The organism is Caballeronia udeis, from assembly GCF_044909315.1.
Classification (GTDB): Bacteria; Pseudomonadota; Gammaproteobacteria; order Burkholderiales; family Burkholderiaceae; genus Caballeronia; species Caballeronia udeis_A.
The window spans coordinates 1-226,875 of sequence record NZ_JBIYEB010000006.1 but is presented as its reverse complement, the minus strand read 5'-3'; the positions used below and the strand labels follow the sequence as shown (position 1 = coordinate 226,875).

Sequence of the window (226,875 nt, the reverse complement as noted above, 5' to 3'; positions counted from 1 at the left end):
GGTCGCCTTGCCAAGATCGTGCGTCAGCGCGGCGAAGCGAACCGGCAACGCATAGCCGTGCGCCGCCGCGTAATCCAGGACCATCATTACGTGCACGCCGGTATCGACTTCCGGATGATAGTCGGCGCGTTGCGGCACGCCCCAGAGCGAATCCACCTCCGGCAAAATCCGTACGAGCGCGCCGCATTCGCGCAGCACCTCGAACATCCGCGACGGCGTCTTCTCCATCAAGCCACGCGAGACTTCCTGCCATACACGCTCGGGCACAAGCGCATCGACTTCGCCGTCGGCGACCATGCGTTTCATCAGCGCGAGCGTCTCCTCGGCAATGGTGAAATCAGCGAAACGCGCAGCAAACCGCGCGATGCGCAGAATCCGCACCGGATCTTCGATAAACGCTTCACCCACATGCCGGAACACACGCGCTTCCAGATCGGCGCGGCCATTGAACGGGTCGATCACCGGTCCGCTCAACTCGCCGTCCGGCCGCACTTCGCGCGCCATCGCGTTCACGGTCAGATCGCGGCGCGCGAGATCTTCTTCCAGCGTGACGTCGGGCGCGTAGAAAAACTGAAACCCGTGATATCCCGCCGATGTCTTCCGCTCGGTCCGCGCGAGCGCATATTCCTCGTGCGTTTGCGGATGCAAAAACACCGGGAAATCCTTGCCCACCGGCTTGAAACCTTGCGCGCTCATCTGCTCGGGCGTGGCGCCGACCACGACGTAATCGCGGTCCTGAACCGGCAGGCCGAGCATGTCATCGCGGATCGCACCGCCCACGGCGTAGATGTTCATCGCTCGTTCCGTGCGCCTTCGATCCATTTCGCCACGACAGGCAGCGCCGTGATGCGGGCGGCATAAGCGAGCGCCGTTTCGCTCAGCTTGGGCGCGTAGGAATTGAAGCGCATGACGACTGGCGCGAACATCGCGTCGGCAATGCCGAATTCCTTGCCGAACAGGAACGGGCCACCGTGCGCGTCAAGGCAATTGCGCCAGATCAGGTCGATCCGCTTCACGTTCGCCAACGCGCCCGCAGTGAGTTCCAGACCGAACGTCTGGCGCTGGATATTCATCGACATCTGTTCGCGCAGATCCGCAAAACCCGCGTGCATTTCCGCACTGATGCTGCGGGCGTGCGCACGCGCTGCGGCATCGCGTGGCCACATGGCGTGCTGCGGGAACAACTCGGCCAGCGTCTCCATGATCGCAACCGATTCCCACACGGCGTCGCCAGCATCGGTCACGAGGCAAGGCACCTTTCCCGACGGCGAATGCACGAGGATATTCGCCGACGAATCCGGGCGCGCGAGGCGAATCATTACCTCATCGAACGGAATGCCAAAGTGCTTGAGCACGAGCCACGGCCGCATGGACCACGACGATACATTCTTGTCACCAATAATGAGTTTCATCGCAAATATCTAACGTTAAGGCACTGCTTAAGGAACACCGCGTTCAACGTCCGGCAGACGCGCGAAACGTATTGAAGCGTGAACGCGACGACGAACCCGTGAGGTACATCGGCGCAATGGCTTCAATGCTCGCCGGTTCAATACCCAGTTCCGGCGCCATCGGCCCGCTTGCCACCGCGGGCGTTTTCAGGGAATCGAGATTATCGCGCGACATCATGGGTTCGCCGGGCGCAAGTTCAAACGACATGGCCTGGAGGCGGCCAAGCATATCGGGCAAGCGGATGATCCTCGCGTGCTTGCCGATCGCCGCACCGCTGAAGCGGACCAGCTCTTCCAGCGTGTACACCTTCGGTCCGGCAAGCTCATACACACGGCCGGCGGCGGCATCCAGGTCGAGCACGGTGGCAATTGCCTTGGCTACATCGCCGACGAAAATCGGCTGGATCAATGCCTGCGAAGACGCCAGCGGAATCACCGGGAAGATCCGTTCGAGAAACGCGAACTGGTTCAGGAAGTTGTCTTCGGGACCGAACACCACGGATGGGCGAAAGATCGTGGTGGCGAGATTGGATTCACGCACGGCTTTTTCGCCGTCGCCTTTCGAACGCAGATACATGCTCGGCCCTTTCGGATCCGCGCCAAGCGCGCTCACATGGATCAAGCGCCGCACGCCCTTCGCCTGACACGCAGCCACGATCTTGTTAGGCAACTCGACGTGAGCCTTGGCGAACTGCGGGCCGTAGGGATCTCCGCGCTTGCCTTGCAGGATGCCGACCAGATTGATGACTGCGTCGGCTTGGGAGACGAAGGCCGCCAGCTGGGCGGGATCGTAGGCATTGGTTTCGATCACATCCACGGGCAGCAGCGTCAGGTGCGCGGCGTTCTCACGACGCCGCGTGGCTATGCGCACATTCTTGCCAAGCTCGACAAGCGCGTTCACCAGATGACTGCCGATAAACCCCGATCCGCCGATCAACGCAATGGTTTGATGTCGCATGTTCGCCTCTGTAAGTGGCGGTCCGCGAAAGCGTCAGGGCGGCGGCGCCGCGCGTGGCTTTCGACTGACCGCATTAACCGGAAAGCGAAACGCGCGGCGAGTCTTGTTGCAGGCCGCTTACGGCGCGATATAACCGAGCCGCGCTTTCAGCGATTGCGGACGGCCTTCGAACAGCGCCGCATAATACACGGTGTTCGAGAGCACGTTCTTGACGTAATCGCGGGTTTCGTTGAACGGAATGGTTTCAGCAAAAATCGCGCCCTCTACCGGTGCGCTCAGCGTGGAGCGCCATTGCGTCGGGCGTCCCGGGCCGGCGTTGTAGCCGGCGGTGGCGAGGACGGCGGAATCGTCGAACTGGTTATAGACCATGGCCAGATAATTCGTGCCGAGCAGGATGTTCGTGTCGAGGTCGTTCATCTGTGCACGCGATATGGGTCCCAGGCCGATCTTCTTCGCCACGAGTTGCGCGGTGCCGGGCATCAACTGCATCAGGCCGCCCGCACCCACTTCCGACTGCGCGTTGATGATGAAACGCGATTCCTGGCGAATCAGGCCATACGCCCATTCGACGTCGAGTCCGGTGTTCTTCGACTCACGCTCGACCACATCACGATACGGCGAGAGATACCGCAACGAGAAATCGTGTTCGGTCTTGGTCTTGTCCGCGGTGTTCACTGCACGGTCGAACAACTCGATCCGCTTTGCATACTGCGCTGCCGCGATCAATTGCCGATCCGTCATGGTTCGCAGCGGCCAGTTCCATTCGCGGTTGCCTTCGAGCCGGAGGTTCATTGCGTAGAACTTCTGCGACAGCGCAAAACCCGGCACCGTCGCGGCGTCGGCAATTTCAGCGTTGGTGACTTCCGTGCGCGGCGGCACCGTGATTTTCTGGCCGAGCTCTTCAGACGCCAACTGGCCGTAGAAGTTGAACTGATCCGCGATGCTCGTGAATTCCTGATTGGCGGTGGCGGTGTCGCCCGCTTGCTTCAGTGAGCGTGCGTGCCAGTAGATCCATGCCGGCTGGTTGCGCAGCGTGGGCGGCATTTGTTCGATCGACCAGCGTACCATGGTCCAGTCGCCGGCGAGCAGCGCGCTGCGCGTGCGCCATTCATAGGCGGGATTCGACAACGGCGCATTCACCGAAAGCCGATACCAGTCCACCGCACTCGGCATGCGCTTCGCGGCAGCCTGATACCCGATCGTGCCCCAGCCCACAGCGCGTTCCGTTGGTGTCAACGAAGGTGCCACCGAGCTGAACGTTGCCGCTGCCATGGCTGGATCGTTACGCGCCATGCGCGTGATGGCGACGAGCGCCAGTTGATGCGACGAGGTGTCACGACCTACGCCGCGTGCGAGATACAGCGGCGGGGTGCTGGCGGCGCTGTCGAAGACGCTTTGATCCGGGCGTTGCTGGCCGAGCGCGTCCGCGATCTTGCTGCCGGTGTTCGTATAGTTCTGCTCGTAGGCAAGGCGGATCTGCTGCCACACGTCGTCCGACGTGAATTGCTGCGAGACGGCCAGCGCATTGATCAGGTCCACGCAACCATCGCCATACCATTTTGGATCGACGAGCAAAGCGCGCGCGGCGTCCGCGACATTTTCTCCGCGCGCTGCCCGCGCTTCGAGCGCGTAGCATTTCACCTGCGTGTCGTCGTTCAGCACGAAGCGTGAGTATTGATCGAGGAAATTGCGCCAGTCGTGGCGTGCGCCGAGCACGGTCAGATAGTCGTTGCGCATGCGGTCGGCAATAGCCTGACCGTCGTAACGCTGCAGGAACGCGAGAACCGGTTCGTCGGGTGCGTCTACTCGCGCGTGTCCTTGCGAGTCGAACAGTTGCGGCTTAATGGTGAAGTAATCGACATAACCCGGCGCCGGATAGTTCGGAATTTGCGCCGCGAGTTGCACAGCGCGGCCGGCGTCATTCGTGCGCGCGGCTTCGCGTAACTGGATGAAGATACGGTCGTCGGGCGAGAGCGAATAGTCAGCCGTCGGGCGCACGGCGGAGGCGGTACTGCATCCGATCAGCGTGATCGCAGCGAGCGCGATTGAGGCTGCGATATATACTCTTTTGAGACGTTTTGACATTGTTATTTCTGGAGCGCGAAGTGATGCAAAGCATAGCACGCAACCCTCTGCTGGAAACCAAAAGCGCGCTGCGTGCGAACCTCCTTGAAAGCCGCGAGGCGCAAGGCGCTCGGGCCGATCAGGGAGCGCGCGGCGAAGCCTTGGCGCGACGTTTGATGGAAGTGATCGCACACTTTTCCGAGGCATCGTGCATTGGCTTTTATTGGCCGGTGGCCGGGGAGTTCGACGCACGTGATGTGCTGACTGTCTGGCTCGCGCTGGACGCATCGCGGAAGGCGGCATTACCGGTGGTGGTTGCGCCGAGGGCACCGCTGGTTTTTCATGCGTGGTGGCCAGGCATGGCGATGAAGAAGGGGCGATACGGCATTCCCGTGCCGGCGGAGGAGCGGGTGGTCGTGCCGGACTTGCTTGTCATCCCTTGCGTGGGTTTTGATGCTGATCGGTATCGGCTGGGATACGGCGGCGGATATTACGATCGGACGCTGGCGAATTGGCCTGGGGGCCCGGCGCCGGCGGCAATTGGAGTGGCTTTTGAATCCGCGAAGTGTGATGCCTTGCCGAGGGGGGAGTTTGATTTGCCTCTCGGGGCAATTGTGACGGAGTCAGCGGTTTATTGAGCGTTTGCAGCCGTGCAAACGAAAAACCTATAGCGAAGCTGCGGCCCTCGCCGCCGTATCGTAGAGACCGGAGGCATTTCGCAGCAATTGCGCCGCCTCGCCTATCTGCTCATTGGTCAGCCCGCTCTCCTTCAACGTGCTGATCAAACAACTTTCCCGCACCTCCCGGTACTTCCCGCACAACTCCCGCCCCGCCGGCGTTGCGGAAAAGAACACTTCCTTGCCCACTTTTTCACTCTTCACATATCCCCGCGCCATCAGCTTCTTAATGGCATAGCTGGCAACGTGCGTGTCCTCTATATTGAGAACAAAGCAGATATCGGCAATCTTTTTCTTCCGGTCACGATGGCTTACATGATGCAGCAGCGATACTTCCACCGCGGTCATGTCCTTAGCGCCCGCCGCCGACATGCATCGAACCATCCAGCGGTTGAATGCATTGCTGGCCATGATCAGGCCGTACTCGAACTCGGACAGCTCGGCGCTCGTTTCAGAGACGAGATGCTCGGACGAAACGATCTTGGTCGGATGACGGGGCATGGATATCTGGACGGAACAATATGTCGGCGAGTGTAGCGTATTGAACGAAATTCACTGTTGCGCCGAAATTCTTATTGATAATTTGTTGATAAATTATTGACAATGTACATTCCCGAGCTAGCGTCGAGACGGCTTGCTTTTGCCTTTCGTTCAAGCGCGTGCTCGATTACCGGCAAAACCCAGCATGACACCACCCAAAATTCACCCGCTTGGCGACACCGCGCTTGTATGTGTTGCGCCGCCGCCCGCCACGCTCGAATGCCAGCGCCGAATGTGGGCGCTGGCCGACGCGGCGCGCCTGTGGCCGCATGTCGTGGAAGTCGTGCCTGGCATGAACAATCTCACGCTTGTCTTCGATCCCCTCCAGGCCGACTCCACCGGCCTCGCGCAACAAATGAAAACCGCGTGGGAAGAAGCGGCTGAAGTCGACGCGGGCAGCGCCGAAATCGAAATTCCCGTGCACTACGGCGGCGCTGACGGCCCCGATCTCGTGTCGCTCGCGAAGCAGTTGGACCTGAGCGTCGATGAACTCGTGAAGCGCCACACTCAAGCCGATTACATCGTGTTTTTCCTCGGTTTTCAGCCGGGCTTTGCTTACCTCGGTGGCCTCGATCCCACACTGCACGCGTCCCGTCATCCCGCACCGCGGCTGGAAGTGCCGGCCGGGTCGGTGGGTATCGGCGGGGAGCAGACGGGTATTTATCCGGCGGTGTCGCCGGGCGGCTGGCAACTGCTGGGACGCACGGATCTCAAGCTCTTCGATCCCGCCCGCAACCCGCCCACACTCATGCAGCCCGGTGACCACGTGCGTTTTACCGCGCTGGAGGTGCTCGCATGATCGACGTCATTCGCGCCGGCATGCTCTCCTCCGTGCAGGATCTCGGCCGCACGGGGTACCGGCACCTGGGCGTCAGTTCAGGCGGCGCACTCGACGCGTTGTCGCTGGAAATCGGCAACCGGATCGTCGGGAACAAGCCGGACGCGGCCGGTATCGAACTGACGCTCGGCCCCACCACGCTGCGCTTCACCCGCGCCACGCGCGTGGCGGTCACGGGCACGGATTTCGCTGCGACGCTGGACGACAAACCCGTCTACTCATGGTGGAGCCTGCCGGTCCAGGCCGGCCAGGAATTGACGCTGCGCGGCGCGCGGCACGGCATGCGCGGTTACGTCTGCGTGGCGGGCGGTATCGACGTGCTGCCCATGCTCGGTTCCCGCAGCACCGACCTCGGCGCATCTTTTGGCGGTCTCGGCGGCCGGGCGTTGCGCGACGGCGACCGTTTGGCTACAGGCGTCCCGCAGCCGAACAAGAGCGCGGTGTTTTCATCGGCGGGAACGGCCTTTGGCGTGAAAGCGCCCGCGTGGTGCAAGTTCGTGTACGTGGAAGAACCGGTGCGCCGCGGCAAACACACGCCGGGAAATGCGTGGTCGCTGCCCATCCGCGTACTGCGCGGTCCCGAATACGAGACCTTCACGCAGACCGCCCAACGCGACTTCTGGAACGAAGAATGGACGATCACGCCGAACAGCAACCGCATGGGTTTCCGGCTGGCCGGCACCGTGCTGGAACGCGGCGATAAAGCCGATCTTTTGTCCCACGCCGTGTTGCCCGGCACGATTCAGGTCCCCCCGAACGGTCAGCCGATCGTGCTGATGGGCGATGCCCAGACCACGGGCGGATATCCAAAAATAGGCTCGGTGATCAGGGCCGACCTGTGGAAGCTCGCGCAAGCGCGGCTCAACAGCGGTGTGCGCTTTATCGAAACAACGGTGGAAGCCGCGCGTCACGCGCTGGCGGAAGAGCGCATGTATGTGAAACAGGTCGAATCGGCTATCGCGATGCACGCGGAACGCCTCGACCGGTAAGTGAACAGGAAACGAAGATGGAAATCGATCTGAACGCCGATCTTGGCGAGGGCTGCGGCTCTGATGAAGCACTGCTCGATCTGGTGAGCTCCGCGAATATTGCCTGCGGCTGGCATGCCGGCGGGGCGAGCGCCATGCGCGATTGCGTGCGCTGGGCTGTCGCAAAGAGCGTTGCCATTGGCGCGCATCCGAGCTTCAACGATCCCGAGAATTTCGGCCGCAAGGAAATGGATCTTCCTGCGTCGGAGATTTACGCGGGCGTGTTGTATCAACTGGGCGCGCTGGCCGCGATCGTGAAGGCTGAGGGCGGCCGCATGTCGCACGTGAAGCCGCACGGGGCGCTCTATAACCAGGCCGCGAAGAATCCGGAAATTGCCGAGGCGATCGTCGCCGCGATTCGCGACTTCGATCCGTCGTTGCTCGTGTTCGGGCTGGCGAACAGCAATCTCGTCGATGCCACGCGCAAGGCGAACCTGGTGGCTATCGAAGAGGTGTTTGCGGACCGCGGATATCGGGCGGATGGATCGCTGGTCCCGCGCAAGGACCCCGGCGCGTTGCTCGATGACGAGGAAGCCGTGCTCACCCGTACGCTGGCGATGGCAACCGAACACCGCGTCCAGGCGGTCAGCGGGGAATGGGTGCCGATCAATGCGCAGACCGTTTGTCTTCACGGCGACGGAGCGCATGCGCTCGCTTTCGCCAGGCGCATTCGCCGCGCGCTCGAAACGGCGGGCATTGAAGTTCGCGCGGCGCATGCGGCCGAGGTTTGATGACGGGCCGTTAGCGTTTTTGACATTGGCCGAATGGCCGACGCACTCCCTGACTCGCTGCCTGCTCTATGTCACGCAGGGCACGTAGATCATATAGCTCATGCAGCGAGTCGATTTGACGCCTGAAGGAACCTGAATGCCTCGCGTATTGGCGGGGCGTTTTCGTAAGCGGCCGTAGAGCCGTTTTATCAAGCCAACGGAACGGCCCGCTCGAAGCAAGTGGTTCGTCCAGTGGCGGAAGAAGCCCTTACCGGGGCATTACCCGATCACCTGGAGATCTTATGGGAACCGCTGTCAACCTATGGCCACTGATAGGTGTGGCCGTCATCATCGTGGGCTTTATCCTGCGCTTCAATCCGATGCTGATCGTGGCGACCGCCGCCATCATCACCGGCCTGGCGGCGCACTTCCCCATCGACCGCATCTTCACCGCGATCGGCACGGGCTTTCTCAAGACGCGCAACATCCCGCTCATCATCTTCCTGCCGCTGGCCGTGGTCGGTTTGCTGGAACGGCACGGCCTGCGTGAACGCGCGCAAATCTGGATTTCGGGCATCAAAGCGGCGACGGTGGGCCGTCTGCTGATTGTCTATTTGCTGATTCGCGAGTTGACGGCGGCAGTCGGGCTGACCGGTCTCGGCGGACATCCGCAAATGGTCCGGCCGCTGCTCGCGCCCATGGCGGAAGGTGCGGCTGAAGCACGCTTCGGCAAGCTCTCCGATGAAACCCGCTTCAAGCTGCGCGCCTATTCCGCTGCGACCGATAACGTCGGCCTGTTCTTCGGCGAAGACATCTTCGTCGCGTTCGGCGCGATTGTATTGATGACGACCTTCCTGAAGGAAGCGGGGATTGTGGTCGAACCGCTGCACGTTGCCGTCTGGGGTATTCCCACCGCGATCTGCGCGTTCCTGATTCACGGCTTCCGCTTGTGGCTGCTCGATCGACGGCTGAATCGCGAACTCGGCGCGCTCACCAAAAACGTTCGCGGAGAAACCGCATGACCGTCACGCTCAACTATCTGTTCTATCTGCTGGGCATTGTGCTGGTGGTTGTCGCCGGCATGATCTACGTCGACAAGAGGCATCCGCGCCGCCTCACCGCCGGGACGTTCTGGCTCGTGTATGCGCTGATTTTCTTGATCGGGGACTGGCTGCCGGCCAATGTGGTCGGCGTGCTGGTTGTCGTCATGGCGCTGATAGCGGGCTTTGGCGGCGTCACGGCGGGCAAGCCGAAAATGCTCTCCGACGAAGCGCGCCACCAAAGCGCCATGCGTCTTGGCAACAAGCTGTTCGTGCCGGCGCTGACCATTCCCGTGGTGACGGTTGTCCTCACCCTGGGAGCGAGTTACCTGGTGTTCGGCGGCAAGCCGCTGCTTGATCCGAAGAACATCACGCTGATGGGTTTTGGCATTGGCTGTATCGTCGCGCTGGGCGTGGCTTGCGTGATGACACGCGATACCGTCGGGCAATCGATGAAAGAAACGCGCCGCCTGGTGGACGCGCTTTCATGGGCCGCCGTGCTTCCGCAAATGCTGGGCATGCTCGGCTTGGTGTTCTCGGACGCGGGCGTGGGCAAGGCGGTTGCGCACGTGACAACGGCCTACGTGAACCTGGATTACCGGCTCGTCGCGGTCGCCGTGTATTGCGTCGGCATGGCGCTCTTCACAATGGTCATGGGCAACGGCTTCGCGGCCTTCCCGGTGATGACGGGCGGCGTAGGCGTGCCGATCCTGGTCGGCGTGTTCCACGGCAACCCCGCCACGATGGTCGCGATCGGCATGTTCTGCGGTTACTGCGGCACGCTCATGACGCCAATGGCCGCGAACTTCAACATCGTGCCCGCCGCGCTGCTGGAATTACCGGATAAAAACGCGGTGATCAAAGTCCAGATTCCGACGGCGCTGTCGTTGCTGGTGGTGAATATCTTCTTGTTGAACTGGCTGATGTTCCTGTAATGCAAGGGCGTGGGTTCAAGCCGGATCCACCACGAATCCACGCTTTCTAAGCAACGCCAGCACGCCTCTGCTCCCGCCAAGATGCAACGCGCCGATAGCCATGAACACCGGCTTGTTCGGCGCGGCCATCGCCACCACTCGCGCCGCGAACCGATAGTTACGGTCGACCACCACGCGGTTATCGATCTGCCTGGCAAGCTGCCTCGATCGCGCCAGTTTCTCCGTCTTGGCGTCGTCCCAGGCCTTGAGCGCATCGGCGTCGCCAATCCGCCATAAGCGGTGCAACTCCTTCACATCGGCGATATTCTCCGCCGGCGTCTGCACCAGATCCTGCCCAAGCATTTCCCGTTGCTGCGCCTGCGTGAGCCGTGTGAACGTGGAGATCTGCTCATTGAGCGTCTCCAGTCCGACCACCCGCCCGCGAGGCCGCAAATACACGTTCTGCAATTGCGTTTCCGTACCGAACTCGGTCTGGAATCCGGCCTTCAATGTATCGACCGTTTCGACCAGCATCGACGCCAGCCATGGCCGCGACCGGCTGATATCGTCGAGCATGGCGGGGTTGCCGTGCATGCGTGTTTCCAGCTTTTTCCACAGCGCATCGGGCAGATACCGCGGCAGGCACGGCGTCCGGCATGCGCCGTATTTGCTGACTTCGTCGGCCGAAACCACCAGGTCATCGGGGGAGATTTCCAGCGCAAGAGTGGGCGATGCATCGAGCGCGCCGAGAATCGGCTTGCGGAACGGCTGGCTGGCGGGATAGTCGTCGGCATAACCCACGTGCAGCGTGCCAAGCACATAGATGGTGACCTGGCCTTTGGTCGCGACGTAGAACGGCATATGCGCGGGCTGCGCCTGCACCGGACCACTGGCGGTGGTCCCGTCGGAACGGTCTACATCGGGAGGAGCCGGACGCGCAGGCGGAACACTTAAACCCGGCAATGAGCCGGGCAACGAAGCAGAGGATGTGGGCGGCGTCGCGGCGCCCGGCGGCGAGCGCGCGCCGGTCACCGCGAAAGCCAGGCGCGGCGAGAGGCAAAAAACAGCCAGGATCGCTGCCGCTACAAGAGCAAAACCCGCAGCAAAACGGCGCGCAACCTGCCGCGCCGTCTGCGCTTCAGGCATCGATCTCCCCGACTTCCTCGGCGCGGTGACATGACACGTGCCGCCCATCGACGAAACGCAGCGCCGGTTCTTCCACGCGGCATTTATCGATTGCATACGGACAGCGCTGATGAAATGTGCAACCTGATGGAGGGTTCAGCGGCGAAGGCATTTCGCCCTGCAGCCGGATCTTGATGCGCCGGTCTTCTTCGAACAAGGCAGGCGTCGCCGACATCAGCGCGCGCGTGTACGGATGGCGCGGCCGTGCGTAGATCGTTGCTTTGTCGCCAAGTTCGGCTACACCGCCAAAATACATCACCATGACGTCATCGGCGATATGTTCCACCACCGACAAGTTGTGCGAGATGAACACATAGCTCGTCCCGAACTGCTGCTGCAGATCCATGAACAGGTTCAGGATCTGCGCCTGGATGGACACATCCAGCGCGGACACGGGTTCATCGGCCACCAGGATCTGCGGATCCAGAATCATCGCACGCGCGATAGCAACCCGCTGGCGCTGCCCGCCCGAGAACATGTGCGGATACCGCGCCGCGTGTTCAGGCCGAAGCCCGACCGTGCGCATCATGTGGGCGATACGCTCGGCGCGCTCGCCGGGCGACAGCTTGGTGTTGATCGCGAGCGGTTCGCCCAGCGTCTGCTCGACGGTCTTGCGCGGATTGAGCGACGCGAACGGGTTCTGGAACACCATCTGCACGCGCTGCCGCAAGTCGGCCACCTTCGCCCGGCTCGCGTTCGCCACGTCTTCACCGTCGATCAGCAAACGCCCGGACGTAGGCGCTTCGATCATCGTCAACTGACGCGCCAGCGTCGATTTGCCGCAGCCGGATTCACCCACCACGGCAAGCGTCTTGCCCCGCTCGAGCGAGAACGACACGCCGTTCAACGCCTTCACGGTGCCCTGCTGGAACATGCTGCGCTTGACGCTGTAGTACCTGGCCAGTTTATCGGCGACCAGGACGGTGTCTTTAGCGAAAGTCTCAGGAACGGCATTCATCGCGCGCCTCCGTGTTCTGCCACGAGTTCCATGTTCAGCGGCTTGATACAGCGTGCGCGCACTGCCGGATCGTTCGGGGCGAGTTGAAAGAGCGCCGGCCGCGCCTTGCGGCAATCGTCGACGGCGTAGCTGCAGCGGGGGGCGAACAAACATCCGGCCGGACGGTCGTCGCGGCCCGGCACCATGCCCGGCAACGCCGCGAGACGCTCGGCGCCGCGGCTATGTTCGGGAATGGCCGCGAGCAACGCTTCCGTGTACGGATGATGCGGCTCGCTGAAGATGGTCGGCACATGATTCGTTTCGATAATCTCGCCCGCGTACATCACGGCCACGCGCTGCGCGACTTCGGACACGACCGCGAGATCGTGCGAAATCAGCACGAGCGCCATGCCGCGTTCCTTTTGCAGCTTGACCAGCAACTCCATGATCTGCGCCTGGATGGTCACGTCGAGCGCGGTGGTGGGTTCGTCGGCAATCAGCAGTTTCGGATTGCACGCCACCGCCATCGCGATCATCACGCGCTGGTTCATGCCGCCGGACATCTGGTGCGGGAAGGCGTCGATACGGCTCTTCGCGTCGGGAATCCCCACCTGATCGAGCAATTCCAGCGCGCGTTGCTGCAGCTTCGCGCCTCTCAGCCCTTCGTGAAGCTTCAAGACTTCCTTGATCTGATACCCGACGGTGTAGCTCGGGTTCAGGCTGGACAACGCGTCCTGGAAGACCATGGCAATGTCCTTGCCAATGATCTTCCTGCGTTGCCGCGCCGACGCCTTCTGCAAGTCGACGCCGTTGAACGTGACCTGGTCGGCGGTGACAATGCCGGGTGCATCGATCAGGCCCATGAGCGCCATCATCGTGACGCTTTTGCCGGAACCCGATTCGCCGACAACGCCGACCACTTCGCCGGGTTTGACGGACATATCGATTCGATCAACCGCCGGGAGCCCGTTGAAGCTCACGGCGAGATTGCGGATGGTTAGGAGATCGTCCATATCACGCCATCCGTTTGAGTTTGGGATCGAGTGCATCGCGCAGCCCGTCGCCGAGCAGGTTGATCACCAGGACCGAAATCAGAATGGAAAGCCCGGGCATGGTCACGATCCACCACGCACTTTCGATGTAATCACGCGCCGACGCGAGCATGGCGCCCCACTCCGCCGCAGGCGGTTGCACGCCGAGGCCGAGAAAACCGAGCGCGGCGGCATCCAGAATGGCCGATGAAAAACCGAGCGTTGCCTGCACGATCAGCGGTGCGGCGCAGTTCGGCAGCACTTGCGAGAACATCAGGCGCACGGTGCCGGCTCCGGCCACGCGCGACGCCGTCACGTATTCGCGCTGCAATTCACCGAGCGCCGCGGCGCGCGTCAAACGCACATAACCCGGCAACGCGACAATCGCGATGGCGAGCATGGTGTTCATCAGCCCGGGGCCGATGATCGCAACCACCGCGACCGCCAGCAGCAGCGAAGGCAGCGCGAGCAGCACGTCCATGATGCGCATGATCGGCGTGTCGAGCCATTTCTGGAAAAACGCCGCGATCAACCCGAGCACGATGCCCGGAATCAACGCCAGCACCACCGACACAAAGCCGATCCAGAACGACAGCCGCGCGCCGTACATCAGACGGGAGAGGATGTCGCGGCCGGCTTCGTCGGTACCTAGAACGAAGCGCCAGTTGCCGCCGTCGAGCCACGCGGGCGGGATCTTGACGTTGTCGCGATATTGCTCGATCGGACTATGCGGAGCGATCAACGGCGCAAAGATGGCGATGAACACCAGGACCAGCACGATCGCGCCGGCCGCCACCGCGCCGCGATTGCGAGAGAAATTGGCCCAGAACTCGCGCGCGGCGAGGAATCGGCCACTCGGGACACGGGTCAATGTCTGGGGAATGTTTGGGATATCGGCCATTGGCTTACCTCGTGTGGCGAATGCGCGGATTCAGCACGCCGTACAACAAGTCGACGACCAGATTCACAAGAATGACGAGCGTAGCGATCATCAAAATCCCGCCCTGCACGACGGGATAATCGCGGCGGCTGATGGCATCGATGAGCCATTTGCCCACGCCCGGCCACGAGAACAACGTCTCGGTAAGCACGGCGCCGGCGAGCAGCGTACCGACCTGCAGACCGATCACGGTCACCACCGGAATCAGCGCGTTACGCAGCGCATGCACGACCACCACGCGTCCCGGCGCGAGTCCTTTGGCTCGTGCCGTGCGGATGTAATCCTCGCGCAACACTTCGAGCATGGACGAGCGTGTCATCCGCGCGATCACGGCAAGCGGAATGGTGCCCAGCACAATGGTCGGCAAGATCAGATGGCTGACGGCGGACTTGAACGCGCCTTCATCGTCGGAAAAGAGTGCGTCCCACAGCATGAAGCCGGTGCGGTGCGGAATGTCGTATTCCACGGCTATACGCCCGGAAACCGGCGTCCATCCCAGCTTCGCCGAAAAGAACATGATGAGGATCAAACCCCACCAGAAGATCGGCATGGAGTAACCGGTAAGCGCGGTGCCCATCACGCCATGATCGACGACCGTGCCGCGCTTCAACGCGGCGGCCACGCCGGCCGGCAATCCGATCACCAGCGCGAAGATCATCGCGCAGATCGCGAGTTCGAGCGTGGCCGGAAAGCGCGCCAGGAATTCGCCCATCACGCTGGTATTGGTGATGATCGACATGCCGAGATCGCCTTTCAGCGCGTGTCCGACATAGTGGAGATATTGAACAGGTAGCGGCAGGTCAAGCCCGAGCCGCTTCATTGCTTCGGCATGCATTGCCGGGTCCACGCCGCGCTCGCCCATCATGACTTCGATAGGATCGCCCGGGATCAGGTGGATTAACGCGAACGCCAGGATCGTGATGCCGATGAACGTCGGGATCACCATGCCTATGCGCCGCAAAACGAATCGGAACATGGTTCGTCTCTTTGGGGAGGAAAAATGCGACCGGCGACGCGGGCTTGTGACCCTTGTCGCCGGACCTTTTCGACTAATTTTAGTTTTAGTGCATGAAGCGTACCGCTACCAGCTTACTGCACGCCAACGCCGTCGAAACGCAGGTAACCCAGCGGCTCGATCTTCATGCCGATCACCTTCTTGCTCGTCGGCTGATACACCGTGGAGTGAGCGATCGGCGAGAACGGCAGTTGATCAGCGAAGATTTGCTGCGCTTGCGTATAAGCCTGCGTGCGCTGCGCCTGGTCGGACGTATTGCGGCCCTTGATCACCAGGTCGTTGAACGGCTTGTAGCACCAGTGCGAGAAGTTGCTGCCGTTGACCGCTTCGCAACCCAGCAGCGTGCCGAGCCAGTTATCCGGATCGCCGTTGTCGCCCGTCCAGCCAATCAGCATGGCGTCGTGTTCGCCAGCGTGGCCGCGCTTGATGTACTCGCCCCACTCATACGACACAATATTTGCCTTCACGCCGATCTTCGCCCAGTCGGCCTGGATCATTTCGGCCATCAGACGTGCGTTCGGGTTGTACGGACGCTGTACCGGCATGGCCCACAGGTTCATTTCGAAACCGTTCGGGAAACCTGCCTTCGCGAGCAGCGCCTTGGCCGCTGCGGTGTCGTACGGCTGAACCTTCAGGTTCTTGTCGTAGGACCATTCGGTTGGCGGAATCGGTGCAATCGCGGCCTGACCTGCGCCTTGATACACTGACTCAATGATCGCCTTCTTGTTGATCGCCATGTCCAGCGCGCGGCGTACATCGACGTTATCGATGTTCTTCTTGGTCGTGTTGTATGCCACGTAACCTTCGTTGAAGCCCGGTTGCGACGGCGTGTCGAGGTTCGTGTCGGCCTTCAGCGGTGCAATGTCAGCCGGGCGCGGATAGGCCATCACCTGGCATTCGTTGTTCTTGAGCTTCTGCACGCGCACGGCGGCATCCGGCGTGATCGAGAAGATCAGCTTCGAGATCTTGACTGCGCCCGGCTTCCAGTAATCAGGATTGCCGTCGAAACGGATGGTCGCGTCTTTCGTGTAGCTGCGGAAAATAAACGGGCCAGTGCCAACCGGCTGCTGGTTGATGTCCGAAGCCTTGCCCGCTTTCAACAGTTGCTGAGCGTATTCATCCGACTGGATGGATGCATATTCCATCGCCATGTTCTGGATAAACGGTGCGTTGACTTCCTTCAGCGTGAACTTCACCGTGTACGGGTCGACTGCTTCGACCTTCGTGATCAGCTTGTCCAGGCCCATGTCCGTGAAGTACGGAAACGACGCCGGGTAAGCCTTGCGGAACGGCTGGTTCGGGTCGAGCATGCGGTTGAACGTGAACAGCACGTCGTCGGCGTTGAACTCGCGCGTCGGCTTGAAGAACGACGTGGTCTGGAACTTCACGCCATGGCGCAGATGGAACGTGTAGGTCAGGCCATCAGGCGATACATCCCACTTTTCCGCGAGACCGGGTTCTACTTTCGTGCCGCCGCGCTCGAATTCCACTAGGCGGTTGTAGACCGTGAAGGTGTTTGCAGTGAAATCGGTGCCCGTCGTGTATTGCGCGGGATCGAAACCGGCCGGGCTGCCTTCTGAGCAGTAGACGAGCGTTTTGTTGGGAATGGGTGCTGCTTGAGCGACGCTCGCGGTTACGAGCGATGCCGCGATGGCGGCGCTTAATGCCATCGATAAACGAGCGGCTCGTAACAGGCCAATTTTCTTCATGTTTCCTCCAGGATCGGTGCCGGCTAAAACCAGCGTAGCGCGATATTACTGAGCTTTGCCGGGGGGAACAAGGCGACGAAATTCCCTATGGGAAATAGCGTCAGCACGTGTGTCCGGCAAGCCAGGCCACAAAGTTGAAAAGGCCGCGTTTTCGCTTAACTTCTTCGAGTTATCGGGGTTTTTGGCCGATTCGGCGCGTTTTTCATGGATTCACGCTTTGTCGGAAAACCCTCGCACCACGGCGAATTCGGGCGCTACCGTAGCACGAAAGAAATGTAAATATAAGTTAATGACCCGGATTGTTGCGCGCAGAAAACATGAGTGCATCATGTTTCGTTATGCACAATGTTTCAAGGTGATTAAACACTGAGAGGCGAAATACGAAAAACGGGAGGGAACCGCGCGGCGAACGCCGCGCGGGTAATACATAAACATCAGGCTTTAGGCAAAACCAGGCGCTCGCAAATCGTCTTGCTCGCGGCCGCGCCGTTCAGCGTATAAAAATGCAGCCCCGGCGCGCCTTCCTTCACCAGCCGTTCGCACAAACCGGTCACGACATCCAGCCCGAACGCGCGAATAGCTTCTTTGTCGTCGCCATAGCTTTCCAGGCGGCGGGCAATCCACTTCGGCACTTCCGCACCGCACATCTCGGAGAAACGCATCAGCTGCGAGAAGTTCGTGATGGGCATGATGCCCGGCACGATTGGAACGTCGACACCGAGCTTGCGGGCGTCATCGACGAAACGGAAATAGGCGTCCGCGTTAAAGAAGTACTGCGTGATCGCCGAGTTCGCGCCGGCCTGCACCTTGCGCACGAAGTTGTCCATATCGGACTTGGGCGAACGCGCCTGCGGGTGATATTCCGGATACGCCGCGACTTCAATGTTGAACCAGTCGCCGTGCTCGGCCCGGATGAAGCCAACCAGTTCCGACGCATACCGCAACTCGCCGACTTCGCCCATGCCCGAAGGCAAGTCGCCACGCAACGCGACAATGTGACGAATGCCATGCTCACGATACGCGCCGAGAATGGCCCGCAGACTCTCCTTCGACGACCCGATGCACGACAAATGCGGTGCCGCTTCGAGTCCCTGCTTCATCATCTCGACGACAGTGTCGAGCGTGCCTTGCTGCGTGGAACCGCCCGCACCGAACGTCACGGAGACGAACTTCGGGTTGAGCATCTTGAGCTGCGCGCCGGTTGCGCGCAATTTCTCGATTCCTTCCTGCGTTTTCGGCGGGAAAAACTCGAATGAGAGTTCGATCGGTTTCATGGGAGGAGTTGAACGCGCGCGCGAAGGCATTCGCGTTCTTAGAAGTTGCGCTGACCGAGGATCAGCGCGGACAGCAGCCAGGACACGATGCTGTACAGAATCGAGCCGAAGAAAGCCGACCAGAAACCCGATACCTCGAAGCCTTTCAGCAACGAAGCGCACAGCCAGAAACACAGCGCATTCACCACGAGGATGAACAACCCGAGCGTGAGAATGGTCACCGGCAGCGTAAGCAGCACCAGCAACGGACGCAGAAACGTATTGATCAGCCCGAGCACGATCGCGACGATCAGCGCGGTGCCGAAACTGCGAATGTGAATCGACGGCACGAGGTAAGTGATGATCAGCAGCGCAAGCGCGTTGATCAGCCAGGTCAGCAGCACGGACATCGATAGTCTCCTGGTACTTGGGGAAGGGGCGCGTGCGTGGGTTTGGTCAAACCCACGCACGCCTTGAGACTAAACCGCGATCAATAACGGTAGTGGTTCGGCTTGAACGGACCCATCTTGTCCACGCTGATATAGCTGGCCTGATAGTCCGACAGCACGGTCAGTTCAGCACCAATACGGCCCAGATGCAGACGCGCGACCTTTTCATCAAGGTGCTTGGGCAACACGTAGACCTTGTTTTCGTACTTGTCGCCGTGCACGAACAATTCGATCTGCGCGATCGTCTGGTTGGTGAACGAAGCCGACATCACGAACGACGGGTGACCCGTCGCGCAACCCAGGTTCACCAGGCGGCCTTCAGCCAGCAGGATGATGCGCTTGCCGTCGGGGAAAATGATGTGATCGACTTGCGGCTTGATGTTTTCCCACGTGTACTGGCGCGTGGAGGCAACGTCGATTTCCGAGTCGAAGTGTCCGATATTGCAGACGATAGCGTTGTTGCGCATCGCCTTCATATGGTCATGGCCGATCACGTGGAAATTGCCCGTTGCGGTCACGAAAATGTCGGCCTTGTCGGCGGCATATTCCATGGTGACCACGCGGTAACCTTCCATGGCCGCCTGCAGTGCGCAGATCGGGTCGATTTCCGTGACCCACACCGTTGCGCCCAGACCGCGCAGCGATTGCGCGCAGCCCTTGCCCACGTCGCCGTAACCTGCGACGACCGCGATCTTGCCGGCGATCATGACGTCGGTGGCGCGCTTGATGCCGTCCACCAGCGATTCACGGCAGCCGTACAGGTTGTCGAACTTCGACTTCGTGACCGAGTCGTTCACGTTGATGGCCGGGAACGGCAGGCGCCCTTCCTTTTCCATCTGATACAGACGATGCACGCCGGTGGTGGTCTCTTCCGTCACGCCCTGGATGTGCGCGAGGCGCTTGGAGTACCACGCCGGGTCGATGTCGAGGTGAGCGGCAATCGACTTGTACAGCGCGATTTCTTCTTCGTTTTCCGGCTTGGCAATGACCGAGCGGTCCTTTTCAGCCTTCGAGCCAAGGATCAGCAGCAACGTGGCGTCGCCGCCGTCGTCGAGGATCATGTTGGCGAATTCGCCGTTCGGCCATTCGAAGATGCGGTGGGAAAATTCCCAGTATTCGTCGAGCGATTCGCCCTTGAATGCGAACACCGGTACGCCGCCCTGTGCAATAGCCGAGGCAGCGTGATCCTGCGTCGAGAAGATGTTGCACGATGCCCAGCGGACGTCCGCGCCAAGCGCGGTCAGCGTTTCGATCAGCACGCCGGTCTGGATGGTCATATGCAGCGAACCCGCGATACGCGCGCCCTTCAGCGGCTGCGATACCTTGTATTCCTCACGCGTTTGCATGAGGCCGGGCATTTCCGTTTCAGCAATATTCAGTTCCTTGCGGCCCCAGGCAGCAAGAGACATATCGGCGACAACGAAATCTTTGTTGGTATTTGAATCGAGAACTGCGGCGTTCATCACGCCCTCCTTTCTAATGGAAATATAGAAATTTGACGTGAGCGCCGTTCGATGCGGTGGTTCAACAAGCGCTTACTGGTCTGAAAGCGCCGGTCACTCCGTCCGATTGAATGCTTCGAGCCTGGCGGCCTTCGTAGATGAAAGCCGTCGCAACGCTCCTCGAAGCGAGTTGGGATTGTAGCAAATTGGGATGGAGGGAGCGCGTTTGAGTGCGGGCTTTGTTTTACCCGCGCCCGCAGCAAAATCCCCAGGCGCGGACGGAATTCCGCACGCCTTAGAACGGCAAAAATGCCAATGCCGGCGCCAATAACACCATGATCACGCCGGCGATCATCATCGTCAGGCTGGCGACTACGCCCTCTTCACTGCCGAGTTCGCGCGCTTTCGCCGTGCCTACGCCATGCGCCGCCGCGCCGAACAACGCACCGCGGGCCAGGCGAGATCTCAAGGGCACGAACGCCAGCACGATTTCACCAAACAGCATGCCGACCACGCCCGTCGCGATCACGAACAACGCGGTGAGATCCTTCGGCGCATGAAGCTTGTCGGAGACGGCGAGCGCAAAGGGTGTCGATACCGATCGGGTGGCGAGGCTGCGCTGCAATTCCGGCGACAAATGCAGCAATTTCGCCAGTATCAGCGAACCGCCGACAGCCACCAGGATCCCGACCGTCACGCCCACCGATAGCGACAACCAATGCTTTCTCAACAATTGCCGATATTCAAAAATCGGCACGGCGAACGCAACGGTAGCGGGCCCGAGCAGCCACATGAGCCAGCGTGTATCGGCGAAATAAACGGGGTACGGAATGCGCGCGCACAGCACCATCGCGACCAGCGCGACCGGAACGGTCAGCATCGGCGTGAGCCACGGGAGCGGGAAACGCGCATAAAGGCGCTTCGACACGAAATACAACACCACCGTCAGCACGAAACAACCCGCCGCGATCGGACGCGCGGCGGCATCGGCGAATAGGAAGTCGTAGAGAGGGGTCATCGCGATAGCGGAAAACTAGCGGCAACCGTCAGGCGCGGGCAGCGTGGCGCGCAGCCGTTATGCGGCGCAATTCCAGCCGGCGTTCGAGCTTCGAAGCCTGTTCCACGGCAAATGCCACGGCGACCATCACCATCAGCGTGCCGAACACCACGACCAGCGCCAGCCGCCAGCCGTCCTCCCGGAACAAACCACCGTATTGGACGGCCGCAACCGCGGCGGGGATAAAGAACAGCAGCATGTCGGAGAGCAGCCAGTCCGCGCCCGCCTTGACCCAGCGCGGCGCAACGCCACCGCAGAACAGCAGCGCGAGCAAGGTCAGCAGTCCGACTACACCACCCGGCACAGGCAGGTGGAAAGCGCGCACCACGAAGTCAGCGAGCAGCCAGATCGCAGCAAGTCCGGCGCTCTGCAGCGCAATGCGCACAAACCGCCCGAACGCGCCGCTTGACTCAGCGGCGGCCGGAAGCGCCGATGCGCGCAAGACATTGGTGGGAAGGGACATGGCACACCTTTCTGCTGATTGATAAGGGTTAACCTGAAGGCGAATATAGCGTGCGACGCAGCATAATAAAAATGACTTAAACTTATCAAATGCATTCCAATCTGGAATTCAAGGGATATGTATGGAATTACGATCGCTGCGGTATTTTGTTGAGGTCGTGAAGCAGAAAAGCTTCACGGCTGCGGCGGAGAAAATGTTCGTCACGCAGCCGACCATCAGCAAGATGGTGAAGTCGCTAGAGGACGAAATCGGTTCGCCGCTGCTGCTGCGCGAAAGCCGCCAGATGGTGCTCACCGACGCCGGCCAGATCGTCTATCAGCGCGGACTGGAAGTGCTCGCGGCGCACGCGCAACTTGAAGCCGAACTCAACGATCTCGGCAAACTCGGGCGCGGCACGCTGACTATCGGCATTCCGCCAATGGGCGGATCGCTGTTCACGCCGGCCATTGCCACCTTCAAGAAGCGCTATCCGAAGGTGGAGCTGAAACTGTTCGAGCGTGGCTCGAAGGCGATCGAGGCGGCGCTGATCGACGGCGAACTGGAACTGGGCGGTGTGCTGCAACCCGTCGATCTCGCCACGTTCGACGTGCTGCCGATCAGCCGCCAGTTGCTCTGGCTCGTCGCGCCAAAAGGCTCGCGCTGGGACGCCGCGGTGGACGTGCGGCTTGCCGATCTCGCGCCGGAGCCGTTCGTGTTCTATGGCGAAAGCCTGGCGTTGTCTGATCTCGTGCTTACCGCCTGCAGCGAAGCGGGGTTCACGCCAACTATTGTCGGGCGCAGCGGCCACTGGGATTTCATGGCGGCGCTGGTGCAGGCGGGCGTCGGTATTGCATTGCTGCCCGCGCCGTATTGCCGGCGGCTCGATGTCAACGCGTTCACCTGCCGCCCGGTCGTCGCGCCGGAAATTCATTGGGATATGGCCGTGGGCTGGCGGCGTAACGGTTATCTGTCCAATGCCGCGCGCGCGTGGCTCGAGGTCGTGCGGCAAACCCTTCCGGCCAATCTCGGCGATGACTTCCTGCAAGGCCCGGCTGAACGATTTCCGGCACGCGTGCGCAATGCTGCGCCGAGATAGCAAGGCAGTAATATCAAGCGCCACGCCATGAACAAAAACCCCCTGTCCCGCTCGCGCGGGACAGGGGGTTTCAGTTTTTAGTCGCTACGCCGATTTCTACCCTCGGCGGCGTCTGGTCAGTCGATCATTCCTGCACGGCAAAGTCGATCCGGCGGTTCGCGAAACGGCCGCTGGCCGTCGAGTTGTCCGCGATCGGGTGCTCATCGCCGAAACCTTGCGCCGTCAGCGATTCAGCCGGTACGCCATGCTTCACGAGGAACGCGCGCACTGCTTCCGCCCGCTTCTTCGACAACGCCAGATTCGTGCTCGCCGGGCCGACATTGTCGGAGTAACCACCCACGTTCAGCTTCACGGTCTTGCCCTTCGCCTCGCACGCCTTCAGCACTTGTGCCGATTTCGCCAACGCCAGTTGCGCGTCTTGCGGCGGCACGTCGGAACCCGTGCGGAAATTGATGACTTGCAGATTCAGGACCTTGGCGACATCGACGGCGGAACAATCGTCGCTCAACGACGAAAACGCGCTCATGAACGATTCCTTCGCGCTTTCAACCGCTTGCTTGACGTCGAAGGTGCGATGGTGAAACCAGCGCCGAACAAGGACTTCAGCTTGTCCATCCAGCCGTTGCGGACATCTGCAGCCGACCCGCTCAACTCGATCTTCTCGCCCGACAACCTGGCTTCCGCGCCTGGCAGTTGCATCAGCGACAACAGGCCGTCGAGCTTGTCGAGCCAGCTGGCCGGCCTGGTGTCGGGATCGACGGCGATGGCCGCATTCAGACGATCCGCGCCGAACTTCGCCGTCAGTGCGGCGAGCAGTTGAGTCTTCTCTTCCTCGCTGCCGACCGTTGCGCGAATAGTGGGGGCGCCGAGCTTGTCGACGGTGAACGTCAGCAGTGCGGCCTTGGTCGGTGCGGGCGCGGCAGTGGGCGCCGAAGCCGGAGCGGGTTCCGAAGCCGCTTCAGCGGCAACCACCGGAGTCGATGTCACCACCGGCGCTGCGGCGGACGCTGCAGCAGGAGTCGCGGCGGGTGCCGGTGCGAGCGGTGTCTGGTTGCCGCAGCTACGTCCGAACAGCAACGCCAGCAAAGCAAGTGCGGCAGCTACAGCCAGCCACCACCATTTCTTCGATCCAGCCTTCTGTTCCATCACGATCTTGTCGAGCGAAGAGTTGACGGCAGCCGATGCACCAACCGTCGAGGGGTGTTCAAGATGCGACGACACCGCTTTCATCTGCGCGGCAACGCCGGACAGGAAACGGGTCGCACCGCCCAGGCCCAGCGCGCTGGCGATGTCTTCGGTCATGCTTGCCTTCACCATCGGCAATTGATGGCCGAGCAGCGTGGGCAACTGGCCAACGTTGCCGTCGGACTTCGAGAAATAATGCTTTAGCACGCCGAACAGTGCGGTCGTGACGATGCCGCCCAATGCATGCGTGGCGCCAACCGATACGCCGCTCTTCGCTGCCACCGCGTTGCTCAGCGCGTTCACGCGCTCTTCCGACGCCACGCCGCTCGCGAGCCGCATACCCGACGCGAGCAACGACTGCAGGCCGTCGCCGTGGACGAGTTGCGGCAGCATCTCGACAATATTGGCGTTCGAATCCGGCGACATGATGGAAGCGAACAAACTGCGCGCGCCTTCAGGCGATGCGGCTTTGTTCATCAACGACCCGACCAGCGCAGGGGCGATCATGCCGACCACGCGCTTCGCCGCTTCGGGGGCGACGCCCAGTTTTGTAGCGAGTTGTTGCAACACGCTTTCAGTCAAAGCGCTCTGTACCAGCTGAATAACATTGATGCTCATTGAATTGCCTTTTCCTTACTTGCGTGATTGCGCGTACCGCCCTCACAGGGCGGCGCCGATTATAGGTTCGGCATCGAGTAAATAAGGACTTCGGACTAAAAATCGGAAATACCTCAAAGGAGTCGGCGATTTCGCCCGCGGGAAGATTTTTTGCTCGAAATGGGAGACAGGCACTGGCGTTATCGGCACGAGTGAAAACCACCCTGACGCGTCGCATAATCGAGGAGCAAACTTCGGGAAAACAACGCCGTTCATCACAAACCGATACTCTTTTCGGGATTAACCCCGGGCATCGAAATAATCCGGAGCATTGAAGCGGACAGCAAAACGAATGTGCAGCGGCAAGCCATCAAGGAGGCAACCGATGAACTCACCCACCTACGGCCAGACACACGAAGTCACCAACCAGGCTCCGCCGCTCGAGCGTTACAACGCGCTCTCGAGCGACCCGGCGCTGGTCGGCGCCCTCCAGCGCGAAGGCGCGGCGTGGCACCTCGACACCCTCACCCGCGACGGCCTGGCGCTCACTCATCCCGATATTGTTGCGCTCGCCGACCTGGCCAACCGGCATACGCCGGAGCATCACCCGTTCAGCGCGCGCGGTGAGCGTATTGATGCTATCGAGTTTCATCCAGCCTGGCACACGCTGCTTTCCATGCTGCGCGAGCAAGGCCTTCACTCACTGCCATTCGAAACTGCCGCGCCGAAACCCGGTTCCATGGCCGCGCGTGCCGCCGGGTATTTTCTCCACGCACAACTGGAAAGCGGTTCGTTGTGTCCGCTGACCATGACCTTCGCCAGCATTCCCGTGCTGCAGCAGGAGCCCGCGTTGTACGCGACCCTGCAGGCGCAATTGCTCTCGCGTCAGCATGATCCGCGCGATATCCCGCTCGGCGCCGGCAAACAGTCGATGCTGGTCGGCATGGGCATGACCGAGAAACAGGGTGGCTCGGACGTGCGCAGCAACACGACCCGCGCGGTTGCAACAGGCGCAGGCGGACGGGGCGGTGAATACCGGCTGATCGGCCATAAGTGGTTTTTCTCCGCACCCCAATGCGACGCCCATCTCGTTCTGGCGCGCACGGACGGCACGGCCGACAGCGCCCAGGAAAACGGCCCGGTTTCCTGCTTCTATGTGCCGCGTTTCGCGCCTGACGGATCGAAGAATGCCGTGCAGGTCCAGCAGTTCAAGGACAAGCTCGGCAACCGTTCGAACGTCAGCAGTGAAGTCGAATTCCTCGATGCCTACGGTGTCATGGTCGGCAACGAAGGGCGCGGCGTACCGACGATCATCGAAATGGCGAACTTCACGCGTCTCGATTGCGTGATCGGCAGCGCCGCGTTGATGCGTGCCGCGCTGATCCACGCGGTTCATCACGCGCGGCATAGGCGCGTGTTCGGCGCAAAACTCATCGACCAGCCGCTGATGCGCAATGTCCTCGCCGACCTTGCGCTGGAATCCGAGGCGGCCACCGTGCTGTTCATGCGGCTCGCGGGCGCTTTCCAGAATTCAGCCCGGCCGGAAGACCGCGCGTGGCGCCGCATCGTGACGCCGGCGGCCAAGTTCTGGGTCTGCAAACGCACGCTGGAATTCACGGGCGAAGCCATGGAAGTCTGGGGAGGAAACGGTTATGTCGAAACGGGGCCGATGGCGCGGTTTTATCGCGAGGCACCGGTGAATTCGATCTGGGAAGGATCGGGGAACGTGATGTGCCTCGACGTGCTCAGGGCGTTCGAGCGCGAACCCGATGCCGCCCGCGCGCTGCTCGATTCATGGCAGGCGGTGGCGGGCGAACATCGCGTGCTTGGCGCGGCGCTGAACACGCTGCTCGCCATGCTGCGAGGCGACCCGGCCACGCGCGAAGCGTCGGCGCGGGGAATCGCTCAGCAACTGGTGCTCACCGCGCAAGGGGTTCTGCTCGCGCAGCACGCGCCGGCCGACGTTGCGGCGGCGTTCATGGAAACCCGTCTCGGCGATGCCCGCGCAACGGCGAATCGCGTGTACGGAACGCTGCCGGCAACGTTCGATTTCAACGCGGTGATCGAGCGTGCATTCGCGGGGTAGATTCGGGGATCGTCCCGGGGATAGTGGCGGGGATTGTTTATGGACAGCGCGGCAATACAACGCTTGATGAATCATGCCGCGCGTCTACGCCCTTTGCGCACTGGAATTGCCGGGTCCACTTCTGGCGGCGGCCCCGCCTCCACCCCGTTCTCCAGCCGATACAACCACGCTAGCAACTCCGCCACCGCCTGATAAAGCGCAGGCGGAATGCGCGAGTCCAGGTCCACCTGCATCAGCAGCGAGACCATCTCCGGCGACTCGTGCACGTACAGCCCTGCGTCCTTTGCGCGCTGCACGATCATTTCCGCCACCAGCCCGTAGCCCTTCGCGACCACGCGCGGCGCGGCGTCGGCGTTCTTCGTGTCGTAGGTGAGCGCGGTCGCCTGCTTGCGCGAATCGTTGCGCATGCTCACGTGCCGCTCCCGGCCGATGATGAAGCTGACGGTGAAGCTGATGGCGATGGCACAGCGCTCGCGGTATCGGCGAAATGGGAGGGCGCCGGATCAGCGGCCAGCTCCGCCAGCGCGTCGCGTGCATGCACCGTCAACCCCGCAAGCTGAAGACCCGCAGCGTCGAGTTGCTGCCGGAAATGATCGCCATCGGCGGCAAGGCGGGCAGCGCCGCCCTCGCTCGCATTCAAGCGCACGACCAGTTGCTGGCCGGTGAGCACCAGATCCGCATCCACGTTGCCGAGCGTCGGCAATGTCAGCGTGACCCGTGTGTGCCACGCGCGATCGCTATCGGCCGAACCGGCCCCCGCGCCGCTCTCCTGAAACACGTCGCGCTCATGGGGCGCGCGGTTCTGCGGCTGGATTTCCCATTCGAACTTCGCGCCCGGCCACGCTTCGCCGGCCCAGCGAAACTGATCGGTGGCGAGCACGTCGAGCTGCTGGCGGACCAAGGGAAGGGTCGACGGATGAATACCGGAAGCGACAGCCGCCTGCACGGCCGAATCCTGGAGATGCGCGGCCGAAGGCGCCGCGCCCGCTGCCGCAGTCCCGGAACCCTGCGCGGTCGATGAAAACAGGCTCGACGGCATTTCGCGCACCGATGCCGCCAGCGCCGCCGCCTGCTGCGGCGTTTGAGGCGTCGGCACGGGACGCATGGGGTTGAGCGTGTCGGGGGTATCGGCGGCGGTGAAGGTCGGCGGAAGCAGCGTTTCGTCGATCCACACATCGGCCGGCTCATCGTCCGGCGCAGGGAGAGAATCGGACGGCAATGCGCTTCCCAACTTGTCCACGCGCGCCTGCGGCTCATTTCGCATCGACGCCAGCGAACGCTGTCCGCCCAGCCACAGCGCGATATGGTTTTCGTAGAAAAGGCCGCTGTCCACGACGGTCCTCGCGAGCATCGCCGCGAGCACGCTGCTGGGCAGCGGCGGCGCGGGCGGGTTCACCGCGCTCGCGGCATTCGCCGAACTGGAGGAAAACAATGACCCGGACAGGCTCTCGAACGCGCTGGCGGCCACGATCAGACGTGGCGCTGTGGGCCACAGGGGCGTGCTGCCAAGCAAGGCGGGGGTCTCACCGCCGCCGAACCGCGAAATGATATAGAGCGTGCGTGCAATGTCGCTCAACGCGGTCTGCGTTGACGGCCCAGCCGCGGTATACGCGCTGATGGCGGCCGCGGGCGTGGCAACCCGCGGGGTATCGACTGAGAGTTGCGAGGTATTGGCTTGAGGCGCGGTCGAACTGGTCTGCGTATTGAGCGCGGACAACAGCATGTCAGTGCGGCTGGCAAGCAGCGCAGCGACGGCGGAGTCCAGTCCAGTCATGCCAGTATCCCTAGGGTCTACAGTCCGGCCGCACGGCCGGCAACCAGTATCAACGAGCCGCGAACGCGTCAAGACGCGTCTAGCGGAACCCGATCATCTTTTTCAAAACTCGCACTGGCCTGTTCACGGTGAACAACGCTGCGGACAAACGCGCGAGGCTGGGCGTGCTGAGATCACGAATGGCGGCGTCGTCGGCAAGAATCCGGCGCACCAGTTCAAGCTTGCGGGCACGCGCGCTGTCATCCAGTGCGGAATTGGGATCGACCTCTCTCAAGCCGTCGATCAACTCGCGGTACGTGCTTTGCATCGCCTTCAGTTCACCCCATTCTCCGCTGCGTGCTGCGACCAGCATGCACGCAGAAAGTGCGGCAATCGCTTCATAATGAGCGAAATATTCTTGTGTGGTTTTCATTATGTGCAAGCATGTTTCGCGGCTTCACGCCGCAGCCATTTTTGCTGCATCGGGTGCAATCGCCATCCAGGCTTCCTCCAGGGTCGCCAGCAGGCCATCGATCTCCACCAGCACTTGTTCGCTCTGACGCACATTCGCTTCTAGCAACCGGTGCGCCATGTAGGTGTACAACGCGTCCAGGCGTGCCGCGATATCTCCGCCGGCGTCCTTGTTGAGCGCCGGCTGCAAGCCGCTTTCAATGATGTTGATCGCTTTCGTGATCGCCTCGCCGCGTGCCGCGATATTGCCCTGCTGCAGGTGCATCCGCGCCTGGGCGATTGCCTGTCGCGCACCTTGATACAGCATCGCAACCAGCCTGTGCGGGCTCGCACCCATCACCCCTGTCTGGACGCCGACGCGTGCATAGGCGCTAGCTCCACCGTGTCCCTGGGAAAACATCCGACCCTCTCCTGTTGTCGACCAGAGTCGGCGCTTTGGCGCCCTGCTCTGGTCCCATGCCCGTTGTTCGCGGTCGACCGGAGTTGGCACTTCAGCCCCTTACTCCGGTCCCATGTTTCTGTCGTTTCATGCGCGTTGCACGCTAGCGCACTTACCGACGGGAACCGTGATGAACCGATGCCGATGAACCAGTCAGGATCCTGCTATTTGTCTGACCGTTTATCGTGCTGCTATCCGGGTTATCGGAGAAAGCGGCAAAAGCTTTAGGCGTGCTTTGCGTCACAACGAGTTCCAGGGAGGGAAATAGTCGGCAGGGTCGAGCCGCAGAGCCAGGCGGCGGTGCGTTCAGACCGAGATGTTCATGATGTCGTTGTAGGCGGACACAAGCTTGTTACGGACCTGCAAACCGAACTGGAACCCTACGTTCGCCTTCTGCATGTCGACCATCACGTCGTTCAGCGAAACGTTTGGCGCGCCCACTTCGAACGCATGCGCCTCGTTGAGCGCGCTGGTCTGGCTGCTGCTGATGTTGTCGAGAGACGACTTCAGCACGTCCGCGAAACTGCCGGTGCTCGCTGCACCGGATTCGGGCACGACGCTGCCGCTCGCGACGTTGCCGGCTCCGCCCGCCGCTTGCGTCGCCATGGTCTGCATTTGCTTGAGCGCAGAACTCAGCGGGCTGATGGAAGTATCCATGAAGTCTCCATAAGGAACGGAAAGGAACTGAAAATCGGCAGCAACATATGGATTGCGGCACTTCTGGGACAATTCGAACCGGGGCCTGTCCCGGGCCTCAGGCCCACGTCTGCGTGTAAGCCTGGGCGGTTCGCCACATGGTCTGACCGATTACGAAAAAGTCTAGCAGCAGCGCCATTTCGCAAAGCGGCGAAAGGGGACCAAAACTCGCGTCTATTCGCTGGATCGACTTACTTCTCCTTACGGATAATTCCTCTCATGAAAGTGCCTGCAGTGCGCGCGGCCGTCGCCGGTGCATTTCGCAGAAAACGCAAGACTCGGAGAGTTTCGAAGCATGGATTCCACAACCAACCTGATCAACCCGGACGCCCGCATGGGTCTGACTGGCTCGCAGCCAGGCGCCGCCGGGTCGATCGCCGCAGGTACGGGCGGAGCCGGCTATTCGGGCGGCGCGGACTTCGGCGGCGCCGGCTTCGGCCCGCGCATGGCGACCCTCAACCAGTTCCGCAACAACCCGCGCATGCCGCTGATCATCGCGGTGGCAATCCTGGCGGTGGTGGTGGCGGGCCTCGTGATGTGGTCGCGCCAGCCGGATTACCGGGTGTTGTTCAGCAATCTCTCCGACCGCGACGGCGGCGCAATCATCGCTGCACTGCAGCAAGGCAATATCCCCTACAAGATTGCCGAATCGGGCGGCGCGATCCTGGTTCCGAGCGACGCGGTGCACGAAACCCGTCTGCGCCTGGCGTCCCAGGGTTTACCGAAGAACGGCTCCGTCGGCTTCGAATTGATGGACAACCAGAAGTTCGGCATCAGCCAGTTCGCCGAACAGGTCAACTATCAGCGGGCGCTTGAAGGCGAGCTGGAAAAAACCATCGCGTCAATCTCCTCGGTGCGCGAAGCCCGGGTCCATCTCGCCATTCCGAAGCCCAGCGTGTTTGTGCGCGAAAAGGAACTCCCGACCGCGTCGGTCATGCTGAATCTCTACCCCGGCCGCGCGCTGGATGAGGGTCAGATCCTCGCGATCCAGCATATGGTGTCGTCCAGCGTGGCGGACCTGCCGGTGAAGGGCGTGACGATCGTCGACCAGGACGGCAACCTGCTGACGCAGCAAAGCTCGGCGAACGGCCTGGACGCGTCGCAGCTCAAATATGTGCAGCAGATCGAGCGCAATACGCAGGGCCGGATTGATGCGATCCTCGCGCCGCTGTTCGGCGCAGGCAACGCGCACTCGCAGGTGAGCGCGGATATCGACTTCTCGAAGCTCGAGCAAACCGCCGAAAGCTATGGTCCGAACGCCAACCCGCAAAACACGGCGATCCGCAGCCAGCAGTCGAGTGTTTCGAATGACAGCGGTGGCGCGGCCGCAGGCGGCGTGCCGGGCGCGCTGTCGAACCAGCCGCCGGCCGCAGCGTCCGCGCCTATCGACGCAGCCGCCAGCGGCGTCGACGGGAAAGCGGCGCCGGTCAGCATGCGCAAGGACACCACGACCAATTACGAAGTCGACCGCACCGTGCGCCACTACGAGCAGCCGATGGGCGGCATCAAGCGCCTGTCCGTCGCGGTGGTGGTGAACTACCAGAAGCAAGTCGATGCCAAGGGCCTGGTGAGCATGCAGCCGCTGTCCGCCGACAAGCTCGAGCAGGTGCAGCAACTGGTGAAAGACGCGATGGGCTACGACGAAAAGCGTGGCGATTCGGTGAACGTGGTCAACAGCACCTTCCTGGTGGATTCGACCGTGATTCCCGACGTGCCGTGGTGGCGCACCCCGGACATGATCGCGCGCGCGATTCAGCTCGCGAAGTACGCGGGGATTGGTGCGGTGGCGTTGTTCCTGTATTTCAGCATGGTCAAGCCGGCGATGCGCCGCGCGTTCCCGCCGCCTGCCCCGCCGCCCGCGCTCGGCGCACCGGACGACCTGTCGATGCTCGACGGCCCGTCCATGCCGAAATCGCAGGAAGAAGACGAAAAGGATGCCGAGGTGAGTTTGCTCGGTCACGAAAGCAACAAGGCCAAGTTCGAACGCAATCTCGACTACGCGCGCATGGTCGCGCGCCAGGACCCGAGAATCGTCGCGACGGTCGTCAAGAATTGGGTGTCCGATGAACGCTGAAGGCCTCAATAAAGCCGCGCTCCTGCTGATGTCGATCGGTGAATCGGAAGCGGCGGAAGTGTTCAAGTATCTCGGGCCGCGCGAGGTGCAGAAGATCGGCGCGACCATGGCGACGTTGAAAAACGTGACGCGCGAGCAACTCGACAGCGTGATGACCGAGTTCGTCCAGGAAGCCGAGCAGCACACCGCGCTGTCGCTCGATTCGAGCGAATACATCCGGACGGTGCTGACCAAGGCGCTGGGCGAAACCAAGGCCGGCGCGCTGATCGACCGGATTTTGCAGGGCAGCGATACCAGCGGCATCGAAGGCCTGAAGTGGATGGATTCGGCCGCTGTCGCCGAGCTGATCAAGAACGAGCATCCGCAGATCATTGCGACAATCCTGGTTCACCTGGACCGCGACCAGGCCTCCGAGATCGTGGCGCTGATGACCGAACGCCTGCGCAATGACGTGCTGCTGCGCATTGCCACGCTCGACGGCATCCAGCCCGCCGCGCTGCGCGAACTCGATGACGTGCTGACCACCCTGCTCTCCGGCAGCGACAACCTGAAACGCGCGCCGATGGGCGGCATCCGCACGGCGGCGGAAATCCTCAACTTCATGTCGACGGCGCACGAAGAATCCGTGATCGAAAACGTGAAGGAATTCGATGCGGAACTGGCGCAGAAGATCATCGATCAAATGTTTGTGTTCGAAAATCTCCTGGAACTGGAAGACCGCGCGATCCAGTTGCTGCTGAAAGAAGTGGAATCCGAAACGCTGATCGTCTCGCTGAAAGGCGCCCAACCGCCGCTGCGGCAGAAGTTCCTCGCGAACATGTCGCAGCGCGCCGCCGAACTGCTGGCCGAAGATCTCGACTCGCGCGGCCCGGTGCGGCTCTCGGAAGTCGAGGCGCAGCAGCGCAAGATCCTGCAGGTCGTGCGCAACCTGGCCGAATCGGGTCAGATCCAGTTAGGCGGCAAGGCCGAGGACGCATATGTCTGATGCTGCCGAAGCCGCCAAGAAAGCTCGCATGACCGCTTATCAGCGCTGGGAGATGGCGTCGTTCGATCCGGTTCCGGCCGATCGCAGCGCCGCCGATCAAGCCGCGCTCGAAAAGCACCTGCGCCGTGTTCGCGACGAAGCGCACGCGCAAGGACTGGCATCGGGCCATGTGGCGGGTCAGGCAATGGGCTACAAGGCCGGTTATGACCAGGGTTACGAACAGGGCCTGGAAGAAGGCCGCCGCGAGTCGCGGGCAGAAGCCGCGCGGCTCGCGCAGATGGCCGACACCTTCAAGACCGCGCTGCAAGCCGCCGACGCCGTTGTTGCCGAAGCACTGACGGCGCTGGCGCTGGACATCGCCCAGCAAGTGGTTTCGCAGCATCTGACGCTTGATCCGACCGCTGTGCTGGCGGTCGCGCGCTCGGTGATCGCGGCCGAGCCGGCGCTGTCCGGCGCGCCGTATCTGACGGTGAACCCCGCGGATTTGCCGATTGTCGAAGCCTATTTGCTGGAAGAGCTCCAGGCGGCGGGATGGGCGGTCAGGACCGACCCGGATATTGAGCGCGGGGGCTGCCGGGCGCAGGCGGCAAGCGGTGAAGTCGATGCAACCAACAAGACGCGCTGGGAGCGTGTGGCGGCGGCGCTCGGGAGGTCACAGCCATGGTGAACTCAACCCACGTCAACATGAGCGCTGCGCGCCGCGTCACGCAGGAAGGGTTGAGCGAGCTCGAACAGGAACTGGCGCGGGCGTCGTTCGGACCGCTCGCCGCGGACGATGACGCCGAACCGACCGTCGAAGAAATCGCGGCGCAGACCATCGTCGATCTCGCCGATATGGCGAACAACCCGTATCTGGACGGCTGGCGCGCGCAGCTCGAAGCAAGCAAGGCGCGTAGCCAGATTTCGAAACCGCTGCGCGCATGCGGGCGTCTCACGCGTGCAGCCGGCCTGGTGCTGGAAGCGGTGGGATTGAAGCTGGGCGTGGGGTCGGAATGCATGATCGAGTTGCCTGCCGGCAGTTCGATCCCGATGGCCGAAGCCGAAGTCGTTGGTTTCTCCGGTGACAAGCTGTTCCTCATGCCGACCACCGAAGTCTCCGGCCTGTTGCCCGGAGCGCGCGTGTATCCGCTGGAAAGCGCGCCGATCAACGACCCGATGGCCGGCGCCAAGCGTTTGCCGGTGGGTTGGGAGATGCTCGGCCGCGTGGTCGACGCGTCGGGCAGGCCGCTTGACGGCCTTGGGCCCCTTGGCTCGAAGGTCGATGCGCCGCTGACCGCGCCGACCATCAATCCGCTGAATCGTGAGCCAATTCACAAGGTGCTCGACGTCGGCGTGCGCGCGATCAACGCGTTGCTGACCGTGGGACGCGGCCAGCGCATGGGCCTGTTTGCGGGCTCGGGCGTGGGCAAATCCGTGCTGCTCGGCACCATGGCGCGCTACACGAGCGCCGAAGTGATCGTGATCGGGCTGATTGGTGAACGGGGCCGCGAGGTGAAGGAGTTCATCGAACAGATTCTTGGCGAAGACGGGCTCGCGCGCTCGGTCGTGGTGGCGGCGCCGGCCGATGTGTCACCCATTTTGCGGATGCAGGGTGCGACCTACGCGACCTCGCTGGCGGAATATTTTCGGGATCAGGGCAAACACGTACTGCTGCTGATGGATTCACTCACGCGCTATGCAATGGCGCAGCGCGAGATTGCGCTCGCGATCGGCGAACCGCCCGCCACGAAAGGCTATCCGCCCTCCGTGTTCGCGAAACTGCCGGCGCTGGTCGAGCGGACCGGGAACGGCCGGGAGGGTGCCGGATCGATCACGGCTTTTTATACGGTCTTGACTGAAGGGGACGATCAGCAAGATCCTATCGCCGATTCAGCGCGCGCGATTCTCGACGGCCACATTGTGCTGTCGCGTTCGTTGGCCGAAGCGGGGCATTACCCGGCCATCGACATTGAAGCGTCCATCAGCCGGGCGATGACGGCGCTGATCGACGACAAGCATCTGGACCGGGTGCGTTTGTTCAAGCAGATGTTGTCGCGCTACCAGCGCAACCGCGATTTGATCAATGTAGGCGCGTATTCCACGGGGCGGGATGCGTTACTCGATCGGGCGATTGCGCTGTATCCGCGGATCGAAGCGTTTTTGCAGCAAGGATTTCGTGAACAAGCCATGTTTGAACCGAGCCTGGCCCAACTCGATGCGTTGTTCGAATAAAGATAATTTAGGAACCTGACTTCCATGTCCAAGCATCTGCCGATCAAGACCCTGATCAACCTCGCGGAAGAAGAGCTGGAGGCTGCCACGAAAAAGCTTGGCAAGCTCCAGCAAGAACGTGACGAGGTGGAGACGCAGTTGAACTCGCTGGTTACGTATCGCGACGAGTATCACGCGCGTTTTACGGCGTCGGCCCAGGAAGGCACGACCGCGCAGACGCTGCGCAATTTCCAGGCATTCGTCGATACCCTCGACTCCGCCATCAGCCAGCAGCGCGTGCTGCTGGTGGGCGCGAACCAGCGGCTGGAAGCGGCCAAGCCGGAATGGCAGCAGCGCAAGCAGAAGCTGGGCTCATACGAAGTGCTGGCTGCGCGCGGCGAGTTGGTGAAGGCGAAGCATGAAGCACGCATCGAACAGCGCGATTCCGATGAGCACGCTTCCAAGATGTTGCGGATGCGCGCCGAAAAGGCATGAAGCCGGCTTGAATATTTTAGCGATTTTTATCGTGGATACGATACAAGGGACCCAGTATGTCGACCGTTAATTCTGCCAGCACGATGCTTGGCCTGAGCGCTGCCCAATCGCGGAACGCGGCGGCAACGTCGGCGAGCGATAACGCGGCGGCATCGTTTGTATCAACGCTGCATAACATAACCACCAAGGCGAACGAGGAAGCGGCCGCCCAGGCGCGCGTGCAGGCTCAAGCGCAGGCGGCGAAAGCCGCGGCGGCGGCATCGGCCGCGCGTGGCAGCGTCCACGACGCGCCCAAGCCCGACGACGCTTCAACTGCACAAGCTAAAGCGGCGGCAGATCAGGCCGACAGCGCGGATCAGGCTGCGGCGGCAGATCAGACGCAGGCGGCGGGTTCGACTTCGGCGTCGGCTTCATCCGCTTCATCCGCGGCCAATCAGGCACAGGGATCGACTGGCTCGACGGCGACGGCATCCACGACGGCGGCTGACGCAAGCGCAACCGACGAAGCCGCTCAGGCGGACGCGGCGAAGGCGCAACCGGAGGCTGTTGCCGCCGCGGCGGCAGCGACTGCCGCTGCGACCGTCGCGGCAATGTTGAAAGCGCGCGGGGCGGCCGCCGCCGATCCGGCCACGGCAGCGACCGACCCGGCGACTGCCGCGATGGATGCAGAGGCGATGAGCGCAACGTCTTCCACGCAATCGAAGGACAAGTCAGGCGACGCCAAGGCCGCGGATGATGCCGCGGTTCAGGCTGCCCTTGCGCAGTTGGCGAATACACAGGGTGCTGCGACGCCATCGCCCGATGCTGCGGCAGCGGCCGCCGCTGCCTTGGCGAACGGTGCGAACGCGGCCAACGCTGCAAATGCCAACGCGGGCGGAAAGGGGGGCGGTTCGAGGCAGTCGGGTCGGGCGGTATCGATGACAGCGTCTGCGGGTGATTCCACGAACCGTGCATCGGCGACGCAGCAAACCGGCACGACATCAGCTTCGCAGCAAGCCGATGCAACGGCGCTGGCGACCGCGACACCGGCCGATGACGGCAGCGCCGCGTACAAGGCGACGGCTGAGGCTGCAGCGCATTCGGCTTCGATGCAGGCAGCGTCGGCGACGGCGGGAAGCGCGCCGGTCCAGAGCGCGGCGGCAGCAGCCGGCAGTGCAGCGATCGCACCGCATGTCGGGTCGAGTGGATGGGATGAGGCGTTCAGCCAGAAGGTGGTGTTTCTGTCGAATGGTCATCAGCAGAGTGCTGAATTGACGTTGAACCCGAAGGATCTGGGACCGCTGCAAGTGGTATTGCAGGTCACGGACAACCACGCGCATGCGCTGTTTGTTTCGACGCACGCGCAGGTTCGGGCGGCGGTCGAGGCAGCGTTACCGACCTTGCGTGAAGCGATGCAGGCGAACGGAATTGGTTTGGGCAGCGCGAGCGTCAGCGATGGTTTCGCAGGCCAGCAATCGGGCCAGCAGGATGGTGGAGCGTCATCGAATGCGGGTAGAGGCGGCCGAGGCTCGGGTGGAATGAGCGGCACGGATGACGGAAGCATGGATGCACTGAGCGCGATCAGCATGCCGGTGCGCAAGCAGGTGGGGTTGGTCGATACATTTGCTTGAAGCGGGGCGAGCGCAACGCTCGCCGAGCGAGCCTGTAACCAGAGCCGGGGCGGGCGTCATCCGGCGAAGATGACGTGCCATTAAGACGGCGAGAGCCGTAGATAATCCTTGAGCTCTGGTGCTTGCCCGACACCCGTGGCCAAGCGTGTCCATGTTCGAATTCGCGCGGCTGCAGACCCTTAAAACAGCGACCCCGACCGCCAACCCTGCAACCCTGCAACCCTGCAACCAGGCATAGCCCCCGCTACTTCCTCCGCAAGCCCTCGCTCAAATCCCCCCGCGCTTAAGCAAAATCCACTCGTCGATCCGCATCGACAAAACCCAAACTCACGAGTTAGCCCTAATAACCCCTTCTGTTCGGGCCATCACGGAGACTCACTTTCGCCAACAATTCAGGCTACAGAAAGAGGTCCGCAATCATGGCAAGCACCACCGCAACTCAACAACCTATTGTCACCGTCAAGAGCGGCAGGATGAAGCGCATCTTGCTGATCGTATTAGGTCTTATCGTTTTGCTGAGCGCTGGTGCCGCTGGTGCTTACTACTACTTCCAGCACAAGCCTGGTTTGGGAGCGGCGGCCAAGCCGGCGCCCGCAGCCCCTCCGGTGTTCTTCCCGCTGGAGTCGATGACGGTCAATCTCCAGTCCGACGACACCATGCACTACTTGCGGATCGGCTTGACGCTGAAGCTGCCGGACCAGAAGGCACAAGCCGCGCTGACCGAGCGCATGCCTGAAGTACGCAGCCACATTCTGATGTTGCTGTCGGCGAAGCGTCCGGACGACCTGGCGGGGATCGACGGCAAGCGCGAGCTTGCGAAGGAACTGCTGGAGACGGTCCAGAAGACGGGCGGCACGCCGGATGGTCCGGCACGTGTCCAGGAAGTGTTGTTCACGGAATTCGTCGTTCAATAATCCGCGCAACCACCCTCGCCTTCAGCCGCTTCAGCACAAGCAACCGCGCACAGGAACCAAGGAACACTCATGGGCCACGAAGAGTTCATGTCGCAGGAGGAGGTGGATGCCCTGCTCAAGGGCGTCACCGGGGAAGTCGACACTGTTGCCGACGAAACGCGGCACCATGGCGTACGCCCCTACAACCTCGCGACCCAGGAACGTATCGTCCGCGGCCGGATGCCCGGCCTGGAAATCATCAACGACCGCTTCGCGCGCCTCCTGCGCGTGGGCATCTTCAACTTCATGCGGCGTTCGGCGGAAATCTCGGTCGGTCCGGTGAAGGTGCAGAAGTACAGCGAATTCACCCGCAACCTGCCGATCCCGACGAACCTGAACCTCGTCCACGTCAAACCGTTGCGCGGCACGTCGCTGTTCGTGTTCGATCCGAACCTGGTGTTCTTTGTCGTCGATAACCTCTTCGGCGGCGACGGCCGTTTCCACACACGCGTGGAAGGCCGCGAATTCACGCAGACCGAACAACGCATCATCAGCAAGTTGCTGAACCTTGTATTCGAACACTACGCGGCATCGTGGAAAACGGTGCGTTCGCTGAACTTCGAATACGTGCGCTCGGAAATGCACACGCAATTCGCGAACGTGGCCACGCCGAACGAGATCGTGATCGTCACGCAGTTCTCCATTGAATTCGGCACGACCGGCGGCACGCTGCACATCTGCATGCCGTATTCGATGATCGAACCGATCCGCGACATCCTCTCCTCGCCCATCCAGGGCGAAGCGCTCGAAGTGGATCGCCGCTGGATCCGCGTGCTGTCGCAGCAAGTGCAGGCCGCCGAAGTGGAACTCACGGTGGATCTGGCGGAGATCGGCACGACCTTCGAAAAGATTCTCAACATGCGGGCAGGCGATGTCCTGCCGATCAATGTGCCCGAAGTGGTCACGGCAAAAGTGGACGGCGTGCCGGTCATGGAATGCGGCTACGGAATTTTCAATGGTCAATACGCGTTGCGCGTCCAGAAGATGATCAGCGCAACCGACACGATGAAGGAAGGTGGATATGAGTGACGTAACTGAACCGGGCACGCTGCCGTCCGATCCGCTCAAGGGCGAGGACTTCGGCATGGACGACTGGGCAAGCGCGCTGGCCGAACAGAACGGCAATGAAACGCCGGCGACGGCTTCGTCAGCGGGCGTGTTCCAGCCTTTGTCGAAAGTCGAGGCGCCCTCGACGCGCAATGACATCGACATGATTCTCGATATCCCCGTGCAGATGACGGTGGAACTCGGGCGGACCAAGATCGCGATCCGCAACCTGCTGCAACTGGCGCAGGGGTCGGTGGTGGAACTCGACGGCCTGGCCGGCGAACCGATGGACGTGCTGGTCAACGGCTGCCTGATCGCACAGGGCGAAGTCGTGGTGGTCAACGACAAGTTCGGTATCCGTCTCACCGACATCATCACGCCGTCCGAACGCATCAGGAAGTTGAATCGATGAAACGCCTTGCCGCATGGGCCGCACTTGCCATGACGCTTGCCGCCCACACAGCCCACGCCGCCGACATGAACGCCGTCAATCACGCGGCGCAGATTGCATCGGGCGTCGGCGCAGGCACGGCCGTGCCGTCGCTCGGAGTGGGCGCGGTGCTGCAGACGCTGCTCGGACTGGCGATCGTGATTGCGTTCGTGTTCGGCTGCGCATGGCTCGCGCGCAAATTCGGCGTGGCAGGCAGCCAGCGCACGGGTCTGGTGAAGGTGATTGGCGGGGCGTCGCTGGGCAACAAGGAGCGCGTCTCGGTGGTGGAGATCGGCGATACATGGCTCGTGCTCGGCGCGGCGCCCGGCAATGTGCGGTTGCTGCACACCATGCCGGCGGGGTCGGTGGCCCTTAACGGCACGGACGCAGGCGCGCCCCCCGAGGGCCAACCGCCCCAAGGCAGTTTCGGTCAACGTTTTCGCGATGCCCTCGCCGGTGAAGCGACCAAGCGCCTGCAAAAGTTCGCAGGCGGGAGCAAGTAATGCAGGCTCGTTTTCCAGCACGGTGCGTGAGACTGGCCAGGTTGTTGCTGCCTGTCGTCATGCTGGCCCTCCCCTATACCGCTTTCGCGCAAAGCACCGCGGGACTTCCCGCGTTCAACACCAGCGCTGGCCCGAACGGCGGCACGACGTATTCGCTCAGCGTCCAGACGATGCTGCTGCTCACGATGCTGTCGTTCCTGCCGGCCATGCTGCTCATGATGACGAGCTTCACGCGCATCATCATTGTGCTGTCGCTGTTGCGGCAGGCGCTGGGTACGACCAGCACGCCGCCCAACCAGGTGCTCGTCGGACTCGCGCTGTTTCTCACGCTGTTCGTGATGTCGCCGGTGCTCGACCGCGCTTACGCCGACGCATACAAGCCGTTCTCCGACGGCACGATCACGATGGACCAGGCCATGACGCGCGGCGTCGCGCCGTTCAAGCAATTCATGCTGCGCCAGACCCGCGAGGCCGATCTCGCGCTGTTCGCCCGGATCGCCAAGGCACCGCCCATGAACGGTCCCGAAGACGTGCCGCTCTCGCTGCTGGTGCCGTCGTTCGTGACCAGCGAGCTCAAGACCGGCTTCCAGATTGGCTTCACCATCTTCATTCCGTTCCTGATCATCGACATGGTGGTGGCGAGCGTGTTGATGTCGATGGGGATGATGATGGTGTCGCCCACCACCATTTCGTTGCCGTTCAAGCTGATGTTGTTCGTGCTGGTGGACGGTTGGCAGTTGCTGATCGGCTCGCTCGCGCAAAGCTTCGTATCGTAGAACAGAGAAAGACACCAGGACCGAGACTCACACGATGACACCCGAATCAGTCATGTCGATCGCGCACCAGGCCATGTATGTGGCGCTGTTGCTCGCCGCTCCTTTGTTGCTGGTCGCGCTGGTGGTCGGCCTGGTCGTGAGCCTGTTCCAGGCCGCGACCCAGATCAACGAAAGCACGCTCTCGTTCATTCCGAAATTGCTCGCGGTAGCGCTCACGCTCGTGATCGCCGGTCCGTGGATGCTGGAAACGCTGCTCGATTACATGCGCCACGTTTTCACCATCACGCCCGCCATCACCGGCTGACGATGTTCTCCGTCACTTACGCGCAGCTCAATCTCTGGCTGACGTCCTTCCTCTGGCCGTTCACGCGCATCCTCGCGCTGATCGCAACCGCCCCGCTGCTCAGCCAACAGGCCATTCCGATTCGCGTCAAGGTCGCGGTGGCCGGCTTCCTCGCGCTGATCGTGGCGCCCACTATTGGCGCGCTGCCCCAAGTGACCGTGTTTTCCGCCGATGGCGTGATGATCATCGTCAATCAGTTCCTGGTCGGCGCGGCGCTCGGCATGACGATGCAGATTGCGTTCGCTGCCATCGATGCCGCCGGCGAGTTTATCGGCATGCAGATGGGCCTCGGTTTTGCGATGCTCTACGATCCGCGCGAGGGCGGGAATTCGGTGGTGATATCTCGGTATCTGAACACCATCGCCATGCTGGCGTTCCTCGTGCTCGACGGCCATCTGCAAATGATCAGCGCCCTCGTGCAGACGTTTCAAAGCGTGCCGGTGAGCGCGAACGTGCTGGGTTCGGCCACCTATGCGCGCGGCTGGCAGACGCTTGCCACGTACGGCGTGAGCGTATTTTCCACGGGCTTGTTGCTGTCATTGCCGGTGGTCACCGCGTTGCTGATCGCCAACCTGGCGCTGGGCATTTTGAATCGCGCGGCGCCGCAGATCGGGATTTTCCAGGTGGGCTTTCCGGTCACCATGCTGGTCGGGTTCCTGCTGATCCAGTTGATGATCCCCAACATGATCCCGTTCTTTCAACGCATTTTCGAAAGCGGTATCGACCAGATGGGGCGCGTGGCGGCCGCGCTTTAGCACGCCGCTCAAGTGGCAGCAGTCAATCAACCAGCTCGTACGCCGTGCTGCGTCCGCCTGACATCGATCTCCGCAGCACCCCCAATGCCATCAATTCGCCGATGTCACGCAACGCTGTATCCGGCGAACACTTCGCTATGGCGGCCCACTTGCTGCTGGTCAGCTTGCCGTCGAAACCATCCAGCAGCCGCTTCAGCAGCTTGATCTGCCGCTCGTTGAATGGCGCGGCAGCCCAGCGCTGCCAGAAACGCGTCTTGACCAGCACTGTGTCCACGGTGTGCTGGGCGTTGTCCACTGCGCGATGCAACGTGTCCAGGAACCATGTGAGCCACGCGGTGACGTCGAGCGATCCGCGCTGCGTCCGCTCGAGGATGTCGTAATAAGCGCTGCGCTCCGACTGGATCTGCGCGGACAAGCTGTAGAAGCGCTGCGGACTGCCGTCGGCGCGGGCGAGCAGCAAGTCGCCTATTGCCCGGGCAATGCGGCCGTTGCCGTCGTCGAAAGGATGCAGCGTGACGAACCACAAATGCGCCAGCCCGGCCTTGATGACCGGAGCCACTTCGGAGTCGCGATTGAGCCAGTCGAGAAAACGCGCGGTCTCGGCCTCGAGCCGATTAGCCGGCGGCGCCTCGAAGTGAACCCGCTGGCGGCCGATGGGTCCGGAGACAACCTGCATGGCGCCGTTTTCGTCGTTGCGCCGTGCACTGATCTGGATCCGGGACAACCCGCTGAAGCCGGTGGGAAACAACGCCGCATGCCATGCAAACAAGCGCTCGCGGGTCAGCGGCGCGTTGCAACGGGCGGTCGCGTCGAGCACCATTTCGACCACGCCTTCCACGTGCCGGTCGACGGGTGCAAGCGCGCCGATATCCACCCCAAGCCGGCGGGCGATAGACGATCGGACCGAGTCCGCATTCAGCCTTTCCCCTTCGATCTCGCTGGTCTTGAGCACGTCCTCCGTCAGCGCGATGAGGCTCGCCTGGTTGCGCAGGGTCAAACCGACATCGGCGAGCCGGCCGAGCAGCAAACCCTGGGCGCGACTGACCGCAGCCAGCGGCGCGGCGATCACCGACAGATCGTAGCGCCAGGCCGGCCAGTCGGGATCCTCCCAGATAAAAGTCCATTCTCCGCGTTTCATGCGGTGATTATGAGGCGTAATCACCGCAAATTGTGGTTTATTCTCCGCATTAAATACGGAGAATAAACTCTCTATTCACCGCACGCGTTTGGCTGCGAGGGTTCCAGGCGTTCCAGACGCATTGGCGCCGCCCATACGCCGCCCAATAAAAAGGGCCGCCCTTCAAACCGGCGGCCCAAAACACATCCCACTGCCCACATCAATTCCTTCCCTGCTCGCCCCCCGGCGCTTAGCTGCTCAAGTAGTTGAACAGCGACATCTTCTGGATCTGCGCAAACGCCTGCTGCGCGGCCTGCAGCGAGGTCTGCGTCATCTCGTACTGGCTGATCGCAGCCGGCAGATTGACGCTGACCAGGTCCGACAGATTGCTGGCGGTTTGCGTCGAGGTCGTTTGCATCGCGGTCTGCGTGGCAGTGACTTCCTGCTCGCGGCCACCCACCGCCGTCTGCGTCGTCAGCACGTTGTTGTACGTGTTGCTGATTTTCGTGCCCGCCGTGGTCAGCGCGTTTTGCAGCGTCGCCAGCGAGGAGGTCGAATCGGCAGGCTGCTTCAGCGCATTCACCAGCGAATCGAGCGTCGTGAAAATGTCGGTGTCGCTGACGTTGCCGGTGTTCGCCGGCGCCACGGTGAACGTATCGCCCGATGCCGGCGTGCCGGAAATAGCGACGGTCTGCGAACCGAGCGTGATGTTGTCGCCGGCCGTGTAAGGCGTCGGCGGGGTCACGGTCGTTGTGGTGCCCGTCGCTGGATCCAGCGCCGTAACCGAGTACGAACTGACGGTCGAGGTCGTGGGCGGCGTGCCGGTGGTCGTGGTGCCGAAGGTGATGGTGTAGGTCGACGAGTTGGCCGGATCGTTGCTGTTGGTCACGCTGACCGGACCGATCGTGCCCGACCCGGTGTTGGCGGCCGATCCCGACGAAACCGGCGAGCTTTCGTTCGACGAAACGCTTTGGAAGATTGCCGAACCCGGATCCGCGACGTTGATCGTGCGGGTGTCGGAAATCTGCACCTGCCGCTGCCCGGGGCCGCCCGCGTAGGTCGCGCCCACGCCGGAGGCGTTGTCGTTGAACGGTTTCGAGCCGCCCTGGAAGCCGGCAAAAATGTAGTTGCCGTTGGCGTCGGTGGTGTTGGCGAGCGTCATCAGCGTGCTGCGATAACCCTGGAGCTGGGTCGCGAGCGCGCTGCGGTCGGTGTCGTTGAGCGTGCCGTTGCCGGCATTCACCACCAGCGACTGGATGCTCTGCATCACGTTCGTCACGCTGGTGAGCGTGGAGTCTTCCTGCTGCAACGAGGTCAGCGCAGACGACTGGTTGGTCGAGTATTGCGCGAGGTTGGCTGCCTGCGCGGTCAACGCCACGGCCTGCGCGGCGCCGAGCGGATTGTCTGCCGCGGTCTGCAAGCTTTTGCCCGATGAGATCTCCGCATACAGGTTGGAGAGCGATGCCTGCTGATTGTTCATCGTCGAGACGCCCGACGTGAAGTACTCGAAGGTGGAGATGCGCATCGTGAAAACCTCAGTTGAAAATGCCGAGCAGCGTTGTGAACAGCGTGGAGGCGGTCTGGATGACCTTGCTGTTGGCCTGGTACAACTGCTGGTACTGAATCAGGTTGGCGGCCTCTTCATTCAGGTTCACGCCCGACACGGACTGCTGCGCCGACGTCGCCTGCGTGAGCACCGCGGTCGCCGACGTACTCGAACTCTGCAGATTGTTGGTCTCGTTGCCGATCTGGTTGACGTAGTTCGCGTACGCGCTCGTCAACGAGTCCGTGCCGCCGTTCAGCGACTTCGCCGTTCCGAGATTCGCCATTGCGAGTGCGTTGCTGCCGTCGCTGCTGCCGCCCTGGTTCGCCGCAATGGTGAAGGTATCGCCGTTTGCCGGCGTGCCGCTGATCGTTGCGCTGACACCCGTGCCGTTCGATATGGTGAGACCCTGGGCGGGGCTGTACGCGAACGGGGTGCCTGCCGCAACGGTCGTGCCGTTCGGCAACGTGACCTGCACGTTCGAGGTCAGTTGCTGCGCCGTCGAGTTGTACGTCAGCGTCATGCTGCTCGGTATCGAATATCCGGCTATCACGGTTGCCGCCGAAATGTTCGCCGTGCCGGCGTTGCTCGCTCCCGCCGATGCCACCGCCGGGGACGCCGCGGCGATTGCGGTCGGGTTCGTGGTCACCAGCGAGAACGCGGCGAGCGCGCCGCTCGTTGGCTGGATGGTGAACGAATCGCCGGCCTTCATGGTGCCGCTCGTCAACGAGATATTCAGCCCCGCAACCGTGCCGCTGACCGCTCCGGTCGTCGGATCGGCTGTGAGCGTGCCGAGCGCCGCGCCGCTCGCGCTGTCGGTGAGCGTGTAGTTCGTGCCGTTGTACGACAGCGTGTAGTTGCTGCTGGGCGGCTGGGTCGGATCCGCAATCGATACGCTAAGCTGAGCATTGCCCGTGTTGCGCGAATTCGCATAGGTGGTCGGGCTGCCGGTCGAGAACAGCGCGGTGCCGGGGTTGCCGTTCAGGTCCACGCCCAGAGAGTTTTGCTGGTTCAGTTGCGCGGCGAAACTGGTCGCGAGCGAGCCAAGCTGGGCCTGCGCCGGATCGAGCGACTGGCTGCGAAACGCAAGCAATCCGCCTACCGTGCCGCCGCCGAACGTGGAGTCCGGCAAATATTGCGTTTGCGCGGGCGTCTGCGGCGAGCCGGTCGGCGATGCATACGCGATCGACAACTCGCTCGGGTCCGACGTCGACGTCACCGCCTGCAGTTGATACCCCGTGGTACCCGAAACCAGCGGCTGGCCCGTGCCGATCGACACGTTGTACATGCCGTTGACCGTGGTGACCTGCACGTTCGTCAATTGGCTGAGGTTCGATACCGCCTGATCGCGCGCATCGAGCAGTTGGTTCGGCGGCTGGCCCTGCGCGCTCGCGGTCACAATCTGGCCGTTCAGCGCGGCGATCTGGCTGGTGTAGCTGTTGATCTGCGTGACCGCGTTGGTGAGCGACTGGTTGACGCCGGAGCGAAGCTGGTTGTAGTTCGCAGCCGCAGCATTCATCTGGTCGACAAGCGATTGCCCGCTGCTCATCAGCGACTGCCGCGTCGACGTCGTGGCGGGGCTGTTCGCCACCGACTGCAAGCTCGTGAAATAGCTCGTCATGCCGGCGCCAATACCCGTTGTCGGATCGCCCACGAGGTTGTTCAACTGCGACAACATCGAATAGTAGGTGCTCAGCGAACTGCTGGTGGACTGCGCGGCATTGAGCTGCGTGGTCAGGAACGAACTGTAGGAGCGCGTGACAGTTGCCGTCGTCACCCCGGAGCCCAGATAACCCGAGGTCGTGTATTGCCCCGACGCTTCCTGGTACACCGGCTTCTCCTGGGTGTAGCCAGGGGTCGCGGCGTTGCTGATGTTCTGTCCGGTAGTCGTCAAACCCCACTGGGCTGCATTAAGACCACTGACGCCGATATCGAATAGGGACATGCAAGGAATCCTGGTAAAGGCCCAAAACCCGGGCCGCCGCTGTCAGACGGCAACTGGTGTATATCGGCCGATTGCAGAAAAAGTTGAATCCCCGCGCGGTGGTTCGGGGCGCGCGTGGTTTGAGCGCCGCCCGGCTCAGGCCCCGACGAAACCTGCACGCGCACTGCGCCATGACGGATTATTCATCGGCATTGAACTGATCAATCGATGAAGCAACGGGGGGATTGGGCGTCAGTTCGCCGGATGGACGGGTGGGGTGTTACGGGGGGAAGGAGTTGAGTACTCTGACGTGAGCTGGCGTGGGCGGAGCGAGCGCAAAGCTCGCCGCCGCATCAACCGCATCAAGCTTAGCGCGCCAGCGACCGGCGCTTCATCTCGAGTTGCGTAATCAGGCGCTGCAGCGTGTTTTCCGCCGATCCCGGCAAGCTCATGAACTTGAAGCCGAGCGTATAGCGCAGTTCGCCCTTCGTATTCTCCGTCTGCCGGTTCGACATCAGTTGCAGGTCGAGCACCACCTTGCCCGGGTTGCTGAAGTGCAGCTCCACGGAACGCAGGATCAAGCCGACTTCCATGGATGCAACCCGCTCGTCCATGGTCCGCAGCGCCACGCCACCCAGCGACAGGTCGTTCACTTCAAAGCGAAAACGCTCGCCGTTCGGCAGTTCGCCGCTGCAGATGTAGGGATCGAGCACGGGCGCTTCCACACGGAAATACTCGCGCCGCTGCATGTAGAACAGCACTGGCGGAAAATCCGCTTCAAACGCCGGGCGGCCTTCGAAGACGACTTCACGCGGTGTGCCGGTCGCGAATTCCACACGGATTCCGTCGGGGCTCGCGTGAAACATCAGGTTTTCCGTGCGCAGCATGGCCTGGTTCTGCTCGGGAATGCCGCCCCAGTCGAAGACGAATGTATGCGCCGCCGGATTCACGTCGAGCAGGCGCGTAACGATCTGCCCACTGCCGTGATCGACAGTCAGGAAATCGGCCCGGTTGACGAGGTTGCGTAGGGAGACACCGATTTCCAACGGATTACGCCGGCCGAAATCGTGAGTGTCGGACTCGTCGTCTGCGATGCCGGAACCATTTGGCGGATTCATGTTCATGGAGCTTGCCGTGTTCGTTTGCTCGCTCGCGTCCCGTTGCCCGGGACTGTTTGAGCGTCCAACCGGACCCTGCGGGTCCGGCACTTCGATATGTCATTTAGCGGCAACGGGGACAGAATATTTAGGGTGGGTTGTAAAAAAACTTCCCTAATCCCGTCCCGGACGACCGAAAACATTCGCAAAGTGCGCAAATCGAAACGAACCGGCACGTTCTCTCCATTTCGATGCGTCCCGGCCGGCTGCCTTCCAGGCGCACCATGCGCCCGTTCCTCGCCGTCAGCCTGCATCGTCTTATAGTGCGACATTAGCCCCGTCGCTTTTGATACCTTACTCGTAATACGTTTTGTGTACCTATATTAAATGCCGCAAAAGGTGCGCCAGTCCGCACTCCATCAAGCGATGTGCCGCATGATCGAAATCAACTTTTTAGCGTATTGCGGGTCGGTTGCGTAGCCCGCCTTCTGCATTCCGTGCGCAAAACCCGCGGCATCGCGCGAGGCTTCCACGACCGGCGCGTAGCGCGGATTGCTCTTGAGCACGCTGGCGTAGTCGGTGAGAGCGTCTTCGTACGAGTCGTACGAGCGGAATTTCTCCACCACTTTCTGCGGTTTGCCGTTGACGTATTCCGTGGTTACGGCGCTCGTGGTCTTGCCGGTCCAGTCGCTGCTCGCCTTGATCCCGAACACGTTGTGACTCGTGGTGCCGTCGGTGTTCTTGATCTCGCGCTTGCCCCAGCCCGACTCTAGCGCCGCCTGGCCAATGATGAATCGCGCCGGAATCCCGGTCGCCGAACTGGCCGCCTGTGCCGGCGCGGCCAGCCGGTCGACAAACGCGGCGACCTTGTCCGAGCCCACGCCGCGTGCGGGCGGCGTCAGCGCGCTCTCGGCGCTATAACCGTTGCCGGAAAGCGATGCCCTCGCGGACCCCGGCGCGTTCGCGTACGCCTTTGCCATCGCGTTCATGGCGGCAAGATTGCCGGCGTTCGCGCTGCTGTCGCCACTCGCGTCCGCGCCTGCCCCCGCGCCGTTCGCGGAAGACGTGGCCCCGGCGTTGCGCATCAGTTGCTTGAGCATCATGTCGGCTACGCCAATGCCCTTCGCGCCCATGTTCTGCGAAAGCTGCTGGTCGAGCATCGACGTGAAGGTCTTGCTGTCGTTCGAATCGAAAGGACTGTCCGACGGCGTGGCGTCCCGCATGCTCTTCAACATCATCTGCGTGAAAACGGAGTCGAATTGCTTGGCCGCCGCCTTTAAACCCTGCTGAGGGTTGGCGTTGGCCTGCGCGCGCATGGCGTCGAAGCCCTGCACGTCGAGCGCAAACCGGTTCGACAACGAACCCAGGCCGCTGCTCGTGTCCGTCGTATTCATCGATGCGAGCGCGTTGCTTGTCGTACCGGTCCCGTTCGCGTTCATGACCTGTCGCCTTTAAATAATTTCAAGATCGGCGCGCAACGCACCCGCCGCTTTCATCGATTGCAAAATCGAAATCAAATCCGCCGGCGTCGCGCCGAGCGCATTCAACGCCTTGACCACGTCCGCGAGCGTCGCGCTTGCCGCCACCTGCTTCAGCGCGCCCGTGTCCTGCTTCAACTGGATGCTCGACTGCTTCGCCGCCACGGTTTGTCCGTTGGAGAACGCGCCCGGCTGGCTCACGGCGGTCGTCGTGTTGATCACCACCGACAAATTGCCATGTGCGACCGCGCAGTTCTGCAGCGTGACCATCTGGTTCATCACGATAGAACCCGTGCGCGCATTGACGATCACCTTCGCCGCAGCTTGCGACGGCCTGACGTCGATATTCTCGAGCTGCGCCATGAACGACACCACCTGGGACGGATCGGTCGGGGCGCGCAACTGGATCGTGCGGCCGTCGAGCGCGATCGCCGTGCCCATGCCGAAGTCGTTGTTCACCGCCGCGACAATCTTCTGCGTGGTGTCGAAGTCGAGCGTGTTCAGCTCCATCGTCATCACGCCGCCGGCTTGCGTCACCGCTGCGGGCACGGCGCGTTCGACCAGCGCCCCGCCCGGAATCCGGCCGACCGCAAGCTGGTTGACCTGCACCTTGCTGCCGTTCGCGCTGGCGCCCGCGCCGCCGACCGCGAGATTGCCCTGCGCCATGGCGTAGACCTGGCCGTCGGCGCCTTTGAGCGGCGCCATCAGCAGCGTGCCGCCGCGCAGGCTCTTCGCATTGCCAAGCGACGACACCGTCACGTCGATTGCTTCGCCCGGCCGCGAGAACGGCGGCAGCACGGCCGTCACCATCACGGCGGCGACGTTCTTTAACTGCATGTTCTGGGTGGTCGCGGCATTGAGCGTGATGCCGAGGTTGCCGAGCATGTTGACCAAACTCTGCGTGGTGAATGGCGTCTGGGTGGTCTGGTCGCCCGTGCCGTCGAGCCCGACCACGAGGCCATAGCCGATCAGCGGATTGTCACGCACGCCCTGGAACGAAACCAGGTCCTTGAGGCGTTCCGCCTGCGCGGCCTGCGGAAGTGCGGCAGCGAGTGCCAGCGCAATGAGAACGAAGCGAAGAAAGAGTTTCATGATCAGAAGGGCGCCACGTTGAGAAAGAAGCGCTGGAGCCAGCCCATCTGCTGCGATTCATCGATATAACCCTTCGCCGAATACTCGATCTTCGCGTCCGCGACCTGGGTGGAAAACACCGTGTTGGTGCCGGAGATGGTCGTCGGATTGACGACACCGGAGAAACGCACGAATTCGTTGCCCTGGTTGATGAGCATCTGCTTTTCGCCGCTCACTTCCAGGTTGCCGTTGGGCAGGACACCCGTGACGGTGACCGTCAGCGTGCCGTTGAAGGTATTGGCCGCGCTCGCGCCGCCCGCGCCGTTGAAACCGTTGGAACCGCTGGCGCTCAGGTTGGTGTTGTGGAACAGCCCGCCGAAAATGCCCGGTGTGGTCGGCACGGCGAACGCCTCGCTGGCGTTGCGCGCAGCATTCGCCGCGGACGACTTCGTCGCGTTGACGTTTTCCGCAATCACGATGGTGATGATGTCGCCGGTATTGCGCGGGCGCTGGTCCTCGAACAGCGGCCGCCCCGCGTAGCCCGCGTTGTAGATCGCGCCGGGCGATGCCGAATTGAGCGGCGGCGCCGGCGGGCGGGCGGTCATCGGCTGCTGGGTGATCGGCTCTTTGGGCACGAGCGCGCAGGCCGCCAGGGCGACCAGCGCCAGCACCGATATGCTGCGAATACGTGAGAATTGTGATGACATCTTCGTGGTCCTTCGGAATTACGCTGCCGATGCGGTTGATGCGGCTTAAACCTGCATCTGGCTCAGCGTCTGCAGCATCTGGTCCGACGTGGTCACGGCCTTGCTGTTGATTTCATAGGCGCGCTGGGTCTGGATCATGTTCACCAGTTCCTGGACCACGTTTACATTCGACGACTCCACATACCCCTGCTGCAACTGTCCCGCACCGTTCAAACCCGGCGTCACGACGTTCGCCGTGCCGGACGAAGCCGTTTCCGCAAACAGGTTTTCACCGCGCGCGTCGAGGCCGGCCGGGTTGATGAAGGTCGCGAGCTGCAGCTGGCCGACCGTCGTGTTGGCCGAGCTGCCCTGCGCCGTGGTCGTGACCGTGCCGTCCGAGCCGATCGTGATGCTGGTCGCATTCGTCGGGATCGTGATTGCCGGGGTTACCTGATAACCGCTCGACGTGACGAGCTGGCCTTGCGCGTTGGTCTGGAACGAGCCGTCGCGGGTGTAAGCGGTCGTGCCGTCGGGCATCGTCACCTGGAAAAAGCCGTTGCCGTTGATGGCGACGTCCTTCGAGTTGCCGGTCTGCGACAGGTTGCCCTGTGTGTAGAGGCGCTCGGTCGCGACCTGTTGCACGCCGGTGCCGATCTGGCTGCCCGACGGCAGTTCGGTCTGCTGCGTGGAGCTCGCGCCCGGCTGGCGCACGGTCTGGTACAGCAAGTCCTCGAACACCGCGCGCGAGCCCTTGAAGCCGTTCGTGCTGACGTTGGCGAGATTGTTCGAAATCACGTCCATCTGCGACTGTTGCGCGTTCATGCCGGTTGCTGCGATGTAGAGAGAGCGGTTCATGTTTTTTATCCTGGTACTGCGGATTAACTGAAGTCGAGCAGCTTGTTAGCCGACTGATCGTTCGAGTTGGCCGAATCGAGCAACTTGGTCTGCATCTGGAACTGGCGGGCGTTGGTGATCATGTCGACCATCGCGGACACCGCATTCACGTTGCTGCCTTCCAGCGACGCGGGCGCCACCGTCACCGTCGGATCGGCGTCGGCTGGCTGGTTGTCGGCGGTGCGAAACAAACCGTCGTCGCCGCGCGTCAAGGTGCCCGCTTCGGGATTGACGAGCTTCAACTGGTCGACCGTCGCAATCGATGTCGGCGGGTCGCCCGGCATCAGCGCGGTTACCGTCCCGTCCTTGCCGATAGTGACTTCCGCGCCCGGCGGGATCGACATGGGACCGGCATTGCCGAGCACCGGCAGGTTGTTTGCCGTGACCAGCTGGCCATTGGCGTCGACATGAAGATTGCCGGCGCGCGTGTACGCCTCGCCGCCGTCTTCCGTCTGCACGGAAAGCCAGCCCGGACCCTGGACAGCGACGTCCAGCGGATTGCCGGTCTGCTGGATCGGACCCGGCGTGTAGTCGGCGGTCGGCGTGGACGACAGCACGAAGGTGCGCGTGGTCGGGTCGCCGGACGCATTGTTCTCGAAGTTCATCGGCACCTGTCGAAACGCTGAAAGCTGCGCACGAAAGCCCGTCGTCGACGCATTGGCGAGGTTGTTCGCCGTGACGCTCTGCTGCTCGAGCGCCTGCGCGGCGCCGCTCATCGCGGTATAGATCAGACGGTCCATTTATGACTCTCTCGTGCGCGGCTTGGCTGCGGCTCTTACAGGTTGATGAGCGTCTGGTCGACGGTTTGCTGCGTCTTGATCGTCTGCGCGTTCGCCTGGTAATTGCGCTGCGCCGTGATCAGGTCCACCAGCGAGCTGGTCAGGTCGACGTTCGAGTTTTCCACCGCGCCACCTTGCAGCGAGCCGTGGTTGGTCGACCCCGGCACCGACACCTGCGCGAGGCCCGATGCCGCGGTCTGCTGGTAGTTGTTGCCGCCAAGGTCCTGCAAGCCGTTCTGGTTGGCGAACGTCGCGAGCGCGATCTGACCGAGCGCTTGCGTCTTGCCGTTCGTGTACGTGCCGGTCAGCGTGCCGTCCGTGCCGACCGAAAAGCCCGCCAGTTCGCTCGATGAATAGCCGTCCTGGCTGCTGCTCACGAGACCGGTCGTTGCACCGTACTGGGTCGTGCCGGCGAATGACATCGCCATGGTCTGCACGGCTCCGGCTGTGTTGGACGCGCCATCCGGAATCGAAAAGGCGTACGGCGCAATGGCGGTGGCGGGCGGCGTCGGGATCAGGTTGCCCGACTGGTCGAACGAGACCGGGCCCAGATCGCCGGCCACGCCAGTCGCCGTTCCCGTGACGAGCGCGTTGTTCGTGCCGGTGGTCGCATACGCTTCCCACGAACCCGTCGCCTGCTTGACGAAGAACACGTTGACCGCATGCGTGCCGCCCAGCGAGTCGTTGACGTTGATCTGGCTGGTGGCGCTGTATGTATTAGCGTTGGTGGGATCGAACGGCGTCTGGGTCGGGAGGGCCTGCTGCGAGTTCAGGTTGAACTGGAAACTCACGTTCTTGGTGGCCGCCGGCGGCAGGTTCGAATTCGGCACGACGAGCGGCACGGTCGACGAGCTGTTGATCACACCCTGCGAATTGGCTGCATAACCCATCAGCGTCTGGCCTGCGGCATTGACGATCGTGCCGTTCGCCGCGAGGTTGAACACGCCGTTGCGCGAGTACACGTTCGCGCCGTTGCTCGACATCTGGAAAAAGCCATTACCGTTGATCGCGACATCCAGCGCCTGGCTGGTCGTGGTGATCGTGCCCTGGCCGAACTGCTGCTGCACTTCCGACATCTGCGAACCAATGCCGATCTGGTTGTTCACGGCGGTGGCCACCGAGTTCGCGTACATATCGGCGAATTGCGCCTGGCCTTGCTTGAAGCCGACGGTGTTCGCATTGGCAATGTTGTTGCCGATCACATCGAGATCGTTCGACGCGCCGGACAAACCAGATAAACCTTGTTGGTAACCCATGACGGTCTCCGCTTCTAGAGGAATGAGCTAATGAATAGGGGCTTAGAGAATCGATGCGATGCTGGTCAGCGGAACCGTTTTGCCCGTTGTCAGCATGACGCCCGTGGTGCCGTCGGCCTGCTGCACCACGCTCTGCACTTGCGAGGAGGACAGTGCGGTAGCGGTCGCCGCAGCGCCGTTGATCGTGCCCGCCGCCGAGATGGTGTAGGTGCCGTCGGGCAGCGTTGCTCCGGTCTTGTCCGTCGGCGTCCAGCCCGTGATTGGCACCGTACCGGCAGCTTGCGGCCCGAGATCGATCGTATTTACCACCTGGCCGGCGCTGTTCGTCACGCTCACCGTCATGTCGCCGAGCGCGTTGGCCGTCTGTGCGCCGAAGCTGCTGGCCTTGCCGCCGGACACGGTCATCGTGTTGCCCGGCGCGAGCACGGTTGAGCCAATCAGCGAAGCCGCCTGCGCCGACTGTCCGGCCGACAACTGCGTGGCGAGCGAACTGAGCGACGTGTTCAACGTGCCGATGCCCTGCACCGTGCTGATCTGCGCGAGTTGCGAAGTCATCTGCGAGCTGTCGGTCGGGTTGGTCGGGTCCTGGTTCTGCAGCTGGGTGACGAGCAGCGTCAGGAAGGTGTTCTGCAGGTCCGCCGGCGACTGCGTGCCCGTCGCGCTGGAGCTGGACGACGACGTGCCGGATGTGCTCGACGTGCCGTTCATGGTGTTCAGCAGCGTCTGCGACATCGTCGCGCCGTTGTTGCCGATCGTGGTGTTGGTTGTCACGGGGTTGTCCTCAGGTTCCGATCGTCAGGGTCTTAAGCATCAGCTGCTTGGCGGTATTGAGCGTTTCCACATTCGCCTGATACGAACGAGACGCCGAAATCATGTTGACCATTTCCTGCACCGGATCGACGTTCGGCAAGGTCACGTAGCCGTCCGAATTTGCTGCGGGATTGCTTGGGTCGTAGCTGGTCTTCATCGGCGTCGGGTCGTCGATCACCCCCGTCACCTGCACGCCGCCCACCTGCTGGCCGGACGCCGTGCGCGCGCCGCCGAGCGGATCGACGGCGAACACCACCTGCTTCGCCTTGTACGGCTGGCCGTCCGGGCCCGTCGTGCTGTCCGCGTTCGCCAGGTTCGAGGCGGTCACGTTCAGGCGCTGCGCCTGCGCGGACATCGCCGAACCGGCAACGCTGAAGATATTCATCAAAGAGGGCATTGCTTCTCCTCGTTAGCTTGGCTTTCAGTTCGACGTGATCGCGGAAAGCATCGTCTTGATCTGCGACGACACCACCGTCATGCCGGCTTCAAAATGCAGCGCGTTGTCCGCGAACTGGACGCGCTCCGAATCCATGTCGACGGTATTGCCGTCAAGCGCCGGCTGGCTCGGAATCCGGTAAGCCAGCTTGCCGTAGTCGTCGGTGCTGCCGCCGCTGGCGGTAAGCGTTGTCGTGCCGGCCATATGTCCCGCCGATGTCGTCGCGAGCGCCGCGCCGGTCGACACGCTCACCGGCTGCGCCATCTGCAGCGTCGCGGTGCCGGAAGCCGTGGCGTCCGCCGCCGCGCCGGTCTTTTTCAGCGCGCCTGCGAGGGCGCTGGAGAAATCGACGTCGCGCGCCTTGTAGCCCGGGGTATCGGCGTTCGCAATATTCGACGACAACAGTTCCTGCCGGTATGCGCGCACATCCAGCGCTTCGCGGCCAAACGCAAATTCCTGGTCGAGCTTGTCCAGCATGGCGGTCCTCCTTCAGCTTCGGATCTGGTCTGCGGTGCTTCGCGTGCTTTTGCGTGTCTCGTGATGGTGCCGGGCAATCAAGCGGGTGCCGGGACGCCATTGGCTATCGAAGACTTTTGCATGAGACGAATCTTAGGAGCGAGACGCAAGATGCAATCAGACGAATAACAGGGAAAGCCGGCCTCTATTCGACGCTTGCCTTTAGCCGCCGAAATCTAGAATTCGTCTCGTGGATCAATCTTTTAGGGAATTCGCGGACTTTGGATGCGGGGTTTTTCGTTTTTGGTCTGGGAGAAACACAATGCACAGCTTCACTGCGCCTGCTCGTAAGCCGGCGGTTCATCGCCTGGCCGCGAACGGCCTGGTGAAGGCCCGCGCTCACCTGGCTCGCCGTGTTGCGCCGCGTGGTCCGGCTGCGCTTTGCGTGCTTGCGTTCGCTCTCATGACAGCCGGTGTGACAACGGCAAGCGCGCAAGAGAGCGGCGGCGGCGGCACGATCATGATTGCCGGTCCTGCCGAAACCAATCCGGCGGACGTCGTGACGATGGCGAAAAACGCCGGGATGACGGTGGACGCGAACGCAAGCCAGCCGGCGAGTCCGGCTCAGCCGGTCAAACCGCAACCGGCGCGCCCCGTGGGTTACGCAGCGGCGGCCCATGCAGCCGATGCCGCCATGCGTGCCGCCGCGCTCGCACTCGATGCCCACGCCGACGCCGCCGATGCGTCCTCTTCTTCCGCCGATACCAGTGGCCTGATCGTGATCCCGGGGCCGGGTGAATCGAAGACGGCGAAGCCCGTGGCTGCGGCTGCGGCACCCAGGCTGGCGATGTCGCCGAGCGGGACCGGTGCATCGAACAATGTCCCCGATGCCGGCGCAATGATCGAGATCCCCGGGAATGGCGAGCCGAAAGCGCCTACCACGCCTACTACTATTAGTAACGTTGGAAGCGCACCCCGGGCTGCGGCCATCGATCCCCTTCCCCGCGTCACCACCTCCTCACGCGACGTAATGCCCGTGGTTGTTGCCACGGACGGCAGCGCGTCGGTCCAGGGCACTCCACGCGTGGCCTCGCGAGGGTTCCAGGCAAGGCCGATCGCCGCCGCGCCTGCTACACCGGTCGCCGGCATGATGCCCGTTTCGATGCGCAGCCCCGCGCCCATCCGCGCCCCGCTTCAACCCGCCCCCGCGATCGCCGGTGCTTCCAGCCAGGTCACGCAGGACGGCGACTCGGTACGCGCCGCTGCGCTCATCTTCCTGACACAGCAGGCGGCGGGTTTGCCCGGCAAGGCCGACATCACCGTCACGCCGGTCTTCCCGCGTGGCCTCGCCGCCTGCACCACGCTCGAGCCGTTCCTGCCGGCGGGTTCGCGGCTCTGGGGCCGCACCACCGTCGGCGTGCGTTGCTCGGGCGACCGGCCGTGGACGCTCTATCTGCAGGCGCGCGTCTCGGTGATGGCGACGTATTACCTCGCCGCCCGCGCCGTCGCGCCCGGCGAAGTGCTCACTGCCGCCGACTTGGTTCCCCGCGACGGGGACCTCACCAGCATGCCGCAAGCCATTGTCACGGACCCGTCACAAGCCGTTGGCGCGGTGACGCTGTCGCGGATCGCAGCGGGCCTGCCGCTGCGCACCGACATGCTGCGCGGCGCCGGTGCCGTCGTGATCGGCCAGACCGTGCGCGTGGTGACCGGCGGCGCAGGATTCTCGATATCGGCGGAAGGCAGCGTCATGAATAACGCTGCGCCCGGTCAGCAAGTTCGCGTAAAAACGGCCGGGGGACAGATCATTTCCGGTATTGTGAAGGACGGCTCGACGGTGGAGATCCAGCTTTGAAGAATCGTCCGGAGTTGCCCTATGTGGGTTATCCCTCACTTGTTTCAAATTGTTGCAATTCCTTAGCGGGCTTATCCGATAAGGCTGAGCGGGAGATGAAGCGGACTGGCACGTGGTCCGGGCGGCGGGAAGGTTAAAGTTTTTACGTCGGTCCGCCGATAAAGGAATCACATCGTCAGGGAAGACCATCGTGAAAATCGATTCCAGCAACACCAGCCAGATCGCAGCTTTGCAGGAAGCTGCCCAACAACGTGCGGCGCAAGCCGACGCGCAAGCCGCCAGCACGACCGGCGGCACCACGACCAGCGCCAGCGGCTCGAATTCGACCGTGAGCTTGTCGGCGTTGTCGACGGATTTGCGTACATCGGGCTCGTCGTCCGACATCGACACGGCGAAAGTCGCGTCGATCAAGGCCGCGTTGAACGACGGCAGCTACAAGGTCGATTCGGGCAAGGTTGCCGACGGCATGCTGAGCAGCGCGCGTGAACTGATGCAAACGAACACCCCGCCGGCCGGCGGCTGAGCATAGCGGCTAAGTGTTGCAGGCAACGCCCAGAGCGAGCCCGTGGCACATGGACGGTAAGTTTCAGATAAACGCATCGTTTCCACGATGCAACGCCGGGCGGCTTTTTTTGACCTTGGCACCGCCATGAATGCGGTGCCGGAGTTTTTAGCGAGTCGCCCATGAAAGACGCCCTGCTTGCCACTGTTATTGACGAAACCGCTGCTGTCCACGCGTTTGAGTCGCTGCTTGCCCACGAAGAGAAAGCGCTCATTGCGGCCTCGCCGCTCGATACGCTGCCTTCGATCATCGAAAAGAAAACCGCCTTGACCGTGCAGATCGCCGCGCTGGAACGCCAGCGTGACGAGCAGCTCGGCGCACTCGGGCTGCCGAAGGGTTTTGTCGGCATGGAGCAAGCCGTTACCGGCCACGAAGCGCTGACCTCGCACTGGCAGGAATTGCTCGCGGCGGCGGGACGCGCGCGGCGCGGCAACAACACGATCGGCGTGCTGATCCGCTCACGCATGGAATACACCCGCAACGCGCTCGCCGCGCTGACGCTGGCTCCGCCCAAGTCGTCGTTCTATGGTCCCGATGGCCGCGTGCCCGGGATCTACGGGGTGTAGGTTCATCGGTTCAATGCACTGCAACGCGCCGCTTCTCTCCGGGGACCGGCGCGTTTTTCATGGCGCCTGGCCCAATGCCTTCGCGCCATCCCTTCGCCGCATGCCCTGCGCGCCGGCTCCATCGCCCGAATTGCCCCCGTTTCCCCGCCCTGATCAAGCAATGGCCGCTTGCTGCTTTTCGCAATAATCGCTCCACTGGATCAATGCGTTAGCGGCTTCGTCGAAGCCCGGCGAGACTGGAGAGCAGCGAAGTGGCAGAAGAGAGCGACGTCGAAAAGACCGAATCAGCCACTCCCAAGCGCCTCGAAAAGGCGCGGGAGGAAGGTCAGGTCGCGCGCTCGCGGGAACTCACGTCGTTCGCGCTGCTGGCGGCGGGGTTCTTCGGCATCTGGGGCCTGTCCGGGCCTCTCAGCCAGCATATGCAGGCCATCTTGCGCGGCGCGTTCACGTTCAATCACAAAACCGTCCTCGACACCAACCAGATGCTGATCGGCGCAACCGCCGCCGGCAAGGAAGGTTTCATGGCCCTGGCCCCGGTGCTCGCGCTGACGGGCCTGGCCGCGCTTGGCGCGCCCCTGGCGCTCGGCGGCTGGCTGCTCAGCACCAAAGCCATGGCGCCCAACTTCAGCCGGCTGAACCCGATCAGCGGACTCGGCAAGATCTTCTCGTCGCAAGGACCGATTGCGCTCGGCATGTCGATCCTGAAGACCCTGGTGGTCGGCGGACTCGCCGGCTGGGCGATGTGGACCCGCAAGGACGAAGTGCTGGGCCTCGTCACCAAGCCGCTGGACCTCGCACTCGCCGACACCATGCATCTGCTCGTCGTGTGCTGCGGCATGGCGATCGCCGGACTGTTCCTCGTTGCCGCAGTCGATGTCCCATACCAGCTTTGGACGCACGCGAAGAAGCTGCGCATGAGCAAGGAGGAAGTGAAGCGCGAGCATCGTGAAAGCGATGGCGACCCGGCGGTCAAGGCCCGCATTCGCGCGCAGCAACGTGCCGCTGCGCGCCGCCGGATGATGACCGCGGTGCCCACCGCCGACGTGATCGTCACCAACCCGACCCACTTCGCCGTCGCGCTGAAATATGCCGATGGCCAGATGCGCGCACCGAAGGTCGTCGCAAAAGGCGTGAACCTCGTGGCCACGCGTATTCGTGAAATGGCGATCGAACACAACGTGCCGCTGCTCGAAGCACCGCCGCTTGCCCGGGCGCTGTATCACAACGTCGAGATCGACCGCGAGATTCCGGGTGCGCTGTACGGCGCCGTCGCGCAAGTGCTGGCGTGGGTGTACCAGTTGCGCAAGTTCAAGGAAGACGGCGGCACGAAGCCGGACAAACCCGAGAATCTCGAGGTTCCGCCCGAACTCGACAAGGGCGGCGTTCCCGAATCAGAAGCCGACCAGGAAGCCGCTGAAGCGTTCGCGGCAGACGCCGCCGCTAATGGGCCAAACGGCCCGAATGACCCGATGAAAGGAAGCACAGCATGAACGCGCGCGCCGGATTTTTCTCGAAGCGCCCTGACGCATTGGGATCGCAGAACTTGCGGGCCTTAGCCGGGCCGGTGCTGATCTGCATGATCCTCGGCATGATGATCTTGCCGTTGCCGGCCTTTTTGCTCGACTTGCTGTTCACGTTCAACATCGCGTTGTCGGTGATGGTGCTGCTGGTCAGCATGTACACGCAAAAACCGCTCGACTTCGCTGCGTTCCCCAGCGTGCTGCTGTTCTCCACGCTGCTGCGTTTGTCGCTGAACGTGGCGTCCACGCGGATCGTGCTGCTCGAAGGCCATACCGGCCCGGACGCCGCCGGCCAGGTGATCGAATCGTTCGGCCACTTCCTGGTGGGCGGGAATTTCGCGGTCGGTATTGTCGTGTTCGTGATCCTGATGATCATCAACTTCATGGTGATCACGAAGGGCGCGGGGCGGATTGCCGAAGTGGGCGCACGCTTCACCCTGGACGCCATGCCGGGTAAGCAGATGGCCATTGATGCCGACTTGAACGCCGGCCTCATCAACGAAGACCAGGCACGCAAGCGCCGTTTGCAAGTCGCGCAGGAAGCCGAGTTCTACGGTTCCATGGATGGTGCAAGCAAGTTCGTGCGCGGCGATGCGATCGCGGGCTTGATGATCATGATCATCAATATCGTGGGCGGCTTGATTGTCGGGATGGTCCAGCACGACATGGACTTCGCGCACGCGGCCACGAACTACACGCTGCTGACCATTGGCGATGGCCTCGTCGCGCAGATCCCCTCGCTGATCATTTCGACGGCGGCGGGCGTGATCGTGTCGCGGGTGGCGACTGAAGAAGACATTGGCACGCAGTTGACGGGGCAGCTGTTCAACAACCCGCGCGTGTTGATGATTACCGGCGTGATCATCGGGATCATGGGCCTGATTCCCGGCATGCCGCATTTCGCTTTCTTGCTGCTGGGCGGCGGTCTGGTGTATGCCGCGCGTTCGATGAACCAGCGCATCCAGGCAAAGAAGAAAACGTCGCTGGTAACGGATGTCGTGCCTGCCGCCGCCGCACCGCTCGAAAACACGGAAGCGAGCTGGGACGACGTCGCGATGATCGATCCGCTCGGGCTCGAAGTGGGGTATCGGCTGATACCGCTCGTCGACCGGAACGCGGATGGCGAATTGTTGAAACGGATCAAGGGTATCCGCAAGAAGTTCGCGCAGGAAATCGGCTTCTTGCCGCCGGTGATCCATATCCGCGACAACCTTGAGTTGCGTCCGAATGGTTACCGCATTGCGTTGAAGGGCGTGGAAGTGGGCGTAGGCGAAGCATTCCCGGGTCAGTGGCTCGCGATCAACCCGGGTCAGGTTTCGGCAACGTTGCCGGGGAATCCGACGCAAGATCCGGCATTTGGTTTGCCGGCGGTGTGGATCGATACAAACTTGCGTGAGCAGGCGCAGGTGTATGGCTACACCGTGGTCGATGCCAGCACTGTCGTGGCCACCCACCTCAACCATCTGGTCGTAACGCACGCCGCCGAATTGCTGGGCCGCCAGGAAGTGCAGGCGTTGCTGGAGCGTATCGGCAAGGACACGCCTTCGTTGACCGACGACCTGGTGCCGAAGACGCTGGCGCTGACGACCTTGCAGAAGGTGCTGCAGAACTTGCTGGACGAAGGCGTTCCTATCCGCGATATGCGCACGATCCTGGACGCATTGCAGGAACATGCGCCGAAGGTATCCGACGCGTACGACCTGACTGCCGCGGTGCGTCTGGCGCTGGGCCGCGCGATCACACAGCAGTGGTATCCGGGCAGCGGCGAGTTGCAGGTAATGGGACTCGACCCGGCGCTGGAGCGCGTGCTGTCGCAGGCGTTGGCGACGGGGGCGAATCCAGGACTGGAACCGGGCCTGGCGCAGACGTTGTTGAACTCGACGCAAAACGCGATCCTGCGCCAGCAGAACATGGGGCTGCCGCCGGTGCTTCTGGTGCAGCATTCGCTGCGCGCCATGCTTGCTCGTTTCCTGAGAAGAAGCTTGCCGCAGTTGAAGGTGCTGTCGTATGCGGAAGTGCCCGATACCAGGAACATCAAAGTGATGAACCTGATCGGGCCGCAGGGGTAAAACGTCCGTCGCATCGCGTGGCGGACGGACGTTAATGCGCCGGTTAAAGGTCGGTTGTTAAAGCCCGGAAGCAACGCTACGCAGGCGGGTGACCCGGCTGAACATCGCGTAGCAAATGCAAGCGACAATAATCGAATCGAGTGAAGGGATACTGGTGAAGGAAAACACGCCCTTCACGGTCATGAACCCGACCAGCGACCCGATGATCCATGCAACGAACGTAAGCACCTTCACTTGCGGGTCGCTGGAGAGCAGGCGCTGGTCATATCCACCTCGCCGATACAGCAGAAAGTCTGCAATATAAATCCCCGCCACGGGCGGCGTCGCAATGCCCAGGAAAAGCAGAAACGGGATAAACCACGCCATGATGTCCATGCTCCCCACAATCACCGCGAGCACGCCCAGCGCCACGGTAATTTGCCACTTGGGAAATCGCGTGAACAAGGTGGAAACAACCAGCGTGCCTTGAAACATGTTCCCGGCATTTCCCGTTACGGTCGCGAAAATGAGCAGTAAAGCGGCCGGCAGCACGGCCCCGAATACGGCCATGGCGCCGAGCAAGGAAGCTTTCCCCGAGATCCCGCTCGGCGTCGCACCGCCCAATACAACAATGGATAGGCGATCAGGAACGTCAGCACCGCGCCAATCAGCGCGTGCTTGCGATCGTGAACGAAGCTGCCGAAATCAGGCAGCGTGGCGACCAGAACAATGATCGTCCCGACCACGGTGGAAACGGCCACGCGGGTGTTCATATCGGTGAATCCGGCCGGCACCGGGACCATTCCGTGAGCCGCGACATATACGCAATAACAGAGCATCAACGCGATGACGGGTATGGCGAACTGAGCCACCTTCCCGAGCAGTTCGAAGCCAAAAGCCGTCGCCGCGACAAAAATCACGCACCCCACCGCAACCAGCACCGGCACCGGTATGTCGAGGCCCTGCTGCGCCAGCAGATCGGGAACCGAATGGCCGAACATGTTCGCGGTCACGGCAATCCACCCGAACAAACTGACCGCAAGCAGGATGTTGATGGCGACCGCCCCTTTTTCGCCGAATGGATATTTGACGATGCCGTACGTTGGCAGCCGTGCCTTCTTGCCGACGCAAATGGTGATGCCCGAAAGAATGGTCAGGATGATGCCGCCGATAACCACCACCTTGATCAACGCCATGCTCGATAGCTGGCTCCCGAGACTGGAGGAGGAGAGTAAAACCGGCGTGATCGCAATGCCTAATAAAATCATGGCAATGCGATACCCGGGCGCCGTATTCGGGCGTTCGTCAGTGTCGCGCATACAAGTGTTCCTCGGAAATTCCGCGCAGTCAGGTGGAATGGAAATGGCCGGTGTAGGCGCGCCAGCTTCCGTGCGCGGTGATGTCCTTCTGGTTTTCGACCAGCCGGGGTTCGGCCAGCACGCCCAACAGCTGGCTGCCGTTGCGAAGGGTCACCTTGCCTATCGCCAGCCCCGCCGGTTCGCTCAACAGCAACGCGGCGAACGACGCAAGCGGCAACTCCCAGACCTCAAGCGCGACCGACGTTCCGCCTGTTGTTACGCGAATCATTCCCGGATGGCGATCGCCAATGTTCCAGAACCGGTAGTGCGGATCGGTTTGATCTTCACGCACGAACACGCCGCCTGCCGCCGTCATGTTGCCGTTCAGTTCGAGTCCGCACATGAGCGTGCCGTTGACGGCCAGCAACGTAGTCTTGTTCATCTCTCTGCCTTCGTTCTTCGATAAAAACTGGTATTGCTAAATAAAATGGCAACGACTTGAACCACCTCCGGCTTGCTGCTCATACGCTCTTCCGCGATACCGAGCGCGACGTCGCACACGGCGATCTCCCCGCGCACCGCGATCACGAGGTCGTTGGGGCCCGCCTTGCAGCCATAGTTCAGGCCCACGTCTCGCAGTTGCGCGAGATTGGGGCAGGTTCCCATCACCACCGACCCCTGCTCGATACCGTCGAGCCTGGAAATGTGCGCGGAGAGTTGCATCAGGAAGACGGAGTCTTGATACATGTTCTGGAAAACCTTGGTTCTTATGCTCATTTCAAATATTCCACTAATCGCTATACCGATTTCTCCGGATTGGCCGAATCCCGGCCTGGCGAATCAGGCGCTGTCCGCGCTCGATGCCATCAATCCTGCTCACTCGACAATGTCGATAATCGTGTTCCCCGATTCGTTTTGAGAATCAGCTCATTTCTTCTTGCGTCACCTTTCCCAGCGTTCTTATTCCGCGCAGGAAACCGGCAAAGCAATCCGCACCGGAGGAAGAACCGAATTGCATGACATTGATTGCTGCGCGCTTTACGTCTAGCGGCGGGCTTCCACGAATCGGAACGGTTGATAAATGATCAATGGGTTGTAAATAGTGTCCCTGCAATGCGAGTCCCAGGTAATGCCGACTGATACTGGTCGTCCGGTGAAGCTGGTGCTTGATTACCGGACGCAATAGTTTCAAATGCGCGGAGATGGGATCGAGATGTTGCCAGGACCATAACAACGCCAGATAACCAAGGAGGTAGTCGTCGCCGTCGGGCGTCAGCCCCGCCCCGTATCCCATCAGTTCAGAGACGCTGCTATCCAGCCCAGCCGTTGAGTCGCCGGAATTCAGGCTGGGCAAACGTCCGCCCGACGACCAGGTTGGCAGCAATTGCAAGCTGCTGCGCACCTCGCGTTGCAGACACTACCGCGACAGCTGGCTTGCCAGCGCTGGATAAGCCGCCAGCATGGCGCCCGGTCCAGGTTTGCGCGCCAGAGCGCGTCGCGCAACGCGTTGTTCTCGAGCGTGATGGGCTGCTGTGAGTGCGCCTGATGACGCCAAATCCCAACCGGACGGCGTCACGAGCCTGATAGTCAGCAACTCGCCGCTCGCCGACGAGATATTCAACACATGCTGGAAGCAGCTATGGGCCCAGAACCGCAGCGTCTCGCGCGGCCCATGCTCTGCCAGATAACCCACTGAGCACACTGTGAACGTGAGGAGCGCCATGGCCGGCTCCGGTGGCGTCAGCCGTGCAAGCCGTCAACAATGGCGGCGGCGTCGCTGACCCAGCCGAAAATTGCGCCCTGGGCCTGGATCATCTCCAGCGCCGACTTCTGGAATTCGGGGCAATACGAACCCGCGCAATCTGCCGGGATAATGCGCTCAAAGCCGCGATCGTTGGCTTCGCGCACGGTGGTGGTTTCGCAGACTTCAGTGGTCACCCCGCATACGATAAGCATCTTGATGGTGTGGTTTTGCAGGATCAGCTGCAGATCGGTTTCATAGAACGCGCCCTTGCCGGGTTTGTCGATAATCGGTTCGCCCGGCGCCGGGTAACAGCTCGGGAATGATGTCGTGACCTGCTTCGCCGCGCACCAGGACACGGCCCATTGGACCGTCGGCGCCAATGAAGGTCTTGCCGCCCCGGGTCAGTTTCGCGGGTGGGCAGTCGGTCAGGTCGGCTCGATGGCTCACGCGTATGGATGACCAGCAGCTTCGAATCATACGCAGCCTTCAACACTTTTCCGCATGGGACGATCGCACTGCGCACCAGGAAAACGTCATTTCCCAATGCTTCGCCAAATCCCCCCGGTTCAACAAAGTCACGCTGCATGTCGATCATGACCAATGCCGTGGTTTTTGCATCGAACGATAGTGAAAATGGGTTTGCGCGAAATGGTTTCCGAGCATTTTGATATTCCTTGATTAATATCACGACGTGAAACTCTTGCCCTGTTATTGCGAATTCGTTAAATAGTCCTTGGATTTATTATAGGTAGATTCGCTTTGACGCACGATAGATTTATTTCGCTAACTTAACCATTGTTCATCGATTTTCAGGCTTGATTGAAGTCGTTTCAAAAACTTAATAAAATCATTATCACGAACTCGCCGGCACTGTGTTACACAATAATAAAACCGAAGATGAAATAATCGTTTGAACGCTAATACCGGGCGACACGCCCAGGTAATGAAACAATTGGTGAGGTTTGCCGTCCCGACCACCAAGTTCATGAAATTATTTGTCTGATGTTTGATCCGGCACGGGTTTCCCCGATCCAGTGCACGCGCCGGCTCCGCCGCCGATCTCCCGAATTACCCCGCTTTCCCGGCTCTTATCAGCCGATGGTCCGCCAGCCTCCCTTGCAATAATTCATTCACAGGAAAACGGTACGTCGCTCAAAACGTGGCTCGGCCGGTCAACCGCAACAGATCAACGTGAGTGCGAGCTCATCGGGGGGTAAATGAACATCCGCAAATTTATCGGTGCTACGAGTCGCGATGCGTTTCGGCTTGTCCGTGAAGCACTGGGCCCCGATGCGGTCGTGTTGTCGAACCGGGTAACCGAAGACGGCAGCATCGAAATTGTCGCTGTGGCGGACGGCGACCTCGCGAAGATTTCCCCGAAAGCAGCCGCCCAGCATCGCGAGATGAAGCTGAGGGCGTCGGCCGAAAGCCCGTCGCAGTCGCCGTCGCATTTGCAACCGCAGTCGCAGTCACATTCGCAATCTCATTCGAATTTGAGCGGGGGTTCGAACCCCTATGCGAGCGGCGATGTTTTTTCGTCGGTGTTCGGCGCCAACCCGGAACCGCTGGACGCACCCCAGCCCGAAGCGCAGCCGGAAGACGGGTCGCGCACGATGGCCGAATCGAACCCCTGGCTGATCGAGCACGCACGCCGGGTCGCGCAATCGGCCCACGCGTCGGCTGAAAGTGCGCCGCAACGCGCGCTAAGCGCATCGACGGCCATTGCGAAGGGACTGGGCGCTCCCGTGACTGTCACGCCGGAGGAAGCAGCCCAAGCCCCGGGGTGGACACGCGAAGCGGCGCAACTCGCCGCTCGCCGCGCGGAACAAAAGACCGCGCAACTGCACGCCCAGACGCAAACCTATATGTCCGCGGCGCAAACCGCCAGTTCGATGCAGGAAGGCGCCTTCGCGGGCCTGCCGGCATCGGCTGCCGCCGCCGTTACCGAAGCCGTCCGCACCCGCGTGGAGCAAGTCATGAAAGACACGGTCATGAATGAGCTTTCGTCCATGCGCGGCATGATGGAAGAGCACTTCGCCGGCTTGCTGTGGGGTGATCGCCAGCGCCGCAGCCCGAATCACGCCGCGTTGACCAAGCGCCTGTTTGCCGCCGGTTTCTCCGCGCAACTGGTCCGTTTGATGGTCGACAACATGCCGGAGATCGAAGCGGCCGAAGCGTCGATGCAATGGGTTCAGCAAGTGCTCGAAAACAACCTGCCCGTCATGGACAGCGAAGAATCGATGATGAACCGCGGCGGTGTTTTTGCGCTGATGGGCCCGACGGGCGTGGGCAAGACCACGACCACCGCCAAGCTCGCCGCGCGTTGCGTGATGCGCTTCGGCGCCAGCAAGGTCGCGTTGCTCACCACGGACAGCTACCGGATCGGCGCACACGAACAACTGCGTATTTTCGGCAAGATCCTCGGGGTGTCGGTGCATGCGGTGAAAGATGCAAGCGACCTGCAACTCGCGCTCTCCGAACTGCGCAACAAGCACATTGTGTTGATCGACACGATCGGCATGAGCCAGCGCGACCGCACCGTCGCCGATCATATCGCCATGTTGTGCGGCGCCGGTCACCCGGTGCAGCGCCTGCTGCTGCTGAACGCAACCAGCCACGGCGATACGCTGAACGAAGTCGTGCAGGCCTATCAAAGCACGCCGGACCAGCCGCCGCTCGCGGGCTGCATCCTGACCAAGCTCGATGAAGCCACGAACCTGGGTGGCGTGCTTGACACCGTGATCCGCTACAAGCTGCCCGTGCATTACGTATCGACGGGTCAGAAGGTGCCGGAAAACCTGTACGTCGCGACCAAGCGCTTCCTGATCAAGAGCGCCTTCTGCATCCCGCGTGACGGCTCACCGTTCGTGCCGCAAGACGACGACGTGCCGCCGCTCCTGTCCGCGCTCTCCGCGCGCGCTTCCACTGAACTCCATGAGGTCCATTTTGGATAAGTTCGTGTCCGATCAGGCTGAAGGCTTGCGCCGTCTGCTGACGCGCAGCGGCTCTCGGGTCGTGGCGGTGTGCGGCGCTCCGGCAGGTGGATTGGGGGGGGCCGGCAATACCTCGACGGTGGTCAACCTCGCCTCCGCCCTCGCCGCACAAGGCAAGGACGTGCTGGTGATCGACGAGCGCCAGAACGCGTTGTCGGTGAACCGGCTGGCCAAGGTCCCGCCTAACGGCGCGCTGGGTGCAGTGTTGTCCGGCAAGCGTTTTTTGGAGGATGCCGTCACGCACACGCCGTTCGGCTTTTCCGTGATCGCCGCGCCTCGCGACGAACGGATCAGCCAGGACGCCGCGCATTGCCGGGTGCTCCTCGACGGACCCGCCGACGTCGTGCTGATCGATACCCAGCTCGATCGTAGCGGCGCGCTTTCCAGTCTTGCCGCGCAAGCGCACGACTTCGTGATCGTGACCCGCGTGGCGCCTGCCGCGATCACCGAGGCGTACGCCTGCATCAAGCGCTTGCACTACGCGCATGCCATCGGCCGCTTCCGGGTCGTGGTGAATCACGTGAAGAACGCCGCCGACGCGCAACTCGCCTTCGACAACCTCGCGAGCGTTGCGGACCGCTATCTCGCGGTGCAACTCATGCCGGCAGGTTGCGTGTCCGAAGATCCGCACGTGGCGCGGGCGCACGAGCTGTCGCGCTGCGCGGTGGAAGCTTTTCCGGCGACGGCCGCCGCCCGGGATTACCGGCAGATTGCCGCTGAATTGCAGTACTGGCCGATGCCGAAAGCGTCGCAGTTTGAATGGCCCGTGCAGACCATGCGAGCGGAAACGCAGCATGAGTCGGGGCGCTCGATCAACTCCGGCGCGGCACGCCGCACCGAAACGCCACTGATGCAGCTTGCGATGAGCAGCCCCGCATCCGTGTGATGCCGCAAGAGAAGGAACAAGGTGAATGCGATGTATAACGCCCAGGGAAAACTGTCACAGTCCGAAGTCCTGACCCGCTACGCGCCGCTGGTGCGCCGGCTCGGACTGCAACTCGTGGCGAAGATGCCGGCCAGCGTCGATCTGGACGACCTGATCCAGGCCGGCATGATCGGCTTGCTGGATGCGGCCAGCCGCTACAAGGAAGATCAGGGCGCTCAGTTCGAGACCTATGCGAGCCAGCGGATTCGCGGCGCGATGCTCGACGAGTTGCGCGCCAACGACTGGCTGCCGCGCAGCATGCGCAAGACCTCGCGCGAAGTCGAATCCGCGGTGCACAAGGTCGAGCAGCATCTCGGCCGGTCCGCGAGCGAACAGGAAGTGGCCGAGCATCTGAACATGCCGCTCGTCGAATACCAGGCCATGCTGCAGGATCTGCATGGCAGCCAGTTGATCTATTACGAAGATTTCGACCGGTCTTCGGATGACGAGCCGTTTCTCGACCGTTATTGCGTCGATAAAGCCGATCCGCTCTCCGCATTGCTCGACGGCAACTTGCGCTCCGCGCTCGTGGATGCAATCGATAAACTGCCTGAGCGCGAAAAGCTGTTGATGAGCTTGTACTACGAGAAAGGCTTGAATCTGCGCGAGATTGGCGCCGTGATGGAAGTCAGCGAATCGCGCGTTTGCCAGTTGCACAGCCAGGCCGTCGCGCGGCTGCGGGCCAAGTTGCGGGAACAGGCATGGTCGGGCGTGGAGGCTTGAGCCGGGATAGCTGAACGCGGATCAGGTTTCGAAATCCGCGTTTTCGGCGAATACGGTCTGGCCTTTTCCCAACGCCTTGGCGCGATACATTGCGCGATCGGCTGCGCGCATCAGTGCGGCAATATCCCTATAGCCGGGGCTCAGCTCCGGCGAAATCAGGCACGCACCAATACTCGCCGATACATTCACCATCCGGTCTTGCACCGACCTCATTTCCGTCAGCACCGCGTGCACGCCGTTTGCCACCGTCTGCACCGCGTGATTGCCGGTCACGTGCCGAGCGAGCACAACGAACTCGTCGCCGCCGAGGCGCGCGACTGTGTCGGTGGTTCTTACCCTTCTTGCCAGCAACGCTGCGAAGGTTTGCAGCACGGCGTCGCCGACTTCATGGCCGTAGGTATCGTTGACTTCCTTGAAGCCGTCGAGATCGATTAACAGTAGCGCAGTCGCGCCTTCCTGTCCCGTCGATATCGCCATCACCGCCCGGCCGATGGTCTGCTCCAGCATGTAGCGGTTGCTCAGGCCCGTGAGCGGATCGGTGCCGGCCTTGAGCGCGAGGTCGCGATTCGCGCTGCCGAGCCGGCCGATCAGTACAGCGAGATAGATAGACGCCCCGAGCACGCTCAAGCCAATTCCGAGTGCTGCTGAACGATTGATCATCCACCACGGCTGCAAGACGGACAGCGCGACCAATCCCACCAGCGCCGTTGCGCACGACAACGCCAGCGCGCGCTTGCCATGACGCCCTCCCGCGCCGATCAAAAAGAGGAAAACGGCCCACAGCATGGGCAGGGTGAGCGCTCCGCCCGCGCCGAGGATCACGGCAAGCAGCACTTGATCGGCCAACGTCGTGAACGCGAGGCGCAGATTCGATTGCCGCTGCATTCTGCTGATGATTAGCCACGTCGCCACGCCGTAGATCAAATAGAGCGTGAGCGCGTGGAAGCTGGCAACGGCGGCATGCGTTGGGGCGGACCACGCCAGCGCGCCATACACGGCCGTTGCAAGGCCGCCCAGTATGACTCTGAGCGTTGCCTGTTCTTTTTCCGGATCGAGATGTGGCGACCACACGTAACCACGCTGCCGGTGGAAGGGGTCATTCGGCTGCCCCATTCTGAGTCTCCTTGATGTCAATCCCGAGGCGCTTCCCGAAGTGCTGATCGATGCCGCTTTTTCCACAGTGATTGCATACTGCAGAATTGCAATCGTACTGCGTAGTGGAAAAGTGACCGGAAATCGCGCGATTCAGCTGGATTTGTGGTCGATTGATGCTGACTTCTTCTGGTCGATTTCGAAGGGAGCAGTACGCGTTCAGCGTGCCTGGATGTTTTGGCGGCTTGCGTTTCTACGCGGCTTGTTTTTGAATCGTTATTTACTACGTAGTTTTTTCTGCGCCCAATGCAACCCTTTGAACCTGCTTCTTCCTCGGCTCCCTCTGGCGACACGAGTGCTGCCGGTGACGCGCCCACCGCGCCCGATACCGCATTGCTCGGCGAATGGCTGCCGATATGTAATAGCGCCGATGTGCCGGCCGGGGAGTCGCGTGGGTTTGTGGTGGCGGGCGAACGGTTGGTGGTCTGGCGCAACGCGCCGGAGGCTGACGATCCTGTAGTGCAGCCCGATATTTCCACCGATGCCCATGTCTGGCGCGATCGCTGTCCGCATCGCGGGGCGCAGTTGTCCTTGGGTACGGTGACGGGCGGCTTACTTGCATGCCCGTATCACGGCTGGCGCTACGACGCGGATGGCCAGTGCATCCACATTCCCGCCAATCCGTCGATACGCCCAGCGAAGCGCGCTTGCGCGCGCACTTACCGCGTGGAGGAGAGATACGGCGCGGTATGGACGTGTCTCGGCGAGCCTTCGCTTCCGCTCGATTTCTTTCCGGAATACGACGCGCCCGGTGCGCGCCGGATCAATCTCGCGGCGCAGACGGTGCGTTCATCGGCGCCGCGCGTGGTCGAGAATTTCCTCGATATGGCGCATTTCCCATTCGTGCATACCGGCATTCTCGGCGATGCATCGCATACGGAAGTGCAGGATTACGAAGTGATTGAAACTGAGGGCGCGCTTGAGGCGCGGCAATGCCGCTTCTGGCAACCAGCGGGATTGCCTGGACAGGTGGGAGTGGATATTGAGTATGTGTATCGCGTAAAACGGCCGCTGGTGGCGAGCTTGTCGAAGGTGGCGCAGCATGGTTCGGGCGCGTTGCATCTAATGCTGGTGGCGTCGCCGGTGAGCGAAACGGAGACGCGGGCGTGGCTGGTGTCAGTGTTCGAGGACGAATCCACGCACTCGGATCAGGAATTGTATGACTTCAATATGCGGATATTGATGCAGGACACGCCGGTGGTGGAATCGCAATGGCCGAAACGGCTACCGCTTGATCCGCAGGCGGAGTTGCATCAGGTGTGCGACAGACTGTCGGTGGGGTATCGGAGGTATTTGAGGGAGCGGAGGTGGGGGTATGGGACGGAGTGAGGGGGAGAAGGTGTGCGGCTTTGCTCAAGGACGACAGCGGAATCTGTTCGAATTTTCCATTGCTGTATCGCCATGGCACGCGCAACGCCGCACCACCTTTTATTTTCCGGCTTTGATCGAGTACTGATGGCCACCATTTGACGAGATTTTGCGCCTTGTCCCAATGCTGGCGTTCTGTCCACTGTCGATGAAACACGAACGTTATCAGGCCGGAATCCCGCAGGGCTTTGCGCTCGATGTCGTTTTTACGAAAAGCATCCTGCGATAGAACAACCCAACGCCCTTCCTCGCCTAGCGCTTTTATCCAATCGTGGTCCTTCGCGTCGGGTGCAAACCTGTCACTCAGATGTATGACACGCGCAACGGTCTTTTCGACGCGGAAGAGTTCCTGGATAGCGTGAGCCAGATGCGGAGAAAGATTGTTGTCGAAAAAAAACTTCATGCCGCCATCCGCTCGTAGCGAATGGCGGCTTCGACTGCCGCGACCGGGATGTCGAACAGCGATGCAACCATCTTCTTGTCTTTCTCAGCCTTGAACGCCTCGGCGACAATTTCCGTTCTCACGCCATAGTCGGTAAGCACGGGTTTGCCGAAGGCGATTTCCGGATCGAGCACGCTCGCCTTGCTGTGCTTCAGCGGGAACCAACGAGTTGCCTGGCCGTGGCCAGCAAACTCGATCCCGGCTTACAGCGCCGGGCGAACGACGTGTTCGAACACCAACTGACGCTTGGCAAGATCGGTCATTTCAGAATCGCCGGCTTCCTGCAAGGCTTCGGAGAAAATCGATTTGCCATCGGTCAAAAAACGATGTGCGGTGAACGGATACTCAGTTCCAAACATTACCTTCGCGCCTTCAATAGCAGCACGAATCACCTGAAGCGGAACGTCATGATTGCGGAAGGCCTTGACGATACGTAACTCCATCAGGTCACGAAAACCGATCACCTTTTCATCGAGATCCGCGAGCTGAGATTTCCACAACGGAGCGCCGACACCGCCCTTGAACGTGTAGCCAAACAGCCAGCGGCTCACTTCGCGCGCTTGAGCGCCGGTGAGCCGTTCTGCTTCCTGGAGGGTGTATAGGCTAATGCCAGTGAGTTCCATGCGGACATTCTACAGGTGAGCGCAACGTCGGCTTGACGAGGTTTTTTGGCATTTTTTGTCGATCGATTGCGTCCTGTCGATATGAGCAGGTCGGTGGCAAATGCGCCTACTCGGCTGAATCCGTCGGGGCCTCGGAGGGCATCCTTACGCCTTACTGATAGTTAGATGAAATATCGCGTAATGAGCACCCGAGCAAATCATCAAAAGATCTCTAATACGAGGTCGTTAACGACGGTAGCAGCTACTACACTCATACGTCGTTCCAGCAAGAATTCACGCTAACCACTCGGAGCAATGCATGTCTATTTCAGCACTGACAGGATCGGCTGCTAGCGCCGAGCCGTGGGCGGTTAACCGCATCCGCGAAAACCAGCAAGACGGGAATAGCGGCGACTCTTCGTCGACCACATCGACGGGAAGTGCCAACGGCGCAAACCCGCTGGCGCAGGCTATTGCCGCGACGCTGTCCCAACTTGGATTGACGTCATCGAGCGACACGTCTTCAACGAGTTCGAGTTCAACCTCGACACCCCCGACCGATGCAACCTCCAGCACGTCGTCGTCGGCGACCTCGGTCGCCGCAGCTCTGCAGCAATTTCTCGGCGCGCTGTTCCAGGCGGCTGGGCAGCAGGGAAGCTCGGACCCGACATCGACGAGCACCACCGACAGTGACACCACCACTAGTGCTATTGCGGCAACCAGCGCAACTAGCACCGGCTCAACCGCGACCGCGGCGACCAGCACGGCCTCGACAACCGCTCCTACGACGACCAGTGACACGACGCGGGCTCATCACGGCGGGCATCATCGGCACGGTGGTGGCGGCGGTGATCTTGCGTCCCAAATCTCCGACCTGGCTGATTCGTTGACCTCCAGCTCAAGCAGCACCACGTCGACTACAGGGACGACCAGTTCATCGACCGATTCGAGTAGCGTCGGTGGTTTGACGTCGGATTTTCAGAATCTGCTATCGGCATTGGGCACGACATCCGGCAGCTCGTCGAGCAGCACGGGTGCTCAGTTACAGACCTTCCTGCAAAGTCTTGCAAGCAACCTTCAGCAACAAGGTGCATCCAGCGCCAGCGGGATGTTCGTCAACACAGCAGCTTGAGGTAGAGACCGGGCGAGGCACGGCTGACTTTCAGTCGTGACTTCGCTTGCGTTCGGAAATGACTGCGCTGGTGACTAGACTGCAACTCGCAGTGGTTTAGGCGCCGTTTTGAAGGTAATTTAGATGTGGTGAGATCGTGGCGGGAAGGCGTGTGCATCCGTTACCCTGCTGATGTCGCTTATAGGCGAACGTCCATCTCCACGATTACGTTCTGCAATCTGCTGCCAGACGTAGTTAGAGTGCATCGTGACAAAGCGCCATCATCCTCTGCACCATTGTGCTTGAACCGTTGAGTTCCATTTCATCGGTGAAGAGTGCCGACACACTCGACAGCCGAACCGCGACTCCGGCCTCCAGCAAATCCTTACTGGCAATCTTCAGCGCAAGTTGACCCATTTGGACTCGGTCGAGCCAGTGCATCTTCAACTCTTTCTTCCTCAGCCACCGACGGCAACATTCAACAACATGGTCCACGCGCCATTCTTCCGTCAGGGCGTACGATGCCGCCGCAATCGCGACCAGGAAACATAGCAAGTCGGCACGCGCGCTATCGTGTTCGATGAGTTCAGCTTTAGTCATGCTTTATCGTCCTGCCTACGCTCGTTTATCAACATCACCACATGTGGGCGTGAGCACGAGAATCAATATTGGTGAGCCGCTGCCCCTCGCCCCAACCGGTTGATTTCCACAGGGAACCGGACTTCTCCGGTAACGATCGCGCTGCGAGCAATCGCCGGATTTTATGCCCGTGGTCCGGGCTCGTCCACCGCGAGCCATCCGGTGGATAGCATGTGCAAGTCTACAGTTCAGCCGTGTCAACGATTCGAATCTGGAAATATCAGAACCGCTCCGGTAGGTGATCTTAAACTGCAAGGCATCGAATAATCGCAAGCCAGCAAGAGGTTTGCACTCTGCGACGAAAACAGGAAAACACAATGTTCCGCTACCCTGCCCGACTCAAGGCCGACGAAGCCGGTTTTACGGCGACGTTCCGCGATATTCCCGAAGCCATCACTGCTGGCGAGACTCGCGAGGAAGCTATCGGGATGGCCACCGACGCGCTGGCTACCGCAATGGATTTCTACTTCGAAGATATCTGTCAGGTTTCAAACCTCAAATCGATGACGAGTCATAGCTCGTTAAACGCGTTAAGCATTCGGTAGGCGATGGCGGGTTCACGACCGGCCTAGAACTCGAAATGCGCGACGACCCGACAAGCGATCGCCACCGCTCGCACTTCCGAAGGAACGGGAAGTGAAACCTTATATCATCCCTTGCTGCATCCTTATATTCGACTTATAATTGCCTGCATGAGCAAAATCAGCTGGACGTCGAAAGCGACGAAGCAGGCGCGCAAGCTCGATAGGCCCGTTCGTGTTGCGATCGTCGACGCGGTTGAACAACTGGCCGCGATGCCGGATTGCCAGAACGTGAAGGCGCTGACAAACCACCTCTACGGCTACCGTCTGCGAGTTGGCAATTGCAGGGTACTTTTTGATTGGGATGGCTCAATCAAAATCGTCGAAATACAGGAAGAGAGGAAACGCGATGACCACACCTACTAACATTCAAACGATCAACGGCCCGGACGGAAAACCGGCCTTTGTCGTGATTCCCTACGCCGAATACGTCGCGCAGCATGCGCGCGACAATGACTTGATACCGCATGAAGTAGTGCGCCGCACGCTCGCCAATGACATACCGCCGGCGCGCGCGTGGCGTGAACACCTAGGGCTAACGCAAGCCGAAGTCGCCGCACGGCTTGGCGTCTCTCAGTCGGCCTATGCACAGCAAGAAAGCAGCGCGCGCTTACGCGCTTCGTCTCGCGAGAAGATCGCCGGCGCGCTTGGCATCACGGCCGCGCAACTTGATTTTTGATCGGCACCGCGAACAAGTGCCAACTTACGAAGAGAGCATCGGGGACACCGAGCGCGCCCTACGCCGTCGCATTAAGGCCGCGCACGAGTCCTTCGAACCCGGCTCGGACCAATTCATTGCGTGCCTTGGCACCTGCTACACCGAGCTCGAAGGCGTTGGCCGAAACGTTGCTATTGCCCCCGTCGACGAAGCCCGCTTGCGGGCGCTTATCGAGCGCGAGCGCCCATAGGCGCGACCCTCTTTCGGCTACGATTGGCTTCCGGTAGCCAGTGCCATCAGGAGCAAGCAAGTGTCACTGTTCAATTTCACCAAACCGAAGGGTGACATGTCCCTCGCGTTCAGCCTCGATGGAATCGAGAGAATTATTTATGGAGAGACCGACGCGGTATTGGACCGCTTGCAGGCTATAGGGGCAGCACTGACGCTCTTTCCAATCAAGAGTGCCTCCACCCCGGAGCCGTCGATGAAATGGATGTACGAGTTTACCGACGGGATGACATCAGAGCAGGCCCAGGAAGCCTTCGACGGAGTCATTGCTCTTATGGAAACGCTCAAGGCCGGCAGTGAAGCGCCATACCATGCGGATGGAACCTTGACGACTAGCAAATCTGGCGCACTCCTGACGACGTGGAGTGGCACCGAGATCGGCTTTCCTTTTCGGGGAGTAAGTCAGCGGATGCAGGGTGGTCAGATCCAACAACGTATTGCTGAACCGAAAGGTGACGATCTGCACCTCCGCTTGGTCGTCGACGGCGTGAGGAAGTAGCATCTACTTGCACATGGATCGTTAGCCAGGCAAAGGGGCACATCAGCTTTTCTTCGAAGGAAGCGCGCTACTGGCAGATCAAGGACTACGGCCGGGTGTTGCTGAATCAGGTGATCGAGACAAACGGAAAAGTCCAATGAAAAGGAGGGGAAGGCCAATCTCTTGCCGCCGATAAGTGCATCATCCGCAATTCCTGAAGATGACGATTCCCAACTCACTCAATCGAGCGGCGAAGAGAAAAGCCGAGACGGCCACTAGCGCACGTACCGCAAATGCCCAACGCAATACCCGATGAATTCGACTTGGGCGGCCTGGTCCGCATCTAATGTTTCGAATGGATAGTTCGGGTTATCGTTCATCAACTTCAGAGCGCCGTCGTGCAATCGTTGTACGCGGCGCACTCGAATCGTGTCGGCAAAGCGCACGACATACACGCCATCTATTTCGCGTTCCAGGCGATCGACGAGCAAAACGTCGCCGCTCAACATGGTCGGCGCCATGCTGGTTCCCTCTACCCGCAAAGCGAATAAATCGCTTTCGCAAAGCCCCTCATCTCGCAACCAATCACACGGTAGTCTTACCGATAGCTGTGGGCTGTCGTCGCCCAAGAAGGCGGCTAAATCGAAAGCGGGAATCTCTTTGTAGGAAGCGGGACCGGCTTGAATGTGGGCGCCGTGCAACGCTAATTCAGATTCCTCGATGCCTGGTTGACCTCGACCGAGAACCAACCAATCGAGACTGACCTTGTGTTGCTCGGCGATGCTCACGCATTCGCTCAACGGCATGCGATCGCGGATTTTCCAGACCGCGACCTGACTGCGGGACCAGGCGAAGGCCCGGCGAGCGATCGCGGTGCCCTTGTCGGAGTCGGCGGTCGCGGTACTGCGCCGGCAAGTGGCGAAAAAGCGCAAGCCGGAATTCACGGCGAGCGTGTTCGTCTATCGCGGTCGGCCGGTGTATCAAACCGTGACCCAAGCTTGGCACGACGCCTGTGCCAAAGCCGGCATCCGTGATTTCAGGTGGCACGATTTACGCCACACCTGGGCGAGCTGGCATGTGCAGCGCGGCACACCATTGCAGGTGCTCAGGGAGCTGGGAGGATGGGAAACGCTGGAAATGGTGCAGCGGTACGCGCACCTGTCGGCCGATCACCTGGCGCAGTGGGTACGGCCGATGATGGTGCATGCAGGACCGCAGTTAGCTGCAATTTAGCTGCAATTCGGGGGGGTGGGAACGGGTGAAATCGCTGAAAGCCTTGTGGCTATTGGTGCGCCCGGCTGGGATCGAACCAGCAACCCCTGCCTTCGGAGTTTTACCAGCGCACCACGATCCTTTATAAATCAATGCCTTGCGCAACTCGCAAACTGCAAAACCAAGGCTAAACAAGGCCATTCAAGGCCGTCCAAGCCCATCCAAACTGTACTTTCACTGTACTCACGTTAATGTAGACTTCGGCAAAAGCCTAGGTACCATGCCTAGGGCAAGAGGGCAACCGCAACTATTCTTCAATCTGCCGGGACGTGTTATGGCTGAACACAAAAAGCATGTGGTTCACGTCATGCTGGACACAAACATTGTGTTCACCCCAAAAAACATGCACCACTTCTTCTCGCGGCAGGTAGGAACGGTGATACGGGATTTCGCAACCCATACCGATGTTGCGGTGCGATGGATGGTCCCGGCGATGGTTCGATCGGAGCGAATCTGGCAAATGACAGGACTTGCCGTAGGGCACCTCAATGCCACCCGCAACATGCAAAAGCTTTTCGGCCAGATATGGGTCGAAAATGAGGATGCCATCGCAAGCGCCATTAGCAAGACGGTAGACGAACAGCTTCGTTCCTTAAGCACCGAAATTATCGAATGCAATGTCTCGCTGGTAGATTGGACAACGCTCATCTCAGCAGCAGCACTGCGCCTCCCTCCTTTTTCTCCAGGCGATTCTGAAAAGGGGTTTCGAGACGCGGTCATCTGCGAAACCATTTACCAGCGAATCAAACAGATCCCGCTCGGCGACGAGACGTGCATTGTCGTAAGTGGTGATCATCTGCTTCGGGAGACCGTCGGCAAACATCTAGGTGTAACGACTTCGGTAAAGCTTGTAAAAAGCCTCGACGAACTGAGAAACGAAATTAATTTTCTCGCGTCACCAATCGACGCGGAAACGGCACAAGCATTGTCGTTCAAGGCAGGTGAAGTTTTCGAAAAATCGGGGCTTTGGAAAATCTTCCGCGATCAACTCATTCCGGATTTTGCAAACGAGTTCCTGGCGGCGCCTCAAGACGTGACGGATATCCGACTCGGCCAAAGCTGGCTTTCGTTGCCTGTATTCATCCAAAAACAAGGTTCACGCTTAGAATTCGCGAGCATTTTCACAATTGAGCGGACCGGTCGGACGTGGGTCCGAGATGTTCCTCAAATTCCACAATCCTCATTCAACGACGACATGCAGCGGATGGCCGCGCTTGCTGGCTTAGGGGCAAGCGCGGACCAAGACAAGAAGAAAGGGCCAGAGCCTCTCTCAGGCATTGCGGGATTTATTGCGAGCCAAACACCACCGCCTCCTCCACACGACGCGGGATTGACCTTGGCTTCCCTCGCCGACTACCAGCAAGCGGGCCGGTGGGAGACTGTCGCACTCCCCGAGCTTCACTTCAGCTTTATCTGGAGCGCTGAGTATGATTCCACTGGGCGAATATCGAATCCAAGAAAAGATCGCACCGTTGCGGAACCCCTTTAAGTTCACAGATCGTTTGGGCGCATCAAAGCGCATCAGTTCGACCTGACCGAACTCTCGCCTAGTTGCGTTTGGCAAAGGCCGCCAGCCGCCTCAAGGTCATGCATCAAAACCCTCTACCCAAGCGAAGCCCGCAGGCGGGGAGGGGACTGCGACAGAACAAAGACGGAGTCATCTCGCGCGCGGCGCGGAAGATTTTTGGAATCCATTGACGTCTCAGAGAATTGCGTGAAGGCGAGGTGCGGTCGGCAACGAAATTTCGTCGCCGGGTCTACCCCGCTTAGTGGGATAAAACGCCCGCTGGTCGAGTAAGCTGGCCTTGTTTGCACAGACCATTCGGCGGCGAGTCTCACTTTATGCCGTGGAAATTCCCTCTAATACTAAGTTGGACTCCGCATGACCGACCCTATCCCGCTCACAGTCTCAGTCTTGGCCCTTGCCGTCTCTGCGATCACGGCGTGGTTGACATTGTTTCGCCGCGGCACAGTGCGAATGACTCAGCCAACGGTCATATATTTCGGCCCGGACACGCCACGTCCAGGCGGCCGCGACGGAAATCCAAAGATCTATCTGCGGGCATTGCTCTTCGCCACCTCGAAGCGCGGGCGAATCATTGAGAGTATTCATATCTCGCTTTCACGATCCGAAACCCACCAGAACTTCAATATCTGGGTGCATGGCGAGACCAACAAACTCGTTAGAGGTAGTGGCCTCTTCGTCGGCGAGACTGGCGTTGCCGCCAATCATCATTTCCTCATGCCGGAAGACGGAAGCCACTTTAAATGGTTGGCGGGACATTATCAGCTTGGCGTGCACACTCGCCTCGTGGGTGACAAGGCGCATAAGCTGCTTTTCTCTCAGCCACTCGAAGTCACGTCGGACCTTGCCGCTCAACTGGATAGACCTGGTGTGGGGTTGTACTTCGACTGGGGACCAGACTCATCGCGCTACTTACCACACATCGAACAATGTCCGCCCTTGCACGACCCAGAGCAATTCATCGAAACGCTAGGTCTAACGCCTCATGTCGAACGTTAATGGCCGTCTTGCGTTGTCCCTCGTCCTATCGCGATCGTCGCGAATCAGCTGCAAGTGGACTTCGGCTCAAGCAAATCGAGCGTCTCAAAGCTCGACTGCACCGAACATCGTTAAGCCACTGCCAGTCACGTTAGCTCGCCGATTGGCGCTCGGACACTATTGGCTCTCTTGACTAAAAAGATCATCGACAATTCGCCGCGCAGCGCTGTAACCGCCCATCAAGGCGTCTGCTTCTGTCGCAAACGGGCGACCGCCGGCCTCCCCGAAACGCAGCGGTGAAAATACCGCGATGGCATTACCTGCTTGGAAGATTCTGACTATTGCCACGTAGCCCACACGCGCCGGAGTTCCGCCAGCCTGCCCCCAGCTTAAGTCGGATTCGACGGCCACAACCAGGGTATAGCCGTGATATTCGTATGTACGCGTCATGGCCTACTCCGCTTTTAACTGCCATTCCGGCATTCACGGACACCCGACATTGCTGCCAGCCGTGTACGGATCGTCGCGAACTCGCTGTCTGTCGCGCGTGATAGCCCGACCTGCACCTCGTCGAGTTCAGGGGCGTCGTCAGATTGCTGGACGATGAACTGCTTCACTCGAACACTTCCCGTACCCAGAGCGTTATGAATACTTTCGAGTGAGACGCTGCCGCGTTCGACCACCAGGGTTATATTGCGCTGCTGTTTGACCGAAATGAAGCGACGTTCGAGCGGCTTCACCCCGGCAAGAATGATAAAGATGATGACCGTCGCTCCGATGGCTGCGGTGTACATCCCACCGCCGACCGCCAGACCGATTCCTGCGACCGACCAGAGGCTGGCGGCGGTCGTCAACCCGCGCACGATTTCGCCACGCATCAGGATCGACCCCGCGCCGAGGAAACCAATGCCCGACACGACTTGGGCAGCGACCCGGGAAGGATCGAGCACGACGTTCTTCGTTCCCAGCACATCGGCAAATCCGAACGCAGAGACGAGCATCATCAACGCCGCACCGACACATACAAGCATGTGCGTACGCAAGCCTGCTGCCCAGTTCATTCTTTCGCGCTCGAAGCCGATGACGCTACCGAGTAGAGCCGCCAGGACGAGGCGAGATAGAAGCTCGATATTGCCGATCACGAACTACCCCTTGATATTTTGGTGTTAAATCGGCTGTGAAGCCGTGTCGGCGACGGGGGTGTGGGTCTGGCCCGTCCCGTTTCCGGGACCGTCCGGTTTATCGATGACCACCGACGGCGTTTCGCCGCGATTCTCGTGCGTAAGGAAGAGATCCACGATTTCCCGGGTCGGTATGCTTGTGACGAGCGTCGATATTTTGGTCGGGCTGAACCACCTGCACTTCGAGATTTCGTTACACGGTTCGGGGGACGCGTCCTGAGGAAGATCGACGAAAAAAACGAGATGTCGTTTGCTGAGGCCGCCAAACTGGAACAGGTAGGTGACCTCCGCACCAACAAGCGAAGTCTCTTCTTGCAGTTCGCGCCGGGCTGCGTCCAGCGGCGACTCGGAACGTTTTATGGTGCCGCCGGGTAACGACCACCGCGACCGCTCGCGCGCGACCAAAAGCACTTTGCCGTCCCGGATGCATATGATGGTCGCCCTAGCTTTCATTCTCTCCCCTATAGGACACGCGGCGGCTGCTTTAAAGGCGGATTATGGACCATCCGCGAGCGTCCGTTTTGCCGAAGTGGCCGGAAGGACACGATGACGCGCTGTGGAGGCACCTCGCTGGCGCAACGACGTTGATCGATCTGGTCCTTCTATTTTTGCACAGTGGAGTAAGCTAAAAGTCAGTCCACCGTTGACGGGGAGAACAGGCAATGAAAACGCGTTCGGCACTTGAGATCTGTTTGCCGCTTGCCCTGTTCATCGCGGCGTGCGCCTTGTCGCTTCCAACTCTGATGATCGCTGTCGCCTGGATGACGATTGGCGTTATGTCGCTGGGGCACCGCACACTCGAAAGCTTCCCGATTGACGGGATCAGTCGGAAGTGGCTCCGGGGGTATCGGGGAGCGTGCCTGTTGTTCTACCACCTTGCCTGGTGGCCCTGGTACATGCGGACTCCTCTGCGAGACGGCGCTGATCGAATCGGAAGACGGCTGTTCACAAGGAAAAAATCGCCGCATCGCGAGTCGGAGAATCCGCAGGACAACCTGCCGACCGGCGAGCGTGAGGAGAATAGTAAGAGCGACGCAGGTCAAGGGCGGCGAGATTGACTGGGCCGAAACCGACATGATCGTCGAGCTATCGAAAAAAGGGGGCTGACCGTGCCGCCTATGTCGGCACGGTCAGCCAAGGCGAAAAACCTGGCATCGACTGTCACGATCTCACCCTGCCCTGGAAGCGACCATCCGCTGATTCGACGCGACCGGCGCTTGCTGGTCGATCAGAGATACTCTGACCATATACGTTGTGGCGCGCTTGGCGCTGACAATTGCCGTTCTTGGCGCGCCGCTTTGGGATGAATCCCTGGTCGCCTACGCGATGGAGTTCGACGTCTTGATCGAATAGGGATTGAAGCGCACAACCTCATCGCCAAGCCACTCATTGAGCTGCGCAAATCGCCTTTGCAGGGGTTCGATTTCGTTCGCGCCGAACACTTGCGCGGCCGTGTCGGCCGCACCGAAACCGCCGGTATTGCTCGGCACGATTCCCATAAGCTGCGGCGGTACGCGGTGAGCTGCGAGCAAGTCGTCGCGCGTCACGTTCTTGATGTTGAAAAACTCATCCTTCGCCGTGACTTCCGAAACGGGTATGAGCTGGATGCCGTCTTTCTTTCCGTTCGGCGCGTACATGAACAGGTTTCGGAAATTGCCCGGTCCCTTGCTGTTCTTCAAAGCCTCGCGCATGTTGTCAACATCGGTTTGACTTTGCGCCGCATCGGTCATGTACAGGATGAAACCCGCGTGCGAACCGTTCTCGTAATACCGCCGGCGAAAGAGCGTCGCCGACTCGTTCAACCAGGCCGCGTGTAGGGCGCCGAGATATTCAGGCAAGCCATACACTTCCTGGTTAATGTCCGGCTCCATCAAATGATGGATCGAGCCGACCTCGAACTCGTGTTGCTGTTGCCACCCGTTGACCTGGTAAAACTTCTGCAAGTCTGTCGACCGGCGCAAGTATTTCGACGGTGCGCGTTTGAGCGCGAGGGTTCCGCCAAGCCTCGACCGTTGCCGCTCAATGTATCCATTGCCAAACACCAGGAAATCGAGCGACCACTTATCGAATTCCTCGCGCGTGAGCAACTTGTGCGGAATGAACGTGGCCGAAAGCACGTTGCGTTTAAAGTAAATCGCCGAGCTGTGATGCACGCCAGCTCGAAACGATTTCGCCAGGCCGGCGAGCGACACCGGCGGCTCGAACCACTGACCGGCGGCCCACGTTTCGACGTAGTCAAGTATTTCGGCGCGGTCCATCACTGGCATGGCGTCGCCGAACGTGAAGGCCTCGGCCTTGGGCGGGGTTGAAGGTGCGGCCGGCGGTGCGGCGTGCGTGTGCTGTCTGCGCTTACTCAATTTGAGAACTCCATAAAGCCGGTATTGTTTGCGGTGATGCCTTCTAACGGCTCGTTTCCGAGCGCGTGCAGGCACGCCCACGCTAAGTCTGCGTGGCCTGTTTCCTCGTTCCTGCTGGCCTCATACGTGACTTTCTTGCCGCTCGCCGTCATCGTCTTTCGAATCGCCATAAACGATTGAGCTAAATCGGTCCAACCGGCATCGAATTCGAGCCGGCCCTTGCCGATCACGTTTAGGCCTTTGAGCACCAGGCGGCCTTTCACTTCAGGCGAGTAATTGAGTGCGACCGCGTGCGGGTAGAACTGGCGCACGAGCTGATAAACGCCCTGGCCGATGCCTGTCGTATCGATCGCCATATACGTCACGTTGTATTGCTGTGTGACCTGGCGAATTGCCTCGGCCTGTGCCTCGAAATCCATGCCGCGCCATTGGCACTTATGCAGCACGCGAAACTTGCCACCAGGCACGGCCGGCGGTGCGAGCACGATTAGGCCGGCGGAATCGCCCGATAGGGCAGGGTCATAACCTACCCAAACCGGGCGATATCCGAACGGCCGAGCGGCGAACGGTTTGAAGTCGTCGGCCCATTCATCCCAGGAATCGACCATGCAGCGTTGCAAGTCGGCGAGCGGGAAAATCGACGCGGTATCGTCGATAAACTGGCACATCAACAGGTTCGCGTATTCCTCGGCGCTGTATTCAAGGCGCAGCTCGTCGATATCGAATAAGTCGCAACCGCCGAACACGGCATCCTCGACCGTCACAATCTGGCGCCATTGCCTGTCCTCGCAAAGACGCCCGCCGGCGAGCGCCTTGTGCGTTACGTCCATATGCAAGTGATCGACCTTTGCGCGGCCCCTGTTGTAATGCTCGCCGCTCCAAAACGTATAGGCGCCGTGTCCTATGCTCGATGGCGTTGAAAAATACGTCTTTCTCCATTGCTTGTGCATCGCCATGCCCGAGGCGACTTTGTTGAGCTGTTGGAATCCGCCGACCCAAAAATATTCATCGAAATAAAAATTGCCGTGGTAGCTCTGCGCGGTGCGCGCGTTCGTGCCGAGGAAATAGAGAATCGCCTCATTCGGCAAAACGATCGGCTCGCCGGTCAATTCAACGTCTGCGGCCTCGCGGGCGAACTGGCATATGTACTGCCTGAAAACGTGCGCCTGTGCCTTGCTGGCCGACAAGAAAATTTGATTACGGCCCGTGTTGATCGCGTCGTCTAAGGCCTCGCGTGCGAAATACCAGGTAGCGCCTATCTGGCGCGACTTGAGGATGTTGCGGGTTCGCTGATGGCCTTGCCGATACCAAACCTTTTGATAGTCGAATAACGAATCGAGAAAGGCCTCGCGAATCTGCTGCGCCTGATCGTCGCTGATCGCGTTACGTGTTGCCTTCTCCTTTCGGGGCGCCGTGTTGCGCGCCTCGATATTCGGGTTCAAGTCGCTTTCTTTCCCCGTCTCGCCGTATTTGCGCACGCGCGCCGTGCGCTCGATCTGGCGCATGAGCAAGTCGACCTCTTTGAAGTCGCGGCCGTCTTTCTGGTCCTTCGCAATGAGCACCATGAGGCGCGTTTCGATCGCCGTCTCGATGCGCTCGGCATGCGAGGCATCGGCCCACTTGTCGCGCTGTTTCCACGCCTCGACCGTAGGGCGTTTTTCTCCAATGTGTTTCGCGATCGACGAGACGCGCCAACCCTGCCAGTAGAGCGCGCGGGCTATACGGCGAGGGTCGGCGTTGTTTTCCAGAACGGGGGCAATGTCGGCAGTTTCGAGCATGCGGCAAGCGTACCCGCGACGTGCGCGCGCAAGGAGCCTAAGTGTTTGTATTCAAAGCGAAAACACTCGCCGCTCATTGAGACATTGCGCCCTCGAACGCAATATGTGAACTCACGTTGAACCCTTAAACGACCCCTGTAATAACCCTGTTGGAGACCTAACGATGCAATCTCGCAAGCTGTCGCTTATGTCGTTCGCCGTTGCGGCGATCGCGTTCGCTTTCACGATGGACGCACACGCGGCCACGCTCGCCGTGAGCACCGTACTTGCACCAATCGATTTCGCTGCGCATGGCCTGGGCGCCCTGGGTATCGGTTCCGTTGCACTGGCCGGCGCGAACGCCGACACGGTGAAGCATGCGGCAACGAAGTTTTTCCGCATTGCTGTCGAAGGCGCGACCACGGACGGCCGCAACATCTCGCGCGAATGGCTCACGCAAATGGCGAAGAACTACAGCCCCGAGCTGTACGGCGCACGTCTGAATCTCGAACACTATCGCGGCATCATTCCCGATGGTCCGTTCAAGGCATACGGCGACGTGCTCGCACTCGAAACCCGCGACGAAACGGGCGTGCTCGCTGGAAAGCTCGGCCTCTATGCGCAAATCGCCCCGACGCCCGAACTCGTCGCACTGACGAAGGCAAAGCAAAAAATCTATACCTCGTGCGAAGTCGACCCGTCTTTCGCCGACACCAAGCAAGCCTATTTGATCGGCCTGGCCGTGACCGATAGCCCCGCGAGCCTCGGAACTGAAATCCTTTCTTTCGCAGCTCAAAACCCGGCCGCCTCGCCGTTCGCGAGTCGCAAGGTAAGCCCGACGAACCTCTTTACGGTCGCCGACGAAACGGTGATCGAGCTGGAAGCGGAACCGGCGCCGGCTGCGCCCTCACTGTTCGCTCGCGTTGCCGAGCTGCTCGGCCTGGCGAAAGAGAAGGGCGCCAAAGACGACACGCGATTCGCTGACGTAACGCAAGCGGTCGAAGCGATCGCCACGCACGGCAACGACCAGGCGGCGACATTGGCCGCCCTGCAAGAGACCGTCGCCGAGCTGACGGCCGCCGGCGAGCGCGATCGCCAAGCGTTCGCGGAGCTGCAAACGCAGCTCTCGACAACCGGCAACGGCCAACCCCTGCGGCCGGCGGCAACCGGCGCCAACGCCGAAATCAAAACCGACTGCTAAACCGACCCCCTCGGCACTTCCTCGACCCTTGGAGTAACACACAACATGCAGAACAAAACCCGCCTCGCTTTCAATGCCTACCTGGAAGCAATCGCGCAGCTCAACGGCGTGCCGAGCGCGGCCGCTAAGTTTGCGGTCGACCCGAGCGTGCAACAAAAGCTTGAAACGCGCATGCAGGAATCGAGCACCTTCCTGTCGAAAATCAACGTGATGCCGGTATCGGAACAACAGGGCGAAAAGCTCGGCCTCGGCATCGGCGGCCCGATCGCGAGCACGACCGACACGAAGGTGAAAGATCGCGAAACGACCGACCCGACCGATATCGACTCGCACAAGTATTTCGCCTCGCAAACGAACTTCGATTCGCATGTGCCGTATGCGAAGCTCGACGCCTGGGCGAAATTCGCGGACTTTCAAACCCGCTTGCGCGACGCGATCGTGCAACGCATGGCGCTCGATCGCATCACGATCGGTTTCAATGGCAAGTCTCGCGCGGCAACGTCCAATCGCGGCGCAAACCCGTTGCTGCAAGACGTGAATATCGGATGGCTGCAAGCGTATCGCGATCAAGCTGCGGCTCGCGTGATGGCCGAGGGCAAGGCGGCCGGTAAGGTGCAAGTCGGCGCCGGCGGTGATTACGCCAACCTCGACGCCCTGGTGTATGACGCGGTGAATAGCCTGGTCGACGCATGGCACCGCGAGGATACGGCGCTCGTCGTGATCTGCGGCCGCGAGCTGTTGCACGATAAGTATTTCCCGATTCTCAACCAGGACAACAAGCCGACCGAGCAAGCGGCGGCCGACATGATTGTGAGTCAGAAGCGCATCGGCGGTTTGCCGGCCGTGTCCGTTCCTTACTTCCCGGCCAACGCCATGATGGTTCAACGGCTCGATAACTTGTCGATCTACTGGCAAGAGGGCGCACGCCGTCGCACGATCGTCGACAACGCCAAGCGCGACCGTATCGAGAACTTCGAATCGAGCAACGATGCGTATGTCGTCGAAGATTTCGGCGCTGGTTGCATGGTCGAAAACATCACGGCGGTCTAATGATGAAAAGCCCCGCCCAACGCCATTTTGAACGCGTGTCGGCCGAACAAGCTGCGGCCTCGGCCGCGCCTGGCGAATCCCTTGCCGGCGCAAACGCCTATGAGCTGATGCTTGTAAAGCTGTCGACCGATCGGCGCCGCTTGAAATCGATTGCCTCGATCGAGCAAAAGATCAAGGTAAAGCGCGACGAGCTGTTACCCGATTACGTCGACTACGTGACCGGCTCATTAAGTGGCGGGCGGGGCGCTCAAGACGACGTTTTAACGACGGTGATGATTTGGCGCATCGATGCGGGCGATTACGCCGGCGCGCTCGATATCGCCCGGTATGCAATCAAACATCGAATGACCTTGCCCGATCAATACGACCGGCCGCTCGCGACCGCGATCGCCGAGGAATTCGCCGAGGCGGCACTCGCGGATTTCAAAAAGGGCATTGCGATCGATTTCGTGCAGCTCGGCGAAGTCGCGGAGCTCACCGCGCCGGCCGATATGCACGACCAGGTGCGCGCCAAGATGCACAAGGCGATCGGCTACGCCGTGCAAGGCACCGATAGCGCGCTCGCCCTCCAACACCTACGCCGTGCGCTCGAACTCGATTCGCGCGTCGGCGTAAAGCAAGACATTGCTCGTATTGAAAAAGCGAGCAATGCGGCCGGCTGATACCGCCGACCGCACGTAACTAGCCCCCCGGCTGGGCGGCGCCGGCCGACGAAATGCAACGCCTGACGGTTACGCATTTCCGACGCCGGCCCACCGCCCACATTTTCCGAGCTGAAACCATGACGAGTTTTAACGCGATCGCCGCGCCGAGCATTACCCCCGAACCGAACCCGCCGGCCGCGTCGCTGATTGTCGAAAACATCGATTGGTTTCCGCCTATTGACCTGGCCGCCATGCGCGAAGCGGTGCGGCTCGACGGCACCGTGACACATGCCCGCTTGCGTGATGCGGTGATCGCCGCAATCGACGAAGTAAATCGCGAGCTGTCGACCTGGCGAGCTGCGCACCAGGCCGCGAACGTCGCAAGCCTGGCCGAGCTGCCGGCCGACAAAATCGGCGGTGAGAGCGTGCAGCTCGCGCGATATCGCCGCGCTGTCTATTTCCTCGCCCGTGCAGACCTGACCGAAAAATATCGCGACTTCGATAGCACGAAGTCGGGCGCCGCTGATGCCGACGAGCTGGTGACAACGATCGACGCCGATCGCCGCAACGCGCGCCACGCGATCAACGATATGCGCGGCCTCTCGCGCACAACGATAGAGCTGATCTGATGCGCGTTTATGCACAACAGGGCGATACCGTCGATTCCCTTTGCTATCGCCACTACGGCCGCACGCGTGGCGTCGTGGAGGCAACGCTCGAATTGAATGCGGGGCTTGCCGACCTCGGCCCGATATTGCCGCACGGCCAAGCCGTCGACCTGCCAGAAGCACCGAACGATCAACCAACCATCTCAACCGTAAAACTTTGGGATTAACCAGGAGTGCGCCGCTATGGCCGAACCTAGTACCGCGCTCGCCGTCGCATCGGCCAGCATCGGCATTGCCAGCTTGTTTCCTGGCGTCGACGGAAATGCACTGATCGGCGCATTCACCGGCGCCGCGCTCGTCGTCGTGACCTCGAAAGACCTATCGATCGGCAAGCGTTTCGCCTACCTGGTGATTTCAACCATTGCCGGATATCTGGCCGCGTCTGATGTCGTGCAGTGGACGCCGATAAAGAGCACGGGCGTTGCTGCTTTCTTCGCGGCCGCGCTGGCGATCACGGTGACGCTGCAACTGATCGAGCGAGTGAAAACGTTCGACCTGTTGGCGTTGTTCAAAAGGGGCTGACCTATGCACAACCCTCTCGCATTGATCGCGCTGATCGCCTACACCTTCGCGGCGTTTCGCATCCTCACTTATCGCCGAGACGGGGCGCGCTATCGGCATCACGTCGCCTGGTTTGCATGGCTCTTGCTCGTGGTCCTGGGCGGCTCTGCGATCGAGCTGGCGATCCACGCAAAAGCTATCGGCGTATTCGAAGCCGTGCGGGCGATCCTTTTTACGATTCTCGTTTTTGGCGTGCGGGGCAATGTCGCGCGCCTGCTTAGGAGCGAATAACAATGATTCTGAGATACGGCGATATAGGCGACGATGTTGCATTGCTGCAAAAGCGCCTCACGCGTGCGGGCTTTCCCGTCATTGAGACGCACATTTTCGACCACGCAACCGAATCCGCGGTGATGGCGCTGCAACGCGCTCGCGGCCTGGTGATCGACGGCATCGTCGGCCCGAAAACGCTTATCGCTCTGCCAGGCCTGGCGCTGCCTTCACACCTGAAAGATTCCGACCTGGTGAAAGCGGCCGGCACCCTGGGCGTGTCTGTCGCGTGTGTGCGCGCCGTGAATGAAGTCGAATCACGCGGACAAGGTTTCTTGCCTGACGGCCGGCCGAAAATCCTTTTCGAGCGCCACAAGTTTTATAAAGCCCTGGCCGATCGCAAGATCGACCCGGCGCCGCTCGCCGTGAAATATCCGAACATCGTATCGAGCACCGCCGGCGGATACCTGGGCGGGGCGGCCGAATATTCGCGCCTTGCCCTGGCCGAACGCATTCACTCGGACGCCGCGCAAGAGTCGACGAGCTGGGGCGCGTTCCAAGTCTTGGGCTTTAACTGGAAGCGCTTGGAGTATTCGAGCATTACCGATTTCGTCGCACGCATGCAGCAAAGCGAAGGCGATCACCTCGACGCGTTTGTGCGCTTTATCGCGGCCGACACGGCCTTGCTGGCCGCGTTGAAGGGTAAGAAGTGGGCGGCCTTCGCCAAGGGCTACAACGGGGCGGATTACGCGCGCAACATGTACGACACGAAGCTCGCCCAGGCGTATGCGAAGTATGCCGAGCGCGAAAAGGCGGCGGCATGAATGCGATGGCCGCTCGCCTGGTTGCGTGCCTCGTGGCGGCCCTGGCGCTCGTCGGCGCCTGGTTCTATGTCCAAGCCCTACGCGGCGACCTGGCGGCCGCCCAGGACACCGCACGCACGGCACAAGAGACGGTCGACCGGCGCGACGCCACGATCGCGCAGTTACAGAAAACCGAGCGCGAGCACGCCCGCCAGCTCGCGCAGCTCGAACGCACCCGCCAGGGCGTCGCGGCCGACCTGGCCGCTCGTGAAACCGAACTAGAGGCTTTGAAGCATGAAAGCGAAACCGTGCGCGCCTGGGCTGATGGCGCTATCCCTGATGACGTTGTGCGCCTGTACACAAGCCCCGCGCTCACCGGAACCGCCGACCTCCTTTCAACAATGCGCGCCGGTAACGGCATGCACGATGCCGGCAATGTCGCCGCGCCGTAACGGCGACCTGGCGCACGCGCTCGACGTGGCGCGCGCTGCCTGGGGCGATTGTGCGGCCCGCGTCGATATGGTTGTCGCTTGCCAGGCGAACGACCTGGCCGGCGCCCTGGGCGGCACCCATGAATAAGGCCGCCAGCTTTCGAAAGGCGATGGCCTCGGCCGTTCCCTCGCTCAACGATGACCCCGACAAGCTGCTCGTTTTCATCGATCAAGGGCGCATCGTCGCCACGGCCGCGCCGTCGCTGTCGTTCGAATATCGTTTCGTGCTCAATGCGATCCTGCTCGACTTCGCCGGCGACGCCGACACGATTTTCGTCGCGCTGATGGCCTGGGTTCAACGCAATCAATCCGACTTACTCGCCAACGTCGACGAGCGGGCGAACGGCATCACTTTCGAAGTCGATCACCTGACGCAATCAACGTTTGACCTGTCGATCAAGCTCTCGCTCACCGAGGGCGTGATCGTCGACACCGACCAGGCCGGCGCGCACACGATCACGCATATCGACGAGCCTGTGCCCGAATGGACCCTCGACACGCTGTTCGCCGGCAATGGATGAACTGCGCGCCCTCGAAGCCTGGGCGGGGCGCTTGCTCGCCCAGCTCGAAGCGCCCGCCAGGCGCGCGGCGCTGCGCGATATCGCGCGCGAGCTGCGGCGCACACAAACCGCACGCATCGCGCAGCAAAAGAACCCGGACGGTAGCGCTTATGCGCCCCGCAAGCCGAGGCATGTAAAGAAGCTGCGCGGCAAACAAGGCCGCATCAAAAACGGGGCGATGTTTGCGAAGCTGCGCCAGGCGAAATATCTGCGTGCCGAATCGGACGCGGTTAGCCTGACTGTCGGGTTTTCCGATCGCATTGCGCGCGTCGCGCGTGTGCACCAATACGGCCTAACCGATCGCGTCGCAAAGGGCGGCCCCGAGCACAAATACGATGCCCGTGTGCTGGTCGGATTTAGCGACGCTGATCGCGAGATGATTCGCGATATGTTGCTTAAACACATCGTCAAATAATCATTCGGCTCTCTAACTATGTACCCAAGGCGCGAACAACCGCGCCGTGTCGACTCGCGCGTGCGTGCTCGGCACCATTGGGGAATGAACTCAAACGAATCCACACGCCAATTTTTGAACGGCATACGCAAAGGCACCGTGATAGGTCTGTCCGGCGCGTTGTGTCGCGTAGAGAGCGGCGATTTAACTACCGACTGGATTCAATGGTTCGTGCCTTGTGCCGGAGAAACGATCGAGTGGCTTGCGCCCTCGATCGGCGAAGGCGTGATGCTGTTGTGCCCGAGCGGCGACCCGGCGCAAGCCGTCGCACTGCGCGGTTTCTATACCGAGGATTTCGAATCGCCGAGCCTCGACCCTAATAAACACATTCGACGATATCGCGACGGTGCGCTCGTCGAATACGACTTTGCCGCTCACATTCTCAACGTCGATTTACCCGCCGGCGCAACGGTCAATGTCACCGCCCCCGACGCGGTGAATATCAATACGAAAACCGCCAACGTAAAGGCCGACAAAGTAACGCTCGATGCGGACGTGGAAGTTACGCGCTCGATGGTTGTGAAAGGCCCGTTTTCATTCGAGAACGGCATGAGCGGAAAGAGCGGCGCAAGCGGCGGCCCTGCGGCCGTCATCGTCGGCACCGTCGCGGTAAGCGATGACGTGATCGCCGGCGGCAAAAGCTCGGCTCATCACTCGCACATTGAACAGGGCGACGGCAAACCAGTGAGCGAACCGATATGAAAGGAATGAATGCCAAGACGGGGCGCGCAACGTTCGGCCTGTCACACCTGTATCAATCGATCGAAAAGATTCTGACGACACCGCTCGGCACACGCATCGCTCGCCGCGATTTTGGTTCCGAGCTGCCCGACCTGGTCGACGCCCCGAACAACCTTGCGACCCGCGTGCGTCTCTATGCCGCCGTGGCAACCGCGCTGATGCAATGGGAACCCCGCTTGCGGCTCACCCGCGTGCAGCTCTCGACGGACGTGAGCGAAACGGGCGCTGGCGTGCAAGTGCTCGACATTGAAGGCACCACAACGGAATCGGGCGACCAGGTATCGACCCGCGTGCAGCTCACGAACGGCGGTGCGGCATGAGCGCGACCCCGATCGACCTTTCGCGCCTACCTGTTCCGGCCGTTGTCGAAGTCATCGACTACGAAACGTTGCTCGCCGAGCGCAAGGCGCGGCTCGTCTCGCTCTATCCGGCCGACGATCAAGCCGAAGTCGCGGCCGCGCTCGAACTTGAGTCCGAGCCGATGAATATTCAATTGCAGGAAAGCACATATCGGGAAGTCGTCTTACGTCAACGCGTCAACGATGCCGCACGCGCCGTAATGCTCGCCTACGCGGTCAAAGAGGATCTAGACCAGGTAGCGGCCCTATTCGGTATCAAGCGCCTCACCATCGTCGAACCTGACCCGGCAAACGACATTGAAGGCGTCTATGAGGAAGACGCGGACTTGCGCAAGCGCACGCAGCTCGCCCCGCAAGGCTATTCCGTCGCTGGTCCCGAGGGCGCCTATATCTCGCATGCGTTGAACACTGACGGCCGCGTGCTCGATGCCTCGGCCACGAGTCCCGCGCCGTGCGAAGTCGTCGTCACGATCCTGTCGCGCGAAGGCGACGGCACCGCATCGCAAGAGCTGGTCAACAAGGTAACGGCCGCCCTGCAGGCCGACAACGTGCGCCCGTTGACCGACGAAGTAACGGTACGCGGTGCGCAAATCCTGCGCTACCAGGCGCGCGCCACGCTCGTTTTCTTCGCCGGCCCTGATCGCTCCGTCGTGCTCAAGGAAGCGCAAAAACGGACGGCCGCATATACGGACGAAATGCACCGTATGGGCATGGAAATAACCGAGGATGGTTTGTTCTCGGCGATGCGTGCGCCAGGCGTTCAAAAGGTGAAACTCATTTCGCCGATCGGCGGCATTGCTGTATCGAAAGCTCAAGCGGCTTATTGCGAGCTGATCGAGCTGATCGACGGCGGTGTTTATGACGGGGGCACGGAATGAGCAAGCTACTCGCCCCTAACTCGACCACGACCGAGCGCAACCTCGCCACGGTCAACGCCCGCATATCGGATATCCCGACGCCGATCGCGCAGCTAATGAACCCCGACACGATCCCGCTCGCGTTGCTGCCCTGGCTCGCCTGGCACCTGGGAATCGATGCGTGGAAAGACTATTGGCCCGAGCAAGTGAAGCGCGCCCGCGTTAAGGCCGCTATCTCGATCGCCCGCAAAAACGGCACTGCTACGGCCGTGCGCGAAGTCGTCGCCGCATTCGGCGGAAACATTGCGCTGCGCGAATGGTTCGAGATGCAACCCAAGGGCAAGCCGGGAACGTTCGACGTTGTTCTGACTGTTGGATCACGCGCCGGCGAAGCCCCGACCGCCGAGTTTATCGCCGACATCATCGCGGAAATCGACCGGACCAAGCCCGTGCGCGCTCACTACTCATTCACCCAGGGTTTCGGCATGCAAGGAACGCTCGGCGTTGTCGGCGCCGTGCGGCCGGCCCTGTATCGCCGTCTTTCTTTCACGGATCAATAAACATGGCCGGAAATCTCTTTACTGTCACCGACGCCGGTAGAGCTGCGCTCGTCTCACCCGGCAACACTGGCACGGCTGCGCACAAAGTCACGCAAATCGGCGTGAGCACCGTCGCCTTTGACTCGACCGATAAGACGCTCAAAGTGCTGCCAGGCGAGCGCAAGCGCATTACCACGCTTGCCGGCGATAACGTCGCGGCCGACATGATTCACGTCACGCTCAAAGACGATACGGACGATCAATACACGCTCTACGGGTTCGGCCTGTACTTCGAAAACGGCGTGCTGTTTGGCACCTACAGCCAGGCCACGCCAATCATGGAGAAATCGCCGGCGGCAATGCTTTTGCTCGCGGCCGATATGGCGTTCAAGTCGATCGACACGGCGCAAATATCTTTCGGCGATGCGACCTTCACGAACCCGCCGGCGACCACCGATCGCCAAGGCGTTGTCCAATTGGCGACGAACGCCCAGGCGATCGCCGGCACCGACACGCAACGCGCAGTAACGCCGGCCGGTTTGCAATCGGCCCTCGCCCCCGCACTCGCGACGAAATCGAATGTCGGCCACCGTCACACGATCGTCGAAGTTGACGGGCTGCAATCCGCGCTCGATGCAAAACTAAACCTCACTGGCGGGATATTGAGGGGAAACACGACCGTCTCAAACGCGACCCTCGCGTTTCAAAACGGCAATTACACCGCCAGCATGCGCGCCGATGCGAGCGGGCTGCTCGGCTTCCTCAATCAAGCGTTGACCGCGTGGAACCTGCAACTCAACGATGCCGGCGTGCTCTCGTTGCCGCGTGCTCGCCCGAATTGGGCGGGCGGCCTGACACCCTGGGACAACGGCAACTTTGACCCGAATACGCGCGTCGCCAAAACCGGCGATCGCATGAGCGGCGACCTGTTTGTCGATAGCGGCGGACTGCACTTAAGCGGATGGAACGGGAACCCGAATACAGGCGTCGTGTTTCTCAACGCTGCCAGCAATAGGTACGTTAATTTTGACGGGACCAGTTACGTTATGCCGGGCGCCGAGCTGTACACCGGCCCTGCGATTAATCGCGTTTGGCACGCCGGCAACTTCAATCCTGCGGCCTATCAACCTGCTGGCAACTATCAACCAGCGGGAAGCTACCAGGCCGCCGGCGACTATCTACGCAATCGCACCGGTCAAACCACGACGGGCCTGTATTTCGGTTCGGCTAACCCCCCTGGCATTGGTGGAATCTCCCAATCTGGAAACAACGACAACGTAGCGCTCACGATCGGCAATGACGGCAATCAGTCTGCGTCGGCCGTGATGCAGTTTCACCGCCAAGGTTCATTTGCCGCCTATTTCGGCCTGGACACTGACAACCAATGGGCGGTTGGCGGGCGCTCGATGGGCAACGTTCGATATCGCCTCTTTCACGAGGGCAATTTCGATCCCAACACCGCCGTCAACCTGGCTAACAACGCCAACAACAACGCCGCTTCAAAAGCCCCGATCCGCAACGGCAATAACAACGGCGGATACGGATACGTCTGTTGCGATAGCACTGCCAAGGTGACGATTAGTTGGGATGGCGCGAATCACCAGATATACGCCGATAACAGTTACCTCGGCGCGCTGATGACCACGAGCAATTACAACAATTGGGCCGCGACGAAAAGCGCGCAAGTGCAATGGGGTAGCGGCGTTTCCGAACTCGCCGGAGTAGTGACCGGCGCCGATGTAACGGTGGACGCCGGCGGCCCTTGGGTGTTGGAAGGCTTGCGCACGGTCGGCGGAAACAACCGAATTTATATGCGCGTCGTTTGGCTAAGGAACCAATAACCATGATTTCGCACGATCAACTCGCTCACGCTATTGAGCAAGAACTCGGACTTAAGCACGGCGTCGATTTTCTCGTCGCTCATCCGCTCGACAAAGACGGAAATCAACGCGCCGATGCCTATCTTTTTCGATGGATGAACAAGGACGTTTTGCAACCGGATATCGAGCTGATGAAGGCCCGATATCAAGAGTGCCATTGCGACACCTATGAAGCGATGGCCGCACGCGAGCGTCGCGACGCGTTGATCGCGCAAACCGATTGGACACAAGCCCAAGACATACCGGACGCGGTGAAGGCGAAATACGCCGTCTACCGCCAGGCCTTGCGCGACATAACGAGCCAGGCCGGTTTTCCAAAGTCGATCGACTGGCCTCTTTTACCGCAGTAATCCCATACGCAACCAGGAGCAAAACAAAATGCCTTTGAAAAAAACAATCCGCATCGCATCGATCGGCACGCCGGCGTCATACCACAAGGTTCGCCGCTATGCGGTCGACGTGGAAGCAAAGACCACGTTCATCGATATCGCCAGTTTCTACGATGAACAAGCGGCACGCGACAACTTGCAATCGATCGGCATGGCAAACGTGATGATCGCCGGCATTCCTTCGAACGGCACCGATGCCGTCGCCTTCTGCGAGGCGCAACTCGCGGAGCCCGTACCCGCTGCGCCGGTCGATGGATCTGATCCGACCATCGGCAACCCGAATCGTTACCTGTTCGCCGACGCTGAAATCGTCGACTAACACGCCCCCGCCCCCGTTTCCCCTCACCTCTACGGAATAGGAAAACCCATGCCTACGGATTACCACCACGGCGTAAGAGTGCTCGAAATCAACGAAGGCACGCGCCCGATTCGCACCGTATCAACGGCCGTTGTCGGCTTTGTTGCGACGGCTGAAGATGCCGACCCGCTCGCATTCCCGCTCGATACGCCTGTGCTCATCACGAACGTCATTTCGGCCCAGGCGAAGGCCGGCAAGCTCGGCACGTTGAGCAAGACCCTCAAGGCGATCGCCGCACAGACGAAGCCGGTTTGTGTCGTCGTGCGTGTCGCTGCCGCCCAGGACGCGGCCGCGACCTCGGCCGCAATCATCGGCGGCGTTAGTGTTGACGGCAAATACACTGGCATGAATGCGTTGCTGGCCGCGCAAGCCAAGCTCGGCGTTAAACCGCGCATCCTGGGCGTGCCTGGCCTCGATACGTCTGAAGTTGCCGTCGCACTGGCATCGATCGCGCAAAAGCTGCGCGGCTTTGCCTACGTGTCGGCCAACGGCGCCAAGACGAAAGAGGAAGCGACCGCCTATCGCAAGACCTTCGCACAGCGCGAAGTGATGGTCATTTGGCCGGACTTCACCGCTTTCGACACCGTGACGACCATCACGTCGACGCTGCCGGCGACCGCTGCGGCCCTCGGCCTGCGCGCCAAGATCGACGAGGAAACGGGCTGGCATAAGACGCTTTCCAATGTCCCGGTCAATGGCGTAACGGGTATCTCGCAAGACGTGTTTTTCGATCTGCAAGACCCGGCGACGGATGCGGGCTATTTGAATGAGCAAGACGTAACGACGCTCGTGAATCCGGGTAAAGGCTTTCGCTTCTGGGGTTCGCGCACCTGTTCGTCTGACCCGTTGTTCGCGTTTGAGAACTACACGCGCACCGCGCAAGTGCTCGCCGACACGATGGCCGAGGCGCATCTCGAATACGTCGATAAGGACATGCACCCCTCGCTTGTTCGTGACTTGATCGAAAGCATCAACCAGAAGTTTCGCGAGCTGGTCGCAAACGGCTATTTGATCGGCGGCTCGGCCTGGTACGACGAAGAACCGAACACCGTCGACTCGCTCAAGAGCGGAAAGCTCTACATCGATTACGACTACACGCCGGTTCCGCCGATTGAAAACCTGCTGCTGCGCCAGCGCATCACCGACCGTTACCTCGCCGACTTCGCCTCGCGCATTCAGGCCTAACCCGGTTCAACCAGGAGTAAGAAAACATGGCATTGCCGAAAAAGCTAAAGGCTTTCAACCTGTTTCAAAACGGCGAGAACTATCGCGGCGAAGTCACCGAAGTGACCCCGCCCAAGCTCACGCGAAAGATGGAGGACTATCGCGCCGGCGGCATGAATGGCCCGATCGGCATTGATTTCGGTAACGAAAAGATCGTGCTCGAATGGACGTGCGGCGGAATCATGCGCTCGGCCCTCGAACAGTACGGGATTATGAAACACGATGGCGTGCAACTCCGTTTCGCGGGCGCCTACCAGGCCGAGGACTCGGCCCGCCCCGATGCCGTCGAAATCGTCGTGCGTGGCCGACACACTGAAATCGACTTTGGCAACGGTAAGGCCGCCGACGATACCGCGTTCAAAGTCTCGACGCAGTGCAGCTATTACAAGCTGACGATTAACGGCACGACGATTATCGAAATCGACTTTATCAACATGGTCGAAAAGGTGAACGGCGAGGACTTGCTCGCGTCGCTGCGCAACGCTATCGGCCTCTAAGCCAGGCATCCACGTTTAACCCCGCCTCGCTCGCCTGGTGAACGCCAGGCGAGCAATCAGCACCCGAACCCATTGCAGAGAAAATCAAATGAACGAACAAGCAATCGAACAAGGCACCGAAGAAGCCAACCCGAACACTGTAGAACTCGATACGCCGATTACGCGCGGCGATCAAGTCATCAACTCGATCACGCTGCGCAAGCCGACCTCTGGCGAGCTGCGCGGCACGTCGCTGAATGCCCTGGTCAATCTGGACGTGGACGCCCTCGGCAAAGTCTTGCCGCGCATCGCCACGCCCACGTTGACGGCTTTCGACGTGAACTTGCTGGACCCGGCCGACCTGGTGCAATTGGGCGTGGTGTTTGCCGGTTTTTTGCTGCCGAAGCGGGCGAGCTAGAGCACGGCTTACCCGATCGCGTCGAAGAGGCGATGGCCGATATAGCGATCGTCTTTCACTGTTCGCCGTTCGGTATGGACGAGCTGACGCTCGGCGAATTGAGTGAGTGGAGAGAACGCGCCCGCGTGCGCAACGGAACGGAATAGATATGGCAAATGACCTGAAATTGCGCGTGCTGTTCGATATGGTCGACAACGCAACCAAGCCCCTCAAAGAGCTGATGAACGGTAACAAGGGGCTTGCTAAATCGCTGAAGGAAACACGCGGCGAACTCGGCCAGCTCAAGAAAGCGCAAAAGGACGTTGCCACGTTTCGCGAGCTGCGCACCGGCCTGGCCGGCACCGCGCGCGAGTTGAACACCGCGCAAACCAGGGCGAAGGAACTCGCCGGCGGCTTGCGTGCGTTCGGCCCGCCGAGTAAAGCAATGATCGCTGACTTTGAGAAAGCGAAGCGCACCGCCTCGCAGCTCGGCCAGGCACACGCGCAGCAAGCGAACAAAGTCGACGAGCTGCGCACGCGCCTCGCCGGCGCCGGAATCAGCACCCGCAACCTATCCGCGCATGAACGCGAGTTGCGCGCGAGCATCACCGCGACAACCGGCACGATGACCGGTCAAATGCAAAAGCTTGACCAGCTCGCCGAACGTGAGAAGCGTATGGGCGCCGCACGCGGGAAAATGAACCGCTTGCAAGGCACGGCCGCAAACATGGCGGTCGCCGGCTATGCCGCGAAAGCGACCGGCTCGCATATCCTCGGCGATATCAGCGAAACGCTCGACGAGTCGAAGAAATTCGAAGTCGAAGCGATGAAGATAAAGGCGCTCGGCCTGGGCGATCACGCTACGGCCGACGCGCTGAAATACGTTAAGGCGATGAAGTCTTACGGCACGTCCACGACCGATAACCTCACGCTGATGCGCGATTCAATGACCATCTTTGCGGACGAGCATCACGCGCAAATGGTTATGCCTACACTGGCGAAAATGAAGTTTGCAAACGAAGCTTTGTTCGGCGCCGAGGACGGCCACGCCAACGAAGAAAAGTTTATGAACATGCTGAAGGTGATCGAGCTGCGCGGCGGCACGAAAGACGAAGCGACGTTCAAAGACGAAGCGAACATGGTTCAAAAAGTCATCACGGCCACTGGCGGCCGTGTGGGCGGCGACCAGTGGATGCAGTTCATTCAAACGGGCGGCGTTGCGGCAAAGCAAATGCGCAAGGACGCGTTTTATAACCAGATGGAACCGCTCATTCAGGAAATGGGCGGGCATGCGGTCGGCACCGGGCTTATGTCCGCATACAGCAACGTCTACCAGGGCAAGACGACCGTTCGCGCAGCTCGGCAAATGATGGACCTCGACTTGCTCGATAAGAAGAAAGTCGAATTCAACAAAATCGGCATGGTCAAGCAAATCAAACCCGGCGCGCTCGCCGGTGGCGACATGCTCAAGGCCTCGCCGCTCGAATGGCTGGAAAAGGTTCTATTGCCGAAGCTGGCCGCCAAGGGCATCACGGATCCGGACAAGGTTAAAGACATGATCGCGACGATTTTTACGAATCGCACCGCGTCGAATCTCTTTACGACCATGTACATGCAGAAGGACCAGATTCACAAAAACGAAAAGCTAAACGCCGGCGCTGATGGCATCGACGAGGGATACGCCAAGGGTCAAGCATTGACGCACGGCCACGAAATCGAGGCGCTTAAAAAACTGGAGAACATTAAGCGTGAAATCGGCGACAAGGTTTCACCCATGTATAACGCCGGCCTGGAAATCACGGCCAACCTCACGGAAAGGCTTACCCGCTTCATGCAAGAGCACAGCACCACCGCGAATATCGTGCTCGTGTCGCTCACTGCGCTGGCGGCCTTGCTGGTCGGAGGCGGCATGCTGACGATCGCACTCGCCGGCATTCTCGGCCCGCTCGCCCTGGTCAAATTCAGTATGTCGACGCTCGGCATACAAGGCGGCATCCTGTCGCGCGTGCTCGGCCTGGGCGCGACTGCCTGGCGCATGTTCGGCACGGCCGCGATGTTTGCCGGCCGCGCCATGCTGATGAATCCGATCGGCCTCGCAATCACCGCGATCGCGGCCGCTGCCCTGTTGATCTATACCTATTGGGAGCCGGTCAAGGCGTTTTTCGGCGGCCTATGGGACCAGGTTAAACAAGCGTTCGCCGGCGGCCTGGCGGGCGTCGGGGCGTTGCTTCTGAACTGGTCGCCTATGGGTCTGCTTTACCAGGCGTTCGCGAGCGTGATGCAATGGTTTGGCATCGACATGCCGGCGAAGTTTTCCGAGTTTGGCGCGAACATCATCGCCGGCCTGGTCAACGGCATCACAAGCGGCCTCGGCGCGGTCAAAGCGGCGATCACGGGCGCGGCCGATAGTACGGTCGCATGGTTCAAGGAAAAGCTCGGCATTCATAGCCCCTCGCGCGTTTTCGGCGAGCTGGGCGGGTTCATCACCCAGGGCGCCGCGCTCGGCATGGAAAGCGAACAAGGCCGCATCGCAAAGGCCGCTGTCGGCCTGGCGACGCTCGCCGCGACTTCATTCGCCATGCCAGGCGCCCAGGCGGCCGACACGCCGCTCGGCGTACCGAGCGTACCCATTGACACCCGAGGACCGATCGCGGCCCGCCAGGCGCCCGGAATTTCGGCCGGCGGGGCATCGGCCGCCGGCGGTGACACCTACATTTTTCAAATCAGTGGCAACGATACGAAGGCAATCGCCGACGCGGTGCGCGCCGAGCTGCAAAAGATCGAACGCACCAAGCAATCGCGCGTTACCTCGCGTCTGTCTGACTAAGCGGAGAAAAAAACATGCTGGCATCACTCGGACAATTCGTATTCGGCCTGTCGACGCTCGCTTACCAGGAGCTGCAACGGCGCACGAGCTGGAAGCATGCGAGCACGTCGCGCGTCGGCGCTCGCAATGCCCGCCAGTTCAACGGCCCAGGCGATGACGCGATCACGCTCACCGGCTGGATCGCGCCCGATCAAGTCGGCAAGCTCGCGTCTATCGCCGAGCTGCGCACGATGGGGGACGCCGGCGACGCTTACGCCCTGGTCGACGGCACCGGCTCGGTTTATGGCGCCTTCATTATCGAAGGCCTCGACGAAGGGCAAACGCTGCACCAAAAGGACGGCACACCGAGGCGCGTCGAATTCACGATCACGCTCATGCGCGTCGACGATGGCCTCGTGCAAACCAAAACCAAAACCAAAACCAAAACGAACGAGACGAAGGCATGAAACAACCGACACCCGAATTTCATATCACGCTCGACGGCCGCGACCTGACGACAAAGATCGCCCCGCGTCTCGTGAGCATGGGCTTGTCTGAGTCGCGCTCGGACGAAGCCGACACGCTCGACCTGACGCTCGACGATAGCGACGGCAAGCTCGAAATTCCCCCGCGCGGTGCCGTGCTGCGCGTCTCGCTCGGCTGGTCCGATACGGGCGTGATCGATAAGGGTAGTTTCACCGTTGACGAAGTGGAGCACGCCGGCGCCCCTGACGTGCTCACCATTCGAGCGCGATCGGCCTCGATGACTAAGGAAATGGGCGAGCGCATCGAAAAGAGTTGGCACGGCGAGACGCTCGGCGCGATCGTTCGAAAGATCGCCGGAAAACACAGCCTAAAGCCGGCGATCGCCGACGCACTTTCAAAGGTATTGATCGCCCATATCGATCAAACACACGAGTCGGATATGTCGTTTCTCACGCGCCTGGCGAAGCGTTACGACGCGGTGATGAACGTGAAAGACGCAAACTTGCTTTTTATGCCGATCGGACACGGCACGACCGCGAGCGGAAAAAAACTCGAGTCGATCGAGCTGACGCGCGCGAGCGGCGACTCGCATCGTTACCACGTTGCCGAGCGCGAGAACTATGCGGGCGTTCGTGCGCACTACCATGCAACCGGCCGAGCGAAACGCAAGTCGGTTGTTGTCGGCGGGGAGAATAATCACAGCATCAAGGTTTTGCCCGAAACGTATGCCACCGAAGCCGAGGCACGTGCGGCGGCATCGGCCGAGCTGAACCGCACGAAACGCAGTCAAGCGACGCTCGATTACACGCTCGCTCTCGGCCGCCCTGACCTTTACCCCGAGCTGCCGGTCTATCTGTCGGGCTTCAAACCTCAAATCGATGACGAGTCATGGCTCGTCAAGCGAGTTAAGCATTCAGTGGGCGATGGCGGATTCACGACCGGCCTAGAACTCGAAATGCGCGACGACCCGACAAGCGATCGCCACCGCTCGCACTTTCGAAAGGTAAGCAAATAAACGCCGCCAAGCCTATGCAGCTTGGTTTTTTGTATGTACGCCAATCTGTCGAATTCGTTGCAAAAATGTTACAAAATACTTCATATACTTTCTAATACCTTACCATTGCGCACTAAATAACAACGGCCGTTGGTCAACGGCAGCGCTATGACGATTGGAACTCATTTTGTATGCATCTCTCTTGAACGCGCTAGTGAACGCCGCGCACTGATGGCACGGCAATTCCAGGCACACGGGATTGATGTTCAATTCTTTTCTGGCATTGAACCGCGCTCCTCCGCTGACGCCATTAACGAAAGCGATTTTTCGGCGCGCATGCGGCGATATGGCCGCCCTATGTCAGAAGGCGAAATTGGCTGCTATCTCAGCCATCGCGAAGTGTGGAAACAGCTTGTCGATTCGGGCGACGATGCTTGGTGCATCATGGAGGACGATATCGCGCTTCGCTCCGGGTTCGTCGCCACGGTTTGGGAGTTGGCTTCAAACCGGGATCATTGGGATGTTGTGCGCCTGATGGGACTGAACAGAAACGAGCGAATCCCCTATGCCAAGCTGCCTAGCGGAACTCAGCTCATGTGGATGGATCGGCAACCAGTTGGACTGCAGTGCTACATGTTGACGCGCGCGGGCGCCGCTGCTTTGCTGGCACACACGCATAAAATCGTGCATGCAATCGATACTGCGGTAGACCGACATTGGGAGCACAAGCTACGGCTGTTTGTTACCGAGCCGGAATATGTTGAGACAGTCGATATGGTCTCAACAGTCGGTTTCCGGCCTGGCATCACGTCGCTTTCGATGCGCGTTCGAGAGAAGATTTATCGTCGCATTGATAAAACGATGGCGGCCTTATACAACGCGAAGCGCCGCCCACAACGTCCAATCCACTTATCGCAGAATGCCGTCTTTACCGAGCACCGGCAAAGGGACGCTCATGGTTTGAGCCTCATAGATCGCCAGTCCTAGTCCGCTCAAGAGCAAAGCAAACCAGCAATACCACCACACCCGCTTAGAAAGGCGTCGCTTTGAACGCGTTAGCTTCCAAGCTGCGATTACAGCGACGCCGCCAGCAAGAACTAGCGCAACTACGCCGATTAGCTTGCATAGTCCGATTGTCGTAATCAGTCCAGCAAATCCCCAACCCGTGATGTAAGCGTCCTCTTCGCTTGGCGAAAGAGGGGCTCGTTTGTGTTCGTCCATAAGTCTTTTCGTTAGGTAGTTTTCAATTTGCCTACAGTATTTTAATAACGAATGACTCGCGCGGTCACTGACTCAGTGCAGCACACACCAAAAACTTATATTTATCTTCCAATAAACTTATATACGACTTATAATTTCCAGCATGAACAAAATCAACTGGACGTCGAAAGCAACCAAGCAGGCGCGCAAGCTCGATAGGCCCGTTCGTGTTGCAATCGTGGACGCGGTTGAACAACTGGCAGAGATGCCGGACTGCCAAAACGTGAAGGCGCTGACAAACCATCTCTACGGCTACCGTCTGCGAGTTGGTAACTACAGGGTACTTTTTGATTGGGATGGCTCAATCAAAATCGTCGAAATACAGGAAGTGAGGAAACGCGATGAACGCACCTACTAACATTCAAACGATCAACGGCCCGGACGGAAAGCCGGCCTTTGTCGTGATCCCCTATTCCGAGTACGTCGCGCAGCATGCGCGCGACAATGACTTGATCCCGCATGAAGTAGTGCGCCGCACGCTCGCCAATGACATACCGCCGGCGCGCGCATGGCGTGAACACCTGGGGCTAACGCAAGCAGAAGTTGCCGAACGGCTTGGCGTCTCTCAGTCGGCTTATGCACAGCAAGAAAGTAGTGCGCGCTTACGCGCTTCGTCTCGCGAAAAGATCGCCGGCGCGCTTGGTATTACGGCTGCGCAACTTGATTTCTGATCGGCACCGCGATCGAGAGCCGACTTACGAAGAAAGCATCGCGGACACTGAGCGCGCCCTACGCCACCGCATCAAGACCGCGCACGAATCCTTCGAACCCGGCTCCGACCAATTCAATGCGTGCCTTGGCAGTTGTTATACGGTGCTCGAAGGCGTCTGCCGAAACGTTGCTATCGCCCCCGCTGACGAAGCCCGCTTGCGGGCGCTTATCGAACGCGAGCGCCAATAGCGCAGGTGCATATAAGCCGATCGTTTTCTTTACTGTTTAGGTGGGGCGCCTAGCGCCCCTTTTTTCGCCCATTCGGTAGAGAAACCCGCAAACTCGTTAGCCCTCTAGCAAGCGTGCGTCAGATGCGCGAAGCAATACCCAATGAAGTCGACGGCGTCGGCCTGGTCGACGTCGATTACATCGGTTTCATAGTCCGGGTTATCGCACAGCAAGTGCAGCGCGCCCCCATACATGCGTTGCACCCGCCTCACTCGAAGGCTTTCACCGACTCGCACGATATACACGCCGTCAATGTCACGCGGCCGGCGATCGACCAGCACGACATCGCCATCGCTGATCGTCGGCGCCATGCAGTTTCCTGGTATGCGCATCGCAATCGTATCGGCCGTGCTCAACCCTTCGCGCTCGACCCACTCCCTCGGCAAGCGCATCGACCATTGCGCCGTTTCCCCGTCTATGAAACTTGGCATATCGAATGCTGGGAATTCGACATAGCCCGAATCAGGCGTGGCGGCCACCGGCAGATGCAAAAAGCTTTCCGGTTCCTCGATACCCGGCAAGCCTCGGCCAAGGATCAACCAATCAAGACTTACCCCGTACTTTTCTGCGATCGCCGCGCACTCGGCATAGGGCACGCGATCGCGGATTTTCCATACCGCCGGCGTGCTACGTGACGCGCCTATCACCTCGGCAAGCTCAACGTCCTTACTTACCCCCACTACATCTTTCATTCTGTCGACGATGGCTTGAATAAGTGCCTTTTTTTCGTTCATTTCGCGGTCTAGAAATTACAGAAATGTATGTGCGTTAGCTAACAGTAAGGCATATAATTACACTTAGTAACATTCAAAACCAAGCTGTTACAAACTGAAATTGACTATGCCACTTCCTAACGCAACTCGATCGGCCACTAAACGCGTGCCGATCCCTATGAGTGCCGACGAAATCGACACCCTCCAACAACTTGCCGAGCGCGATCAACGCAGCGCCGCATCAATGGCCCGAATTATCTACCTCGCCGGCCTCGAACAATACGCTGCACGAAACAAAGCACGCGGCCGTCGCTAACCGTGTGACCGTGAAGGATCAAGGCCGGGGGCGGATTCCTTATCTGAACGGGTAGACAAAAGCCATGCGAATCACACTGAGCTGTCCACATTGCCGAAGCCGCGTGATTGCTCGAACGTCGCGCGAACTTTCGGCAACGATGCGCGAAATCACTTTCGTTTGTTTCGATCACGAATGCGGCCACACGTTTGTCGCACAGCTTGAAGCAGTACGAACCCTCTCACCAAGCGCCAAGCCGAATCCGTTGGTCGGCCTACCTATGTCGCCGCATGTGCGAGAGCGGGTAATGAGCCAATTGCAATTAATTGACTGAGAGCCGCAGTCACCGGGAGAAAAGAAATGATTAAACTCGATACGACCTTGCATTACGCTGCCCTTTCCTACCTCGTGCAGCACGAGGGCGAACACTTCAATCACGATCGCATTCTGCTGATCGACCGTTGCGTATCTCACCTGACCGAAACGCAATGCGTTTCTCAGCGTGAGGCGGAAGTCGCCACGCTGCAAGCTTATGGCGAACGCGAGTCGCGTCGATGCAAGGCCTATGTCGACATGTCACTGACGACAAGCCACTCGATTTTTATACGCGACCCGGCGACCGGCCGCCTCCGTGTCTTTACCGTTGCCGAACTGATTGACCTGGTGAAAACGCCTGCGCTTTCGAGCCTGCCTGTGCCAAGTAGTCGACACATGCTTGCCAATGGAATCACCGAGCTGCCGCTCACTGCGTAAGACCCACCCAATTTAAAAGCGCATTCCCTGCCGCACTTTCACGAACTGCGGCCGGGACAACTCACGCCCGCGAAACTGAAAAGCAATGGCCTCTATCGACGAACTCAAACGCCGCATCGACTTGCATCAACTCGCCGACCGTCTCGGCCTGAAGCAAGGCAAGGGTGGCGATAAAGCCCTCTATCACTCGCCGCACCATCCCGACAAGCACCCTTCGCTCTCGATCTATCAGGGACACCCCAAGTACGGCACGGGTTGGAAAGATCACAGCGGCGACGCTGGTGGCTCCTGCATTGACTTGGTGATGCACGTTCAAGGCTGCACCGTGTCGGACGCGATGAAATACCTGCACGACGCGTTCGGCATCCCCTACGACACCCCGACCAACTCGGCGCCGGCTCGAGAAAAATCGCGTTGCGACTACATCGCCGAGCGTTCGCTCGGCCACGCCGAGAAGGTGCGCGCCTACCTGACCGGCCGAGGCATTAGCGATGCCGCGATCGACGCGGCGATCAAGGCCAAGACCCTTGGCTATAACGACTACACCAGCTCCACGAAGAAGCCCGGCGAAGTCGGCTTCTGCGGACCCTCAGCGGCTTTTATCGTCAGGCCCATGAACCGCGCCGACGTGGTCGCCGTTGACATGCGGTTCATCGACCCTGCGCTCAATGGCGACGTGAAAACGCAAACACAAGGAGAAAAAGACGGCCACGGCTGGACGGCCGACCCGCGCAAGCTCGCCCGCGCGCAACGCGTCATTCTGGTCGAAAGCTCGATTAATGCCCTCTCGATCGACACCTGTGCGATACCCGGCACGGCCGCCGTCTCGATTCGCGGCATCGGCAACGCCGAGAACATCGACTTTTCGTTTCTGATCGGCAAGCAGGTGGTGATCTGCATGGACAATGACGCCCCCTTTCCAGATGGGCATCACCGTGCAGGGCACCGCCCAGGGCCGGAAGCCGCCTGGACCATTTACGAGCGTCTGACCGCCTTGAATATATCGGCGAGCCTGGTCGAGCAATCCGACTGGATTCAAGACCTGGCAGACGGCGCGAACAAGACGGCGCCAATCAATGACGTCAATGACTTTCTGTTAATGCGCGACGCCGCCTCACTCGCCAAGGCGCTGAACACGTTCGAGCAATGGTTAATCCCCGGCATGGCCGGCAATGCCACGCACAAAGGAAAGCGCCGCGTCTATCTGCCCGAACACGACTACGCGCTCTACTGGCGGTTTCGCACCCACCTCGATTTCACGCGCTATATCACCCGCATGGAACGCAAGGAGGATTCGGACGTTGAAACACCGACCTACGGCGACCTGTGCGGTTTTCGGGTAGCCTCGCTCTCACGCGTGGCGGTCGCGAGCGCGTCGTCGACGATGACCGGCGACGTGGACCAAGCGCCGAACGTCTATTTTGCGGCGACCGTGCAGACGCCGCGGCATGGTTCGAAGCTCACCCGCAAGGTGATGCTCGATGACCAGCTCCACAACAACACGCATTGGCTGAAATTCGGCCCGATCTGGAAGCCCGCCGAATTTTCGCGGATGGTCTCGATTCTGGAACGCACGGCCGACCTCGGTGCGCGCAACGCCGCGAACTTCGTCGGCCTCGCCTGGCGCGACGGTGCGCTCACGGTGAATGAAGGCCCTGATTGTTATTTCACCGACGCCGAAAAGCAGTGCCCGTATCACAACCTGACTTTCCCGAGCGGGGCGAGAACCGACGCTCGCCGCGTCATCACGGCGTACCAACACACGTTCAAGGAAAATGCGGCGGCCATTCCACTGGTGTGGGCGCTCGGCGGCCACCTGAAAGCGATGCTTGGGTTTTGGCCGCACATCACGGTGCAGGCCGACAAGGGCGCCGGCAAATCGACGCTCATCAAACGGCTCGAACGCTCGATCGCCTTCACGATGTTTTCCGGGCAGAGCTTGCAGACCGAATTCCGGCTGTTGACGAGCATCAGCCATACGAGCCACCCGGTAGGCTGGGAGGAGCTATCCGCCCGCCGGCAAGAGGTGATCGACAAGGCGGTCGGCCTGCTTCAGGAAAACTACCAGTACACGGTGACCCGGCGCGGCGCCGATATGACCGAGTATTTGTTGTGCGCACCGGTCATGCTGGCGGGCGAAGACGTTCCCGTGCGCAGTTTGCTCGGCAAGCTGGTCCGTACCACCTTGACCGGCAAGCGCGGCCCACTGCTGCCCGACGACCTGCCCCGCTTTCCGGTACGCGAATGGCTGGAATTCCTCGCCGGTTTGAACAAGCGCGAGGTGCTCGATCACTACCGCGCGCTGCGCGAACGGTGTCTCACTAACAGCCGCGCCAGCGGCGCCGACGACGGCGCGTTGCGTATGGCCGGCAATTACTCGGCCGTGGCCCTGGCCTGGCACTACCTGTGTGAGTTCGCGGGCATGGATGACAGCGAAGGCGCGTTCTTTCACGACTTGCTCGCCGAGATGAACGGCCACATTGCGGAAACAAGCGCCGACCGCGAGCCGTGGGTGTGGATTCTCGAAACCGTGCTCTCCGAGATCGATGGCGGCAACTACAAACACCCGTACACCTTCGACATGGTCGACGGCGAGTTCTGCATTTTGTTGCGCACCGGGCACGTGATGGATCACATCGCTCACACCGGAAGCTTGCGCGACAAGTGGAACGGGCTGCCGGTCAAGTCCGATCGCGTGTTCAAGAAGCAGCTCCAACAGGCCGGCGTCGTGGTCGGCACGAAGGAAGTCGAGCGACGTATTTTCATGCGCCGCGTGCCCTACCTGACCCCGATCTCGCTGCGCCGCCTCGAAGCCTTCGGCCTGCATGTGTCGGTGCGGGAGGATCTGTGCTGAACGCCGCCCACCTCACGAACCCGAGTCGACATTCGAGCGGCCGTCTAGCTTCGCTTGCTCATTCGAGCCGACCGAAAGCACGAACGATGAACGAAAGCGAGCTGGCGGGCGGAATCGACCGGCGACAAGGCACGGACAGCGCACGTGAGACGTGGTTTTCGATACCCACCGCGCCTAAGTCATTGATTCTTGTAAAGAGTGCCGCCATGACTGATACGGCGTTTGCCACGAGTTACCGTGTTTTTGCCACGAGTCCATTTTTGGACAATCGCCGCGCCCCACCTTCTTTTTCTCTCTTTAAATTATTGAAAGAAAAGAAGAAAGAAGGCTGCGAAGCAAAGGAATTCCGAGACACCGGCGCGCCACGAGTTGACCTCGATTTGCCATCAGTTAGAGGGGCTGCCTATTTTTTGGGCCACCAGTTCCACGTGTTGTGCAGGCCTAACTCATGGCATTTGATGGCGTCCGTTTTCTTTGAAATCAGTGACTTACCGATGATCCACCGGCCCGCCACGTGTCCACGAGTTGCACTGCGTGTGGTTCGGCTGCGCACTCACTCGGAGGCCGGTCGGTGAACACAGTTGACCTGGTGCAAGCGGCGGCGATGCTCGGCGCTCACCCTGAGACGGTGCGGCTCAAGGCCAAGGCCGGCGAGCTACCCGGCCGGAAAGTCGGCAAGCGCTGGATGTTTTCGGTAGTTGCCCTGCAGCGTTACCTCAGCGGAGAATGGATTCCGCGAGTTGTGCAGGGCGAGCACGTTGAGGAAGTTAAAACATGTCGCTCTACAAACGGAGTAGAAGTCCAAACTGGTATTACCGGCTATCCCCGCCGAATGGCGGTCCAGTCGTACAAGGCAGCACTGGCACCAGTAACAAAGAGCAGGCGCAGGAGTTCTACGACCGCCTGAAGGTGGATCTGTGGAATCAGGCCAAGCTCGGTCACAAGCCGCGCTACACCTGGAATGATGCGGTTGTGCGCTACGTCGCCGAACGCGAAGGAATCGCGAGTCTCGAAACCAGCAAGACACACCTGCGGTGGCTCGATCAGCACCTGTCCGGCGTGCAGTTGGCCGATATCGACCGCAACCGGATTGACTCCATTGCGCATGTAAAGCGGATGGAGCCCCGTGTCATCCAGACGCGCAAGGGTCCGAAGATGCTCGGGCGCAACGTCAGTGCTGGAACGGTCAATCGCGTGATTGGCGTGCTTAAGGCGGTCCTGAACGCCGCGGTTGAATGGGAGTGGATCGACCGGGTGCCAAGGACGAAAAAGACGAAAATCGTGTCGCGCCGGATACGCTGGTTGACGTTGGCGGAAGCCGAACGTCTGCTGGCCGAGTTGCCGACGCACTTGGCCGACATGGCGCAGTTCAGCCTCGAAACCGGGTTGCGCCGCGCCAACGTGACGGGCCTGCAGTGGTCGCAGGTCGACCTGGTGCGGCGCGTCGCGTGGATTCATCCGGACCAGGCCAAAGCCCGCAAGGCGATCACGGTGCCGCTCTCGGACACGGCGGTCGCGGTGCTACGGCGACAGCGCGCGAAGAAGCGCAAGCCGGAATACGTCGAAAGCGTGTTCGTGTACCACGGCAAGCAGGTCTACCAGACGGTGACGGCGGCATGGACAAAAGCGTGCAAGCGCGCCGGCATCCGCGATTTCCGCTGGCACGATCTGCGCCATACCTGGGCAAGCTGGCATGTGCAGCGCGGCACGCCGTTACAGGTCTTGAAGGAGCTGGGAGGATGGGAAACGCTGGAGATGGTGCAACGCTACGCGCACCTGTCGGCCGATCACCTGACGCGCTGGGTTCAGCCGCACACGCAGGTCGTCGACCTGCAGACGGCCGCCGGCTAACTGTACTAACTGTATTTTCACTGTACTGGAGGGGAATGCTGAAGCGGGAAAACCGCTGAAACCCTTGTCAGGATTGGTGCGCCCGGCTGGGATCGAACCAGCAACCCCTGCCTTCGGAGGGCAGTACTCTATCCATTGAGCTACGGGCGCGTATGACCGAGGGCACCGCGTTCCATATACAAAACAATGGAGGCAGGGCCGCTGCGAGTCCGAAACAATACCTGTTTTCCGCCGATCCGTCCACCGCAAGGACCAGGCCAACTTACAACCAGAGCCGCTAACGCCATCGCCCGCAGCACCGAAATCCGGGTTAACACGCGCTGCGACAGGCCTTTCCGGGCGCGCCGCCACGTAAACGTTCCGTCTATAATCGACCGTGCTGGTGAAAACCATCACGAACGCCCCAGAAAGTCGTTGTTGCTGTCACGCTGTTGCTGAACCGACGCTGAACCGACTCACAAATAAAAGGGAGACGAGACGAGCATGAGTGAAGCACCCCACGGAGTCCCGATCAAAACGCCAGGCCAACTCATTGCGGCAATAGTCGCCGGGTTCGCCGTTCCTATCGTCGTGATCGTCCTGCTGGCCGTCTACGTCAACAACACGACACGCACCGGCGCCGGCACCGATTCCCTCTCCGAAGCGGAAGTGGCCGCGCGCATAGCCCCTGTCGCCCAAGTCGACATACGCGACGCCAACGCCCCCCACGTGTACAAGACCGGCGAAGAAGTCTTCAAGGCCGTCTGCACGACCTGCCACACGGCCGGCGTAGCGGGCGCGCCCAAATTCGGCAATGCCGGCGACTGGGCGCCCCGCATTGCGGAAGGCTACGACACCCTGCTTCACAACGCGCTCAACGGCAAAGGCGCCATGCCCGCACGCGGCGGCACCAGCCCCGACGACTACAGCGACTTCGAAATCGCCCGCGCAGTCGTCTATATGGCTAACGACGGCGGCGGAAAATTCGCCGAACCCGCGCAACCGGCGCCGGGCGCTGCAGCAGGCGCATCGGCGGCAGCACCGGCGAGCGGAGCCGCAGCGGGCGCCGCCTCGACCGACAACGCCCAGGCCGCCGCCGCAGTCGCGGCGCTGGCAAACGTGCCGCAAGCGAGCCCCGGTGCTGCGGCAGGCACAAGCGCGGACGCATCGCAAGCTGGCAAGACGCTCTACACGCAGGTCTGCCAGGCCTGTCACGCGGCCGGTGTGCTCAATGCCCCGAAATATGGGGACAAGGACGCCTGGGCCCCGCGCCTGAAAGAACCGATGGACACCGTCTACAACTACGCACTGCATGGCAAGGGCGCGATGCCACCCAAGGGTGGATCGAACGCATCTGACGCCGACGTGAAAGCCGCCGTCGATTACATGGTCGCAGCGGTCAAATAGCCGCTCCCCCATCAGGCACCGCAAATAAAAAACCCTGCGCAAAGCAAACCGCAGGGTTTTTTAATGCCACAAAGGCCGGCCGAAACAATCAAGCCGGTTTCTGCAGCAACTCTTTCAGCCGCGCCATCCGGTCCTTCGGCGACATCGGCGCTTCTTCCTCGGTCGGCGGCGGTGCATCGTCGAGAAGCATTTCCGGAATAAACCGCGACGGCTCGCACACCACCGTCTCGCGCGCCCGCTTGCGCTTCTTGCACCAGTTCAGATGAAGGCTGCGCTGGGCGCGCGTGATCGCCACGTACATCAGCCGCCGCTCTTCCTCGATCCGGCCGGTATCGACCGGCGCATCCGCGTCCGCATCCGGATTGCCCCGGTGCGGCATGATCCCCTCCTCCACGCCGACCAAGAACACGTGCGGATATTCCAGTCCCTTCGACGCATGCACCGTCGTCAGCCGCACGGCATCGGGATTCTCGTCCTTGCCCTCGAGCATGGACATCAGCGCGACGGTCTGGATCAGGCCGAGCAGGTTCTTGCCTTCATCGCCGAAACCATCGGCGTTGTCATAACCCGTGGCCTCGGAGTCTTCAGACGGCTCGGCCTCCGGCTTCGTGCCCTTTTTCTTCAGCCACTCGCAGAATTCCAGCACGTTCTGCCACTTCGATTGCGCCTGCCGTTCGTCGTGGGCATCGTAGAGATAGGCCTCGTAATGGATCGCCTCCATCATGTCGTCGAGCACCTGGGTGGCCGGATCGCGTCCCGCCCGATCGGACAGCCGCTGCATCCATTCGCAAAACGCACGCAACGGCTCGACCTGCCGCGCCGACAACCGCGCTTCAATGCCGCCCATGAACACGGCTTCGAACAGTGACACCTTCGCCTGCCCCGCGAACGAACCCAGCGCTTCGAGCGTGGTATTGCCCACGCCCCGCCGCGGCGTGGTGATCGCGCGGATGAACGCGGGATCTTCGTCCGGATTCGCGATCAGCCGCAAATACGAGACAATGTCCTTGATCTCGGCTTTATCGAAGAATGACTGGCCGCCTGAGAGCACGTATGGAATCCGCTCGCGCCGCAGCACCTGTTCGAAGATCCGCGCCTGAAAATTCCCACGATACAAAATGGCGTAATCGCGAAACGCCGCGCGCCGCTCGAACTTATGCGCCGAGAGCCGGAACACGACGGATTCGGCTTCGTGCTCTTCATCGTTGCAAGCGGTGACAGTAATGGAGTCGCCCATGCCGTGTTCGGACCACAGCTTCTTTTCGAACAGCTTCGGGTTGTTCGCAATCACGTTGTTGGCGGCCGTCAGGATGCGCACGGTCGACCGGTAGTTCTGCTCGAGCTTCACCACGTGCAGCCTCGGAAAGTCCTTGCCCAACTGCGCCAGGTTCTCCAGCGTCGCGCCGCGCCAGCCGTAGATGGCCTGGTCGTCATCGCCCACGGCCGTAAACGCCGCACGCGGACCGGCCAACAGTTTCAGCAGTTCGTACTGGCAGGTGTTCGTGTCCTGATACTCGTCGATCAGCAGATAACGCAGCCGGTTCTGCCACTTTTCGCGAACCTGCTCGTTCTCGGCGAAAAGCTGCGCGGGCTTCAGAATCAGATCATCGAAATCGAGCGCCTGGTACGCATGCAGCGTCGCCACATAGCTGCGAAACACAATCGCCGCCTGCATCTCGTCCTCGTTCGACGCGCTCGCCGACGCCTGATCCGGCGACATCATGCCGTTTTTCCACAGCGAAATAATCGACTGGACCTTGCGGATCAGGCCTTTGTCCGTTGTTCCAAGCTGCTCCTGGACCAGGCCGAAACAATCGCTGGAATCCATGATCGAGAACTGCGGTTTCAGGCCGACGTGCTCGGCCTCCTGCCGCATGATCTGCACGCCAAGCGAGTGAAACGTCGAGATGGTCAACTGGTTCACCGGCACGCGGCGGCCTTCCTTGCCGGGCGTGGTGAGCGTCTTCCCTTCGAGCAGCTTGGCCGTGCGCTCGCGCATTTCGAGCGCGGCCTTGTTCGTGAAGGTCAGCGCGGCAATGTGCTTCGGCTCGAAACCTTTGCCTTCGATCAGATGGGCGATCTTCTGGGTGATCACGCGCGTCTTGCCGCTGCCGGCGCCGGCAAGGACAAGACAGGGGCCATCGAGATAGCGCACCGCTTCGGATTGCGCGGCGTTCATACCTGCTGCGGACATCGTTCGGACACTTTGAGATGCGTAAATCGGGCGGACGTTTCAGCTGCCGGAAATACGCGGTGGTGAGCAAGATGGTGAGCAAAATTGCGCCTCTTCGAAGCGGGTGCAATTTCGAGAGCGCGATGTTAACACGGAAGAAACCCTCGCTCGAAAGCGATGGTTCTGGCCCTTTCCGCCCATGCCACAATACCGGCATCGCCAAAACAACAGGATGCCCACATGACAGCACTTCTCAAAGTAGGCCTGATGGGATATGGCTTCGCCGGCGAAACGTTTCACGCGCCGGTAATAGAACATTGTGGCCGCGCGGTGGTATCCGCCATTGCCACGGGCAAACCCGAGCGGGCGCAGGCCGACTACCCGAACGCGACGATCGTCGAAGATTTCGATGCACTGCTCGCCCTCGATGAACTCGATTGCATCGTCATCGCCACCCCCAACGACACCCATTTCGATTTCGCCAGGAGAGCCCTCGAAGCGGGCAGGAACGTGGTGGTCGACAAACCGGTCACCCTCTCCGGCGCCGACGCAAAAACGCTCGCCGAACTGGCCGAAAAGCGCGGACTGCTGTTTGCGTCGTTCCACAACCGTCGCTGGGATGGCGATTTCATGACGGTACGCGCGTTGATCGAAAGCGGCCGGCTTGGGCGAGTGACGCACTATGAATCACATTTCGACCGCTTCCGCCCGAAGGTGCCGCAACGCTGGCGTGAGGAAGCGTCGCGTGGCGGCGGTTTGTTGTTCGATCTCGGGCCGCATCTGATCGATCAGGCGCTGGCGCTCTTCGGCCGCCCGCAGACCATTTTCGCCAGCGTCAAGGCGCACCGCGATCACGCCAGCGCACCGGATTACGTTCATCTGTTGCTCGGCTATGAGGACAAGGAAATCGTGCTGCACGCCACCGCGCTCGCCGCGCTGGAACCGCCGCGCTTCGCCATTCACGGCACGCGCGGCAGCTATGTGAAAACGGGTCTGGACGTTCAGGAAGACCAGCTCAAAGCCGGTTTGCGCCCGGGGAACCCGGAGTTCGGCCGCAATCCTCCCGGCCTGTTGCGCGAAGTCGATGGCGACCACGACCTGCGTCAGGAGTTCGCGACCCGAGACGGTGCGTATGTGGAGTTTTATCGAGCGCTCGCGGCATCGGTGCTTGAGGACAAACCGTTCCCGGTCACTTCCCAAGATGCCGTCGATGTCATGACCATCATCGACATCGCCATTCGCAGCAACGCAGAAGGACGCCGCCTGGATTTCAAGCCGCTCTGATCTCTGATAACAAACGGCCCACGCCGGACTTTCAAACACACAGCGTTACATTTGCGCACCGCTCCGGCGTCAGCCGCGGCGGTGCGTGGGCCGTTCTTTCTCCAGTCGTCGTGTCTTAAAAACCAAAAGAGGGGAAATTCAATGCTGACGCTTAATGCAAGTTTTGCCCGCGCGCTGATCGGCGTGGCGCTCGCGGGATCGCTAGCTGCGTGTGTCGTGCAGCCGACCCGGCAGGTCGATGTCGTCCAGGAAGCACCGGCACGCCCCGATCCGCATATGGAAGCGGTGCATCGGATGGATCAGGTCAATGGCCGCATCAACTCGCTGTGGCATCACGTCGATCAGCGCGTAAGCCAGGGCTTCTACCCGCCGCCACAAGGCGATGCGTTCCATCATCGTCTGGATGTAGTGCGTCAGGAAGCGCGCGACATGGCGTCCCAGCATGGCGGCGGTTTGTCGGGTGAAGAACAGCACACGCTGAACGGCGAACTGGACGGTCTGCAGCGCGCAATTCAGTAAGCAGTAAGTTTAAGCACCGCAGTTTTATGTGCCGAACGGATGGCCTGCTCTATGGCTGCCGTTCGGCTCCAAGAGCACCAAGCTCGAACCCCAACACCATCTCCGCTACTTCCACGACCTCCTCCAACGCGGCTTCAACAGCTTCGGCCGAGGGCGCCAACAACAAATCATCGGCATAGCCCATTGCCAGCGCGAAGAGTTGCCGGGCCGCACGTTCCGGCGATGCACAGCGAAACACCTCCGCCGCCACTCCCCGTTCGATAATTCCGCGAAGCATGGCTTGCCAGCGACCAATCTCGCTTAAATAAGCCCGCGCCAGTTCCGCGTCGTGCATGGCCTCGTCCCAAGCATCCAACCACAGCCCCCAGCCATCATCCTTGCCGGCCGGCAGGCAGTCGCGGATAAAACCGAGCAACGCTTCGACCGGCGGTTTATCGGCCAGATGCGCGGCGGTTTCTTCGAGTTGCTCGTCGGCAAAGTGCACGAACGCCTCGCGGCGCAACTCATTCCAGTCGCCAAAGTAGTGATAGATGTGACTGCGCGACAACCCGGCGTGCTCGGCCAGATCGCGCGTCGAAACGTCCGCGAAACCTTTTCGGCGAAACAACTCAAGGGCGGCCGCAATGATCTGATCTTTGCGTTCGGGGGACGACCGCGACATGTTCTATTCCTTTAAAACCGTGAACGGTTTAGCTGAGCTTGCATTTTGAGCGACTGCTCAAGTATAATTTGAGCGGTCGCTCAAATTATAGCGGCTATTTCCTCAGGGCACGTCATGTCATTCGTCACACCAGAAATCCAGATAGTCGAGAGCAAAAAGCTGGGCGAGCAATCCGCCGCCTCCACGCTCAAAACCATTGCCCGTACCTATCCGGGCAAGCTGTTCTTCACGCTGTCGCTCGTTGCGCTGGAGAACGCGCTGTTGCTCGCGTATCCGCTGTTCGCCGGATTCGCCGTCGACTCCATCATCCGCGGCGACGCCCACAGCGCGTTGTTCTACGCGGTGATTGTATTGGCGTTCTGGGCGGTCGGCGCTGCACGCCGGGCCGTGGATACGCGCACCTTCACGCGGATATACGCCGATCTGGCGGTCCCGGTGATCCTGAACCAGCGGCTGCAGAACCAAAGTACGTCGACGGCCGCGGCGCGCGTGGTGCTGGCCCGGGAGTTTGTCGATTTCTTCGAAAAACACGTGCCGACCATGGTCACCGCTTTGGTATCGATAATCGGCGCCGTGGCCATGTTGCTGGCAATCGAACCGTGGATCGGCGTAGCCAGCCTGGGCGGATTGCTGCTGTGCCTGGCCTTGCTGCCGCGCTTTGCACGACGCAACCAGGGCTTGCATCAGCGCCTGAATGACCGGCTGGAGAAGGAAATCGGTTTGGTCGCGAAGGTCGGGACCGTCACGCTGAACAGGCACTATCGCGTGCTTTCCAGACTGCGGATTCATTTGTCGAACCGCGAAGCCGGGGCGTTTCTCTTCGTCGGTTCTGTCGCGGCCGTGCTGTTTGTCATCGCCATCAGCCAGTTGGCGCTGGCGCCGGCGGTCAAGGCCGGACATGTCTATGCCGTGATGACGTATCTCTGGACCTTTGTGAGCAGTCTGGACGAAGCGCCGTCGATGGTCGATCAACTCGCGCGCCTGCGCGATATCGGCAGGCGCGTGGACCCCGGGCTCGCGAAGGATTAAGGGCAGCCGTGCCAGCCCGCGGCGTTTGACAAGCTGAATTCGGTCGCGTAAATTCGCCGCACGCGTCGGGAGAGAGCGCTGGCCGTTGGTCGTTGATGTTCCAGACGACATAAAAACGAAGCAGCGCCGCCGAAGGGGCACACCCACAAACTCTCAGGCAAAAGGACCGGCCGCGTCGAAGTTCCGTTCAAGCAGTGCGCCTTTAACCGGGCGCCGGTGAACGGAAAGTCGAACTCTGGAGAGCGGCATCGGCTGATCAGGAAACACCAGCCAGATGCCCACCGAAGGGGCGCGCGTTGAACGTCGGAGCATCGGCGAACTGCGTGCAATCTCTCAGGTACCGAGGACAGAGGGGTCATGTACCGAATCGCTACGCGGTTTGGGCTTTGCACGTTGCAGCCGGATGGTTTCACGCATCTGGCGCAGCTCAAAAAGCCGAAACCCCGAGCGGGTTCGACGCATGGCCTTTTTTTGTTTTCGCGCACGCCCGAGGCCCGCTCCATGTCTGATCTTCAACACACGCCCTTGCACGCCACTCACCTTGCGCTCAACGCACGCATGGTCGATTTCGGCGGCTGGGACATGCCCGTCAATTACGGCTCGCAGATCGACGAACACCATGCGGTGCGCACCGACGCCGGCATGTTCGACGTGTCGCACATGCGCGTCGTCGATTTCACCGGCGACAAAGCGCGCGAGTTCTTCAAGTACGCAATCGCCAACAACGTCGACAAACTCACCGTTCCCGGCAAGGCGCTCTATTCGTGCCTGCTGAACCCGGAAGGCGGCGTGATCGATGACCTGATCGTCTATTACTTCGCTAACGACAACTACCGCGTCGTCGTGAACGCCGGCACGGCTGAGAAAGACATCGCGTGGTTCGGCCATCTGAACGCGGAAGGCGGTTTTGGACTGACCATCACACCGCGACGCGACTTCGCGATCGTCGCCGTGCAGGGACCGAACGCACGCGAAAAAGTCTGGCAAGTGCTGCCGGAAACGCGTGACACCACCGCGGAACTCAAACCCTTCAACGCCGTGCAATTCCCGGCCAGCTCGTTCGGCGACGTCATGCTCGCGCGCACCGGCTACACGGGCGAGGACGGTTTCGAAATCGTGGTTCCGGCGACGCAAGTGGAAGCGTTCTGGAACGCATTGATCGCGCAAGGCGTGAAGCCTGCCGGCCTCGGCGCACGCGACACGCTGCGCCTGGAAGCCGGTATGAACCTGTACGGCCAGGACATGGACGACACGGTCTCGCCACTCGACGCCGGGCTCGCCTGGACCGTCGATCTGAGCGACACGAATCGCGCGTTCGTCGGCCGTGCCGCACTGGAAGCGAATGGATCGAAGGCGCGCTTTGTCGGCTTGATTCTGCAGAAGGAAAACGGCCGCGCGGGTGGCGTGCTTCGTGCTCACCAGAAAGTCGTCACGGCCGACGGTGAAGGCGAGATCACGAGCGGCACATTCTCGCCGTCGATGCAGGAATCCATCGCGTTCGCCCGGGTGCCAGCGAGCGTGAAACCGGGCGACAAAGTGCATGTCGTGATCCGCGACAAACAACTGCCTGCAAGCGTGGTAAAACTGCCGTTCGTGCGCAACGGCAAGGTGTTGGCGGCGCTTTAAAACGCCCGCAATCGCCTGCTGAAAAAGCCACGCACGACCCACCCTCAAAGACAACTGGAGCATCCGCATGAGCATCCCGGCCGACCTCAAATACACCGAATCGCACGAATGGGTGCGCACCGAATCCGACGGCACCCTGACCATCGGTATTACAGATCACGCACAGGAAGCACTGGGCGACGTCGTGTTCATCGAATTGCCGCCGGTGGGTAAGACCGTTGCGGCCGGCGACGCCATCGCGGTGATCGAATCGGTGAAGGCAGCATCCGATATCTACGCACCCGTATCCGGTGAAATCGTCGGCGCGAACGACGCGCTGACCGGCACGCCGGATCAGATCAACGGCACGCCGTACGAAAGCTGGCTCTTCAAGATCAAGCCCGCCGCCGACGCCAAGACGGATCGGCTGATCGATGCCGCTGCATACGGCACCTCGATCGGCGAGTAAAACTTTTCAACGACCGTGCGGCGTGCTTGGCGCTCAACAGCAAACCACGCCGCACCAGCAGGAACTCTCATGAAGCTCGAACACCCGGACCATCTGATGAATCGCTCATCCTTGTCGCTCGCCGCACTCGAATGCCACAACGCGTTCGCCCAGCGGCACATTGGCCCGGATGCGGCCGACCAGCACGCCATGCTCGAAGCGCTCGGTTTCGCCTCGCGTGCTGCGTTCATCGACGCGGTGATTCCCGAGTCCATCCGGCGTCAGGAAACGCTTCCGCTCGGCGCGTTCACGCAGCCAAAGAGCGAAGCAGAAGCGCTGGCGTCGTTAAGGAAACTCGCGGATCAGAACCTGGTGTTCAGAAACTACATTGGGCAAGGTTATTACGGCACGCACACGCCGGCCGTGATCCTGCGTAACGTGCTTGAAAACCCGGCGTGGTACACGGCATACACGCCGTATCAGCCGGAGATTTCGCAAGGCCGCCTGGAAGCGTTGCTCAACTTCCAGCAAATGATTATCGACCTGACGGGTCTCGCTATTTCGAACGCATCGCTGCTCGACGAAGCCACTGCCGCCGCCGAAGCCATGACGCTGCTGCAACGCGCGGGCAAGCCGAAATCGAACGTGTTTTATGTTGCCGAGGACGTGCTGCCGCAGACCATAGAAGTCGTGCAGACGCGCGCGAAACCGGCAGGTATTGAAGTGAAAGTCGGTCCCGCCGACGATGCCGCCAAAGCCAACGCATTCGGCGTGCTGCTGCAATACCCGGGCGCGAATGGCGATGTGCACGACTATCGCGCATTGACCGAAGCCGTGCATGCCGCCGGTGGTTTTGTGATCGCCGCCGCCGACTTGCTGTCACTCACGCTGCTGACCCCGCCGGGAGAATGGGGCGCGGATGTGGCTATCGGTAATACGCAGCGCTTTGGCGTGCCGGTCGGTTTCGGCGGCCCGCACGCCGCGTACATGGCCGTACGCGATGACTTCAAACGGCAAATGCCTGGCCGTCTGGTCGGCGTGACCGTCGATGCCCAAGGCAAGCACGCGCTGCGTCTCGCGCTGCAAACGCGTGAACAACATATCCGCCGCGAAAAGGCGACATCGAATGTATGTACGGCCCAGGCGCTCCTCGCGATCATGGCCAGCATGTACGCCGTGTACCACGGGCCGCAGGGTCTCAAGACCATCGCGTTGCGCGTGAATCGCGTCGCGTCGATCTTCGCTGCCGGCGTGCAAAAACTCGGTTACACGCTCGCGAACGAAACCTTCTTCGACACCGTCACCATCGTCAGCGGCACGAATACCACGGCGCTGCATCAGGCCGCGTCGGCAGTACACGTGAACCTGCGCCACATTGATGCAACGCACGTAGGCATTTCCGTCGATGAAACCACCACGCGCGACGACCTCCTGAAGCTCTTCGCGCTGTTCGCGGAAGTGGCGGGCAAGACGGAAACATTCGATATCGACGCACTGGATGCAGACGCAAAAGTCTCCTTGCCGAAATCGCTGGAACGCACGAGCGATTACCTCACGCATCCGGTGTTCAACCGTCATCACTCCGAGCATGAAATGCTGCGCTACCTGCGCAGTCTGGCGGACAAGGATCTCGCGCTCGACCGCACGATGATCCCGCTCGGTTCATGCACGATGAAGCTGAACGCAACGTCCGAAATGCTGCCGGTGACGTGGCCCGAATTCGCGCAGATTCATCCGTTCGCGCCGGCTGAGCAAACGGTCGGTTATCGCACGATGATCGATCAGCTCGAGCAAATGCTGGTTGCATGTACGGGTTACGCGGCGGTGTCGCTGCAACCGAACGCCGGCTCGCAAGGCGAATACGCCGGCCTGCTGATCATCCACGCGTATCACGAGTCGCGTGGCGAAGGGCATCGGAACATCTGCCTGATTCCGTCGTCCGCACACGGCACGAACCCGGCATCGGCGCAAATGGCCGGCATGCAGGTCGTGGTGGTTGCGTGCGATGAACAAGGCAACGTCGATATCGCCGACTTGAAGGCCAAGGCCGACAAGCACGCTGCGAATTTGGCGGCAATCATGATCACGTATCCGTCCACGCACGGCGTGTTCGAAGCGAACGTGCGCGAAATCTGCGAGATCGTGCATGCGCACGGCGGCCAGGTCTACGTCGATGGCGCGAACATGAACGCAATGGTCGGCCTGACCGCGCCGGGCCAGTTCGGCGGGGACGTTTCGCACCTGAACCTGCACAAGACTTTCTGCATTCCGCATGGCGGCGGCGGACCGGGCGTGGGTCCGGTTGCAGTCGGCGCGCATTTGGCCAAGTTCCTGCCGAACCAGCATTCGACCGGTTATCAACGCGATACAGCGGGGATTGGGGCGGTATCGTCGGCGCCTTATGGCTCGGCCGCCATTCTGCCGATCTCGTGGATGTATATCGCAATGATGGGCGCGCAAGGCCTCACGAGCGCCACCGAAAGCGCGATCCTCGCAGCGAACTACGTGGCGAAGCGTCTCGCTCCGCATTACCCCGTGCTGTACAGCGGCACGGGCGGCCTGGTCGCGCACGAGTGCATTCTCGATCTGCGTCCGTTGAAAGAAACCAGCGGCATTTCGGTCGATGACGTCGCGAAGCGCCTGATCGACTACGGTTTTCATGCGCCGACCATGAGCTTCCCGGTGCCGGGCACGTTGATGGTCGAGCCGACGGAATCGGAGTCAAAGGAAGAACTGGATCGGTTTGTCGATGCGATGATCGCCATTCGCGACGAAATTCGCGCGGTGGAGGAAGGCAAGTCGGATCGCGAAGACAATCCGCTGAAAAACGCGCCGCATACGGCAGCGGTGGTTGTGGCCGATGGCTGGAGCCACGCCTACTCGCGTGAAACGGCGGCATATCCGCTGACTTCGTTGATTGCACGCAAGTACTGGCCGCCAGTCGGCCGCGCCGACAACGCTTACGGCGACCGTAATCTGTTCTGCTCGTGCATTCCATTGTCGGAATATAGCGAATAAGCACGCGTTTCAACTGTCCGGCCTCCCTGAGGGCCGGACAGTTTTGCCGGAGTCACACAACACCAGATACCATCTCACCCGAACCAAGCCAATCAGGGAGTTTTGCATGGCGCGACAGGTGCGAGTGGTGAGTAAGACGTGGCGTGTTCCGGCGATGATCGCGGCTCTTGCGACATCGGCAATCACGGCGCAGAGCGCGTTTGCCGCAATGAATTTTTGCGCCGCGCCCGCGATGCAGACGAGCGAGCGCACGAATGCCGATCCGGGCGTGAAAGCATTGGTACAGATGGTCCAGTCGCGGCTGAACGACCAGCCGAAGGCGCGGGCCACGCTTCATACGGAAGGCACGTTGCCGCATCAGGGCATTCGCGACGAAAGCGAAGAAGCGGAAAAGGATCTCGGATTAATGCGCGACGCCGCGCTTGCGTGGCGCGCGACCGGCAACGAAGCGTATTTGCGGCTCGTGGACCGGTTTCTATTCGCCTGGGTCACAACGTACCAGCCGAGTTTCAATCCTATCGATGAAACGAATTTCGAGTCGCTGATCCTCGCCTACGACCTGACCGCGAGCGCCTTGCCGGTAAAGACGCGGAATGCGTCGAGCGCGTTCATCACGAAGCTGGTGACGGGATATATAGCGGATATCGACAAACAAAAGCGGCCTCTGACCGGCACGTATCGAAACAACTGGCAGAGTCACCGGATTAAGTTGATCGCGATGGGCGCGTTCACTATTGATGACCGCAAGCTGATTAACGCAGCGCAGCGTCTGTATGTGGAGCATATTGGAGACAACATTGCGCCGGACGGCTCGACCATCGATTTCGCCGAACGCGACGCGCTGCATTATGTCACTTACGATCTGCAGCCGCTGGTCACCGCCGCGCTCGCAGCGCGTCGCCATAACCGCAACTGGCTGGGTGAGCGCGCACAGTCGGGCGCGACGCTGGCCGCCGCGCTGAACTGGCTCACGCCGTACGCGCTCGGCACACGCACGCACGAAGAATTCGTTCATTCGACCGTGCCCTTCGATGCCACCCGCCGCGAGGCCGGCCTGCCCGGTTATTCGGGCACGTGGGATCCGAAACACGCGGCCGAATTGTTTCATCTATCGGCGCGGCTTGACGGGCGTTACACGCCCATTGCGCTGCGCCTGGCGCCCACGCCGCCGGCCTGGCTCGCGGTATGTCTACCGCTGCCGGCGCGCTGATTTTTTAGCAGCACCTTTGCAGGAGCAGTCATGGCAGTCAGCGTTTTCGATCTTTTCAAAATCGGCATCGGTCCGTCGAGTTCGCATACGGTCGGACCGATGCGGGCCGCCCTGATGTTCGTGCAGGGGCTCGAACGTGATGGTCTGCTGGACGCCACTGCCAGCGTGAAATGCGAGTTGTACGGCTCGCTTGGTGCAACCGGCAAGGGGCATGGTACGGACCGGGGCGTGATGCTCGGCTTGATGGGCGACGCGCCTGACACTGTCGATGCCGACACGATCAGCGCGCGTCTGGAAACCGTGCGCGCGACGAAAAAGCTTTTGCTGCTGGGCCGGCATGAGATTCCGTTCGTGCTGAAGGAACACATTGTGTTTCTGCGACAGGCGCTGGCTGAGCATCCGAACGGCATGAAACTCCACGCCTTCGATGCCGACGGCGTGTCATTGCGTGACTCGACCTATCTCTCGGTGGGCGGCGGTTTTGTGGTGACGGCGGGGGCGTCGAATGTGAAGGTGCTCACTGCGATTGAACAGTTGCCGTATGCGTTCCAGTCCGGCGATGAATTGCTTGCGTTGTGCCGTGAAACGGGCAAATCCGTGGCGCAATTGATGTGGGAAAACGAGCGTGTGTGGCGTAGCGAAGAGGAGATTCGTGCGGGCTTGCTGCGCATTTGGGACGTGATGCAGTCGTGCGTGAAGCGCGGTTGCGGAATCGATAACCCCGACGCCGATGGCTGCCTGCCCGGTCCCTTCCAGGTTAAACGGCGCGCGCCGGTGTTGTATCGGGCGCTGGTCGACAAACCCGAGCAGGCGCTGCGCGATCCGCTTTCCATGATCGACTGGATCAACCTGTACGCCATTGCGGTGAACGAGGAAAACGCGGTGGGCGGGCGTGTGGTGACGGCGCCGACCAACGGTGCGGCAGGGATTATTCCGGCGGTGCTGCATTACTACGACCGGTTCGTGCCGGGGTCGAATGCGCAGGGCGTGATTGATTTTCTGCTGACGGCGGCGGCTATCGGAATTCTGTACAAGATGAACGCTTCCATTTCGGGTGCCGAGGTCGGGTGTCAGGGTGAAGTAGGCGTGGCATGTTCAATGGCGGCGGCGGCGTTAGCGGCGGTCATGGGCGGAACGCCGACGCAGGTTGAAAACGCGGCCGAGATCGGGATGGAACATAACCTCGGGCTGACTTGCGATCCGGTTGGCGGGATGGTGCAGATTCCATGCATCGAACGCAATGCGATGGGGTCGATGAAAGCGGTGAATGCTGCGCGCATGGCCATGCGAGGAGATGGCAGCCATTATGTGTCGCTCGATTCCGTCATCAAAACCATGATGCAAACCGGCGCCGATATGAAAACCAAATACAAGGAAACGTCACGGGGTGGGTTGGCGGTGAACATTGTTGAGTGTTGAGGTTGCCGGCGCCAGCAGAACCAGCAAAACCCCTCCCTAGCGCCGGCGCCCCGCCCAAGCGTAAGCTATGAAATCCCCTGCCCACCGCTAGCGCGAAACCTTCTGGGAGATTTCATCGCATGACATCTGCTGTCTCGTCCCCCAACACCCTTCCGACGACCGGCGCACGCCTGGTTGTCGATGCACTGCTCACACACGGCGTTGAACGCGTCTTCTGCGTTCCCGGCGAAAGCTTCCTCGCTATCCTGGATTCCCTCCACGACGAAACCAGCCGCATCCAGACCATCGTCTGCCGCCACGAGGCCGCCGCGGCAAACATGGCCGAAGCGATCGGCAAACTGACCGGCCGCCCCGGCGTGGCGCTGGTCACCCGCGGCCCGGGCGCAACGCATGCATCGATTGGCGTGCACACGGCGTTCCAGGATTCCACGCCCATGATCCTGTTGATCGGCCAATGCGCACGCGAACACATGGACCGCGAGGCATTTCAGGAAATCGACTACCGGCGCATGTTCGGGCAAATGACGAAGTGGGTCGCCCAAATCGACGATCCGCGTCGAATCCCCGAATATCTGAGCCATGCATTCCATATTGCGACCTCCGGCCGGCCCGGCCCGGTCGTGCTCGCCTTGCCGGAAGACGTGCTGAGCGACGCATGCGAAGCCGTGCCGGGCGCGCCGCGTTATCAGCGTGTGGCAGCCTCCCCGGCGCCGGCGCAAATCGCCCGTTTGAACGAGATGCTCGCGGCATCGAAGAAACCCTTTGTCATTGCCGGCGGCAGCGGATGGACGCCCGAAGCCACAGCGGATTTCGCACGCTTCGTGGAAACTTGGCAGTTGCCGGTCGGCTGCGCCTTCCGCTTCCAGGACACACTGAACAACAACCACCCCAACTACGCCGGCGACGTCGGCCTCGGGATCAATCCCGCCCTCGCCGCACGCATCGACGAAGCCGACTTGCTCCTGGTCCTGGGTCCCCGAATGGGCGAGTCGACAACCGGTGGTTACACGTTGCTCGACATACCCAAGACGACACAAACGCTGATCCACGTGCACCAAGGCGCCGAAGAACTGGGGCGCGTGTATTCGGCAGATCTGCCGATTGTTTCGGGCATGCCGGAGATGGTGTCGGCGCTGGTCGCGCTCAAGCCGCCCGCAGTCATCCCCTGGAGCGGCGCCATTGAAACGGCGCATGACGCGTATCTCGCGTGGCGCAAGCCGCGGCCAATGCTCGGCGATGTCCAGCTCGGCGAGATCATGGAGCAACTCAGCGAACGTCTTCCCGCCGACGCCATCGTCACGAACGGTGCCGGGAATTACGCGACGTGGTTGCATCGACACTATGCGTATCGGCATTTCCGGTCGCAGGTTGCGCCAACGAGTGGTGCGATGGGTTATGGCGTACCCGCCGCGATCGCCGCGAAGTCGCTGTATCCGGAACGGGTCGTGGTGGCGTTTGCAGGGGACGGATGTTTCCTGATGTCGAGCCAGGAGCTGGCCACGGCAATGCAGTACAAGCTCGCGGTGATATTCGTGGTGGTGAACAACCAGCAATACGGCACGATCCGCATGCATCAGGAGCGTCACTATCCGAACCGCGTGCATGGCACGGCGCTGACAAACCCCGACTTCGCAGCCTATGCGCGCGCATTTGGAGCACATGGGGAACTGGTCGAATCGACGGCGCAATTCATGCCCGCATTCGAGCGCGCCGTGAAGACGGGATTGCCATCGGTGATAGAAATCAGGATTCCGCAGGATGCGAGCACCCCGGCGGCAACGTTGGATCAGGTAAGGCAGCAAGGGGAGAAGTTACGGCAAAAGTGAGCGCCAGCCACGCACCGTGGCGGCCACAAACATTCGCGAGAAAGCGGGTTTCACAAAGACCCGCATGCAAGAGCCAGATCCAGGCTCAAGCAACCGCTAAAGCGAACACAATCCAGGAGACGCAAGACCATGGCATCGCAAGCATTTTTGCAGGCAAGAGACTTTCTGCTGCGTCATCGCGACGACTACGCCACCGCGTATAAAGACTTCACGTGGCCCGAACTGACGGAGTTCAACTGGGCGCTCGACTGGTTCGATGAATACGCACGCAGCAATCTCGATCCGGCGCTGTGGGTGGTCGAAGAGAACGGCGACGAGACGAAGCTCTCGTTTGCGGAGTTATCGGCGAGATCGAATCAGTTGGCCAACTGGTTGAGGCAGCAAGGCGTCCAGCGAGGCGACCGGATCTTGCTGATGCTACCGAACCAGCCGGCGCTCTGGGAAACCATGCTCGCCGCCATGAAGCTCGGCGCCGTCACCATTCCGGCGACCATGTTGCTGACGCCGGCAGACATTGCCGACCGCATGACGCGCGGTGAAGTGAAGCATGTGATCGTGGCGTCGAGTGAAACCGCGAAGTTTGATTCCATCGATAAAACCACGACGCGCATAACCGTAGCCATCCCGCAGAGCGCTGCGTTGCCCGCAGGCTGGCTGAACTTCGCCGATGCGTTTAATGAAAGCCCCTCGTTCGAGCCTGAAGGCAGGACGCTCGCGACAGACCCACTGCTGCTGTATTTCACGAGCGGCACGACAAGTCGCCCGAAGCTCGTGCTGCACAGCCATCAGAGTTATCCGGTCGGGCATTTGTCGACCATGTACTGGATCGGCCTGAAACCCGGCGATGTCCATCTCAACATCAGCTCGCCCGGCTGGGCCAAGCACGCGTGGAGTTGCGTCTTCGCCCCGTGGAACGCGGGCGCGACCGTGTTCATCCACAACACGTCGCGCTTCAGCGCGAAGGCCACGCTGGAGGCGCTCGTCAAGCATCAGATCACCACGCTGTGCGCGCCGCCGACCGTCTGGCGCATGATGATCCAGGAAGATTTATCGGCATATAAGGTGCATTTGCGCGAGGTCGTCGGCGCGGGTGAACCGTTGAATCCGGAGATTATCGAGCGCGTGAAAAAGGCCTGGAACCTCACGTTACGCGATGGTTTCGGCCAGACCGAAACCACGGCGGAGATCGCGAATTCGCCGGGGCAGCCGATGAAGCCGGGATCAATGGGCAGGCCATTACCCGGCTACCGCATCACGCTGCTCGATCACGACGACAACCCCGCGCAGGAAGGCGAACTCGCGCTGATCCTCGACCCCAAGCCGCTCGGCTTGATGGACGGTTACGTGGACGATCCGTCGAAGACGCAGGAGACCATGCGTGGCGGCCTCTATCGTACGGGCGATGTAGCGTCCATCGACGACGATGGTTACTTTACCTACGTAGGCCGCGCCGACGATGTCTTCAAGGCATCGGATTACCGCATCAGTCCGTTCGAGCTGGAGAGCGTGCTGATCGAACATCCGGCGGTGGGCGAAGCGGCCGTGGTGCCGAGTCCGGATCCGCTGCGTTTATCGGTGCCGAAAGCGTTTGTCGCCTTGCGCAACGGTTATGAACCGACGAAGGAAACCGCCGGCGAGATCCTCAAGTTCGCCGCGCAGAAACTGGCTGCGTACAAGCGCATTCGACGCATCGAGTTTTATGAATTGCCGAAGACCATCTCGGGCAAGATCCGTCGCGTGGAACTAAGGAAAACTGAAGAAGCAAGAAGCGGCGATGTGCGGCGGGAGAATGAATACTGGGAGGAGGATTTCGGCAGGTAGCATGCCAAGAAAAAGCCCCGCTGCGCAGAACGCATGCGGGGCCTGCAATCACTTCACACCAACTTACTTGCCACCCACGCTTTGCAGCGTCGTCCACTTGCCGTCGACGACCTTGTACAGCGTGATGCCGCCGTTCTTCAAATCGCCCTTCGAGTCATACGCGAGCTGCTTCGACGTCACGCCGGGCATGTCGGTCTTCGCGAGCAGCGGCAGGTACTTCGCCGGGTCGGTCGAGTTTGCGGCCTTCATCGCCGAGAACATAGCCATTGCGCCGTCGTACGCGTACGGCGAGTACGTTTGCACATCTTCGTTGAAGCGCGCCTTGTACTTCGCGACATAAGCCGCGCCACCCGGCATTTCATCGAGCGGCAAACCAGCCAGCGACGCCACCGTGCCGTCGGCTGCGTTGCCGGCGATCTTCAGGAATGTGTCGGTCTTGACCATTTCGCCCGCCATCAACGGCGCACGCATGCCCAGCGTCTTCATCTGCTTGACCATAGGGCCAGCTTGCGAATCCGCACCGCCGTAGTACACAAGGTCAGGATTCAACGACTTGATCTTGGTCAGGATGGCCTTGAAGTCAACGGCCTTGTCGTTGGCATATTCACGATCCACGATGGTCGCGCCCGACGCCTTCGCGGCCTTCTCGAACTGGTCCGCAAGACCCTGGCCATACGCCGTGCGGTCATCGACAATCGCAATCTTCTTCATCTTCAGCGTCTTCACCGCAAACTCGCCGGCCACCGATCCTTGCTGCGTGTCGGAAGTCATCATGCGGAACGCGGTCTTGTAACCTTGCGTCGTGTATTCCGGCGCGGTTGCCATTGCGATTTCGGGAATGCCGGCGTTCGCGTAGATGCGCGAAGCGGGGATCGTCGTACCCGAGTTGAAGTGACCGAGCATGCCCTTGACGTTGTCGTCCACCAGCTTTTGCGCAACGGTCGTGCCGGTGCGCGGGTCAGCCTGGTCATCAGCGGAATCGAGCACGATGCGAATCGGCTTGCCGCCGATCACGGGCTTGGTCGCGTTGAAATCTTCAACCGCGAGCACCACGCCGTTCTGGAAATCCTTGCCGTAGTGCGCTTGCGCGCCGGTCATCGGGCCGGCGAATCCTACCTTCACGTCTTCAGCGGTTTGAGCCTGAGCTGTTGCAGCAACCGACAGACCGGCGACCAGCATTGCTGCTGCCAGCTTCTTCATCGTGTAATCCATAAACTCTCCTGATTCCCATGTAAGTGGCAGCGTGTGCCGGGATCGCCGTGCCTGCTGCCGTTTGTTTGAGCCAACCCGCTGTGCCGAATACAGCTCAGCCGATCGTCATCAAATTCGCATTGCCGCCCGCGGCCGCCGTGTTCACGCTCACCGAGCGTTCCGTCAGCAACCGTTCGAGCGCGTAATCCTGCTCGCCGTCGTGGGCGTTGTCGACGAACGCTCCCGCCGGCACACCCTGCACCGAGACGATCGGTCCCGGGCGTTTCGCGACATCCTTCACCAACGCCATCAATTCGTCGCTGTCGCCTTCGAACAAGACTGCATCGAAAGCCGCATCCTGGCCCTTGCTCGTCGATGCATACGGCTTGATCGACGCCGGCAGCGCTGCCACGAGCTGCTCACCGGCCGCACCGGAAAACAGCGCCTTATTGCCCGTTGCGAGCACCGCGGCGAGTTGCGCGCGCGCGCCGCTTGCCGTCGCTGCCACGCACAGCACTGTGCCGCGTGCGCCGAGCGTGTAGGTGTTGCGCTCACCGGTCGGACCGGGCAGCACGGCGGTCGCGCCGGCCATGACATGTTGCAGATGGCCTTCGCAACGTGCCGCCGTTTGCGGATCGCGCTCGGCAATAGCCCAGTCGCGCAGCGCGGTCAACGCGGCCGGTGTTGCGTTCGCGGTCGTCTGGTCCACGATCAGCGCGCTTTCCAGCGATTTCGGCAAGCCCGTGGGACGCTTGGCAAGGAGCCGCTGCAAGTACAGCGCGCCGCCCGCTTTCGGTCCCGTGCCCGACAAACCTTCGCCACCGAACGGCTGCACGCCGACCACCGCGCCAATCACGTTCCGGTTCACATAGATGTTGCCCACGTGCGCGCGGCTCACCACGTGCGCGATGGTTTCATCAATACGCGTATGGATGCCCAGCGTCAGCCCGTAACCCGTCGCTTTGATTTGGTCGAGCAGTTTATCAAGATGTGCCCGGCGATACCTCACCACATGCAGGACCGGACCAAACACTTCGCGCTTCAACTCGTCGATGGAATCAAGTTCGATCAACGTCGGCGGGACAAACGTACCTTGTGCACAGCCTTCAGGCACGGGCAACTGCACGACATTGCGGCCCTTCTCGCGCATCGCTGCAATGTGCGCGTCGATGCTCTGCTTCGCTTCGGCATCGATCACAGGGCCGACATCGGTGGAAAGCCGGTCGGGATTCCCCATCGAAAGCTGCTGCATAGCGCCGGTGAGCATGTTGAGCGTGCGATCCGCGACGTCGTCCTGCAGGCACAACACACGCAGCGCCGAACAGCGTTGACCCGCGGAATCGAAGGAAGACTGCAATACGTCCGCGACCACTTGCTCAGCCAGCGCCGACGAATCGACGATCATCGAGTTCTGTCCGCCCGTCTCCGCGATCAGCGGAATCGGGCGGCCATCCGGGTCGAGCCGTTCGGACAAGGTCTTGTTGATCAGGCGCGCGACTTCCGTCGATCCCGTGAACATCACGGCACGCGTACGCGGGTCGGCAACCAGCGCCGCGCCCACGGTTTCACCATTGCCCGGCAGCAGTTGCACCGCGCCCGGCGGCACGCCGGCTTCGCGCAGGATGCGCACGGCTTGCGCTGCGATCAGCGGCGTCTGTTCCGCCGGCTTCGCGAGCACCGGATTACCTGCAGCGAGTGCTGCAGCCACTTGTCCCATGAAGATCGCGAGCGGGAAGTTCCACGGGCTGATGCAGACCACGGGGCCCAGCGGACGGTGCGTGTCGTTGGAAAACTCGCTGCGGATCTGCGTCGAGTAATAACGCAGGAAGTCGATCGCTTCGCGAATCTCCGACACCGCATTCGCCAGCGATTTACCCGCTTCGCGCACCACCAGGCCCATCAGCGTATGCATCTGCGCTTCGAGCAGGTCGGCTGCGCGGGCGAGGCAATCGGCGCGTTCATCGACGGGCGTCGATTGCCAGATCGGCGCGGCGGCAACAGCGTTCGAAATCGCCAGCGCGACTTGCTCCGACGTCGCGTCGACCACTGTGCCTACGAGGTCGCGCAAGTCGGCCGGGTTACGGACATCGCGTGCAACGCCCTCTACGGAATCAGTGGCTTCCAACATAGGCTGCGCGCGCCACGGATGATTCGCGCTCGCCAGCAATGCCGACGACAACGACGCCAGCCGATGCTCATTCGACAGATCGAAGCCCATCGAATTGAGGCGCTCGCTGCCGAACAACTGGCGCGGCAACGCGATCTTTGCATGAGGCAGACCGAGCGGCGTGAGCTTGGAAGCTTCGTCGATAGGGTCCTGCACCAGGTCGCTGACGGGAATCGTTCTGTCGGCAATGCGGTTCACAAACGACGTATTCGCGCCGTTCTCGAGCAGACGGCGCACGAGATACGCGAGCAGCGTTTCGTGCGTGCCGACAGGCGCATACACGCGGCACGGCCGGTTGAGCTTGTCGCGCCCGGTGACTTCTTCGTACAGCGGTTCGCCCATGCCGTGCAGGCACTGGAACTCGTACTGACCCGGGTAATAATTTCCGCCAGCGAGATGATAGATAGCCGACAGCGTGAACGCGTTATGGGTGGCGAATTGCGGATAGACGGCATCGGGCGCGCCGAGCAGTTTCTTCGCGCAGGCCACGTAGGAAATGTCGGTGTAGATCTTGCGCGTATAGACCGGATAACCTTCGAGGCCATCGACTTGCGCGCGCTTGATCTCCGAATCCCAGTACGCGCCTTTAACCAGTCGAACCATGATCCGATGACGGCTGCGACGCGCCAGATCGATCAAATAATCGATCACAAACGGGCAGCGTTTTTGATAAGCCTGCACCACGAAACCGATGCCGTTCCAGCCGGCCAGTTCCGGATCGAAGCACAGCGCTTCGAGCAGATCGAGCGAAATTTCCAGCCTGTCAGCCTCTTCCGCATCGATGTTCAAGCCAATGTCGTAACGCCGCGCGAGCAGGGCCAGCGCTTTCACGCGCGGCAGCAACTCGGTCATCGTGCGTTCCTGCTGCGAGCGCGAGTAACGCGGATGCAGCGCGGACAGCTTGATGGAAATCCCCGGGCCTTCGTAAATGCCGCGCGATCCGGCCGCCTTGCCGATCGCGTGAATGGCCTGCTCGTACGACGCGTAATAGCGAACCGCATCCTCTTCCGTCGTCGCGGCTTCGCCGAGCATGTCGTAGGAATAACGGAAACCGCGCGCTTCGAACTTGCGGCTGTTTGCGAGCGCTTCCGAAATCGTCTCGCCCGTAACGAATTGTTCGCCCATCAACCGCATGGCCATGTCGACGCCCTTGCGGATCAGCGGCTCACCACCGCGTCCGATCAGGCGCGTCAACGCCGACGACAATCCCGCTTCGCTATTCGTCGTCACCAGCTTGCCGGTGATCATCAGGCCCCACGTCGCCGCGTTCACGAACAGCGACGGCGCCTGGCCCATATGCGAGCGCCAGTCGCCCTTGCTGATCTTGTCGCGGATCAGCGCGTCGCGCGTGGCGCGATCGGGAATGCGCAGCAGGGCTTCCGCGAGGCACATCAACGCGACGCCTTCCTGGCTGGACAGCGAAAACTCATGAATCAGCCCTTCGACACCACCGCCCGTCTGTTTCTTGCGCAGCGCTTCGACAAGCTTCGTCGCCATGGCATTCGTTTCAGCGGCGACGTTGGCCGGCAGCCGTGCCTGGCCGATCAGGAACGGCACGCATTCCGGTTCCGGACGCCGGTATGCGGCCGTGATCGCGGCGCGCAGCACGGATTGCGGCTGCACGTTCTGGGCGAAATCGAGGAAGGGATGCGGCGCACCGTCTTCTTCGGAGTCGGCATGCCCGGAGGGTTCCAGCGTATCGGCTGAACCCATTGCACCGGACAGTTCAGGTGGCAACTGTCCATGTTCGATGCGTTCGAGGTACGCGAAGATGGCTTGCTTGATGAGCCAGTGCGGGGTCCGTTCGAGCCGCGTGGCGGCGTCTCTCAGGCGGGTGCGCAGCAGATCGTCGACTTTGACGCCCAGGGTGGTGCTCGCCATATATCCTTCCTTGCCGGAATCGGAACCGGCGATAGCTTGAAAAGTGGCCGAATCGTAACCCGCTCATAAAAAAGGTGCAACCACATTTCGAGACGGGTTGCACCTTTCAAAAATCCTTTTGGAACAAGGGATTACGGGTAATTGAGTATGGCGGGTTGGGCTAGGCCTGCTCTAGGATTTCGCGTTTGATAATTTTTCTTGGGTCACCCCTAATTAATTGCTGCCTGGTGCCGATAAGAACTGGTACGGCCATACCAGCGATGAAACTTTGCGGGCCGTCTAAACATTCAGCCGCACGGTTTCGGGGAGAAGAGGATATGAGCACCTGGATGATTTTTTGCAGCGTTTGGGCGATAAGCGCGTTATGCGTGGTGCTGTTCATCCGCGGCGCGCATCCTTACGTTGAGCGGCCCGACGGCGACAGCCGGGACAACGGGAATGACTTGACGGTAGGCGGCCTGACGGTCGCACGCGTGCAGGGCACGGACCGCGGCAATAGCTGAAGAAAGCTGTGCGAGGACGCCGGGCAGCGCGCGGCTAAAAACCGTTCACCGGCGCGCGAGCTACGCTAAATATCGAGGGGATCGACCTCGACGTTCCATCGGATCACGCCTTTTACCTTGAGACTGCGTAACGCCGGCTGCCAGGCCCGCAACGCATTCTGCAACACAGCCCGCGACGCACATTCCAGCAGCAACTGCGCGCGGTGCACGTTAAACACCTTCACTATGGTCAGCGGCACCGCGTCGTACACGGTCACGCGTTCAGCGCCGGCCAGCGTGGCGAACTCCGCTGCCGCTGCACCCAGAAAGTGCAGCGCGGCCTCGAGCGTGCGCCCTTCGGCGCGAAGCATCGCCTGATAAACGAACGGCGGCAGATGCGCGTCGCGGCGCTCAGCCAGCGTGGAGTTGGCAAAACCAACGTAATCGTGCCGGGCCAGCGCGTGATAAAGCGCGTGCCGCGCGTAGCGCGTCTGGATCATCACTTCACCCGGCAAGCCTGCGCGCCCGGCGCGGCCGCTCACCTGCATCAACTGGGCAAAAAGCCGCTCGCTTGCGCGGAAATCGTGGGAGAAAAGCGCGGTATCGGCGTTGAGCACGCCGACCAGCGTCACACGCTGAAAGTCGTGGCCCTTCGCGATCATCTGCGTGCCGACGAGGATATCGACCTCGCCCGCGTGGACATCGGAGAAAAGGGCCTGTGCGCTGCCCTTGCGCCGCGTGCTGTCGGCATCGATACGTAACACCCGTGCTCCCGGCACCGCCGTCGCGAGCGTTTCTTCCACACGCTGCGTGCCGCGGCCCATCGGCGCGATATCCACATTGCCGCAATCCGGGCAGGACTTGGGAATCCGCGATTCCCAGCCGCAATGGTGGCAACGCAGCGCGCGTTCGGGCTTGTGAAGCACGACATAGGCGCTGCATCGCGGACAACCGGCAACCCAGCCGCAGGCGTCGCACGAAAGAATCGGCGCGTAACCGCGCCGGTTGAGGAACACGAGGCTCTGCTCGCCGCGTTCCAGGCGCGCTTTCATCGCGGCAATGAGCGGCCCCGACAAGCCCTCCACCGAGGCCCGTCCGCGCTGCCGCTCCTCTTCCAGGTCGATCAGCCGGACGCTCGGCAGAACCGCCGTTGCCACGGCGCGCCGCGTCAGCGTGAGCTTGGTGTATCGGCCCTGCTCGGCCTGCCACCAGCTTTCGAGCGATGGCGTCGCCGACCCCAGCACAACCGGAATCTCCAGCTTGTTCGCCCGATAAACCGCGAGATCGCGCGCCGAATAGCGCAAGCCTTCCTGCTGCTTGTAGGCGGGATCGTGTTCCTCATCGACAACAATCAGCGCCAGCTTCGGCAACGACGCCAGGATCGCCAGGCGCGTCCCGAGCACGAGCCGCGCGCGGCCTGTGTGCGCCGCGAGCCAGTTGCGCGCACGTTCGCCTTCGGCCAGCCCGCTATGCATTGTCACGATGGCCCCCTCCGGCAACGCGGCAAAACGCGTGCGGAATGCGGCTTCGAATTGCGGCGTGAGGTTGATTTCCGGGACCAGCACGAGCGCTTGCGCGTCGGGGCGCGACCCGAGCAGATCGGCCAGTGCGTGGAGATAGACTTCGGTTTTGCCGCTGCCCGTCACGCCGTGCAGCAGGAACGCAGCAAAGCCTTTCGCGCCGGTAATGGCATTGACGGCGTCGGACTGCTCCGCGGTCAGTTGCGGCAAAAGCACGTCGCTCGCGTGCAGCGCGGCCTTTTCAACCGCGGGCGCGAGCGCAATGTCCTGCTCCGGCCCATCACCGGTTTCCAGCGATACCCATCCGCGCATCTGCCATTCATCGAGCGTCGCACGTGCTTTCGGATGCAGTGCGCGCGCCTCGGCGGCCGGCAACGTGGGATTCGCGGCGAGGGCATCGGCGAGACGGCGCAGCGCGGTCGCGCGCGCCGGAAGCGCGTCGGGCAGATTTGCGCGCCCTTCTGGCATCAGCCGATACCGCTCCTCCGGCGCGAGCAATTTCGCCCAGCGCGAGGCGTCGCGCAGAACTTGCGGCAACGCGGGCAGCGCCACTTCGCCCAGGCCGCGCTGGTAATACTCAGCCGCGAACAGCGTCAACGCGCGCCATTCATCGGCGAGTGGCGCGAGCGTGCTGCAAATGGCCGCCACATCGCGCAACTTGTCCGCGGGCACGTCGGTGTGATCGGTGACCTCGCAAATCAGGCCGACCGCGTCGCGACGTCCGAACGGAATCCGTACCAGCATGCCGGGCAGCGGCGTTGCGGCCAGATCGTATCGATAGTCGAAAAGCGTCGGTAGAGGGTGGTCCAGCGCGACCCGGACAAAGACGCTCACTTGACGCACCCGCCGCAAGCCATGCTGGTGCAACTACTCAACCTGAGCATAGGGCTGTGCGTGACGTAGTTAAAGTGAAACATCACAATCGACGCTAAGCTGCGGATTATTTTTGAGATTTCCAAGCTTTCCACAGGCCTGTGGATAACTTTGTTGAGAACTTTGATTGACAGGGACAAAAATTGGCGATCTCGCTTGTTGTGTGCGGTAGCCCACATTCCGGGTCGTTCTCAAATTTCTCTTATTAATCATGTATTTGAAGACACAAAACATGCCCTCATGATGACGCTTAGGTCTGATTTGAAGATTGCGCGCCGCAACGTACAAAATGTGCATAAGTCAACTCTTGACATCGGCGGAACGGCCAATCTACGGGCATGTCGCGGCATTCTTGCCTTGCGGCCCAAACGTTAAACGTGAACTTTTCGTGACGCAGAGCAGCAATCTTTTTTGACCAAATGTCAGTTCTTTGCGCGAATGGCACGGCTATGGCGATGAACTTCATCGACCAGTTCCGCCACCTTCTCCGGACGCGTGAACTGCGAAATACCGTGGCCGAGATTGAAGACATGGCCAGGAAAATTGCCGAAGCTGTCGAGTACGGCGCGCGCCTCGGTGCGAATCACGGCCGGCGACGCAAACAGCACCGATGGATCGATGTTGCCCTGGAGCGCGACCCGGTCGCCCACTTTTTCGCGCGCCTGGCGCAGGTTCACGGTCCAGTCGAGCCCGACCGCGTCCACGCCGATTGCCGCGATCTGTTCCAGCCACAGGCCGCCGCCCTTCGTGAACGTGATGACCGGCACCTTGACGCCGTCGTGCTCGCGTTTCAATCCGGCGACCACCTTCGCGATGTAGTCAAGCGAGAAGCGTTGATACGCGCCATCGGCCAGCGCACCGCCCCAGGTGTCGAAGATCATCACGGCTTGCGCGCCCGCTTCGATCTGCGCGTTCAGATAAGCGACGACCGCCTGCGCGTTGATATCGAGAATACGATGCATCAGGTCCGGCCGGGTGTAGGCCATGGCCTTGACCGTGTGGTGATCGGGCGATCCGCCGCCTTCCACCATGTAGCAGGCGAGCGTCCAGGGGCTGCCCGAAAAACCGATCAGCGGTACTTTCTGGCGGCCTTGCGCGTCGGTAAGCGCGCGACGGATTTGCGAGACGGCGTCGGTCACGTAGCGCAGCGTGTTGTCGATATCCGGCACGTGCAGCTTCGCGACGTCCTCTTCCGTGCGAACCGTGCGCTCGAATCGCGGGCCTTCTCCCTGGACGAAATTCAGGCCGAGGCCCATTGCGTCGGGAATGGTCAGGATGTCCGAGAACAGGATGGCGGCGTCGAGCGGGAAGCGCTCCAGCGGCTGAAGCGTGACTTCCGTTGCGTAATCGGGATTGGTCGCGAGGCCCATGAAACTACCGGCACGCGAACGCGTGGCGTTGTATTCGGGCAGGTAGCGTCCTGCCTGACGCATCAGCCAGATCGGCGTGTAGTCGGTGGGCTGGCGCTGCAATGCGCGCAGGAAAGTGTCGTTGAGGAGTGTGGAAGGCACGTGGCTTGGAGCGTAGGGCAAAGGGGCATTCTACCGGACGGGGGTTTGCGTTCGTACTCGTGGCCCGGGGTTTTTGGGGTAGCGGCGGGTGCCGGCCTGATCCTCCTCAAACAGGGTGCGAACCACGGACCCCTTCGATATCATCGGCGACTGAAATAATCTCTCGAGGAGTGTCGATGAAAGTTCTTGCCCCAGGTTGCGTGTCGCTTCGCGGTGTCTTTCGCACAGGTGCTTGCGCCCTGCTGCTCGGCCTCGGCTTCGCCATCGGCGCGCAGGCGCAAACCGTGCAGGCGGGCAGCATCACCGCGGCACCTGCTGCTACGTTACCCGCAACCGCGCCCGCTCCATCGAGACTCGACGACATCCTCGCCCGCGGCACGCTGCGCGTCTGCACCACGGGCGACTACAAGCCGTACTCGTTCCTGAGGCCGGACGGCCAGTTCGAAGGCATCGACATTGATGCCGCGCAAAATCTCGCGCAGTCGATGAACGTCAAAGCCGAGTTCATCAAGACCTCGTGGTCGAACCTGATGAACGATTTCGTCGCGAAGTGCGACATCGCGGTCGGCGGGGTTTCAACCTCGCTCGAACGCCAGAAACGCGCGTTCTTCACCCAGCCGTACATGGTCGACGGCAAGACACCCATCGTCCGCTGCGCCGACGTCGATAAATACCAGACCGTCGCGCAAATCGATCAACCTGGCGTGCGCACCATCGTCAACCCGGGCGGCACGAACGAGAAGTTCGCGAAGCAGTTCTTCACGCATTCGCAGCTGATCGAGTACCCGGACAACGTGACGATCTTCAAGCAGATCCTCGACAGCCAAGCCGACGTGATGGTCACCGACGCCTCCGAAACGCTGCTCCAGCAAAAGCTCAATCCCGGCTTGTGCTCGGTCCATCCGGACAAGCCGTTCCAGTTCGGAGAAAAGGCGTACTTGCTGCCACGCGGCGACGTGGTGTTCCAGCAATACGTCGATCAATGGCTGCACCTGTCGCGCTCGACAGGCGAGTTTCAGGTGGTGCTCGATAAATGGCTGAAATGAGGGCCGGGGCGGCCGGAGTCAGGCCGCCTTTTTCCTCTCACCGCCTAACGCAGGCCAGATTCAGCGTGCTTGAAGCTTTTCGTAATATCTATGTAAGTTGATGTCGCTCGGCATCGAAAAGTCAACGCGCTGCATGTAACAATTCACCGAAGCGCGCCGACGTTTTTTTCATCCAGGCTGTTGCCGCTTTCGAATGCGCCTGGATCCGGCCGAAGCCGTGCGTCATGTCGTGCGCGTCGATAACCTCGGTGCGCCCGCCATTTGCTTCCAGAAAACGCGCAAATTCGTGAGCGTCGTCGTAAAGCGGATCGTAGGCTGCAGCGACGATCAACGCCTGCGCCGGCGTCCGATCGTAGGATTGCGCAAGCGGGAATGCGCGCACGTCGTCATCGGCAGGCGGTTCGGCCGTGAGAAATTGGGCCCAGTAAAAGCGCATCTCGTCGGTGGACAAGCCCGGCCCTTCCGCGTTGGCCGTAAAGCTGCCGCCTTCGAAACGGCAGCGCGCCACCGGATAGATCAACAACTGCGCCGTGACCAGACCCGCCACCCGATCGTTCGCAGCACGCGCAGCCACGGCCGCAAGATGACCACCGGCGCTGTCGCCAGCTACGCCCAGCCGGTTGGTTGCAAAGCCCAGACGCGAACGATGCTCGGCGAGCCACAGCAGCGCGTCGAGCGCATCCTCAACAGGCACGGGGAACGGATGCTCCGGCGCCATCCGGTAATCCACGCTCACTACCGCGCAATGCGAGTCCGCGGCGAATCGCGCGACCATCAGGTCGTGCGTATCCAGGTCCCCGACCACCCAGCCGCCGCCATGCAGATAGACCACGAGAGGTAACGGCTTCCTGGCCCCCGCCGGCCGATAAACCCGCGCCCGCAGGGTACGCCCGTCGAGCGGCAGGACCGTGTCTTCAACATCCACCCCAGCCGGGCGCGGCGCGGCGAACTCACGCGCGACGTCCTGGAACTGCCGCCGGATAGCGATTGGTCCAGCATCAGCCGGCAGCTCGGGGAACGCTGTGGCAACCTTGGCGTAGTAAGCGAGAAGGTCTGCGTCGATGGTCATGCGGTTGTCTCCAGTGCGGTTCGCCGCCCGGTCGGGTCGACGGTTTTTGATTGTCCTTAAAATCGACATATCGCGCTCAGCAGCGCAAGCATTTTCTAACAGCCGCCGAAATATCGGCTTGTAAATCACAATAATCGGCAAAATGTGGCCGGAATAATCGCTGAGCCTTGTGCGCCAAGGGTTACAACCTGAAACACTTTGTTACGGTGATGCCCGGATTATTCGCCCACAATCTCTTCAACGGTCTCAACACGGATGTGATCGGGTGCAGCGTTGGTGAACTACAACGTCCAGTTGCACTGATCGGTCGGCCTGGTGCCGAATCCCGCCTACAGGGACATGTTTGTTGCGGTCGTTGGCCGATGAAAATTATATCGGCCTTGTCCCACCCTTGGTCTCCTCGCGCTAACCCCGTAGCGTGTGGTTTTTAGCGGGCTCCAGGCCCGCTTTTTTTTCGTCTGTACAAACGTTTGCGTAAGGATTTAAATGGTCGCCGTGATTATTCCGGCGACCATTTTCAATTGTGGATCTCGGTAGACACCCACAGTTACGCGGTTTTAGTCTCTGATAGCTTCAGTTCCTCGATCATCTTCGCTCGCATGATGAACTTCTGGACCTTGCCGGTGACCGTCATCGGCAACTCGTCGACAAAGCGGATATGCCGCGGAATCTTGTAGTGCGCGATCTGGCCCTGACAGAACTCTCGAATGTCTTCCACCGTTGCGTCCTCACCTTGCCGAAGCACAATCCACGCGCACACTTCCTCGCCGTATTTACTATCCGGAACACCAAATACCTGCACCGATTGAATCTTCGGATGCCGGAACAGGAATTCTTCAATCTCGCGCGGATAAATGTTCTCGCCACCGCGAATCAACATATCCTTTAAACGTCCGACGATATTGCAATATCCCTGAGCGTCGAGCGTTGCCAGATCGCCGGTATGCATCCAGCCGTCGATAATCGCTTCGCGCGTTTTTTCTTCGTCGCCCCAGTACCCTTTCATGACCGAATACCCGCGCGTGCAGAGTTCGCCCGTCTCGCCAACCGGCACGATTTCGCCAAGCGGATCGACCAGCTTCACCTCCAGATGCGGCTGGATCTGACCAACGGTCGTGGTGCGTTTATCGAGCGGATCAGTGGTCGAGCTTTGAAACGACACCGGGCTTGTTTCAGTCATCCCGTACGCGATGGTGATTTCGCCCAGATGCATCCGCGAGACCACCTTTTTCATCGTTTCGATAGGACACGGCGACCCCGCCATGATCCCGGTACGCAAACGGCTGAGGTCGTACTTGTCGAAGTTCGGCAGATCGAGTTCCGCGATGAACATCGTCGGTACGCCGTGCAGTGCGGTGCAGCGCTCTTCATCGACGGCGGCGAGCGTCGCGGCGGGATCGAAGGCTTCGCCCGGGAACACCATCGCCGCGCCCACCGACACACACGCCAACACCGCCAGGACCATGCCGAAGCAGTGATACAGGGGCACGGGAATGCACAGCGAGTCCAGTTCGGACAGCAACATGGAACGCGCGATGTAGCGGCCGTTGTTCACCACGTTGTGATGCGTGAGCGTGGCACCCTTGGGGTTGCCGGTGGTGCCGCTCGTGAACTGGATGTTGATGGGATCGTCGGCGCTGAGCGTCGATTCCAGCGTATCGAGTTGCGCCGTGTCGAGCAAGTCCCGCCCGCGCGACATGACATCGGGAAAACGCAGCATGCCCGGCGTCGACCCCTCGCCCATCCGGATCACGGCGCGTAAGCCGGGGAAACGGGCGGCATCGAGTGAACCCGGTTCGGCGGTGGCCAGTTCCGGCGCGAGCGTTTGCAGCATATCCAGATACTTCGAGGTCTTGAATTGTTCCGCCGCGATCAACGCCTTGCAGCCGACCTTGTTCAACGCGTACTCAAGCTCCGCCAGCCGATACGCCGGGTTGATGTTCACCAGGATCGCGCCGATCCGGGCAGTGGCGAATTGCGTGAGCAGCCATTCCGACCGATTCGGCGACCAGATGCCCACGCGGTCACCCGCTTCCACACCGAGCGATGACAGGCCGGACGCGAGAACATCGACTTCATCGGCAAATTCACGCCAGGTCCAACGGATGTTTTGCTCGCGGAAGATCACCGCAGGACGGTCGGGGTGTGTCGCGGCTGTACCGCGCAGGAGACGGGAAACGGTGGCGTCGCTCAGCGGGATATCCGTCGAGCCGCGAACATAAGACAGATCGTCGCGTGGTTCGATCTGCGGCCCGGCATGCGTAGGTTGGGTAGGCATATCGAAGGTCTCCTCCGTGGAATGGCGCGCTATAAGACAGGACGAAGACGAAGCGCCATGAAAGCGATTCGGAAGGCTAATTGTGCATCGCGAGGGAGCGCCGGGGCATTGAGTCTTACCCGCAAAAACGTGCGGATCAACGCATGTTCGTTATGCAGTTTTGCGTGGAAGCACGTGGATCGGGGGCGCATGCGCCGGCGTTTTGAGCGCATATAAAAAAAGCAGCCCGAAGGCTGCTTTTTCATCTCGCCAGACTCGCGAAAAGCTTTAGTGATTACCGCGCAGTTTCCGCAGGCGTTGAATTGCCGCGATCTGAGCCGTCGCGTACGCCAGCTCCGCTTGCGCGGTTGCGTACTCGAGGTTCGAACCCGTGTTCTGCAACGCTTCTTCAGCGCGCTTCTTCGCGTCCTGCGCCTTGGCTTCGTCCAGATCCTGACCACGGATCGCTGTATCGGCAAGAACCGTCACCACGCCCGGCTGAATCTCGAGAATCCCGCCTGCAACGAACACGAACTCTTCGTCACCGTTCTCCGCTTCGATACGCACCGCACCCGGACGAATCCGCGTGATGAGCGGCGTGTGGCCCGGCAGAATGCCGAGTTCACCCGCTTCGCCCGGCAGTGCGACGAACTTCGCCCGGCCCGAGAAGATCTGCTCTTCCGCGCTGACGACGTCTACTTGAATTGTTGCCATATCGACTCCCTTCGACCAGTGTATTACGAGGCGCCTGCTTTGGATAAAGCCGGCGCCCTCTGCGTTACACCCGATCCTTACTGGATCTTCTTAGCCTTTTCGAAGGCTTCGTCGATCGTGCCGACCATGTAGAACGCCTGCTCCGGCAGATGATCGCATTCACCTTCCACGATCATCTTGAAGCCGCGGATGGTTTCCTTCAGCGGCACGTACTTGCCCGGCGAGCCCGTGAAGACTTCCGCGACGTGGAACGGCTGCGACAGGAAACGCTGGATCTTACGAGCGCGCGCAACCGCGAGCTTGTCTTCCGGCGCGAGTTCGTCCATGCCCAGAATCGCGATAATGTCGCGCAATTCCTTGTAGCGCTGCAGCGTTTGCTGCACACCGCGCGTGATGGCGTAGTGCTCTTCGCCAATCACGTTCGGGTCGATCTGACGCGAGGTCGAATCGAGCGGATCCACTGCCGGATAAATACCCAGCGAAGCAATATCACGCGACAACACGACGGTTGCGTCCAGGTGACCGAACGTGGTCGCCGGCGACGGATCGGTCAAGTCATCGGCAGGAACGTACACGGCTTGCACCGAGGTGATCGAGCCGGTTTTCGTCGACGTGATCCGTTCTTGCAGACGGCCCATTTCTTCAGCCAGCGTAGGCTGATAACCCACTGCCGACGGCATACGTCCCAAGAGAGCCGACACTTCCGTACCAGCTAGCGTGAAACGGTAGATGTTGTCGACGAAGAACAGCACGTCCAGACCTTCGTCGCGGAAATGCTCGGCCATCGTCAGGCCGGTCAGCGCCACGCGCAGACGGTTGCCCGGTGGCTCGTTCATCTGGCCGTACACCAGCGCGACCTTGTCCAGAACGTTCGAGTCCTTCATTTCATGATAGAAGTCGTTCCCTTCGCGGGTACGCTCGCCAACACCGGCGAACACGGAATAACCACCGTGCTCTTTAGCGATGTTGTTGATCAGTTCCATCATGTTCACGGTCTTGCCCACGCCGGCGCCACCGAAGAGACCCACCTTCCCGCCCTTCGCAAACGGGCAGATCAAGTCAATCACCTTGATGCCGGTTTCGAGCAGTTCGGTAGACGGCGACAGTTCTTCGAACTTCGGCGCCTTCTGGTGAATGCCGCGCGTGATGTCCGAGTTGATCGGACCCGCTTCGTCAATCGGACGACCCAGCACGTCCATGATCCGGCCCAGCGTCGGCTTGCCGACTGGCACGCTGATCGGCTTGCCGGTGTTCTTCACCACCGTACCGCGACGCAATCCGTCCGATGCACCCAGACAAATGGTACGGACCACGCCGTCGCCCAGCTGTTGCTGAACTTCGAGCGTCAGGTCCGAACCTTCCAAAACGAGCGCGTCGTAGATTTTCGGCATGTCGGAACGCGGGAATTCCACGTCGATAACCGCGCCGATGCACTGTACGATCTTGCCTTCTACCAAAGCAGTAGTACTCATCGCATTTCCTTTAGATACTTGATTCTTCACTCGCGCGACAGGCGCAGTTCGATTCGACGCTTGGGCGATCAACCGACCGCTGCCGCGCCACCGACGATTTCTGACAATTCCTTCGTAATCGCTGCTTGCCGGCTCTTGTTGTACACGAGCTGCAATTCACCGATCACGGTCTTCGCGTTATCCGAAGCAGCCTTCATGGCGACCATGCGAGCCGATTGCTCCGATGCCATGTTTTCCGCCACTGCCTGATACACGAGCGCTTCGACATAACGCACGAGCAGTTCGTCGACGACGGTCTGCGCATCCGGCTCGTAGATGTAATCCCACGAAGTCTTCGGCGTAACCGGTTCGCTGTTTTTATCGAGGCCGTCCTTGCGCGCGAAATCGCTCGCCGACAAGGGCAGCAATTGCTCGATCACGGCCTCCTGCTTCATCGTGTTGACGAAGCGCGTGAACGCCAGATACACCGCGCTGATCTTGCCTTCCGAATACAGGTCGAGCTGAACCTTGATCGCGCCGATCAGCTTTTCGAGATGCGGCGTGTCGCCCAGATGCGTGACTTGCGACACGGTCTTGGCCTTCAACCGGTTCAGGAAGCCCAGACCCTTGCTGCCGATCGCCGATGCTTCGATCGTCTTGCCTTGCTGCTCCAACTCCTTGAACTTCAGAAGCGCAGCGCGCAGCACGTTCGTGTTCATGCCGCCGCACAGACCTTTGTCGGTCGTGACGAGGATCATGCCGGCCGCTTTCGCGCCCTTGTTCTCAACCATGAACGGGTGGCGATACTCAGGCGTGGCAGCGCTCATGTGAGCGGCGACGTCGCGGATCTTGTCGGCATACGGGCGAGCAGAGCGCATGCGCTCCTGCGCGCGGCGCATTTTCGACGCAGCCACCATTTCCATCGCTTTGGTGATCTTGCGCGTGTTTTGCACGCTCTTGATCTTGCCGCGGATTTCCTTCATTCCAGCCATTGCTTACTCCATGATCGAAGTGGCGCGGGATGCTTCGTTGATTCTGAAAGCGGCCCGCGCCGCTTCAAAGTTCGACCAATACGAGGATCAGTAAGCGCCCGACTTCTTGAAGTCCTTCAGCGCGGCATGCAATGCGCCTTCGTCGTCCTTCGACAAGTCTTTGTTCTGTTCGATGCGATTGATCACGTCCGCGTGCTTCGTTTTCAAGTAGTCGCGAAGACCCTTTTCGAACGGCAGCACCTGTGCAACTTCGAGATCGTCGACGTAACCGTTGTTCGCGGCAAACAGCGCGATCGCCAGTTCCCACACTTGCAGCGGCTGATACTGCGGCTGCTTCAGCAATTCCGTCACGCGGCGGCCGCGCTCCAGTTGCTTACGCGTGGCTTCGTCCAGATCCGATGCGAACTGCGAGAACGCGGCCAATTCACGATACTGCGCCAAGTCGGTACGAATACCGCCGGACAGCTTCTTGATGACCTTGGTCTGCGCTGCACCACCGACTCGCGACACGGACACGCCTGCGTTAATAGCAGGACGAATACCGGCGTTGAACAAGTCGGTTTCCAAGAAGATCTGGCCGTCGGTAATCGAGATCACGTTCGTCGGAACGAATGCGGTCACGTCGCCGGCTTGCGTTTCAATGACCGGCAGTGCCGTCAGCGAACCGCTCTTGCCCTTCACTTCGCCGTTCGTGAACTTCTCAACGTAGTCTTCCGACACGCGAGCAGCACGTTCGAGCAGACGCGAGTGCAGGTAGAACACGTCGCCCGGATACGCCTCGCGGCCCGGCGGACGGCGCAGCAGCAGCGAAATCTGACGATACGCCCATGCTTGCTTGGTCAAATCGTCATACACGATCAGCGCGTCTTGACCGCGATCGCGGAAGTATTCGCCCATCGTGCAGCCGGCGTACGGTGCGAGGTATTGCATCGCAGCGGATTCCGAAGCGGAAGCCGCGACCACGACGGTGTATTCCATCGCGCCGCTTTCTTCCAGCTTGCGCACCACGTTCATGATCGACGAAGCTTTCTGACCGATCGCAACGTAGATACAGAAGAGGTTCTTGCCCTTCTGGTTGATGATCGCGTCAATGGCCACAGCCGTCTTGCCGCATTGACGGTCGCCAATGATCAGCTCGCGCTGGCCACGGCCAACCGGCACCATTGCGTCGATGGACTTCAGACCCGTTTGGACCGGCTCCGACACCGACTTACGCCAGATCACGCCCGGTGCAATCTTTTCGACAGCGTCGGTCATCTTTGCGTTGACCGGACCCTTGCCGTCGATAGGCACGCCCAGTGCGTCGACCACACGGCCGAGCAGTTCCGGACCCACCGGCACTTCAAGAATGCGGCCCGTCGTCTTGACGATGTCGCCTTCCGAAATGTGTTCGTATTCGCCCAAAATCACGGCGCCAACCGAATCGCGCTCGAGGTTCAGCGCGAGGCCGAAGGTGTTGCCCGGGAATTCGAGCATTTCGCCCTGCATCACGTCCGACAAACCGTGAATACGCACGATACCGTCGGTCACGGAAATCACAGTACCTTGGTTGCGAACATCGGCGCTCGCTTCCAGGCCCTGGATCCGGCTCTTGATCAGCTCGCTGATCTCAGAGGGATTGAGTTGCATTAGTCACTCCTGATAGTCAATTCTTTACGTGCGCCGGCGCAAAAGCGCGTCAGGCGGACAGAGCCGTCTGCATGCTCGCGAGACGCGCGCGGACCGAGGTATCGAGTACTTCGTCGCCTACCGTCACGCGAACACCGCCAATCAGCGACTTATCGACTTCAACAGTAGGTTTCAGCTTGCAGTGGAACTTGCGTTCGAGATTCGCAACAAGGTCGGTCAACTGTGCGCCTTCCAGCGGGAATGCGCTGACAATCAGCGCATCGGCCGCACCTTCGCGGGAATTCTTCAGCTCGTCGAACTGCACGGCAATTTCCGGCATCAGCGTCAACCGGTGGTTGTCCACCAGCATCCGCACCAAGTTCTTGGCCTCGGGCTGTTGCGCGAGCGGTGATTTCACCGCCGTCAACAACAGCTCGCTGACCTGATCGCGGCTCACTTTCGGGCTTGTCGCGATGGACAGCACTTCAGGCAGACGCGCAACCTGAGCCAGCTCCTCGACGAAGTCAGACCAGGCGGCGAGCTCACCCGCTTCGGCCACGCGGAATACGGCTTCTGCGTACGGTCGTGCGATGGTTGCAAGTTCGGCCATGATCAGAGCTCGGTTTTGAGTTGATTCAGCATCTCGGCATGAACCGATTGATCGACTTCGCGCTTCAGGATCTGCTCGGCGCCCTTCACGGCCAGCGCCGCGACTTCGCCGCGCAATGCTTCGCGCGCCTTGACGACTTGCTGGTCTGCGTCAGCCTTCGCTTGTGCAATGATGCGCGCAGCTTCAGCTTGAGCGTTAGCCTTGATTTCGTCGGCGACCGCGACTGCGCGCTTTTCAGCATCCGCAATACGCTGCTGGCCGTCGTTACGGGCTTGCGCGAGTTCCTGGTCGACGCGCTTATGTGCGGCTTCGAGTTCGGCCTTGCCCTTTTCGGCGGCTGACAAGCCGTCGGCGATCTTCTTCGAGCGCTCATCCAGGGCGTTGATCAACGGCGGCCACACGAACTTCATCGTGAACCACGCGAGGATCAGAAACACGACCATTTGCGCAAACAGGGTTGCGTTGAGATTCACGGTGTTTCCTTAAACGTTGCTAATCCGGAGAGTGAAACGGCAAGGCGCCTGATCGAAGCTTGCATCGATTAAGCGCCGTCGCACGTTCCGTCCTGCGCTCGTAGCCTTAAAAGCTCGAGCGCACACTTCCGAGGAACCTCAGCCTGCGGCGAGCTTCGACAGCAGCGGGTTCGCGAACGCAAACAGCATTGCCACACCAACGCCAATCAGGAACGCCGCGTCGATCAGACCAGCCAAGAGGAACATCTTGGTTTGCAGCGGGTTCATCAGTTCCGGCTGGCGAGCGCACGCTTCAATGTACTTGCCACCCATCAGGCCGATACCGATACAGGCGCCGATTGCACCCAGGCCGATGATGATGCCGATACCGATGGCGGTCAGACCCTGGATGTTGGCGATGAAAGCGTTCATGACTACTCCTATGTGAAAAAGACTTTGGAACTAGATTTATAAAATTGAAACTCGATACGATCTTGCTGATTTTTGGTTCACCGCTGCGGTGTTCTGCAGCGTTTTACCGAACTACCGTGAGCCTTCCCTGATTCTTAGTGCGAGTCATGCGCCTGGCCGAGATACACCAGCGTCAGCATCATGAAAATGAACGCCTGCAGCAGCACGATCAGAATGTGGAAGATCGCCCAAACCGTCCCTGCAACTACGTGGCCCAAAAAGCCGAGCACGGAGGCGTCCGCGCCGAAGTGCCACATGCTGCCGAGCAGCGCGATCAGCAGGAACAACAGTTCGCCTGCGTACATGTTGCCGAACAGCCGCATGCCGAGGGAAACCGTCTTGGCGACGAACTCGATGATGTTGAGTGCGAGGTTCGGGATCCACAGCAGCGGATGCGCGCCGAACGGAGCGGACAGCAGTTCGTGAATGAAACCGCCGGCGCCCTTGATCTTGAAGTTGTAGTAAATCATCAGCACGAACACGCCGATAGCAATGCCGAGCGTGCCGTTCAAGTCAGCGGTGGGGACCACACGCATGTGCGGGAACGTCTCCGACAGACCCAGCCAGCCGATCACGCGCGTGGGCAAGTCAACGGGGATGAAGTCGAGTGAGTTCATGAGCGCGACCCACACGAACACGGTGAGTGCGAGCGGTGCGATGAAGCGGCGGCTGCCGTGGATCATCGACTTCGACTGGTCTTCGACCATCTCGACCAGCATCTCGATGGCGCACTGGAAACGTCCTGGCACACCGGACGTTGCTTTGCGCGCTGCCAGACCAAGAATGATGATCGTGACGATGCCGCAAAGAATCGACCAGAACAACGTGTCGAGATTCCAGACGTGGATGTCGAAAATCGACGTCTGTTGCGAGGTGGAAAGATTCTGCAAGTGGTGCGCGATGTACTCCGACGGATCCATCGCGCGCGTTCCTTCGCTAGCTGCCATAACGTTAAAGCCACCCAAATTGTCGAAAATCTTCCGCCGCCCGCGTGATCCTCGAGCCGCCACTTCGTTGGCGGTTCGCAGGGTACGGGCCCGCGTGCAGGATATGAAATCCGCACGTATTATTTTGCTCTGATACCGTTGGCACTTCACTTACCTGGCACGTAAAGCTTGGTAGGCAGGCTGCTTAGCGCACCTTACTTCCAGGCCATCGCGATCCAGTACGTCTTCAACGCGATGAGGTATGTCACCAGCAATGGCACCCACAGCACGCCTTTGAAACCGTACGCGATCGCTACGAACATGCCGATGGTCGCGCCCATCTTGATTGCTTCGCCGATCACCCAGCTTGCGATGGTTTCGGCGCCGCTCTTCGCTTTCAGACGTGCTGCGAACAATGCGCTCGGCACCCAGCAAATCGCTCCCCCGAGGAACGCAGACAGCGCAGCAGCGCCCGGTGGACTGTAGAACAGCCACCATGCCAACGTCGCACACAGGGACAAAACCATTTGCGCCGCCACCACCTTGAACGGCGTGACACGCGATGGACGACTCACTCCGGGACCAAACAGCGTCTCCGCCTCTGCCCGCGTCAGCGGAACAGTCTTGTTATCTTGCGCTTCGGCGTCCCACGAATCCTCAATCGGATGATCCGATGCACGGCTGGACTGACCGGAAGAAGTGGAGTTGGGCGTTGAACCGGGCGTCTTGTGTCCGGTCAAATTAGCGGCACGGCGTGAATCGCGCCCATCTTGCCCGCCTTCCGGCGCTCGATCCTGCTCTCGCACCGCCATCACACATCTCACTCAAGTCAGTTGCAACCTGCGCATTTACCGTCCGCATTCATCGTCCATTTGCGGCTGGATTCAGCCACATACTTACGTTGCGCTTTCGGGGTCGCCAAGCTGATAAATCCGGGGGATTGTAAGCGATTGTTGTCACAGATTCAATAGCTTAGGGCCATCAAAAAACACGCGGCCGGGCCTTAAAAATACGTCTCTGAAAGGAGATTTCGCTTGTACCGACAACGAGTTTGATTGACGCCGGATGTGCAGTGGTTTCACGTCGTTTTTCAGCAGGACACGAATCGCATTGCGTGCGTCGCACCATTTTCATCCGATCAAACGAGCCATGCCCCGGCAGCCGCTGCGACGATCCAGAATGGAATCGAGATGAGGTGAAACGGACCCCACATGCCACGTTCGCCCGACAGTCGAACGGCGATCAGATTGGCGAGCGAACCGATCGCGATACCAAATCCACCTACGCTCACACCGAACGCCAGCGCTCGCCAATCTTTCGAAAACTCCGCGAGCATGATCGCCGCCGGAACGTTGCTGATTCCCTGGGACAACACTGCACCGGCCGCATACGCCTTGAGTGGCGAATCAAGGCCAAGGCTTGCGATTGCGTGATGCACCCATGGCAACGCGGCCACGCTGCGCAGCACGATGAACATCAGCACGAAGATCAGCAACAGCAACCAATCGATCTTCAACACGACCTGACGTCGCCACAACAGGAAGCCGAGTGCAACGGCGGCCAGGCCGATACCGGCATAGTGGGCGTCGGCGAGAACGACGAACGCAATGAACGCAATGCCCGCGACCGTGCAGAGCGGGATATCGACGGAATGCGCTTCGGTATCGCCGGAAAGATCGAGCGGCCGGTTGTGGAACATCACCGCGGCCAGCGCGTAAAGCATCACCATGAGCGCTGCACATAAGGGCAGCAACGCCCACACGAACCCGCCGAATGACACGCCGCTTGTCTGCCAGAGGAACAGGTTCTGAGGGTTGCCGAGCGGCGTCAGGATTGACCCGGCATTCACCGCGATCGCGATGAAAATCACCAGCCGCTTGATGGGGAGCGGTGCGAGCTTGTGCAGTGACAGAGTCAAAGGCACGACCGCGAACAGCGCGACGTCGTTGGTGAGCAAAGTCGAGAGCACTGCGGCAAGGCCGATCAACAGAAACGCGAGTCCGCGTTCGCCATGAATCCGATGTACAACGCGGTGCGCCATCCACATCAGGAAACCCGACAGCTCCACCGCTTTGGTCAACATCAGCAAGCCGGCAAGCGTCAGCACGGTCTGCCAGTCGATCAACCCGGGTAGCGACGCCCACGGCTTGGGATGCAGGGCTTGCAGCGCGATGAGCGCCACAATCAGAATCACCAGCACGGGTTCTTTGATGACGAGAGCCCACGTTTTCGCCAGGAAATTCGGCTGGACGGACTTGGCGTCCGCGGGAGACTGCATCGGCTTAAGCCTGCGCCGCAGATACGTTGTCCGTGGTTTCCGCTTTGCCGTCCACAGCGCCCGTGCGCAATCGTCCCAAAATGCCTTCGAGCGCATCGAGGTTGCCGAAATCGATTTGCAGCTTGCCGCGCCCTCGCCCGCTCATCTTGATCTTCACATTCGCCGACAGCAGGTCGGACAATTCCTCTTCAAGCCGGCGCGTGTCGCGGCCGCCGTCGTTCGCCACGCGCGCTTTCGTAGCGGGCGCTTCCCGGGTCGTCGATGAAACCAGCTTTTCAGTCTCGCGCACCGACATGCGCCGGTTGACCACCTGGTTGGCCAACTGGATCTGCGTGGCGGCATCGACGGCGAGCAGCGCACGGGCGTGGCCCATGTCGAGATCGCCCGCGAGCAGCATGGTTTGAACCGGCATGGCCAGGTTAAGCAGGCGGAGCAAATTCGATACTGCGCTACGCGAACGCCCGACTGATTCTGCCGCCTGCTCGTGGGTGAAATCGAATTCGTCGAGCAGCCGCTGGATGCCCTGCGCCTCTTCCAGCGGATTCAGATCCTCGCGCTGGATGTTTTCGATCAGCGCCATGGCCGCAGCGGCCTGATCCGGCACGTTTTTCACGAGCACCGGCACTTCTTCAAGACCTGCGAGTTTCGCCGCCCGGAAGCGCCGCTCGCCGGCGATGATCTCGTACCGGTCGTCGCCAATCGAACGCACGAGGATCGGCTGCATCACGCCTTGCGCCCGGATGCTGGCGGCAAGTTCCTGCAACGCACCTTCGTCCATCCGCGTACGCGGCTGGTACTTGCCGGCTTGCATGACGTCGAGGCGCAGAACGCTCGGCAACCCTTCGCTGCGCACGGCTTCGGTGATATCCGAGCTCCCGCCCAGCAGGGCTTCCAGCCCGCGCCCAAGGCCCTTCTTCTTCATCGTTGCGTTCATCTTGCTTCCTCGTTCTGCCATCTTGACGCTGTGTCCGTTAAAGCGCGCGTACGCGCTCGATCATTTCGGTACCGAACTGGATATATGCCTGCGCACCACGCGACGCCCGGTCAAACACGACACCCGGCAAACCGTAACTGGGCGCTTCGGCAAGACGGACATTGCGGGGAATGACAACGTCGAAGAGCTTGTCGCCGAAATGCTGTTTCAGTTGATCCGATACTTGTTGCTGCAACGTAATGCGTGGATCGAACATGACGCGCAACAATCCGATCACCTTCAGGTCGCGGTTGAGATTCGCGTGGACCTGCTTGATCGTGTTGACCAAATCAGACAGGCCTTCGAGGGCGAAATACTCGCACTGCATCGGGATGACGACGCCATGGGCAGCGCACAAACCGTTCAGTGTAAGCAGCGACAAAGCCGGCGGGCAATCGATGAGGATGAAATCGTAATCGCTTTCGACCTCGGTCAAAGCCTTACGCAGCACGCGTTCGCGGTTTTCCACGCCGACCAGTTCCACCTCCGCCCCCGCCAGTTCGCGGTTGGCCGGCAAGACGTCGTAGCTGACTGCGTCCGTACGGGTGCACGCATCACGCACCGTCACACTGTTGACCAGCACGTCGTAGACGGTGTTCTCGACCGCCGCCTTGTCGATACCGCTTCCCATGGTGGCATTGCCCTGCGGGTCCAGGTCGATCAGCAAGACTCGCTGGTCGAGCGCCGCCAGACTCGCCGCGAGGTTGACTGCTGTCGTCGTTTTTCCGACGCCGCCCTTCTGGTTCGCGACGCAGAAGATCTTTGCCATCGTGATGTGTCCCTTTTTTCCTGACTGGATATCAGGCGCGCGTGAGATGTCGACTGCAGTGTTCAATGTGGGGCCGCTCCGATTTCAATTTCGATCAGGTGGCGCTCGGCGTCGAGCATGGGCACGCGGAGGCGTTCGATACAGCAGACTTTCGTGTCGGCGGGAAGCCGGGCGATCTCGGCATCCGGCCTGATTCCCTTCATCGCCCAGATGCGGCCGTTGCCGGCAACCAGATGACGCGCAAGTGTAACGAAGTCGGAGAGCTCTGCGAACGCACGCGACACGATTACATCGAAAAGACCTGGCACCTCTATACCGGCATGCAGATTCTCGACACGCCCGGTGACAACCGACAGATTCGTCAATCCAAGTTGCAGTTTGGCCTGCGATTGGAAGGCCGTTTTCTTATGAACAATGTCGTTCAGCGTGACTTGCCACTCGGGCAGGACGATCGCCATGACGATCCCGGGTAAGCCGCCACCGGAGCCAACATCGAGCGCTGACTGAAGCCCGGGACGGCGAGTGATAAACGGAATGATCGCGAGAGAATCAAGAATGTGCTGAATCAGCATCTGGCGTGGGTCACGAATCGCGGTCAGGTTGTAGACCGCGTTCCACTTACCCAGCAGGGCCACATAGTCGAGCAGCTTCTGGCGCTGCGCGCTGGTGACGGTAATGCCGAGTTGCTCGATTCCTTCGTTAAGCAGCGCTGGTAGTCCGGTATCCCCGGCGTCACGCTGCATCACGAAACGGAGCGAGCGCTGCCGCGCCCGCCTCTGCTATGTGGCGCCCCGGCCTGACCTGCGGCGCTGTCCCGCCGGCCCATCGCCCGCTTGAGATGCACCATGAGCAAGGAGATGGTGGCCGGCGTGATGCCCGAGATACGCGACGCCTGGCCGATCGTCTCCGGGCGATGTTGCATCAGCTTTTGGCGAGCCTCGAAGGAAAGCCCGCGTACTTCAGCATAATCAAATGCTTCGGGCAGGCGCGTGTTTTCGTGCGTGCCATTACGTTCGATCTCGCCAGCCTGACGGTCAATGTAGCCTTGATACTTCACCGCAATCTCGATCTGCTCCTCGATTTGGCCAAGCAAAACTGGATCTTGAGCCAGCGGTGTTTCCGGGCCGGACGTGTGCTTCCGCAATGCACAAACGTCCGAATAGGTGACGCTCGGTCGCCTTAGCAAATCCGCCAAACTGTATTCGTGGTCAATCGGCTTACCGAGCAGTGCGATGGCTTCTTCGGTCGGCAGAGTTTTAGGGTTAACCCAAGTCGATTTTAGGCGCTGTGTTTCACGTGAAACAGCGTCGCGCTTTTCGTTAAACACGTTCCAGCGAGCGTCATCTACGATGCCCAGTGCCCTGCCCGCGTCGGTCAAACGCATATCGGCGTTATCTTCACGCAGCGACAGGCGATATTCCGCGCGACTAGTAAACATCCGATACGGCTCAGACACGCCTTGCGTGACCAGATCGTCGACCAAAACGCCCAAATACGCTTCGTCACGACGCGGACACCACGCATCCTTGCCGCTAACTTGCAACGCCGCGTTCAGACCCGCGAGCAGGCCCTGTGCAGCAGCTTCCTCGTAGCCCGTCGTGCCATTGATCTGCCCCGCGAAGAACAAACCGCCAATTGCTTTGGTTTCCAGCGATGCCTTGAGTGCCCGCGGATCAAAGTAATCGTATTCGATCGCGTAGCCCGGCCGCAGGATATGCGCGTGCTCCAGTCCCTTCATGGAACGGACCAATTCGAGCTGGACATCGAACGGCAAACTCGTAGAAATGCCGTTTGGGTAGAACTCGTTCGTCGTCAGGCCTTCCGGTTCCAGGAAGATTTGATGCGAATCCTTGGACGCAAACCGGTGAATCTTGTCTTCAATCGATGGGCAATAGCGTGGCCCGACGCCTTCGATCACGCCTGTGTACATTGGCGAGCGATCCAGACCGGCACGAATGATGTCGTGCGTGCGCTCATTGGTATGCGTCACCCAGCACGGCACTTGTCGCGGATGCTGCTCAACGCGACCGAGGAACGAGAACACGGGCACTGGATCAAGATCGCCCGGCTGTTCTTCAAGCTTCGAATAGTCGATAGTCCGGCCATCGATTCGCGGCGGCGTACCTGTTTTGAGCCGTCCTTGAGGGAGTTGAAGCTCCTTCAACCGCGCTGACAAAGACACAGCCGCCGGATCACCTGCCCTGCCGCCCGTGTAGTTATTCAAACCCACGTGAATCTTTCCGTCGAGGAAGGTGCCGGCCGTCAATACAACCGCTTTCGCGCGGAATTTCACGCCAACTTGGGTAACGGCGCCGACAACACGATCGCCCTCGACGATCAAATCATCGACGGCCTGCTGAAACAGCCAAAGATTGGGTTGATTTTCAAGCCGATGCCGAATCGCTTGCTTATACAGAACCCGATCCGCCTGTGCCCGTGTGGCACGGACTGCCGGCCCTTTTGACGAGTTCAGAATCCGAAACTGGATACCGGCTTCATCAGTTGCCGCCGCCATCGCACCGCCAAGCGCATCGATTTCCTTGACCAAATGGCCCTTCCCAATCCCGCCGATCGAGGGATTGCAGCTCATTTGGCCAAGTGTTTCGATGTTATGGGTCAACAACAGCGTAGCTGCGCCCGTCCGGGCCGAGGCTAAAGCGGCTTCAGTTCCAGCGTGACCGCCACCGACGACGATCACATCGAATTCAGTTGGATAAAGCATGGGTTCCCGCACGACGTGGCGGACCTTCGAAAGAGATATCGAAGAATTATATCCGGTTAGCTTTTGCCGCGATTCAGGCTAGACAGCTAACGCGAAAAAATGATGTGTTTCACGTGAAACACAACATCGTCATTCGTCGAGGATGAAGGGGGCCGGAGTCATTCCGATTGCGTGCACCATCTGCCAGCAACGCTCCAGACAAAAAATGGCGTGTTTCACGTGAAACACGCCATCAGAACTCGCTGAAGTCGAAAGGTCCTATGCCACCTTCTTGGCCAACCCCAAATACGTTTCGATAACCTTCGGATCGTGGGCCAGCTCGCTGGCAACCCCTTCCATCGCAAATTCACCCGTTTCAAGCACGTAACCGTAGTCGGATATCTGCAGCGCAGCGCGTGCATTCTGCTCGATCAGCAATGTAGCAACACCCGTCTGCCGCAACGCGCTGATGATATGGAAAATTTCCTTCACGATTAACGGTGCCAACCCAAGGCTAGGTTCATCCAGCATCAGCAAATCGGGCTTACCCATTAGTGCACGGCCGACAGCCAGCATCTGCCGCTCTCCGCCAGATAATGTCCCGGCCGCCTGCTTCCTGCGTTCCTTCAGGCGCGGGAACAAATCGAATACATGATCGAGTTGATCGAGGAAATTGCGCTCACCAGAGCGCTTCCGCCGATATGCGCCCAAAACCAGGTTGTCTTCCACTGTCATGCTTGCAAACAACTCACGCTTTTCCGGTACAAGACACATTCCCCGTGAAACACGTTTCTCGATTGCCAGTGTAGAGACATCTTCGCCCTGGTAAAGAATCGTCCCCTTCGCGTACCCGGTGGAAGGCAACGCACCCATGATTGCGTTGAGCAAAGTGGACTTGCCGGCGCCGTTAGGGCCAATCACCGAAACAATCTGCCCAGCCCCAACGGTGAGCCTCCCGTCGTGGAGCGCCTCAACCTTGCCGTAACGAACGGACAAACCGGTGACTTGAAGAATTGCATCGGCCATCAGTCCACCCCACCCAGGTAAGCTTCCAGCACCGCAGGATCTTTCTGGATATCTTCGGGCAATCCCTCTGCAATTCGGGTTCCAAACTCCATCACCACCAATCGGTCAGTCAGATTCATCACGAAATCCATGTCATGTTCCACCAGCAGGATGCTCATGCCCTCGCCCTTCAGGCGCCGCAGCAGCTCGGCCAATTGCTGTTTCTCCTGATAGCGCAAACCTGCAGCGGGCTCATCCAGTAATAGCAAAGTCGGATCGCAACACAGAGCGCGAGCGATCTCCAGAATCCGTTGCTGTCCTAGCGCCAGACTGCCGGCTTCATCGTAGAGATGCCTTTCCAGACCCACGCGCTTGATTTGTTTCGCGGCTTCCGCCATCAAGCGCCCTTCTTCGGCTGCATTCAGCCGCGCGACGCTGCGCCAGACGCCTGTCTTGCCCCGAAGGTGCGCACCAATCGCCACGTTCTCCAGCACCGTCATTCCCGATAGCAGGCGCACGTGCTGAAACGTCCGCCCAATACCGCGTTTGACGATTTCACGTGAAGACAGGGCATCAATACGTTCGCCATGGAAGGTGATCGATCCGCTAGTGGCTTGCAGCACACCCGTGACCAGATTGAACGTTGTCGACTTTCCCGCGCCGTTCGGTCCAATCAAGCCGATGATCTCGCCCGCCTTCACCTGGAAACTGACATCGTTGACGGCAACCAGACCGCCGAACTGCTTGCGGGCTTTATCCACGACCAGCAAGGGTTCGCCAGGCGTTGGCTTCGCGCGTTGCGGCAGCGCTTCCGCGTGCTCAGGGGCACGGGCGCGCGGCCCGCTGGGAAAGAGCCGCGCAACGAATGGCCAGACCCCTTGCCGTGCGTATTGCAGCAGCAAGACCATCAATACCCCGAACACGATGATCTCGAAATTGCCGTTCGACCCAAGCAGCTTGGGCAGCAAGGTCTGCAGGTAGTCCTGCAGAACGGTGAGGATTGTCGCGCCCAATACCGCACCCCAGACGTGGGACACGCCCCCCACCACCGCCATGAACAGGAACTCGATGCCGTGGTTCAGACCGAATGGCGTCGGATTCACCGCGCGCTGCAGATGCGCATACAGAAAGCCCGAAATCGCAGCCAGAACCGCCGCATAGACGAAAATCACCACACGCATCCACGCCGTATTCACGCCCATGGCTTCGGCCATCGTGCCGCCGCCGCGCAGCGCCCGAATCGCACGCCCCGGCCGACTATTAAGCAGATTCTGAACAGATATTACCGACAGCAGCACGACGACCCAGATCAGGTAGTAGATCGACCGTCCGGATTCGAGATGCCATCCGAACAGGTTAAGAACCGGAATGCCGTTGATACCGTCGTATTTGCCGAGAAATTCGAGATTCCCGAACAGGAAGAACAGCGACAGTCCCCACGCGATCGTCCCGAGCGGGAGGAAATGGCCAGAGAGCCGCATGGTCACCATGCCCAGCAGCAACGCGATCAACGCCGTTAGCACCACGCCCACGATCAACGCCAGCCACGGCGAAACGCCGAACTGCGTCGTCAGGTAGGCCGTTGAATAAGCGCCCACACCCACGAACGCCGCTTGCCCGAAGCTCGTCATCCCGCCAATGCCTGTCAGCAGCACGAGCCCGATAGCGACAATGGAATACAAACCGATGTAGTTCAGCAGAGTGATCCAGTATTCGGGCGTGTGGATTGGATGCGGCAGCACCGGCAGGGCGAATACGACCAGCAGGAATACCCAGAAAAACTTGTTTCGCATGACGAATTTCATCGCGTCACTCCTCGTCTTCGTCCGAATGCGGGCTTGCCAGACTCCGCCACAGCAGCACCGGAATGATCAGCGTGAAGACGATCACCTCTTTGTATGCGCTCGCCCAGAAGGACGAATACGATTCCAGCAGCCCGACCAGCAGCGAACCCGCGGCCGCGAGCGGATAACTCACCAATCCGCCCACGATCGCGCCCACAAACCCCTTCAAGCCGATCAAAAAGCCCGAGTCGTAGTAGATGGTCGTGATTGGGGCCACCAGGACGCCGCAGAGCGCGCCCAGGCCGGCCGCGAGTGTGAAGGCAAGCCGTCCAGCCTGCGTCGTGCCGATGCCCACCAGCCGCGCGCCAAGCCGGTTCACCGAGGTCGCGCGCAGCGCCTTCCCCGAGATCGTGCGGTCGAAGTAAAGATACAGCGCGACGATCAGCACCACGGCCGTCCCGACCACCCAGAGACTCTGCCCGGAGATGGACACGCTGCCGAGATTGAAGGTGGCGTCGGAGAACGCGGTTGTGCGCGACCCCTCCGCGCCAAACATGACGAGGCCGAGGCCAACCATCGCGAAATGCACGGCGACCGCCACGATCAGCAGCAGCAGCGTGCTGGCTTCGGCGATCGGCTCGTAGGCCAGCCGGTAGACGAACGGACCCATCGGAATCACGATCAGCAGCGCGAGCGCGACCTGCACGATCATGGGCAGAGGTTGCATCAGCACGCTTTGCGTCAGCGCATAGACCGCCACCGGAAACAGCAGATATTTGCCTGCCAGAATGGCAAGCGTGCGCCCTATCTGCCGGTGTCGCGACGGATGCCGCACGATGCCCGCGATCTCCGCGACGAAGCACCCCACGCCCATGGCAATCAGCAACCAGCAGGTTGCCGGCAGCTTCTGCGTTTGCAGCGCGGCCAGCGTCAGCGCGCCGTACGCGACAAACTCGCCCTGCGGGATGAAGATGACACGCGTCACCGAAAACACGAGGACCAGCGCGAGCGCGAGCAATGCATAGATTGCGCCCGTGGTGATGCCGTCTTGCGCGAGAATCGCCGCAATCGATAAGTCCATACTTCCTCTTTAGGGGCATCCTGCAACTGGGGCTGCCGGGTCAGCCCATCGAAACATGGCCCGGTGCTGCGAGAAAAATGCAGCCTCAGGCCATGGTCGAAACGCCGGAACGCTGAACGTTGGAACGCTAACGCGCCAAATTGCCGGCGGGCAAGCGCTCCATGTCATGGCTAGTCGTTCTGCAACTTCCACTTGCCGTCGACGATCTGCACCATCACGCGGGCGCGCTTGTCGAGGCCGTTGTGATCGGTCGGCGTGGTGTTCATCACGCCATGCGCGAGCGGCAGGTCCTTCACGTTTTCCAGCGCGGTGCGCAGCGCTGCACGGAATGCTTCGGTACCCGGCTGAGCCGTCTTGAGCGCTTCGGGAATGGCTTGCTCGAGCATGTGACCCGCGTCCCATGCGTGGCCGCCAAACGTGGAGACCGACCCCGCTCCGTACGCCTTCTCGTACGCTGCCTTATACGCCTGCGACGACTTCTTCACCGGATTGCTGTCCGGTAATTGATCCGTAACCAGGATCGGTCCTGCCGGCAGCAGTTCACCATCGCAATCCTTGCCGCACACGCGCAAGAAGTCGTTGTTCGCCACACCATGCGTCTGATAAACCTTGCCCTTGTAACCACGCTCTTTCAGTGCCTTCGCAGGCAACGCTGACGGTGTTCCCGCACCGGCGATCAACACCGCGTCCGGATTCGCGCTCATGGTCTTCAGCACCTGGCCGGTAACCGAGGTATCGGTGCGATTAAAGCGCTCGTTCGTGACGATCTTCAGCTTATGTGCGGTAGCGGCCGCATCGAAGACGCTATACCAGCCATCGCCGTACGCATCCGCAAAGCCGATAAAGCCAACCGTCTTCACGCCGTGCTTCTCCATATACTCGGCAATCGCGTCGGCCATGAGGCTGTCGTTCTGCGGCGTCTTGAACGCCCATGAGCGTTTGGCGTCCATCGGCGAGATGATTGCTGCGGATGCAGCCAGCGAAATCATCGGCGTCTTGCCCTGGCTGGCGGCGTCGAGCATCGCAAGCGAGTTCGGCGTGACCGTTGAGCCCATGATGGCGTCGACATGATCTTCATCGATCAGCTTGCGCGTGTTCTGCACTGCGCGACTGGTGTCCGAACCGTCGTCGAGCACGAGGTACTCCACCGTCTTCCCGCCGATCTCCTTCGGCAACAACGCGATCGTATTTTTCTCTGGAATCCCAAGCGATGCCGCCGGCCCCGTTGCCGATAACGTCACGCCAATCTTCACCTGCGCGAATGCCGCGCCTGCACCAAAGGCGAGCGTCACGCCAAGCGCCGCGCTCGTCAGCCGTCCCTGCCACTTCCACGGGGTAGTCTTTTTCATTGCATCGTCTCCAGACGCTATGCCATCGCGCACGCCTTGTACGCTACTGCGAGTTGTTATGAATCTTTGTCGTGCGGTCTTTGTTTAAATGCCGCTCAATCTATTTTCGGTCACTGCCTGTGCCTACGCTCGTTTTCCCTCAGCGTTAGCCATCACATCAGGCCATCACCGCCGAGCATATGAAACCCGAAAAAAAGGCGCGTTCGAAGCAACGCGCCTTTGGGTGGGTTCATATATTCGTGTGGGCCGCCGTCAGTCTTTGGCGAGCTTCCACTGCCCGCCGACAATCTCCACCATCACACGCGCACGCTGATCGAGTCCCGAATGATCGTTCGCGCTCATGTTGAAGATCCCGTGCGAGCCGGGCAAATCCTTCGTGCTTTCGATAGCCGCGCGCAACGCTTCACGAAATGCCTGCGTGCCGGGCTGTCCCGCCTTCAACGCAATCGGAACGGCTCGTTGCAGCAACAGGCCCGCGTCCCACGCGTGACCGCCGAACGTGGACACGGAACCCGCGCCGTAAGCACTTTCATAAGCCTGCTTATAAGTCAGCGCCGACTTCTTGACTGGGTTCGAATCGGGAAGTTGCGCTGCGACCAGCAACGGCCCGGCCGGCAGGAAGGTACCTTCGCAATCCTTGCCGCACACACGCAGGAAGTCGTTGTTCGCCACGCCGTGCGTCTGATAAATCTTGCCCTTGTAGCCCCGCTCTTTCAGTGTCTTTTGCGGCAACGCGGCCGGCGTGCCCGCACCCGCGATAAGCACGGCGTCCGGATTCTGCGACATCATCTTGAGGACCTGCCCCGTCACCGACGCATCGTTGCGCGCAAACCGTTCGTTCGCGACCACCTTGATCTTCGCGAGATCAGCGGCCTTGGTGAATTCCTTGAACCAGCTTTCACCGTAGGCATCGCTGAAACCAATAAACGCCACCGACTTCACACCATGATTCGACATATGCTGCGCAATGGCTGTCGCCATCAGGATGTCGTTCTGCGGCGTCTTGAATACCCACGCGCGTTTGGCATCCATCGGTTCGACGATCGTGGCCGCCGCGGCCATCGAGATCATGGGTGTGGAGGTCTCGGACGCCACATCGATCATTGCGAGCGAATTCGGGACCACCGTGGAACCGATCAGGGCGTCGACATGATCTTCACTGGTCAGCTTTCGGGCATTCTTGACGGCTTGCGTGGAATCGGTCGCATCGTCCAGAACGATGTATTCCATCTTCTGTCCGGCGATCTCTTTCGGCAGCAGCGCAATCGTGTTTTTTTCCGGAATTCCCAGCGATGCAGCCGCGCCCGTGGCGGACAACGTCACACCAATTTTTACGTCTGCGAAAGCCTGTGTACTTATCACTGCGGAAACGCTCGCGACGAATGCCGCCGTCAAGATCCAGCGTAAAGCCAACTTCATTGATATGCCCCGTAAATGTGTTTTGTTCACTGGCGCGATTTTACGATTTTCATATCCCGACCACGCGGTCGGCGAATCGCGAGTGTAGCGGACGAGAACCGCGTGGGGCAAGCGTTTTGAAGGAATTTGAACGCGCGAGTGCGCGCTAATGCACGCATTGAAAAATGCTCGGGAAAACCCGTATGAAAATGATTAACTTAATGAGAACCGCCGACCTTCGAGGACCATGTCTGGCCCTTTAATTCCGGCAAAATAAATTGATCTGGATGTGAGAATTCGCGAATGCGTGTGAATGCGGAGTACAAATAAAAAGCGCTGTTGGAATCATCCAACAGCGCTTTCGGTCGGGCACTTGATGCCTCGTTGTCTCCTCGTTCTCCACCTCAAAATTCGGGTGCAACAGAACTGAAACGGATATTAGATTGTGCAACCAATACCGACAACCTAGCATTTACCCTAGTGGTGCACGTTAGCACCTTTATTGGGCGCCGATTTATGCGTGCCATCTTAAATGCGGCGGTTAACTGCGGAAAATCATGGCCCGCAGCGGCATATGATTCGGATCGCCAACTAAATTGCATGGTCCCGGTTGCGTGGTTCTAGCCGCGCAACGGCTTCACCCGTGCGACGATTTCCCCCACAATCCCGCGCCTGAACAGCAGCACGCACGCAATAAAGATCAGTCCCGTCACGATCGTCACCGACTCCCCCAGGGAGTTGAACCAATCAATACCGGTGAGCGAAGACAGTGCAGTGCCAATATCGCCGAGACGATTTTCCAGCGCCACAATGATGAACGCACCGAGCAGGGGCCCAAACATGGTGCTCATGCCACCCACCAGGGTCATCAGCACGACCAGACCGGACATGGTCCAGTACGCGTCACCAAGCGTTTCGAATCCCAGCACCAGCGTTTGAAGCGCACCGGCCAGTCCCGCCAACCCCGCCGACAGCACGAACGCCAGCAACTTAAAACGCGATGTGTCGTAACCCAGCGAGATGGCGCGCGGCTCGTTCTCCTTGATCGCGATCAGCACTTGCCCGAAGGGCGAATGCACGACCCGCACTATAAATCCAAATGCCAGCACCATGACCAGCAACACGACGTAGTAGAGCGTCAGGTCGGAGCTGAGGCTGATTGCGCCGAACAGCTTGCCCCGCGGCACGCCTTGCATACCATCTTCGCCATGCGTGAACGGCGCCTGCAGGAACACGAAATAGACCATCTGCGCGAGCGCCAGTGTGACCATCGCGAAGTAGATGCCCTGGCGTCGAATCGCGAACAAACCCACGACCAGGCCAAGCAGCGTCGCCACCGCGGTGCCCGCGATCACGCCGAGTTCCGGCGTAAAACCGAGCGTCTGGATGGCGTAACCGGCGGAATAACCCGCGCTGGCGAGGAACATCGCGTGACCGAAAGAAAGCAGACCCGTGTAGCCGATCAACAAATTGAAGGCCGCCGCCAGCAGCGCGAAACAGAGCACTTTCATCATGAAGACCGGGTACACGCCGAGGAACGGCGCCGCGATCAGGCCGGCAAGCAGCACGCCGTAAAGCACTTTCCTAACCATCATTTTTCCTTGCCGAAAAGTCCCGCCGGGCGCACGAGCAGCACCAGCGCCATGATCACGAAAACGACAGTCGCAGAGGCTTCCGGATAGAACACGCGTGTCAGGCCTTCAATCACGCCAAGCCCGAGACCGGTCAGGATCGAACCCATGATCGACCCCATTCCACCGATAACGACCACCGCGAATACGGTGATGATCATCGACTGCCCCATCAGCGGCGACACCTGGATCACGGGCGCGGCAAGCACGCCGGCGAACGCCGCGAGCGCCACGCCGAAACCGTAGGTGAGCGTAACCATCAACGGTACGTTGATACCGAACGCCTCGACCATCTTCGGGTTCTCGGTGCCTGCGCGAAGATAAGCACCCAGCCGCGTTTTCTCGATCACGAACCATGTCGCGAAACACACGAGCAGCGATGCCAGCACCACCCACGCGCGATAGTTCGGCAGGTACATGAAGCCGAGATTCGTCGCGCCCGACAGCAGTTCGGGCACATCGTAGGGCTGGCCGGATGAACCATAGATAGACCGGAATACGCCTTCGATCACCAGCGTCAGGCCGAACGTGAGCAGCAAGCCGTACAGATGATCGAGCTTATAGAGCCAGCGCAACATCGTCCGTTCGATCACGATGCCGAACACGCCCACCACCAGGGGCGCGAGCACGAGCATCGCCCAGTACGGCACATTGAAATACGAAAAACCCATCCATGTGAGCATCGCGCCCAACATGAACAACGCGCCGTGGGCGAAGTTGATCACGTTGAGCAGGCCGAAAATCACCGCGAGACCAAGGCTCAGGATGGCGTAGAACGATCCGTTCACCAGCCCGAGTAGCAACTGGCTCATCATTGCCGCGAGCGGAATGCCGAAAATTTCCATTGAATCTGCCGTCAGAGTAGTTTCGACGCATGCCGTCCTGACTCAAGATAAGCAGGCCGTCATGCGTCGATCGATCATGCGGATCACGAGCGGCGCATAAGCTTCAGCGCCCTACTGCGCGTCACACCTGAATCCGCAGTGCCGCTAAAACCCGGCCCCTTACTTCCACAACGCGCAGCGCGACTCCGCCTTGGTGTCGAAAGCCTGGTCGCCCGGGATGGTCGCCGTAATCTTGTAGTAGTCCCAAGGTTCCTTCGATTCCGCCGGCGTCTTCACTTGCATCAGGTACATGTCGTGGATCATGCTTCCGTCTGCACGGATGTAGCCGTTTTGCGTGTAGAAGTCGTTGATCTTGATCTTGTGCAACTGGTCCATCACCTTGTCGCTATCCGTCGTGCCGGCCGCTTGCACCGCCTTCAGATACGTGGTGACCGCGGAGTAATCGGCTGCGTGAAGACTCGTCGGCATCTTCTTCATCTTGGCGAAGTAGCGCTGTGCCCAGGCGCGCGTCGTTGCGTCCTTGTTCCAGTACCAGCTGTCGGTTGCGACCAGGCCTTGCGCAGTTTCCAGGCCAAGACTGTGGATGTCCGACAAGAAGATCAGCAACGCTGCGACCTTCATCGTCTTGGTGATACCGAATTCCTTCGCGGCCTTGATTGAGTTGATCGTGTCGCCGCCTGCGTTCGCCAGACCCAGCACCTGCGCTTTCGACGATTGCGCCTGCAACAGGAAGGACGAGAAGTCAGATGCCGATAACGGATGACGCACCGCGCCGAGCACCTGGCCGCCGTTCGCCTTCACCACGTCCGATGTATTCTTTTCCAGCGCCTTGCCGAATGCGTAGTCGGCCGTCAGGAAGAACCAGGTCTTGCCGCCCTGCTTCGTCACCGCCGAGCCTGTGCCCTTGGCGAGCGCCATGGTGTCGTACGCGTAGTGAACCGTGTATGGCGTGCACTGCTCGTTGGTCAGGTTGTCCGCGCCCGCGCCAATGTTGATGTATGGGATATGCTTTTCGCCGGCGACCTGATTCGTTGAAAGCGCCGTTGCCGAATTCGTTCCGCCGATGATCACGTTCACGCCGTCGCGGTCAATCCATTCACGCGCCCTCGACGCCGCAATGTCGGCCTTGTTCTGGTGATCCGCGTAGACCAGTTCGATCGGCTTGCCGTTCACCTTGCCGCCGAAATCCGCGATTGCCATGCGGATGGCCTCGAGGCCACCCGGCCCATCGATGTCCGCATACAGGCCGGACAGGTCCGTGATATAGCCGATCTTCACCGTGTCGCCGGGGGCTGCCTGGACGTTGCCTGCCATCAGCGAGGCTGTGGCCGCTGCAACCGCGAGGCATAGTCCCGACAGGCGCGCGAGGGTCTTCTTCTTCATTACAGTCTCCGTTGAGTTGTTGTTCTTGCGGTGGGCCGCATGCTGATGTGTTGAACCTGCGTTGAACGCACGTTCAACGTCCTAAACCCCGAGCAGCTCGTGCAGTACCGGCATTTTCGCGTCGAGTTCGCCGGAGTTGAAATGCTCGACGATCTTCCCGTGCTCCATGACATAGAAGCGATCGGCGAGCGGTGCGGCAAAACGAAAATTCTGTTCGACCATCACGATCGTGTAACCGCGCGCCTTCAGCATCAGGATCATTCGCGCGAGCGTCTGGACGATGACAGGCGCAAGTCCTTCCGATATTTCATCGAGCAGCAGCAGATTCGCGCCGGTCCGCAGGATGCGCGCAACGGCCAGCATCTGCTGTTCGCCGCCCGACAGACGCGTACCTTGACTGCTGCGCCGTTCCTTGAGATTGGGGAACATCGAATAGATTTCATCGATCGACATGGCGTCTTTCGCGTTACCTACGAGCGGCGGCAGAAGCAGGTTCTCTTCGCACGAGAGGCTTGAAAAGATGCCGCGTTCTTCCGGGCAATATCCCACGCCGTAGTGCGCGATCTTATGCGTCGACATGCCGACGGTTTCGTGTCCGCCAATACGAATCGATCCCGTGCGACGGCCGGTGAGGCCCATGATGGCGCGCAGCGTAGTTGTACGGCCTGCGCCGTTGCGCCCAAGCAGCGTAACTACTTCGCCTCTGTGCACCGTCAGGTCCACGCCATGCAGGATGTGCGATTCACCGTACCAGGCTTGCGCACCGACCAGCTCGAGCGCCGGCTCCTGAGTCGATGCTTCACGCAATTGTTCCGCGCGGCGTTCCTCCATCATCGTGCTCATGCATGCGCTCCGGCGAGGGTTGCGTCGGTGCTGCCCATGTAGGCTTCCATCACCAGTGCGTTCTTCGATACCTCGGCATAACTGCCTTCGGCCAGCACTTCACCGCGTTGCAGGACGGTGATGGTGTCGGAGATGCCTGCGATCACGTTCATGTTGTGTTCGACCATCAGGATCGTGCGTCCCGCCGATACTTTCTTGATCAGCGCCGTCACGCGGTCAACGTCTTCGTGACCCATGCCTTGCGTGGGTTCATCGAGAAGCATGAGTTCGGGTTCCATCGAAAGCGTGGTTGCTATTTCGAGTGCGCGCTTGCGGCCGTAGGAAAGTTCGACTGTGGTGGTATCGGCGAAATCGGTGAGGCCGACCTGGGTGAGCAGGTCCATGGCGCGATCATTGAGTTCATCCAGGACACGTTCGCTTTTCCAGAATTTGAACGATGTCCCGAGCGAGCGTTGCAAGCCGACGCGCACGTTCTGCATCACTGTCAGATGTGGGAATACAGCAGAAATCTGGAATGAGCGGATGACACCGCGACGGGCGATTTGCGCGGGACGTTCGCCGGTGATGTCGATGCCGTTGAAGACGATTTGTCCTGCGGTGGGTTCCAGGAACTTGGTGAGCAGGTTGAAGCAGGTTGTCTTGCCCGCGCCGTTAGGGCCGATCAATGCGTGGATGGAGCCGCGACGCACGCGCAGGTTCACGCCGTTGACGGCGGTGAAGCCCTTGAACTCTTTTGTCAGGCCGCGGGTTTCCAGAATCGTATCGCCGAGAATCATGTCCCCTTCCGTGCTTTGTTTGAGCCTTTGTTTCAGCTTCAGCTCGGCGCGCTTTTGGCGCATGCCCCGTGGTTTTGCTGGCGGTGTTTGTGCTGGGTGGTTGCGATGTTGCTGTTGCAGTTTTGTTGCACCGGTGTTGCAATTCTTGCGTGCTGCACAATGGTGATGCAGACCGGCGGTGCAACAAGCGCGCACGCGTTATTGTCGCGCCAATGATGCAGCGCAATCATCGGGATTTGCACTTAGTTTTAAGCTTGGTTTACGTTCGAACCGGTGGACGTTGAATTTCGTTCGCACCGGTGCACGCATTTGGGGTCGGGTTTATGCGGGGTCAATCATGTTGCGGTTGGCGGCCGAAGCCGGAAATCAACCAGAAAGCCCACTCACTGGCGCAAGCGAAAACAAAAACGGCCGGTCGGCGCGAATCATCTCGCTTGCCCGTTCAGCAATCATCAACGTTGGGGAATTCGTATTGCCGGAGGTGATAGTCGGCATCACCGAAGCATCGACCACCCGCAAGCCACTCACACCAATCACACGCAAACGCCCATCGACAACGGCAGCCGGATCATTATCCGTGCCCATCCGGCATGTCCCCACCGGATGGAAAATAGTCGTCCCGACCTTGCCCGCGGCAACAGCAAGCTCTGCATGCGTCTGGAACGCCGGCCCCGGCAAGATCTCCTCCGGCGAATACTTCGCCAACGCAGGCGCACTTACAATCCGCCGCGTCAAACGCAAAGCATTGACCGCCACCTCACGATCACGATCGGTCGACAAATAGTTGGGTGCGATCAAAGGCGCATCCCGCGCATCCGGCGACGCAATATGCACGCTCCCGCGCGACGTCGGCCGCAACGGACATACTGAAGCCGTGAACGCATTGAACGAGTGCAACGGCTCCCCAAACCGGTCAAGCGACAACGGCTGCACGTGATACTCCACATCGGGCCGCGTAATGGTCGAGTCATCCGGATCGGACTTCGCGAACGCGCCCAATTGCGAGGGTGCCATGGACATCGGCCCGCGTCGCATCAACATGTACTGCAAGCCGATCCACGCCTTGCCCCACCAGTGCGCCGACAACGTGTTCAATGTCTGTACGCCGTGAACTTTGTAAGCCATCCTAAGCTGTAGATGATCCTGCAAATTCTCGCCAACACCCTGCACGTCCTGCACCACGTCAATACCCAGGCTCTGCAGCCGCGCCCCGTTGCCAATACCGGACAACTCCAGCAATTGCGGCGAGTTCACCGCGCCCGCACTCACGATCACCTCGCATCGCGACTTGGCCAGGTAGTCCGTATCGCCACCCCGATACTCCACCCCCACGCAGCGCTTGCCTTCCATCATCAGCCGCTGCGTATGAGCACCCGTGATGATGGTGAGGTTGGGCCGTTTCATTGCGGGCCGCAAGAATGCCTTCGATGCATTCCATCGAATCCCGCTGCGCTGGTTCACATCGAAATAACCAACGCCTGTGTTGTCACCCCGATTGAAGTCGTCGGTAGCGGGAAGACCACTCTCCTGAGCCGCCTGCGCGAACGTTTCCAGCACTTTCCACTTCAGCCGCTGTTTCTCCACACGCCATTCGCCCCCGGCGCCATGCCATTCGTTCGGACCGCCGTGATGGTCCTCGCTGCGCTTGAACACCGGCAACACGGAATCCCAGGACCAGTCGCGGTCCCCGGTAATGCGCGCCCAATCGTCGTAGTCCTCGCGCTGGCCACGCATGTAGATCATGCCGTTTATCGATGAGCAACCGCCCAGTACGCGACCGCGCGGATACGACAACGAACGCCCATCGAGTCCGGGTTCGGACTGTGTTTTATATAGCCAGTCCGTGCGTGGATTGCCAATGCAATAGAGGTATCCGACCGGCACGTGAATCCAGTGGTAGTTATCCCTACCTCCGGCTTCCAGCAGCAGCACACTCACATCGGCGTCTTCGGTCAGCCGGTTGGCAAGCACGCACCCCGCCGTTCCGGCACCCACAATGATGTAATCGAATTCACCCTCAAGCTTGCGCGCGTCCTGTTTCATCTGTGTCTCCGGCCAAACCCACCTTCACCGCGGCCGATTGGAAGCGCCGAAAACCGCCGCTCGCCCGATCCGCCCTGATGCCATATCGCACATAAGCTACTGCGGACGCAGTGCAGCAATCCAATCAGATATCTTCAACAGCTTTATAAGCTGGGCTAATATCAGGCATGGATCTGACTCTACTCCGCGCTTTTGTCACTGTCGCCCGCGAAGGCAATCTCACGCGCGCGGCCGTGTTGTTGCATGTGTCGCAGCCCGCCGTCAGCCTGCAGATCAAGAACTTGCAGGAGACGCTTGGTGTCTCGCTGTTTTCGCGGACGTCGCACGGCTTGATCCTCACACGTGACGGCGAAACCCTCCTGCCGCACGCCGAGCGAGCGCTGACGGCCGCGGGCGAGGTCCAGCGCGTGGCCGCCGCGCTTCGCCACGAGGTCAGCGGACGCCTGACCATCGGAACGATCCTCGATCCCGAATTCCTCCGGCTCGGCGGTTTCCTGCGAGCACTCGTGGAGACGTATCCGCGCATTGAAACCGCGCTGCGGCACGGCATGTCGGGCTGGGTGCTCGAGCGCATCAAGGCGCGCGATCTCGATGTGGGGTTTTATATCGGCGATCCGGCAATCGATGAACCCCGCGATTCGGACCGGTTTCACGTCATGCAGTTGAAGCCGTATCTGTACCGCGTGCTGGCGCCAGCGGGCTGGAAGGAGCGCGTGAACCGGCCCGACCGCCCGGAAGGCGCAGAGAATGGCTGGGTGGCGCTTGCCCGGCTGCCCTGGATCTGGACGCCGCCGGAGTCGGCGCATAACCGCTTGCTCACCCGGATCTTCGATGCCCACGGGGTCCAGCCGATCAAAGTGGCGGAAGTGGACCAGGAGCCGTCCATGCTCGATCTGGTGAAGTCGGGCGTGGGCCTGACGCTCGTGCGCGATTCCATCGCGCTGGCCGAAGCGCACGCGCATGCGCTGACCATCGTCGAAGGCGTTACGGTGCCTACGCAGCTTTCGTTCATCGTATTGGCGGAGCGCCGCGAAGAGCCGGGCATCGCGGCGGCTTTACGTCTGATTGAAGACCAATGGGCGACGTAGTCGAAGAAGGGCTGCGATCTGACGAAACCGAGGAATCTCCCGGTCATTAAATTTTGTTAGTCTGAGGGTCGCGCATCTGGCGCCCACGTGAACAGGACACCCCAACATGGCACGCAATATCGAAATCAAGGCTCGCGCGGATCAGTTCGACCAGCTTCTGGCACGCGCAGCAGCGCTTGCCAGCGAACCGCCGATGATCTACCGCCAGCAAGATTTTTTCTACGATGTGCCGAACGGCCGCCTGAAACTACGTCAATTCGATGACAACACACCGGCCGAACTGATTTTCTATCAACGCGATGACCGCGACGGCCCGAAGGTCTCGTATTACTCACGCAGCCCGGTCACCAACGCCGAAGCCATGCACGCGCTGCTCGCCCAGGCTTTGAATACACGCGGCATCGTGAACAAGGAGCGGCATGTGTATATCGTCGGGCGCACGCGGATTCATCTGGACCGCGTGGACGGACTGGGTGACTTCATCGAACTGGAAGTGCTGCTGGCGCCTGATGACGACGAAGCCGGCGGCGAAAAGGAAGCGGAGGAATTGTTCGCGAAGCTCGGCGTGGCGGCAAGCGACCTCGTGCCGGTTGCGTATGTCGACCTGCTGAGCGAGCCGGCCTGACCTGGCTGACTTAACCCCGCGAAGCCGGTGAATCCGGCGGATTGGCCGCGAGATGTCCCAGCGGCAGCGGTCCGTTGCGCTTGAATGTGGTCAGCACGATATTAGAACGCACACTGTCTACGCCGGGAACGCGCATCAGCTTTTTCATGACAAACGTAGACAGCGCGTTCAAATCCGGCGCGACGATGCGCAGCAAATAATCGGCGTCGCCAACCGTCGCATGGCATTCGAGCACTTCGGGCAGCGCTTCGATCTGCTGCTGGAACTGGTCTATGACGGTATCGCCGTGATGCTTCAGCTTCAGGCTCGTGAACGCGGTCACACTGAGCCCGAGCTTTTCGGGACGCAGCACCACGCGATACCCATCGATCACACCGGTTGCCTCCAGGCGTTGCAAGCGGCGCCCGATTTGCGACGGCGACAGTGGCACTTCCTCGCCGAGTTGTTGATGTGTCGCGCGGCCGAAACGCTGAAGAACGTCGAGCAGCGCGAGATCGAAGTGATCGAGGTCGACCATGTGGATATCCTGCGTGAAGTGCCGAAAGACGCAAGCTTACCGCGTGGCTCCCCGGCCGCATGTGCCGTTCAACCGCGCGGCGCCCTACCGCTTAAGCCAAGGAGGTCCCCATGATCAAGAAATTCGCACGTGACGAACTCCCCGAACTTCTCGGCCAGTTAACGCGATGGCAGCTCAGCGCCGATAAAAGCGCAATTCAGCGAAGTTTCAAGTTCGCCGATTTCAACGAGGCGTTCGGTTTCATGACGCGCGTGGCAATAAAAGCGCAGGAAATGGATCACCATCCAGACTGGTCGAATGCGTACAACAAGGTGGACATCACGCTCTCGACCCACGCGGCGAAAGGCCTCACGGAGCGCGATATAAAGCTCGCGACATTCATCGACTCCATCACGCCGGCGGCCTGAAATCCGTTTACCAACCTGGCTACCGCGACAAATGCGTAACGACCGTATTACAAACTATGACATTCAAAAATCGCAATAAGCGCCCCGCAAGTGGACTAGACTCACTTATTCGAAAGCAAAAACGATAGTGTTTGAAAGTTTATGGCAACAAAATCTTTCAACGAGAAAGCAAATATCTAAAGCAGGCGTAAGCTTTCACAATGCTTCGGGCGCTCTGACGGCTCCAGTCCATTGGCGGCACAGACCGACACTGTACAATCAGCAGCGCATACGGTTTGGACTGTCCGTTCATCCCTTCAACGACCGGTTTTGTCGCCACAAGGGCTGAGCGGACGTGCTGGAAACCGACCACGGGGTGGCGTCCGCGGATCGGGGAATTTCGGCGTGTCCGGCCACAGGAGAATCGCTGCACAGCGAGGCGCGGTGCAGCGTTTGGCGTAAAAGGATTGCTGATATGACTCGGACGGCGCCGCGGTAAAGAAAGGTAGGCAATTCCGGCTGGCGACCGCGCCGCACAATCGAGCCCAACCCATCGTATAAGAGCGACTTCCATGCGAATCCTTCTAATCGAAGACGACCGCCCCATCGCGCGCGGCATCCAAAGTAGCCTTGAACAAGCCGGCTTTACCGTCGATATGGTCCACGACGGCATTTTCGCGGAGCAGGCGCTCACGCAAAATCGCCATGAACTGGTGATTCTCGATCTCGGCCTGCCGGGTATTGACGGCATGACGCTGTTGTCGCGTTTCCGCCAGGGCAATCGCCATACGCCCGTGATTATCCTGACCGCACGCGACGAGCTGCATGACCGCGTCCAGGGCCTGAACAGCGGCGCGGACGACTACATGCTCAAGCCGTTCGAACCCGCTGAACTCGAAGCGCGCATTCGTGCCGTGATGCGCCGCAGCGGTCCGCATGGCGATGTACCGCGTCCGGAAGTATCGCTGGGCGGCTTGCGTCTGTCGGGCGTCGATCGCCGCATTTTCAACGACGAAAAGCCGCTCGAATTGTCGCCGCGTGAATTCGCCGTGCTCGAAATGCTGCTGCTGCGCCACGGCCGTGTGGTCAGCAAAGCCCAGTTGCAGGATCACCTGACGCACTTCGGCGGTGATCTGGGCGACACCGCCATCGAAGTCTACGTGCACCGGGTTCGCAAGAAACTGGAAAACTGCCGCGTGGAAATCGTGACTGTGCGAGGTTTCGGCTACTTGTTGCAGGAAATCCGGCAGGCCGCGTAAGCGGTTTGTCGACGGCATAACAAGCCTGACGAGCGATTACCCAGCACCTTGCGATTCCCTCCCCGGCGCACGCCCGACGAACGTTTCGACCGCGCCGACTGGCTGCATCTGGCACGTTCGACAACCATGTCTGCAAGCGTGCCGCCCAGCCTTCGGCGCTCGCTGCTGCGCCGCCTTGCCGCGCCGCTGTCCCTGCTTGCGCTGATGAGCGGACTGATGGCGTATTGGTTGGCGTGGCAATACACGCAGCACGTCGTCGACCGCTCGCTGGCCGATCTCGCCACGGCTATCTCCAAGCAAATCCAGCTGGCGGGCGTCGACGCGCCGGTAACGGTGCCGCCGCTCGCCCGTGCCATGTTCTCGGACCCCGTCGAACAACTGATCTACCGGATCAGCGACGGCGATAGCGAGATTGCCGGCGAACCCGATCTGCCGCTAACCGGCACGAACGTGCGCCGGATTCACTACGCGTACGTCTTCGAGACTTATTACCAAGGTGTGAGCGTGCGTGCGGCGCAGGTGCGCGTCGACCAGACGCATGGCAATCCGATCGTCGTGGAGGTCGCGCAGCGCGTGGGCTCGCGCTACCGGATAGCGGTCGAGTTCATGGTCGCCATCATGATGCCGCTGCTGCTGTTGTTGCTGGCGGGCTGGGTGATCGTGTGGCGCGTGGTGAACCAGCAGCTCAACCCGCTGACCGATCTCGCCGATACCCTCAACCGGCAGACCCACATGTCGCTGGAGCCGGTCGACGAATCGTTCGTCCCCGTCGAGATTCGTCCGCTGACAAGCGCAATGAATGCGCTGCTCGACCGCCTGAAAACGGCACTGGACGGCCAGCGCAAATTTATCGCCGATGCCGCCCACCAGCTTCGTACGCCGCTCACCGCCGTGAAACTGCATGCCGAGCAGGCAGCGACCGCCAGGGACCCCGCGAAGGTGCTGGATGCGGTCAGGGAGCTGCGGGCATCGGCGGATCGTGCTGTGCGATTGTCGAATCAATTGCTCTCGCTCGCACGCGCCGAGCCGGGTGAACAGGCCGCGCGTTTCACCGACTTCGACTACGCCGCGCTCGCGTTTGAAACCGGCGCGGAATGGGTGCCGCGTGCACTGGCCGCGCATGTCGATCTGGGCTTCCAGCGTCTGGACGACCCCGACAACGAATATCCGCTGATAGTGCGCGGCAATCTCGTGCTGGTGCGCGAGGTGATCGCCAATCTCATCGATAACGCGTTGAAGTACGTACCCACGTCGCGGGCCGAAGGCGCACGCGTGACCGTCACGGTGACGCAGACCGTCGATGAAAAAGGCTGCAAGATGGGCGAAATCGTAGTGGAAGACAACGGTCCGGGCGTGCCGCTGGAACAGCAACCGGATCTGTTCAAGCGTTTTTTCCGCGGCGATGGCCACGGCGTGGAAGGCGGGGCCGGACTGGGCCTTGCGATCGTCCACGACATCATGATCCTGCACAGCGGCAGCGTGCATTACGAGGATGCTCCAGCGCCCGAAGGCGGCGCACGTTTCATCGTGCGAATGCCTTTGAAAACGGCATAGGAAATAGAAAACGCCACGGAGGAAACCTGCCGTGGCGTTTTTTTACCCGGTACGAAAGCCCTACTTTTTCTTCTTCAACGCCAGCATGGTGCCGCGGCACTTTTTGGCGCCGCAGCGGCATTCGTATTCCTTCTTCAGCTTCTTCGTGACGCGACCGTCGATGACGAGACCGTAGTCGTAGTACAGCTCTTCATCTTCCTTGATCGCACGAAGCGCGTGGATGAATACGCGCCCTTCCTTCTCTTCGGCTTCGCAATTCGGCGCGCACGAATGGTTGATGTAGCGTGCGCTGTTGCCGTCGACCTTGCCGTCGATCACCTTGCCATTTTCGAGCGCGAAATAGAACGTATGGTTCGGCTCGTCCGGGTTGTGCGGATGACGGCGCAATGCCTCTTTCCACGAAATGCGTTCGCCCTTGTACTCGATAATCCGTTCGCCCTTGGCGAGCGGTATCGCGGCGAACACGCCCTTGCCGTGTATGCCCGAACGGCGGACGGCGACCCTCCGTGAACTCATCGAATGAATCCTTTAAAACGAATCGGTTTGGCTTGGCAGACGCTTCAACTTCGCCCCGTCCCGGTTTCACGCGAACGGTGACGAACCGAAACGTGCATTAAAAAAACGCGGCGGCCTGAATGCGAGGCGCCGCCGCGTTGCTGTCTTTCTCATCGCATCGTGTGCATCATCTGCTTCATGTACTGCAATTCACTGTCATTCGATGCCCATGCGGAGCCGAGACTACAGTGAGACCACATAGGCGAACAACGGCATCGTACACGTTAGGCGCGCACGAGTTCAACCGCTCCATAAATTCATATCGCGTGTTTCAGCGCTGGCCGAACGAGATATCGCCGAACAAGGCTTTTTGCTCGCGCGGCTGCGAACGCCAGTATTGCGGCGGCGCCTCCACGGTCGCACCAAGTTGGGCGGCCGCGTGCCACGGCCAGCGCGGATTGTAGAGCAGCGCGCGTGCCAACGCGACCAGATCCGCCTCCCCCGACTCAATGATCTCTTCGGCATGCTGCGGGTCGGTGATCAGGCCCACGCCCATGGTGTTCACGCCCGTTGCTTCCTTGATGGCTTTTGCGAACGGCAGTTGATAACCCGGTGACAGCGGAATTTTCTGCAACGGCGATACGCCGCCCGACGACACATCGATCCAGTCCACCTTGTGTTTTTGCAACTCCTTCACGAACACGATGGTCTGCTCGAGATCCCAGCCGCCCTCCACCCAGTCCGATGCCGACACGCGCAGGCCAACGGGTTTGTCGGCGGGAAAAGCGGCACGCACGGCATCGAAGACTTCGAGCGGAAAACGCATGCGGTTTTCGAGCGAACCGCCGTATTCATCGGTGCGCTGGTTGGCAAGCGGTGACAGAAACTGATGCAGCAGATAACCGTGGGCCGCGTGCACTTCAAGCGCATCCAGCCCCAGGCGCGCTGCGCGTTTCGCTGTCGCCACGAAGGCTTCGCGTATGCGGATCAGACCGGCTGCATCGAGTGCGAGCGGCGGTGCTTCACCTTCTTTATGCGGAATCGCAGATGGTGCCGAGGGCAACCAGCCGCCTTCCGACACGGGGATCAGTTGACCTCCTTCCCAAGGTACCGCGCTCGACGCTTTGCGGCCCGCGTGGCTGATCTGCATCGTAATGGCGATGTGCGAATGCTTTCGAATAGCCGCGATGACCGGTTTGAGCGCGGCTTCGGTCACGTCGTCCCAGAGGCCGAGGTCGCCGGGCGTGATGCGGCCATCAGGCTCGACCGAGGTTGCTTCGAGGCAGAGCATGCCGGCACCCGAGAGCGCGAGATTTCCGAGGTGGATCATGTGCCACGCAGTGGCCTCGCCACGTTCGGCTGAGTACTGACACATCGGAGACACCACGATGCGGTTCGGAAGCGTCACGCCTCGCAGCGTGAAGGGCGAAAACAGAGCGCTCATGAGGGAGTTTCCGGAGGAAGGAAAAAAGGCGTTTCAGAATAGCACTTCGGTTTTTTCCCTGCTGAGCGCCGACCGCGGACCGGCCGCTTGACCCATCGTTCTGACGCCCTCGCCGCCTACTTCGCCTCGTCCGCAGGCGTATTCAATCTCATTGCCCAGGACTCGACCTTGCCGGTATCGAGCCGCTTTGCCGCCGTGCTTCGCCACGATGGCGTCAGCGCCGCGAGCGCGGCCATCTGTTCAAGCGCTGCCTGATCGTCGCGATCAACGTAAAACACCCTCAGCAAGCGTTCGATACTCCATTCGGGATGCGGCCGCGCGAGCCGTTCCATGACGTCGCCCGCCCCTATTTCACCGGGCTCGAGCACGCGGTAATACCAGCCCGTACGACGCGTGTCCTGCACGCGTCGCGACATGTCATCGCGGGAAAAATGGAGGTTGAGTTTCCAGCACGGCTGGCGCGGTTGCGATACCTGCACGATCACGGTACCAAGGCGAAACACATCGCCGACACATACATCCGCTTCATTCAAACCGTGCGTCGAAATGTTTTCACCGAATGCGCCGGGGGTATCGAAGCGACTCAAACCAGCAGACGATAGCGGCCATTCACCTCGCCAGGCAGCGTAGTGGTCGCGGCTGTAGTGATGCAGCGCTTTTTCAGGGCCGCCATGATGCTTGCGCTCGAACTGGTGGTCGCCTTCCAGCCCGGTTTCACCCACGCGAACGCGGGCCGGTACCGGCACTTTGTGAATCGCGCTGTATTTGCCATGCGTGCCGAGCGGTGCGATTACTCCGGTAAGCACGGCGTCAATGACAGGATTCATGGCGCGTTACCTTCAGTACGTTCTGCAGAACTCTATTTGACAGGCTCGAACCGGTCCAGCCATTCGCCAAACATCTTGCCTGCAGCCTGTTCGAGCGCGGGGCCATATTTGGCGGTGTCAGCCCGCAAGGCCGGCACGGTCGTCCCGCTTTCCGCGACTTCGCCCGGATACGCCACCAGCCAGCTTTCAAACCGGTCGACCAGGACTTCAGGATGGCATTGCAGGCCCAGGACATGATCGCCCCAACTGAAAGCCTGATTTTCACACAGGTCCGTTGATGCCAGCCGCGTGGCGCCATCGGGAAGATCGAAGGTATCGCCATGCCAATGGAGCACCGGTGTCGGCTCGCCATCTGCTTCGAAATGCCGTAAAGCGGAGGCCTTGCCCGCTTCGGTCAGCGTCAGCGCCTTCCAGCCGAGTTCCTTCTGCGCCGCCGGATACACCCTCGCACCCAGCGCGCGGGCAATCAACTGCGCGCCCAGGCAAATCCCGATAGTTGGCAAGCCCGCCGCAATGCGTTTTTCAAGCATGGCGAGCAATGGGTTCAGATGGGGAAACAACGTGTCGTCATAAGCGCCGATCGGGCCGCCGAGCACGACCATCAATGAGATATCGAGCGGATTGGGAGCGTCGATGCGAGCGCGGCCCACGTCGAGATAACGCACCAGTTGGCCACGATCGCCCAACACCCGTTCCAGGCTGCCGAGATCTTCGAAATAGACGTGGCGTATCGCCAGGACTTCACGTTTCATCGGCGGTTATCCAGAAGAGCCGGCAAGCTGAGATCAGCGCGCGGCATCAGGCGGCGCACACGAAGGAAAGGCACGGTCGAGCAGCCAGCACGCCGCCAACGGGCGCGCGGCTCGAAGAATAGTCTAACCGACACCGCGTGCTTCGCGCTCAACGCGCGAAGCACGGACGGCGAAAGCGGCGATTCACACAGTGGCGCTTACGCGACCTGCGCGAAAATCTTCCAGTTCTTCTTCTGCTTGGAGAGATCGCCTTCTTCGTATACCGAACAATCGAGACGCAGGTCGGTATCGGCCATGTCGATGTTCAGCAACGTGCAGTGATGCGGCGTCTTCTTCGGGTTCTTGCTCGCTTCCAGGTGCGCGCAGCTCAGGCACATGCGATGCGGCGGAATCTGCTGCACCGCTTCGAGCTGTCGAATGGTCTTCAGCAGGCTGCGGTACAACTGCGACTGCTCATCGGCTTTCAACGTGCCGACCGCCTTCGACAAGAACTCCGGCCATACCAGCGCCTTCTTGGCCGCCGTTTTTCCGCGTGCCGTCAAGCGCACAGCCAGCGCGCGCCCGTCGTCCAGCGCGCGGCGCTTTTCGACCAGACCCTTGCCTTCCAGCGTGCTGACGGCATCGCTGGTGGTAGCGGCGGTCAACGCCGTTTCCCGTGCGATCTCTCCAAGCCGCATTGGACCGCGCCGCTGCATCAGCAACACGAGAATTTCACCCTGGGTCGGCGTCAAGCCCGCACCCTCAGCCCATTCCCATGCCTGGCTACGCATCGCCGTGCTCAACCGCAGCAAGCCGTGGGTCACCCGCCCTGTGGCCTGCTCTCCGTATACGCCTTCGCTCATAGTCGTTCGCTTCGTCTTTCTTGATGCTTATCTGATGGTTCGGCAACGGCTTGAAACCGGCAAACGTCAGACCCCGCTCGTTTTACCCAAGCCGCTGCAGGCTTAATCACCGACGTATCCGGCCGGCGAATCCTTTCGTATCAACTACCGTCTCAAAATTCGGGCGATCAAACCGATGCAGCTAGTTCGTCGTCCGGATCAGGACATCTATGTTTCTCCGTGGCGCCTGTTCTAGACCTTCCAGCGCTTCATTTGTTTCACCGGCTTTGCATCTCCCTACCGGCAAAACCGACATTCTAAGCGACTGGAACCAAACGTACACCTTAGTTATTCACAAAACAGTGTGGATAAGGCCGTAGATAACCACATTATTCGCTGTGCGCCGATTCTTGATAACCCCCGGGCGTACAAAACCGCAACCTTGTTATCCCACGTTGCCCCTTCCGATGCAAGGCTTCGTCCCAGGGTTATGCGCACTCCAAACTGTTGAGTTTGTGGAGATTTTATCGGTTGTCCACAGAATTGCGCGATGCTTGTTAACTACTATTACGTATGTATACGAACTCATGACAGTAAACCTTAGAGGTAGGTTATCGGCAACAGCCTGAAAGAAGATGACAAAAAAAACCCGCCGGTAAGCGGGTTTCTTTTTTTTCGGAGGCGCTCAAACCGCTGGTGCCTGGGGCAAATCTGTCACTCGCGCCACTGCAGGCACTGCTGGCGTACGGCTTCATTGAGCGAACGCTCGCGATCGAAAACACCTCGTAGCCAGGTCGCGTCGTTCATGTTGCTGCGCGCGATATCGCCGACCTGGCGCAGCGCTTCGTTCGAACCCAGCGCGTCGGCATGAGGTGCGATCACGTCAAGCGTCGCCAGGATGTCTTCTGCGATCGTGCGGCGCTCACCCGTCTGAGGATCGATGCAACTGCCTTCCAGGCCGAAGCGGCAAGCTTCGAAACGGTTGAACGTATAGACGAGGTAGTCGTCCTCTTTCAACGTCAGGGGTTTGTCGAGCAGCAGGTAACGTGCAAGCGTCTGGATGTAGCAGGCAATCGCCGCTGCGCGGTCGACCGACAGCGGCGTGTCCATGACCCGTACTTCGATCGTGCCAAAACCCGGCTTCGGCCGGATGTCCCAGTAGAAGTCTTTCATGCTGTTCACCACGCCGGTGCTGACCATCTTCGAGAAATATTCCTCGAAGCTGTCCCAAGTGAGGGTGAACGGCGCCCGGCCGGACAGCGGAAATGCAAAGACAGAATTGAGGCGCGCGGAATGAAAGCCGGTATCCACTCCCTGCACGTACGGCGACGACGCCGACAGCGCGATGAAATGCGGAATGAAGCGCGACATGGAATGCAGCAGGAACAACGCGCTGTCCGGGTCCGGGCAGCCAATGTGCACGTGCTGGCCGAACACCGTGAACTGCTTGGCGAGGTAACCGTAGAGTTCGGAAAGGTACTGAAAGCGCGGTGTATCGAAGATCTGACGGTCGCTCCACTGCTGGAAGGCGTGCGTACCACCGCCACACAGCCCGACATTGAGGTGGTCAGCGGCGGACACCAGGGTGTCGCGGATGGCACGGAGGTCCGTTACGGCCTGTTCGTGCGTCGTACAGATGCCGGTGGACAACTCGATCATGCTTTCGGTGATCTCCGGCGTGATGCTGCCAGGAATCTTTTCGTCCTTGACGAGCCGCATGAGATCGGAGGCGGCCTTGGTCAGGTCGTAGTCGTGCGTATTGACGACCTGGATCTCGAGTTCGATGCCGAAGGTGAACGGCTCCGAGTTGATGAAAGGTTCGAGTGACATGGTGCCTCTTGATTGACAAAGCCTGGGTCGCCGGGCCGGCACCTTTGCCGGCACGGCGCGCACCGCCTATCGGTATGACGCGTCGGGTAGTGCGCTCAAGCGCTCAGTGACACGTTCAATGAAACGCCCGGCAACCCGCTAAAAACGATAAAAAAACAGGATACGACGCTACTCGCGCCGTTCACCGATCGCCGACAAACTGCGATACACGAGGAACGGCGTGACAATCTGCAGCACGACGATCGAGCACATCACGATTGCACGCAGCGTCGGGTCGTAATCGGGGTACAGCACGTACATATCGTCAACGAGCAGGTAGGCAAGCGCCGACATCGGCGTCAACGCCACCCCGAGTGCCGCACCCTGTTTCCAGTTGAGGCCGCTCGGTTTGGCGAAGATCATCACGCCGGCCAGTTTGCCGACGAAACGCGCCACGATCAGCGCCAGCGCGGCCACGCCGCCCAGCGCGATATCGTGCCATTCGAACGACGTCAATGTCAGCGCGAACAAAATCACCGTCAGCAACCAGCCCGCCGTGCCGAAATGCGTTGGCCATAGCTGCGGCCGCTCGTTCGAATTCTTCACAATGATGCCGGCCGCCAGCAAGGCAAGAATGGTCGACAGCTTGAACACATGTGCGATCGCGATGGCGAGCAGCACGAGCCCGAACAACGCGACGAACGAATGCTCGTCGTTGGTATTTAGCCGCCGGTACAGCAGATTGCAGGCCAGCGCGAGGGCCAGCGCCAGCGCGAGCGAACCGAGCAGCAGATAAAGCGGCTGAACAATAGTCGCGAGCGTGTTGCCGTAGATCTCCTGATGCAGCACGCCGGCCGCGAGTTTTTCCACGATCACCGCGTACATGCTGTTGAGCGCGGTCAGCGTGAGCAGGCGCTGCGTGACCTGGCCTTCTGCACGCAATTCGGTACGCAGTTGAATGACCATGGCCGGCGACGTTGCCATCGCGATTGCGGCAATCACGATCGACGGCATGGTCGGCACTTTGCACAGCGTCAACGCGATCAGCACGAAGCCGAACGTAAGCGTGCTTTCAGCAATGCTCGACAAGATCAGATAAGGATTGCGGCGAATCCAGCGCAAGTCGAGCCGGCTGCCGAGCTCGAACAGGAGCAGGCCCAGCGCGACGTCGAGCAAGGGCCGCGAGATCCCGGCCGAACTGACATCGATAACACCAAAACCCGCATTGCCCGCGATCAGGCCAATGACGGCATAGCCGGTGATACGTGGTAGACGCCAGGCACGCCAGAGCAGTTCACCGCAGAGACCCGCAGCGACCAGCGCAAGGCCGGCCCAAAAAATGGCGTCGGGTACGAGCGGCCAGACCGGTAAGAATGAAAAGGCCGACTTCATCGTGAGGACTTCTCCTTCGCAGCTAGTGCAGACAGTCAGTGAATGGGCAGGTAGTGCGCGGTAACGGTGCGGGTTGCCGGAAAGATTCGTTGCCTGATGATTCTTCAGGTTCCGTCAAGCCCCGTTGGGACCGGTCGGCCAATTGACAGCCGTTCGCTGCCAGGCCGGTTGGTCCGCTGCCGTCACGGCAAGGGATACAGCGTTTTTTTCAATTCACGCGCTCGCATGGGGCCCGGTTTGAAGCGATAAGCCGGCAAGGCGGCTATACGAAAGAACGGCGATTGTGCCATAGCTCCCGGCGACCCTTCTTCAATCCCATGACTGCTTAAACCGAGTGGTAACAATGGCTTCCGTCGAGTTTGGATACGGAAAAATCTACCTTTTAACAGGCCCGATCTCGTCGTCGTTTTGTCTGAAATAACGCGGGTTTTTCACTTTGAGTGCTGCCGATGACGACGGTTTTAAGGTTTACAAGTTTTGTTTATATATACGTAGTAGTAGTTAACAAGACCCGGCGATTTCTGTGGATAACTCTGTTTTCATCAACGTTTACAGAAGCTTGAAGGACGCATAAGCAGATAGCGAACGTGTGGGCGCCGGAGGGTGAACCCGGAACAACTTCGGCCGGATTCCTGACGCAATCGAGTTGTCCCGTTTACGCCCACAGCGAGTACACAGGTCATTTGCGCCAAATTCGACGGGTTATCCACAGGTTGCGGTGGATAGTTTTCGAGGCACGGTTTTCAGGTGAATTCGCCGTGTCTTAACGCACGCAGAAGGAAGCGTGCGGGGTCGATGGCTTCGGCCAGTTCACGCTCGACAGGCCACGGTTCCCCTTCGATTTGCGCCGCGATCAGCTCGGCGGCGAGCGTCGACCACACCAGCCCGCGCGAACCGAAAGCGAACGCGCCGTACAAGCCGGGTGCGCGCGGCAAATCGAGCGGCCATGCGCCGGAAAGACGAGCGGCATTGGCACGTGCGGTGGTCTCGTCGGCGAGGGCGCCGATCATCGGCATACGGTCACTCGTCACCGACCGGAAAGCCACGCGGCCTTCCAGTGTTTCTGATCGAGGTTCGAATCCGGCCAGGGCAGGCAGCATCATCGCGACACGTTCGAGGTTTTCGGTATGACCGGCGGCCTGGATCCGCATATTGATGTCGTCAATGTCGTAGGTCGCGCCGGTCAGCGTGCGATGAGCGCCGAGTGGCACAGCGTAGCCATCGCCGACGATCGGCACGCGCAGGCCATCCAGGGGACTTGCGTCCAGTAGCGTGAGCTGGCCGCGGACGCCACGCGTTGGGAGTCCATGAAGTCCGGCGATACGTTGCGCATCGCCGGCGTTGGCCAGGATCACGACGGGGGCTTCGGCGAGGGCGCGGCCGGTGGAGTCGAAGGCGGTCCATGTGCCGTTTTCCCGTTTGATACGCGCGACTTCCATGCCGAAGCGGGTCGTCAGTAAATCGCCCGCAACTGCGCATTGCGCTGCACATATCGCAGCGGGGGAAATCCAGCCGCCTTGAGGGAAAAACCATCCAGCGCGTGCGACGGGTTGACCGGCCAGACGGGAGGCTTCGTGTTCATCGACGGCTACGACATAGGACGGCGGCAGGCCGAATCGCTCGATTGCGGATGCGATTGCGCGCGCATCGTCGGTGGAATCCGCGATTTGCAGCAAGCCCTGGCCGCTGCGTCCCAGATTGTGGCCAGCGCGTTCGAGTTCCGACCATCGGTGCAGCGCGTAGAGAAATCCTGCGCGTGTCAGGCGCGCCGCAGTGCTGTCGTCGCGCCAGATGATCGGGTGGAAGACGCCCGCGGGGTTGCCGGACGCGTCGCGGGCGAGATCGTTGTGGCGTTCGATCAGGCTGACTCGCCATCCCCGCGATGCAAGGCGCTCCGTGATCGCACAGCCGGCAAGGCCAGCCCCGATGACGATTGCATCGCGCAGCGTTTGAACTTGGGAGTCCTCTATTGCCAATGCAAGCGGCGGTTCGTGGCGCCGTACCCGCCAGCGTGGAGCGAAGCGGGCGCTCACATAAGCGGCATCCGGGGTTTCATCGCAGATAAAACCTGCATCTTCCAGGGCGCGGGGAAGCTCGGGGTGCGCTTCGGCGCAGAGCGTCGCCTGATCTCCGGCGACACGCGCCAGCGCTTTTGCGACGTAGGCCAGCTTTGCATCGATATGCGATAGCCGCAGATAAAACGCATCGGCACGCAGCCAGATCTTCTGCAGCATGCTCTCCAACTCGCCGATAGCCAGCGTCAGGACCACGCGCCCGTTTTCAAACTCGAGCCGGTGCTGCCCGGCAACCCGCATGGGCCATGCATTGATCAGTAATTGGGAAAGTGTGGGCTGCTCAGGGAGTACATCGGGGAGGTCCATCGTCGTCGGCCGAGCGACCGCGACAAAATGCAGGCGTTCGCAGCGCTCTGGATCAGCGCGCCACGCGGCCCATGTTTCGATAAACAGTCGCCCGCCGTCGAATTCCGCCTGCAAAACCGTGAAATTTCGCCGTTGAGCCCAACGCGCGCGACTGCCAAGCACGTTTGCGAAGAAAAAGGAATGGGTCATACGAAAGGTTTGAAAGCAAACTGATGATATGACCTTCGCCGTGTATTTCCGATGCTGCGCTGCGTTCCCTTAAAGCTAATAGGGGCAAGGCTTAGCGCGTGATGCGCCGGATTGTCCGCCAACCGTTGGCAAAAACCAACGGAGGGTGAAAAGGACAGTACGAAAGGATTGCTTGCATGAAAAGGGCGTCGATAAGGGATTCCACTTGCGTCCAATCATGCGTAAATCTTCGAAACCCTTATCCCGCTTGGGTTTGCGCTGCGTTATGATAACAACCGCCGAGTAAGGAGGAGGCCCGGTGACCGGGGTGTGAGGGTTTGCCGGAATAGTGGGCCAGGGGGCTGGACCCGCGCCAGTACTCGACTGCAAGGCCCGCGCACGTATAATCGGCGCGTTCGCGCTGTTCGTGTCAACCTAAACTGATAAAGGAACCTTAATGAATAAACAGGAACTGATCGACGCCGTGGCCGCTCAGACCGGCGCCAGCAAGGCTCAAACCGGCGAAACGCTGGACACGTTGCTCGAAGTGGTCAAGAAGGCCGTCTCGAAGGGTGACGCCGTGCAGTTGATTGGCTTCGGAAGCTTTGGTTCGGGCAAGCGCGCAGCGCGCACCGGCCGTAACCCGAAGACCGGCGAATCCATTAAGATTCCGGCCGCCAAGACCGTCAAGTTCACGGCTGGCAAGGCATTCAAGGACGCAGTGAACAAGCGGTAAGTTGTAGCCGATTGTCAGTATATAACCCGCCTCCGGCGGGTTTTTTTTCGCTCGCGGGTTGCCGCGGGTTGTTCACCGCGAGGTGATGACAACCTAGTGCCCGTGCCCGTGGGCGCCGCAATCGCAATCATCCCCATGGTCGTGATGATCGTGGTCGTGGTCGTGCTCGTCTTCGTCCATCTCCCACGACGGAAACGGATCGGCAAGCAATCCCTTCGACGCTTGCGACCATTCGTCATCGGTGACGAGGCAGGCGTCGAAAGCCGCGTGCCAATGGGGTTCGTCCAGGCCGGTTCCGATCATCGCCAGTTCCTGCCGACGGTCGCCGATAGTCATATCGTCCGCATCGCCGAACCAGTCCGCGGCAATTTCAGCTTCCAGTTCCGCATCGCCGGTCGGCCATTCACTGCGTTCCTGCGCCGCCCACCACATTCCCGCGGGACCATGCCGCAGCGCGCCTCCCGCTTGCGATAGCGAGCCGCCAATATCGGTTCGCGTTGCCAGCCAGAAAAAGCCCTTGCAACGCAATACACCCGGCCATTCCTGATGCACCAGCGCCCATAGCCGCTCGGGATGGAACGGCCTGCGCGCACGATAAACAAATCCGCCGACGTCCAGGTCGTCGGCCGTCGGCGCCAGCGCCCAATCCGGATCGGCGTTCAGCATCGCCAGCCAGCCCGGTGCGCTCGAGGTTGCATCGAAGTCGAAGCGGTCAGTGTTCACCAACTCGCTCGCGGCTACCGCGCCTTGACGGGCATCGATCAACTCGGCGCGCGGATTGAGCGCGTGCAGGATGCGCCGGAGTTTGGCGAGCGCGGCGGTATCGACGAGATCCGTCTTGTTGATCACGATCACATCGCAGAATTCGATCTGCGCGATCAGCACTTCGACGACCGTCCGATCGTCGTGGTCGTCGTCGGCCAACCCGCGCTCGCTCAGCGAATCCGTCGACGCGTAATCGCGCGAAAAGCTGTCCGCGTCGACGACGGTCACGATCGTGTCGAGGTGCGCGACGTCGTTATCGAACACCAGGTTTTCAGCGATAACCTGCGGATCCTCGGTACCGGACGCTTCCACCACGATCGCGTCGAAGCGCGCTTCAGCGGCAGCGCGGCTGATTTCACCCGACAGGTCGTCGATGCGGCCGCGAACAACCGCGATGGCCGTGCCGGCATGATGCGCGAGCAAATGGTCGAGCAGCGTGGTCTTGCCTACGCCTGGCAAACCGGCAAGCACGGTAACGGGCAGGGGCTGATTCATCGCGTTTGGCATCGAAAGAGGGCGCGTAGTCGCGCGAGCGGCCGCTGAAAGCGGTGGCGCTTTCAAGAAGACCCGCCTGGAATAGCGGCGGGCTGGAACGCGGAATTGTGCATCAAACGCAGCTGGAACGCCGCGTCATGCGATGAAAAACAGCAAACATTGAACGAAACGAGGTGAAGCGAACCTGACTTAGCGCGATGCCGTCAGCAACTTCCACTTGCCCAGGATATTGATGATCTGTCTTGAGTACTGATCGCGCAGCGACGGTGTTTCGGAGTGGTACGCACCAACCGCCTGCCACGTGTTGCCATACTTGTTCATCTTCTGACGCAGATGCCACGCGGCGATATACACCGACTTGCACGGCTGCATCAGCGTGGTGGTCGAGATACCGTACTGTGCGAGCTGCGTCAGGTGGACGGAATTGATCTGCATCAGACCATAGTCGATAGAACCGTTCGCGTTCTTGTTCATTGCGTCCGGCTGATTGTGCGACTCTTGCCACGCAATGGCCCGCAAGATCAGCGGATTGACCTTTTGATACTTGGCGGCTTCGTCGAAACAGTCGGCGTGCGCGGGCGCGGCTGCCAGCAAGGCGCCGAAGCCAATCGCAAAGAGTCGCAAAAACATTCTCATCATGTTGGGTACCACCTGATCGACAGCGTGCCCCGGCATCCGCGGACTGCGGTGACGGCGTCGCTTCATCGGCAAAACCGGGTAACACCCGGTAAAACTAGGTAAGACTCGGTAAACACGGGAAAACCCACCCGCACTTTGCACATCCAGCGCGCCGAAGCGCTCGTATCATACCGGCAGACTATGGCGTTTTAAATCTGACCATCCGACATAGCCAAGGCATGTGACGCCAATTAATCCGAAAGGTTTTCGAAAGAAAAGGCAACTGGCGGCGTCCGTCTTTATAAGCGCATGAGTATCTGAATGACTCACCTGCACAGGCGAAGCGAACAAATATGACAATTTAAACCTTTTCTATATAGCGAAAGGGTCGAGTAAGGGTCAAGACGCCAATGGTTTTATCAGAGGATTTTTTTGGGATTTCTGACGTTTTATTATTTGAGGATCGTCGGCCAAAGATTAGTAGTTTTGTGACAAACCTGACACGAAAAGCTGCTATGGTTCACGTTTTTGGGATATGGCATTGCCCGGGCATCGGCCCTGGAAACGTCTGTTTTAAGCCTTCGTGATGTTAAAAGCGTCGAAAGACACGCAACACGACCGGTTTTCAGCAACGTGATCAGCAGGTCTTGACATCACACTCCATGAGAAGAAAACGTATGGCATTGCGTCGCGCCGCGATGGCTTTGCTGGTGGCTGGTCTTGTCACCACGCAAATAGCGCACGCACAGGTGACACTGAATTTTGTCAATGCGGATATCGATCAGGTTGCGAAAGCGATCGGCGCCGCTACTGGGAAGACGATCATCGTCGACCCGCGGGTCAAAGGACAGTTGAATCTTATATCGGAAAATCCGGTGCCAGAGGATCAGGCTTTGAAAACGCTGCAGTCGGCACTGAGGATGCAGGGCTTCGCACTCGTGCAAGATCACGGTGTGCTCAAAGTCGTGCCGGAAGCCGACGCCAAGCTGCAGGGCGTGCCGACCTATGTCGGCAATGCGCCCACCGCGAGAGGCGATCAGGTCATCACGCAGGTGTTCGAGCTGCACAACGAATCGGCCAACAACGTGTTGCCGATCCTGCGTCCACTGATCTCGCCGAACAACACGATCGCCGCGTACCCGGCCAACAACACGCTGGTCGTCACCGACTATGCCGACAACGTACGGCGCATCGCGAGCATCATCGCGGGCATCGACACAGCGGCGGGCCGGCAGGTTGAAGTGGTGCCGCTGAAGAACGCGAATGCGCTCGACGTGGCCGAACAGCTCAACAAGCTGCTCGATCCCGGCTCGATAGGCAGCACCGACGCCACGCTGAAAGTCACCGTCACCGCCGATCCCCGCACGAATTCGCTGTTGCTGCGCGCCTCCAGCAGCGCACGGCTCGCCGCGGCCAAGCAGCTTGCGCGCAGCCTCGACGCGGCGACCACGCAGCCGGGCAACATGCATGTGGTCGCCTTGCGCAACGCCGACGCCACGCGCCTCGCCAAGACTCTCCGCGCGATGATGGGCAAGGGAGGCGGCGACAATTCGTCTTCCTCATCGTCGTCGGGATCGGGTTCGTCGGGCGGTTCGGGTTCGTTTGGCCCGGGTGGTTCCAGTTCGTCCACCGGCACGAGCGGCTTGCCGCCGCTGCCGGGCGGGCTCGGCAGCAGCAGTTCGTCGTCGGGCAGCAATCCGATGGCAGGCGGCGGCCAGAGCAAGGACTCCGGCTTCGGCAATAACAACGACAGCAGTTCCAGCGATCAACCCGGCAACGGCATGATCCAGGCCGACACGGCCACCAACTCGCTGATCATCACCGCGTCGGACCCCGTTTACCGCAACTTGCGCGCGGTGATCGACCAGCTCGACGCGCGCCGCGCGCAGGTTTATATCGAAGCGCTGATCGTGGAGCTCTCAGCTACAACCGGCGCGAATCTCGGCATTCAGTGGCAGGGTGCGCTGCTTTCGCAAAGCGGCAACAACGGCATTTATGGCAGCTCGAACCTCGGCTCCGGGACGTCGAGCATTGTCGACCTCACCGCTGCGGGGTCGGTGATCGCTAACAATCCTGCCGCCCTTGCGGGTCAGACAAACATTCTCGCGCAGGGCTTGAACATTGGCCTGTTGCACAAGTTCGGCAACTTCTTCGGCCTGGGTGGTTTGCTGCAGGCGCTGTCGACATCGTCAGATGCGAACATCCTGTCGACGCCTAACCTCATCACGCTGGACAACGAGGAAGCGAAGATCGTGGTGGGTCAGAACGTGCCGGTGGTCACCGGTTCGTACGCCACGCCGACCGCCAATACGGGTACGTCGGTCTCCGCGTTCAATACGTTCGACCGGCGCGACGTGGGCGTGACGCTGCATGTGAAACCGCAGATCACGACGGGCGGGATCCTGAAGCTCCAGCTCTATCAGGAAGACTCCAGCGTCGACACCACCACGACCAACAATCCTGGCGGCGTGACGATCAACACGCGCTCGATCCAGTCGACCATCCTGGCGGACGATGGTGAAATCGTCGTGCTCGGCGGCTTGATGCAGGACCAGTATTCGACGAGCAACAGCAAAGTGCCGCTGCTCGGCGATATCCCCTGGATCGGCCAGTTGTTCCGCAGCGAAGCGAAGACGCGGACGAAGACCAACCTGATGGTGTTCCTGCGCCCGGTGATCGTGCGTGATCAGGCGACCGCCTCGCAGATCTCCAATGATCGCTACGACTACCTGCGCCAGCAGCAATACAACTCGATCTCCGATAACCGTGTCGAGAAGGATAAGGACGTGCCGGTTCTGCCGCCGGCGCCGATCGGCCCGAGCCAGGGCGGTGTGCCGGCGCAGAATCTGTTCGACTGGAACAATATGACACGCTCGCCGTCGCAGGGCGGCAGCGCGACGTTGCCGCAAGCGGCGCCGCCGAAGGTGCAGGACCAAGGGCAGTATCAAGGCCAGCAGCAATATCAGACGGCGCAGCCGCCGGGCCAATATCAAGGCCAGCAGCAGTACCGGACGGCGCAGCCGCCGGTGCAGGGTCAATATCAAGGCCAGCCGGCGAACGTGAACAACTACGCTGTGCCGAATAACTCGGCGCCGGCCGTACCGCTTAACAACGGCGATACGGGAGCGAAGCCGTGAGTACGCTGGGCGCGTCCGTAGCCAACGTTGCCACGAGCACGCCGTCGCCGCTCGCGGCACGGCTGATCCCGTACGCGTTCGCGCGGACCGGACAGATTCTGGTGGCGCACCAGCATGCGGACAGCATCGAAGTGTGGATCAGCGATAAAACCAGCGACGCCGCGCTCGCCGAAGTTGCACGTAACTTCGGCGCGCTTTCCATCGTGCGTTTGCCGGTGGCCGAACTCTCGGCTGCGATCAATTCGGCCTACTCGCGTAATGACGGCAGCGCGGCGCAGGTCGTGGGCGAAGTGGAAGGCGAAGTCGATCTGTCGCGGCTGATGCAGGACATCCCCGAAATCGAGGATTTGCTCGAATCTGAAGACGACGCGCCGATCATCCGCATGATCAACGCGCTGCTGACGCAAGCGGCGCGCGAGCAGGCGTCGGATATTCATATCGAACCGTTCGAGACGTCTTCGGTGGTGCGCTTCCGTGTCGATGGCACCTTGCGTGACGTCGTGCGCCCGAAGAAGGCGCTGCATGGCGCGCTGATCTCGCGTATCAAGATCATGGCGCAACTGGACATTGCAGAAAAACGGCTGCCGCAGGATGGCCGTATCACGCTGCGCGTAGGCGGCCGGCCGGTGGACGTGCGTGTGTCCACGCTGCCGACCGGTCATGGCGAACGCGCGGTGCTGCGTCTGCTGGAAAAAGATGCGCAGCGGCTGAACCTCGAAACGTTGGGCATGGCCCGCGACACGCTGGTTCATTTCGACAAGCTGATCGGCCGTCCGCACGGCATCGTGCTGGTGACCGGCCCAACGGGCTCGGGTAAAACGACCACGCTTTATGCCTCGATGTCGCGGCTCGAAACCGCCACCACCAACATCATGACGGTGGAAGATCCGATCGAATATGACCTGGGCGGGATCGGCCAGACGCAGGTGAACGAGCGTATTGGCATGACCTTCGCACGCGCGTTGCGATCCATTTTGCGGCAGGACCCGGACATCATCATGATCGGGGAAATCCGCGATCTGGAAACGGCGCAGATTGCGGTGCAGGCATCGCTGACCGGTCACCTCGTGCTGGCCACGCTGCACACGAACGACGCCGCATCCGCCGTCACGCGTCTCACCGACATGGGCGTCGAACCGTATCTGCTGGCGTCGTCGTTACTCGGCGTGCTGGCGCAGCGGCTGGTACGGCAGCTGTGCCCGGTGTGCAAGGAAGAGCGCTCCGAAGACGGCCACGTTCATTGGCATGCAGTCGGCTGCGACAAGTGCGGTCACTCGGGTTATGCGGGACGTCGCGGCGTGTACGAACTGCTGTTGCTCGACGATCCGATTCGCGCGCTGATTCACAGGAATGCATCGGATGCCGAAATTTTGACGGCAGGCCGGGAGCAGGGAATGCGCACGCTGCGCGAGGATGCAAACCGGTGGCTCGCGACCGGTGCAACGTCGCTGGAAGAAGTGCTGCGCGTGACGGGCGGAGATTAAACATCCATGCCGGCGTTTCGTTTCGAGGCAATCGATCAGGCGGGCAAGTCGCAGACAGGCGTACTCGATGCCGACAGCGCCCGTGCCGCCCGCAGCCAGCTCAGGACGCAGGGGCTGACGCCGCTGGTGGTCGAGGCGGCGGCTACTCGCACGCGCGGTGAGCGCAAGCAGCGGTTATCGCTGGGAAAACGCTTGTCGCAACGCGAGCAGGCCATTCTCACGCGACAAATCGCCAGCCTGCTGACAGCGGGTCTCCCGCTCGGCGAAACGCTTTCGGTGCTGACCGAGCAATCGGAGCGCGATTACGTTCGAGAGTTGATGGCCTCCATCCGTGGCGAAGTGCTCGGCGGCCATTCGTTCGCGAATGCATTGGCCGAACATCCGCGCGACTTCCCCGAGATTTATCGCGCGCTGGTGGCGGCCGGGGAACATACGGGCAAGCTTGGACTGGTGCTGTCGCGGCTCGCGGACTACATCGAACAACGCAATGCGCTGAAGCAGAAGATCGTGCTCGCGTTCACCTATCCCGCGATCGTCACGCTGATCGCGTTCGGGATTGTCACGTTCCTGCTGAGTTACGTGGTGCCACAAGTGGTGAACGTATTCGCCAGCACGAAGCAGGCGCTGCCGTTCCTCACCATCGCGATGATGGCGCTCTCCGGCTTCGTGCGGAACTGGTGGTGGGCCGGGTTGATCGGCGTGGCGCTGCTGAGCTGGTTCATCAAGAGCCTGCTCGCGCGGCCCGGGCCGCGCATGGCGTTCGACCGGTGGCTGCTCACCGCGCCGCTGCTCGGCAAACTCGTGCGCGGCTATAACACGGTGCGTTTCGCCAGCACGCTCGCGATCCTGACGGCGGCCGGCGTGCCGATCCTGCGCGCGCTGCAAGCCGCAGGCGAGACCCTCAGCAACCGCGCGATGAGCGCGAACGTCGACGACGCCATTATCCGTGTGCGCGAAGGTACGTCGCTGTCACGCGCGCTTGGTAACACGCGGACGTTTCCGCCCGTGCTGGTGCATCTGATCCGCTCGGGCGAAGCCACCGGCGACGTCACCACCATGCTCGACCGCGCGTCCGAAGGCGAAGCGCGCGAACTCGAACGCCGCACGATGTTTCTCACAAGCCTGCTGGAACCGCTGCTGATCCTCGCGATGGGCGGCGTCGTGCTGGTGATCGTGCTGGCGGTGATGCTGCCGATCATCGAATTGAATAATCTGGTGCAGTGAAGAAGCCCATCCCATGAATGCATTTCAGACCCGCCTGCTATCGCTCATCGCGTTCGCCATTTTCTGCGCGACGCTGACGTGGTGGGTCATCACCCTGAGCACGCACCAGAGCGCGCCGTTGCCCGCGGCGGCGGCAGGGCGCGCGCCGTCGGTGGAACAGGCCGCCACGTTGTTCGGCGGGCAACTGCAGCATCAGGAAAACCAGGACGTGCACCTGTTCGGGATCCTCGCGTTGCAGCACGGCGCGGCGGCGATCGTGAGCTATGGCGGTGAACCGGCGAAGGCTATCTCGCTGGGCGGCCCGCTGACGCCGGGGGTGACGATCAAGGAAGTGCGGGCGCGCTCGATCATCATCGATAGAAACGGGAAACGCTCCGAAATATTCCTGCCGCCGAACGCGGCCGGTCCGACCATTTATGTGCGCTAAAACCGCGCAGGATCAAAGGGACCGAACGGGCGACGCTTACGAAGTGAAATGCGCCCGAGCGGACCTATAGAATGCTTGCCTGCCCGCAACGACCGTTGATTGTTCCGACGAATGATCCGGCGAAAGCGGCGGACGGGCATCGAACACCATGTCGAGCCTGAGCGCTGTAACGACATCAATTGGAAAGGAAGATCAAATCATGCAAATGTGGATGAAGCGCCGCTACGAACTACAGACGGCGCAAGGTAGCCAGCAAACGCGTCGCCAGCGTGGTTTCACGCTGATCGAAATCATGGTCGTGATCGCGATTCTCGGCATTCTCGCCGCGTTGATCGTGCCCAAGATCATGAGCCGTCCGGACGAGGCGCGTCGGGTCGCGGCGAAGGCGGATATTGGCTCGATCATGCAGTCGCTGAATCTTTATCGACTGGATAACGGCCGCTATCCGACCCAGGAGCAGGGGCTGCGCGCACTGGTCGAAAAGCCGACCACCGAACCGGTCCCGAACAACTGGAAGGGCGGCGGTTATATGGATCGCGTTCCAGTCGATCCGTGGGGTAAGGAATATCAGTACCTGAACCCGGGCGTGCACGGCGAAGTGGACGTATTCAGCTACGGCGCCGACGGCAAACCGGGCGGCGAGGGCAACGACGCGGACATCGGCTCGTGGCAATAGGCTTTTTAGCCTCTCCTTGCGCCCTTAACAGAAGCCAATCGACGTGAACATGCAGCACGAGCAGGACTGTTCAGCACCCGAGGCGCCGCGCTGCGCGAAGGTGCGGCCGCAGGCCGGCTTTACGCTGCTGGAAATGCTGGTGGTGCTGGTGATCGCGGGATTGCTGGTGTCGCTGGCTTCGGTGAAGCTCACGCGCAATCCGCGCACGGATCTGAACGAGGAAGCGCAGCGTCTCGCGCTGCTGTTCGAATCCGCCGGCGACGAAGCGCAGTTGCGGGCAAGGCCTATTGCGTGGCTGCCGGTCGACGGCGGTTTTCGCTTCGATATCCGTACGGAAGACGGCTGGCGTCCACTACGCGACGACCTGCTGCGCCCGCGCCGCTGGGACGGCGGCGTGACCGGCGTGACGATCCAGTACGCCGGTTCCGATCAGACCGCGGGACGGGTGGTGTTCGGCACAGAAGCGATTGACACCCCGATGGAAGTGACGCTCGCGTCGGCGGTCGGCAGCGTGACGATTGTCGGCACCGGCAACGGCCGTTATCAGGTGCGCTGATGCCAACGCTCACGCCCGGCCCTCGTCACGGCCTCACACCCAAGCTCAAGCGCACGCGCGGTTTCACCATGATCGAAGTGCTTGTGGCGCTGGCGATCATCGCGGTGGCGCTGGCGGCGTCGCTCCGGGCGGTGGGCGCGCTTGCCACCGGCGAGGCGGATTTGCACCGGCGCCTGCTGGCCGGCTGGAGCGCCGACAACGAACTCGCGCGATTGCGGCTCACACATACGTGGCCGGATATCGGCACGCATACTTTCGATTGCTCGCAGGGCAATCTCAGGCTGACTTGCACCGACCGTGTGTCGGCCACGCCGAATCCGATTTTCCGGCGCGTGGAAGTTATCGTGGAATCGCCCGGGCTGGCCGGTAATCTCGCGCAAATGGTCATGGTGGTGGCAAATGAAACCAGCCGTTCGCTCTAGGCGGGACGTTCGCGGCGCGCGCGGCACTCGCGGCTTTACGCTGATCGAGATGCTGGTCGCGATCGCGATTCTCGCGGTGATCGCGGTGCTGTCGTGGCGTGGCCTCGACCAGATCATGCGCGGCCGCACGACCATTACGAACGCGATGGAAGATGAACGCGTGGTTGCTCAGTTGTTCGACCAGATGCGCATCGACGCCCGCCAGGCCGCTACCGACGACGAAGCCGGCCAGGCCGCGGTCGCTATCGGCGGGAACGGGTTGCAGATCGTGCGCGGTGTCTACGCGGCCGGCGTGGCGCCGCGCTTGCAGGTCGTGCGCTACCGGCTGGTCGACGGCGGGCGCGTGGTGCGCTTTGCGTCGCCGCCGCTCGGGAATGTGGGTGAAGTGCGCAGGGCGTTATCGGCGTCCGACAACTCGGACGGGTGGACCGCGATCCCGCTGATGGGCGGCGTCTCGACCTTCGCCACACGCGCCTACGTGCCCAAGGTCGGCTGGACGATGAGCATGGGCGACATCACTTCGCAAATCACGCAGAACGACAACAACCTGAAGGTGCCGCAGCTCGGCAATGCGCCGTTGCCGCGTGCCGTGACAGGTATTCAGATCGCGGTTGGCGCGCACAATCTGGCGCTGCCGATCACGCGCGTGTTTCTGATCGGAGAATGACCATGCGTTCTTCATCAGTTCACGCGAAACGGCTCAGGTCATCCAGACCCTCCAGGCATTTGCATCAGCGCGGCGTCGCGATCATCAGCGCGCTGCTGGTCGTGGCGTTGTCGGCGATCATCGTGTCGGGCCTGTTGTGGCGCCAGCAAGTGCAGGTGCGCCGTATCGAGAACCAGCGGCTGCTCGCGCAGGCGCAATGGATCTCGCGCAGCGCGCTCGACTGGACCCGCCTGATCCTGCGTTCCGAAGCCGATTCCGCGCCAACGGTCACGTATCTCGGCGGTGTATGGGGTGTGCCGATCGCGAAAACGCGGCTGTCGGACTTTCTCGGACAGATTGGCGACGTGCGGGCGCAGCAGGGTGCATCCACTTACCTGTCCGGAGTGATTGAAGACGCGCAGGCCAAGTTCAACCTGCGCAACCTGGTCTCCACGCCCACGCCCGGCTTGCTGATCATCAACGTGCAGGAGATCGCGTCGTTCCAGCGGCTGCTGACGCTGCTCGGGCTCGATGCGTCGCTGGCGAAAACCGTCGCGCTGCAGATTCGCGCCGGGCTGGCGCAATCGGCGACGCGGTTCCAGACGCAATCGACAACCGCTGCCGCGGCCTCGCCCGCCTCCACGATTGCCGCGATCGCGCAGGGCGGCGGAACGGGCGGCGGCAATTTTACCGACGACCCCGGTCTCGCCGATGCGGACAGCAGCGCGCCCGTTGCGCCGCTGCAGATGATCAACGTGGAGTCGCTGCTCGACGTCCCCGGTTTTTCGCCGGAAGCGGTGGAGAAATTGCGGCCGTTCGTGACGGTGCTGCCGACCACGACGTCGGTGAACATGAATACCGCTTCGGCCGAAGTGATTGCGGCGACCGTGCCCGGCATGTCGCTTTCGCAGGCGCAGGCGTTTGTCGCGCGCCGCGAGACCGTGTTTTTCCACGATGTCGGCAACGTGACGCTGGCGTTGACCGGCGCAGGCGTGAAAACCGATGGTCTCGATACGAGCCAGATGGACGTGACCACGACGTATTTCCTGATCCACGGCCGCGTGCAGCACGAGCGGGCGGAAGTCGACCGGACGACCTTGCTATATCGCGATCCGGCGACGCATACCACGCGTATTGTCTATGTTCGTGACCAGCTTTGATGCGTTTGGACGGGTTTCATTGAAACAACGTCGCAGTACAGTAAATAACTTTCGATTCAGAAAACAAGAGAGCGGCCTTTGAGCACATTGATCGTCCTACTGCCGCCGCGCGATCCGGCGGTGCGCTCGGAAGAGTGGAATTTGCCGGAGCTGCCGTTTTTGCTGCTCGACAAGCGCAACGTCACGCAGCGGTCCGGTCGTGCCGCGCTGTCGCTGCTGCCGCGTGCGAGCGCCACGGTGCTGATAGTCGCTGCGCGCGACCTGTTGCTGACCGCCGCGCAAATGCCGCCGCTGAAAGGGCCGCGCTTGCGCCAGGCGTTGCCCAACGTGGTCGAGGATCAGCTGATCCAGGATCCGCAGACCTGCCATATCGCCGTCGATCCGGTCGCGCTCGCGAGCGGCCGGCGGGTGCTCGCCGTGATCGATCGCGGCTGGTTCCGCTTTGTGCTCGAGGCGTTTGCGAACGCGGGGCATCGGAACGTGAAGGCCGTGCCGGCCATGCGCTGCCTGCCGCTGCATGAAAGCGCCGCCGACACCCCGAATCCGTTCGTCGCGGGCATCCTGGGCGACGTGCTGGCGACCGCCCCGGTATTGCTCGGCGGCGATACGCTCAGGCCTTCCGAAACTGCCACGTCGCGCGTCGAGATCGCGATTGCGCGCGGCGAGCACGCGGCGCTGGGTGAAGGCCTGGCCATTCCTGCCGATGCCGTGACCTCCACGCTCGGCGCGCTCGCGGGCGCCCAGCCCATGACGCTCTACACCTTGCGCGACGTTCCCGGCGCCGAGCCGCGCCTGGCTTCGTCACGGCCGGCGATTCCCGGCGCGCAGCCGCTGACGTTCGAAACCCTTGCTCGCAACGCGCTGACCAACCACTTTGACCTGTGCCAGTTCGAGTTCGCGGCGCAGCCGTGGCGGCTCGACCGCGCGACCATGCGGCGGTTGAAGCTGCCGGTGGCGCTGCTGGCAGGGGCGTTGGTGGTATCGATGATCGGCATCAACATCCAGTGGCTGCAGCTCGCCCGGCAGCGCGACGCGATCAACGCGCAGATGACCGAAACGCTCCTCAACACGTTCCCCAAAACCACGGTCGTGCTCGATGCGCCCGACCAGATGGCGCGTCAGCTCGACCGCTTGCGGCTGGTGTCGGGACAACTGTCGCCGTCTGATTTCCTCTCCCTCGCCGACGCCCTTGCCCGCGCGCTCGGCCCCATTCCCGTGAACGGCATTGCGGGGCTGGATTACCGCGACAGACACCTCGAAGTGACCTTCAAGCCGGAAACCAGAGTCGATCCGGGCTTGCAGAGACGCCTGGCGGCGAACGGGCTGGCCGGCGGTATCGACAGCAACACCGGCAAGTGGACCATCAGGAGCGCCCAATGAAACAAGCCATCATCGACACTTGGGGCGAGTTCTGGAACGCGCGTACCCAGCGCGAAAAAACCATCCTGATGTGGGGCAGCCTGGTGGCGGTCATCGCTCTGGTCTATCTGGTCCTGTGGGCACCCGCCTATGAAGGCCGTGCGCGCTTGCGCGACACGCTGCCCGCCATGCAGCGCCAGCTCGCGCAGATGACCGCGCAAGCCAACGAGGCGCGATCGCTCGCAGGCGGCGGGCAGGGTGTCACGCCGACCGGCGGTGCGCTGCGCGACGCGCTGGCGAAGTCTCTCGCCGATAACAACATGCCCCCGGCGCAAGTCCAGGTGGTTGGCTCGGGCGTGCAGATCCAGTTGAAGAACGCGTCGTTCCCGGAATGGACGGTCTGGCTCGACAGCGTCCGGAAGCAGTTCAAGGTGCAGGTCAGCGAGGCACACATCACGGCGCTGAAACCCGACGGCCAGGTGGATCTCACGGCATCGCTGCAACCGGCCCAGGTGCAATGAACTACGGCATGCGGCGGCTTCTCGCGGCGTGGCCGTGGTTCGTGGTGGCGGGGGTATCGGTGGTCGTGATGCTGGCCGTCATGCTGCCGGCGGCCTGGATCGTGCCGCAATTCGCGAAGTCAACGGACGGGCACGTGAATCTCGTCGATCCGGCCGGTTCGCTCTGGAAGGGATCGGCCACGCTGATGCTCGCAACCGGCGGCGGCGCGGGCGGTGTCGACGGCGCGACGCTGCTGCCGGGACGCATCGAATGGCGGACAGCTTTCTGGCCCTTGTTCAGCGGCCGCGTGCACATGGAAATGCGCCAGACGGACGCCATGCCGGATTCGGTTTTCGTCGATGCCGGTCTTTCCGGTTCGACGGTCTCACCGGGGGCGATTACCGTGCCGGCGAGCCTGCTCTCGGGCTTGGGCGCACCGTTCAACACGCTCAACATGGAAGGCAATGTGCGGCTGAGCTGGACTGAATGGCGCATGCTTGGGCACAACACGTATGGGCAGGCGACCGTGACGCTGGACGACATGGCCTCCAGCGTGTCACGCGTGAAGCCGCTGGGGTCGTATCGCGTGGTGTTTCAGGCGGAAGGCGAGGCGGGGACGATCAATCTGACGACGACATCAAACGGGCCGTTATTGCTGAACGGACAAGGGACGGTGTCGAAGACATCGAGCGCGTTCAACGGCTCGGCGACCACCACGCCGGAGGCACGCGAAAACCTGGCGGGATTGTTGAACCTGCTCGGGCGGCACACGGGACCGGATACCGTCGAGCTGACCTTCGCTCGATAAGGGTTCAGCGCCACTTCCCGAGCGGCGTTAGCCGTGACGAGCGTGGCGTAAGGTAATGGCGCAGGGACCCCGGCGCGTCTTACTCTTTGGCCGTACCCCCGTTGACCGCCGCAACGGTCGACGAACTCTGCGCGGGATTCAACGCGGCGCTCGACCCCTTCGCTGCAACGCCGCTTGCCGGAACCGGTGCGGCTGCGTCAGGTGCGGCTGCACTGCCGGTTTCCTGTTCCATTTGCGCTGTGTCCCAGCCGCCGCCGAGCGCCTTGATCAATCCCACCGACGACACCATCCGCTCCCCGGCAATATTCGCCAGCTTCTGCTCGGCGAGGAACGCCGTGGTCTGTGCGGTGAGGACGTTGATGAACCCGACGGTGCCCGACTTGTACTGATTGGTCACGATCACCAGCGCCTGCTGCGCCGACGCCACCGCCTGCTCCTGGATCCCGATCTCGTTGGCGAGAATTCTCTGCGACGCCAGGTTGTCCTCGACGTCCTGGAACGCGGTCAGCACCGTTTGCCGATACGTCGCCACGGCCGAGTCATACGACGCGCGCGCCGCTTCGGTCTGCGCGGCCCGCAAGCCGCCATCGAAAATGGTGGCTGCGATATCCGGCCCGAGCGTCCAGAAGCGCGATGGTGCGGTCAGCAATTGCGAGAACACGGAGCTTTGGAAGCCACCCGTTGCCGACAAGGTCAGCGTGGGGAAAAACGCCGCGATCGCCACGCCGATCTGCTCATTCGCCTGCGCGGCCTTGCGCTCGGCGGATGCAATGTCGGGCCGCCGTTCGAGGATGGCTGAAGGCAGTTGCAGCGGTACTTCAGGCGGCGTGGCGTCGAGCGGCGAGGACGCGATGGAGAACGTCGACGCGGGCTCGCCAACCAGCACGGCAATAGCGTGTTCGTACTGTGCGCGGGCGACGCCGTTATCAATAGCCGACGCTTGCGCCGATTGCAATTGCGTCTGCGCCTGGATCACGTCCGAACGGGCAGCCGTGCCCTGCGCGTACTGGTTCTGCGTGAGTTGCAGCGTGCGCTGATAGGCGGCGACGGTGTCATCGAGGAGCTTTTGCTGCGCGTCCAGCGAACGCAACTGGAAGTAGGTTTGCGCGAGCGTGCCTTGCGCCGAAAGCCGCGCGTTGGCGAGGTCGGCCGCTGCGCTTTGCTCGCCGGCGCGCTGCGCGCCCACCGTGCGGCTGACGGTACCCCACAAATCGGGTTCCCACGATGCATCGAGGGAAAGATCGTAACTATTGCCAATCGCCCCGCCGCTTGAGACTGAGCTGGACGAGCGGCTGGAGGAACGCGCCCGCGAACCCGTGGCCGATAACCCCAGCGTAGGGAAATACGCCGCGCGCGCCTCTGAAACCAGCGCCCGGGCTTGCCGGTAAGCCGCCGCGTATTGGGCAATAGTCTGATTCGACGCGTTCAGCCGCGTTTCGAGGTCATTCAACTGCGGGTCGTTATAAATCGCCCACCAGTTTCCACGATCCACCCGGTCCGACGGCTGCGCAACTTTCCAGCCTTCCGGCGCCTCTTTATACGATGCGGGAATAGCGGTGTCGGGGCGTTTGTAGTTCGGACCGACGGCACAACCTACTAGCGCCAGAACGAGCACGATAGCGGACTTGCGAGGAAAAACGGGGATTCGGGTGAACGGCATCTGCTCTGGATTCCTGTCGGAAGTTGCGTGCGCCCCGACGCGACGCGAAGCGCTTTGTGCAACCGGTCCGAGATGGTAACTGAACGCGCCTGAAGGGCGGGCGTCGGGCAGCCGTTAGGGTAACGGCTTGAAAGGAAGCTGAGTGTTACTGGCCGTTCGGATTCGGTTACGGGTCGTTACGCAACGCTCAGGCGTGGCGAAAGTTGCCCAAGTTGCCGAGTGGCATAAGAGCACGACCCGTCATGAACGGCACGGCAGATCTCAGGCGTCGCAGTGTTTCGGACGGCAGAGCAGCGCGGTTTTGGCCGGGGCGGGCTTGGCGGGTTTGCGGGGACGCCGGTTCTCGAACCACGCGGCACCCAGCACGACAAACGATCCACCCGGCAGCAAGAACACGATCACGTACAGCGCCAGCTTCCATGAGCTCAGGTTTGGCGGCAGGACGTGCAGCAAGGCGGCAACGAGCGAGTGGCCGAAGCGTCGGCCGAGGAGGAGGGTGGTTTGGGCAGCGCGGTTCATCGGGTAAATCCATTTGCGCACCGAATGTTTCGATGCTTTCAGTCGGTCAGAACATGGTCTCGGGTGGCGCTTTAGCGCGTAACTCGTTGCTTAGAATAATATTGACTATGCAATTGATTTTCAAGATGCATTCTTTAGCAAATATTTGCAGTGTTGTTTTTAAGTCGTGAGAGTGGCGCTTGCGCGGTATGGGTACAGGCTGGCTGGCGAATGGAGCGTGTTGTTTCGGTCCAGGGTCTCTCATCGCGGACGTTTTGCGCGCTGCGATCGAGAGTCCCTTGATGGACGACACGCGGCTTCTGAGCATGATGTGAATTCCTTTGGATGAAACCGGGAGACGCTGTCGCTTAAGCCTCGCAGCCTGTCGGCACGGGCTTTCCGGGGAATGTGCAGGGCAAGATCGCTTTGAATGAGATGTGCGGAGGGTATTGGACAAAGCGCGTTCGATCAGACACCGGCGAATGATGCCGGTGGGGGAAACGGTGTGAGCGTGCGGGATTCGCAGGGCGAATTTCCCTTAGGCGTTTCGGCCGCATGTCGCATGCCGACGCGTCGCATCAGGCAGCCCAAACTCGCGAAGTCGTGGGCCATTACCCTGCCAGATTAAAACAATGCCTATGCAAGGGTTTTGGCTATCGAGCCAATAGCAAGCATCCTGTCGATGCACTAAATAGTATGTAGCCGCCACATTTTCGCCGATTACCGCCCCAGTGCGTTTGCCTGATCGCATAAGCAAAGGCCGTGTCTCCGGAAGGAAGACACGGCCTTTTGCCGCAGCCAATCGATGAAAACCTACTGCGGTGTCAGATTCTGGCCCGATTGCCCCGGCTGATTCTCAAGCGTCGGCGGCATTGGCTGTACGGGCAGGTTTTGCGGCATCGGCCGGGAGGGCGGGGCGGGAGAAACCGGCGGCAACGCATTGCCGGACGCTGTCGCACCTCCCGGCGTGCCCATCTGCGATGGCCTGCCGCGCACGAACTGCTTGAAGTCCGCGCCGGCCTTCCACGGGTTCGGCTCGCAACCGAACATGTTGTCGCAATGGGCGGCGAAGCCGATCGTCGCGGTTCCTTCGTTGCTCGGGGTCTTGGTGATCTGGTACGCGAGGTCGCGTTTGCCCCCGGACGGGCCTTCGGTCTGGATGATCGAATCCGTAACGGTTTGCAGCTTGTATTCGGAGTGGTTGATTACCCAAACCTGGGCGCGCGCCCACCACGCGTCACATTCGGCCTTGTTCGTACACGTGAGGGGCGCCGTGGCCTGCTCCATGGTCTCACCGGCAATCTGGCCGCTTGTCGAGCAACCCGCCAGCAGGGCGATCGCTGCCACCACTGCACTCATCGCCGCCGTCCTGGTGAGGCTTGCGCTTTCCAGCAGGTGTTTTCTCATTTTTCTTACTTCCCTTGATGTGTGTTCTGGCTGGCCGAGCGTGCCCGGCCAGCTGCCAATCAGTCTGGTTCGTTGATACGTCGCTAATTTCAGACCCGGCACACGCGCACGCGTTTCCACGCGTTGCGCACTGTTGCAAAACAAGTAAGGGTTGCCGCTGCCGAGGCTGTGCGACGAGGAAAAAGCTGCTGGATTGCGATGGGCGCCGCTTTGGAGCCGGCGCTCAGCCGGTTCAAACGCTGATGCGGTTCAACGTGTAGGCACGATAGGCGCCGACGAAGGCATCGAACGAGCCGACTTCTTCGCGCTCAATTCTTGCCTGATCGGCCAGTGACTTTTCAGCAAGCGCCGCCATTTCGCGCTCAACTTGCGCGCTAAGCGGACGGCCGCGGAAGTAATCGGCGTGTTTTGCGCTGAGTTCGAGCGCAAATTCGTTGAAGCTTTGATGCCGCTCGCGCATGGTCGAAAGCACGCGGGCGGACGGGGTCAGCGAGACATCGGCCAGCCTTGCGCGCTGGGCCTTCAAGGCGACCCTGTATTCGTCGACACCATGCAGTGCGTCGAGCGCCTGCGCGACCGGTTCAATGGCGTCGAGCAACGAATTCGCCCAGCCCTGCATGGGGACTTCGCGGCCGTCGCGCGCCAGCGTCAGGCCGGGCTTGCGCCCTTCCTTCGTGATGCGCGCGAAGTTCTCGTTGGCTTCCTCGTTGGCGGCGCGCGGCAAAAGCGGGCTGTCTTCGATTGCGCAATACAGCAAGTACGCGTCCATGAAACGCGTGGTTTCCAGCGAAATACCGGTCGGCTCGAACGGGTCGATATCGAGGCAACGCACTTCAATGTATTGCACGCCACGCGACGACAACGCATGCAACGGCCGCTCGCCGGGTTGCGTGACGCGCTTCGGACGGATGGTCGAGTAGAACTCGTTCTCGATCTGCAGCACGTTCGTGTTGATCTGCACCCATTCGCCGTCGCGCTGCGTGCCCATGGCTTCATACGGCGGATACGGCTCGCTGACCGCTTTCGCGAGCGTGTCGAGATAACCATCCAGCGTGTCGTAGCTCGGCAGCAGCGCAGATTGCGCCGGGTTGTTCGTGTAGCCCAGGTCGCTCATTCGCAGGCTGGTGGCGTACGGCAGGTAACGCGTGGTGGCGTCGAAGGTCTCGAGCGTATTCGGGCGGTCGCGCAGGAACTGCTGGTTGAGCGCCGGCGATGCGCCGAACAAATACATCAGCAGCCAGCTTGTGCGGCGAAAATTCCGGATCAGCGCGAAGTATCGTTCGGACTGGAAATCGACGAGCGGTACGGCGCTGCGGTTATCGAGCGCGGCCCACGTGCGCCACACGTCTTCGTGCAGCGAATAGTTGTAGTGAATCCCGGCAATGCACTGCATGGTGCGGCCGTATCGAAGCGACAAACCGCGCCGGTAAACGTGCTTCAACATGCCGATATTCGATGTGCCATACCAGCCGATCGGGATGTCCTGATCCGCGGGGAGCACGCCGGGCATGGAGTCGTTCCAGAGCAATTCGCTGCCGAGATGCGCATAGGCGAAGCGATGCAAGTCGTCGAGCTGCTCGAGCGTGCGCGCCGCGTCGTGCTCGGCTGGTGTGATCAGTTCGATCAGCGCCTCGGAGTAGTCGGTGGTGATGAGCGGATGCGTGAGCGCCGAGCCGAACGTGCGCGGATGCGGCGTGGTGGCAAGCGTCCCGTCGCGCGTCACCCGCAGGCTTTCCTTCTCGATGCCGCGCAGCCCCTGGCGCAACGCGGCGCCCTGCGGGCCGCTGGTCAGCGCGGATAAGCGGCGCAGGAGAGCGCTGTCGGACGGAGATGAGGAATTCGTATTTGCCATTGCTGCGACGGTTGCGTGTCAGGCGCCGAACAGAATGCGCCGAACCAGATTTTTGGGTAGCGGGCACTTTAACATCTCAGTGTAAGACGTGCTTGAACCCTTGCCGGATAAGGGTTTGCGCGAATTCGAGCAGTTTGGAGCGCGGCTTGCAGCGACGGTTTTTCGATCGATGATGCGGGACCTTCGATTCGGCTGTGTAAGCGGCGGCGGGTTTCAAGATGCGCTCTGGGCGCCCCTTGCGGCGACGCGGCGTCTCACCCGCCTCTCGCCGATCCCGCCCGATCCGCGATCTCGTTCCACACATGCAGAGCAGCATACGCGCGATAGGGCCGCCACGCCTCGGCGCGGGCGCGCAGGGCGGCCGCTTTTGCCATCGAGGGATCGCGGGCGACCAGCGCCTGCATCAGGATCAAGTCGGTGCCGGGCCACGCGTCGGCATCGCGTAGTGCGCGCATTGCGACATATTCCACCGTCCATGGACCGATGCCCGGCATGGCCAGCAACGCGGCCCGCAGTTCGGCGCGGTCCGCATGCGGATCGTCCAGCGGCAGCGAGCCCGCTGCGACCTCGCGGGCGAACCCCTGCAATGCGGCCACGCGTTTGCCCGGCATGCCGATTTTTTCCAGATCGACCTCGGCCAGGGCTGCGGGCGTCGGGAAACGCCAGGCGGTGCCGGGGTGCGGGTGATCGGTCAGGGGTGTACCGGCGCGCTCGACCAGCCTTCCCACAATGGTCGATGCCGCTTTCACGCTGACCTGCTGGCCGACTATTGCACGCACGACCAGCTCGAAGCCGGACCACGCGCCGGGTACGCGCAACCCCGGCACGGCTCGCGTCAGCGGTGCGAACCACGGATCGCGGCCAAGATGAGCGGCGATGGCCGGCGCGTCGGCCTGAAGGTCGAACATGCGCGTAAGGTGTTCTCCAATTGGTTTCGCTTGACGGCTCGCCGCGCCTTCCAGCGTTGCGACGAGACAAGGTTTGCTGGCGTGGCGTGTCACGCTGAGCGTGCCCGAATCGCCGAGCCACTCGATTGCACGGCGATACGAACCGTCTTCCACCGCTTCGACGCCAAGCGTCGCACGCCCCGCGAAAAATCGCAGCACGCGGGGCCAATCGTAGGGTTCGACGTAGGGTAGCTGGATGCGGGTGGGTTTATTGTGTGGCAATTTAGGCGCGTTCGAAAACAGGGCGGATCGGGCGATCGGGGTGCTAACGGGCATCGTATCGTTTAAAGTAATTTAGATGCCACAAGCCCGGAAACCCGGCGAGCGCACCATCAACCCAGATCCTCCGTGCCAACGGTTTCAAGCGGCGCTGCCACCCGATGCTCTTTTTCCGCCGATAACAACGCGACCTTGCGCGCGGTGCCCCATCGATACCCCGCCAGCGCGCCATCCTTATGCACGACGCGATGACAAGGAATGGCAAGCGCCACCGGGTTCGACGCGCACGCATTTGCCACCGCCCGCACCGCCCTCGGCGACCCGAGCGTCTCCGCGATATCGGAATAGCTGCGCGTCTGGCCGTACGGAATCCTCTGTAACGCATCCCATACGCGCTGTTGGAATGCAGTTGCGCTGATGTCGAGCGGCAGGTCGAAGTGCTCTCGCGTGCCGCGCAGATAGGCGTCAATCTGCGCGATAAACGGCGCGAGCCGCGCCTGATCCTCGATCCGTTCAGCGTCCGACAACTCCTGCGCCAAATCGGCTTCGAGCGCGGCCGGGTTTTCGCCGAAAGCGATCTTGCAGATGCCCTTGGCCGTTGCCGCGACCAGCACGATCCCGAGCGCCGTCTGGGCCGTAGCGAAATGTACGACCAACCCGGCTCCCTTGCGTCGATAAGTCGACGGCGTCATCCCCAACTCGGCCGGCGCGGCGTCATACATCCGCGATGTCGAGCCGAAGCCTGCGTCGTGCATGGCGCGCGTCACGTCGTCGCCACGCTGGAGCGCGCCGCGCAGCGCATCCGCGCGGCGGGCGGCCTGGTATTGCCGCGGCGACACGCCGACCACACGTGAAAACAGCCGCTGCAAATGAAACGCGCTGACATGCACGGCGCGGCTCAATTCGGCAAGCGTGACGCGTTGTTGCGGGTCGGCGTCGAGCACCTTGCACGCCCGCTCCACAATGGCCAGCTCGCGCGACAGGCTGCCCGGCTGACACCGCTTGCACGCCCGATAACCCGCGGCTTCGGCTTGTTGCGGGGTATCGAAGAATTCGACGTTTTCACGCCTTGGCTGCCGCGACGCACACGATGGACGGCAGAACACGCCGGTCGTACGAACGGCATAGAAGAACTCGCCGTCGGCGCTTGAATCGCGGCTCGACAAGGCGTTCCAACGGGTTTCATCGTCGGAAAAAGTGGCGATACTGTGTTCGGTTTTCATCACAATCCTCGGTTTGCGAAGGGTACGTGACTACTTTAGAGGCGGACGTCTATAGGTACTCGCCGGATCTTGCTCTGTCATTTCAGCCTTGGGTGACGGGGGTGTGAAGGCATGGACAAATGACGCACAGATGCGACACATCACCACCATAGGGGTTTTTACTACGATAAGTGTTGCATCGCTCCTATCGGCTGTGTAATATCGGAACTGTCTCCTCCATGTCTCCTCCTGATATGGATTCAGTCCGCTCCGCAACGAGCGGACTTTTTTTCGTCTATACGTTTCGCAGCCTTTAGCACCGTGCTGTTTCGCAACACCCGCTAAACTTCAAGCTGACTTGTAGGCTGACCCAGGCTGATTCAGACTAGTTCACTGGCCGTCATACGCTAAGAAGGGAGACATGCAATGCAGATACCCATCCGCGAGATTGATCACGTGGTGATTCGCTGTGCGAACCTCGATGCCATGGTCGGCTTCTACAAGACTGTGCTGGGCTGTCCGGTAGAGAAGGAACAGCGCGAGATCGGGTTGGTGCAGATGCGCGCGGGACGCTCGCTGATCGATCTGCTGGCGGTGGGTGCGAAGATCGACCGGCCGGAAAGCGGTACTCCGGGCGCGGGCAACAACATGGATCATTTGTGCCTGCGCGTGGAACCGTTCGATTCCGGCGCGTTGCGTGCGCATCTGCTTGAGAACGGCGTGCGCCTGGGAGAAGAAGCGCGTCGATACGGCGCTGAAGGCTTCGGCCCGTCGCTGTATTTCTTCGATCTGGAAGGCAATCTTGTCGAGCTGAAGGGGCCGCCGGAAGCCTGACCGGCGCCCGGCCAGATCATTCAGTCAGCGCGGTTTTCCCTTGAAAACCGTCCAGTCGATAGCAACCGGATCAACGCTGGCGCTGCCCAGCGACGCCTCGCCGTCCTGCACGGTGCATTGAAGCCGCATGGTGCGTTCGGCCAACGCGCCGAGCGCTGCGGCCACGCCGTCCGTGAGCGACCAGACGGTGACGTTTTGCATCCGTTCGACCTTCGCCTTGACGCCCTGCCACCAGATTTCGGAGGTGCGGCCGCCATACGCGATCACGATCACCCGATCCGCGCGTCCGCTCGCCTTCGCTATGCGCCGTTCTTCCGGCTGGCCAACTTCAATCCACGTTTCGATTTGTCCGGTCAGGTCCTTTTGCCAGAGATCGGGTTCGTCGGTGTCCGACAGGCCTTTGGTGAATTCGAGGCGTTCGCTTGCGAATAGTGCGAACGCGGCGACACGCACCATCATCCGGTCGTCTGTTTCGGACGGATGGCGGGCGATGGTCAGCGCGTGGTCGCCGTAGTAGTGCCGATCCATGTCGGCGATTTGCAGTTCAGCTTTGTAGATTGTGGATTTAAGGGCCATGCAACACCGGAAAGCCTGTTTGAGAGGCCGGAAAAAGGGGAATTCGGAACGGATGTTTCGGGCGGAACCACTGCGTGCGGACGCGTTCCGAATCACATTCGACGACGTTCGACGCGTGATGATACCGAACGCGTTCGCTCGTTGCGGGGAATAGCTGATGAAGGGGAGGGCTGCGGGGGAAAACGGGTGCGGCTTGGGACTTCACTTGTCCTGTTGCCGATGCGGCGTAAGACTGCCTCGCGAGGACGGGCAGTCCATTGGGCGGGCGTGAATGAATTCACTCCACGAGATAATCATGTGCTTAAGCGAACGGCGGCTTTTATGCCGCCGTTATCCTTTTAAACCGTGATCAGTATGTGATTAATTCACTGTTTGATAAATCGGTCTGCGGTCCACAAGCCTTGTGTATCGCTGTTTGAAGCACTCACAAATTCGACATCATGGCCGACAACCTGCACTACACGGAAATGAGCGCCTTCCGGAGTCGGCATGCATTGAAATCCCGAGAAGAATTCCTGCATTTTCTGCTGCTCGCCCGCCTGGGCATGCTGATCGGCGGAATCGAATTTGTCCTTCGATAAACAACCGAAGGAATTAGGCATGAAACTGAACGTTTGTTCTGGCTGGATCGCCTTGTCCTGAGCGTGGACCGTGGCAATCGCAGCGAATAAGCCGATCATCGCAAAACCAGCAATGGCGCGCTTTTTCATCTATAGCCTCCATGCAACTCTTTAGCGGGGATTTAGCTATGTATTCAGTGGCTAGTTATTAATCTGCAGCGTTTATCCTAGACGAGAATTTTCAAGAGGCAAGCACAACTTGTGTGCGTTCGCAACAAGACAGATTGTCGCAGGAGCGCTTTCCGGATTTAAGCGGCTTTAAGCGCGCGGCACCGTCACCAAAAATGCCGAATGATGCGGCGCAAATAAAAAAACCATAAAAAATGCCCGGTTCGCTGGAACCGGGCATTAACCCCACGGAGGAGGGAGGAGACACTACACTTTACCGGGCTTCGTCGCTGGTCAAAGCCCGTTTAATACTAAGCAGAATCTGTGCCGAAGACGGTAATCGAGTACGTAAACGTGATTCCGCAGATGAAATCGTTTCTAGTCAGGCACTTGGTGCGTGGCGCCTTTTCCCTGGGTAGCGGCAGTGCGCTTCGGGTCATGTCGAGGCTTCCAGCTTTTTTACATCGTCCCTTGTCAGATGCGGATCTTCATGGATTAATCGACGCTTTCTACAGGAGCTCCCATGACTCTCGCTCAATGGCTACCGTTCGCAATCACCTGTGCCATCCTTGTCGCCATTCCCGGACCGACCGTGCTGCTGGTCGTGTCCTATGCGCTCGGCCACGGCCGCAAATATGCACTTGCCACGACGACCGGCGTCGCGCTGGGCGACCTCACGTCGATGACCGCTTCCATGCTCGGGCTCGGCGTGTTGCTCGCGGCATCGGCGGAACTGTTCATGGTCTTGAAATGGGTGGGCGCGGCGTATCTCGTTTATCTGGGCATCAAGTTATGGCGCGCACCGGTGACGGATACCGATGCGCTCAGCGCGCCCGACGAGTTGCGCACGGGGCGGATCGTGGCCCACGCTTACGCCGTGACCACGCTTAATCCGAAGAGCATCATTTTCTTTATTGCATTCCTGCCGCAGTTCATCGATCCGCATGTCGCGAGCATTTCGCAGATTGCGATCATGGAGGCGACGTTTGTGGGTTTGGCAGCGGCAAATGCGTTTGCCTATGCAATGCTCGCTTCGGTCGCGAGGCAGGCGATTCGGCGGCCCGGCGTGCAGCGGACGGTGAATCGAACCGGCGGTGCGATGTTGATCGGGGCGGGGGTGTTTGCGGCGGCCTGGAAGAAGGCGGTTTGAGGGGCGGGTGGACGGGCCGGTCAAGCGCCGGCCTTCACCTACTTCGATTCGGTGGCCTCCATGGCGTGCTCTTAACACCAAGCTCGAATTACCAGGTAACCCATCCGAACCTTACGGCCGTTTGCCAGAGCCCGGCGATAATGATCACAGCAGCGATGGCGGCCAAGGCTATCTGCCTGCGGCAGCGAATTGCCTGCTCTTCATCGAGACCCTTGGGTTTGGCCATTTCCGGCTCCCCGCGTCGCTTCCCTTCTGGAATCCTACATCAAGACGCGATGAGCCATGCGACGTCTACTTCCCAATACAAAACCGGCTGAAAATCACGCCCAGCAGGTCATCGGAACTAAATTCCCCGGTGATCGAATTGAGTTGATCCTGCGCGAGCCGCAGTTCTTCGGCGAATAAATCGAGCGCTTGCGAATTCTGGTCCGCATGGTCCGCTGCAATTGCCAGATGTTCCCGAGCCGCGCGCAGCGCAATCAAATGCCGCTCGCGTGCCAGATAGATGCTTTCCGCGCCCGCCTGCCAGCCGGCAATCTTCAGCAGTTCGCTGCGCAATAGCGCAATACCATCGCCGGTCTTCGCCGACAAACGCACTTCGCGCATGCCATCACCGGCTATGTCCGCCGATGCCCCAACACCCGCCAGATCCGCCTTGTTCAGAACGCGCACGACTGGTACGCCCACGGGGAAACGCGCCGAGATTGCGGCATCGTCGACGCTCAACGCCTCGCGTGCGTCCAGCAGATGCAGCACGACATCCGCGCGGCCGATTTCCCCCCAGGTCCGCTCGATGCCAATCCGCTCGACCTCGTCCTGCGTTTCGCGCAGACCGGCGGTATCGATGACATGCAGCGGAATGCCCTCAATCTGGATAGTCTGCGTGACCTTGTCGCGCGTCGTGCCGGCAATCGGCGTCACGATGGCGAGTTCCGCGCCGGCCAACGCGTTCAGCAACGACGATTTGCCCACGTTCGGCTGCCCCGCGAGCACGACCGACAGGCCCTCGCGCAGCAGCGCCCCCTGACGAGCGTCGGCGAGCACTTTGTCGAGCAAGGCGCGGATGCGCGCGAGCTTGCCGCGGGCATCCGCGGCTTCCAGGAAATCGATCTCCTCCTCGGGGAAATCGAGCGTCGCTTCGACCAGCATGCGCAACGTGATCACGTCTTCCACAAGCGCATGGATTTCGCGCGAGAAAGCGCCATCGAGCGAGCGGCCCGCCGAGCGCGCCGCGGCTTCAGTGCTCGCCTCGATCAAATCGGCGACAGCCTCGGCTTGAGCCAGATCGAGCTTGTCGTTAAGGAAGGCGCGACGTGTGAACTCACCGGGTTCGGCCAGGCGCACGCCGAATTCACGACCGGTATCGACCGCGCGTTGTAACAGCAATTGCAACACGATCGGACCACCGTGTCCCTGCAACTCGAGCACGTGTTCGCCGGTGTAGGAATGGGGTGCGGGGAAATACAGTGCTATGCCACGATCGATCGCTTCACCGCGTGCATCAATAAACGGTACATAGCTCGCGTGCCTCGCATCGAGCAACTGGCCGCACAGCGCAAGCATTGCGTGCTTCGCCGCCGCTTCGCCCGCCCGCCCGAACGACAGCCGGATCACGCCGATACCCCCACGCCCCGGCGCGGTGGCGATCGCGACAATCGGATCGGTGTCGTTATTGGACATGGTTTTTTTCCAGCGAAATGCGGGTGGACGAGTGGCGGCATTGTAGCGCGGCGCTTTCGTTTCGCTGCGCCGCACGAACGGCTAGGAGGATTCTTAATTTATCTTATGTGGGATATGATGAAGCATCAGAATGGATGTCCGCTTGGATCGTTTCATTGGGTGCAAATGTTCTCGCTATTGGGTCACCCGGGTTAAGCAGTCATCGCGACATTCTCGAGTTATTTTTCCTGAACGCGCTAAAAATGGGGAAGGTGCGCCATATCTAACGCGGACGGTTAACTCCGCCATAGCGTTTGCCTCGCACAATCGCGATCATGCCAACACCCAAAGAGAAAACCGATTTTTCGGATCGGCTCAAATTTTCGATGACGCGCGCGCCCGAGAAAATGCGCGGCGCAACCGATCTCGCTTTGCATTTCAATTTGCGTTATCGCGGCGAACCCGTTTCACCGCAAACCACGCATAAGTGGCTGACCGCGCGTTCAATTCCCACCGCCGACAAACTGGCGACGCTCGCCGAGTGGTTCAACGTCGAACAGCACTGGCTTCATTACGGACCACCGCCAAGCGGGAATCCGCAAAACGTACCGAAGCCGATCACGCACGACGAGAAGTATCCGGCTTCCGAAGAGACGCTCGAACTGGCTTCGAAGATCGAGGCGCTTTCGTCGCATCACCGGTATTTGCTCGAGGAACTCATCGATCAGTTTTATGGGACGGGTGGGAAGCGCTAGGGCGCTTATATAAACGAGGTTCGCGCAAGCAGAAACAAGAACGCCCGGGCTGAGCCGGGCGTTTTCAATGCAACCTAGGATCAAAGGCTTAAGCCTTGGCGACCTTCTTTTGTCCCATCATGCGCGTGATGTAATACTGCTGCGCGATGGAAAGCACGTTGTTCACGACGTAATACAGCACCAGTCCCGACGGGAAGAAGAAGAACATGACCGAGAACGCCAGCGGCATGAACATCATCATCTTGGCCTGAACCGGGTCCGGCGGCGTGGGATTCAACCGCGTTTGCAGGAACATCGACACGGCCATCAGCACCGGCAGGATGTAGAACGGGTCGGCCTGCGATAAATCGTGAATCCACAAGATCCACGGTGCACCGCGCATTTCCACCGACGACAACAACACCCAATACAGCGAGATAAACACCGGAATCTGCACGACGACCGGCAGACAGCCACCGAACGGATTCACCTTCTCGGTTTTATAGAGCGCCATCAGCTCCGAGTTCATCTTCTGCGGATCGCCCTTATACCGTTCACGCAGTTGCGTCATACGCGGCGTAATGGCCTTCATGCGCGCCATCGACTTATAGCTTGCCGCCGACAGCGGGAAGAACACGGCCTTGATCAACAGCGTGAGCAGGATGATCGACCAGCCCCAGTTGCCCACATAGCTATGGATCTTCTCGAGCAGCCAGAACAGCGGCTTGGCGATGATCGTCACCATGCCGTAGTCCTTCACGAGTTCGAGACCCGGCGCGACGCCTTCGAGCATCCGCTCTTCTTCCGGACCAGCAAAAAGCCGTGCCTGGACATCCACGGTCTGCCCCGGTGCGATGGTCTGCAACGGCTGCTGCACGCCTACGCGATACAGCGTGGGATCGATCTTCTGCACGTAGATATCGCGCTTCACGCCCTGCTGCGGAATCCACGCCGACGCGAAGTAATGCTGCACCATCGCAATCCAGCCGTTATCCGCAGAAGTCGCAAAATCTTCCTTGCCCTTGGCGATATCGCTGAACGTCATCTTCTGGAAATGATGCTGCTCGGTATAGACAGCCGGCCCGATGAACGTATGCGAGAAGCGCGGCGTTTCCACCGGCGAGTCGTCGCGCACCAGTTCCATGTACAGGCGCGGCGTAACCGGCGCTGTGCCGACGTTCTGCACCTTCGTGTCCACACCGATCACATAGCTGCCGCGCGTGAACGTGTAGGTCTTGATGACCTTCACGCCACCCTTCACCGGCGACTCGAACGAGATCGACAACGTCTTGCCGTCACCCATCGTCGTCTGGCTGCCCTGGACGAGCGTGAAGACGTCGTTGTGGTTCGGGAAGTCTCCCCCGAGCAGGCCCGTGCGCGCGAGATACGTGTGCGTCGCGGTGTGATCGAAGAGGGTGATGTACAGATCCGGCTGCTTGCCGTCACCTTCCTTGACGAGCGACAGCTTCGACAGCGTGCCGCCGCGGGTATCGATCTGACCGGAGTAGACATCCGTCGAGAAATTCACGAGCTGGTCTGCGGCGCTCGATGCGGGTGCGTTCAAACCAGGCGCGACCGGCGCACCGGGTACGCCTGGCGTGGCCGGCAAATCGGAGGCTTGCGTGCCCGGCGTCGTGGTTCCCGGTGCAGCGCTGCCGACCGTCTTGGTCGGGACGGCGCTCGGGAAGAACATCGACTGGCGCCCATGGTCACGTTGCCAGTTGTCGAACAGCATGACAGCCGACATGAAAAAGATGACCCATAGGACGGTACGTTTGATATCCATGCGTTGTCTCAGTGTCGATCGAAAAGCGCGTTATTGGCGCCGTGGGGGTTTGAACTTACTGAATTTGCCGGATCCGAAGAGGGATCTGGCGAATTCGATGAGCTCGGGGCAGAGTCGTCGACTGGGTCGGCCGCTGGCGCGCCATCCTGCTGAACGCAGCCGGTGGCGGACGGAGGCACGGGAACCAGATCGATGCCGCCAGCCGAAAACGGATGGCAGCGGCACAGACGTTTTGCTGCGAGGAATGAGCCACGCGCGGCGCCATGATACTGGATTGCTTCGCGCGCGTAGTTAGAACACGATGGGTAAAAGCGGCACCGGTTGCCGAGCATGGGGCTCACCGCAACCTTGTAGAAGCGTAATAAGGCGATCAACGCCGTTTCTGCAATTCGTGCCGTCTGCATAGAATTCGCGCTCGGGTCGACGCCGGACCAAGCCGGTGTGCGCCTGAAGCGGCTCATGAGCCCGCAGGCGCGGGTGGGTCGTTGACGACAGTCGATGAACCCTGCTCGCCCAAGCGCCGCGCGGCTTCGCGCACTGCACGGTCAAGCAGGCCGTCGATCTCTTCGCGAAACAACGTACGCAGCGGCGGCGATTTCGCGCTCGGCATGGCCTTGCGGTCTATTTTCGCATGCAGCCGCAACAGGATGTCCCAGCCGCCAAGCTCCGCACGCCGAAGCCGGAATGCCTCGCGCGCCAAGCGCTTGATCAGGTTGCGTGTCACCGCGCGCGGCGCAAACTTCTTGCCGATAACCAAGCCCAGTCTCGCCTCGTTGCCTGTCGGCTTGCCATACAGAACAAAGTGCGGGGACCGGCGCCAGGGGCGCAAACGAAAAACGGATGAGTATTCATCCGTTTTCAGCAGCCTTGCGGCCTTGGGGAACGCGGCACTCGCTCGCAACTGACTGGTTTCCTGTCCGGAGCTTGTCGTGCTGCACACCTGGCCGTCGCACGCGTCTGGGCGAGTGCCGGGGCGCGCCGTCAAAAGCGACCTTATACAGCCAGGCGCTTGCGGCCCTTGGCGCGACGTGCGTTGATCACCTTGCGGCCACCGGCCGTCTTCATACGGACGCGGAAGCCGTGAGTACGCTTGCGGCGGGTAACGGAAGGTTGGTAAGTGCGTTTCATGTTGGTCTCACTTGGGTAAAAACGGACCGCCGGCCAGACGTAAGCGACGTAAAAAGGCGACGCACCGGCCAGTGGTACAAGAATTCGGGTTTTGCGGAACCTGCTATTTAAACCGTTTTCCTATTGACCGTCAATAGGTTACGAGGCATGGCGAGCGGTTTTCGAAGAAGTCCACAGGCCGGGCGATTTGATGCGCGTCCTGGTCCGTCCCTGTGGATAACTCGCGCCGAGGTTGCATTTGGCGTTAGAATCTCCGCTCAATCCGACGTAACCGCACGTTGTCCCGGTCCGCTGCATCGCCCGCAAAAGCACGGTGAGCAAGGCTTTGGGACACGCTTGCCCGCGCGCACCGGGCCTTGTCGCCGCGTGGCGGCGAGGGCGGCGGCAGGACTCGCGGTAAACCCTAACGACTGCATTCGATGAACGATTTTTGGCAACACTGTTCCGCATTGCTGGAGCGCGAACTTACGCCGCAGCAGTACGTCACATGGATCAAACCGCTGGCCCTTGTCGACTTCGATGCCGACGCGAGCACGTTGCGTATCGCCGCGCCCAACCGGTTCAAGCTCGACTGGGTGAAAAGCCAGTTTTCCGGCCGTATCGCCGATCTGGCCCGGGATTTCTGGCACGCACCCGTCGATATCCAGTTTGTCCTGGACCCAAAAGCCACGGCCCGCAAGGCGATGGGCGGTGCATCCGCGCTGTCGGCTGCATCCGCACCTGCCGCCGCACCCGTTTCCCCGTCCATGCAGCGCGCGGCGGCCGAACCCGCTGAAAGAAGCAATGGCGGCCACGCGAACGCGAGCGCCCATATCAATGCGCTCGCGGCGGAAGCCGCGCAGCACGCGCAATCCTTGCAACATAACGATCAGGCCGATAACGGCGATCTCGACCTGCCGAGCCTCGACGCCAACGAAGCCGCCGTCGCGCGCCGAACCTGGCGGCCGGGCGGTACGGCGTCGTCGAATGGCGAAAACGATTCGGCTTATGAGCGTTCGAAGCTCAATCCGGTCTTAACCTTCGACAACTTCGTGACCGGTAAGGCGAATCAGCTCGCCCGTGCAGCCGCGATCCAGGTCGCCGACAACCCCGGCATCTCGTACAACCCGCTGTTCCTGTATGGCGGCGTGGGTCTGGGCAAGACCCACCTGATTCACGCAATCGGCAACCAGTTGCTGCAGGACAAGGCCGGCGCCCGCATTCGCTATATCCATGCGGAGCAATACGTGTCGGACGTGGTGAAGGCCTACCAGCGCAAGGCTTTCGACGATTTCAAGCGTTATTACCATTCGCTCGACCTGCTGCTGATCGACGATATTCAATTCTTCTCCGGTAAATCGCGGACGCAGGAAGAGTTTTTCTACGCGTTCGAGGCGCTGGTGGCGAACAAGGCGCAGGTGATCATCACGAGCGATACGTACCCGAAGGAGATTTCGGGTATTGACGACCGGCTGATTTCGCGCTTCGACTCCGGCCTGACGGTCGCGATCGAGCCGCCCGAGCTGGAAATGCGCGTGGCGATCCTGATGCGCAAGGCGCAGTCGGAAGGCGTGAGCTTGTCGGAGGATGTGGCATTTTTTGTCGCCAAGCATTTGCGTTCGAACGTGCGTGAACTGGAAGGCGCGCTGCGCAAGATCCTGGCTTTCTCCCGGTTCCATGGGCGCGAGATTTCGATCGAGTTGACCAAGGAAGCGCTTAAGGACCTGTTGACGGTGCAGAACCGGCAGATATCGGTGGAAAACATCCAGAAGACGGCGGCGGACTTCTACAACATCAAGGTCGCGGACATGTATTCGAAGAAGCGGCCGGCGAACATCGCGCGGCCGCGTCAGATCGCCATGTATCTCGCGAAGGAACTCACGCAGAAGAGTTTGCCGGAGATCGGCGAACTGTTTGGCGGGCGCGACCACACCACGGTGCTGCATGCGGTGCGGAAAATCTCGGCGGAGCGGGGCACGGACGCCCAGTTGAATCACGAGTTGCACGTGCTCGAGCAAACGCTGAAAGGCTGAGCGTTTTGCCAGCCGGCGCGGCGCGAATGCCGCGTCGTGCAAAAGACGCTGAAAGTGTGAAAAGCGGCCGCAAAACCTTGCCGTTGGCAGTGATTGGCGCAGAAAACAGCGCTAGATCAAAGTGTCGTCGTGCGACCGGCGAAAACGCTTCAGGCGGCAGGTGATGAGCGTGCGCGCGGCCATTTGTTGCTTGCGCTGAAAAGCGCCACAAAAAGCGTCGAAAAGCGGGTCTGTTTATTGACGAAATTGCCCCCATTTTCAGGGGGCGGTCAGGTTTTGAGGCACAATACGGGTTTGACCGTCCAGCGGCCTTGGGCGGCGTTTTGGCGTAAGCCTGGCACGTGCGATCGGCTTGTCGCCGCGAGCGCGTGACACGAGACCGTCCGAAGGTCATCAATGCGGTGGCAAACGCTTCTCAAAAAGCGGTGGCAGAAGCGGTGGCAAACGCGGCGGACGGCCGTCACATCAACGAAGGAACTCTATGCAACTGGTCAAGACCGAACGAGATAATCTCCTAAGGCCGCTGCAAACCGTGAGCGGAATCGTCGAACGCCGTCATACTTTGCCGATCCTCGCCAATTTGCTGATCACCAAGACTGGCGCCGACGTGTCGTTCCTCTCGACCGATCTCGAACTTCAGATCACCACGCGTGCCGACTTCGGCACCGGCAGCGATCAGGTCGCCACCACCGTCGCCGCGCGCAAGCTGCTCGACATCCTGCGCGCCATGCCGCCGGGTGAAGTGTCGCTCGATCTCACCGACAAGAAGCTGACCGTGCGCTCCGGCAAAAGCCGCTTCGCGCTCCAGACGCTTGCTGCCGATGAGTTCCCGACCGTCAACCAGGCTACAGAGTTCGGCGCGAGCCTCTCGGTTCCGCAAAAGACCTTCCGGCAATTGCTCGGCATGGTCCACTTCGCGATGGCGCAGCAAGACATCCGCTACTACTTGAACGGCATGCTGCTGGTTGTCGACGGCGACCAGTTGATGGCAGTCGCAACGGACGGCCACCGGCTCGCGTTCTCGTCGATGAAAATCGAGGGATCGTTCGCGCGCCAGGAAGTGATCATCCCGCGCAAGACCATCCTTGAATTGCAGCGCTTGCTTGAAGATATTGACGACTCGCTGGTGATTGACATTGCGGCGAGCCAGGTCAAGTTCACGTTCGGCCAGGTCGAACTCGTCTCGAAGCTGGTGGAAGGCAAGTTCCCCGACTTCCAGCGCGTGATCCCGAAGTCGCACAAGAACACGTTCCTGATCGGCCGCGAAGAATTGCAGCGTTCGCTGCAGCGTGCCGCCATCCTGACGTCGGACAAGTTCAAGGGCGTGCGTTGCCTGATCGAGCCGGGCCAGTTGAAGATCATGTCGACCAACGCCGACCAGGAAGAAGCACAGGAAGAACTGGAAATTGCCTATCAGGGCGACAGCGTGGACATCGGTTTCAACGTCACGTATCTGCTCGACGTGCTCGCGAACCTGAAGATCGACATGCTGCAAGTGAGCCTCGGCGACGCTAGCTCAAGCGCCTTGATCACGATTCCCGAGAACGACGAATTCAAATATGTGGTGATGCCAATGCGCATCTGACGCGGCCAAAACTAAAAACATTCCAAGGGGCGCATTGCCCCTTTGGCATTTTTAAGGTGTTTCGAAAAGTCCCGCGCAACAACCCCGTAGCGACCCAGTAGTGACCCAGTAGCGATCCAGTAGTGACGCAGAACCGGAAAAAAACCCATGACTGAAAACCCAATTTCGCAACCCGACAACGCTTATGGCGCATCCTCCATCCAGATCCTTGAAGGTCTGGAGGCGGTCCGCAAGAGGCCGGGTATGTATATCGGCGATACGTCGGATGGCACGGGTCTGCACCACCTCGTTTTCGAAGTGCTGGATAACTCGATCGACGAAGCACTCGCTGGCCATTGCAACGACATCCACGTCACCATTCACGCCGACAACTCCATCTCCGTGACCGACAACGGCCGCGGCGTGCCAACGGGCCTGAAGCTTGACGACAAGCACGATCCGAAGCGCAGCGCCGCCGAGATCGTGATGACCGAGCTCCACGCGGGCGGCAAGTTCGACCAGAACAGCTACAAGGTGTCAGGCGGCCTGCACGGCGTGGGCGTGTCTTGCGTGAACGGCCTGTCCGAATGGCTGCGCCTCACCGTGCGCCGCGACGGCAAGAAGCACTTCATGGAGTTTCGCCAGGGTGTGGTGCAGAACCGCGAACTCGTGACCGAAAACGGCATTACGTACTCGCCCATGCCCATTGTGGGCGACACGGAAAATCGCGGCACCGAAGTGCATTTCATGCCGGACATCACCATTTTCGGCAACGTGGAATTCCACTACGACATCCTCGCCAAGCGCATGCGCGAATTGTCGTTCCTGAATAACGGCGTGCGGATCCGGCTGACCGACCAGCGCACCGGCAAGGAAGACGATTTCGCGTTTATCGGCGGCGTGAAGGGTTTTGTCGATTACATCAACAAGACCAAGCAGGTCCTGCATCCGACCGTGTTTCATGCGATTGGCGAGAAGGACAATGTCACGGTCGAAGTGGCCATGCAGTGGAACGACAGCTACAACGAAAGCGTGCTGTGCTTCACGAACAACATCCCGCAGCGCGACGGCGGCACGCACTTGACCGGCCTGCGCGCGGCCATGACGCGGGTGCTGAACAAGTACATCACCGATCACGAGATTGCGAAGAAAGCGAAGATCGAGACGAGCGGTGACGACATGCGCGAGGGGTTGTCGTGCGTGCTGTCCGTGAAGGTGCCGGAGCCGAAATTCAGCTCGCAGACGAAAGACAAGCTGGTGTCGTCGGAAGTGCGCGCGCCGGTGGAAGAAGTGGTCGCGAAGGCGCTGGAGGAGTTCCTGCAGGAAACGCCCAACGACGCGAAGATCATCACGAACAAGATTATTGACGCAGCGCGGGCCCGCGACGCCGCACGTAAGGCGCGTGAAATGACGCGTCGTAAAGGCGTGCTCGACGGCGTTGGTTTGCCGGGCAAGCTGGCCGATTGCCAGGAGAAGGATCCGGCGAAGTCGGAGATCTATATTGTCGAGGGTGACTCGGCAGGCGGATCGGCGAAGCAAGGGCGTGACCGGAAGTTCCAGGCCATCCTGCCGCTGCGCGGCAAGGTGCTGAACGTGGAGCGCGCGCGCTTCGACAAGCTGATTTCGTCGGAGCAGATCGTGACGCTGGTCACAGCGCTCGGGACCGGGCTCGGCAAGGACGACTACAACCTCGAGAAGCTGCGTTACCACCGCATCATCATCATGACCGACGCGGACGTGGACGGTGCGCACATTCGCACGCTGCTGTTGACGTTCTTTTATCGGCAGATGCCGGAGATTGTGGAGCGCGGGTTTATTTATATCGCGCAGCCGCCGCTTTTCAAGATCAAGGTGGGTAAGGACGAGCGGTATCTGAAGGACCAGTACGAGCTGAACCAGCATATGTTGAAGCTGGCATTGCAGGGTTCGGAGCTGACGCCGGCTGAAGGCGCTACACCAATCAGCGGCGACGCGCTTGGCGAGCTTGCCCGTGCATATTTGCTTGCGCAAGCGGTGGTGGATCGCGTCAGCCGGTTCTACGACGTGACCGCGCTGGAAGCGGTGATGGACGGCATTGTGCTGGACTTGTCGACGGAGGAAGCGGCGGCGGCCTCGGCAGCCGCTTTGCAGGCGGCTTTGCGTGCCGATCCTTTGAAGCCCGAAGTGACGGTCGAGCCGGCTTATGACCCGGTGCGCGAGATCCGGTCGTTGCATATCAATCGCCGGCACCACGGCAACGTGAAGGTTTCGGTTATCGATGAAGACTTCCAGTTGACCGCGGATTACAAGCAATTGCAGACGACCGCGAATACGTTCAAGGGTTTGATCGGGCCGGGCGCGTTGATCAAGCGCGGCGAGCGTTCGATGGCGGTGACCGACTTCAAGAGCGCGATGAAGTGGTTGATCGCGGACGCGGAGCGTAACGTGAGCAAGCAGCGGTACAAGGGTTTGGGCGAGATGAATCCTTCGCAGTTGTGGGAAACGACGATGGACCCGACCGTGCGCCGGTTGTTGCGGGTTCAGATCGAAGACGCGATTGCGGCCGATGGGATCTTTACTACGCTGATGGGCGATGACGTTGAACCGCGACGCGCGTTTATTGAATCGAACGCGTTGATAGCGGGGAATATTGACGTTTGAGTTTGTCGTGTCGGGTGACACAGAAAGAGGGTGTCCCGGATTTTGTGTAAACGGGTTTTCGTTTAACGCGGCGACATCCGGTCTTCGAACTGGATAGTGAAGCGGTTTAGGGCCGCCTTCC

Annotated in this window: 221 protein-coding genes, 1 tRNA gene, 5 pseudogenes and 3 riboswitches (1 of these 230 only partly in view); of the genes and pseudogenes, 112 read left to right on the top strand and 115 right to left on the bottom strand. The window is 60.7% G+C overall.

The annotated features are described in order from the left end of the window. The 4 genes from ABH944_RS12750 to ABH944_RS12735 form a co-directional block, all read right to left on the bottom strand. Positions 1–795 carry the 5' portion of a multifunctional CCA addition/repair protein gene (locus ABH944_RS12750; protein WP_404606298.1) on the bottom strand. It extends 441 nt beyond the left edge of the window, so 795 of the gene's 1,236 nt are visible here — the first part of the coding sequence; its start codon is at positions 793–795; its stop codon lies beyond the left edge, outside the window. Then, a complete protein-coding gene (locus tag ABH944_RS12745) occupies positions 792–1,412 on the bottom strand; it encodes a glutathione S-transferase family protein (protein ID WP_404606296.1) in 621 nt (206 codons plus the stop codon). The genes ABH944_RS12750 and ABH944_RS12745 overlap by 4 nt, the downstream gene beginning before the upstream one ends. 43 nt (positions 1,413–1,455) lie before the next feature. Next, positions 1,456–2,409: a complex I NDUFA9 subunit family protein gene (locus ABH944_RS12740; protein WP_404606294.1), complete on the bottom strand. Its 954-nt coding sequence runs from the start codon at positions 2,407–2,409 to the stop codon at positions 1,456–1,458. A 117-nt stretch (positions 2,410–2,526) separates the two neighbouring features. Further along, the gene (locus tag ABH944_RS12735) at positions 2,527–4,494 is read right to left on the bottom strand and encodes a lytic transglycosylase domain-containing protein (protein ID WP_404606292.1); all 1,968 of its coding nucleotides are present in this window, start codon (positions 4,492–4,494) and stop codon (positions 2,527–2,529) included. Between the two features lie 23 nt (positions 4,495–4,517). On the opposite strand from ABH944_RS12735, the gene ABH944_RS12730 reads away from it, so the two are divergent. Then, a complete protein-coding gene (locus tag ABH944_RS12730; protein WP_404606291.1) occupies positions 4,518–5,111 on the top strand; it encodes a 5-formyltetrahydrofolate cyclo-ligase in 594 nt (197 codons plus the stop codon). Between the two features lie 27 nt (positions 5,112–5,138). Here the strand turns inward: ABH944_RS12730 and ABH944_RS12725 are convergent, their stop codons facing one another. Continuing rightward, positions 5,139–5,651, bottom strand: a complete 513-nt coding sequence (locus tag ABH944_RS12725) for a winged helix DNA-binding protein (RefSeq protein WP_062084844.1) — start codon at positions 5,649–5,651, stop codon at positions 5,139–5,141. Between the two features lie 184 nt (positions 5,652–5,835). Between ABH944_RS12725 and pxpB the strand changes: the two genes are divergently transcribed. The 5 genes from pxpB (at position 5,836) to ABH944_RS12700 (ending at position 10,241) form a co-directional block, all read left to right on the top strand. After that, a complete protein-coding gene (gene pxpB, locus ABH944_RS12720; protein WP_404606289.1) occupies positions 5,836–6,489 on the top strand; it encodes a 5-oxoprolinase subunit PxpB in 654 nt (217 codons plus the stop codon). After that, entirely contained in the window at positions 6,486–7,517 is a 1,032-nt protein-coding gene (locus tag ABH944_RS12715) for a 5-oxoprolinase subunit C family protein (protein ID WP_404606287.1), read from the top strand. The genes pxpB and ABH944_RS12715 overlap by 4 nt, the downstream gene beginning before the upstream one ends. 17 nt (positions 7,518–7,534) lie before the next feature. After that, positions 7,535–8,287, top strand: coding sequence for a 5-oxoprolinase subunit PxpA (gene pxpA / locus ABH944_RS12710; RefSeq protein ID WP_404606285.1), 753 nt, complete (start codon positions 7,535–7,537; stop codon positions 8,285–8,287). 281 nt (positions 8,288–8,568) lie between these two features. After that, positions 8,569–9,288 carry a DUF969 domain-containing protein gene (locus ABH944_RS12705; protein ID WP_404606284.1) on the top strand — a complete coding sequence of 240 codons (720 nt, stop codon included), beginning with the start codon at positions 8,569–8,571 and terminating at the stop codon, positions 9,286–9,288. Further along, entirely contained in the window at positions 9,285–10,241 is a 957-nt protein-coding gene (locus ABH944_RS12700; protein ID WP_404606282.1) for a DUF979 domain-containing protein, read from the top strand. Before ABH944_RS12705 ends, ABH944_RS12700 begins: the two co-directional genes overlap by 4 nt. A 15-nt stretch (positions 10,242–10,256) precedes the next feature. On the opposite strand, the gene ABH944_RS12695 is transcribed toward ABH944_RS12700, so the two are convergent. From ABH944_RS12695 to ABH944_RS12645, 11 genes are all read right to left on the bottom strand, one after another. Continuing rightward, the gene (locus ABH944_RS12695) at positions 10,257–11,366 is read right to left on the bottom strand and encodes a TraB/GumN family protein (protein ID WP_404606280.1); all 1,110 of its coding nucleotides are present in this window, start codon (positions 11,364–11,366) and stop codon (positions 10,257–10,259) included. Beyond that, positions 11,359–12,363 (bottom strand): peptide ABC transporter ATP-binding protein, encoded by a 1,005-nt coding sequence (locus ABH944_RS12690; protein WP_062084851.1) that lies wholly within the window; start codon positions 12,361–12,363, stop codon positions 11,359–11,361. The genes ABH944_RS12695 and ABH944_RS12690 overlap by 8 nt, the downstream gene beginning before the upstream one ends. Continuing rightward, positions 12,360–13,355, bottom strand: coding sequence for an ABC transporter ATP-binding protein (locus ABH944_RS12685; RefSeq protein ID WP_404606279.1), 996 nt, complete (start codon positions 13,353–13,355; stop codon positions 12,360–12,362). The genes ABH944_RS12690 and ABH944_RS12685 overlap by 4 nt, the downstream gene beginning before the upstream one ends. A 1-nt stretch (position 13,356) precedes the next feature. Then, positions 13,357–14,274: an ABC transporter permease subunit gene (locus ABH944_RS12680; protein WP_404606277.1), complete on the bottom strand. Its 918-nt coding sequence runs from the start codon at positions 14,272–14,274 to the stop codon at positions 13,357–13,359. Between the two features lie 4 nt (positions 14,275–14,278). Next, positions 14,279–15,289, bottom strand: a complete 1,011-nt coding sequence (locus tag ABH944_RS12675) for an ABC transporter permease subunit (RefSeq protein WP_404606275.1) — start codon at positions 15,287–15,289, stop codon at positions 14,279–14,281. Between the two features lie 113 nt (positions 15,290–15,402). After that, a complete protein-coding gene (locus ABH944_RS12670) occupies positions 15,403–17,037 on the bottom strand; it encodes an ABC transporter substrate-binding protein (protein WP_404606274.1) in 1,635 nt (544 codons plus the stop codon). Positions 17,038–17,471: 434 nt separating this feature from the next. Then, a complete protein-coding gene (metF, locus tag ABH944_RS12665; RefSeq protein ID WP_404606272.1) occupies positions 17,472–18,311 on the bottom strand; it encodes a methylenetetrahydrofolate reductase [NAD(P)H] in 840 nt (279 codons plus the stop codon). 38 nt (positions 18,312–18,349) lie between these two features. After that, the gene (locus ABH944_RS12660; protein ID WP_031364155.1) at positions 18,350–18,700 is read right to left on the bottom strand and encodes a phage holin family protein; all 351 of its coding nucleotides are present in this window, start codon (positions 18,698–18,700) and stop codon (positions 18,350–18,352) included. 80 nt (positions 18,701–18,780) lie between these two features. Continuing rightward, positions 18,781–20,202: an adenosylhomocysteinase gene (gene ahcY / locus ABH944_RS12655; protein WP_062084857.1), complete on the bottom strand. Its 1,422-nt coding sequence runs from the start codon at positions 20,200–20,202 to the stop codon at positions 18,781–18,783. Positions 20,203–20,234: 32 nt separating this feature from the next. Continuing rightward, a riboswitch (S-adenosyl-L-homocysteine riboswitch) is annotated at positions 20,235–20,369 on the bottom strand. A gap of 107 nt (positions 20,370–20,476) precedes the next feature. Continuing rightward, positions 20,477–21,199, bottom strand: a complete 723-nt coding sequence (locus ABH944_RS12650) for an LrgB family protein (RefSeq protein WP_404606270.1) — start codon at positions 21,197–21,199, stop codon at positions 20,477–20,479. A 28-nt stretch (positions 21,200–21,227) separates the two neighbouring features. Beyond that, positions 21,228–21,701, bottom strand: coding sequence for a CidA/LrgA family protein (locus ABH944_RS12645; RefSeq protein ID WP_404606269.1), 474 nt, complete (start codon positions 21,699–21,701; stop codon positions 21,228–21,230). A 121-nt stretch (positions 21,702–21,822) separates the two neighbouring features. On the opposite strand from ABH944_RS12645, the gene ABH944_RS12640 reads away from it, so the two are divergent. Further along, positions 21,823–22,776 carry a LysR family transcriptional regulator gene (locus ABH944_RS12640; RefSeq protein ID WP_404606267.1) on the top strand — a complete coding sequence of 318 codons (954 nt, stop codon included), beginning with the start codon at positions 21,823–21,825 and terminating at the stop codon, positions 22,774–22,776. Between the two features lie 124 nt (positions 22,777–22,900). Here the strand turns inward: ABH944_RS12640 and ABH944_RS12635 are convergent, their stop codons facing one another. Together ABH944_RS12635 and ABH944_RS12630 are read right to left on the bottom strand one after the other, a co-directional pair. Continuing rightward, entirely contained in the window at positions 22,901–23,302 is a 402-nt protein-coding gene (locus tag ABH944_RS12635; protein ID WP_404606266.1) for an OmpA family protein, read from the bottom strand. Next, on the bottom strand, positions 23,299–24,579 hold the full coding sequence (locus ABH944_RS12630) for a DUF937 domain-containing protein (protein WP_404606265.1): 1,281 nt from the start codon (positions 24,577–24,579) through the stop codon (positions 23,299–23,301). The genes ABH944_RS12635 and ABH944_RS12630 overlap by 4 nt, the downstream gene beginning before the upstream one ends. A gap of 364 nt (positions 24,580–24,943) precedes the next feature. Between ABH944_RS12630 and ABH944_RS12625 the strand changes: the two genes are divergently transcribed. Then, a complete protein-coding gene (locus tag ABH944_RS12625) occupies positions 24,944–26,644 on the top strand; it encodes an isovaleryl-CoA dehydrogenase (RefSeq protein WP_404606264.1) in 1,701 nt (566 codons plus the stop codon). Between the two features lie 71 nt (positions 26,645–26,715). Here the strand turns inward: ABH944_RS12625 and ABH944_RS12620 are convergent, their stop codons facing one another. The 5 genes from ABH944_RS12620 to fliE all read right to left on the bottom strand — a co-directional run bounded on the left by ABH944_RS12620 (position 26,716) and on the right by fliE (position 29,964). Beyond that, a complete protein-coding gene (locus tag ABH944_RS12620; protein WP_062084863.1) occupies positions 26,716–27,051 on the bottom strand; it encodes an EscU/YscU/HrcU family type III secretion system export apparatus switch protein in 336 nt (111 codons plus the stop codon). A gap of 2 nt (positions 27,052–27,053) precedes the next feature. Further along, positions 27,054–28,418, bottom strand: a complete 1,365-nt coding sequence (gene fliK / locus ABH944_RS12615) for a flagellar hook-length control protein FliK (protein WP_404606262.1) — start codon at positions 28,416–28,418, stop codon at positions 27,054–27,056. 79 nt (positions 28,419–28,497) lie between these two features. Further along, complete coding sequence (locus tag ABH944_RS12610) at positions 28,498–28,830, bottom strand: flagellar protein FliT (protein WP_404606261.1); 333 nt, start codon at positions 28,828–28,830, stop codon at positions 28,498–28,500. 24 nt (positions 28,831–28,854) lie between these two features. After that, on the bottom strand, positions 28,855–29,268 hold the full coding sequence (fliS, locus tag ABH944_RS12605; RefSeq protein WP_404606260.1) for a flagellar export chaperone FliS: 414 nt from the start codon (positions 29,266–29,268) through the stop codon (positions 28,855–28,857). 345 nt (positions 29,269–29,613) lie between these two features. Beyond that, positions 29,614–29,964 carry a flagellar hook-basal body complex protein FliE gene (fliE, locus tag ABH944_RS12600; protein WP_404606258.1) on the bottom strand — a complete coding sequence of 117 codons (351 nt, stop codon included), beginning with the start codon at positions 29,962–29,964 and terminating at the stop codon, positions 29,614–29,616. A 334-nt stretch (positions 29,965–30,298) separates the two neighbouring features. Between fliE and fliF the strand changes: the two genes are divergently transcribed. The 13 genes from fliF to fliR all read left to right on the top strand — a co-directional run bounded on the left by fliF (position 30,299) and on the right by fliR (position 42,164). Next, positions 30,299–32,077, top strand: a complete 1,779-nt coding sequence (gene fliF, locus ABH944_RS12595) for a flagellar basal-body MS-ring/collar protein FliF (RefSeq protein WP_404606256.1) — start codon at positions 30,299–30,301, stop codon at positions 32,075–32,077. Next, positions 32,067–33,062, top strand: a complete 996-nt coding sequence (fliG, locus tag ABH944_RS12590; protein ID WP_404606255.1) for a flagellar motor switch protein FliG — start codon at positions 32,067–32,069, stop codon at positions 33,060–33,062. Before fliF ends, fliG begins: the two co-directional genes overlap by 11 nt. After that, positions 33,055–33,729 (top strand): flagellar assembly protein FliH, encoded by a 675-nt coding sequence (fliH, locus tag ABH944_RS12585; RefSeq protein ID WP_404606254.1) that lies wholly within the window; start codon positions 33,055–33,057, stop codon positions 33,727–33,729. The genes fliG and fliH overlap by 8 nt, the downstream gene beginning before the upstream one ends. Beyond that, the gene (gene fliI / locus ABH944_RS12580; RefSeq protein WP_404606253.1) at positions 33,723–35,273 is read left to right on the top strand and encodes a flagellar protein export ATPase FliI; all 1,551 of its coding nucleotides are present in this window, start codon (positions 33,723–33,725) and stop codon (positions 35,271–35,273) included. Before fliH ends, fliI begins: the two co-directional genes overlap by 7 nt. A gap of 24 nt (positions 35,274–35,297) precedes the next feature. Next, on the top strand, positions 35,298–35,747 hold the full coding sequence (gene fliJ, locus ABH944_RS12575; protein ID WP_404606251.1) for a flagellar export protein FliJ: 450 nt from the start codon (positions 35,298–35,300) through the stop codon (positions 35,745–35,747). 56 nt (positions 35,748–35,803) lie between these two features. Beyond that, positions 35,804–37,357 (top strand): flagellar hook-length control protein FliK, encoded by a 1,554-nt coding sequence (locus ABH944_RS12570; RefSeq protein WP_404606250.1) that lies wholly within the window; start codon positions 35,804–35,806, stop codon positions 37,355–37,357. Positions 37,358–37,776: 419 nt separating this feature from the next. Then, entirely contained in the window at positions 37,777–38,271 is a 495-nt protein-coding gene (fliL, locus tag ABH944_RS12565; protein ID WP_404606248.1) for a flagellar basal body-associated protein FliL, read from the top strand. A 69-nt stretch (positions 38,272–38,340) separates the two neighbouring features. Beyond that, positions 38,341–39,339: a flagellar motor switch protein FliM gene (fliM, locus tag ABH944_RS12560; protein WP_404606246.1), complete on the top strand. Its 999-nt coding sequence runs from the start codon at positions 38,341–38,343 to the stop codon at positions 39,337–39,339. A 55-nt stretch (positions 39,340–39,394) separates the two neighbouring features. Next, complete coding sequence (gene fliN / locus ABH944_RS12555) at positions 39,395–39,769, top strand: flagellar motor switch protein FliN (RefSeq protein WP_404606477.1); 375 nt, start codon at positions 39,395–39,397, stop codon at positions 39,767–39,769. Beyond that, positions 39,766–40,290, top strand: coding sequence for a flagellar biosynthetic protein FliO (gene fliO / locus ABH944_RS12550; protein ID WP_404606245.1), 525 nt, complete (start codon positions 39,766–39,768; stop codon positions 40,288–40,290). Before fliN ends, fliO begins: the two co-directional genes overlap by 4 nt. After that, positions 40,290–41,066, top strand: coding sequence for a flagellar type III secretion system pore protein FliP (gene fliP, locus ABH944_RS12545; protein WP_062084877.1), 777 nt, complete (start codon positions 40,290–40,292; stop codon positions 41,064–41,066). Before fliO ends, fliP begins: the two co-directional genes overlap by 1 nt. A gap of 34 nt (positions 41,067–41,100) precedes the next feature. Continuing rightward, positions 41,101–41,370, top strand: coding sequence for a flagellar biosynthesis protein FliQ (fliQ, locus tag ABH944_RS12540; protein WP_062084878.1), 270 nt, complete (start codon positions 41,101–41,103; stop codon positions 41,368–41,370). A gap of 2 nt (positions 41,371–41,372) precedes the next feature. Beyond that, complete coding sequence (gene fliR / locus ABH944_RS12535; protein WP_404606244.1) at positions 41,373–42,164, top strand: flagellar biosynthetic protein FliR; 792 nt, start codon at positions 41,373–41,375, stop codon at positions 42,162–42,164. A 22-nt stretch (positions 42,165–42,186) separates the two neighbouring features. Here fliR and ABH944_RS12530 read toward each other — a convergent pair whose 3' ends face one another. The 13 genes from ABH944_RS12530 to flgB all read right to left on the bottom strand — a co-directional run bounded on the left by ABH944_RS12530 (position 42,187) and on the right by flgB (position 55,732). Then, the gene (locus ABH944_RS12530; RefSeq protein ID WP_404606242.1) at positions 42,187–43,302 is read right to left on the bottom strand and encodes a Fic family protein; all 1,116 of its coding nucleotides are present in this window, start codon (positions 43,300–43,302) and stop codon (positions 42,187–42,189) included. Positions 43,303–43,531: 229 nt separating this feature from the next. Beyond that, positions 43,532–44,806, bottom strand: coding sequence for a flagellar hook-associated protein FlgL (flgL, locus tag ABH944_RS12525; protein ID WP_404606240.1), 1,275 nt, complete (start codon positions 44,804–44,806; stop codon positions 43,532–43,534). A 10-nt stretch (positions 44,807–44,816) separates the two neighbouring features. Next, positions 44,817–46,769, bottom strand: a complete 1,953-nt coding sequence (flgK, locus tag ABH944_RS12520; protein ID WP_404606239.1) for a flagellar hook-associated protein FlgK — start codon at positions 46,767–46,769, stop codon at positions 44,817–44,819. Between the two features lie 347 nt (positions 46,770–47,116). Then, positions 47,117–47,866, bottom strand: coding sequence for a flagellar brake protein (locus ABH944_RS12515; protein WP_404606476.1), 750 nt, complete (start codon positions 47,864–47,866; stop codon positions 47,117–47,119). A 398-nt stretch (positions 47,867–48,264) separates the two neighbouring features. Then, positions 48,265–49,239, bottom strand: coding sequence for a flagellar assembly peptidoglycan hydrolase FlgJ (flgJ, locus tag ABH944_RS12510; RefSeq protein ID WP_404606474.1), 975 nt, complete (start codon positions 49,237–49,239; stop codon positions 48,265–48,267). Positions 49,240–49,296: 57 nt separating this feature from the next. Beyond that, entirely contained in the window at positions 49,297–50,415 is a 1,119-nt protein-coding gene (locus ABH944_RS12505) for a flagellar basal body P-ring protein FlgI (protein WP_404606237.1), read from the bottom strand. A 2-nt stretch (positions 50,416–50,417) separates the two neighbouring features. After that, a complete protein-coding gene (locus tag ABH944_RS12500; RefSeq protein ID WP_404606235.1) occupies positions 50,418–51,101 on the bottom strand; it encodes a flagellar basal body L-ring protein FlgH in 684 nt (227 codons plus the stop codon). 45 nt (positions 51,102–51,146) lie between these two features. Next, positions 51,147–51,935: a flagellar basal-body rod protein FlgG gene (gene flgG / locus ABH944_RS12495; RefSeq protein WP_404606234.1), complete on the bottom strand. Its 789-nt coding sequence runs from the start codon at positions 51,933–51,935 to the stop codon at positions 51,147–51,149. 23 nt (positions 51,936–51,958) lie between these two features. Beyond that, positions 51,959–52,714 carry a flagellar basal-body rod protein FlgF gene (gene flgF / locus ABH944_RS12490; RefSeq protein WP_404606232.1) on the bottom strand — a complete coding sequence of 252 codons (756 nt, stop codon included), beginning with the start codon at positions 52,712–52,714 and terminating at the stop codon, positions 51,959–51,961. A gap of 35 nt (positions 52,715–52,749) precedes the next feature. Beyond that, on the bottom strand, positions 52,750–54,009 hold the full coding sequence (flgE, locus tag ABH944_RS12485; protein ID WP_404606230.1) for a flagellar hook protein FlgE: 1,260 nt from the start codon (positions 54,007–54,009) through the stop codon (positions 52,750–52,752). Positions 54,010–54,051: 42 nt separating this feature from the next. After that, the gene (locus ABH944_RS12480; RefSeq protein WP_404606229.1) at positions 54,052–54,780 is read right to left on the bottom strand and encodes a flagellar hook assembly protein FlgD; all 729 of its coding nucleotides are present in this window, start codon (positions 54,778–54,780) and stop codon (positions 54,052–54,054) included. Between the two features lie 10 nt (positions 54,781–54,790). Next, positions 54,791–55,216 (bottom strand): flagellar basal body rod protein FlgC, encoded by a 426-nt coding sequence (flgC, locus tag ABH944_RS12475; RefSeq protein ID WP_404606228.1) that lies wholly within the window; start codon positions 55,214–55,216, stop codon positions 54,791–54,793. 24 nt (positions 55,217–55,240) lie between these two features. Beyond that, complete coding sequence (gene flgB, locus ABH944_RS12470) at positions 55,241–55,732, bottom strand: flagellar basal body rod protein FlgB (RefSeq protein WP_404606227.1); 492 nt, start codon at positions 55,730–55,732, stop codon at positions 55,241–55,243. Between the two features lie 301 nt (positions 55,733–56,033). On the opposite strand from flgB, the gene flgA reads away from it, so the two are divergent. The 5 genes from flgA (at position 56,034) to flhA (ending at position 62,283) form a co-directional block, all read left to right on the top strand. Beyond that, positions 56,034–57,566, top strand: a complete 1,533-nt coding sequence (gene flgA, locus ABH944_RS12465; protein ID WP_404606225.1) for a flagellar basal body P-ring formation chaperone FlgA — start codon at positions 56,034–56,036, stop codon at positions 57,564–57,566. A 190-nt stretch (positions 57,567–57,756) separates the two neighbouring features. Further along, entirely contained in the window at positions 57,757–58,089 is a 333-nt protein-coding gene (flgM, locus tag ABH944_RS12460) for a flagellar biosynthesis anti-sigma factor FlgM (protein ID WP_404606223.1), read from the top strand. Between the two features lie 161 nt (positions 58,090–58,250). Continuing rightward, positions 58,251–58,694, top strand: a complete 444-nt coding sequence (locus tag ABH944_RS12455) for a flagella synthesis protein FlgN (RefSeq protein ID WP_404606222.1) — start codon at positions 58,251–58,253, stop codon at positions 58,692–58,694. Positions 58,695–58,945: 251 nt separating this feature from the next. Then, complete coding sequence (flhB, locus tag ABH944_RS12450) at positions 58,946–60,184, top strand: flagellar biosynthesis protein FlhB (protein WP_404606221.1); 1,239 nt, start codon at positions 58,946–58,948, stop codon at positions 60,182–60,184. Beyond that, positions 60,181–62,283, top strand: a complete 2,103-nt coding sequence (gene flhA, locus ABH944_RS12445) for a flagellar biosynthesis protein FlhA (RefSeq protein WP_062084895.1) — start codon at positions 60,181–60,183, stop codon at positions 62,281–62,283. Before flhB ends, flhA begins: the two co-directional genes overlap by 4 nt. Positions 62,284–62,340: 57 nt before the next feature. Here flhA and ABH944_RS12440 read toward each other — a convergent pair whose 3' ends face one another. From ABH944_RS12440 to ABH944_RS12425, 4 genes are read right to left on the bottom strand one after another with little or no spacing between them, the layout of a single operon-like run. After that, positions 62,341–62,832: a cytosine permease gene (locus ABH944_RS12440; RefSeq protein ID WP_404606218.1), complete on the bottom strand. Its 492-nt coding sequence runs from the start codon at positions 62,830–62,832 to the stop codon at positions 62,341–62,343. Then, entirely contained in the window at positions 62,775–63,581 is an 807-nt protein-coding gene (locus ABH944_RS12435) for a cytosine permease (RefSeq protein WP_404606217.1), read from the bottom strand. Before ABH944_RS12435 ends, ABH944_RS12440 begins: the two co-directional genes overlap by 58 nt. Before the next feature lie 28 nt (positions 63,582–63,609). After that, positions 63,610–64,002, bottom strand: coding sequence for an allophanate hydrolase-related protein (locus tag ABH944_RS12430; RefSeq protein ID WP_404606216.1), 393 nt, complete (start codon positions 64,000–64,002; stop codon positions 63,610–63,612). Beyond that, on the bottom strand, positions 63,999–64,307 hold the full coding sequence (locus ABH944_RS12425) for a hypothetical protein (protein ID WP_404606215.1): 309 nt from the start codon (positions 64,305–64,307) through the stop codon (positions 63,999–64,001). Before ABH944_RS12425 ends, ABH944_RS12430 begins: the two co-directional genes overlap by 4 nt. Between ABH944_RS12425 and ABH944_RS12420 the strand changes: the two genes are divergently transcribed. Beyond that, on the top strand, positions 64,306–64,479 hold the full coding sequence (locus ABH944_RS12420; protein WP_404606213.1) for a hypothetical protein: 174 nt from the start codon (positions 64,306–64,308) through the stop codon (positions 64,477–64,479). The two genes, ABH944_RS12425 and ABH944_RS12420, sit on opposite strands and share 2 nt — an antisense overlap. Positions 64,480–64,482: 3 nt before the next feature. On the opposite strand, the gene ABH944_RS12415 is transcribed toward ABH944_RS12420, so the two are convergent. From ABH944_RS12415 to ABH944_RS12405, 3 genes and pseudogenes are all read right to left on the bottom strand, one after another. Then, a complete protein-coding gene (locus ABH944_RS12415; protein WP_404606212.1) occupies positions 64,483–64,950 on the bottom strand; it encodes an oxamate carbamoyltransferase subunit AllH family protein in 468 nt (155 codons plus the stop codon). A gap of 27 nt (positions 64,951–64,977) precedes the next feature. Next, the gene (locus ABH944_RS12410; RefSeq protein WP_404606210.1) at positions 64,978–65,283 is read right to left on the bottom strand and encodes a hypothetical protein; all 306 of its coding nucleotides are present in this window, start codon (positions 65,281–65,283) and stop codon (positions 64,978–64,980) included. 17 nt (positions 65,284–65,300) lie between these two features. Next, positions 65,301–65,899, bottom strand: a pseudogene (locus ABH944_RS12405) (cysteine hydrolase family protein). A gap of 622 nt (positions 65,900–66,521) precedes the next feature. On the opposite strand from ABH944_RS12405, the gene flhF reads away from it, so the two are divergent. Genes flhF through ABH944_RS12390 form a run of 3 tightly spaced genes read left to right on the top strand, consistent with a single transcriptional unit; the run spans position 66,522 to position 69,945 of the window. Further along, the gene (gene flhF / locus ABH944_RS12400; RefSeq protein ID WP_404606208.1) at positions 66,522–68,258 is read left to right on the top strand and encodes a flagellar biosynthesis GTPase FlhF; all 1,737 of its coding nucleotides are present in this window, start codon (positions 66,522–66,524) and stop codon (positions 68,256–68,258) included. Then, positions 68,251–69,183, top strand: coding sequence for a MinD/ParA family ATP-binding protein (locus ABH944_RS12395; protein ID WP_404606206.1), 933 nt, complete (start codon positions 68,251–68,253; stop codon positions 69,181–69,183). Before flhF ends, ABH944_RS12395 begins: the two co-directional genes overlap by 8 nt. Before the next feature lie 30 nt (positions 69,184–69,213). After that, the gene (locus ABH944_RS12390) at positions 69,214–69,945 is read left to right on the top strand and encodes an RNA polymerase sigma factor FliA (RefSeq protein ID WP_097260167.1); all 732 of its coding nucleotides are present in this window, start codon (positions 69,214–69,216) and stop codon (positions 69,943–69,945) included. 21 nt (positions 69,946–69,966) lie between these two features. Here the strand turns inward: ABH944_RS12390 and ABH944_RS12385 are convergent, their stop codons facing one another. Further along, positions 69,967–71,058, bottom strand: coding sequence for a GGDEF domain-containing protein (locus ABH944_RS12385; protein ID WP_404606204.1), 1,092 nt, complete (start codon positions 71,056–71,058; stop codon positions 69,967–69,969). 285 nt (positions 71,059–71,343) lie between these two features. On the opposite strand from ABH944_RS12385, the gene ABH944_RS12380 reads away from it, so the two are divergent. Beyond that, positions 71,344–72,426, top strand: coding sequence for a Rieske 2Fe-2S domain-containing protein (locus ABH944_RS12380; protein ID WP_404606202.1), 1,083 nt, complete (start codon positions 71,344–71,346; stop codon positions 72,424–72,426). Between the two features lie 247 nt (positions 72,427–72,673). Here ABH944_RS12380 and ABH944_RS12375 read toward each other — a convergent pair. The 5 genes and pseudogenes from ABH944_RS12375 to ABH944_RS12355 all read right to left on the bottom strand — a co-directional run. After that, positions 72,674–72,868, bottom strand: a pseudogene (locus ABH944_RS12375) (PIN-like domain-containing protein); the annotation flags it as partial. Further along, entirely contained in the window at positions 72,865–73,041 is a 177-nt protein-coding gene (locus ABH944_RS12370) for a DUF433 domain-containing protein (RefSeq protein ID WP_404606200.1), read from the bottom strand. The gene ABH944_RS12370 and the pseudogene ABH944_RS12375, both read right to left, overlap by 4 nt. A 69-nt stretch (positions 73,042–73,110) precedes the next feature. Further along, entirely contained in the window at positions 73,111–73,530 is a 420-nt protein-coding gene (locus ABH944_RS12365) for a hypothetical protein (protein ID WP_404606198.1), read from the bottom strand. A 273-nt stretch (positions 73,531–73,803) separates the two neighbouring features. Next, complete coding sequence (locus tag ABH944_RS12360; protein ID WP_404606196.1) at positions 73,804–74,310, bottom strand: hypothetical protein; 507 nt, start codon at positions 74,308–74,310, stop codon at positions 73,804–73,806. Positions 74,311–74,875: 565 nt separating this feature from the next. After that, positions 74,876–75,220, bottom strand: coding sequence for a hypothetical protein (locus ABH944_RS12355; RefSeq protein ID WP_404606194.1), 345 nt, complete (start codon positions 75,218–75,220; stop codon positions 74,876–74,878). 356 nt (positions 75,221–75,576) lie between these two features. Between ABH944_RS12355 and ABH944_RS12350 the strand changes: the two genes are divergently transcribed. The 5 genes and pseudogenes from ABH944_RS12350 (at position 75,577) to ABH944_RS12330 (ending at position 77,285) form a co-directional block, all read left to right on the top strand. After that, positions 75,577–75,804, top strand: a complete 228-nt coding sequence (locus ABH944_RS12350) for a type II toxin-antitoxin system HicB family antitoxin (RefSeq protein WP_404606490.1) — start codon at positions 75,577–75,579, stop codon at positions 75,802–75,804. Further along, positions 75,738–75,899 (top strand): annotated as a pseudogene (locus tag ABH944_RS12345) (phage late control D family protein); the annotation flags it as partial. The gene ABH944_RS12350 and the pseudogene ABH944_RS12345, both read left to right, overlap by 67 nt. 52 nt (positions 75,900–75,951) lie before the next feature. Beyond that, on the top strand, positions 75,952–76,206 hold the full coding sequence (locus tag ABH944_RS12340) for a type II toxin-antitoxin system RelE family toxin (protein ID WP_404606192.1): 255 nt from the start codon (positions 75,952–75,954) through the stop codon (positions 76,204–76,206). Beyond that, positions 76,190–76,519 (top strand): helix-turn-helix domain-containing protein, encoded by a 330-nt coding sequence (locus ABH944_RS12335; protein WP_404606190.1) that lies wholly within the window; start codon positions 76,190–76,192, stop codon positions 76,517–76,519. The genes ABH944_RS12340 and ABH944_RS12335 overlap by 17 nt, the downstream gene beginning before the upstream one ends. A 289-nt stretch (positions 76,520–76,808) precedes the next feature. Continuing rightward, on the top strand, positions 76,809–77,285 hold the full coding sequence (locus tag ABH944_RS12330) for a hypothetical protein (protein WP_404606188.1): 477 nt from the start codon (positions 76,809–76,811) through the stop codon (positions 77,283–77,285). A gap of 254 nt (positions 77,286–77,539) precedes the next feature. On the opposite strand, the gene ABH944_RS12325 is transcribed toward ABH944_RS12330, so the two are convergent. Next, on the bottom strand, positions 77,540–78,070 hold the full coding sequence (locus ABH944_RS12325; RefSeq protein ID WP_404606472.1) for a S24 family peptidase: 531 nt from the start codon (positions 78,068–78,070) through the stop codon (positions 77,540–77,542). A 37-nt stretch (positions 78,071–78,107) separates the two neighbouring features. Here ABH944_RS12325 and ABH944_RS12320 point away from each other — a divergent pair. The 3 genes and pseudogenes from ABH944_RS12320 to ABH944_RS12310 form a co-directional block, all read left to right on the top strand. After that, positions 78,108–78,497, top strand: a pseudogene (locus tag ABH944_RS12320) (tyrosine-type recombinase/integrase); the annotation flags it as partial. A 313-nt stretch (positions 78,498–78,810) separates the two neighbouring features. Next, positions 78,811–80,025 (top strand): PIN domain-containing protein, encoded by a 1,215-nt coding sequence (locus ABH944_RS12315; RefSeq protein ID WP_404606186.1) that lies wholly within the window; start codon positions 78,811–78,813, stop codon positions 80,023–80,025. A 393-nt stretch (positions 80,026–80,418) separates the two neighbouring features. Beyond that, entirely contained in the window at positions 80,419–81,060 is a 642-nt protein-coding gene (locus ABH944_RS12310; RefSeq protein ID WP_404606184.1) for a hypothetical protein, read from the top strand. Positions 81,061–81,216: 156 nt separating this feature from the next. Here ABH944_RS12310 and ABH944_RS12305 read toward each other — a convergent pair whose 3' ends face one another. The 3 genes from ABH944_RS12305 to ABH944_RS12295 are packed head-to-tail and all read right to left on the bottom strand — an operon-like array spanning position 81,217 to position 82,673. Further along, a complete protein-coding gene (locus tag ABH944_RS12305; protein WP_062084913.1) occupies positions 81,217–81,489 on the bottom strand; it encodes a hypothetical protein in 273 nt (90 codons plus the stop codon). A gap of 14 nt (positions 81,490–81,503) precedes the next feature. Beyond that, a complete protein-coding gene (locus tag ABH944_RS12300) occupies positions 81,504–82,181 on the bottom strand; it encodes an MgtC/SapB family protein (protein WP_404606182.1) in 678 nt (225 codons plus the stop codon). A gap of 24 nt (positions 82,182–82,205) precedes the next feature. Further along, entirely contained in the window at positions 82,206–82,673 is a 468-nt protein-coding gene (locus ABH944_RS12295; RefSeq protein WP_063977785.1) for an NUDIX hydrolase, read from the bottom strand. Positions 82,674–82,882: 209 nt separating this feature from the next. On the opposite strand from ABH944_RS12295, the gene ABH944_RS12290 reads away from it, so the two are divergent. After that, positions 82,883–83,278, top strand: a complete 396-nt coding sequence (locus ABH944_RS12290; protein WP_062084915.1) for a hypothetical protein — start codon at positions 82,883–82,885, stop codon at positions 83,276–83,278. A 261-nt stretch (positions 83,279–83,539) separates the two neighbouring features. On the opposite strand, the gene ABH944_RS12285 is transcribed toward ABH944_RS12290, so the two are convergent. Together ABH944_RS12285 and ABH944_RS12280 are read right to left on the bottom strand one after the other, a co-directional pair. Continuing rightward, positions 83,540–84,577, bottom strand: coding sequence for a phage portal protein (locus tag ABH944_RS12285; protein WP_062084916.1), 1,038 nt, complete (start codon positions 84,575–84,577; stop codon positions 83,540–83,542). Continuing rightward, positions 84,574–86,355, bottom strand: coding sequence for a terminase ATPase subunit family protein (locus ABH944_RS12280; protein ID WP_404606179.1), 1,782 nt, complete (start codon positions 86,353–86,355; stop codon positions 84,574–84,576). The genes ABH944_RS12285 and ABH944_RS12280 overlap by 4 nt, the downstream gene beginning before the upstream one ends. 163 nt (positions 86,356–86,518) lie before the next feature. Here ABH944_RS12280 and ABH944_RS12275 point away from each other — a divergent pair, with 163 nt between their 5' ends. The 29 genes from ABH944_RS12275 (at position 86,519) to ABH944_RS12135 (ending at position 106,413) form a co-directional block, all read left to right on the top strand. Further along, positions 86,519–87,535: a GPO family capsid scaffolding protein gene (locus ABH944_RS12275; protein ID WP_404606177.1), complete on the top strand. Its 1,017-nt coding sequence runs from the start codon at positions 86,519–86,521 to the stop codon at positions 87,533–87,535. A gap of 45 nt (positions 87,536–87,580) precedes the next feature. Then, positions 87,581–88,585, top strand: coding sequence for a phage major capsid protein, P2 family (locus tag ABH944_RS12270; protein ID WP_404606175.1), 1,005 nt, complete (start codon positions 87,581–87,583; stop codon positions 88,583–88,585). Between the two features lie 2 nt (positions 88,586–88,587). Then, positions 88,588–89,247, top strand: coding sequence for a phage terminase small subunit (gene gpM / locus ABH944_RS12265; protein WP_404606471.1), 660 nt, complete (start codon positions 88,588–88,590; stop codon positions 89,245–89,247). A gap of 119 nt (positions 89,248–89,366) precedes the next feature. Beyond that, a complete protein-coding gene (locus ABH944_RS12260; RefSeq protein WP_404606174.1) occupies positions 89,367–89,858 on the top strand; it encodes a head completion/stabilization protein in 492 nt (163 codons plus the stop codon). Next, the gene (locus ABH944_RS12255) at positions 89,858–90,064 is read left to right on the top strand and encodes a tail protein X (RefSeq protein ID WP_062084920.1); all 207 of its coding nucleotides are present in this window, start codon (positions 89,858–89,860) and stop codon (positions 90,062–90,064) included. Before ABH944_RS12260 ends, ABH944_RS12255 begins: the two co-directional genes overlap by 1 nt. Before the next feature lie 16 nt (positions 90,065–90,080). Beyond that, positions 90,081–90,419, top strand: a complete 339-nt coding sequence (locus ABH944_RS12250) for a putative holin (protein WP_062084921.1) — start codon at positions 90,081–90,083, stop codon at positions 90,417–90,419. Positions 90,420–90,422: 3 nt separating this feature from the next. Beyond that, positions 90,423–90,689 (top strand): phage holin family protein, encoded by a 267-nt coding sequence (locus ABH944_RS12245; RefSeq protein ID WP_062084922.1) that lies wholly within the window; start codon positions 90,423–90,425, stop codon positions 90,687–90,689. A gap of 2 nt (positions 90,690–90,691) precedes the next feature. Next, entirely contained in the window at positions 90,692–91,492 is an 801-nt protein-coding gene (locus tag ABH944_RS12240) for an N-acetylmuramidase domain-containing protein (RefSeq protein ID WP_404606172.1), read from the top strand. Continuing rightward, entirely contained in the window at positions 91,489–91,923 is a 435-nt protein-coding gene (gene lysB / locus ABH944_RS12235; RefSeq protein ID WP_063977786.1) for an Rz-like lysis system protein LysB, read from the top strand. The genes ABH944_RS12240 and lysB overlap by 4 nt, the downstream gene beginning before the upstream one ends. Further along, on the top strand, positions 91,811–92,050 hold the full coding sequence (lysC, locus tag ABH944_RS12230; RefSeq protein WP_231937058.1) for an Rz1-like lysis system protein LysC: 240 nt from the start codon (positions 91,811–91,813) through the stop codon (positions 92,048–92,050). The genes lysB and lysC overlap by 113 nt, the downstream gene beginning before the upstream one ends. Further along, positions 92,043–92,483: a phage tail protein gene (locus ABH944_RS12225; RefSeq protein WP_062084925.1), complete on the top strand. Its 441-nt coding sequence runs from the start codon at positions 92,043–92,045 to the stop codon at positions 92,481–92,483. The genes lysC and ABH944_RS12225 overlap by 8 nt, the downstream gene beginning before the upstream one ends. Continuing rightward, positions 92,476–92,937, top strand: coding sequence for a phage virion morphogenesis protein (locus ABH944_RS12220; protein WP_404606169.1), 462 nt, complete (start codon positions 92,476–92,478; stop codon positions 92,935–92,937). Before ABH944_RS12225 ends, ABH944_RS12220 begins: the two co-directional genes overlap by 8 nt. An 84-nt stretch (positions 92,938–93,021) precedes the next feature. Beyond that, a complete protein-coding gene (locus ABH944_RS12215; protein ID WP_404606168.1) occupies positions 93,022–93,678 on the top strand; it encodes a phage baseplate assembly protein V in 657 nt (218 codons plus the stop codon). Beyond that, positions 93,675–94,037: a GPW/gp25 family protein gene (locus ABH944_RS12210; protein WP_404606166.1), complete on the top strand. Its 363-nt coding sequence runs from the start codon at positions 93,675–93,677 to the stop codon at positions 94,035–94,037. The genes ABH944_RS12215 and ABH944_RS12210 overlap by 4 nt, the downstream gene beginning before the upstream one ends. After that, the gene (locus ABH944_RS12205; RefSeq protein ID WP_404606164.1) at positions 94,034–94,954 is read left to right on the top strand and encodes a baseplate J/gp47 family protein; all 921 of its coding nucleotides are present in this window, start codon (positions 94,034–94,036) and stop codon (positions 94,952–94,954) included. Before ABH944_RS12210 ends, ABH944_RS12205 begins: the two co-directional genes overlap by 4 nt. Beyond that, a complete protein-coding gene (locus tag ABH944_RS12200; protein WP_404606163.1) occupies positions 94,951–95,493 on the top strand; it encodes a phage tail protein I in 543 nt (180 codons plus the stop codon). The genes ABH944_RS12205 and ABH944_RS12200 overlap by 4 nt, the downstream gene beginning before the upstream one ends. A gap of 203 nt (positions 95,494–95,696) precedes the next feature. Next, on the top strand, positions 95,697–97,313 hold the full coding sequence (locus ABH944_RS12195; RefSeq protein WP_404606161.1) for a hypothetical protein: 1,617 nt from the start codon (positions 95,697–95,699) through the stop codon (positions 97,311–97,313). A 2-nt stretch (positions 97,314–97,315) separates the two neighbouring features. Continuing rightward, positions 97,316–97,702 carry a tail fiber assembly protein gene (locus tag ABH944_RS12190; RefSeq protein ID WP_197500209.1) on the top strand — a complete coding sequence of 129 codons (387 nt, stop codon included), beginning with the start codon at positions 97,316–97,318 and terminating at the stop codon, positions 97,700–97,702. 28 nt (positions 97,703–97,730) lie between these two features. After that, positions 97,731–98,060: a hypothetical protein gene (locus ABH944_RS12185; protein ID WP_062084932.1), complete on the top strand. Its 330-nt coding sequence runs from the start codon at positions 97,731–97,733 to the stop codon at positions 98,058–98,060. Positions 98,061–98,108: 48 nt separating this feature from the next. Beyond that, positions 98,109–99,284 carry a phage tail sheath protein gene (locus ABH944_RS12180; protein WP_062084933.1) on the top strand — a complete coding sequence of 392 codons (1,176 nt, stop codon included), beginning with the start codon at positions 98,109–98,111 and terminating at the stop codon, positions 99,282–99,284. A gap of 26 nt (positions 99,285–99,310) precedes the next feature. Beyond that, complete coding sequence (locus ABH944_RS12175; RefSeq protein WP_062084934.1) at positions 99,311–99,820, top strand: phage major tail tube protein; 510 nt, start codon at positions 99,311–99,313, stop codon at positions 99,818–99,820. Between the two features lie 88 nt (positions 99,821–99,908). Next, complete coding sequence (locus tag ABH944_RS12170; protein WP_062084935.1) at positions 99,909–100,217, top strand: phage tail assembly protein; 309 nt, start codon at positions 99,909–99,911, stop codon at positions 100,215–100,217. A 32-nt stretch (positions 100,218–100,249) separates the two neighbouring features. Beyond that, on the top strand, positions 100,250–100,363 hold the full coding sequence (locus tag ABH944_RS12165) for a GpE family phage tail protein (protein ID WP_075643893.1): 114 nt from the start codon (positions 100,250–100,252) through the stop codon (positions 100,361–100,363). 2 nt (positions 100,364–100,365) lie between these two features. Continuing rightward, positions 100,366–103,023: a phage tail tape measure protein gene (locus tag ABH944_RS12160; protein WP_404606159.1), complete on the top strand. Its 2,658-nt coding sequence runs from the start codon at positions 100,366–100,368 to the stop codon at positions 103,021–103,023. Positions 103,024–103,037: 14 nt separating this feature from the next. Next, the gene (locus tag ABH944_RS12155; protein WP_404606158.1) at positions 103,038–103,469 is read left to right on the top strand and encodes a phage tail protein; all 432 of its coding nucleotides are present in this window, start codon (positions 103,038–103,040) and stop codon (positions 103,467–103,469) included. Then, positions 103,466–104,503: a phage late control D family protein gene (locus tag ABH944_RS12150; RefSeq protein WP_062084938.1), complete on the top strand. Its 1,038-nt coding sequence runs from the start codon at positions 103,466–103,468 to the stop codon at positions 104,501–104,503. Before ABH944_RS12155 ends, ABH944_RS12150 begins: the two co-directional genes overlap by 4 nt. A 147-nt stretch (positions 104,504–104,650) precedes the next feature. Further along, complete coding sequence (locus ABH944_RS12145; protein WP_075643894.1) at positions 104,651–105,469, top strand: glycosyltransferase family 25 protein; 819 nt, start codon at positions 104,651–104,653, stop codon at positions 105,467–105,469. A gap of 376 nt (positions 105,470–105,845) precedes the next feature. Further along, complete coding sequence (locus tag ABH944_RS12140; protein ID WP_062084939.1) at positions 105,846–106,100, top strand: type II toxin-antitoxin system RelE family toxin; 255 nt, start codon at positions 105,846–105,848, stop codon at positions 106,098–106,100. Further along, a complete protein-coding gene (locus tag ABH944_RS12135; RefSeq protein WP_062084940.1) occupies positions 106,084–106,413 on the top strand; it encodes a helix-turn-helix domain-containing protein in 330 nt (109 codons plus the stop codon). The genes ABH944_RS12140 and ABH944_RS12135 overlap by 17 nt, the downstream gene beginning before the upstream one ends. Positions 106,414–106,746: 333 nt before the next feature. Here ABH944_RS12135 and ABH944_RS12130 read toward each other — a convergent pair whose 3' ends face one another. Next, complete coding sequence (locus tag ABH944_RS12130) at positions 106,747–107,415, bottom strand: LexA family transcriptional regulator (protein ID WP_062084941.1); 669 nt, start codon at positions 107,413–107,415, stop codon at positions 106,747–106,749. A 359-nt stretch (positions 107,416–107,774) separates the two neighbouring features. Between ABH944_RS12130 and ABH944_RS12125 the strand changes: the two genes are divergently transcribed. The 6 genes and pseudogenes from ABH944_RS12125 (at position 107,775) to ABH944_RS12100 (ending at position 113,147) form a co-directional block, all read left to right on the top strand. Further along, positions 107,775–108,023 (top strand): Ogr/Delta-like zinc finger protein, encoded by a 249-nt coding sequence (locus tag ABH944_RS12125; protein WP_075643895.1) that lies wholly within the window; start codon positions 107,775–107,777, stop codon positions 108,021–108,023. Between the two features lie 26 nt (positions 108,024–108,049). Further along, positions 108,050–108,442: a hypothetical protein gene (locus ABH944_RS12120; protein ID WP_062084943.1), complete on the top strand. Its 393-nt coding sequence runs from the start codon at positions 108,050–108,052 to the stop codon at positions 108,440–108,442. 85 nt (positions 108,443–108,527) lie between these two features. Then, positions 108,528–111,296, top strand: coding sequence for a toprim domain-containing protein (locus ABH944_RS12115; protein ID WP_404606155.1), 2,769 nt, complete (start codon positions 108,528–108,530; stop codon positions 111,294–111,296). Between the two features lie 86 nt (positions 111,297–111,382). Beyond that, positions 111,383–111,871 (top strand): hypothetical protein, encoded by a 489-nt coding sequence (locus tag ABH944_RS12110; RefSeq protein WP_404606154.1) that lies wholly within the window; start codon positions 111,383–111,385, stop codon positions 111,869–111,871. A 29-nt stretch (positions 111,872–111,900) separates the two neighbouring features. Continuing rightward, positions 111,901–112,005, top strand: a pseudogene (locus tag ABH944_RS12105) (helix-turn-helix domain-containing protein); the annotation flags it as partial. 65 nt (positions 112,006–112,070) lie between these two features. Then, a complete protein-coding gene (locus ABH944_RS12100; protein ID WP_404606153.1) occupies positions 112,071–113,147 on the top strand; it encodes a tyrosine-type recombinase/integrase in 1,077 nt (358 codons plus the stop codon). A 74-nt stretch (positions 113,148–113,221) separates the two neighbouring features. Here the strand turns inward: ABH944_RS12100 and ABH944_RS12095 are convergent. Then, a tRNA-Arg gene (locus tag ABH944_RS12095) sits at positions 113,222–113,297 on the bottom strand. 333 nt (positions 113,298–113,630) lie between these two features. Between ABH944_RS12095 and ABH944_RS12090 the strand changes: the two genes are divergently transcribed. Further along, positions 113,631–114,533, top strand: a complete 903-nt coding sequence (locus ABH944_RS12090) for a c-type cytochrome (protein WP_404606151.1) — start codon at positions 113,631–113,633, stop codon at positions 114,531–114,533. An 88-nt stretch (positions 114,534–114,621) separates the two neighbouring features. Here ABH944_RS12090 and ABH944_RS12085 read toward each other — a convergent pair whose 3' ends face one another. Then, positions 114,622–116,727: a UvrD-helicase domain-containing protein gene (locus ABH944_RS12085; protein WP_404606150.1), complete on the bottom strand. Its 2,106-nt coding sequence runs from the start codon at positions 116,725–116,727 to the stop codon at positions 114,622–114,624. Between the two features lie 219 nt (positions 116,728–116,946). Here ABH944_RS12085 and ABH944_RS12080 point away from each other — a divergent pair, with 219 nt between their 5' ends. Together ABH944_RS12080 and ABH944_RS12075 are read left to right on the top strand one after the other, a co-directional pair. After that, a complete protein-coding gene (locus ABH944_RS12080; protein WP_404606148.1) occupies positions 116,947–117,990 on the top strand; it encodes an oxidoreductase in 1,044 nt (347 codons plus the stop codon). A gap of 141 nt (positions 117,991–118,131) precedes the next feature. Continuing rightward, positions 118,132–118,509, top strand: a complete 378-nt coding sequence (locus ABH944_RS12075; protein WP_404606146.1) for a hypothetical protein — start codon at positions 118,132–118,134, stop codon at positions 118,507–118,509. A 49-nt stretch (positions 118,510–118,558) separates the two neighbouring features. Here ABH944_RS12075 and ABH944_RS12070 read toward each other — a convergent pair whose 3' ends face one another. Then, positions 118,559–119,170 (bottom strand): TetR/AcrR family transcriptional regulator, encoded by a 612-nt coding sequence (locus ABH944_RS12070; protein ID WP_404606145.1) that lies wholly within the window; start codon positions 119,168–119,170, stop codon positions 118,559–118,561. A gap of 114 nt (positions 119,171–119,284) precedes the next feature. Here ABH944_RS12070 and ABH944_RS12065 point away from each other — a divergent pair, with 114 nt between their 5' ends. From ABH944_RS12065 to ABH944_RS12030, 8 genes are all read left to right on the top strand, one after another. Then, entirely contained in the window at positions 119,285–120,199 is a 915-nt protein-coding gene (locus ABH944_RS12065; protein WP_404606144.1) for an ABC transporter six-transmembrane domain-containing protein, read from the top strand. 56 nt (positions 120,200–120,255) lie between these two features. Beyond that, positions 120,256–120,378: riboswitch (glycine riboswitch) on the top strand. Positions 120,379–120,424: 46 nt separating this feature from the next. Next, positions 120,425–120,559, top strand: a riboswitch (glycine riboswitch). Positions 120,560–120,700: 141 nt separating this feature from the next. Then, positions 120,701–121,825: a glycine cleavage system aminomethyltransferase GcvT gene (gene gcvT / locus ABH944_RS12060; RefSeq protein WP_404606143.1), complete on the top strand. Its 1,125-nt coding sequence runs from the start codon at positions 120,701–120,703 to the stop codon at positions 121,823–121,825. Positions 121,826–121,892: 67 nt separating this feature from the next. Beyond that, positions 121,893–122,273 (top strand): glycine cleavage system protein GcvH, encoded by a 381-nt coding sequence (gcvH, locus tag ABH944_RS12055; RefSeq protein WP_062084952.1) that lies wholly within the window; start codon positions 121,893–121,895, stop codon positions 122,271–122,273. 69 nt (positions 122,274–122,342) lie between these two features. After that, positions 122,343–125,270, top strand: coding sequence for an aminomethyl-transferring glycine dehydrogenase (gene gcvP / locus ABH944_RS12050; protein WP_404606141.1), 2,928 nt, complete (start codon positions 122,343–122,345; stop codon positions 125,268–125,270). Positions 125,271–125,376: 106 nt separating this feature from the next. Then, positions 125,377–126,480 (top strand): alginate lyase family protein, encoded by a 1,104-nt coding sequence (locus ABH944_RS12045; protein ID WP_404606140.1) that lies wholly within the window; start codon positions 125,377–125,379, stop codon positions 126,478–126,480. Positions 126,481–126,510: 30 nt separating this feature from the next. After that, complete coding sequence (locus ABH944_RS12040) at positions 126,511–127,899, top strand: L-serine ammonia-lyase (protein ID WP_404606139.1); 1,389 nt, start codon at positions 126,511–126,513, stop codon at positions 127,897–127,899. Positions 127,900–128,018: 119 nt separating this feature from the next. After that, on the top strand, positions 128,019–129,725 hold the full coding sequence (locus ABH944_RS12035) for a thiamine pyrophosphate-binding protein (protein WP_404606137.1): 1,707 nt from the start codon (positions 128,019–128,021) through the stop codon (positions 129,723–129,725). 129 nt (positions 129,726–129,854) lie between these two features. Then, complete coding sequence (locus ABH944_RS12030; RefSeq protein WP_404606135.1) at positions 129,855–131,546, top strand: AMP-binding protein; 1,692 nt, start codon at positions 129,855–129,857, stop codon at positions 131,544–131,546. Between the two features lie 63 nt (positions 131,547–131,609). Here ABH944_RS12030 and ABH944_RS12025 read toward each other — a convergent pair whose 3' ends face one another. After that, positions 131,610–132,758 carry a branched-chain amino acid ABC transporter substrate-binding protein gene (locus ABH944_RS12025; RefSeq protein ID WP_404606134.1) on the bottom strand — a complete coding sequence of 383 codons (1,149 nt, stop codon included), beginning with the start codon at positions 132,756–132,758 and terminating at the stop codon, positions 131,610–131,612. Between the two features lie 94 nt (positions 132,759–132,852). Continuing rightward, complete coding sequence (gene putA / locus ABH944_RS12020) at positions 132,853–136,785, bottom strand: trifunctional transcriptional regulator/proline dehydrogenase/L-glutamate gamma-semialdehyde dehydrogenase (RefSeq protein WP_404606133.1); 3,933 nt, start codon at positions 136,783–136,785, stop codon at positions 132,853–132,855. Positions 136,786–137,102: 317 nt separating this feature from the next. On the opposite strand from putA, the gene ABH944_RS12015 reads away from it, so the two are divergent. Next, positions 137,103–137,288 carry a hypothetical protein gene (locus ABH944_RS12015; RefSeq protein WP_404606131.1) on the top strand — a complete coding sequence of 62 codons (186 nt, stop codon included), beginning with the start codon at positions 137,103–137,105 and terminating at the stop codon, positions 137,286–137,288. Positions 137,289–137,353: 65 nt separating this feature from the next. Here the strand turns inward: ABH944_RS12015 and ABH944_RS12010 are convergent, their stop codons facing one another. Next, positions 137,354–139,621: a primosomal protein N' gene (locus ABH944_RS12010; RefSeq protein WP_404606129.1), complete on the bottom strand. Its 2,268-nt coding sequence runs from the start codon at positions 139,619–139,621 to the stop codon at positions 137,354–137,356. A 461-nt stretch (positions 139,622–140,082) separates the two neighbouring features. Continuing rightward, the gene (gene hemE / locus ABH944_RS12005; protein WP_404606127.1) at positions 140,083–141,171 is read right to left on the bottom strand and encodes a uroporphyrinogen decarboxylase; all 1,089 of its coding nucleotides are present in this window, start codon (positions 141,169–141,171) and stop codon (positions 140,083–140,085) included. Between the two features lie 176 nt (positions 141,172–141,347). Here hemE and ABH944_RS12000 point away from each other — a divergent pair, with 176 nt between their 5' ends. After that, positions 141,348–142,217 (top strand): transporter substrate-binding domain-containing protein, encoded by an 870-nt coding sequence (locus ABH944_RS12000; protein ID WP_404606125.1) that lies wholly within the window; start codon positions 141,348–141,350, stop codon positions 142,215–142,217. Positions 142,218–142,338: 121 nt separating this feature from the next. On the opposite strand, the gene ABH944_RS11995 is transcribed toward ABH944_RS12000, so the two are convergent. The 27 genes from ABH944_RS11995 to ABH944_RS11865 form a co-directional block, all read right to left on the bottom strand. Continuing rightward, a complete protein-coding gene (locus ABH944_RS11995; protein ID WP_404606123.1) occupies positions 142,339–143,286 on the bottom strand; it encodes an alpha/beta hydrolase in 948 nt (315 codons plus the stop codon). Between the two features lie 547 nt (positions 143,287–143,833). Beyond that, positions 143,834–145,564 (bottom strand): AMP-binding protein, encoded by a 1,731-nt coding sequence (locus tag ABH944_RS11990; RefSeq protein ID WP_404606122.1) that lies wholly within the window; start codon positions 145,562–145,564, stop codon positions 143,834–143,836. 267 nt (positions 145,565–145,831) lie between these two features. Further along, positions 145,832–146,257, bottom strand: a complete 426-nt coding sequence (locus ABH944_RS11985; protein ID WP_062087783.1) for a F0F1 ATP synthase subunit epsilon — start codon at positions 146,255–146,257, stop codon at positions 145,832–145,834. A 77-nt stretch (positions 146,258–146,334) separates the two neighbouring features. Beyond that, positions 146,335–147,729 (bottom strand): F0F1 ATP synthase subunit beta, encoded by a 1,395-nt coding sequence (gene atpD / locus ABH944_RS11980; RefSeq protein ID WP_062087781.1) that lies wholly within the window; start codon positions 147,727–147,729, stop codon positions 146,335–146,337. A 68-nt stretch (positions 147,730–147,797) separates the two neighbouring features. Next, positions 147,798–148,700: a F0F1 ATP synthase subunit gamma gene (gene atpG, locus ABH944_RS11975; RefSeq protein ID WP_404606119.1), complete on the bottom strand. Its 903-nt coding sequence runs from the start codon at positions 148,698–148,700 to the stop codon at positions 147,798–147,800. Positions 148,701–148,787: 87 nt separating this feature from the next. Next, on the bottom strand, positions 148,788–150,329 hold the full coding sequence (gene atpA / locus ABH944_RS11970) for a F0F1 ATP synthase subunit alpha (protein ID WP_404606117.1): 1,542 nt from the start codon (positions 150,327–150,329) through the stop codon (positions 148,788–148,790). A 49-nt stretch (positions 150,330–150,378) separates the two neighbouring features. Further along, positions 150,379–150,918 carry a F0F1 ATP synthase subunit delta gene (locus tag ABH944_RS11965; protein WP_062087775.1) on the bottom strand — a complete coding sequence of 180 codons (540 nt, stop codon included), beginning with the start codon at positions 150,916–150,918 and terminating at the stop codon, positions 150,379–150,381. Between the two features lie 2 nt (positions 150,919–150,920). After that, entirely contained in the window at positions 150,921–151,391 is a 471-nt protein-coding gene (locus ABH944_RS11960) for a F0F1 ATP synthase subunit B (protein WP_050382343.1), read from the bottom strand. A 138-nt stretch (positions 151,392–151,529) separates the two neighbouring features. Beyond that, a complete protein-coding gene (gene atpE / locus ABH944_RS11955; protein WP_047895197.1) occupies positions 151,530–151,802 on the bottom strand; it encodes a F0F1 ATP synthase subunit C in 273 nt (90 codons plus the stop codon). A 134-nt stretch (positions 151,803–151,936) separates the two neighbouring features. Then, a complete protein-coding gene (gene atpB / locus ABH944_RS11950; protein WP_062087773.1) occupies positions 151,937–152,788 on the bottom strand; it encodes a F0F1 ATP synthase subunit A in 852 nt (283 codons plus the stop codon). Positions 152,789–152,982: 194 nt separating this feature from the next. Further along, complete coding sequence (locus tag ABH944_RS11945; protein WP_404606113.1) at positions 152,983–153,579, bottom strand: ATP synthase subunit I; 597 nt, start codon at positions 153,577–153,579, stop codon at positions 152,983–152,985. Between the two features lie 326 nt (positions 153,580–153,905). Continuing rightward, the gene (locus ABH944_RS11940) at positions 153,906–155,045 is read right to left on the bottom strand and encodes an SLC13 family permease (RefSeq protein WP_404606111.1); all 1,140 of its coding nucleotides are present in this window, start codon (positions 155,043–155,045) and stop codon (positions 153,906–153,908) included. A 4-nt stretch (positions 155,046–155,049) separates the two neighbouring features. After that, positions 155,050–155,979, bottom strand: coding sequence for a ParB/RepB/Spo0J family partition protein (locus ABH944_RS11935; RefSeq protein ID WP_404606109.1), 930 nt, complete (start codon positions 155,977–155,979; stop codon positions 155,050–155,052). A gap of 37 nt (positions 155,980–156,016) precedes the next feature. Next, positions 156,017–156,787 carry a ParA family protein gene (locus ABH944_RS11930; RefSeq protein WP_404606107.1) on the bottom strand — a complete coding sequence of 257 codons (771 nt, stop codon included), beginning with the start codon at positions 156,785–156,787 and terminating at the stop codon, positions 156,017–156,019. A gap of 62 nt (positions 156,788–156,849) precedes the next feature. Then, the gene (gene rsmG, locus ABH944_RS11925) at positions 156,850–157,530 is read right to left on the bottom strand and encodes a 16S rRNA (guanine(527)-N(7))-methyltransferase RsmG (protein WP_404606470.1); all 681 of its coding nucleotides are present in this window, start codon (positions 157,528–157,530) and stop codon (positions 156,850–156,852) included. Further along, complete coding sequence (mnmG, locus tag ABH944_RS11920) at positions 157,530–159,509, bottom strand: tRNA uridine-5-carboxymethylaminomethyl(34) synthesis enzyme MnmG (RefSeq protein ID WP_404606105.1); 1,980 nt, start codon at positions 159,507–159,509, stop codon at positions 157,530–157,532. The genes rsmG and mnmG overlap by 1 nt, the downstream gene beginning before the upstream one ends. A 258-nt stretch (positions 159,510–159,767) precedes the next feature. Next, positions 159,768–160,514: an ABC transporter ATP-binding protein gene (locus tag ABH944_RS11915; protein WP_404606103.1), complete on the bottom strand. Its 747-nt coding sequence runs from the start codon at positions 160,512–160,514 to the stop codon at positions 159,768–159,770. After that, positions 160,514–162,298 carry a branched-chain amino acid ABC transporter ATP-binding protein/permease gene (locus ABH944_RS11910; protein ID WP_404606101.1) on the bottom strand — a complete coding sequence of 595 codons (1,785 nt, stop codon included), beginning with the start codon at positions 162,296–162,298 and terminating at the stop codon, positions 160,514–160,516. The genes ABH944_RS11915 and ABH944_RS11910 overlap by 1 nt, the downstream gene beginning before the upstream one ends. Before the next feature lie 4 nt (positions 162,299–162,302). After that, positions 162,303–163,358 carry a branched-chain amino acid ABC transporter permease gene (locus tag ABH944_RS11905; protein WP_404606099.1) on the bottom strand — a complete coding sequence of 352 codons (1,056 nt, stop codon included), beginning with the start codon at positions 163,356–163,358 and terminating at the stop codon, positions 162,303–162,305. Positions 163,359–163,528: 170 nt separating this feature from the next. Continuing rightward, positions 163,529–164,707: an ABC transporter substrate-binding protein gene (locus tag ABH944_RS11900; protein ID WP_404606097.1), complete on the bottom strand. Its 1,179-nt coding sequence runs from the start codon at positions 164,705–164,707 to the stop codon at positions 163,529–163,531. Positions 164,708–164,959: 252 nt separating this feature from the next. Then, positions 164,960–166,126, bottom strand: a complete 1,167-nt coding sequence (locus tag ABH944_RS11895) for an ABC transporter substrate-binding protein (protein ID WP_404606095.1) — start codon at positions 166,124–166,126, stop codon at positions 164,960–164,962. Between the two features lie 599 nt (positions 166,127–166,725). Continuing rightward, on the bottom strand, positions 166,726–167,697 hold the full coding sequence (locus ABH944_RS11890) for a branched-chain amino acid ABC transporter permease (protein WP_062087750.1): 972 nt from the start codon (positions 167,695–167,697) through the stop codon (positions 166,726–166,728). Continuing rightward, a complete protein-coding gene (locus tag ABH944_RS11885; protein WP_404606093.1) occupies positions 167,697–168,581 on the bottom strand; it encodes a branched-chain amino acid ABC transporter permease in 885 nt (294 codons plus the stop codon). Before ABH944_RS11885 ends, ABH944_RS11890 begins: the two co-directional genes overlap by 1 nt. A gap of 159 nt (positions 168,582–168,740) precedes the next feature. Further along, complete coding sequence (locus ABH944_RS11880) at positions 168,741–169,964, bottom strand: ABC transporter substrate-binding protein (protein ID WP_404606091.1); 1,224 nt, start codon at positions 169,962–169,964, stop codon at positions 168,741–168,743. Positions 169,965–170,045: 81 nt separating this feature from the next. Beyond that, positions 170,046–170,798 (bottom strand): ABC transporter ATP-binding protein, encoded by a 753-nt coding sequence (locus ABH944_RS11875; protein ID WP_404606467.1) that lies wholly within the window; start codon positions 170,796–170,798, stop codon positions 170,046–170,048. 5 nt (positions 170,799–170,803) lie between these two features. Beyond that, on the bottom strand, positions 170,804–171,583 hold the full coding sequence (locus tag ABH944_RS11870; protein ID WP_404606089.1) for an ABC transporter ATP-binding protein: 780 nt from the start codon (positions 171,581–171,583) through the stop codon (positions 170,804–170,806). A 366-nt stretch (positions 171,584–171,949) separates the two neighbouring features. Beyond that, on the bottom strand, positions 171,950–173,626 hold the full coding sequence (locus tag ABH944_RS11865; protein ID WP_404606087.1) for a GMC family oxidoreductase: 1,677 nt from the start codon (positions 173,624–173,626) through the stop codon (positions 171,950–171,952). Positions 173,627–173,793: 167 nt separating this feature from the next. On the opposite strand from ABH944_RS11865, the gene ABH944_RS11860 reads away from it, so the two are divergent. Beyond that, positions 173,794–174,714, top strand: coding sequence for a LysR family transcriptional regulator (locus tag ABH944_RS11860; RefSeq protein ID WP_404606085.1), 921 nt, complete (start codon positions 173,794–173,796; stop codon positions 174,712–174,714). A 106-nt stretch (positions 174,715–174,820) separates the two neighbouring features. Beyond that, positions 174,821–175,339 carry a class IV adenylate cyclase gene (locus tag ABH944_RS11855; protein WP_404606083.1) on the top strand — a complete coding sequence of 173 codons (519 nt, stop codon included), beginning with the start codon at positions 174,821–174,823 and terminating at the stop codon, positions 175,337–175,339. A 10-nt stretch (positions 175,340–175,349) separates the two neighbouring features. Here the strand turns inward: ABH944_RS11855 and ABH944_RS11850 are convergent, their stop codons facing one another. Next, positions 175,350–175,856, bottom strand: coding sequence for an Lrp/AsnC family transcriptional regulator (locus tag ABH944_RS11850; RefSeq protein ID WP_404606081.1), 507 nt, complete (start codon positions 175,854–175,856; stop codon positions 175,350–175,352). A 110-nt stretch (positions 175,857–175,966) separates the two neighbouring features. Here ABH944_RS11850 and ABH944_RS11845 point away from each other — a divergent pair, with 110 nt between their 5' ends. From ABH944_RS11845 to ABH944_RS11835, 3 genes are all read left to right on the top strand, one after another. Then, the gene (locus ABH944_RS11845) at positions 175,967–176,263 is read left to right on the top strand and encodes a 4a-hydroxytetrahydrobiopterin dehydratase (protein WP_404606079.1); all 297 of its coding nucleotides are present in this window, start codon (positions 175,967–175,969) and stop codon (positions 176,261–176,263) included. A 551-nt stretch (positions 176,264–176,814) separates the two neighbouring features. Then, positions 176,815–177,501: a response regulator transcription factor gene (locus ABH944_RS11840; protein WP_047895218.1), complete on the top strand. Its 687-nt coding sequence runs from the start codon at positions 176,815–176,817 to the stop codon at positions 177,499–177,501. A 126-nt stretch (positions 177,502–177,627) separates the two neighbouring features. After that, the gene (locus ABH944_RS11835) at positions 177,628–179,055 is read left to right on the top strand and encodes a sensor histidine kinase (protein WP_404606466.1); all 1,428 of its coding nucleotides are present in this window, start codon (positions 177,628–177,630) and stop codon (positions 179,053–179,055) included. A 60-nt stretch (positions 179,056–179,115) separates the two neighbouring features. Here ABH944_RS11835 and ABH944_RS11830 read toward each other — a convergent pair whose 3' ends face one another. From ABH944_RS11830 to mnmC, 8 genes are all read right to left on the bottom strand, one after another. Further along, positions 179,116–179,571 (bottom strand): SET domain-containing protein, encoded by a 456-nt coding sequence (locus ABH944_RS11830; RefSeq protein WP_404606076.1) that lies wholly within the window; start codon positions 179,569–179,571, stop codon positions 179,116–179,118. A gap of 310 nt (positions 179,572–179,881) precedes the next feature. Next, positions 179,882–180,994, bottom strand: coding sequence for an NADH:flavin oxidoreductase/NADH oxidase (locus ABH944_RS11825; RefSeq protein WP_404606074.1), 1,113 nt, complete (start codon positions 180,992–180,994; stop codon positions 179,882–179,884). Positions 180,995–181,110: 116 nt separating this feature from the next. Beyond that, positions 181,111–181,821: an MOSC domain-containing protein gene (locus tag ABH944_RS11820; RefSeq protein WP_404606072.1), complete on the bottom strand. Its 711-nt coding sequence runs from the start codon at positions 181,819–181,821 to the stop codon at positions 181,111–181,113. Positions 181,822–181,853: 32 nt separating this feature from the next. Beyond that, positions 181,854–182,573, bottom strand: coding sequence for a glutamine amidotransferase (locus tag ABH944_RS11815; protein WP_404606070.1), 720 nt, complete (start codon positions 182,571–182,573; stop codon positions 181,854–181,856). 197 nt (positions 182,574–182,770) lie between these two features. Next, positions 182,771–183,415, bottom strand: a complete 645-nt coding sequence (locus ABH944_RS11810; RefSeq protein WP_097260282.1) for a MarR family winged helix-turn-helix transcriptional regulator — start codon at positions 183,413–183,415, stop codon at positions 182,771–182,773. Positions 183,416–184,108: 693 nt separating this feature from the next. Beyond that, positions 184,109–185,224: a YbdK family carboxylate-amine ligase gene (locus tag ABH944_RS11805; RefSeq protein WP_404606068.1), complete on the bottom strand. Its 1,116-nt coding sequence runs from the start codon at positions 185,222–185,224 to the stop codon at positions 184,109–184,111. A 168-nt stretch (positions 185,225–185,392) separates the two neighbouring features. Next, positions 185,393–186,595 (bottom strand): cation:proton antiporter, encoded by a 1,203-nt coding sequence (locus ABH944_RS11800; RefSeq protein ID WP_404606066.1) that lies wholly within the window; start codon positions 186,593–186,595, stop codon positions 185,393–185,395. Positions 186,596–187,338: 743 nt separating this feature from the next. Further along, positions 187,339–189,165 carry a bifunctional tRNA (5-methylaminomethyl-2-thiouridine)(34)-methyltransferase MnmC2/FAD-dependent 5-carboxymethylaminomethyl-2-thiouridine(34) oxidoreductase MnmC1 gene (gene mnmC, locus ABH944_RS11795; protein WP_404606064.1) on the bottom strand — a complete coding sequence of 609 codons (1,827 nt, stop codon included), beginning with the start codon at positions 189,163–189,165 and terminating at the stop codon, positions 187,339–187,341. A 436-nt stretch (positions 189,166–189,601) separates the two neighbouring features. Here mnmC and ABH944_RS11790 point away from each other — a divergent pair, with 436 nt between their 5' ends. Continuing rightward, positions 189,602–189,880: an HU family DNA-binding protein gene (locus ABH944_RS11790; RefSeq protein WP_031364544.1), complete on the top strand. Its 279-nt coding sequence runs from the start codon at positions 189,602–189,604 to the stop codon at positions 189,878–189,880. Between the two features lie 93 nt (positions 189,881–189,973). On the opposite strand, the gene ABH944_RS11785 is transcribed toward ABH944_RS11790, so the two are convergent. Beyond that, positions 189,974–191,140, bottom strand: coding sequence for a GTP-binding protein (locus ABH944_RS11785; protein ID WP_404606061.1), 1,167 nt, complete (start codon positions 191,138–191,140; stop codon positions 189,974–189,976). A gap of 189 nt (positions 191,141–191,329) precedes the next feature. Beyond that, entirely contained in the window at positions 191,330–191,779 is a 450-nt protein-coding gene (locus ABH944_RS11780; RefSeq protein ID WP_404606059.1) for a lytic transglycosylase domain-containing protein, read from the bottom strand. Between the two features lie 656 nt (positions 191,780–192,435). Between ABH944_RS11780 and gspD the strand changes: the two genes are divergently transcribed. The 12 genes from gspD (at position 192,436) to ABH944_RS11720 (ending at position 204,158) form a co-directional block, all read left to right on the top strand. Further along, positions 192,436–194,895, top strand: coding sequence for a type II secretion system secretin GspD (gspD, locus tag ABH944_RS11775; RefSeq protein ID WP_404606057.1), 2,460 nt, complete (start codon positions 192,436–192,438; stop codon positions 194,893–194,895). Further along, complete coding sequence (gene gspE / locus ABH944_RS11770; protein ID WP_404606055.1) at positions 194,892–196,379, top strand: type II secretion system ATPase GspE; 1,488 nt, start codon at positions 194,892–194,894, stop codon at positions 196,377–196,379. The genes gspD and gspE overlap by 4 nt, the downstream gene beginning before the upstream one ends. Before the next feature lie 6 nt (positions 196,380–196,385). Next, the gene (gspF, locus tag ABH944_RS11765) at positions 196,386–197,603 is read left to right on the top strand and encodes a type II secretion system inner membrane protein GspF (protein WP_404606053.1); all 1,218 of its coding nucleotides are present in this window, start codon (positions 196,386–196,388) and stop codon (positions 197,601–197,603) included. A 13-nt stretch (positions 197,604–197,616) separates the two neighbouring features. Continuing rightward, on the top strand, positions 197,617–198,030 hold the full coding sequence (locus tag ABH944_RS11760) for a type II secretion system protein N (RefSeq protein ID WP_404606051.1): 414 nt from the start codon (positions 197,617–197,619) through the stop codon (positions 198,028–198,030). Between the two features lie 199 nt (positions 198,031–198,229). Continuing rightward, positions 198,230–198,706 (top strand): type II secretion system major pseudopilin GspG, encoded by a 477-nt coding sequence (gene gspG, locus ABH944_RS11755; protein ID WP_404606049.1) that lies wholly within the window; start codon positions 198,230–198,232, stop codon positions 198,704–198,706. 49 nt (positions 198,707–198,755) lie between these two features. Beyond that, positions 198,756–199,262 (top strand): GspH/FimT family pseudopilin, encoded by a 507-nt coding sequence (locus ABH944_RS11750; RefSeq protein ID WP_404606465.1) that lies wholly within the window; start codon positions 198,756–198,758, stop codon positions 199,260–199,262. Continuing rightward, positions 199,262–199,684 (top strand): type II secretion system minor pseudopilin GspI, encoded by a 423-nt coding sequence (gene gspI / locus ABH944_RS11745; protein WP_404606047.1) that lies wholly within the window; start codon positions 199,262–199,264, stop codon positions 199,682–199,684. Before ABH944_RS11750 ends, gspI begins: the two co-directional genes overlap by 1 nt. Next, positions 199,662–200,351: a PulJ/GspJ family protein gene (locus ABH944_RS11740; protein ID WP_404606045.1), complete on the top strand. Its 690-nt coding sequence runs from the start codon at positions 199,662–199,664 to the stop codon at positions 200,349–200,351. Before gspI ends, ABH944_RS11740 begins: the two co-directional genes overlap by 23 nt. A 2-nt stretch (positions 200,352–200,353) precedes the next feature. Then, positions 200,354–201,490 carry a type II secretion system minor pseudopilin GspK gene (gene gspK, locus ABH944_RS11735; protein ID WP_404606043.1) on the top strand — a complete coding sequence of 379 codons (1,137 nt, stop codon included), beginning with the start codon at positions 200,354–200,356 and terminating at the stop codon, positions 201,488–201,490. Between the two features lie 78 nt (positions 201,491–201,568). Continuing rightward, positions 201,569–202,870, top strand: coding sequence for a type II secretion system protein GspL (gene gspL, locus ABH944_RS11730; RefSeq protein ID WP_404606042.1), 1,302 nt, complete (start codon positions 201,569–201,571; stop codon positions 202,868–202,870). Beyond that, positions 202,867–203,370 carry a type II secretion system protein GspM gene (gene gspM, locus ABH944_RS11725; RefSeq protein WP_404606040.1) on the top strand — a complete coding sequence of 168 codons (504 nt, stop codon included), beginning with the start codon at positions 202,867–202,869 and terminating at the stop codon, positions 203,368–203,370. The genes gspL and gspM overlap by 4 nt, the downstream gene beginning before the upstream one ends. Further along, positions 203,367–204,158, top strand: a complete 792-nt coding sequence (locus ABH944_RS11720) for a type II secretion system protein N (RefSeq protein WP_404606039.1) — start codon at positions 203,367–203,369, stop codon at positions 204,156–204,158. Before gspM ends, ABH944_RS11720 begins: the two co-directional genes overlap by 4 nt. A gap of 79 nt (positions 204,159–204,237) precedes the next feature. Here the strand turns inward: ABH944_RS11720 and ABH944_RS11715 are convergent, their stop codons facing one another. From ABH944_RS11715 to ada, 6 genes are all read right to left on the bottom strand, one after another. Continuing rightward, positions 204,238–205,818, bottom strand: coding sequence for an efflux transporter outer membrane subunit (locus tag ABH944_RS11715; RefSeq protein ID WP_404606037.1), 1,581 nt, complete (start codon positions 205,816–205,818; stop codon positions 204,238–204,240). Positions 205,819–206,079: 261 nt separating this feature from the next. Beyond that, positions 206,080–206,337, bottom strand: coding sequence for a hypothetical protein (locus tag ABH944_RS11710; RefSeq protein WP_404606036.1), 258 nt, complete (start codon positions 206,335–206,337; stop codon positions 206,080–206,082). A gap of 792 nt (positions 206,338–207,129) precedes the next feature. Beyond that, complete coding sequence (locus ABH944_RS11705; protein WP_404606035.1) at positions 207,130–207,723, bottom strand: hypothetical protein; 594 nt, start codon at positions 207,721–207,723, stop codon at positions 207,130–207,132. A gap of 232 nt (positions 207,724–207,955) precedes the next feature. Next, positions 207,956–209,575: a glutamate--cysteine ligase gene (gene gshA / locus ABH944_RS11700; RefSeq protein WP_404606034.1), complete on the bottom strand. Its 1,620-nt coding sequence runs from the start codon at positions 209,573–209,575 to the stop codon at positions 207,956–207,958. A gap of 254 nt (positions 209,576–209,829) precedes the next feature. Then, on the bottom strand, positions 209,830–210,798 hold the full coding sequence (locus ABH944_RS11695) for a DNA-3-methyladenine glycosylase family protein (protein ID WP_404606032.1): 969 nt from the start codon (positions 210,796–210,798) through the stop codon (positions 209,830–209,832). A gap of 56 nt (positions 210,799–210,854) precedes the next feature. Continuing rightward, entirely contained in the window at positions 210,855–211,964 is a 1,110-nt protein-coding gene (ada, locus tag ABH944_RS11690; protein WP_404606031.1) for a bifunctional DNA-binding transcriptional regulator/O6-methylguanine-DNA methyltransferase Ada, read from the bottom strand. Positions 211,965–212,369: 405 nt separating this feature from the next. On the opposite strand from ada, the gene ABH944_RS11685 reads away from it, so the two are divergent. After that, positions 212,370–212,777, top strand: a complete 408-nt coding sequence (locus ABH944_RS11685; RefSeq protein WP_404606029.1) for a VOC family protein — start codon at positions 212,370–212,372, stop codon at positions 212,775–212,777. Between the two features lie 24 nt (positions 212,778–212,801). Here ABH944_RS11685 and ABH944_RS11680 read toward each other — a convergent pair whose 3' ends face one another. Further along, positions 212,802–213,353, bottom strand: a complete 552-nt coding sequence (locus tag ABH944_RS11680; protein ID WP_404606028.1) for a YaeQ family protein — start codon at positions 213,351–213,353, stop codon at positions 212,802–212,804. A gap of 365 nt (positions 213,354–213,718) precedes the next feature. Beyond that, positions 213,719–214,063, bottom strand: a complete 345-nt coding sequence (sap1, locus tag ABH944_RS11675) for a surface attachment protein Sap1 (RefSeq protein ID WP_404606027.1) — start codon at positions 214,061–214,063, stop codon at positions 213,719–213,721. Between the two features lie 541 nt (positions 214,064–214,604). Between sap1 and ABH944_RS11670 the strand changes: the two genes are divergently transcribed. Next, positions 214,605–215,231: a LysE family translocator gene (locus tag ABH944_RS11670; protein WP_404606026.1), complete on the top strand. Its 627-nt coding sequence runs from the start codon at positions 214,605–214,607 to the stop codon at positions 215,229–215,231. A gap of 88 nt (positions 215,232–215,319) precedes the next feature. Here ABH944_RS11670 and ABH944_RS11665 read toward each other — a convergent pair whose 3' ends face one another. Together ABH944_RS11665 and mnmE are read right to left on the bottom strand one after the other, a co-directional pair. Continuing rightward, positions 215,320–215,457, bottom strand: coding sequence for a hypothetical protein (locus ABH944_RS11665; RefSeq protein WP_404606025.1), 138 nt, complete (start codon positions 215,455–215,457; stop codon positions 215,320–215,322). Between the two features lie 65 nt (positions 215,458–215,522). Continuing rightward, positions 215,523–216,911, bottom strand: coding sequence for a tRNA uridine-5-carboxymethylaminomethyl(34) synthesis GTPase MnmE (gene mnmE / locus ABH944_RS11660; protein WP_404606023.1), 1,389 nt, complete (start codon positions 216,909–216,911; stop codon positions 215,523–215,525). Between the two features lie 314 nt (positions 216,912–217,225). Between mnmE and ABH944_RS11655 the strand changes: the two genes are divergently transcribed. Beyond that, positions 217,226–217,645 (top strand): transcriptional regulator, encoded by a 420-nt coding sequence (locus ABH944_RS11655; RefSeq protein WP_404606022.1) that lies wholly within the window; start codon positions 217,226–217,228, stop codon positions 217,643–217,645. 88 nt (positions 217,646–217,733) lie between these two features. Here ABH944_RS11655 and yidC read toward each other — a convergent pair whose 3' ends face one another. The 4 genes from yidC to rpmH are packed head-to-tail and all read right to left on the bottom strand — an operon-like array spanning position 217,734 to position 220,538. Continuing rightward, positions 217,734–219,410 (bottom strand): membrane protein insertase YidC, encoded by a 1,677-nt coding sequence (yidC, locus tag ABH944_RS11650; protein ID WP_404606021.1) that lies wholly within the window; start codon positions 219,408–219,410, stop codon positions 217,734–217,736. A gap of 8 nt (positions 219,411–219,418) precedes the next feature. Beyond that, positions 219,419–219,814, bottom strand: coding sequence for a membrane protein insertion efficiency factor YidD (gene yidD, locus ABH944_RS11645; RefSeq protein ID WP_404606019.1), 396 nt, complete (start codon positions 219,812–219,814; stop codon positions 219,419–219,421). Between the two features lie 53 nt (positions 219,815–219,867). After that, positions 219,868–220,350 (bottom strand): ribonuclease P protein component, encoded by a 483-nt coding sequence (gene rnpA, locus ABH944_RS11640; protein ID WP_062087626.1) that lies wholly within the window; start codon positions 220,348–220,350, stop codon positions 219,868–219,870. A 53-nt stretch (positions 220,351–220,403) separates the two neighbouring features. Further along, a complete protein-coding gene (rpmH, locus tag ABH944_RS11635; RefSeq protein ID WP_006998755.1) occupies positions 220,404–220,538 on the bottom strand; it encodes a 50S ribosomal protein L34 in 135 nt (44 codons plus the stop codon). Positions 220,539–220,957: 419 nt separating this feature from the next. Here rpmH and dnaA point away from each other — a divergent pair, with 419 nt between their 5' ends. The 3 genes from dnaA (at position 220,958) to gyrB (ending at position 226,754) form a co-directional block, all read left to right on the top strand. Next, on the top strand, positions 220,958–222,550 hold the full coding sequence (gene dnaA / locus ABH944_RS11630; protein ID WP_404606016.1) for a chromosomal replication initiator protein DnaA: 1,593 nt from the start codon (positions 220,958–220,960) through the stop codon (positions 222,548–222,550). Positions 222,551–223,031: 481 nt separating this feature from the next. Then, entirely contained in the window at positions 223,032–224,135 is a 1,104-nt protein-coding gene (dnaN, locus tag ABH944_RS11625; RefSeq protein ID WP_062087623.1) for a DNA polymerase III subunit beta, read from the top strand. A 147-nt stretch (positions 224,136–224,282) separates the two neighbouring features. Next, complete coding sequence (gyrB, locus tag ABH944_RS11620; RefSeq protein WP_062087622.1) at positions 224,283–226,754, top strand: DNA topoisomerase (ATP-hydrolyzing) subunit B; 2,472 nt, start codon at positions 224,283–224,285, stop codon at positions 226,752–226,754. The last annotated feature ends 121 nt before the right edge of the window (positions 226,755–226,875 follow it).

What these genes read in the sequence shown, in the direction of transcription:
- ABH944_RS11685 (WP_404606029.1), top strand. Translation starts at nt 212,370, where the DNA reads ATGCAGATACCCATCCGCGAGATTGATCACGTGGTGATTCGCTGTGCG.
- ABH944_RS11870 (WP_404606089.1), bottom strand. Translation starts at nt 171,583, where the DNA reads ATGATTCTCGGCGATACGATTCTGGAAACCCGCGGCCTGACAAAAGAG.
- ABH944_RS12125 (WP_075643895.1), top strand. Translation starts at nt 107,775, where the DNA reads ATGCGAATCACACTGAGCTGTCCACATTGCCGAAGCCGCGTGATTGCT.
- gyrB (WP_062087622.1), top strand. Translation starts at nt 224,283, where the DNA reads ATGACTGAAAACCCAATTTCGCAACCCGACAACGCTTATGGCGCATCC.
- fliK (WP_404606262.1), bottom strand. Translation starts at nt 28,418, where the DNA reads ATGACTGGACTGGACTCCGCCGTCGCTGCGCTGCTTGCCAGCCGCACT.
- fliI (WP_404606253.1), top strand. Translation starts at nt 33,723, where the DNA reads ATGGTGAACTCAACCCACGTCAACATGAGCGCTGCGCGCCGCGTCACG.
- ABH944_RS12165 (WP_075643893.1), top strand. Translation starts at nt 100,250, where the DNA reads ATGGCCGATATAGCGATCGTCTTTCACTGTTCGCCGTTCGGTATGGAC.
- ABH944_RS11790 (WP_031364544.1), top strand. Translation starts at nt 189,602, where the DNA reads ATGAATAAACAGGAACTGATCGACGCCGTGGCCGCTCAGACCGGCGCC.
- ABH944_RS12000 (WP_404606125.1), top strand. Translation starts at nt 141,348, where the DNA reads ATGAAAGTTCTTGCCCCAGGTTGCGTGTCGCTTCGCGGTGTCTTTCGC.
- ABH944_RS12315 (WP_404606186.1), top strand. Translation starts at nt 78,811, where the DNA reads ATGGCTGAACACAAAAAGCATGTGGTTCACGTCATGCTGGACACAAAC.
- ABH944_RS11780 (WP_404606059.1), bottom strand. Translation starts at nt 191,779, where the DNA reads ATGATGAGAATGTTTTTGCGACTCTTTGCGATTGGCTTCGGCGCCTTG.
- ABH944_RS11990 (WP_404606122.1), bottom strand. Translation starts at nt 145,564, where the DNA reads ATGCCTACCCAACCTACGCATGCCGGGCCGCAGATCGAACCACGCGAC.
- ABH944_RS11720 (WP_404606039.1), top strand. Translation starts at nt 203,367, where the DNA reads ATGAACTACGGCATGCGGCGGCTTCTCGCGGCGTGGCCGTGGTTCGTG.
- ABH944_RS12195 (WP_404606161.1), top strand. Translation starts at nt 95,697, where the DNA reads ATGATTCACGTCACGCTCAAAGACGATACGGACGATCAATACACGCTC.
- sap1 (WP_404606027.1), bottom strand. Translation starts at nt 214,063, where the DNA reads ATGAAAAAGCGCGCCATTGCTGGTTTTGCGATGATCGGCTTATTCGCT.
- ABH944_RS12150 (WP_062084938.1), top strand. Translation starts at nt 103,466, where the DNA reads ATGAAACAACCGACACCCGAATTTCATATCACGCTCGACGGCCGCGAC.
- ABH944_RS11810 (WP_097260282.1), bottom strand. Translation starts at nt 183,415, where the DNA reads ATGAGCGAAGGCGTATACGGAGAGCAGGCCACAGGGCGGGTGACCCAC.
- gspF (WP_404606053.1), top strand. Translation starts at nt 196,386, where the DNA reads ATGCCGGCGTTTCGTTTCGAGGCAATCGATCAGGCGGGCAAGTCGCAG.
- ABH944_RS12735 (WP_404606292.1), bottom strand. Translation starts at nt 4,494, where the DNA reads ATGTCAAAACGTCTCAAAAGAGTATATATCGCAGCCTCAATCGCGCTC.
- ABH944_RS12660 (WP_031364155.1), bottom strand. Translation starts at nt 18,700, where the DNA reads ATGTCCGTGCTGCTGACCTGGCTGATCAACGCGCTTGCGCTGCTGATC.
- fliL (WP_404606248.1), top strand. Translation starts at nt 37,777, where the DNA reads ATGGCAAGCACCACCGCAACTCAACAACCTATTGTCACCGTCAAGAGC.
- flgG (WP_404606234.1), bottom strand. Translation starts at nt 51,935, where the DNA reads ATGAACCGCTCTCTCTACATCGCAGCAACCGGCATGAACGCGCAACAG.
- metF (WP_404606272.1), bottom strand. Translation starts at nt 18,311, where the DNA reads ATGAAACCGATCGAACTCTCATTCGAGTTTTTCCCGCCGAAAACGCAG.
- gpM (WP_404606471.1), top strand. Translation starts at nt 88,588, where the DNA reads ATGAAAAGCCCCGCCCAACGCCATTTTGAACGCGTGTCGGCCGAACAA.
- ABH944_RS12090 (WP_404606151.1), top strand. Translation starts at nt 113,631, where the DNA reads ATGAGTGAAGCACCCCACGGAGTCCCGATCAAAACGCCAGGCCAACTC.
- ABH944_RS12085 (WP_404606150.1), bottom strand. Translation starts at nt 116,727, where the DNA reads ATGTCCGCAGCAGGTATGAACGCCGCGCAATCCGAAGCGGTGCGCTAT.
- ABH944_RS11740 (WP_404606045.1), top strand. Translation starts at nt 199,662, where the DNA reads ATGAAACCAGCCGTTCGCTCTAGGCGGGACGTTCGCGGCGCGCGCGGC.
- ABH944_RS12640 (WP_404606267.1), top strand. Translation starts at nt 21,823, where the DNA reads ATGGAATTACGATCGCTGCGGTATTTTGTTGAGGTCGTGAAGCAGAAA.
- ABH944_RS12380 (WP_404606202.1), top strand. Translation starts at nt 71,344, where the DNA reads ATGCAACCCTTTGAACCTGCTTCTTCCTCGGCTCCCTCTGGCGACACG.
- ABH944_RS12110 (WP_404606154.1), top strand. Translation starts at nt 111,383, where the DNA reads ATGAACGAAAGCGAGCTGGCGGGCGGAATCGACCGGCGACAAGGCACG.
- ABH944_RS11995 (WP_404606123.1), bottom strand. Translation starts at nt 143,286, where the DNA reads ATGACCATCGACGCAGACCTTCTCGCTTACTACGCCAAGGTTGCCACA.
- ABH944_RS12350 (WP_404606490.1), top strand. Translation starts at nt 75,577, where the DNA reads ATGTTCCGCTACCCTGCCCGACTCAAGGCCGACGAAGCCGGTTTTACG.
- ABH944_RS12730 (WP_404606291.1), top strand. Translation starts at nt 4,518, where the DNA reads ATGCAAAGCATAGCACGCAACCCTCTGCTGGAAACCAAAAGCGCGCTG.
- ABH944_RS11915 (WP_404606103.1), bottom strand. Translation starts at nt 160,514, where the DNA reads ATGGCCGATGCAATTCTTCAAGTCACCGGTTTGTCCGTTCGTTACGGC.
- ABH944_RS11695 (WP_404606032.1), bottom strand. Translation starts at nt 210,798, where the DNA reads ATGCCCGTTAGCACCCCGATCGCCCGATCCGCCCTGTTTTCGAACGCG.
- ABH944_RS12440 (WP_404606218.1), bottom strand. Translation starts at nt 62,832, where the DNA reads ATGGCCGTATTCGGGGCCGTGCTGCCGGCCGCTTTACTGCTCATTTTC.
- ABH944_RS12065 (WP_404606144.1), top strand. Translation starts at nt 119,285, where the DNA reads ATGTCATTCGTCACACCAGAAATCCAGATAGTCGAGAGCAAAAAGCTG.
- ABH944_RS12210 (WP_404606166.1), top strand. Translation starts at nt 93,675, where the DNA reads ATGAAAGGAATGAATGCCAAGACGGGGCGCGCAACGTTCGGCCTGTCA.
- ABH944_RS11815 (WP_404606070.1), bottom strand. Translation starts at nt 182,573, where the DNA reads ATGAAACGTGAAGTCCTGGCGATACGCCACGTCTATTTCGAAGATCTC.
- atpG (WP_404606119.1), bottom strand. Translation starts at nt 148,700, where the DNA reads ATGGCTGGAATGAAGGAAATCCGCGGCAAGATCAAGAGCGTGCAAAAC.
- ABH944_RS12435 (WP_404606217.1), bottom strand. Translation starts at nt 63,581, where the DNA reads ATGCGCGACACTGACGAACGCCCGAATACGGCGCCCGGGTATCGCATT.
- ABH944_RS12255 (WP_062084920.1), top strand. Translation starts at nt 89,858, where the DNA reads ATGCGCGTTTATGCACAACAGGGCGATACCGTCGATTCCCTTTGCTAT.
- ABH944_RS11875 (WP_404606467.1), bottom strand. Translation starts at nt 170,798, where the DNA reads ATGATGGAGGAACGCCGCGCGGAACAATTGCGTGAAGCATCGACTCAG.
- ABH944_RS11855 (WP_404606083.1), top strand. Translation starts at nt 174,821, where the DNA reads ATGGCACGCAATATCGAAATCAAGGCTCGCGCGGATCAGTTCGACCAG.
- gspI (WP_404606047.1), top strand. Translation starts at nt 199,262, where the DNA reads ATGCCAACGCTCACGCCCGGCCCTCGTCACGGCCTCACACCCAAGCTC.
- ABH944_RS12160 (WP_404606159.1), top strand. Translation starts at nt 100,366, where the DNA reads ATGGCAAATGACCTGAAATTGCGCGTGCTGTTCGATATGGTCGACAAC.
- ABH944_RS11890 (WP_062087750.1), bottom strand. Translation starts at nt 167,697, where the DNA reads ATGGTTAGGAAAGTGCTTTACGGCGTGCTGCTTGCCGGCCTGATCGCG.
- pxpB (WP_404606289.1), top strand. Translation starts at nt 5,836, where the DNA reads ATGACACCACCCAAAATTCACCCGCTTGGCGACACCGCGCTTGTATGT.
- fliS (WP_404606260.1), bottom strand. Translation starts at nt 29,268, where the DNA reads ATGTTTTCCCAGGGACACGGTGGAGCTAGCGCCTATGCACGCGTCGGC.
- fliO (WP_404606245.1), top strand. Translation starts at nt 39,766, where the DNA reads ATGAAACGCCTTGCCGCATGGGCCGCACTTGCCATGACGCTTGCCGCC.
- ABH944_RS12675 (WP_404606275.1), bottom strand. Translation starts at nt 15,289, where the DNA reads ATGTTCCGATTCGTTTTGCGGCGCATAGGCATGGTGATCCCGACGTTC.
- ABH944_RS12620 (WP_062084863.1), bottom strand. Translation starts at nt 27,051, where the DNA reads ATGCGCAACGATTCGCGCAAGCAGGCGACCGCGCTCACCTACGACACG.
- lysB (WP_063977786.1), top strand. Translation starts at nt 91,489, where the DNA reads ATGAATGCGATGGCCGCTCGCCTGGTTGCGTGCCTCGTGGCGGCCCTG.
- ABH944_RS12650 (WP_404606270.1), bottom strand. Translation starts at nt 21,199, where the DNA reads ATGACCCCTCTCTACGACTTCCTATTCGCCGATGCCGCCGCGCGTCCG.
- ABH944_RS12325 (WP_404606472.1), bottom strand. Translation starts at nt 78,070, where the DNA reads ATGCCGTTGAGCGAATGCGTGAGCATCGCCGAGCAACACAAGGTCAGT.
- ABH944_RS11985 (WP_062087783.1), bottom strand. Translation starts at nt 146,257, where the DNA reads ATGGCAACAATTCAAGTAGACGTCGTCAGCGCGGAAGAGCAGATCTTC.
- ABH944_RS12245 (WP_062084922.1), top strand. Translation starts at nt 90,423, where the DNA reads ATGCACAACCCTCTCGCATTGATCGCGCTGATCGCCTACACCTTCGCG.
- ABH944_RS11905 (WP_404606099.1), bottom strand. Translation starts at nt 163,358, where the DNA reads ATGGACTTATCGATTGCGGCGATTCTCGCGCAAGACGGCATCACCACG.
- ABH944_RS12335 (WP_404606190.1), top strand. Translation starts at nt 76,190, where the DNA reads ATGACCACACCTACTAACATTCAAACGATCAACGGCCCGGACGGAAAA.
- rpmH (WP_006998755.1), bottom strand. Translation starts at nt 220,538, where the DNA reads ATGAAACGCACTTACCAACCTTCCGTTACCCGCCGCAAGCGTACTCAC.
- ABH944_RS12515 (WP_404606476.1), bottom strand. Translation starts at nt 47,866, where the DNA reads ATGAATCCGCCAAATGGTTCCGGCATCGCAGACGACGAGTCCGACACT.
- ABH944_RS11840 (WP_047895218.1), top strand. Translation starts at nt 176,815, where the DNA reads ATGCGAATCCTTCTAATCGAAGACGACCGCCCCATCGCGCGCGGCATC.
- ABH944_RS11800 (WP_404606066.1), bottom strand. Translation starts at nt 186,595, where the DNA reads ATGAAGTCGGCCTTTTCATTCTTACCGGTCTGGCCGCTCGTACCCGAC.
- ABH944_RS12270 (WP_404606175.1), top strand. Translation starts at nt 87,581, where the DNA reads ATGCAGAACAAAACCCGCCTCGCTTTCAATGCCTACCTGGAAGCAATC.
- ABH944_RS12035 (WP_404606137.1), top strand. Translation starts at nt 128,019, where the DNA reads ATGACATCTGCTGTCTCGTCCCCCAACACCCTTCCGACGACCGGCGCA.
- ABH944_RS11880 (WP_404606091.1), bottom strand. Translation starts at nt 169,964, where the DNA reads ATGAAGAAGAAGACCCTCGCGCGCCTGTCGGGACTATGCCTCGCGGTT.
- gshA (WP_404606034.1), bottom strand. Translation starts at nt 209,575, where the DNA reads ATGGCAAATACGAATTCCTCATCTCCGTCCGACAGCGCTCTCCTGCGC.
- ABH944_RS11655 (WP_404606022.1), top strand. Translation starts at nt 217,226, where the DNA reads ATGCCAACACCCAAAGAGAAAACCGATTTTTCGGATCGGCTCAAATTT.
- ABH944_RS12570 (WP_404606250.1), top strand. Translation starts at nt 35,804, where the DNA reads ATGTCGACCGTTAATTCTGCCAGCACGATGCTTGGCCTGAGCGCTGCC.
- ABH944_RS11805 (WP_404606068.1), bottom strand. Translation starts at nt 185,224, where the DNA reads ATGTCACTCGAACCTTTCATCAACTCGGAGCCGTTCACCTTCGGCATC.
- ABH944_RS11705 (WP_404606035.1), bottom strand. Translation starts at nt 207,723, where the DNA reads ATGAGAAAACACCTGCTGGAAAGCGCAAGCCTCACCAGGACGGCGGCG.
- ABH944_RS12190 (WP_197500209.1), top strand. Translation starts at nt 97,316, where the DNA reads ATGATTTCGCACGATCAACTCGCTCACGCTATTGAGCAAGAACTCGGA.
- ABH944_RS12430 (WP_404606216.1), bottom strand. Translation starts at nt 64,002, where the DNA reads ATGAACAAGACTACGTTGCTGGCCGTCAACGGCACGCTCATGTGCGGA.
- ABH944_RS11900 (WP_404606097.1), bottom strand. Translation starts at nt 164,707, where the DNA reads ATGAAAAAGACTACCCCGTGGAAGTGGCAGGGACGGCTGACGAGCGCG.
- ABH944_RS12155 (WP_404606158.1), top strand. Translation starts at nt 103,038, where the DNA reads ATGCTGGCATCACTCGGACAATTCGTATTCGGCCTGTCGACGCTCGCT.
- flgL (WP_404606240.1), bottom strand. Translation starts at nt 44,806, where the DNA reads ATGCGCATCTCCACCTTCGAGTACTTCACGTCGGGCGTCTCGACGATG.
- ABH944_RS11860 (WP_404606085.1), top strand. Translation starts at nt 173,794, where the DNA reads ATGGATCTGACTCTACTCCGCGCTTTTGTCACTGTCGCCCGCGAAGGC.
- fliG (WP_404606255.1), top strand. Translation starts at nt 32,067, where the DNA reads ATGAACGCTGAAGGCCTCAATAAAGCCGCGCTCCTGCTGATGTCGATC.
- ABH944_RS11910 (WP_404606101.1), bottom strand. Translation starts at nt 162,298, where the DNA reads ATGAAATTCGTCATGCGAAACAAGTTTTTCTGGGTATTCCTGCTGGTC.
- ABH944_RS11715 (WP_404606037.1), bottom strand. Translation starts at nt 205,818, where the DNA reads ATGCCGTTCACCCGAATCCCCGTTTTTCCTCGCAAGTCCGCTATCGTG.
- ABH944_RS12455 (WP_404606222.1), top strand. Translation starts at nt 58,251, where the DNA reads ATGAAAGACGCCCTGCTTGCCACTGTTATTGACGAAACCGCTGCTGTC.
- gcvT (WP_404606143.1), top strand. Translation starts at nt 120,701, where the DNA reads ATGTCTGATCTTCAACACACGCCCTTGCACGCCACTCACCTTGCGCTC.
- ABH944_RS12500 (WP_404606235.1), bottom strand. Translation starts at nt 51,101, where the DNA reads ATGTCATCACAATTCTCACGTATTCGCAGCATATCGGTGCTGGCGCTG.
- ABH944_RS12410 (WP_404606210.1), bottom strand. Translation starts at nt 65,283, where the DNA reads ATGGCGCTCCTCACGTTCACAGTGTGCTCAGTGGGTTATCTGGCAGAG.
- ABH944_RS12745 (WP_404606296.1), bottom strand. Translation starts at nt 1,412, where the DNA reads ATGAAACTCATTATTGGTGACAAGAATGTATCGTCGTGGTCCATGCGG.
- pxpA (WP_404606285.1), top strand. Translation starts at nt 7,535, where the DNA reads ATGGAAATCGATCTGAACGCCGATCTTGGCGAGGGCTGCGGCTCTGAT.
- ABH944_RS12040 (WP_404606139.1), top strand. Translation starts at nt 126,511, where the DNA reads ATGGCAGTCAGCGTTTTCGATCTTTTCAAAATCGGCATCGGTCCGTCG.
- ABH944_RS12180 (WP_062084933.1), top strand. Translation starts at nt 98,109, where the DNA reads ATGCCTACGGATTACCACCACGGCGTAAGAGTGCTCGAAATCAACGAA.
- ABH944_RS12030 (WP_404606135.1), top strand. Translation starts at nt 129,855, where the DNA reads ATGGCATCGCAAGCATTTTTGCAGGCAAGAGACTTTCTGCTGCGTCAT.
- ABH944_RS12355 (WP_404606194.1), bottom strand. Translation starts at nt 75,220, where the DNA reads ATGACTAAAGCTGAACTCATCGAACACGATAGCGCGCGTGCCGACTTG.
- ABH944_RS11945 (WP_404606113.1), bottom strand. Translation starts at nt 153,579, where the DNA reads ATGGCGGTGCGAGAGCAGGATCGAGCGCCGGAAGGCGGGCAAGATGGG.
- ABH944_RS12310 (WP_404606184.1), top strand. Translation starts at nt 80,419, where the DNA reads ATGACCGACCCTATCCCGCTCACAGTCTCAGTCTTGGCCCTTGCCGTC.
- ABH944_RS12225 (WP_062084925.1), top strand. Translation starts at nt 92,043, where the DNA reads ATGAATAAGGCCGCCAGCTTTCGAAAGGCGATGGCCTCGGCCGTTCCC.
- ABH944_RS11820 (WP_404606072.1), bottom strand. Translation starts at nt 181,821, where the DNA reads ATGAATCCTGTCATTGACGCCGTGCTTACCGGAGTAATCGCACCGCTC.
- ABH944_RS11965 (WP_062087775.1), bottom strand. Translation starts at nt 150,918, where the DNA reads ATGGCCGAACTTGCAACCATCGCACGACCGTACGCAGAAGCCGTATTC.
- ABH944_RS12275 (WP_404606177.1), top strand. Translation starts at nt 86,519, where the DNA reads ATGCAATCTCGCAAGCTGTCGCTTATGTCGTTCGCCGTTGCGGCGATC.
- ABH944_RS11940 (WP_404606111.1), bottom strand. Translation starts at nt 155,045, where the DNA reads ATGCAGTCTCCCGCGGACGCCAAGTCCGTCCAGCCGAATTTCCTGGCG.
- ABH944_RS12205 (WP_404606164.1), top strand. Translation starts at nt 94,034, where the DNA reads ATGAGCGCGACCCCGATCGACCTTTCGCGCCTACCTGTTCCGGCCGTT.
- yidD (WP_404606019.1), bottom strand. Translation starts at nt 219,814, where the DNA reads ATGCAGACGGCACGAATTGCAGAAACGGCGTTGATCGCCTTATTACGC.
- ABH944_RS11830 (WP_404606076.1), bottom strand. Translation starts at nt 179,571, where the DNA reads ATGAGTTCACGGAGGGTCGCCGTCCGCCGTTCGGGCATACACGGCAAG.
- flhA (WP_062084895.1), top strand. Translation starts at nt 60,181, where the DNA reads ATGAACGCGCGCGCCGGATTTTTCTCGAAGCGCCCTGACGCATTGGGA.
- ABH944_RS12385 (WP_404606204.1), bottom strand. Translation starts at nt 71,058, where the DNA reads ATGGGGCAGCCGAATGACCCCTTCCACCGGCAGCGTGGTTACGTGTGG.
- ABH944_RS12700 (WP_404606282.1), top strand. Translation starts at nt 9,285, where the DNA reads ATGACCGTCACGCTCAACTATCTGTTCTATCTGCTGGGCATTGTGCTG.
- fliJ (WP_404606251.1), top strand. Translation starts at nt 35,298, where the DNA reads ATGTCCAAGCATCTGCCGATCAAGACCCTGATCAACCTCGCGGAAGAA.
- rsmG (WP_404606470.1), bottom strand. Translation starts at nt 157,530, where the DNA reads ATGCAGCGTGACGCCGGGGATACCGGACTACCAGCGCTGCTTAACGAA.
- dnaN (WP_062087623.1), top strand. Translation starts at nt 223,032, where the DNA reads ATGCAACTGGTCAAGACCGAACGAGATAATCTCCTAAGGCCGCTGCAA.
- ABH944_RS12115 (WP_404606155.1), top strand. Translation starts at nt 108,528, where the DNA reads ATGGCCTCTATCGACGAACTCAAACGCCGCATCGACTTGCATCAACTC.
- ABH944_RS12015 (WP_404606131.1), top strand. Translation starts at nt 137,103, where the DNA reads ATGAGCACCTGGATGATTTTTTGCAGCGTTTGGGCGATAAGCGCGTTA.
- ABH944_RS12695 (WP_404606280.1), bottom strand. Translation starts at nt 11,366, where the DNA reads ATGCCTGAAGCGCAGACGGCGCGGCAGGTTGCGCGCCGTTTTGCTGCG.
- ABH944_RS12130 (WP_062084941.1), bottom strand. Translation starts at nt 107,415, where the DNA reads ATGAACGAAAAAAAGGCACTTATTCAAGCCATCGTCGACAGAATGAAA.
- ABH944_RS11935 (WP_404606109.1), bottom strand. Translation starts at nt 155,979, where the DNA reads ATGAACGCAACGATGAAGAAGAAGGGCCTTGGGCGCGGGCTGGAAGCC.
- ABH944_RS12610 (WP_404606261.1), bottom strand. Translation starts at nt 28,830, where the DNA reads ATGAAAACCACACAAGAATATTTCGCTCATTATGAAGCGATTGCCGCA.
- ABH944_RS12305 (WP_062084913.1), bottom strand. Translation starts at nt 81,489, where the DNA reads ATGACGCGTACATACGAATATCACGGCTATACCCTGGTTGTGGCCGTC.
- ABH944_RS12215 (WP_404606168.1), top strand. Translation starts at nt 93,022, where the DNA reads ATGAACTCAAACGAATCCACACGCCAATTTTTGAACGGCATACGCAAA.
- ada (WP_404606031.1), bottom strand. Translation starts at nt 211,964, where the DNA reads ATGAAAACCGAACACAGTATCGCCACTTTTTCCGACGATGAAACCCGT.
- ABH944_RS12635 (WP_404606266.1), bottom strand. Translation starts at nt 23,302, where the DNA reads ATGAGCGCGTTTTCGTCGTTGAGCGACGATTGTTCCGCCGTCGATGTC.
- mnmE (WP_404606023.1), bottom strand. Translation starts at nt 216,911, where the DNA reads ATGTCCAATAACGACACCGATCCGATTGTCGCGATCGCCACCGCGCCG.
- gcvH (WP_062084952.1), top strand. Translation starts at nt 121,893, where the DNA reads ATGAGCATCCCGGCCGACCTCAAATACACCGAATCGCACGAATGGGTG.
- flgF (WP_404606232.1), bottom strand. Translation starts at nt 52,714, where the DNA reads ATGGACCGTCTGATCTATACCGCGATGAGCGGCGCCGCGCAGGCGCTC.
- ABH944_RS12425 (WP_404606215.1), bottom strand. Translation starts at nt 64,307, where the DNA reads ATGTATCAAGACTCCGTCTTCCTGATGCAACTCTCCGCGCACATTTCC.
- fliE (WP_404606258.1), bottom strand. Translation starts at nt 29,964, where the DNA reads ATGGATACTTCCATCAGCCCGCTGAGTTCTGCGCTCAAGCAAATGCAG.
- ABH944_RS11665 (WP_404606025.1), bottom strand. Translation starts at nt 215,457, where the DNA reads ATGGCCAAACCCAAGGGTCTCGATGAAGAGCAGGCAATTCGCTGCCGC.
- ABH944_RS12120 (WP_062084943.1), top strand. Translation starts at nt 108,050, where the DNA reads ATGATTAAACTCGATACGACCTTGCATTACGCTGCCCTTTCCTACCTC.
- yidC (WP_404606021.1), bottom strand. Translation starts at nt 219,410, where the DNA reads ATGGATATCAAACGTACCGTCCTATGGGTCATCTTTTTCATGTCGGCT.
- ABH944_RS12070 (WP_404606145.1), bottom strand. Translation starts at nt 119,170, where the DNA reads ATGTCGCGGTCGTCCCCCGAACGCAAAGATCAGATCATTGCGGCCGCC.
- flhF (WP_404606208.1), top strand. Translation starts at nt 66,522, where the DNA reads ATGAACATCCGCAAATTTATCGGTGCTACGAGTCGCGATGCGTTTCGG.
- ABH944_RS12140 (WP_062084939.1), top strand. Translation starts at nt 105,846, where the DNA reads ATGAACAAAATCAACTGGACGTCGAAAGCAACCAAGCAGGCGCGCAAG.
- ABH944_RS12135 (WP_062084940.1), top strand. Translation starts at nt 106,084, where the DNA reads ATGAACGCACCTACTAACATTCAAACGATCAACGGCCCGGACGGAAAG.
- ABH944_RS11750 (WP_404606465.1), top strand. Translation starts at nt 198,756, where the DNA reads ATGCAGCACGAGCAGGACTGTTCAGCACCCGAGGCGCCGCGCTGCGCG.
- flgA (WP_404606225.1), top strand. Translation starts at nt 56,034, where the DNA reads ATGCACAGCTTCACTGCGCCTGCTCGTAAGCCGGCGGTTCATCGCCTG.
- mnmG (WP_404606105.1), bottom strand. Translation starts at nt 159,509, where the DNA reads ATGCTTTATCCAACTGAATTCGATGTGATCGTCGTCGGTGGCGGTCAC.
- ABH944_RS12420 (WP_404606213.1), top strand. Translation starts at nt 64,306, where the DNA reads ATGTTCTGGAAAACCTTGGTTCTTATGCTCATTTCAAATATTCCACTA.
- atpD (WP_062087781.1), bottom strand. Translation starts at nt 147,729, where the DNA reads ATGAGTACTACTGCTTTGGTAGAAGGCAAGATCGTACAGTGCATCGGC.
- ABH944_RS12080 (WP_404606148.1), top strand. Translation starts at nt 116,947, where the DNA reads ATGACAGCACTTCTCAAAGTAGGCCTGATGGGATATGGCTTCGCCGGC.
- ABH944_RS12290 (WP_062084915.1), top strand. Translation starts at nt 82,883, where the DNA reads ATGAAAACGCGTTCGGCACTTGAGATCTGTTTGCCGCTTGCCCTGTTC.
- lysC (WP_231937058.1), top strand. Translation starts at nt 91,811, where the DNA reads ATGACGTTGTGCGCCTGTACACAAGCCCCGCGCTCACCGGAACCGCCG.
- ABH944_RS12505 (WP_404606237.1), bottom strand. Translation starts at nt 50,415, where the DNA reads ATGAAACTCTTTCTTCGCTTCGTTCTCATTGCGCTGGCACTCGCTGCC.
- ABH944_RS12530 (WP_404606242.1), bottom strand. Translation starts at nt 43,302, where the DNA reads ATGAAACGCGGAGAATGGACTTTTATCTGGGAGGATCCCGACTGGCCG.
- ABH944_RS12175 (WP_062084934.1), top strand. Translation starts at nt 99,311, where the DNA reads ATGGCATTGCCGAAAAAGCTAAAGGCTTTCAACCTGTTTCAAAACGGC.
- ABH944_RS11670 (WP_404606026.1), top strand. Translation starts at nt 214,605, where the DNA reads ATGACTCTCGCTCAATGGCTACCGTTCGCAATCACCTGTGCCATCCTT.
- fliF (WP_404606256.1), top strand. Translation starts at nt 30,299, where the DNA reads ATGGATTCCACAACCAACCTGATCAACCCGGACGCCCGCATGGGTCTG.
- fliN (WP_404606477.1), top strand. Translation starts at nt 39,395, where the DNA reads ATGGACGACTGGGCAAGCGCGCTGGCCGAACAGAACGGCAATGAAACG.
- ABH944_RS12170 (WP_062084935.1), top strand. Translation starts at nt 99,909, where the DNA reads ATGAACGAACAAGCAATCGAACAAGGCACCGAAGAAGCCAACCCGAAC.
- ABH944_RS11825 (WP_404606074.1), bottom strand. Translation starts at nt 180,994, where the DNA reads ATGAGCGCTCTGTTTTCGCCCTTCACGCTGCGAGGCGTGACGCTTCCG.
- ABH944_RS12185 (WP_062084932.1), top strand. Translation starts at nt 97,731, where the DNA reads ATGCCTTTGAAAAAAACAATCCGCATCGCATCGATCGGCACGCCGGCG.
- ABH944_RS12670 (WP_404606274.1), bottom strand. Translation starts at nt 17,037, where the DNA reads ATGAAGAAAATTGGCCTGTTACGAGCCGCTCGTTTATCGATGGCATTA.
- ABH944_RS12685 (WP_404606279.1), bottom strand. Translation starts at nt 13,355, where the DNA reads ATGGACGATCTCCTAACCATCCGCAATCTCGCCGTGAGCTTCAACGGG.
- ABH944_RS11785 (WP_404606061.1), bottom strand. Translation starts at nt 191,140, where the DNA reads ATGAATCAGCCCCTGCCCGTTACCGTGCTTGCCGGTTTGCCAGGCGTA.
- ABH944_RS12725 (WP_062084844.1), bottom strand. Translation starts at nt 5,651, where the DNA reads ATGCCCCGTCATCCGACCAAGATCGTTTCGTCCGAGCATCTCGTCTCT.
- flgJ (WP_404606474.1), bottom strand. Translation starts at nt 49,239, where the DNA reads ATGAATACGACGGACACGAGCAGCGGCCTGGGTTCGTTGTCGAACCGG.
- ABH944_RS11895 (WP_404606095.1), bottom strand. Translation starts at nt 166,126, where the DNA reads ATGAAGTTGGCTTTACGCTGGATCTTGACGGCGGCATTCGTCGCGAGC.
- mnmC (WP_404606064.1), bottom strand. Translation starts at nt 189,165, where the DNA reads ATGACCCATTCCTTTTTCTTCGCAAACGTGCTTGGCAGTCGCGCGCGT.
- ABH944_RS12645 (WP_404606269.1), bottom strand. Translation starts at nt 21,701, where the DNA reads ATGTCCCTTCCCACCAATGTCTTGCGCGCATCGGCGCTTCCGGCCGCC.
- ABH944_RS11845 (WP_404606079.1), top strand. Translation starts at nt 175,967, where the DNA reads ATGATCAAGAAATTCGCACGTGACGAACTCCCCGAACTTCTCGGCCAG.
- ABH944_RS12680 (WP_404606277.1), bottom strand. Translation starts at nt 14,274, where the DNA reads ATGGCCGATATCCCAAACATTCCCCAGACATTGACCCGTGTCCCGAGT.
- ABH944_RS12625 (WP_404606264.1), top strand. Translation starts at nt 24,944, where the DNA reads ATGAACTCACCCACCTACGGCCAGACACACGAAGTCACCAACCAGGCT.
- ABH944_RS11885 (WP_404606093.1), bottom strand. Translation starts at nt 168,581, where the DNA reads ATGGAAATTTTCGGCATTCCGCTCGCGGCAATGATGAGCCAGTTGCTA.
- ABH944_RS11930 (WP_404606107.1), bottom strand. Translation starts at nt 156,787, where the DNA reads ATGGCAAAGATCTTCTGCGTCGCGAACCAGAAGGGCGGCGTCGGAAAA.
- flgK (WP_404606239.1), bottom strand. Translation starts at nt 46,769, where the DNA reads ATGTCCCTATTCGATATCGGCGTCAGTGGTCTTAATGCAGCCCAGTGG.
- fliH (WP_404606254.1), top strand. Translation starts at nt 33,055, where the DNA reads ATGTCTGATGCTGCCGAAGCCGCCAAGAAAGCTCGCATGACCGCTTAT.
- atpA (WP_404606117.1), bottom strand. Translation starts at nt 150,329, where the DNA reads ATGCAACTCAATCCCTCTGAGATCAGCGAGCTGATCAAGAGCCGGATC.
- fliR (WP_404606244.1), top strand. Translation starts at nt 41,373, where the DNA reads ATGTTCTCCGTCACTTACGCGCAGCTCAATCTCTGGCTGACGTCCTTC.
- flgE (WP_404606230.1), bottom strand. Translation starts at nt 54,009, where the DNA reads ATGGGTTACCAACAAGGTTTATCTGGTTTGTCCGGCGCGTCGAACGAT.
- gspK (WP_404606043.1), top strand. Translation starts at nt 200,354, where the DNA reads ATGCGTTCTTCATCAGTTCACGCGAAACGGCTCAGGTCATCCAGACCC.
- ABH944_RS12365 (WP_404606198.1), bottom strand. Translation starts at nt 73,530, where the DNA reads ATGGAACTCACTGGCATTAGCCTATACACCCTCCAGGAAGCAGAACGG.
- gspG (WP_404606049.1), top strand. Translation starts at nt 198,230, where the DNA reads ATGCAAATGTGGATGAAGCGCCGCTACGAACTACAGACGGCGCAAGGT.
- ABH944_RS11710 (WP_404606036.1), bottom strand. Translation starts at nt 206,337, where the DNA reads ATGAACCGCGCTGCCCAAACCACCCTCCTCCTCGGCCGACGCTTCGGC.
- gspD (WP_404606057.1), top strand. Translation starts at nt 192,436, where the DNA reads ATGGCATTGCGTCGCGCCGCGATGGCTTTGCTGGTGGCTGGTCTTGTC.
- ahcY (WP_062084857.1), bottom strand. Translation starts at nt 20,202, where the DNA reads ATGAACGCCGCAGTTCTCGATTCAAATACCAACAAAGATTTCGTTGTC.
- ABH944_RS12240 (WP_404606172.1), top strand. Translation starts at nt 90,692, where the DNA reads ATGATTCTGAGATACGGCGATATAGGCGACGATGTTGCATTGCTGCAA.
- ABH944_RS12200 (WP_404606163.1), top strand. Translation starts at nt 94,951, where the DNA reads ATGAGCAAGCTACTCGCCCCTAACTCGACCACGACCGAGCGCAACCTC.
- fliP (WP_062084877.1), top strand. Translation starts at nt 40,290, where the DNA reads ATGCAGGCTCGTTTTCCAGCACGGTGCGTGAGACTGGCCAGGTTGTTG.
- ABH944_RS12630 (WP_404606265.1), bottom strand. Translation starts at nt 24,579, where the DNA reads ATGAGCATCAATGTTATTCAGCTGGTACAGAGCGCTTTGACTGAAAGC.
- atpE (WP_047895197.1), bottom strand. Translation starts at nt 151,802, where the DNA reads ATGAACGCTTTCATCGCCAACATCCAGGGTCTGACCGCCATCGGTATC.
- ABH944_RS11835 (WP_404606466.1), top strand. Translation starts at nt 177,628, where the DNA reads ATGTCTGCAAGCGTGCCGCCCAGCCTTCGGCGCTCGCTGCTGCGCCGC.
- gcvP (WP_404606141.1), top strand. Translation starts at nt 122,343, where the DNA reads ATGAAGCTCGAACACCCGGACCATCTGATGAATCGCTCATCCTTGTCG.
- ABH944_RS12045 (WP_404606140.1), top strand. Translation starts at nt 125,377, where the DNA reads ATGGCGCGACAGGTGCGAGTGGTGAGTAAGACGTGGCGTGTTCCGGCG.
- ABH944_RS12705 (WP_404606284.1), top strand. Translation starts at nt 8,569, where the DNA reads ATGGGAACCGCTGTCAACCTATGGCCACTGATAGGTGTGGCCGTCATC.
- atpB (WP_062087773.1), bottom strand. Translation starts at nt 152,788, where the DNA reads ATGGCAGCTAGCGAAGGAACGCGCGCGATGGATCCGTCGGAGTACATC.
- ABH944_RS12690 (WP_062084851.1), bottom strand. Translation starts at nt 12,363, where the DNA reads ATGAATGCCGTTCCTGAGACTTTCGCTAAAGACACCGTCCTGGTCGCC.
- ABH944_RS12145 (WP_075643894.1), top strand. Translation starts at nt 104,651, where the DNA reads ATGACGATTGGAACTCATTTTGTATGCATCTCTCTTGAACGCGCTAGT.
- ABH944_RS12280 (WP_404606179.1), bottom strand. Translation starts at nt 86,355, where the DNA reads ATGCTCGAAACTGCCGACATTGCCCCCGTTCTGGAAAACAACGCCGAC.
- flgC (WP_404606228.1), bottom strand. Translation starts at nt 55,216, where the DNA reads ATGCCCTCTTTGATGAATATCTTCAGCGTTGCCGGTTCGGCGATGTCC.
- ABH944_RS12075 (WP_404606146.1), top strand. Translation starts at nt 118,132, where the DNA reads ATGCTGACGCTTAATGCAAGTTTTGCCCGCGCGCTGATCGGCGTGGCG.
- fliQ (WP_062084878.1), top strand. Translation starts at nt 41,101, where the DNA reads ATGACACCCGAATCAGTCATGTCGATCGCGCACCAGGCCATGTATGTG.
- dnaA (WP_404606016.1), top strand. Translation starts at nt 220,958, where the DNA reads ATGAACGATTTTTGGCAACACTGTTCCGCATTGCTGGAGCGCGAACTT.
- ABH944_RS12740 (WP_404606294.1), bottom strand. Translation starts at nt 2,409, where the DNA reads ATGCGACATCAAACCATTGCGTTGATCGGCGGATCGGGGTTTATCGGC.
- ABH944_RS12220 (WP_404606169.1), top strand. Translation starts at nt 92,476, where the DNA reads ATGGATGAACTGCGCGCCCTCGAAGCCTGGGCGGGGCGCTTGCTCGCC.
- putA (WP_404606133.1), bottom strand. Translation starts at nt 136,785, where the DNA reads ATGGCGAGCACCACCCTGGGCGTCAAAGTCGACGATCTGCTGCGCACC.
- ABH944_RS11865 (WP_404606087.1), bottom strand. Translation starts at nt 173,626, where the DNA reads ATGAAACAGGACGCGCGCAAGCTTGAGGGTGAATTCGATTACATCATT.
- flgB (WP_404606227.1), bottom strand. Translation starts at nt 55,732, where the DNA reads ATGCTGGACAAGCTCGACCAGGAATTTGCGTTTGGCCGCGAAGCGCTG.
- ABH944_RS12295 (WP_063977785.1), bottom strand. Translation starts at nt 82,673, where the DNA reads ATGAAAGCTAGGGCGACCATCATATGCATCCGGGACGGCAAAGTGCTT.
- ABH944_RS12260 (WP_404606174.1), top strand. Translation starts at nt 89,367, where the DNA reads ATGACGAGTTTTAACGCGATCGCCGCGCCGAGCATTACCCCCGAACCG.
- ABH944_RS12715 (WP_404606287.1), top strand. Translation starts at nt 6,486, where the DNA reads ATGATCGACGTCATTCGCGCCGGCATGCTCTCCTCCGTGCAGGATCTC.
- ABH944_RS11680 (WP_404606028.1), bottom strand. Translation starts at nt 213,353, where the DNA reads ATGGCCCTTAAATCCACAATCTACAAAGCTGAACTGCAAATCGCCGAC.
- ABH944_RS11850 (WP_404606081.1), bottom strand. Translation starts at nt 175,856, where the DNA reads ATGGTCGACCTCGATCACTTCGATCTCGCGCTGCTCGACGTTCTTCAG.
- ABH944_RS12100 (WP_404606153.1), top strand. Translation starts at nt 112,071, where the DNA reads ATGTCGCTCTACAAACGGAGTAGAAGTCCAAACTGGTATTACCGGCTA.
- ABH944_RS12340 (WP_404606192.1), top strand. Translation starts at nt 75,952, where the DNA reads ATGAGCAAAATCAGCTGGACGTCGAAAGCGACGAAGCAGGCGCGCAAG.
- fliM (WP_404606246.1), top strand. Translation starts at nt 38,341, where the DNA reads ATGGGCCACGAAGAGTTCATGTCGCAGGAGGAGGTGGATGCCCTGCTC.
- gspM (WP_404606040.1), top strand. Translation starts at nt 202,867, where the DNA reads ATGAAACAAGCCATCATCGACACTTGGGGCGAGTTCTGGAACGCGCGT.
- ABH944_RS12025 (WP_404606134.1), bottom strand. Translation starts at nt 132,758, where the DNA reads ATGGATTACACGATGAAGAAGCTGGCAGCAGCAATGCTGGTCGCCGGT.
- ABH944_RS12390 (WP_097260167.1), top strand. Translation starts at nt 69,214, where the DNA reads ATGTATAACGCCCAGGGAAAACTGTCACAGTCCGAAGTCCTGACCCGC.
- ABH944_RS12250 (WP_062084921.1), top strand. Translation starts at nt 90,081, where the DNA reads ATGGCCGAACCTAGTACCGCGCTCGCCGTCGCATCGGCCAGCATCGGC.
- ABH944_RS11760 (WP_404606051.1), top strand. Translation starts at nt 197,617, where the DNA reads ATGAATGCATTTCAGACCCGCCTGCTATCGCTCATCGCGTTCGCCATT.